At 41.6% G+C, this 179,853-nt stretch carries 158 protein-coding genes, 7 tRNA genes and 1 pseudogene (1 of these 166 cut by a window edge); 127 read left to right on the top strand and 39 right to left on the bottom strand.

Going from position 1 to position 179,853, the window contains the following annotated elements:
* The first annotated feature begins 224 nt into the window (after nt 1–224).
* Together QA601_02160 and QA601_02155 are read left to right on the top strand one after the other, a co-directional pair.
* Complete coding sequence (locus tag QA601_02160; protein MDG5813867.1) at nt 225–1,085, top strand: tRNA threonylcarbamoyladenosine dehydratase; 861 nt, start codon at nt 225–227, stop codon at nt 1,083–1,085.
* 7 nt (nt 1,086–1,092) lie between these two features.
* On the top strand, nt 1,093–2,046 hold the full coding sequence (locus tag QA601_02155; GenBank protein MDG5813866.1) for a radical SAM protein: 954 nt from the start codon (nt 1,093–1,095) through the stop codon (nt 2,044–2,046).
* A 185-nt stretch (nt 2,047–2,231) separates the two neighbouring features.
* Here QA601_02155 and QA601_02150 read toward each other — a convergent pair whose 3' ends face one another.
* Nucleotides 2,232–2,804, bottom strand: a complete 573-nt coding sequence (locus QA601_02150; GenBank protein MDG5813865.1) for an XRE family transcriptional regulator — start codon at nt 2,802–2,804, stop codon at nt 2,232–2,234.
* Nucleotides 2,805–3,651: 847 nt separating this feature from the next.
* Here QA601_02150 and QA601_02145 point away from each other — a divergent pair.
* Complete coding sequence (locus QA601_02145) at nt 3,652–4,521, top strand: type II CAAX endopeptidase family protein (protein ID MDG5813864.1); 870 nt, start codon at nt 3,652–3,654, stop codon at nt 4,519–4,521.
* A gap of 334 nt (nt 4,522–4,855) precedes the next feature.
* Complete coding sequence (locus QA601_02140) at nt 4,856–5,797, top strand: cation diffusion facilitator family transporter (protein ID MDG5813863.1); 942 nt, start codon at nt 4,856–4,858, stop codon at nt 5,795–5,797.
* Between the two features lie 37 nt (nt 5,798–5,834).
* Here QA601_02140 and QA601_02135 read toward each other — a convergent pair whose 3' ends face one another.
* Nucleotides 5,835–6,161, bottom strand: coding sequence for a DUF3784 domain-containing protein (locus tag QA601_02135; GenBank protein ID MDG5813862.1), 327 nt, complete (start codon nt 6,159–6,161; stop codon nt 5,835–5,837).
* Here QA601_02135 and QA601_02130 point away from each other — a divergent pair, their 5' ends adjacent.
* The 10 genes from QA601_02130 to treY all read left to right on the top strand — a co-directional run bounded on the left by QA601_02130 (nt 6,162) and on the right by treY (nt 22,451).
* Nucleotides 6,162–6,446 (top strand): hypothetical protein, encoded by a 285-nt coding sequence (locus QA601_02130; GenBank protein MDG5813861.1) that lies wholly within the window; start codon nt 6,162–6,164, stop codon nt 6,444–6,446.
* Between the two features lie 446 nt (nt 6,447–6,892).
* Nucleotides 6,893–7,819, top strand: coding sequence for a cysteine synthase A (cysK, locus tag QA601_02125; GenBank protein ID MDG5813860.1), 927 nt, complete (start codon nt 6,893–6,895; stop codon nt 7,817–7,819).
* A gap of 47 nt (nt 7,820–7,866) precedes the next feature.
* Nucleotides 7,867–9,159: an O-acetylhomoserine aminocarboxypropyltransferase/cysteine synthase gene (locus QA601_02120; protein ID MDG5813859.1), complete on the top strand. Its 1,293-nt coding sequence runs from the start codon at nt 7,867–7,869 to the stop codon at nt 9,157–9,159.
* 40 nt (nt 9,160–9,199) lie between these two features.
* Entirely contained in the window at nt 9,200–9,514 is a 315-nt protein-coding gene (locus tag QA601_02115) for a hypothetical protein (GenBank protein ID MDG5813858.1), read from the top strand.
* Nucleotides 9,515–9,529: 15 nt separating this feature from the next.
* Complete coding sequence (locus QA601_02110; protein ID MDG5813857.1) at nt 9,530–9,961, top strand: hypothetical protein; 432 nt, start codon at nt 9,530–9,532, stop codon at nt 9,959–9,961.
* A 93-nt stretch (nt 9,962–10,054) separates the two neighbouring features.
* Entirely contained in the window at nt 10,055–11,308 is a 1,254-nt protein-coding gene (locus QA601_02105) for a TolC family protein (protein ID MDG5813856.1), read from the top strand.
* Entirely contained in the window at nt 11,305–13,218 is a 1,914-nt protein-coding gene (locus QA601_02100; GenBank protein MDG5813855.1) for an efflux RND transporter periplasmic adaptor subunit, read from the top strand. Before QA601_02105 ends, QA601_02100 begins: the two co-directional genes overlap by 4 nt.
* A gap of 69 nt (nt 13,219–13,287) precedes the next feature.
* Nucleotides 13,288–17,085 carry an efflux RND transporter permease subunit gene (locus QA601_02095; protein ID MDG5813854.1) on the top strand — a complete coding sequence of 1,266 codons (3,798 nt, stop codon included), beginning with the start codon at nt 13,288–13,290 and terminating at the stop codon, nt 17,083–17,085.
* Nucleotides 17,086–17,398: 313 nt separating this feature from the next.
* Nucleotides 17,399–19,090, top strand: a complete 1,692-nt coding sequence (locus tag QA601_02090) for a carbohydrate binding domain-containing protein (GenBank protein MDG5813853.1) — start codon at nt 17,399–17,401, stop codon at nt 19,088–19,090.
* 616 nt (nt 19,091–19,706) lie between these two features.
* Complete coding sequence (treY, locus tag QA601_02085; protein MDG5813852.1) at nt 19,707–22,451, top strand: malto-oligosyltrehalose synthase; 2,745 nt, start codon at nt 19,707–19,709, stop codon at nt 22,449–22,451.
* Nucleotides 22,452–22,511: 60 nt separating this feature from the next.
* Here treY and QA601_02080 read toward each other — a convergent pair whose 3' ends face one another.
* The 4 genes from QA601_02080 to QA601_02065 all read right to left on the bottom strand — a co-directional run bounded on the left by QA601_02080 (nt 22,512) and on the right by QA601_02065 (nt 27,274).
* Entirely contained in the window at nt 22,512–24,077 is a 1,566-nt protein-coding gene (locus tag QA601_02080; GenBank protein MDG5813851.1) for an oligosaccharide flippase family protein, read from the bottom strand.
* Nucleotides 24,078–24,246: 169 nt separating this feature from the next.
* On the bottom strand, nt 24,247–25,341 hold the full coding sequence (locus QA601_02075; GenBank protein ID MDG5813850.1) for a polysaccharide pyruvyl transferase family protein: 1,095 nt from the start codon (nt 25,339–25,341) through the stop codon (nt 24,247–24,249).
* A gap of 539 nt (nt 25,342–25,880) precedes the next feature.
* Nucleotides 25,881–26,228, bottom strand: coding sequence for a hypothetical protein (locus QA601_02070; protein MDG5813849.1), 348 nt, complete (start codon nt 26,226–26,228; stop codon nt 25,881–25,883).
* A gap of 98 nt (nt 26,229–26,326) precedes the next feature.
* The gene (locus QA601_02065) at nt 26,327–27,274 is read right to left on the bottom strand and encodes an aldo/keto reductase (GenBank protein MDG5813848.1); all 948 of its coding nucleotides are present in this window, start codon (nt 27,272–27,274) and stop codon (nt 26,327–26,329) included.
* Nucleotides 27,275–27,631: 357 nt separating this feature from the next.
* Here QA601_02065 and QA601_02060 point away from each other — a divergent pair, with 357 nt between their 5' ends.
* Complete coding sequence (locus QA601_02060; protein MDG5813847.1) at nt 27,632–28,411, top strand: class I SAM-dependent methyltransferase; 780 nt, start codon at nt 27,632–27,634, stop codon at nt 28,409–28,411.
* Nucleotides 28,412–28,641: 230 nt separating this feature from the next.
* Nucleotides 28,642–28,902: a Trm112 family protein gene (locus QA601_02055; protein MDG5813846.1), complete on the top strand. Its 261-nt coding sequence runs from the start codon at nt 28,642–28,644 to the stop codon at nt 28,900–28,902.
* On the opposite strand, the gene QA601_02050 is transcribed toward QA601_02055, so the two are convergent.
* The 3 genes from QA601_02050 to QA601_02040 are packed head-to-tail and all read right to left on the bottom strand — an operon-like array spanning nt 28,856 to nt 31,334.
* Entirely contained in the window at nt 28,856–29,473 is a 618-nt protein-coding gene (locus tag QA601_02050) for a hypothetical protein (GenBank protein MDG5813845.1), read from the bottom strand. The two genes, QA601_02055 and QA601_02050, sit on opposite strands and share 47 nt — an antisense overlap.
* Nucleotides 29,474–29,485: 12 nt before the next feature.
* Entirely contained in the window at nt 29,486–30,250 is a 765-nt protein-coding gene (locus QA601_02045) for an SUMF1/EgtB/PvdO family nonheme iron enzyme (protein MDG5813844.1), read from the bottom strand.
* Nucleotides 30,251–30,254: 4 nt separating this feature from the next.
* Nucleotides 30,255–31,334, bottom strand: a complete 1,080-nt coding sequence (locus QA601_02040) for a PEGA domain-containing protein (protein MDG5813843.1) — start codon at nt 31,332–31,334, stop codon at nt 30,255–30,257.
* Nucleotides 31,335–31,433: 99 nt separating this feature from the next.
* Between QA601_02040 and ndk the strand changes: the two genes are divergently transcribed.
* Together ndk and QA601_02030 are read left to right on the top strand one after the other, a co-directional pair.
* The gene (gene ndk, locus QA601_02035; GenBank protein ID MDG5813842.1) at nt 31,434–31,862 is read left to right on the top strand and encodes a nucleoside-diphosphate kinase; all 429 of its coding nucleotides are present in this window, start codon (nt 31,434–31,436) and stop codon (nt 31,860–31,862) included.
* Nucleotides 31,863–31,925: 63 nt separating this feature from the next.
* The gene (locus QA601_02030; GenBank protein ID MDG5813841.1) at nt 31,926–34,490 is read left to right on the top strand and encodes a putative LPS assembly protein LptD; all 2,565 of its coding nucleotides are present in this window, start codon (nt 31,926–31,928) and stop codon (nt 34,488–34,490) included.
* Between the two features lie 50 nt (nt 34,491–34,540).
* Here the strand turns inward: QA601_02030 and QA601_02025 are convergent, their stop codons facing one another.
* Together QA601_02025 and QA601_02020 are read right to left on the bottom strand one after the other, a co-directional pair.
* Complete coding sequence (locus QA601_02025) at nt 34,541–35,551, bottom strand: hypothetical protein (GenBank protein ID MDG5813840.1); 1,011 nt, start codon at nt 35,549–35,551, stop codon at nt 34,541–34,543.
* 353 nt (nt 35,552–35,904) lie between these two features.
* Nucleotides 35,905–36,582, bottom strand: a complete 678-nt coding sequence (locus QA601_02020) for an HAD-IB family hydrolase (protein ID MDG5813839.1) — start codon at nt 36,580–36,582, stop codon at nt 35,905–35,907.
* 313 nt (nt 36,583–36,895) lie between these two features.
* Between QA601_02020 and QA601_02015 the strand changes: the two genes are divergently transcribed.
* On the top strand, nt 36,896–39,007 hold the full coding sequence (locus QA601_02015) for a hypothetical protein (protein ID MDG5813838.1): 2,112 nt from the start codon (nt 36,896–36,898) through the stop codon (nt 39,005–39,007).
* 52 nt (nt 39,008–39,059) lie between these two features.
* Here the strand turns inward: QA601_02015 and QA601_02010 are convergent, their stop codons facing one another.
* The 9 genes from QA601_02010 to QA601_01970 all read right to left on the bottom strand — a co-directional run bounded on the left by QA601_02010 (nt 39,060) and on the right by QA601_01970 (nt 49,672).
* Nucleotides 39,060–40,595, bottom strand: coding sequence for a hypothetical protein (locus tag QA601_02010; protein ID MDG5813837.1), 1,536 nt, complete (start codon nt 40,593–40,595; stop codon nt 39,060–39,062).
* Nucleotides 40,588–41,286 carry a hypothetical protein gene (locus tag QA601_02005; GenBank protein MDG5813836.1) on the bottom strand — a complete coding sequence of 233 codons (699 nt, stop codon included), beginning with the start codon at nt 41,284–41,286 and terminating at the stop codon, nt 40,588–40,590. The genes QA601_02010 and QA601_02005 overlap by 8 nt, the downstream gene beginning before the upstream one ends.
* A gap of 22 nt (nt 41,287–41,308) precedes the next feature.
* A complete protein-coding gene (locus QA601_02000; protein MDG5813835.1) occupies nt 41,309–41,737 on the bottom strand; it encodes a thioredoxin family protein in 429 nt (142 codons plus the stop codon).
* A gap of 198 nt (nt 41,738–41,935) precedes the next feature.
* On the bottom strand, nt 41,936–43,597 hold the full coding sequence (locus tag QA601_01995) for a YegS/Rv2252/BmrU family lipid kinase (GenBank protein MDG5813834.1): 1,662 nt from the start codon (nt 43,595–43,597) through the stop codon (nt 41,936–41,938).
* A gap of 20 nt (nt 43,598–43,617) precedes the next feature.
* On the bottom strand, nt 43,618–46,137 hold the full coding sequence (gene ligD, locus QA601_01990) for a DNA ligase D (protein ID MDG5813833.1): 2,520 nt from the start codon (nt 46,135–46,137) through the stop codon (nt 43,618–43,620).
* A gap of 69 nt (nt 46,138–46,206) precedes the next feature.
* A complete protein-coding gene (locus QA601_01985; GenBank protein MDG5813832.1) occupies nt 46,207–46,998 on the bottom strand; it encodes a Ku protein in 792 nt (263 codons plus the stop codon).
* Between the two features lie 18 nt (nt 46,999–47,016).
* Entirely contained in the window at nt 47,017–48,048 is a 1,032-nt protein-coding gene (locus QA601_01980) for a fructose-bisphosphate aldolase class I (GenBank protein MDG5813831.1), read from the bottom strand.
* A 191-nt stretch (nt 48,049–48,239) separates the two neighbouring features.
* A complete protein-coding gene (locus tag QA601_01975) occupies nt 48,240–48,551 on the bottom strand; it encodes an RNA-binding protein (protein MDG5813830.1) in 312 nt (103 codons plus the stop codon).
* A 119-nt stretch (nt 48,552–48,670) separates the two neighbouring features.
* Nucleotides 48,671–49,672, bottom strand: a complete 1,002-nt coding sequence (locus QA601_01970) for an adenosine kinase (protein ID MDG5813829.1) — start codon at nt 49,670–49,672, stop codon at nt 48,671–48,673.
* Between the two features lie 129 nt (nt 49,673–49,801).
* On the opposite strand from QA601_01970, the gene thiL reads away from it, so the two are divergent.
* The 14 genes from thiL (at nt 49,802) to QA601_01900 (ending at nt 64,549) form a co-directional block, all read left to right on the top strand.
* Nucleotides 49,802–50,833, top strand: a complete 1,032-nt coding sequence (gene thiL, locus QA601_01965) for a thiamine-phosphate kinase (protein ID MDG5813828.1) — start codon at nt 49,802–49,804, stop codon at nt 50,831–50,833.
* A 56-nt stretch (nt 50,834–50,889) separates the two neighbouring features.
* Nucleotides 50,890–52,779, top strand: a complete 1,890-nt coding sequence (locus QA601_01960; GenBank protein MDG5813827.1) for an ATPase, T2SS/T4P/T4SS family — start codon at nt 50,890–50,892, stop codon at nt 52,777–52,779.
* Nucleotides 52,769–55,021 carry an exodeoxyribonuclease V subunit gamma gene (locus QA601_01955; protein ID MDG5813826.1) on the top strand — a complete coding sequence of 751 codons (2,253 nt, stop codon included), beginning with the start codon at nt 52,769–52,771 and terminating at the stop codon, nt 55,019–55,021. Before QA601_01960 ends, QA601_01955 begins: the two co-directional genes overlap by 11 nt.
* 26 nt (nt 55,022–55,047) lie before the next feature.
* Complete coding sequence (gene gatC, locus QA601_01950; protein MDG5813825.1) at nt 55,048–55,335, top strand: Asp-tRNA(Asn)/Glu-tRNA(Gln) amidotransferase subunit GatC; 288 nt, start codon at nt 55,048–55,050, stop codon at nt 55,333–55,335.
* Between the two features lie 246 nt (nt 55,336–55,581).
* Nucleotides 55,582–56,454 carry a hypothetical protein gene (locus QA601_01945; protein MDG5813824.1) on the top strand — a complete coding sequence of 291 codons (873 nt, stop codon included), beginning with the start codon at nt 55,582–55,584 and terminating at the stop codon, nt 56,452–56,454.
* Nucleotides 56,455–56,558: 104 nt separating this feature from the next.
* Nucleotides 56,559–57,293 carry a 3-deoxy-manno-octulosonate cytidylyltransferase gene (kdsB, locus tag QA601_01940; protein MDG5813823.1) on the top strand — a complete coding sequence of 245 codons (735 nt, stop codon included), beginning with the start codon at nt 56,559–56,561 and terminating at the stop codon, nt 57,291–57,293.
* A 2-nt stretch (nt 57,294–57,295) separates the two neighbouring features.
* On the top strand, nt 57,296–58,726 hold the full coding sequence (locus tag QA601_01935) for a response regulator (protein ID MDG5813822.1): 1,431 nt from the start codon (nt 57,296–57,298) through the stop codon (nt 58,724–58,726).
* An 8-nt stretch (nt 58,727–58,734) separates the two neighbouring features.
* Nucleotides 58,735–59,124 carry a helix-hairpin-helix domain-containing protein gene (locus QA601_01930; protein ID MDG5813821.1) on the top strand — a complete coding sequence of 130 codons (390 nt, stop codon included), beginning with the start codon at nt 58,735–58,737 and terminating at the stop codon, nt 59,122–59,124.
* Nucleotides 59,125–59,314: 190 nt separating this feature from the next.
* Nucleotides 59,315–60,268 (top strand): pilus assembly protein PilM, encoded by a 954-nt coding sequence (gene pilM / locus QA601_01925; protein ID MDG5813820.1) that lies wholly within the window; start codon nt 59,315–59,317, stop codon nt 60,266–60,268.
* Nucleotides 60,265–61,167 (top strand): hypothetical protein, encoded by a 903-nt coding sequence (locus QA601_01920; protein ID MDG5813819.1) that lies wholly within the window; start codon nt 60,265–60,267, stop codon nt 61,165–61,167. The genes pilM and QA601_01920 overlap by 4 nt, the downstream gene beginning before the upstream one ends.
* A 9-nt stretch (nt 61,168–61,176) precedes the next feature.
* The gene (locus QA601_01915; protein ID MDG5813818.1) at nt 61,177–61,725 is read left to right on the top strand and encodes an RsmD family RNA methyltransferase; all 549 of its coding nucleotides are present in this window, start codon (nt 61,177–61,179) and stop codon (nt 61,723–61,725) included.
* 40 nt (nt 61,726–61,765) lie between these two features.
* Nucleotides 61,766–62,257 (top strand): pantetheine-phosphate adenylyltransferase, encoded by a 492-nt coding sequence (coaD, locus tag QA601_01910; GenBank protein ID MDG5813817.1) that lies wholly within the window; start codon nt 61,766–61,768, stop codon nt 62,255–62,257.
* Between the two features lie 76 nt (nt 62,258–62,333).
* A complete protein-coding gene (locus QA601_01905; GenBank protein ID MDG5813816.1) occupies nt 62,334–63,179 on the top strand; it encodes a rhomboid family intramembrane serine protease in 846 nt (281 codons plus the stop codon).
* A gap of 5 nt (nt 63,180–63,184) precedes the next feature.
* A complete protein-coding gene (locus QA601_01900) occupies nt 63,185–64,549 on the top strand; it encodes a SpoIIE family protein phosphatase (GenBank protein ID MDG5813815.1) in 1,365 nt (454 codons plus the stop codon).
* Here the strand turns inward: QA601_01900 and QA601_01895 are convergent.
* On the bottom strand, nt 64,546–66,702 hold the full coding sequence (locus tag QA601_01895) for a FapA family protein (protein ID MDG5813814.1): 2,157 nt from the start codon (nt 66,700–66,702) through the stop codon (nt 64,546–64,548). The genes QA601_01900 and QA601_01895 overlap by 4 nt on opposite strands.
* Nucleotides 66,703–66,909: 207 nt before the next feature.
* Here QA601_01895 and priA point away from each other — a divergent pair, with 207 nt between their 5' ends.
* From priA to QA601_01875, 4 genes are all read left to right on the top strand, one after another.
* Complete coding sequence (priA, locus tag QA601_01890) at nt 66,910–69,087, top strand: primosomal protein N' (protein ID MDG5813813.1); 2,178 nt, start codon at nt 66,910–66,912, stop codon at nt 69,085–69,087.
* A gap of 10 nt (nt 69,088–69,097) precedes the next feature.
* On the top strand, nt 69,098–70,144 hold the full coding sequence (locus QA601_01885) for a lysylphosphatidylglycerol synthase domain-containing protein (protein ID MDG5813812.1): 1,047 nt from the start codon (nt 69,098–69,100) through the stop codon (nt 70,142–70,144).
* Nucleotides 70,137–71,909, top strand: a complete 1,773-nt coding sequence (locus tag QA601_01880) for a glycogen/starch synthase (protein MDG5813811.1) — start codon at nt 70,137–70,139, stop codon at nt 71,907–71,909. Before QA601_01885 ends, QA601_01880 begins: the two co-directional genes overlap by 8 nt.
* A gap of 101 nt (nt 71,910–72,010) precedes the next feature.
* Nucleotides 72,011–74,077 carry a hypothetical protein gene (locus tag QA601_01875; GenBank protein ID MDG5813810.1) on the top strand — a complete coding sequence of 689 codons (2,067 nt, stop codon included), beginning with the start codon at nt 72,011–72,013 and terminating at the stop codon, nt 74,075–74,077.
* Nucleotides 74,078–74,167: 90 nt separating this feature from the next.
* Here QA601_01875 and rlmB read toward each other — a convergent pair whose 3' ends face one another.
* Nucleotides 74,168–74,911: a 23S rRNA (guanosine(2251)-2'-O)-methyltransferase RlmB gene (rlmB, locus tag QA601_01870; GenBank protein MDG5813809.1), complete on the bottom strand. Its 744-nt coding sequence runs from the start codon at nt 74,909–74,911 to the stop codon at nt 74,168–74,170.
* A 188-nt stretch (nt 74,912–75,099) separates the two neighbouring features.
* Between rlmB and QA601_01865 the strand changes: the two genes are divergently transcribed.
* The 7 genes from QA601_01865 (at nt 75,100) to QA601_01835 (ending at nt 85,424) form a co-directional block, all read left to right on the top strand.
* Entirely contained in the window at nt 75,100–75,759 is a 660-nt protein-coding gene (locus tag QA601_01865) for a 5-formyltetrahydrofolate cyclo-ligase (GenBank protein ID MDG5813808.1), read from the top strand.
* Nucleotides 75,760–75,762: 3 nt separating this feature from the next.
* Entirely contained in the window at nt 75,763–76,614 is an 852-nt protein-coding gene (locus QA601_01860; GenBank protein MDG5813807.1) for a hypothetical protein, read from the top strand.
* Nucleotides 76,615–77,921: 1,307 nt separating this feature from the next.
* On the top strand, nt 77,922–78,689 hold the full coding sequence (locus QA601_01855; protein ID MDG5813806.1) for a hypothetical protein: 768 nt from the start codon (nt 77,922–77,924) through the stop codon (nt 78,687–78,689).
* Between the two features lie 82 nt (nt 78,690–78,771).
* Nucleotides 78,772–79,677 carry a hypothetical protein gene (locus tag QA601_01850; GenBank protein ID MDG5813805.1) on the top strand — a complete coding sequence of 302 codons (906 nt, stop codon included), beginning with the start codon at nt 78,772–78,774 and terminating at the stop codon, nt 79,675–79,677.
* A 1,746-nt stretch (nt 79,678–81,423) separates the two neighbouring features.
* Nucleotides 81,424–82,182, top strand: a complete 759-nt coding sequence (locus tag QA601_01845) for an HNH endonuclease (GenBank protein ID MDG5813804.1) — start codon at nt 81,424–81,426, stop codon at nt 82,180–82,182.
* Between the two features lie 213 nt (nt 82,183–82,395).
* Nucleotides 82,396–84,003: a DUF2326 domain-containing protein gene (locus tag QA601_01840; GenBank protein ID MDG5813803.1), complete on the top strand. Its 1,608-nt coding sequence runs from the start codon at nt 82,396–82,398 to the stop codon at nt 84,001–84,003.
* A gap of 431 nt (nt 84,004–84,434) precedes the next feature.
* Nucleotides 84,435–85,424 carry a hypothetical protein gene (locus QA601_01835; protein ID MDG5813802.1) on the top strand — a complete coding sequence of 330 codons (990 nt, stop codon included), beginning with the start codon at nt 84,435–84,437 and terminating at the stop codon, nt 85,422–85,424.
* Nucleotides 85,425–85,906: 482 nt separating this feature from the next.
* On the opposite strand, the gene QA601_01830 is transcribed toward QA601_01835, so the two are convergent.
* A complete protein-coding gene (locus tag QA601_01830; protein MDG5813801.1) occupies nt 85,907–90,766 on the bottom strand; it encodes a DEAD/DEAH box helicase family protein in 4,860 nt (1,619 codons plus the stop codon).
* Between the two features lie 1,108 nt (nt 90,767–91,874).
* Here QA601_01830 and QA601_01825 point away from each other — a divergent pair.
* The 4 genes from QA601_01825 to QA601_01810 all read left to right on the top strand — a co-directional run bounded on the left by QA601_01825 (nt 91,875) and on the right by QA601_01810 (nt 98,073).
* Entirely contained in the window at nt 91,875–92,471 is a 597-nt protein-coding gene (locus tag QA601_01825; GenBank protein ID MDG5813800.1) for a hypothetical protein, read from the top strand.
* A gap of 325 nt (nt 92,472–92,796) precedes the next feature.
* Nucleotides 92,797–94,527, top strand: a complete 1,731-nt coding sequence (locus QA601_01820) for an amidohydrolase family protein (GenBank protein ID MDG5813799.1) — start codon at nt 92,797–92,799, stop codon at nt 94,525–94,527.
* Nucleotides 94,528–94,588: 61 nt separating this feature from the next.
* On the top strand, nt 94,589–95,869 hold the full coding sequence (locus QA601_01815; GenBank protein ID MDG5813798.1) for a hypothetical protein: 1,281 nt from the start codon (nt 94,589–94,591) through the stop codon (nt 95,867–95,869).
* A 1,547-nt stretch (nt 95,870–97,416) separates the two neighbouring features.
* Nucleotides 97,417–98,073, top strand: coding sequence for a hypothetical protein (locus QA601_01810; protein MDG5813797.1), 657 nt, complete (start codon nt 97,417–97,419; stop codon nt 98,071–98,073).
* Nucleotides 98,074–98,609: 536 nt separating this feature from the next.
* Here QA601_01810 and QA601_01805 read toward each other — a convergent pair.
* A tRNA-Glu gene (locus QA601_01805) sits at nt 98,610–98,684 on the bottom strand.
* Between the two features lie 223 nt (nt 98,685–98,907).
* On the opposite strand from QA601_01805, the gene QA601_01800 reads away from it, so the two are divergent.
* The 3 genes from QA601_01800 to QA601_01790 all read left to right on the top strand — a co-directional run bounded on the left by QA601_01800 (nt 98,908) and on the right by QA601_01790 (nt 102,116).
* Nucleotides 98,908–99,669, top strand: a complete 762-nt coding sequence (locus QA601_01800; protein MDG5813796.1) for a flagellin — start codon at nt 98,908–98,910, stop codon at nt 99,667–99,669.
* A 312-nt stretch (nt 99,670–99,981) separates the two neighbouring features.
* Nucleotides 99,982–100,809 (top strand): TIGR02147 family protein, encoded by an 828-nt coding sequence (locus QA601_01795; protein MDG5813795.1) that lies wholly within the window; start codon nt 99,982–99,984, stop codon nt 100,807–100,809.
* Entirely contained in the window at nt 100,806–102,116 is a 1,311-nt protein-coding gene (locus QA601_01790; GenBank protein MDG5813794.1) for a hypothetical protein, read from the top strand. Before QA601_01795 ends, QA601_01790 begins: the two co-directional genes overlap by 4 nt.
* A gap of 130 nt (nt 102,117–102,246) precedes the next feature.
* On the opposite strand, the gene mtgA is transcribed toward QA601_01790, so the two are convergent.
* The 4 genes from mtgA to QA601_01770 form a co-directional block, all read right to left on the bottom strand.
* Entirely contained in the window at nt 102,247–103,083 is an 837-nt protein-coding gene (gene mtgA / locus QA601_01785) for a monofunctional biosynthetic peptidoglycan transglycosylase (protein MDG5813793.1), read from the bottom strand.
* Nucleotides 103,084–103,087: 4 nt separating this feature from the next.
* Nucleotides 103,088–103,894, bottom strand: a complete 807-nt coding sequence (locus tag QA601_01780; GenBank protein MDG5813792.1) for a phosphodiester glycosidase family protein — start codon at nt 103,892–103,894, stop codon at nt 103,088–103,090.
* 132 nt (nt 103,895–104,026) lie between these two features.
* Nucleotides 104,027–104,347, bottom strand: a complete 321-nt coding sequence (locus QA601_01775) for a hypothetical protein (GenBank protein ID MDG5813791.1) — start codon at nt 104,345–104,347, stop codon at nt 104,027–104,029.
* A complete protein-coding gene (locus QA601_01770; protein ID MDG5813790.1) occupies nt 104,347–104,502 on the bottom strand; it encodes a DUF1328 domain-containing protein in 156 nt (51 codons plus the stop codon). The genes QA601_01775 and QA601_01770 overlap by 1 nt, the downstream gene beginning before the upstream one ends.
* A 151-nt stretch (nt 104,503–104,653) precedes the next feature.
* Between QA601_01770 and QA601_01765 the strand changes: the two genes are divergently transcribed.
* From QA601_01765 to QA601_01705, 13 genes are all read left to right on the top strand, one after another.
* Nucleotides 104,654–105,400 carry an outer membrane lipoprotein-sorting protein gene (locus tag QA601_01765; protein MDG5813789.1) on the top strand — a complete coding sequence of 249 codons (747 nt, stop codon included), beginning with the start codon at nt 104,654–104,656 and terminating at the stop codon, nt 105,398–105,400.
* A 7-nt stretch (nt 105,401–105,407) separates the two neighbouring features.
* Nucleotides 105,408–106,631, top strand: a complete 1,224-nt coding sequence (locus QA601_01760; GenBank protein ID MDG5813788.1) for an FtsX-like permease family protein — start codon at nt 105,408–105,410, stop codon at nt 106,629–106,631.
* Between the two features lie 79 nt (nt 106,632–106,710).
* Complete coding sequence (locus QA601_01755) at nt 106,711–107,868, top strand: FtsX-like permease family protein (protein ID MDG5813787.1); 1,158 nt, start codon at nt 106,711–106,713, stop codon at nt 107,866–107,868.
* A gap of 11 nt (nt 107,869–107,879) precedes the next feature.
* The gene (locus QA601_01750) at nt 107,880–108,569 is read left to right on the top strand and encodes an ABC transporter ATP-binding protein (GenBank protein MDG5813786.1); all 690 of its coding nucleotides are present in this window, start codon (nt 107,880–107,882) and stop codon (nt 108,567–108,569) included.
* The gene (locus QA601_01745) at nt 108,553–109,776 is read left to right on the top strand and encodes a hypothetical protein (GenBank protein MDG5813785.1); all 1,224 of its coding nucleotides are present in this window, start codon (nt 108,553–108,555) and stop codon (nt 109,774–109,776) included. Before QA601_01750 ends, QA601_01745 begins: the two co-directional genes overlap by 17 nt.
* A 184-nt stretch (nt 109,777–109,960) precedes the next feature.
* A complete protein-coding gene (locus QA601_01740; GenBank protein ID MDG5813784.1) occupies nt 109,961–111,445 on the top strand; it encodes an amino acid permease in 1,485 nt (494 codons plus the stop codon).
* Complete coding sequence (locus QA601_01735; protein MDG5813783.1) at nt 111,445–112,023, top strand: methyltransferase domain-containing protein; 579 nt, start codon at nt 111,445–111,447, stop codon at nt 112,021–112,023. Before QA601_01740 ends, QA601_01735 begins: the two co-directional genes overlap by 1 nt.
* A 415-nt stretch (nt 112,024–112,438) precedes the next feature.
* Complete coding sequence (locus tag QA601_01730) at nt 112,439–114,523, top strand: glutamine synthetase III (protein ID MDG5813782.1); 2,085 nt, start codon at nt 112,439–112,441, stop codon at nt 114,521–114,523.
* 43 nt (nt 114,524–114,566) lie between these two features.
* Nucleotides 114,567–119,081 (top strand): glutamate synthase large subunit, encoded by a 4,515-nt coding sequence (gene gltB, locus QA601_01725; protein ID MDG5813781.1) that lies wholly within the window; start codon nt 114,567–114,569, stop codon nt 119,079–119,081.
* Nucleotides 119,078–120,505, top strand: a complete 1,428-nt coding sequence (locus tag QA601_01720) for a glutamate synthase subunit beta (protein ID MDG5813780.1) — start codon at nt 119,078–119,080, stop codon at nt 120,503–120,505. Before gltB ends, QA601_01720 begins: the two co-directional genes overlap by 4 nt.
* A gap of 16 nt (nt 120,506–120,521) precedes the next feature.
* Nucleotides 120,522–122,174: a CTP synthase gene (locus tag QA601_01715; GenBank protein MDG5813779.1), complete on the top strand. Its 1,653-nt coding sequence runs from the start codon at nt 120,522–120,524 to the stop codon at nt 122,172–122,174.
* Between the two features lie 76 nt (nt 122,175–122,250).
* Nucleotides 122,251–123,669 carry an amidophosphoribosyltransferase gene (purF, locus tag QA601_01710; GenBank protein MDG5813778.1) on the top strand — a complete coding sequence of 473 codons (1,419 nt, stop codon included), beginning with the start codon at nt 122,251–122,253 and terminating at the stop codon, nt 123,667–123,669.
* Nucleotides 123,670–123,760: 91 nt separating this feature from the next.
* Nucleotides 123,761–124,543, top strand: a complete 783-nt coding sequence (locus QA601_01705) for a protein-L-isoaspartate(D-aspartate) O-methyltransferase (protein ID MDG5813777.1) — start codon at nt 123,761–123,763, stop codon at nt 124,541–124,543.
* A 31-nt stretch (nt 124,544–124,574) separates the two neighbouring features.
* Here the strand turns inward: QA601_01705 and QA601_01700 are convergent, their stop codons facing one another.
* The 10 genes from QA601_01700 to QA601_01655 all read right to left on the bottom strand — a co-directional run bounded on the left by QA601_01700 (nt 124,575) and on the right by QA601_01655 (nt 130,650).
* Nucleotides 124,575–125,759: a hypothetical protein gene (locus tag QA601_01700; GenBank protein ID MDG5813776.1), complete on the bottom strand. Its 1,185-nt coding sequence runs from the start codon at nt 125,757–125,759 to the stop codon at nt 124,575–124,577.
* A gap of 112 nt (nt 125,760–125,871) precedes the next feature.
* Nucleotides 125,872–127,509 (bottom strand): proton-conducting transporter membrane subunit, encoded by a 1,638-nt coding sequence (locus QA601_01695; GenBank protein ID MDG5813775.1) that lies wholly within the window; start codon nt 127,507–127,509, stop codon nt 125,872–125,874.
* Nucleotides 127,493–127,837, bottom strand: coding sequence for a cation:proton antiporter subunit C (locus tag QA601_01690; protein ID MDG5813774.1), 345 nt, complete (start codon nt 127,835–127,837; stop codon nt 127,493–127,495). Before QA601_01690 ends, QA601_01695 begins: the two co-directional genes overlap by 17 nt.
* Nucleotides 127,837–128,250 carry an MnhB domain-containing protein gene (locus QA601_01685; GenBank protein ID MDG5813773.1) on the bottom strand — a complete coding sequence of 138 codons (414 nt, stop codon included), beginning with the start codon at nt 128,248–128,250 and terminating at the stop codon, nt 127,837–127,839. The genes QA601_01690 and QA601_01685 overlap by 1 nt, the downstream gene beginning before the upstream one ends.
* Entirely contained in the window at nt 128,237–128,512 is a 276-nt protein-coding gene (locus QA601_01680; GenBank protein ID MDG5813772.1) for a hypothetical protein, read from the bottom strand. The genes QA601_01685 and QA601_01680 overlap by 14 nt, the downstream gene beginning before the upstream one ends.
* Nucleotides 128,509–128,748, bottom strand: coding sequence for a DUF4040 domain-containing protein (locus QA601_01675; GenBank protein MDG5813771.1), 240 nt, complete (start codon nt 128,746–128,748; stop codon nt 128,509–128,511). The genes QA601_01680 and QA601_01675 overlap by 4 nt, the downstream gene beginning before the upstream one ends.
* 307 nt (nt 128,749–129,055) lie before the next feature.
* A complete protein-coding gene (locus tag QA601_01670) occupies nt 129,056–129,337 on the bottom strand; it encodes a monovalent cation/H+ antiporter complex subunit F (protein MDG5813770.1) in 282 nt (93 codons plus the stop codon).
* Nucleotides 129,334–129,846 carry a Na+/H+ antiporter subunit E gene (locus QA601_01665; GenBank protein MDG5813769.1) on the bottom strand — a complete coding sequence of 171 codons (513 nt, stop codon included), beginning with the start codon at nt 129,844–129,846 and terminating at the stop codon, nt 129,334–129,336. The genes QA601_01670 and QA601_01665 overlap by 4 nt, the downstream gene beginning before the upstream one ends.
* The gene (locus QA601_01660) at nt 129,846–130,307 is read right to left on the bottom strand and encodes a PTS sugar transporter subunit IIA (GenBank protein MDG5813768.1); all 462 of its coding nucleotides are present in this window, start codon (nt 130,305–130,307) and stop codon (nt 129,846–129,848) included. Before QA601_01660 ends, QA601_01665 begins: the two co-directional genes overlap by 1 nt.
* A 4-nt stretch (nt 130,308–130,311) precedes the next feature.
* Complete coding sequence (locus QA601_01655) at nt 130,312–130,650, bottom strand: hypothetical protein (GenBank protein ID MDG5813767.1); 339 nt, start codon at nt 130,648–130,650, stop codon at nt 130,312–130,314.
* A gap of 231 nt (nt 130,651–130,881) precedes the next feature.
* On the opposite strand from QA601_01655, the gene QA601_01650 reads away from it, so the two are divergent.
* Both QA601_01650 and malQ read left to right on the top strand, forming a co-directional pair.
* A complete protein-coding gene (locus QA601_01650; protein ID MDG5813766.1) occupies nt 130,882–131,316 on the top strand; it encodes an Rrf2 family transcriptional regulator in 435 nt (144 codons plus the stop codon).
* A 67-nt stretch (nt 131,317–131,383) separates the two neighbouring features.
* On the top strand, nt 131,384–132,868 hold the full coding sequence (malQ, locus tag QA601_01645) for a 4-alpha-glucanotransferase (GenBank protein ID MDG5813765.1): 1,485 nt from the start codon (nt 131,384–131,386) through the stop codon (nt 132,866–132,868).
* A gap of 14 nt (nt 132,869–132,882) precedes the next feature.
* Here the strand turns inward: malQ and QA601_01640 are convergent, their stop codons facing one another.
* Nucleotides 132,883–134,016 (bottom strand): T9SS type A sorting domain-containing protein, encoded by a 1,134-nt coding sequence (locus QA601_01640; GenBank protein MDG5813764.1) that lies wholly within the window; start codon nt 134,014–134,016, stop codon nt 132,883–132,885.
* A 235-nt stretch (nt 134,017–134,251) separates the two neighbouring features.
* Between QA601_01640 and QA601_01635 the strand changes: the two genes are divergently transcribed.
* From QA601_01635 to QA601_01335, 61 genes and pseudogenes are all read left to right on the top strand, one after another.
* On the top strand, nt 134,252–135,742 hold the full coding sequence (locus tag QA601_01635; protein ID MDG5813763.1) for an ATP-dependent helicase: 1,491 nt from the start codon (nt 134,252–134,254) through the stop codon (nt 135,740–135,742).
* Nucleotides 135,743–135,886: 144 nt separating this feature from the next.
* Nucleotides 135,887–136,924 carry a phosphoribosylformylglycinamidine cyclo-ligase gene (purM, locus tag QA601_01630; GenBank protein ID MDG5813762.1) on the top strand — a complete coding sequence of 346 codons (1,038 nt, stop codon included), beginning with the start codon at nt 135,887–135,889 and terminating at the stop codon, nt 136,922–136,924.
* A gap of 1 nt (nt 136,925) precedes the next feature.
* Nucleotides 136,926–138,425 carry a cysteine--tRNA ligase gene (gene cysS / locus QA601_01625; protein MDG5813761.1) on the top strand — a complete coding sequence of 500 codons (1,500 nt, stop codon included), beginning with the start codon at nt 136,926–136,928 and terminating at the stop codon, nt 138,423–138,425.
* A gap of 25 nt (nt 138,426–138,450) precedes the next feature.
* On the top strand, nt 138,451–139,044 hold the full coding sequence (locus QA601_01620) for an ATP-dependent Clp protease proteolytic subunit (protein ID MDG5813760.1): 594 nt from the start codon (nt 138,451–138,453) through the stop codon (nt 139,042–139,044).
* A 97-nt stretch (nt 139,045–139,141) separates the two neighbouring features.
* A tRNA-Thr gene (locus QA601_01615) sits at nt 139,142–139,217 on the top strand.
* A gap of 8 nt (nt 139,218–139,225) precedes the next feature.
* A tRNA-Tyr gene (locus tag QA601_01610) sits at nt 139,226–139,308 on the top strand.
* Nucleotides 139,309–139,326: 18 nt separating this feature from the next.
* Nucleotides 139,327–139,398 (top strand) — tRNA-Gly (locus QA601_01605).
* 6 nt (nt 139,399–139,404) lie between these two features.
* Nucleotides 139,405–139,478: transfer RNA gene (locus tag QA601_01600), tRNA-Thr, on the top strand.
* Nucleotides 139,479–139,578: 100 nt separating this feature from the next.
* Entirely contained in the window at nt 139,579–140,784 is a 1,206-nt protein-coding gene (gene tuf / locus QA601_01595) for an elongation factor Tu (protein MDG5813759.1), read from the top strand.
* A gap of 31 nt (nt 140,785–140,815) precedes the next feature.
* Entirely contained in the window at nt 140,816–140,968 is a 153-nt protein-coding gene (gene rpmG / locus QA601_01590) for a 50S ribosomal protein L33 (protein MDG5813758.1), read from the top strand.
* A 77-nt stretch (nt 140,969–141,045) separates the two neighbouring features.
* A tRNA-Trp gene (locus tag QA601_01585) sits at nt 141,046–141,118 on the top strand.
* A 22-nt stretch (nt 141,119–141,140) separates the two neighbouring features.
* Entirely contained in the window at nt 141,141–141,332 is a 192-nt protein-coding gene (secE, locus tag QA601_01580; protein MDG5813757.1) for a preprotein translocase subunit SecE, read from the top strand.
* A gap of 20 nt (nt 141,333–141,352) precedes the next feature.
* The gene (nusG, locus tag QA601_01575; protein MDG5813756.1) at nt 141,353–141,883 is read left to right on the top strand and encodes a transcription termination/antitermination protein NusG; all 531 of its coding nucleotides are present in this window, start codon (nt 141,353–141,355) and stop codon (nt 141,881–141,883) included.
* A gap of 21 nt (nt 141,884–141,904) precedes the next feature.
* Nucleotides 141,905–142,327 carry a 50S ribosomal protein L11 gene (gene rplK, locus QA601_01570; GenBank protein ID MDG5813755.1) on the top strand — a complete coding sequence of 141 codons (423 nt, stop codon included), beginning with the start codon at nt 141,905–141,907 and terminating at the stop codon, nt 142,325–142,327.
* Between the two features lie 42 nt (nt 142,328–142,369).
* The gene (gene rplA, locus QA601_01565) at nt 142,370–143,059 is read left to right on the top strand and encodes a 50S ribosomal protein L1 (protein MDG5813754.1); all 690 of its coding nucleotides are present in this window, start codon (nt 142,370–142,372) and stop codon (nt 143,057–143,059) included.
* 52 nt (nt 143,060–143,111) lie between these two features.
* Nucleotides 143,112–143,642 (top strand): 50S ribosomal protein L10, encoded by a 531-nt coding sequence (gene rplJ, locus QA601_01560; GenBank protein MDG5813753.1) that lies wholly within the window; start codon nt 143,112–143,114, stop codon nt 143,640–143,642.
* A 52-nt stretch (nt 143,643–143,694) separates the two neighbouring features.
* Nucleotides 143,695–144,081, top strand: coding sequence for a 50S ribosomal protein L7/L12 (gene rplL / locus QA601_01555; GenBank protein ID MDG5813752.1), 387 nt, complete (start codon nt 143,695–143,697; stop codon nt 144,079–144,081).
* Between the two features lie 152 nt (nt 144,082–144,233).
* Nucleotides 144,234–148,007, top strand: coding sequence for a DNA-directed RNA polymerase subunit beta (gene rpoB / locus QA601_01550; protein ID MDG5813751.1), 3,774 nt, complete (start codon nt 144,234–144,236; stop codon nt 148,005–148,007).
* Between the two features lie 51 nt (nt 148,008–148,058).
* Entirely contained in the window at nt 148,059–152,141 is a 4,083-nt protein-coding gene (gene rpoC, locus QA601_01545) for a DNA-directed RNA polymerase subunit beta' (protein ID MDG5813750.1), read from the top strand.
* A gap of 77 nt (nt 152,142–152,218) precedes the next feature.
* Nucleotides 152,219–152,593, top strand: a complete 375-nt coding sequence (gene rpsL, locus QA601_01540) for a 30S ribosomal protein S12 (protein MDG5813749.1) — start codon at nt 152,219–152,221, stop codon at nt 152,591–152,593.
* A gap of 11 nt (nt 152,594–152,604) precedes the next feature.
* A complete protein-coding gene (gene rpsG, locus QA601_01535) occupies nt 152,605–153,075 on the top strand; it encodes a 30S ribosomal protein S7 (protein ID MDG5813748.1) in 471 nt (156 codons plus the stop codon).
* A 114-nt stretch (nt 153,076–153,189) separates the two neighbouring features.
* On the top strand, nt 153,190–155,277 hold the full coding sequence (fusA, locus tag QA601_01530) for an elongation factor G (GenBank protein ID MDG5813747.1): 2,088 nt from the start codon (nt 153,190–153,192) through the stop codon (nt 155,275–155,277).
* A 53-nt stretch (nt 155,278–155,330) separates the two neighbouring features.
* Nucleotides 155,331–155,639, top strand: a complete 309-nt coding sequence (rpsJ, locus tag QA601_01525) for a 30S ribosomal protein S10 (GenBank protein MDG5813746.1) — start codon at nt 155,331–155,333, stop codon at nt 155,637–155,639.
* A gap of 75 nt (nt 155,640–155,714) precedes the next feature.
* Nucleotides 155,715–156,338: a 50S ribosomal protein L3 gene (gene rplC / locus QA601_01520; protein MDG5813745.1), complete on the top strand. Its 624-nt coding sequence runs from the start codon at nt 155,715–155,717 to the stop codon at nt 156,336–156,338.
* A gap of 32 nt (nt 156,339–156,370) precedes the next feature.
* Nucleotides 156,371–157,003 (top strand): 50S ribosomal protein L4, encoded by a 633-nt coding sequence (gene rplD / locus QA601_01515; protein ID MDG5813744.1) that lies wholly within the window; start codon nt 156,371–156,373, stop codon nt 157,001–157,003.
* Nucleotides 157,000–157,290 carry a 50S ribosomal protein L23 gene (locus QA601_01510; protein ID MDG5813743.1) on the top strand — a complete coding sequence of 97 codons (291 nt, stop codon included), beginning with the start codon at nt 157,000–157,002 and terminating at the stop codon, nt 157,288–157,290. Before rplD ends, QA601_01510 begins: the two co-directional genes overlap by 4 nt.
* Nucleotides 157,291–157,341: 51 nt before the next feature.
* On the top strand, nt 157,342–158,169 hold the full coding sequence (gene rplB / locus QA601_01505) for a 50S ribosomal protein L2 (GenBank protein ID MDG5813742.1): 828 nt from the start codon (nt 157,342–157,344) through the stop codon (nt 158,167–158,169).
* A gap of 14 nt (nt 158,170–158,183) precedes the next feature.
* The gene (rpsS, locus tag QA601_01500; GenBank protein ID MDG5813741.1) at nt 158,184–158,468 is read left to right on the top strand and encodes a 30S ribosomal protein S19; all 285 of its coding nucleotides are present in this window, start codon (nt 158,184–158,186) and stop codon (nt 158,466–158,468) included.
* A 19-nt stretch (nt 158,469–158,487) separates the two neighbouring features.
* Nucleotides 158,488–158,829 carry a 50S ribosomal protein L22 gene (gene rplV, locus QA601_01495; GenBank protein MDG5813740.1) on the top strand — a complete coding sequence of 114 codons (342 nt, stop codon included), beginning with the start codon at nt 158,488–158,490 and terminating at the stop codon, nt 158,827–158,829.
* Nucleotides 158,830–158,840: 11 nt separating this feature from the next.
* Nucleotides 158,841–159,512, top strand: coding sequence for a 30S ribosomal protein S3 (gene rpsC / locus QA601_01490; GenBank protein MDG5813739.1), 672 nt, complete (start codon nt 158,841–158,843; stop codon nt 159,510–159,512).
* 12 nt (nt 159,513–159,524) lie between these two features.
* Nucleotides 159,525–159,944, top strand: coding sequence for a 50S ribosomal protein L16 (rplP, locus tag QA601_01485; GenBank protein ID MDG5813738.1), 420 nt, complete (start codon nt 159,525–159,527; stop codon nt 159,942–159,944).
* A 1-nt stretch (nt 159,945) separates the two neighbouring features.
* Nucleotides 159,946–160,146 carry a 50S ribosomal protein L29 gene (rpmC, locus tag QA601_01480; protein ID MDG5813737.1) on the top strand — a complete coding sequence of 67 codons (201 nt, stop codon included), beginning with the start codon at nt 159,946–159,948 and terminating at the stop codon, nt 160,144–160,146.
* Nucleotides 160,147–160,168: 22 nt separating this feature from the next.
* Nucleotides 160,169–160,426 (top strand): 30S ribosomal protein S17, encoded by a 258-nt coding sequence (gene rpsQ / locus QA601_01475; GenBank protein ID MDG5813736.1) that lies wholly within the window; start codon nt 160,169–160,171, stop codon nt 160,424–160,426.
* 56 nt (nt 160,427–160,482) lie between these two features.
* The gene (gene rplN, locus QA601_01470) at nt 160,483–160,851 is read left to right on the top strand and encodes a 50S ribosomal protein L14 (GenBank protein MDG5813735.1); all 369 of its coding nucleotides are present in this window, start codon (nt 160,483–160,485) and stop codon (nt 160,849–160,851) included.
* A gap of 20 nt (nt 160,852–160,871) precedes the next feature.
* Complete coding sequence (gene rplX / locus QA601_01465; GenBank protein ID MDG5813734.1) at nt 160,872–161,189, top strand: 50S ribosomal protein L24; 318 nt, start codon at nt 160,872–160,874, stop codon at nt 161,187–161,189.
* A gap of 26 nt (nt 161,190–161,215) precedes the next feature.
* Nucleotides 161,216–161,746, top strand: coding sequence for a 50S ribosomal protein L5 (gene rplE, locus QA601_01460; protein MDG5813733.1), 531 nt, complete (start codon nt 161,216–161,218; stop codon nt 161,744–161,746).
* Between the two features lie 19 nt (nt 161,747–161,765).
* A complete protein-coding gene (locus QA601_01455) occupies nt 161,766–161,951 on the top strand; it encodes a type Z 30S ribosomal protein S14 (GenBank protein MDG5813732.1) in 186 nt (61 codons plus the stop codon).
* 36 nt (nt 161,952–161,987) lie between these two features.
* Complete coding sequence (gene rpsH / locus QA601_01450) at nt 161,988–162,383, top strand: 30S ribosomal protein S8 (GenBank protein MDG5813731.1); 396 nt, start codon at nt 161,988–161,990, stop codon at nt 162,381–162,383.
* A gap of 64 nt (nt 162,384–162,447) precedes the next feature.
* On the top strand, nt 162,448–162,984 hold the full coding sequence (rplF, locus tag QA601_01445; GenBank protein MDG5813730.1) for a 50S ribosomal protein L6: 537 nt from the start codon (nt 162,448–162,450) through the stop codon (nt 162,982–162,984).
* 19 nt (nt 162,985–163,003) lie between these two features.
* The gene (gene rplR / locus QA601_01440) at nt 163,004–163,378 is read left to right on the top strand and encodes a 50S ribosomal protein L18 (protein ID MDG5813729.1); all 375 of its coding nucleotides are present in this window, start codon (nt 163,004–163,006) and stop codon (nt 163,376–163,378) included.
* Nucleotides 163,379–163,415: 37 nt separating this feature from the next.
* Nucleotides 163,416–163,898, top strand: coding sequence for a 30S ribosomal protein S5 (rpsE, locus tag QA601_01435; GenBank protein ID MDG5813728.1), 483 nt, complete (start codon nt 163,416–163,418; stop codon nt 163,896–163,898).
* A gap of 17 nt (nt 163,899–163,915) precedes the next feature.
* Nucleotides 163,916–164,098 carry a 50S ribosomal protein L30 gene (gene rpmD / locus QA601_01430; protein MDG5813727.1) on the top strand — a complete coding sequence of 61 codons (183 nt, stop codon included), beginning with the start codon at nt 163,916–163,918 and terminating at the stop codon, nt 164,096–164,098.
* 11 nt (nt 164,099–164,109) lie between these two features.
* On the top strand, nt 164,110–164,565 hold the full coding sequence (gene rplO, locus QA601_01425; GenBank protein MDG5813726.1) for a 50S ribosomal protein L15: 456 nt from the start codon (nt 164,110–164,112) through the stop codon (nt 164,563–164,565).
* Nucleotides 164,558–165,877 (top strand): preprotein translocase subunit SecY, encoded by a 1,320-nt coding sequence (gene secY / locus QA601_01420; protein MDG5813725.1) that lies wholly within the window; start codon nt 164,558–164,560, stop codon nt 165,875–165,877. The genes rplO and secY overlap by 8 nt, the downstream gene beginning before the upstream one ends.
* Nucleotides 165,878–165,895: 18 nt before the next feature.
* Nucleotides 165,896–166,114, top strand: a complete 219-nt coding sequence (gene infA, locus QA601_01415; protein ID MDG5813724.1) for a translation initiation factor IF-1 — start codon at nt 165,896–165,898, stop codon at nt 166,112–166,114.
* Nucleotides 166,115–166,137: 23 nt separating this feature from the next.
* Nucleotides 166,138–166,254 carry a 50S ribosomal protein L36 gene (gene rpmJ / locus QA601_01410; protein ID MDG5813723.1) on the top strand — a complete coding sequence of 39 codons (117 nt, stop codon included), beginning with the start codon at nt 166,138–166,140 and terminating at the stop codon, nt 166,252–166,254.
* A gap of 56 nt (nt 166,255–166,310) precedes the next feature.
* Nucleotides 166,311–166,691, top strand: a complete 381-nt coding sequence (gene rpsM / locus QA601_01405; GenBank protein ID MDG5813722.1) for a 30S ribosomal protein S13 — start codon at nt 166,311–166,313, stop codon at nt 166,689–166,691.
* A gap of 39 nt (nt 166,692–166,730) precedes the next feature.
* Entirely contained in the window at nt 166,731–167,126 is a 396-nt protein-coding gene (rpsK, locus tag QA601_01400) for a 30S ribosomal protein S11 (GenBank protein ID MDG5813721.1), read from the top strand.
* Nucleotides 167,127–167,189: 63 nt separating this feature from the next.
* A complete protein-coding gene (gene rpsD, locus QA601_01395) occupies nt 167,190–167,813 on the top strand; it encodes a 30S ribosomal protein S4 (GenBank protein MDG5813720.1) in 624 nt (207 codons plus the stop codon).
* A 19-nt stretch (nt 167,814–167,832) separates the two neighbouring features.
* Nucleotides 167,833–168,822 (top strand): DNA-directed RNA polymerase subunit alpha, encoded by a 990-nt coding sequence (locus QA601_01390; GenBank protein MDG5813719.1) that lies wholly within the window; start codon nt 167,833–167,835, stop codon nt 168,820–168,822.
* A 52-nt stretch (nt 168,823–168,874) separates the two neighbouring features.
* Nucleotides 168,875–169,228, top strand: a pseudogene (gene rplQ / locus QA601_01385) (50S ribosomal protein L17).
* Between the two features lie 190 nt (nt 169,229–169,418).
* On the top strand, nt 169,419–170,414 hold the full coding sequence (locus tag QA601_01380; GenBank protein ID MDG5813718.1) for a class II fructose-1,6-bisphosphate aldolase: 996 nt from the start codon (nt 169,419–169,421) through the stop codon (nt 170,412–170,414).
* Between the two features lie 117 nt (nt 170,415–170,531).
* The gene (locus QA601_01375; protein MDG5813717.1) at nt 170,532–171,887 is read left to right on the top strand and encodes a GH1 family beta-glucosidase; all 1,356 of its coding nucleotides are present in this window, start codon (nt 170,532–170,534) and stop codon (nt 171,885–171,887) included.
* A gap of 168 nt (nt 171,888–172,055) precedes the next feature.
* Nucleotides 172,056–172,979 carry a hypothetical protein gene (locus QA601_01370; protein ID MDG5813716.1) on the top strand — a complete coding sequence of 308 codons (924 nt, stop codon included), beginning with the start codon at nt 172,056–172,058 and terminating at the stop codon, nt 172,977–172,979.
* A 42-nt stretch (nt 172,980–173,021) separates the two neighbouring features.
* A tRNA-His gene (locus QA601_01365) sits at nt 173,022–173,097 on the top strand.
* A 454-nt stretch (nt 173,098–173,551) separates the two neighbouring features.
* Nucleotides 173,552–174,721, top strand: a complete 1,170-nt coding sequence (gene amrS, locus QA601_01360) for an AmmeMemoRadiSam system radical SAM enzyme (protein ID MDG5813715.1) — start codon at nt 173,552–173,554, stop codon at nt 174,719–174,721.
* Entirely contained in the window at nt 174,690–176,981 is a 2,292-nt protein-coding gene (locus QA601_01355) for a hypothetical protein (protein ID MDG5813714.1), read from the top strand. Before amrS ends, QA601_01355 begins: the two co-directional genes overlap by 32 nt.
* The gene (locus QA601_01350; protein MDG5813713.1) at nt 176,978–177,667 is read left to right on the top strand and encodes a hypothetical protein; all 690 of its coding nucleotides are present in this window, start codon (nt 176,978–176,980) and stop codon (nt 177,665–177,667) included. Before QA601_01355 ends, QA601_01350 begins: the two co-directional genes overlap by 4 nt.
* Before the next feature lies 1 nt (nt 177,668).
* Entirely contained in the window at nt 177,669–178,319 is a 651-nt protein-coding gene (locus tag QA601_01345) for a sulfite exporter TauE/SafE family protein (GenBank protein ID MDG5813712.1), read from the top strand.
* A gap of 221 nt (nt 178,320–178,540) precedes the next feature.
* Nucleotides 178,541–179,020 (top strand): chemotaxis protein CheW, encoded by a 480-nt coding sequence (locus QA601_01340; GenBank protein ID MDG5813711.1) that lies wholly within the window; start codon nt 178,541–178,543, stop codon nt 179,018–179,020.
* On the top strand, nt 179,010–179,853 hold the 5' portion of the coding sequence (locus QA601_01335) for a CheR family methyltransferase (GenBank protein MDG5813710.1). 641 nt of this gene lie beyond the right edge of the window; only the first 844 of its 1,485 coding nucleotides appear in the window; it begins with the start codon at nt 179,010–179,012; its stop codon lies beyond the right edge, outside the window. Before QA601_01340 ends, QA601_01335 begins: the two co-directional genes overlap by 11 nt.

Genomic DNA, 179,853 nt, shown 5'->3' with positions numbered 1-179,853 from the left:
AAACTCTGTTTTCTATTCATAAGTAGCTTTGTAGACCATTTAACCCCCTTTTGCTCCTGGTTTTTTAAAAAAAGGCACCCAAATTAAGCACTGTTCATTAAATCGGCTACCCGGTAAAAATAGATCGCAGGGGTGGACCGTACTTTTTCATCATTATTTTAAAGGTGTGCCTGAATTATTTTGCTACACTTCAATTAATTAAATAGTTGTTAAAGGAGTTTTGATTGTCCCTGAACCATGCATTTCATAGAATGGAGCTTCTTACCGGCTCATATACTTTAAACCAACTTGCCAAAACACGGGTGATTCTGTTTGGGGTAGGTGGTGTGGGGAGTTGGTGTGCCGAGGGCCTGATCCGTTCCGGGGTGAAAAACCTAACTATCGTGGACTCAGATCTGGTCTGTGTGACCAACATAAACCGTCAGGTGCAGGCTACTTCTAAAACACTTGGCTGTGTAAAGGTTACTGAGCTTGCCAGACGTCTCAGGGAGATAAGCGCTGATGCGCAGATCACCACTATCCAAAAAATCTACGATAACGATACACGCGAATCTTTCAACCTTTCTGATTACGATTATGTAATTGATGCCATAGACAGTCTTACCAGTAAGGTAACATTGCTCGAATCGGCCCTTAAAGCCAAAACAACGGTGTACAGTGCTCTTGGTGCTTCCTGCAAACTGGATCCCACACGGATTAAAGTAAGCTCGATCTGGGACTCTTATGGCTGCCGTTTAGGAAAGCTTGTCCGCAAAAGACTTCGTCGCAGAGGAGTCAGGGGCGACTTTAAATGTGTTTGGAGTGATGAAGTGCTTCCAGTTTATGCTATAGAAAGCGGATGCGGAACAGGGGAGTGTTTCTGTCCAAAAAGTATCAGGGGTGAAGAGGATGAGGAGGCGTTTATCCATGAATGGTGCTCCAGTAAAAAGCAAATAAACGGCTCTGCTGTTCATATCACCGCCACCTATGGATTTATGCTTTCGGGGCTTATTATACAGGATGTGGTCAAACGGTTTCCTACTGAGCATACGTTGCCTTCACCAGCTGCTACAACTGATAAAGACCCGCTTTTTAAACAAACGTGAACAACCTATGAATTCTAAAAGACAAAAACTTGTAAGTGATCGTAACAAGGGAGAATTCTGGAAACCCTGTCCCGGAACTACCGGAGGGTATCTTTGCTGTGGTTACCAGATAATAACCCCTCTTACCGGGTGTGGAATGTACTGTAACTACTGTATACTCCAGGTGTATCTTGAGCATCAGCATCAAACAGTGTATGAAAACTTTAATGATCTGGAGAATGAGCTTAAAACAAAGCTCAAACAAAACAATTCAGTTCTAAGGTTTGGTACCGGTGAGTTTGCGGATAGTCTGTATTTGGAAAATACGCTTGGAGTGTCAAAAAAAGTTGCCGCGCTTTTAGAGCCGTATAAAAATGTACTGATTGAGTTTAAGACCAAAAGTACCAATATCGATACACTCGGTGAAATCAAAACCCCGCGGAAAGTGGTGATCGGTTTTTCTTTAAACACCCAATCGATGGTCTCAAAGCTTGAGGAGGGTACCGCTTCTATTGAAGAGCGGCTTCGGGCTGCCCGCAAATGTGAAGAGATGGGGTTTAATCTGGCTTTTCACTTTGACCCTATGATCTGGTATGATGGTTGGGAAAAAGAGTACAGGGAAGTAGTTCGAATGCTATTTTCGCATATAAAGAACCCGCAAAAAATAGCCTGGTGCAGTATGGGGGGCTTCAGGAGTATGCCCGCACTAAAACATCACCTAAAGAAAAGTGGTAAGCACCTCTCGCTTTTTGCCGCTGAAATGATTACCGGAATAGATGGTAAGCTTCGCTACCCCCGCCCCTGCAGGGTTAGTTTCTACCGGGCCATGAAAGATGAATTTGAAAAGCACTACCCCGATATAACGCTCTATATGTGCATGGAGAGCCCCGAGGTGTGGAGGAGTTCAGGTATGATAGACAGGATTCCCCGCGGGTTGAAAATGTATCTGGATGAGAGGGCAAGCGGTATCCTGGGCATTTAGGTTTTTGGGTGGAAGGGTTGTATTAATTGTTTAAACAACAGACTCCAATTTCTGGCCCGATATACCTGCTAATGTTACAATTTTACCGCAACTGAGCGAAAAACGGTACTCCTTTTATCCAACAGTACCAGTCAGATGTTATCAGCGTTCAATTAAGTTTTTTCTTTGTGGCTACATTGTAAATACTATTTGTCAGAACAGATTAGATGTTCAGTATCTAATTTAGTGTCTTCAGAATCTAAAGACTCTTCTTCGATACATATTTCAGGTTGCGAGTGTTGTTGTAATTTGTTGTATTTAGATTCACTACTTTCCAGAAACATAAATGCAAGTTTCGCCATATAATGAGCCGCAACTTTTTCAAACTCAGCCAATCCTTTAAGTATTTTTTGGTCATTACGTTCTGTTTTTCCTAATGCTTTGCATAACGAAACAAGATGATAGTAAGCATATTGTATTTGCGTTGTTAAAGGTTTTGGTTTTCCGATGACTAGTTTCAATTCATAACCTAAAGTATGTACATAGTTATTCACATCTGTTATTGTAATTCTATCATTAGTAGAATGTTCCAGCTTAGAAATGTTAGATTGAGAAACCCCCATTTTTTTTGCCATAGCACCCTGAGTTAAACCTTTTTTTACTCGCAAAATTGTTAGATAGCGACTCAATGATCGATTATCTATGGCCTTGCTTATTTTTTCTTGTTCGGTTTTGTTAAATCCAAGAGCTTCGCTAAGTTCAGAAATCGTTTTATCCATTATTTAGCTCCTCAATTTTTTTATAAGATACTTGTATATCACTACTCTGAGTATTCTTGTCACCAATCGTCAGTATGTGTAATGTTTTATAACCAATAACCGGATAAATATAAAGCCGTAGCTGAAATCCTTTTACAGGAGGTCTTTGGTCAATAGCATATAAACCTTTTTTTCATCATGCACAAAAGAAAGCAATTTTTTAAGGAATCTGGATGTTCTCCAGATTCCAAAAGCTCTTTATAGGTTTTTAAATTATTCAAAACAATAGTTACTTCCTGATAGTGTTTTTTAAAGAGCTTTTTATCCCTTTTTCCGGGATATGTTTCGTGTATTTTCGTCTCCCAAGGCAAAGTTATGAGAACTCCTTCTCATAAAAGTATTACGTGTGCGATCTATTATTATTCTATATTGGAAAAAATTATCAATACTAAATACAAATATAACAAACTTTATTCCAAAATAGAATATATCTACCAGAAAACCAAAAAAAGTACCACCAAATTTGATATAAATTTATAGTTATTACGATAAAGAAAATATTCATTATGGATTGAAACGCAATATATGTCAGTGGCGAATAAACAGACACCAACAACCTGTATAGGAAACAGGTTACACTGCCCACAATATCTGGTCCGCTATACCTGCTAATGTTACAATTTTACCGCAACTGAGCGAAATTCATTAGCCACCGAAACAAAAAATGAAGCTACTGTTCGCCGTTTTCAAAACAACATCGCTACAGCTACTTTTATATCTTCGCTGAAAAAAGATGCTTTTTGGCACGATACTTGAATAACACCTGCTGGTTTCTACCGCAAACCAGTAGAACAGGAGAGTGCAGTAAATGAAAAATGCTAAAATTGTTTCAGGTATACTTGCCAGACTACTGGTGATAGTTATAGTTACCGTTTTTTTATCACAAGGTATTGCCTTATTGTCAGCTATAACTTTAGGCGTTACAGGGTTTGAGACGATGGCTGTAGGACCTGACTTCTTTCTTAGTTTGATATATAGTAGTGTCGCAGTTATTCCTGCTGTCTTCATCGTGTATACTATGTTTAAAGATGATTTCTCTATGGGATGGAAAGAGAATCGCTTAATGACAAAAGGAGTTGAGGGCTCTGTTTGGGGTATTTTCTTAATCACTGTACCCTTTCTTTTTGTGTGGTTACTTGGAGGGGTAAGGGTCGCAAATGTGTCATTTAACTCAGAGGTTTTAAAAAACATAGGACTGGGGATAATTTTGTTTTTGCTGGTCGCTATTTCAGAGGAATTACTGCTCAGAGGTTATCTGCAGGGGATTTTAAAAAAACATTTTGGCGTAAAAGCTGCAATCATTGCCGGCTCTCTCCTTTTTTCTTTACTCCATATCGGAAATCCTGATATTATGCAAAATCCGATACCACTGATTGTTTTATTTATTGCTGGTATTTTGTTTGGTGTCAGCAGAGAAGTAACCGGCGGCTTATGGGTGCCGATTGGCATTCATTTTACCTGGAATCTGTTTCAAGGTCATATATACGGTTTTGAAGTGTCTGGTATGGACTTTAGTCCCGCAGTTATAGAGATAGAAAGAACGGGGCACCAGCTTGTTTCTGGTGGTAACTTTGGCCTGGAGGGTAGTTTGATTACTTTACTATTTCTGATAGGGGCTGTTTACTTACACTGGCGGTATTATAATGGGAGAAGGAGTGACGAGTATGCTGAACAATAGAACTGAGAGACAAAAAACCAGAACTCGCCAGGATGGTTGGGTGAAAATTGTTTGAATTATGTGACCACCACCATATCGTACCACACGCGAAAATTTCCCTTATAGATACAGCAGCGAGCTGTTTGCCTTGGGGAGCTATCTATTCTCTCTCTCTCTCTCTTAAGAGTGCAGCAGTAAGCTGAGGGACAGGAGTACTGAAAGAGTGGTGGAAAGGAACGCGCGCCAGCCTTCTCACCACTGCAGCAGGTGTAGTGTGAATAATCAATTCATAGAATTAGATTTTCTTATCGGGTGAGGGTAGAAAGAGTAACATTGCGTTGATGGAGACCAAACTATGGAGATGGATGAGGAAAAAAAGGTTCCCAAAAGCATAAAAGAAGAGAAGTATTTGAAAGCATCTTCTTATGGAGCCTTATCTTTTGCGCTGATAGCGTTTTTTTTAGGCGTTTTATTACGCTCGCAGGTCATAATATTTGATGGCCTCTATTCTGTTATTAGTGTACTTTTATCCTTTTTTAGCCTTTTTGCATTTCGCTACATGAAAAAATCCGATTGGAGGCGATTCCCGTTTGGGAAGGATACAATTGAACCGTTAGTGGTACTGACCAAATACATTGCCCTTATTGCCCTTCTCATAGGCTCATTGATAGCCGCGATTGTAGCTATTTTTCAGGGAGGTCGTGAGATTGATGTGGGAGCGGGTCTTCTGTACGCCATATTTGCCTTCCTTTTTTGTTTAATGATGTACATGATTCTAATAAGAACCAACAAAAAATTAAAATCCAATCTTATACGAACCGAAGCAGCAGAGTGGTATTTAGATTCAATCGTCTCTTTAGGGGTTCTTATAGGGTTTCTGATTGCCTATGGATTTACCTTTGTGCCAGCATTGGCTCCTTATCAACCCTACATTGATCCTGTGATGATGATAGTTTTAGGTGTTTACTTTGTCGAATGGCCTATCAAGGAAATCAGGAAAGCATTACGGTCACTCCTTGATATGCGTCCAACCGACGAAAGCAGTGCTTATGTAGATAGGGTAATCAACGATATTCAGAATGCCTGGCGATTTCAGGAATCATTTACCAGAGTGACCAAACCACGCCAGAACCTGTGGCTGGAAGTTGATTTTATTGTCGGGAAAAAGAATATAGATCTTTCTATTCGGGAACAGGACAGTATTCGCAAAGAGATCATTGCAAAAATTAATGAGAAGTATGAAGGGGACCATTGGGTGACAGTGGTTTTCACTAACGAGCGAAAATTCGCGATATAAAGGATGGGTTTAAAATGGCTGCCTGGTGACTTTCTTTCTATTCGCTTCTTTTCTTATACCTGTTTCCGGTATTTGCATATACTAAAAACCCGATAATTATCAATGTAAATACTATCCAACCAGCAGTGGGAATCCATCTTATCGTAAATAGATAGCCTATCGAAGACAGCAATAAAACTGCCGCCAATACAAAAAGTAATCCACCGGTTCCGTTACATAACGCTTCCTTGTCGTACTCTTCTTTCTTTTGCTTTGAAGAGGTGTTGTAACCTGAGATTAGAAAGGCCCACTGCTTATGCTTAATAAGGTAGCCAAGCAGGACCAAAACAGTTGCAGTAAGGATCGCAGAAATGAATTCGGGCATATGGTCGTTCCTTTCAAAATGGCTCCGGTAGTTATTGGCATTTATATTGTACTTTTGTTTCGGGAACTGCTATACACCTTATGCAATGGTTTGATAGCCAATGCAATAACTATTATCGCAATCCACCAAATTTTTATTGCTGTTAGCGATGGGAATAATGATGCAAGCAGTATCCCAAACGCCAAAGAACTTAGTTCTATTAAAAAGATATCTGTAATAGTAAATGTTTTTACTATCGAGTTTGCCCAGGTTATAAAACCCATATTCACCTCCGTATTCAGATAAAAAAAGTCCCAACAACATCTCAGATAACTTTAGTCTTTGCCCTAAAAAAAATAAAAGCACTACAATAAATCAAACCCTACTTATGAGCCCGGTATGCGAACTCATAAGGAATCGTTTGGATGGACTGCACCCAACGTGGTACACGCTTACACGGGTCAAACAAGTTTCCGGGCGCATCTTTAAAAAGAATCCGGAATTAGGAATTAAAGACAGGAACAGGAATAAAACAGCAAACCTATATATCTTTTCCTGCTTCAAGATTCATCGCTCATATTTCACCAAAATGGGTGACTATGCAATTAAATGTTGACCAAACCGATCAACAATGATATATTTAAGTGTGGGCCACTCTGAACGGCGTGATTTTTGTGGTCCAAACAAAGGGATTTAACTTAGCTTATTAAAGCTTTATGTAGGAACAAACAAAGTGAGAGGGGTACCTATTTATGAAAATTGCCGAATCGATTGGAAAATTGGTTGGAAATACCCCGCTGGTGTCGATAAACAGGCTAAATACTGAGGGAAGGGCAAAGATAGCCGGTAAACTTGAATTGTTTAATCCCCTTTCCAGTGTTAAAGACAGAATCGGGCTGGCAATGATAGAGGATGCTGAGAAGCGTGGAGTCATAAAGCAGGGTACCGTTTTGATTGAACCTACAAGTGGTAACACTGGTATAGCTTTGGCGTATATTGCAGCATCAAAAGGGTACCGGTTAATTTTAACCATGCCTGATACTATGTCCGTTGAGCGGCGTAAACTTCTAAAGGCCCTGGGCGCTGAACTGGTACTAACCGAGGGGTTTAAGGGCATGAAAGGTGCCATTGCCAAAGCAAAAGAGCTAAATGATGAGATACCTGAATCAATTGTGCTCCAGCAGTTTAGCAACCCCGCCAATCCAGAGATTCACAAGATTACTACCGCAGAGGAGATCTGGCGGGATACAGACGGCAAGGTAGATATACTGATAGCGGGAGTTGGGACCGGAGGAACAATAACCGGAGTATCAGAGGTGATAAAGAGCCGAAAACCATCATTTAAGGCCATAGCAGTGGAGCCGGTTGGTTCACCGGTGCTTTCGGGCGGAAAACCCGGCCCTCACAAAATTCAGGGCATAGGGGCGGGATTTGTTCCGGATGTTCTTAAAACTGAACTTATTGATGAAATACTACAGGTTGATGAGGTTGATGCTGGTGCAACGGCACGAGCCGCTGCCCGTCAGGAAGGATTGCTTGTGGGGATTTCTTCCGGTGCGGCACTATGGGCTGCCATTGAGGTGGCTAAAAGAGAAGAGAATGAGGGAAAGCTTATTGTGGTTATATTACCCGATGCAGGTGAGAGGTATTTGAGCACGTGGCTGTATGAGCAGGCTTAAAAAAAAAAAATGATAATAGATATTGCCTAAACAGGAGGAGTTAGAGTATGGGCTCAGAAAAGCAGTACAGAATTGAAACGAAGGCACTCCATGCAGGGCAGCCGATAGATGAAACCATGTCAAGAGGGGTTCCTGTTTACAGAACTACTTCTTTTACCTTTAAAAACACCGAACACGCTGCCAATCTGTTTGCTCTTAAAGAATTGGGTAATATTTATTCAAGAATGATGAACCCGACTCAGGCTGTTCTTGAGCAGAGAGTGACTGAGCTTGAAGGTGGAGCTGCGTCAGTGGCACTGGCTTCGGGTACTTCTGCGATATTTAACACCATTGTTACTCTGGCAGCTTCAGGCGATGAGATCGTTTCGGCAACCAATCTTTACGGTGGGACCTATACCATGTTTGATGCCATACTGCCTGAGCTTGGTATTACAACAACATTTGTGGATCAAAAGGATACTGACAGCTTCAAAAAGGCTGTAACGGATAAGACCCGGGCCTTTTTTGTAGAGACAATCGGGAACCCGGTTCTTGATTTCACCGACATAGAGGCAATCGCAAAAGTCGCCCATGAGCATAATATCCCACTCATTGTAGATGGTACGTTTACCACTCCCTATCTTTTCAGGGCCATTGAGCATGGAGCCGATATAGTGATAAACTCATTAACCAAGTGGATGGGTGGTCATGGTGCTGCGATAGGGGGGATAGTAACCGACTCGGGTCGTTTTAACTGGAACAGTGGTCGGCATCCGCTCTTTACGCAGGCCGACAAAAATTACCATGGGCTTCACTGGGCTACTGATCTGCCCGAACCTCTTGCACCGATTGCTTTTGCACTTCGTTTACGCACTGTTCCTTTGCGTAATCTTGGTGGATGTATATCACCCGATAATTCCTGGATATTCATTCAGGGGCTTGAAACCCTGCCGGTACGTATGGAGCGGCACAGTTCAAATGCCCTTGAGGTTGCCAAATTTTTGAAGTCGCATAAAGCGGTATCATGGGTGCGATATCCGGGGCTTAAAGGTGATCCGTCATACTCGCTTGCAAGCAAATACCTAAAGAAGGGTTTTGGCGGCATGGTAGTGTTTGGTGTAAAGGGAGGCTATGATGCCGGAGTCAAGGTCATAGATAATATTAAACTTTTCTCTCATCTGGCTAATGTAGGGGATGCCAAGAGTCTTATACTTCATCCGGCAAGCACAAGTCATTCTCAGCTTACCGAGGAGCAGCAGGCAGCAGGTGGGCTTACTCCAGATCTTATACGACTTTCTGTGGGGCTTGAGCATCCGGAGGATCTTATAGAATCGTTGGACGAAGTGCTGAATACTATTTAAAACTAGTTATCTGTGAATACACATAAAAAAGGAGGGTGATATGGCACCATTGATCACATCGCTACTAATATTGATCTTTACAGCATCGGCATCTGCATGTTCTCTTCACGCTGCTCAAAAGGAGAATGCAAACGAAAACGAGCAGTTAAAAGAAATACTAATTCCTCAAAGAACCTGCACTGTAATGGGTGGGGAGATAAATGAGGAGCTTTATGTAGAAAAAGATGGTAAACGGATTTATGTATGCTGTGCTGGTTGCATTGAAGAAGTTGAAGAAAATTTCAATAAACATATAGGGCTTCTCGAAGAATTAGGGCAGAGTGTAGAATTGATCGAATCCAAAGAAGACCAATAGAGATTGGAAAAAGGGATGAACACAGGTAGAAATAAGAGATTTGCGGGGAGAGTATTGTCGCTGTCCTTTGTGCTTATACTCGTGCTGCTTGTGCAGTCTTTTGCAGCCTATTGTGATTCAGGTTCAAGTATCTATACTTCTGAATCTAAATGCACACAAACTCATGGTGAGTTTGCTGGTCATGCATGTTGCATGAATACAGCGCAATCGCATCAAGACACCTCGTGTGAAGAGCGCAGCAACTGCAATGCTTGCGTTTCACAGCAGAGCTCATCCAGAGGTAACACGGAAATATCAAGATACATGGAACATATAGGTGAATATTATACACCTATTTTGTTCCATGACTATGTTTCCAATGTCTATACATTAAACAATAAACATATAAACTTCGAACTGACACTTCAGTTTCAACTCCCGCCTTCAACTCCGGTTCTGCTGATTTAATACTACTTGTGTTTACTCAATGAATGTTGAAAGATGCAACAGTAATGGTTGCATTCTCTTTGTAATCAACTAATACGGGTAAAGGAGACAAGTATGTCTAATCTACGTAGAACATTAGTAGCTTTGCTGCTGCTTTTTACAATGCTGCTAACTCCCCGCGTTTTTGGGGAAAGCAGTACCGGTACTGAACCTTACCAATCACCTGTTGGAACTACACTTCAGGATTATATAGACTATGCTTTAGGTAATAATCCTGCCATATCGGCTGCACAAAACAACCTTAGAGCTCAGCGTGAACAGGTATCGATAGATTCCTATTTACCGGATCCAATGGTTATGAGCAGGTTTGGTTCTGATGATGGTTTCAGTAGCGTTGGTGTAAGTCAAAAAGTACTATTCCCAACCAAAATTTTAACACAGAGAGAGGCTGCACGCGAGCTGGTTAAGCGTGAAGAAGCAAAACTTCAGCACGTTCGATCTGAAACTGTAGCCAGGGTGACTGAGGCGTATTCTGCTCTGTATAGTGCAAAACGAATGCTTTCTGTACTTGAAGATAATCTCGGGCTGCTTGTTTTTCTGGAAGAAAACACCAGGGTACGGTATATAACCGGTGCGGCACCTCAAAGTGAGTTGGTCCGTCTTCAGGTAGAGATATCAAGAGCCGAAGATGCGATTAGCAGTGTGGAACTTAGGATAAATACCTACACACAAAATTTGGCAGAAGTGTTAAACATTGACGATCTGTCGGTTATCTCAATCAACACCGAAGCAGAGTTGAACTCGGGTATTGACGATACTGATGCGCAGGTCATTGAGAGTGCTCTTTCCAACAACTTTGCGCTTCAAATGATGGAAAAAGAGCTTAATGCTGCTTCAAAATTGGTAAGTCTTGCAAGGCAGCAGTATATACCGGATTTTGAAATCGGAGCCGAGTATATGCGCGACAGAGCTATGGGAGATTCCTGGAGTGTGGGAATAAGTATGAATATCCCTGTTTGGACCGGAAGAATCAGCTCAGAAATAGAAAAAGCCGAACAAATGAAAAATTCGGTAAAAAAGAATCTAGAGCAGATGGTTAATTCTGTACGAACAGAAACGGTAAGAAATATTAATGAGTACAGGGATGCAATGAGGAAAGTAAAGTTATATGAGGATGTTATTGTACCTCAGGCTTCACAGGTGGTTGAATTAACCCAAACAGACTACCAGACCGGAGCAGCCAGTATAATGGAGCTTATCGATTCACAGCGAACGTTGCTTGAGTTGGAAGAGGATCTGATAAATGAGTTCTTAAGGGCCAAAAAAGCACAAGCACAACTATACAATCTGACAGGAGTCAATAAATGAGAGCCAATAGTAAAAATATAAAAGAAAAAATTGTTAGTACTTTTTCATCTGCAAAAGATAACAAAAAGCTAAGAACAATTCTTATTGTGCTTTTGGCTTTTGTGGTTGCGTATCGTTTAGGTGGCGCATTTTCACCAGGTGCAAGTGACCATTTTTCACATGATCACGATCATGATCATACACATGAACAGGACGAAAACGGATACTGGACGTGCTCAATGCATCCTCAGATAGTGCTTTCTGAACCAGGACAATGTCCCATATGCCATATGGATTTGATACCAATGGAGTCGGGTAGTGGCTCTCAGGATGAACATGGAGAGAGGGCCCTTACGCTTTCTCAGTCTGCCGCGCGTCTTTCGCGGGTTGTAACAACCCCGGTAAACCGCCAAAGCGGAGCTGTAAACGTAAATATGAACGGAAGAATTGTTCCCGATGAAAACCGCATCGAGGTAATAAGCGCGAGGATGGGTGGTAGAATCGATCGGCTCCTGGTTGGTGAAACCGGTGCCAGAGTAAACCGGGGAACACCGCTGGCAGCTATCTACAGCCCGGAACTATTGGCGCTTCAGCAGGAACTGATAAGTGCCAATGCTTCTGTTAAGCGGATTGGTCAAAGTGCAAGTGAGCTGGTAAGAAACAGCGCACAACGGAATTTGAATGCTGCCAGGGAGAAATTGAGGCTTCTTGGCTTTAGTAATTCACAATTAGAGGAAATAATGGCCCAAAGTACGCCCTCAGACCATATGACCATCAGGTCCGCTCAGGCGGGGATTGTGTTGGAGAGGAAAGTAAGTGGTGGTGATTATGTGCAGGAGGGGACAGATCTGTTTAAGATCGCAGACATCTCCGGTGTATGGGCTAAGCTTGATGCTTACGAAAGAGATCTTTCTCATTTGCGGGTTGGTCAGGAAGTTGAGTTCACTGTGTCGGCTCTTCCCGGTGAAACATTTACGGGTAATATTTCGTTTATTGATCCGGTGATTGATCCCTTTACACGCACTGCGGGGGTTCGTGTAGAGGTAAATAATAGCGACTACAGGCTTAAACCGGAAATGTATCTGAGAGCTTCAACAAAGCCTAAGCAGAGTGATACTGATCTGGATTCAGATTCCAAACCGTTGGTTATACCCTCAACTGCGCCACTGTTTACCGGTAAACGGGCAGTAGTGTATGTGGAAAAGAGTTCGGATGATCAGGGGTATGTTTACGAAGGCAGGGATGTTGTTTTGGGGCCCAGGACCGGTGATTATTATATAGTAGAATCAGGGCTTGAGGAAGGTGAACGTGTTGTATCTCATGGCGCTTTCAGAATCGACTCTGAGCTTCAAATTCGTGGTAGACCAAGTATGATGAACCCCGAAGGGGGAGCACTTACCGGGGCACATGCACACCATGGTGATCATCAGGAGGCAGGTACACCAGAGGATAGCCATGAGGGAATAGATGAAACAGTTCACTCTGTAGAAGTCTCTTCTGCTTTCCTTGAAAATCTTGATCCGGTATATCAAAGCTATTTCAATCTATCAAAGTCACTTGCCAATGATGATCATAATTCGGCAGTTGTGGCAATGGGAGAACTTGGAGAACAGATCGATAAGGTTCATGGCAGTAGTGGAGACGATCTAACGGTGTGGGATGAAAGCAAAAAGGAAATGCTCGAAGTCATTTCACATAAGAACCATTACTCAGACATCGAGGAACTACGAAACGCATTTGCAAATTTATCAGAACAGGTAATAACACTTCAAAGAGTGTATGGACATCATTCCGGGGAGCATTTTCTGGCATTTTGCCCTATGGCACTTAATGACAAGGGGGCTTACTGGCTCCAGTCACAGGATCAGATATCTAATCCCTACTTTGGAGAGTCGATGCTTCGTTGCGGGGAGATTAAGGAAACATTCTGATAAGACATATATGGTAATGGAAGTGTTTGAAAAGAAATATGAAAATGCCTGTTAGATAAGGAAAAATTTATGAATAATAATATAAACAAACCAATGAGTTTGCTTGATAAACTGATAAGGTTTTGCCTTGAAAATAAAGTGGTGACGTTTCTGCTGGCTATTGTAATACTTGGTGTTGGTATAGCTGTAGCTCCGTTTAACTGGGATTTGGACATTATACCTCGCTCGCCAGTTGCGGTTGATGCCATACCTGATATAGGAGAAAATCAGCAGATTGTTTTTACAGAGTGGGAGGGTCGTTCGCCACAGGATGTGGAAGATCAAATTACCTACCCTCTTACTGTTTCACTACTGGGAATACCTCAGGTTAGAAGTGTGAGGTCCTTCTCTATGCCTGGTTTCTCGATGGTGTATGTAATTTTTGATGAAGAAGCTGAATTTTACTGGTCAAGAAGCAGAATTCTTGAAAAACTCTCTTCACTGCCGGCCGGTACACTGCCTCAGGGGGTAAGTCCTGCGCTTGGGCCTGATGCGACTGCTTTAGGTCAGGTGTTTTGGTATACTCTTGAGGGGCGCGACAAGGATGGCAATGAAACCGGTGGATGGGATCTTCAGGAACTTAGGTCTATTCAGGATTGGCAGGTGCGCTACTCTCTTGCTGCTACGGAAGGAGTTTCAGAAGTAGCTTCAATTGGAGGTTTTGTTAAGGAGTATCAGATTGATGTGGATCCGGCTGCTATGAATGCACACGGTATCACTATCAATCAGGTTTATGATGCAGTAAGGAACAGTAATACAGAGGTGGGGGCCAGAACTGTAGAGATTAATCAGGTTGAATATATGGTTCGGGGTCTTGGCTTTGTCAAAAGTGTCGGGGATCTGGAGCAGGCTGTTGTTACGGTGCGTAACGATGTTCCTATAATGATAAAAGATGTAGCAAAGGTTACATTGGGTCCTGCATTGAGGAGTGGGGTACTCGATAAGGAGGGGGTTGAAGCTGTAGGTGGAGTAGTTGTAGCCCGATATGGTGAAAACCCTCTTGAAGTGATACAGAGTGTAAAAGAACAGATCGAGACGATTTCACCCGGTCTTCCCAATAAAACACTGGAGGATGGAACTGAATCACAGGTAACGATCGTTCCTTTTTATGACAGAACTGATCTGATCAACGAAACCCTGGGGACTCTAAGCGAAGCTATATACCTTCAAATTTTAATAACTATACTTGTGGTTATAGTTATGATTAATCACCTTGGTAGTTCAATACTCATTTCAGGCATACTGCCCTTTGCTGTACTCATGAGCTTTTTGGGTATGAAATACTTTGGTGTAGACGCGAATATCGTTTCTCTGTCCGGAATTGCCATATCTATCGGAACAATAGTGGATATGGGAGTGATTTTAATGGAGAACATGCTAAAACACCTAAATAATGCCAAAGATGGAGAGCGGCGAATTGATATAATTTTCAGGGCAGCTTCTGAAGTTGGTGGCGCGATTCTTACCGCTGTAACAACTACGATAATAAGTTTCCTTCCGGTATTTACAATGACTGCTGCTGAAGGTAAGCTTTTCAGACCCCTTGCGTTTACCAAAACATTTGCCCTGATCGCTTCTATAATTGTAGCGTTAACACTTCTTCCGGCTCTGGCTCATTTGGTTCTTAGGCAGAGAGGTAAAATATCTTCCAAAAGTGTCAGAATCGCTACTGCTTCAATATTAACATTAACCGGATTATATCTCACCTTTGCAGTTGCCTGGTGGGCTGGTGTAATTGTAGTTTCTTTTGCGGTAAAAATGTTTCTTGAAATATTTGCATCCAAAAGAGTACAAAAATGGCTGCCATGGGCGGTTAATGCTGTATTTGTCGTGGTAATAGGAACTCTGCTTACCTTTGAATGGTTACCGCTTGGATCACAACGTTCAACCTTTATTAATCTGCTATTTGTGGCTGCTGCTGCAGGAAGTGTACTTTTTCTCTTTCGTCTTTTCGAAAAAAAGTATGCAACTATCCTCAGCTACTTTCTCAAAAGAAAGGTTGTCTTTTTAGTTCCTGTTGGATTTTTTATAATCATGGCTCTTTCTATTTGGCTGGGGTTTTCAAAAGTGTTCTTTTTCTTGCCTGGGTTTGTAAAACAGAGTGCACCTGTTGTATCGCTTGCACATACTTTTCCCGGGCTTGGAAGGGAATTTATGCCACCACTCGACGAGGGTTCTTTTCTTTACATGCCAACTATCATGGCTCACGGGTCTCAGGGTGCTGCTCAGGATATCATGAGGATTCAGAATATGGCCATCAGGCAGATCCCTGAGGTGGAATCGGTTGTGGGAAAAATAGGCAGAGCAGAAAGTCCTCTTGACCCCGCGCCGGTATCGATGTTTGAAACGGTAATAAATATAAAACCGGAATTCAGTACAGATGAGTCTGGTAGAAGAATCAATTACAGATATAATCGAAGAGAAAGTGAGTTTGTCAGGGATGCAAGTGGAAACCTGATAGAAGATCCAAGGGGAAGGCCCTACAGGCAGTGGCGTCCAGAGATAGAGAGCATGGATGATATTTGGGATGAAATATCTATGGCTGCATCCGTGCCGGGGGTTACCGGTGCTCCGTTACTCCAACCCATTGCTGCGCGGGTTGTAATGCTTCAAAGTGGGATGCGTGCTCCAATGGGAATTAAAGTGATGGGGCCGGATATTGAATCTATAGAGACGTTTTCGCTTCAGCTTGAGGAGCTTCTCAAAGAGGTTCCATCAGTTAACCCGGCTGCAGTATTGGCTGATAGAATTGTGGGGAAGCCCTATCTTGAGTTTGATATCGATAGAGGTGAGATTGCCCGCTACGGTCTCTCCGTTGCAGAAGTACAGAATCTTATTGAAGTAGCAATCGGAGGACGTACAATAACAACCACTGTTGAAGGCAGAGAACGTTATGGTGTACGGGTACGATATCCAAGGGAACTGAGGGCAGATCCTGAAACCATGGGAAGTGTGTTGGTACCAACACCTTCAGGAGCACAAATTCCTCTAAATCAGCTTGGTGAGTTTATATATCGAAGAGGTCCGGATATGATACGAGCAGAAGAAACCTTCTTAACCTCTTACGTTCTTTTTGATAGCAGACCTGGGTATGCTGAAGTTAATGTGGTTGAAGCTGCGAGAGAATATTTACAAAGTAAAATTGATGAGGGGTCACTTGTGGTCCCTGATGGTGTTTCCTATCATTTTGCTGGTAACTATGAAAACCAGGTCCGCTCAGAGAGGACGTTAATGGTTATACTTCCTCTTGCGCTTATACTGATCTTTATGGTTCTCTATCTACAGTTTAGAAGAATTTCGACCACATCTTTAATATTCCTGGGTATAATTGTAGCCTGGTCGGGTGGATTTATTTTAATATGGCTGTATGGTCAATCTTGGTTTATGGACATCTCTTTATTAGGAGTAAATATTCGAGAGCTGTTTAATATGCACACTATCAATCTAAGTGTTGCTATCTGGGTTGGCTTTCTTGCTTTGTTTGGCATTGCCACCGATGATGGGGTAGTGATGTGTACCTATCTTGATCAACAGTTTTCTGATCGAAGCACAAAAAGTATCGATGAGATTAGGAAGCTTACCGTTAATGGTGCACTCAAGAGGGTCCGCCCCGCGCTTACCACGTCTGCTACGACAATACTGGCTCTTTTGCCTGTGCTTACTTCAACAGGAAGGGGCTCGGATATTATGGTTCCAATGGCAATACCGGCTTTTGGTGGAATGATTATGGCTCTTACGACTATCTTTTTGTCTCCGGTTCTTTACTGCTTATTTAGAGAAGTGGAGTTTAAGAGAAAAAACAACCCTATAAGCCAAAATGTTGGGTAAAATGAAAAGTAAAATACCTAAATAGTGTTGAATTCTATTTGATTGTAAAAGAGGTCCTGGTGGTTTTCCCAGGACCTCTTTTTTGTGTGCAGGAACAGATCCAAACCGTTATTAATCTATTGCTTACATGTTGAATTATTTGAATGTAAATTCAAAGGGGTTGAGTACGTCTCAAGCTTATTTACTTTAAGATCAACAGTATATATTTTAATACCCGGGCATCTGAGTTTTTTGCTAACGCTAAAAGGAATAAAAGAAAAAGGAATTGTAAAAATATGTAATTCAAACTTACCCTAACTGAGGAGTTATGTATATGTATCATCATTCACACAAACCAATGTTCATCTGCTTATTATTGTTCATTTCTATTTTGGTGCGTTCAACATACAGTTGTTGCCATTGTGATAAACTGGATGATCTTGAACACGGAACCAATCAAAATTTATTTGGAGATTACTGGTACTTTTTCTCCGATGCCCAGGCACCAAATAATGGCACCTCTCAGATTACCAATGCCACCATAGATAGCTCAAGTGGTATGTTATTGTTTGATGGTGGATACACACCTGGCTACAACTCAAACTACAGCGCAAGAATGGATTTTTTACTGGGTGAGCCATTCAGTGATTCGGCCGGTATCAGCACATTTGATCCCTGGGTTGGAATGGGTACTAACCTGGTTCCTGATGACCAGGTACTTGATATAACCGATATAACTACTATCTCTTTTTTTGCTAAAGCCAGTACTGAAATGACAGTTCGATTCAATCTGGAGACCGCTGGGGTCACCGATGGTGATTACTATGGTAAAGACCTGACCATTGGTACAGAATGGGAAGAATATAGCATTATGATTAGTGGCGGTGATGGGGGAAGCGGCGAACTGGAACAACAGCACTGGGGAGATGATGTCGCTTACGATCCAGCTAATGCTCAAAGAATTTCATTTATTGCTTCCGGTCTAAACGATCCGGATCTTGATGAGGGCTGGTTGTTAGTAGATGACATATATCTTAGGTGTTGCTCTTCAAGGACAGGAGGTGTACAATCTTTTGATCCACTACCAGATGTCCCACCAGGTGCAATATTCAGTGACTTCGAATCAGGGGCAAACTCTACTGCAGGTTTTCCGTGGTATGGTTTTACCGACTCTGAAAAAAGCGGTACCAGTAGCATTACATCCGGAGTTGATGAGCACAATGAAATTGAGATTACTGAAGAGGGAAGAATCGGTTTGGGTGCCCACATCGAATTTACTATGGGCTCCCGATTCACTCATAGTGGATATCGACAAAACCCATACGCAGGGATCGAAACCTCTTTTTTCGACACTACCGGACTGACGTGGTACAATGCAGCCGCTGATGGTGCTAGTGGCATTTATCTTGAGTATAAAACGTGCACAAATGTAGATATGGTAACAGTTGAAGTATATGATCATGAGGCATATACCGGGTTAAGGGGAGAGGGTGTGGTCCATTATATTCTGTTACCACCTACAGACACGGAATGGGCGGCAGTGAAACTGCCTTTACAGTGTTTTATGCTTCCTGCTTGGGGTGATTCACTGTCAGATGCTGCTCTTGATATCGAAAGATTGATGAAACTAAGAATTAAGGTGGAGGCTCAGGAGGACGAAGAGGGGTCTTTAACTATTGATAATGTTAATTTTATCGGTTCTGAAGGAGATTTTCCGGTATCTGTAAATAGAAAACCGGTTGGTAAAAATGCAAACAACCCTTTGATAGTAAAACATTTAGAGGGTAGGCTCAGTGTTAGCTGGGAAACTCCTGTACCGGTTTATGAAGGTACGATGACTGTGATAAATGCCCGTGGTGCAGTAGTTAAAAATACGCCACTTACACTGAGAAGTTCAGAGCTTGGAGCAAGTGCTTCGATTTCATATCTTAACCTCCCGCAGGGACTCTATTTCCTGAACTTACAAGCAAGGGACAAAACTGGTAAGAGTATCTCGGCAAGTAGAAAATTTAACCTTGTAAGATAAGATCAGCAATTCGTTTGCAGTTTTTTGAAGGTAGTTACTCTATAGTAACTACCTTTTTTACATGGTGCCATGCCATGGCGCTTTTCTACAAAGTGTAAGATTTGGGCGGTGGCAGTGAACTGTTAGCAAAATGCAAGAGTGTCCACCGTGAGGTTGAACCAAAGAACTCGGTGCAAAGGGTTAATCCACCAATGAGTAAAAGAACATATCTCACTTACTTCCACAGAAACTAAATGGAATACTAAAAAATTTCTGACACACTCGGATTCGATATGACGTAAGCATAAGGTACTGCCATTAAGGGGAAAAGAAAAAATCTTAATCCTCTATAGCATTACATTTGATAATTAAACGGAAAAAATTCTGATAACAATTTTAGTGCATCCGCCCAAAATGTTAAAAAATTATGTATATTACTACCTTCTATGGTTAGGAGAAGGGGCGAAAGGAAAAAGTGGGACCACCTTCTTTCTTTTGGGCCTTTTACTATATATCTGTAATCGAGGAGCGTTTAAGCGTTAAAGTTAGCGATTGCAGTATAACCAATTAGGATAAGTGTTATGTGGTTAGAAGAAGGGTTTCAATAGTATTAGTCACATGTAAGGGAAAATAAGTTATGTCAAAGGGTTCCAGTTCAAAAGCAACGTACCGAATACAGTTTACACCTCAGTTTAAGTTCAAAGACGCACTTCAATACCTGCCATACCTCAAAAAACTTGGGATTACTGATATTTATGCCTCTCCTGTGACGCGGCCGAGAAAAGGAAGTATCAGTGGCTATGATGTTTGTGATCCAACACAGGTCAATCCTGAACTTGGAACCATTGATGAGTTTGAAAGCCTGCTCAAAGAGGTCAAAACACAACAAATGGGTTGGCTTCAGGACATCGTTCCCAATCATATGGCATTTTCTCACGAAAACGCCATGCTCATGGATGTGCTGGAAAAAGGGCAGCATTCAAAATATCATGATTTCTTCGATATACAGTGGGATCATCAGTATGACAGCTTAACCGGGCACGTACTTGCACCGTTTCTCAATAAACCGTATGGCCAGTGTATTATCGATGGTGAATTGAAGATTATATTTGAAGAGGGGATGCTGAGAGTTGCTTATGATAATCAGCGCTACCCACTTTCACCACAATCATATCTTTATATACTTTGTAAAAATTACCCGGAAAGTACATCTTCTCATACAATCTTACAGGAAATAGTAGATGTGCTTATTACTATAGATAAAAATGAAAAAGAAACTTACTATAGTACATTCGAGCAGGTAAAAGAAAAATTAAGATATTATATAGAAGCCGACAACAGTGTAGGTGAATTTATTACTAAACGGCTTAACAGCTTTTCAACAGGATCATCTGAAGCTAATGCACAGTTTGATAAACTGATGCAAAGACAGAAATACCGACTCTCGTACTGGAAAGTTGCTACCCAGGAGATAAATTACAGAAGATTTTTTACTAAAGGTGACTTAATTTGTGTTCGGGTTGAACATGAACATGTATTTGATCTCACACACTCATTCGTCTTGGATCTTGTTAAAAGAGGACTGATAAGTGGACTGCGCATTGATCATATAGACGGGCTGTTTGATCCGGAAACTTACCTGAAACGAATTCGTAAAAATGCTCCCAATGCATATATTGTAGTCGATAAAATTTTACATAAACGGGAGCATATTCCTGACTCTTGGCCTGTAGATGGAACTACTGGCTACGATTTCTTGAACCACCTAAGCTATGTTTATTGTGATACTGAATCAGAAAGAAAGATAAACAGAGTATATCAAAAAAGTATAGATAAAAAGTTAAATCCTGAGCAGCTTCAGATCGAAAAGAAGAGGCTAATCATAGGGAAAAACATGGCAGGGGACATAGATAACCTTGCTCATATGATAATCCGTATTTCGGATGTGGACTTGATGGGAAGAGATATCACTCTTTATGGTCTTAAACGTGCTTTGGTTGAGGTTCTTACACATTTTCCTGTATACCGCACTTATATTACTTCAGCTCACTTTACCAGTAATGATGCAAAATATATTTCTGAAGCTCTGGGAAGTGCAAGAAAAACAATGCCGGATCTAACCGTCGAATTTGCTTTTATAGAACGGTTTTTGATGCTGAAGGGTGATACTGTTCTTGAGAATGAGTATGACGATAACTGGAAAAAAGCGGTGATGCGTTTTCAGCTGTTCACTGGACCACTTATGGCAAAAGGGTTTGAAGATACATTCTTTTATATTTATAACCGGCACATTGCTCTTAATGAAATCGGTGGATGGCCCCTACATTTTGGTCTCCCTCTGGACGATTTCCATCAGTTTATTAAGGAAAGAAACCATGCGCATCCGATGAGCATGAATACTCTTACTACTCATAAGACTAAAAGGGGAGAGGATTGTCGGGCAAGATTGCAGGTAATAGCAGAGATGCCTGTACAGTGGGAAAACCAGGTCACTAAGTGGAGAAAGCTAAATACCTGCTATTTACAGGAAAAAGAAGGGGTGACCTGGCCGGATCATAATGATGAGTATTTCTTTTATCAAATAGTACTGGGTACCTTTCCCTTTGACGGCACTATAGATAAAGAATATATTGAGTCCATTTGTAATTACATGATTAAGGCCATACGAAAAGCCAAAGTGCATACCGCATGGATTAAACCTGATGAGGAATATGAAAAAGCGGTGACAGACTTTGTACAGTTAAGTCTTGATAAAGATAAATCACCTCTGTTTGTAGATTCGCTTACGCATTTTACAAGAAGTATCTCCTGGTTTGGTATTGTTAACTCTCTGTCTCAAACAGTGCTAAAGCTAACCTTACCGGGTGTACCCGATATTTACCAGGGTACTGAACTATGGGATCTGAGAGATACAGATAACCGAAATAGTATCAACTTCTCCGGTTTCAATCAAACGGTAAAAAAAGATGCAGATATTTTTGAGCTGCTCTCAAAGGCACCAGATCCCCATATAAAGCATTTTATTATAAAAAAGCTACTTGCTATCCGTGCACAATCACCGGAGGTATTCAGTGTTTCAAACTATGTACCGTTGGAAATTAAAGGGCTGAACTCAAACAAGTGTATCGCGTTTTTAAGAGAAAGCGAGCATGCTGTAATGATTGTAATTGTTCCCAGGTTCACTTCTCAATTGGTTAAGATCAAACAGTATCCAACAGGATTGGAAGTTTGGCAGGACACACGTGTTGTTCTACCCTACTCTGTAACCGGAATGATTATGAATAATATGTTAGATGGCACAGAGCTGAAAATTAAAGAAGAGATGATGATAGGGGACTTCCTTGATAAATTGCCCTTTGCAGTAATGATTACTTCCAAATAATAATTATAATTTTTAGACTAAAAAAAATTGAATTGTTCGTTGAGATCCTTTTAAAACAATTTATGATTTTACAGAAACACTTTCACGTTTACTTTGTGGCTTAGATCTTTTTAACAGTTTATTCTTAACCATGACTGTTAAAAAGGTCCTTTCTTTAGAAGAGAAACCTAAAAAGTAGATGGTTATAAGGGATGAGGTTCCTCCGCTAATACATACCATCAAAAAACGCAAAAAACCATTTGGCATAAAAGACATTACCGCAATAGGTGGAATGTAGGCCAAACCTGAAACAGTAATTACAGAGAGTATTACGGATCTCATAAAACCCCAAAATGAAAGATCGATCATTCTTTGCAACATGTATACTCTTAATATAAGGCATATGGTGGCTGTAGTAATGGCAACATACATTGTAACCTGTGGTGGGTGTCCGGCTCTTAGTAAGACGTAAGAGGCGGGAATATTTAATAACAGTATACTGCCAACCACTATCTGATAATTTCGAATCTTTCCGGTTGCCTGAGCTGCTGTCATCAGTGCATAGGATAGGGAATCTACCAGAGCCAGTGCAATGATAAGTCTGGTGAAAAGAATCGTATATTCAGGCAGATTTCCAAGCCAAAGCGTTAAAATAAAGCTGGTTTCCAGTACTAGCGGCATGGAAACAAAAAATAGGAGAAAATAGGCAAATTTCGATCCCCGAAAGACTAAATTATGCATATTGTTCTTTTCATTGGCAGCATAATATTTAGTAATCTGAGGATTAATGGCCCGGGAGAAATTCATAACAAATTCGTTGATTCTGGCACTTAATTGATACGCTATACCCCGTGCAGCATTGACTACTGGCCCAAAAAACAGATTCAGGAGAATATTTAAACCCTGGTTTTTCAGCATCCCGGATAGTGCGCCAAACATATTCCAACCGGAAAAACTTATCAGAGTTTTAAACTGATCCTTATCCCAGAAAAAACTAAGCTTGCATTCCGGGTAGTTTCGGGAGCAGATGGTTCGGTAAATAAAGGTGACGATACATACAACAGAGAACATAAGAACTGAATAAAGTTTTAATTTATCCACCGGAAAAAGTAGTAAAAGATAGACGATCAACAGTCTCAGTAGTGCTTCAACTATACTTACATAAGCAAACACTTTCATGTTTTCTCTTGCAATAATGATTGCATTGTACGGAAGAGTCATGATGGTCAAAATAAAGGAGAAGATGGAGAATTGATACACCCAATTTGCAGCACTTAGCCTTTCGGCAGGAATATTCATCTGGGTATTCAAAAACCACAAACCAACAGTTTGTGCTACAACCAACACTAAAACTGCTAATACTGTATACATAAGAAATGTCAGATTGAAAATGTGCTTAAGCTTTTGGTAATCTTTGCGCCCGAGTTCAAAGGCAAAGAATCTAAGGGATGCTGAAGACATGGTACCACTTAAAAAATTAAACATTACGACTATACCGCCCACAACATTATAAATACCGTAATCTACATCGCCAAGAGTGTTTAGAACGACCCTGACAGTAAAAAGAGACACCACCATGATTAAAAGCATACGAATGTATAACATCATGGTGTTCTTTGCAATTCTCTTATTTTTTTCTAAACTCATAGTACCTCATTTTTATTATTGATGAATTGGGTACTGCATGAGTAGAGAAAATTCAATAAATGTACCAAGTCTTGTGATGAATGTTTTCATAGTTTTGAGAATAGCATGTAAGGTGAGAGAGTGTGTGCGGGTGTGTACCAAATATTTATATACACCCGCACACATTCTCTTAAACTCTGATAGTGTGGGTAAAATCACTGAGGTAATCGATAGATCGCATGCGTTCGGATTTGATTAATTCATTTGTTTTTGAGTAGTCGGGCTCGTTCATAAGTATTCTGTACAGGTCATGTTCACTCTCAGCCTGACGATTTTCCTGATCAAATTGTTGCAGTAAAAACAGAAGTTTGTGCTTATTAGTGTTTCTGATAAAGGTGCAGAAGTTTTTATTATATTTGATGGAAAATACTGTACCGTGGAATGTATCGGTAATAACGTAATCGGCATTATCGAAATAGGAGAGAACCTCAAATGGTGAATCTGGAATAACTGTTTCACTCCAGGGATAGCTACACCCGATAGAGATCAATTTTTTGTTGTTGATTTTGGCAAAGTGAGTGATATTTTCCTGCTCCCGGGGAGTAATTCTTTCCGGATAGGTGTAAATAAGGATATAGTCTTTGGTATCAATCTCTCCCATGTAATCTGAAAAATCGTAAAACATCACAGGGTCTACATGAATTGAGGGGCGATACTCAGTAAGATAACGAATTATTTCATAAGAGTTGCTGTCTCTGACGGAGATAGAGTCGAGATTTTTAAGAGATTCGGTTATGGTGTTTTCTATTCCATAATTTAATATACTTTCAACAGTTGTGTTACCAAATGATGCAGCATAAGAAATTATGTGTTTGGATGGTAACCCTCTCCCAAAAAGCTGGGTAGAAAAGCCCCAGGGTGATTGCTGACAGGCATGAAAAACTTCATCACTCCCAATAATTACTCCATCAAAAAAGGAGGGGCTGTCTTTGCTTAGTTCAAGTATTTTGAAATAATTTTCCCTGAATTGAGTTGATAATTCAGAAAAATACTGCTTTCTTCTTTGATTGGCCTGCAATTTGCCGGAGTATAGAGATGAGATAAAGGACTTTAATCTTCGATTTTTCCTTATCTCTAACCCAGGAAGATATTCACCCTGGTTAATATCCAGAAAGTATACGTCACTACCAAGTGATTCGATAGCCTTTTTCAGGGCAAATGCCTGTAGAAAGGAACCGTAATTAACCACTTTTTGCATAGAAAGTATGCCTATTGTTGTATTCATAATAGCTGTATCCTTTTAATGAGAGATGTTTCCATTCTGATTAAAGGAATCACCATTAAGAATTCGATTCTCTGGGATGGGATTGCAAAAAAAAATTAGAGCAGCGCAATTTTTCCTGATTTATGGCCTTCGTTTTGCAACGGTATAAATGTTTGTATCCGTAATAGTTACTTTTTTCCAGGAAAACTGAATCTTAGCTCTGTAGGCAAAGTCAGTTAAGTAGATAACTATCCCTTCTAACTTAAATGCCAAAAGAACCATAAAGATGAGTTAAGCCAATAGGTGTGTAGTAGGTTGGTAGCAGGGGATTACGGCCGTTTGAGAAAAAGTTATCTATCGATACGAGTCGAAAGATCCCAGCGTTTTTTTAGCAGCCCCCTCTCTCTTCAGCAGGAATTTCTCTTTTAAACAGCTTTTGCTTACTAAAAAGATGGGAGATAAGAACGGCATCAAAGCGTTGATTGTTCCTTTAGAACACAAGAGTGAGAAACACATTGGATTAGACAAACAAATGAACGATCGGTAAAATAATTTTTTTTTTAGTCCTCAACATCTCCATGTATAATTTCCTGATCGGTTTCTTCACCAAGTATATACTCTATTGAAATACCTCGAAACAGCGAATATAATCTAAGACCAATGTAGGTGAAAAATGAGGAGAAAAGAGCTAAAATAAATCCAATAAAGACACTAAATGGTAAAGTTATTAAAGCTTTAAAGCCTGTGATGTATTGTTCATTATAATGCAATACTTCGAACCCCAAAAATGCAAAAAAACCAAAGATGCACACAAGCAGGGAAAATCCTGTGGTAAAGCCTAAAAGAATAAGTTTAATTAACGTTGTACCTCGGATTCTTGAAACTTCGACTATCTCTAACTTTTCCATCTATGATCACCTCCTTTTGTGTAAAAAAAGGCCCAACTCTTTTGAGTTAGGCCAAACGAGCAAAACGTCTTGCTCCAACGGTTATCCGTTAGAAAAAATCATCCCTCTATTCTTTTAATATCTTCATCTGTGAGTGTAAAATCTGATCCACCAATGACTTCATTTACCTGTTCAGGCTTTCGCATACCCACAATCGCTGCAGTAACAGCGGGATTTTTTAGTGTCCAGGCGATTGCTACTTCTGCAGTAGTTACCCCTTTTTCTTTTGCAATTGAAGAGAGTTTTTGCACCAGGGTTAAATTACGGCTTAGAGCCGGTTCTTTAAAGTTGTCAGACCATTTGCGCCAATCATCGTTGGGGAGTGCTTTAATTCTCTCTGGTGTCATTTTGCCTGAGAGAAGTCCTGATGCCATAGGGGAGTAGATAATGGTTCCAATATTCTTCTCTGCACAGTAGGGGAGAATCTCTTCTTCTACAGATCTGTTGAGCAGGTTATAGGGTGGCTGCAGGGTTGTAACGGGGGCTATTTGGTTAAGTTTCTCCATTTGTTCTACATTATGATTTGAGACTCCGATCCAGCGCACCTTTCCCTCTTCCTTAAGCTTTACCATCTCACTCCAGGCTTCTTCAATATCTTCCGGTGGTCTTGGCCAGTGGATTTGATACAGATCGATCGTTTCAATATCAAGCCTCTTAAGGCTCCCTTCAATCTCCTCACGAACGCTTTCCTTCTTTAGAATAGGAAAGGCGCTTCTTTTGGAGCTGTTTTCTTTCCAACGCAGCCCACACTTGGTAAATATCAACGGTGCCTGGCTCCCTAACTGCTTTATTGCCTTACCAACAACCTCTTCACTGTGTCCCAGTCCATAAACTGCCGCAGTATCAATCCAGTTTATGCCCCCTTCGATTGCTTTAAGTATTGTGTTAAGGGATTCCTTATCATCCTGTGGTCCCCAGCCAAATTGCCAGCTCCCACCTATTGCCCAGGCACCAAGACCAATTCTTGTTATTTCCATATCACTGTTGCCGAGACGTCTTTTCTCCATATCTTAACTCCTTGGGATTAAGGGTAATGAATAGAGAAAAATAGTGAAATACCTCTGAAATTAAAAGAATCGATTTTTAAAGCATAGGTAAAAATCAAAACCGATACCTGTAATTACTGTATTAGAACGGACTAATAAAAGAGAATCATATTGTTAGTTAAATCAGTACAATTTATCACAGAGCTTGTTCAGAAGCAGCTTTGGTAAAAATTGTTTTTGTTTAAGGGCGATTGATTTATCTTTATAATTCACTCTATTTTTCACTTAGCGTTGAGCTGTATACAGCAGATAAATTCCCGTTTCCAGTTATATCCTTTCTTTTTAAATCTAAAACTACTCTATTAAAGGAAATGAGATATGTACGGAACCACCCATTTGGCAAAGAACTCTTTTCTCAAAATCCTCTCTAAAACCAAGCGACTCATATCTAAATCAGACCACATTACTGTTTCCGGATCTGTTATACCGTCTCCTGATCGAAGATGGTGCGGACCTGAGTTTAAAAATGATGAATACTATCTGAAATCCTCAGAAAATGAAGCCAGAAGACTCGTGGAGGTGCTCGGGTGTTCGGAAAACAGTAAAGTGCTGGATGTGGGATGTGGTCAGGGAAGGTTACCAATAGGCCTTTTAAGAATCATGAGTAACCTTCACTATACCGGTATGGATGTTAACCAAAAGGCTATTGATTGGTGTAACAGGTATATCGCAAAGAGCCATCCAACCTTTTTGTTTAAACATCTGGATATCTATAATGAACGCTATAACAAACAGGGCAAGAAAACGGATGAAGGTTATAAGCTGGATACTGAAGATAAATCGGTAGACATAGTATATCTGTACTCTGTTTTCTCACATTTAGAAGAGAACGATATGCGAGCCTATTTAAGCAATTTCGCTCGTGTTTTAAAAAGAGATGGAAAAGTGTTCTTTACTACTTTTGTGGAAAAAGATGTTCCTGATATAACCATAAACCCACCGGATTACCGCTTAAAAATATCCGGTCCCTTACATATTGTTAGATACAACAAAGACTACCTATTTTCCATAGTTGAGGAATATGGGTTCTCGATAATTAAATTTGACCATGGATTGGAAACCGATGGTCAGAGTGGTATATATCTAAAACACAGTTAGCATGTGTGGAGAAAACTCTATTAGTAGTATGAATTTGGTGAATTATTTTTGAAATGAGATGGGTTGAGTACTTTAAGTCAGGGCTTCTGGCAATAAGCTCCGTTGAAAACAGGTGTAGGCAACTATCAGAAAGTAGCCGGCATTTACCAACTCTCTTGTATGAGTGCAGAGCGAAAATGTATGTTAATAGCGTAAAATAATCCCAGCTTCATAAAAAGGAGATATGAAAAATGGTCGATAAGGAATTACTCGATATACTCTGCTGCCCCGAAACAAAGCAGGATGTTGAGCTCATAGAGGGTGAGGTGGTAAAAAAAATCAATGAAAAGATTAAGTCCGGTGAGCTCAAGAACCGGGGTGGTGAGGTCGTAAAAGAACCTATCGATTCAGGACTGCTTCGTGAAGATCGTAAATATTTGTATCCTATCAGGGAAGATATCCCCATTATGCTGATTGATGAGGCGATCCCCTTCGGCGAGTTCGACTCCTGACCCAGCGCCACACAAACACATAAACCACAATGAGTATAACAATAAGAATACCCTGTATAACCATCCCCGGGGTAAAAATGGTCTGATCTATGGTTCCGGTAAATATAAGGGTGGGGAGAGTGTCATTGCAGTCGCTAACTGCATCAAACTGCACCCTATAGTTACCTTGTTGATCGATTTCTAACTCATCAAAGGGAATTAACCATTCCATAGTGAGGGTTCCAAGGCTGTCGTAACGCAACATATCGATGGCATAAAGGTCAGAATGTGTATCGGTGGGAGGAACACTGAAATTAAAGGTGAGATCCTCCTGAGGGGTGGCAGAGAACACCCAAACTGAACAAACCGGCTGATCCAGAGATGAAAAATATCCTGCGATTCCTTCAGGCGAATATATGACATCAAAGGTAAACGGGGTTTGGGGCCAGGGGGATGCATGCTCAGGATTCCATTCTACCAGAAACCCATCCACCTGAATCCGTCTACCTTCCCGCTCTACCTCAACCTTAATTTGTGCGTATACAGTAGAAAAGAGAATTAGTAAGGGTATTATACTTAATATTTTAGACATCTCTATACCTCCCTATTTAACGCATCTGAACCCAACACTTGCCTCTGCAAATGTTGGGGAGAACCAGTGGCGGTTTGTTATACGGAGCTGCATACCCTCACTGTACCAGCCACCACCCCGAACTGATTTGTACAATCCAGCCCTTGGTCCTGTAGGGTTTGCATCACTGAAGTTTCTGTAAGCATCACTTTCGTAGTTATCTGAAGTCCACTCCCACACATTGCCGGTCATATCATAAAGCCCCCAACGGTTTGGTTCACATGAGCCAACCCTTTGTGGCCCCTTGCTGTTACCGGGGCTACAGTTTCCCTGACCGGGCAATTGGTTTGCAAACTGTTGATTGCCACCTGCTCTTGCAGCGTACTCCCACTGAGCTTCAGTTGGAAGTCTCATGCCTAAGGAGTGGCAAAATGCTCTTGCCTGCTGCCAGGTTACACAAATCACCGGATAATCATCTCCTCTGAATTGTTGAGGCACTATCACAGTATTAAACTGTCTACCGTCCCACTGAAGACAGTTACCATCATCGTAATGAGCCGGAGTGCACCTGCCCTGATCAACGCACTCCTGATACATGCTATAGGTTACTTCGGTGGCGTGCATACCAAAGGAGTCCATACGCAAACTTCTCACCGGTCGCTCATCACTGGAGCCGTTTTCTGAGCCTATTTGAAAACTACCTGCCGGAATTGTTACCAGTTGTGCCTGGATTGTGCAAAATGATACTGATATAAAAAGAGAAACCAAAGCTGAGAATAAAAGTGAAAAATGCTTCATAAAATCAGTGACTCGACCTTTCTACTCCAAACAGTACAAAGCTGAAAACCACAAATGCCCCAAAAGCGATCATGGCCGGGGGGCTTAGTCTTCGCAGCGGTCTGCGCCGCGATGTTTGGGGCGCTCTGGTTTGTTCAATCATTGAATCTAGGTTCTGCTGCTCCTGCTCATTTGTTGGTTCTTGGGTAATTCTGGTTTTGGTTTCATCTGTAGTAGCAATTTCTGTGACATCTTCGCTAGGTTGTTCCTGCGCAGGCTCTGCATCGATTGTCTGTTCCTGCGCAGGCTCTGTATCGGTTGCCTGTTCCTGCGCTGGCTCTGTATCGATTGTCTGTTCCTGCGCAGGCTCTGTAACGGTTGCCTGTTCCTGCGCAGGCTCTGTATCGGTTGCCTGTTCCTGTGCAGGCTCTTGGTCCTGGTATACCATTTCAGCTTCCGCTGTCTCGAGGATCAATCTAAGAGTATCTTGGGCTCCACTTTCAAGTGTTATCTCTTTTTCCAGTGGCTTATAGCCTGAAAGGGAGGAAGTTAGTGTATAATCACCGGGTCTGATCTGAGGAATTCGAAAAGGGGTGCTGCCAACCACCTTATCATCGATACTAATCTGAGCATCTGAAGGTTCGCTGATAACTGCAAGTGATGCCGGAGCCTGAAGTTTTAGGCTTAATTCCCTTTCCCCGGGGTTATTTACGGTAACTCTAAGAACCCTACGGTAATGGCCGCTTTTGCTTAATTCAATTTGATGTGTTCCAATTTCGAGTCCCTCAACCAGTGCAGGGGTTTTTCCATACTTTATTTCATTTACCGCAACAGATGCACCGGTGGGTTCGGAAATTATTTTTAATGTGACTTTTTCATCCAGAATTTGCTGATCAGCGTCAGCTAAAGACTGAGGGGGGGGATCCTGAGCAAAAATAGTGGTTGCAAACAAAAAAACAGTGATAATAAACAGAAAATGTGGCCGCAAATAGGTACGTAAGCTCATTAAATCCTCGCTGTTTGATAGTTCTTTTAAAGCTCTGGTGCGAAAAGATGTCCCCTCAAAGTATATTCTGTATTCAAAAAGAATATACAACCGGTCCATGAGTTTCACATAACCTGAATTTATTAGATATACAAAAATTCTACGCGGAAGCGATCCAAAGAGTAGTTTTAGAAATAAATTACCCCTAAGGAGGCTAAAATGAGTGGTGAAGAGAGGACTCTTGCAATCATTAAACCTGATGTTGTTGGCAGAGAATTGGCAGGGAAAATAATCACTCGCATTGAGGAGAGTGGATTTGAGATTGTAGGTATGAAGATGCTTAAGTTAAGCGAAAAACTTGCAGGGGAATTTTATGCTGTTCATAAGGGTAAGCCTTTCTATGAAGAACTGGTGGATTTTATGACCAGTGACCGTTGTATAGTAATGGTTTTGCAGGCACAGGGAGCAATCCTTAAGTGGAGAGAACTGATTGGAGCAACCAATTTCGAGAAGGCAAAAGAGGGGACAATCAGAAAAGAGTTTGCCACAAGTGTTCAGCGTAATGCCTGTCATGGCTCCGATGCTCCTGAAACAGCACGGCAGGAGATATCGTTCTTTTTCTCTGGCTCAGAGCTTATCTGCTGCTAAGGAGAATCATAAGATTTAAACACAGGGTTTTAAAAAAGATCACTTTTCCATGATAACGGGTTAATGAACTCAATATTAAAAAAACTACTATACCCGCAACTGTCCTATGAAGAGAAGAAGCACAAAACGGGTGTAAAAATATCATATCTGATTTGGTGGATGATTCTGTTTGCTTTTATGCATGCTACTTATGCTGATGATATCTTTTCTGTAGATACAGCAGATGCAGATACCTCCCCAAGCGCCATAACAGATACCATTTATTATGAATCGGATGAGATAGACTACGATTTCAATGCCAATGTGCTTTATCTGGCAGGAAGGGCTCAGGTTAGATATCAAAACCTGACTCTTCAGGCGGATACAATTATCTATACCATCGATGATAATCAGTTCCGTGCTTCTGGCAAACCGCAGCTCATTGAGGGAAGAGACACTACGGTTGGTGAGTATATGGTGTATAACATCGAAACCCGCCGGGGTAGGGTTAAGCATGCCACTACACGCTTCGATGACGCCTGGTTCAGTGGAAACCAGATTCTTATGACAGAAGATAACGAAATTTATGTCGATGAGGGTGATTATACCTCCTGTGCTCATGTTGAAAACCCTGATTACTATTTTTATGGGCGGAATATAAAAATTATACCTGAGGATATGATTATCAGCAGGCCTGTAGTGTTAAATATTGCAGATGCCCCTGTAGCTCTTTTACCCTACTTTATATTTCCTCTTGAGCGGGGAAGAAGAAGTGGATGGCTTACTCCCGTGTGGGGGGGGCAGCCTGGCAGGGGGGGCTATATCGATAATCTTGGCTACTATTATGCCCCTAATGATTATGTCGATTTTGTATTCAGGTCAAAAATTCAGGAGTTTAACCATCTGGTACTTAATGCTGCAAGTCAGTATGCACTACGATACACCCTTGATGGGCGTATCTCCGCAAGGTATGCTCTGGATAATGATATAGATATCTCGAGCAGGATCTGGGCCCTTGATTACCGACATAATCAAATGCTGACACCGGATGGCAGAACCCGCTTAACCGGAAGCGGAAGTTTGGTTTCGAGAAGCGATTTTTATCAGATGTTTAGCGAAGATTCAGATGAAATCGAAGAGCAGAACCTTACTGCAAATTTATCACTGAGTCATTCTTTTCAAAATATTAATGCAAGTGCAAATCTGGTGTGGAATCGCCGCCATAATCTTTCAACAGATCATATAGTGGAGGATTTACCCTCAGTTGATTTCAGGCTGCCAACCAGACCCCTTTTCTCTGCAGAATCGGGCACAGGCAGAACCGATGATGAAGAAGTCTGGTATGAAAAAATCTATTATTCCTACAATTCACGGGCAAATGTTCGCCGTAATGCCTATGGAAATGACTCTCTCCCAGGATTTATAAGGCCTGGTATGACACAGAATTTTGACCTCTCAGCTCCTCAGAAACTATTCAATTATATCACTCTTAATCCCACCTTCTCAGCAAGGCTTTCAAGTTTTTACGGAGCTATCGATACCACCAAACTGGATTCCTTTTATATTTATGACACCGTAAGTTATACGGTGGACAATCTAAATGAGGACAGTCGGTATGAGAATTATGACACCTTAGATATTCAAACCAATGTTTTTGTAAACCAATGGGGCGATCCAGAGACGACATATACTTTTGTCAAAAGAAGTGAGCCCAGAACTCAGTATGTCCGTGATACACTGGATAACGTATTTAAAAACGTGGCGACCTGGCAAACCGGGATAACCGCATCTACCAATATTTATGGGATATTTGATTTTCGGCTGTTCAATTTTACCGGGCTTCGCCATACCGTATCACCTTCTATTGGCTACAGGTTTATACCGGAAAATGAACTTGCCTACGATTTTTTTGATGTAGGCATCCCCTATGACAGAGCCCGGGATCGCCAGCAATTGTTTACACTAAGCTTAGGGAATCAGTTTGAAGGGAAACGGGAAGTTTTGGCGGGTGAAGAGATCAGGGAAGAGAAGTTTCATATCCTCTCGGCCAATCTTCGCACAAGCTATGATTTTGAAGCAGAATCGAGAAAATGGAATAACCTTAACCTAAATGCCTCTACTTCATACCGATCAATAAATGCCCGTTTTAATTCAGAATTCTGGCTCTATGATGCAGATGATCGTTTGTCGACACCAATTCCCAAAGAGTATAGTTTTACGTTATCTACCGGGAGTATCGGCTTAAACGGTACGCTTTGGGATGGAGACTTTAACGTTTTGGATTCGCTCTATGATAGCAATTCGATCGATTACAAAAATGCCGGGCCTCAGTCCTGGCGGGTGAGTGTTACACCAGCTTTTAGTTACACCGCTAAACGAGCTCTTCCGGGAGAGCCTTTTATTCCGGAAAAACAATACACCTTAAACGCTTCCGCCGGAATAAACATCTCAAGAAACTGGTCAATAGACTGGAGTGGAAGATATAACTTTATGACCGATCAGTTTGTAAGAAACCAGTTTGTGATAAGAGCTGATCTTGAGTGTTGGGAGATGTATTTCTCTTTGAGACCGGAAAGCCTCAACCCCGGATTCCATTTCAGAATCAATATAAAGAAAATTCCTGATATAAAATGGGAGCATAGAGGTTAGAGAATGGCAACAGGAGCCTTTGCTGTACATAATAGGCTCTGGTTCCAGTTCTAAGAGGCTCTAATGTGAGTGCTTACAATCCTTAAAGAGCAGATCTCCTCTTCTCTGGCCGGTCTGACCCTGATAAGTGTTGACCTTTTCTCTATAGTTGCTTCAACGTTCACTTCAGCCTTATCTCTTGCCTTAGAAAACCGGGCAAGGATTGATGCACTCTGGTTAAGAAGCTTATCGTTTAGAGTGCCTATTCCAAGACCTACCGGACCGGTAACATCTTTCATCACTAAAAACGTGTGATTGTTGTTTCTAATGTGGTCCAGTATGGTGTTTTCACTCTCATTTCTTGAAACCACTAACTTAAAGGTTGGTGATAGCCGAAAGTGCCTTCCATAAGCAAGGAGTTTGAAGTCAGGGAGAGAAAAATCTTCATTATGCTGTAGTAACTCGTAATACCGTGTTGCTGTTTCCTGGTTAGTCAGGAGGCACCCTCCTGCCGGAGTGGCGTACTTGAGTCTGTGATGCCGGGCATAGTCAAGTTGAGTCTTTCTGCCCCGTCCCGATATATCCAGCAGTTTTTCTCTATCTACTATGCCCGAAAGTTCTGCTTCCGTGGGAGGGAGTTTTTTTGCACTCAGGGGTCGAAGCAGTCGCCCCTTAAGCCCTGAAATCTTCTCCGCTCTGTTGAGGCAATCAATACGTTGTGACATAGGTCTTTGGCCAATTACCTCCCCTGTGGCCAAAAAAGCGAAGCCGTTGTTTTCCATAATTTTTGCCGCTTTTTTGAGACGATGTATTCTGCAATCCAGGCAGGGGTTAGCATTTTTTCCAAAACCAAAGGCAGGGGTTTTAATCATATTGAGAAACTCTACCCCCTCCTCTTCAATAAGAATAGGGATATTTAGCGTGTTGGCATATTCTTTCACCTGATCGCAGGGGTAATTAATACCAGAGAAGAAGGGGAGAAGAAAGTGAAGGGCAGTGACTTCCAGCCCCTGGTTTTTTAGCAGATGTGCAGCGACGACGCTGTCTAATCCCCCTGAGAACATAACCAGACATTTGTGCAAAATAATCTCCTTTGGACAAAAGGCTTACTGGAAACTATAAAGAATAAATGAATGCGCTCTTTTGTGCAATTTGTTTGGCAGGTAGAAGCAGTGTTTATAGGGTAATTTGGTATGATATAAAAAAAAAGAGAGAGCCGAAGCTCTCTCTTCCTCAGGCTTTCGCCTGATACCCCATCATCATCACACACATATGCCTTGCGGCATAACACCTGCCCCTTAGATACAGCAACTTGCGTACCAATTCTTCTAAAGGGGTAGATTTGGCTCGCAGGGTGGTAAAAATGGGGTTTTTAGGAATTGAGGTATAATTGAACAGAGTAGAAATTAATACCTTAATCGGTAAATGTTACCGATTAAGGTATTAATGTGCTTGTCTTCTTTGTGACATCGATCACATTCCACCCCAGGCGTTTAGAGTAACTTCTTAGCTTGGAGTCAGGATTCACTGCAACCGGATGCTCAACTGCATTTAATACATACCGGTCAGAGAAGATGTTGGCATAGAGATAGGTTTGGTTCCTGTCGAAATTGTGTCGGTCTTTTAGATTTCGTAACACTTCAAGCTTCCCCATCCCGTAGGGAAGGGTACCGTTTAGTTTGCCGGTGTAGTGACCGTCTCTAATTTCAAGCGTTGCTGCTTCATACCCATCAAATTGTAGTTTGCGAACAAAGCAGGCTGCAATCACATCAAGTGTGCCTGTTAGCAAAAGTAGAAGGTCTCCCTCGCTGCGATGTTTTTCTATGACCTCCTTCATCTCAGGGAAAATCATAGTTTCTATACGAGGTTCAAAAAACTCATGAGCTACACTTTCAAACTTCTCAACCGGCTTATTTTTCAGGTACCGTTTGTTTCCACGAACCATGTCATGCAGATTACCCCTGGCAGTCCAAATGGCACCAAGCATCTGAAACACATTTCTTACATTGAGACCACCAGATTTAAGCAAATGGAAAAAGAAAGTACTTTCTGCACTGGTGTTTGGGATAAGTGTCCCATCCAAGTCAAATATCGCAGCTCGTTTGCGCATCATACAACACTCCTGAAGTTCCTTGCAATAATGAATTCATACCACTATCTGCTTTAGACTATTATACCTTTCAATTGCTGTACCAGAAATAGGGAATTGTACGATTTTTGGGTACACTTTTTGTATGCAAGAATACAGAAACAGTCTGTGATAAATTTAACTTCTCGATAAATGATACAAAAAAAGGTGCATCTGTATTGACCAGGCAATATATTCATAATAATATTATGCTGCAAAATTTGTAAACAAGTAGCTGTAATCTGAGTTAAACGGAAAAATCGTAGTAAACCACTATAGTTCATTCAGGAGGTTACAAATGCAAGATGGAGTGTTTACAACCATACATTCGGTCAAATTACCGGATAAAGTTACCATTACTTCTTCGGGGCGTAGCGCTTCATTTGAGGTGCAGTTTGGTACCGATGGGGTGATCCCGTTTCCGCAGGTGATAATCCGGGAAGGGGGAAGGGAGCATATATTTAAAGATAGGGATGTGAAGAGAAAAGATGGAATGTACAGTGTAACTGTCCCCGAAAATGAACTGCCGGCCGGTACTTTTGAAATTCAGGTGGAAGGATGCAAAAAAGCTGAGTGGCAAAATAGTGGTGGTGGTGACTGGGTGAAAGCACTTGCTACTCTTAAAGTTGTCGATGAAAAGGGGCACCTGAAGAGAAAAATTCGGGTTGGAAACAGCCGTGGTGTAAAAATCTACTATGGAATTCACAAGCATATGCATCAGCCCTATTATCGGGCTAATGACACTTCCTACTGGGATGGTGAAAAGGACGGAATCTTTTCCAGCAGATCGGGAGCCTATACCTCTTTTATAAAAGAGGCGGTAGATCAGTATATAAAGGGAGGGTTGGCTCATGGTGGCCTTTCCACAAGCTGGAGTGGTACATTGATTGAGCAGCTTGAGCGCTGCGCAGCTGAGGGGCTATGTGGTGGCACCTTTAATTCATGGAGTAATGATTTGCGCTCTATAGCAAATGAGAAAACCAAAAAACATAATAACCGGGTTAATTTCACCGCCTTTGGGTTTTATCATCCCTTAATGCCTCTTATACCAGGACGGGATATCGTTTCACAGATTGAGCTTCACAAAGATATAATTCGCAAAGTTTTTGGCGTTGATGCTTCAGGCATACTCTTTCCACCTGAAACAGCTTTTCATGTAAGAATGATACCCTGGTTAAACCTTGCGGGTGTTAAAGCGGTGATCTATGACTCAATACACCGTTACCGTGCCTGTGCAGATTATCCCTATCCCGGAATTGAAGAAGGAATGCTTCCACCGAACCCTTCTGAGCAGGTAAATCCTGCAGTTGATGACTGGATGTCTTTGCAAAATATCTGGGCTCCAGGCAAAATCAGCCCCTCACTTTTGAGACCAGAATACATTAAATATGAAGATGTAGAGGGAAAGGTACATAAGATTATTGGAGTGCCGGCTGAGCGGTATATTGGTAATGAAGATGCAAGGGGGGGATTTGGTGCTCTTCAGTACGATGATGTTTTCTCACAGCTTTACGAAAAGATAGCTTCGGATAACTCCTATGATCCCAAACACCCCCCATTTTTTCTGCTTCACTCTGATGGAGATAATCATGGAGGCGGCGCAGACAGCTATTACAGACATAATACTGCAAGAATGGTTGAGTGGCTCAATGAAGATCCGCGTTTTGAATTGACCACAATTGAGGATTACCTTGAGCTGTTTCCACCTGATCCGGCAAATGCAGTACACGTGGAGGGGGGATCATGGAGCGGTGCAGATAATGGTGATCCACAGTTTAGAAAATGGTTCAGTATGTACGAGCAGCCTTACTCTCCTGACCTCAATTCATGGGCTGTACTAACTGCTCTGCAAAACTGCATTTACACTCTTGAGGATCAGGGGATGAAGGATGAAAAAGTAGAAAAAGCCAAACGGCTGATGCTCACTGCTGAAACGAGTTGTTACTGGTACTGGACTGGACAGGACGTTTGGGATCAGCAGGTTACCGATGCTGCTAATTCAGCATATTCCCTCATAAAGGGCCATCTTGATACAGTCACTGGTTCGGGAAAAGATAACACTGCACCGGTTATCTTCCCACCCTGGATTACTCCCGAAAACCCGGGAGGGAAAGCCTGGGGGCAGGGTTGTCTTATAGATGCAGATAAGACCGGTACGGTACATACCTTTATACACGATACCTCGGGTATAAAAAAAGTTAATTTGGTACTAAGTCAAAATGGTAAAGAGAAAACGTATGAGATGAAAAACAACGGAGCCTATCCATCCAGAACCAATCCGGCACTGATCGCAGATTATTTCACTGCACAATTGCCGCAGGGAGCCGGAGATATCCGCTTTTTCATTGAAGCTGTTGATAAAAAAGGTAACAGAAATACTTCTTCACTGGAGAGAATATACCTGGCGTAGAAAAACGCCTGCAATCAAAATCACGATTGCAGGCGTTTTCTTGAATCTATTTCTAATAAATCCTGATTGTAGCATTTATTGAAAAACTAAGGTTTTCACTCCTTTTACCTACTACTCCATAGGGATAATAGGACCGGTATTGGTAATCTGTAAATAAACCCAATGAAAAGTTATCGGTGGGATAGATACTTCCATCCAAATTAAGTCGCATCGTTTTTCTGCTCTTAAAGCTGTCTTTATAATCTGATCTACTGTTTTCATATGCATAAGCCCCCAATAGCCCCAGATCAAAAATACCCCTCAAAAATCTAACACGTAAAAATGGTTCGATTCTAGTTTGAGGTTCCCACAAAAAGCGATAGTGTTCACCTGCCTCACTGTTATACAGGTCGCTTCCACCGCTGCGTAGGTTAAGTTCTGTTCCAGGTTCAAATTCAAGATTGTTCAGAGGTTTAAGGGTAAATTGAGTTGAAATGGAGTACTCACTGCCATAAATTATCCCGTTATACTTATTAAGATTTTCTGTTTCATGCATATGGGTTATTGCTATTCTTGGTCTGAGCCACTGTGCTAAAACGTATGAGGCATTTAGTGATGATTCTATTCGGTTTATCGAAGATATAGAATGATTGTTAGTATATTTTTCATGTATCCATGTACTCCAAAAACTGGTTGAGAGCATTCCCTTGCGTAGCCTGATCTCGCTACTGGCATAGGAATTTAACAGATTCAGTGAATCAAAGTTTTTGTAATGGCTTTGGTAATGAATTTCAGTTAGAAATGATGCCGAGATCATTCCGCTTTGGGATTGGAGTTCGATGGAAGGATTGATTCTGTAGTCTATGGTTGATTCATATCCTGGCAGATCTTCTCTGTAATGTGTCCAATCTATCGATAGGGGTACGCGCCAAAAGATATGGCTGTTGGAGTTTGAGGTGCTGGTTATTTCACCATAAAGTGAAACACCGGCCATATCAGAGGGATGGTTTTTAAAGGGTTCAAACACATCCCCTTTATTATCATGAAACTGAGTTCTTTTCTCAAGCTTAAAAGAGGGTCTAAGCTGAAGACGTTCTTTTTCATCAAAAATGAAAAAGGGTACTCTAAAGCGATTTGTTTGTTTTGAGATATAAAGGTCGGGGGCTATTCTATTTAAGAAAACCAGGGGGGTATTATATGAAGCTGATGCACGAAACCAAAGAGCGTGTGGGGTATCCAAAGTACGTCTGTATTGTTGATATTCCTCCCTGGTCATCACAGCTGTATCTACGTCCTGGAGATAGTTGTAATCGAACCCTGTTGATATTCTCCAGCTTATCGTAGCAGGACTTTCTGCTGTATCATTGCACTGATAACAGGAGAATGGTTTAAGCAGCTCTAATGCTTCTGCAAATAGACCGCTGTTGGCGAGATTGTCGGCTGTTTTGACTATATATGAAGCAGTATCTTGAGAAGTGATGTGCTTTCGTAAAGCTTTGTAGTTGATGGAATCAGTATTCAGGTATTCTGCCTTTAACGGTCCTGAGAGCGAATTCAGGATAAAAAAAAGGAAGAAAATATAAGGCCTGCTGTTCATAAATTCATTCATAACATCTCTGAAGTGTCATATTGAATAATTGCTCAAATATTTCCAAATTTTCCATAGCCTCTCCTACCTTATCCGCGTGGAAAAGTTTCTGGGCTGTAGTAAGGTTTTCTTCTGCTTGTTGATACAGGATATTTACAGATGGATCCTCACAAGAATTCTTCAGGTTGCCAAATACCTGATACAATGAATCCATTTCCACTTTTCTTTCCTTAAACTTTGCCTGATCCCGGATTGGCGATTTCTTAAAAACAGATCCGTATTCTCTTATCTGTGAATAAAGGTCTGAAGCTATGTCTATATATTCCTCTATATCGGAAAGAAGCATTTCAGCAGTTCTGCAGAAAAGATGGACATTGGATTCAACGCATGAAGGACAGGTTGGGCCTTGGGTTTGTAACTCTTCATGCAGAGAATTTCGTTGATTGTGTATCCTCTCAATTCTGTTCTGAAAATAGTCGACTCTGTTTTCCAATCTCGAAAATTGATTGTTGAAACGATTCACTGTCTCAGAGTCGTTTTCTACAACCTGTCCGATTCGGTCCAATGTCTCCTGGTACCTTGAAAAAAGACGCTCCACACGTCTCAGTGTATTTTCACAACGGTTGAATCTTGATTTAACCGTACGGGTATCTGTTTCAGAAAAAACGTTGAAAGTCAATACTATAACAAAAAAAACTGGTATGAGTTTCATTATTGTAGCATCCCCCACATGGCTATTGATCAGTACCGAAGCCCAAATCAATTAGTTCCTGTAATTTCTCTAGTTTGGTAACTCCAATATTTCTTTCGTACTCCTCCCCACCTCTTAAAAAAATAAAGGTAGGTACAGATCGTATAGTGAATTTTTGGCTCAGGGTAGATTCTTCTCTGACATTAACTTTACCTATAAGTATATTCTCACTGTCATACTGCTTTGCTATTTTTTCTACAGTGTCTATCATCACTATACAGGCAGGGCAGGTGTTCATATAAAATTTAACCATGGTAACTCTGTTTTCCACATTAACCTTCTGGTCAAAAGTTTCTGAGCAGAGTTCAACCACTGTCGGAGTCTGAGGCTCTGAGTTTGTATCAGTGATATTGGGGCTTTCTACACAGCAAAAGAGAAGTAGTGGTAATAAAAGGAGACCTGTTTTAAACATATTATACCTCATTTAGTAATTTAGAAATGATTACTATTAAATTACGATTTTTGTATAGCTGGGTCAAGTATAAACAACTTTAAAATTGGTTTAATTGCATAGTTTATCAGGTGGCTCTTTTTTTACCGGAAATTAGTTCAAAAACGGCATGAACTTAAAGGTTTTGAAATAAAGGAAGGGAAGGCATGGAGATGCATTTTAAAACACTACATTTAGAGCTTTTGGAATGATGGAAATATCTAAAGGGGTTTGTCCGTGGGGTTCACCATCTATATGCACGTGGTGCTTACCTTTTTTATCGATTTTTATACTTTTACCAAGATAATATTCTATATCAGAATGCTCAGTAAGGTGTCCTTTTCTTAATCCCCGCAGGTAGTTCACAATGCTTAGGATGCTTCTGTTTTTAAAAATGATAACGTCAAGAAGACCGTCTTCAATACTTGCATCAGGATAAATGATTAAATTAGAACTGTAATACTTCCCGTTACCAATAATTACACTGTAACCTTTTCTTGGTACAATTTGATTATCAACATAAAGGATTACCGGGTTAAACGAATACTTAAAGAAGTTAGTAATACCAACAAGAATATATGCAGCTGCCCCCAGAATTTTTTTCAATTTAGTATCAGCTCTTTTTATTACAAAAGCATCAAAACCTATTCCTGACAAGCAAGTGAAATACTTGTTGCCAGCTTTTCCAAGATCAATTTTTTTTGTATTACCCTCAGCAATGAGCTGACAGGCGGCTCGTATCTCCATAGGTATCTGCAATTGCAATGCATAGAGATTAACTGTTCCCAGAGGAATAGCTCCAAAGGTTACTTCGCTTTTAGCAAGACCATTAATTACAGCATTTATAGATCCATCCCCGCCTGCAGCTATAACCAGATCATATCTATTCTTTGCACATGCTCTGGCTGTTTGGGTAGCATCTTCGGAACTTTTACTTACGTAAAATTCCGGATACATTCCAATTTCATTTAAATATAACCGAATTGTTTCAGTTAATTGCTTTGCATTTTGAATTTGATCAAGGGATCGCTTACGGAGCCCGATGAATTTTAGGATTGGTGAAGGAAGTTTAATACCCTGTCCCGAATGAGGATTAACGATAACTTTTACTTTTTTAAATCGCGGATGCCAGGGATTAGCAAGCATTCTCTTTGCGTACTCCAAATCCCTTTTTGAACGTATTGACATCACAACCTGTTGGTTACTGTTACTAAAGTATTTGAAAACTGATTCAGATCGTTCGATCAGGGTTTCTTCTAATGTTGCAAGTGCTGGCAAGATAACTTTATTACTGCCCAGAGGATCCCGTTTCCGCTCGAGCTTTTTAAGTTTATGGATTGCCAGAGGAATAGTTGCTCCCTTTCTGACAAAACTTATAACCCCGGGTATTACTTTTTTGCCTTTCCATTCTACCTTTGGGGCCACAGGAGTATTTATTCTGACCTTTTCGGGCACAATACAGGGAATCGCAAACTGAGTATCTAATTTGGTGAATGATTGAAAACTCTTGTCTATAGTATCACTGGTAAGATAAACTGCTTCACAGGGAATGACCAGAAAATAATTGCTTTGGGAATTCCATAATCCACTTAAATTATTCAGTGTTGCCATTGCTGGTGGTATACGTTTAGAAATATACCTGCTACAAAGGAGTTCATCCAGTGAATCTGGTCCTACTACATTAATTTTGCCGATGTATCTACACTGTCGTAACGAATCCACAACCCAGTCAAGCATAGGTTTACCGTGAATAGGAACGTGTGCATTGAGTTTAATGTGTGGATCTTGGCTCAGTTCCCCAGCCGGATCGGAAGCCAAAACAAGTGCATCAAAATGATCCATTTTCACAGCTCCTTAACTAACTACTTTACATCATAAATCAGTGCTCCAAGCTTGTGAAGGCACTCAGACATATTGATACCTGCACCAAGTACAGGTCTCCACAGGTCCCCCCGTTCACCAAGTCTTTTAAAAATTGTTTTAATAGTAAACAATTTTGGATTAAGAGTGGATGTAACCTCTTCCCAGTGAAGTGGAGTAGAAACCGGCGCCCCTGGGTGTGGGCGTAATGAATACACACTGGCTATTGTTTTACCCTTTAGGTTTTGAAGGTAATCGAGGTACACTTTCCCTCTTCTGCGTGAGGGTATCCGTTCCATGCTTGTAGTAGCAGGAAGCTGTCGGTTAACAGCATGACAGATAAGCATAGCGAACTGACGAGACTGGTCATAACTGTACTTTGCTTCAAGAGGTACAAAGATGTGCATACCCTTTGAACCAGATGTTTTAATGTAATTTGGTGCTCCGATTAAATTAAGTACAGAATGAACCTCAAGTGCAGTGTGTACCACATCTGAAAAGGGACACTCCAGAGGATCTAAATCAATAACCATGTAATCAGGATAGTCCTGGCTTGAGCGCCGGGAAATCCAGGGATTGATCTCTATAGCACCAAGATTTATCATATAAACCAAGGATGCCTCATCCTGGCAGAGAAGGTATTTTGTTGCTTCTAAACTTTCGGAATCTGTGATTATTTCACTCTGAACCCAGTATGGTAAATGCTCCATATCCTTATGAAAAAAATGGTTTCCGTAAATTCCGTCCGGGAATCGGTGTAATGACTGAGGACGCTCAGAAAGGTGGGGGAGAATCCAGGGGTAGATCTCTCTGTAGTAGTCGATTATTTCTCCCTTACTAATTTTGTCCTCTGGAAAGTATATTTTATCTGTATTGGTGAGAATAAGGTTATGCCCAGAAATTTTTGTTTTGGTTTGATTTGATTTTACTGTAAAACGCTTTTTTGTGCTTTGTGGTTTTTCCTCTATGGTTTGTTCAGGGGAGATATCCTCTCTGAGTCCAAGAAAAACAGGGTGACGCATAAAACCATCACTTGTCCATTCTGAAAACCTTACCACGCATACCAATTCCGGCTTTACCCATGTAGCATTAGTGTCTTTGCAGGGTGTTTTGAAAAAAGGACATGCTTCTATTTTTTTACCTTCAAGTGTATGACGTAAGTCACCGAGCATCTTGTCACTGAAACCCGAACCTACATGTCCGGTATACTTAAGCTTGCCTTCATCGTATACCCCGAGAATCAAAGCTCCCAGTCCCTTTCTACCACCCGCAGGTTCAGTGAAACCACCGATAATCATATCCTGTTGCTTAACGATCTTCACCTTTTGCCAGAGCCGACTCCTTATTCCAGGGGTATATGGGGCTGCACTGTCTTTTGCCATAACCCCTTCAAGTTGGTGTTCCTGGGCTGCTTTATAGAGAGCCTTACCATTGGTTTCTATGTGTTTACTGTATTTTAAATGGTTTGAATTTGAAGGGAAAATCGTTTGAAGCATCTCTTTTCTGCTGTGAAGAGCCAATCCAGTCAGGTCGTAGCCTTTATAGTAGATCAGATCAAAGATATAGTAAACAAGAATACCCTTACCGGTAGTACGATAATTCTGAAGCATACCAAAATCTGATTTGCCATTTTCATCTACTATAACGATTTCACCATCGAATACCGCATCAAAATCTAAGCTATTCAGCTCCTTAACTACCGGGGTGAAAAGTTCATTAAATGAGTTGCCATTTCTGGAATAAAGTTTTACCTCACCACCTAAACACTCCGCAATTGCTCGGTACCCATCCCATTTGATTTCAAAATACCAACCCTGGCGGTCAAAAATGGTATTCACCAATGTGGCTTTCATTGGCTTTAAAGGGCCCGAAAAGCTTTTCTGCGGGGCATCTCTTAACAAGGATACAAGTTTTGTTTGATCTACCCTGTGTAATGAAAGGTTTGCTGCTTTTTTGAGCTGCCCAATAGTCATATCACTTCGCACCGATTGCTCTTCTAACAAAATATCTCTGTTGGAGGAGAAGCTGTCTTTGCCTTTTATCAGTAACCAGGCTTTTTCCTCTTTTCCATGTGTTTTTATTAAGTGGAAAAGACCTTTAAGCTTTTTACCGCTAAGCTCAAACTGAATATGTCCTTTCTGTAGCCCTTTTTCGAAATAATTTTCACACTCTTTACGATCTTTACACCCATTTACACTAAAGCTACCTTCATCCCAAATAATTACCTCCCCTGCGCCATAGTTCCCTTCTGGAATAATCCCTTCGAAATGACGATACTCTAAGGGGTGGTCTTCAACCATCACTGCAAACCTTTTGCTCTCCGGATTTAAAGCTGGCCCCCTGGGAACCGCCCAGCTTTTAAGAACACCCTTATGTTCAAGGCGAAGGTCATAGTGCAGACGGGTGGCTCTGTGCTTTTGTATGACGAATCTAAAAGGGGACACAACGCTATTATGGTGTAACGGAGGGGGCTCCGGGCTGTTAGTGAAAATTCTTTTTCTGTTATAATTATTCAGACTCATAAAGAGAACTTTCGGATATAGCTACAACAGAAAACTGTAGTACTGGCCCTGGTATGATTAATTACCATCTTATGCAGCCTTATTACCTTTTTGTGCCATTTCAAGACTCTGAGCAAGGCTGGAGAAAAGATCGGTTACCCCCGAAGGTACAGGTTCCTCTTTAACTGGTTGTGGTATTTTACCTTCAACTTTATCCTGAATAATCTTCTTAAGGTCCTCATAGTAGGTATCATGGTATTTTTCTGGTTTCCATGGTTCTGTAAGCTGATCAATCAATTTGATTGCCATATCGAGCTCTTTTTCAGAAACACTTTCGGTGCCCGGGCCTGGCACATTCAGTTCACTGCTTGGACGTATTTCATCAGCAAATCGCATCTGATTTAGTATCAATACATCCTGGTCGGGCTTAATCAGCGCCATGTGCTCTCTGGTTTTTAAAACGTAACGGGCGATTCCAACTTTACCGCTTTTTTTCATAGCTTCACGGAGAAGTGCATAAGCTTTTTTGGCCTCTCTGACTGGTTCTAAGAAGTATGGTTTTTCAAGAAACTTCTGATCTATCTGGTCTGCATTAGTGAAACCCACCATCTCAATCGTTTGGCTTTTTTTTACATTAGCTTTTTTAAAATCATCTGGTTCGATGACTACATATTCACCTTTTCTGTATTCGTACCCTTTTACTATATCCTGGTAAGGTACCTCTTCACCGGTTTCTTTGCACACGCGCACATACCCTACACGACAATGATCTTTTTTTCTGATCATATCAAAGTTAACTCTGTGCGCCCTGGTGGCATCATACAACTTTATTGGTATATAAATTAATCCAAAACTGATGGCTCCGGTCCATATAGAACGCATATTTACCTCCCGCGCTATTTATTCAAAGCGCTCTTCCAGTTCATGGGAGTATTGACCAATACTGGCAGCTGCATTACAGCGAGCCCTGTGAATAAAAAGTGCCTGCGCTTCTTTAATATTCTGTTCCTGTCCTTTCCAGATATTCAGGGGCTGATCCTGAAGTGCTCTGGAATAGGAGAATGTTATTTTCCAGGAATTGCTTGTACCGATTTTATTGATTGCATCTAAATTTTTTGTGGCTGATAGGGGGTCTTGTCCACCGGACAGAAATGCTATACCCGGTACAGCTGGAGGAACTGTTCGGTTAAGACATCTGGTTGTAGCTTTGGCTATAGTAGAATTCTCAACCTGCTCAGAAGAGCTTTTCCCTGGCAGCACCATATTGGTTTTTAAAATAAGTCCCTCCAGTATTACTCTGTGTTCAAGAAGTTCTTTAAACAAAGTGTTTAAAACCGTTTGGGTTACTTTTTCGCACGTTTCAATAGAGTGGTTTCCGTCCATGAGTACTTCTGGTTCAACGACCGGAACCAGTTCGGCTTCCTGGCTAAGTGCCGCAAAACGGGCAAGAAGATGTACATTAGATAATAAACACTGCCGTGTGGGGATGTTATCACCGATCGCTATAACCGCTCGCCACTTTGTAAATTTTGCACCCAGCTCACGATATTCAAGAAGCCGCTCTCTTAGACCATCAAGCCCCTCTGTTTCCTTTTCACCCACAGAAAAGGGAATTGATCTGGTTCCTTTATCTACCTTAATTCCCGGTACTATACCTTTGTCTGAGAGTAGTTGAGCAAATGGAAGTCCGGAGCTGGATTTTTGACGCAGGGTTTCATCATACATTATAACACCTGAAATATATTGTTCTACTCCAGGAGAGGTGAAAAGTACTTCTCTGTAGGCTCTGCGGCTTTCGGGTGTAGAATCGATGTTTGCTTTTTTAAAACGCTTGGTTATAGTTCCATGGCTCTCATCTGCAGCGAGGATGCCTTTACCATGTGTGAGAAGGTTTGCAGCGGTCGTTAAGAGTGTGTTATTTTCCAGGTACATCGATTCACCTTCCTTTTTGATAGTACAGATATCGATTTTTGATATAATAACTGTAGCAAAAGAAAGGCCATACTGAGGGATGTGTTTAAGAAATCGAAGAAAAGTACGAAAAAAGGGGGGCGATGATTTGTTCGGGGAGAGTATGTATCACTGTTAATAAACAGTGATACATTGTATTAAGAAGATAAGGTTTATCTGCGGTTGAAACCACCTCTGTGGCCACCGCCGCCTCCAAAGCGACGTCCACCACCACTATTGCCACCTTCTCTTGTGCGTGCTTCGCTTACGGTTAGACTCCGTCCATTGAGTTCCTTGCCATTTAGTTCAGCCATTGCGCTTTCGGCATTTTCCATTTCAACAAAACAGAAACCTCTTGAACGTCCTGTTTCTCTGTCCGAAATAATTTTTACTGATTGAACCTCTCCATACTGGTTAAACAGCTCGCTTACCTGCTGCTCATCTGCGCTAAATGGGAGATTACCCACATACAACTTTTTGGTCACGAAGATCCTCCAAAGAAATGTTAATGAAAATGGGGTAGTGAAAACCGCTTTCAAAACCCTGTTAAGGTAGTATATTTCCTTATAATTAGCGTAAGGTTAGTTTAAAGCTGATGGGTAGCTTATAACTGAAATTGTGTTTTAATTCTCTGCCACCCTTCATCACTTATTGAGGCGCCAATATTTTGGCAGACTTCAAAGCCGCACGCACTTCCCAGTGCGCCACATTTCTCAAGAGTGAATCCATTGACTAATCCATACAGAAAGCCCGCAGCCCACAGATCTCCTGCCCCGGTAGTATCGATGGCAAAGCCGCTACCATGAGGTGGTATTTGCATATTCACGCCTTCATGAGCTACTATGCTGCCACGTTTGCCAAGTTTCATTACAGCAAGATTTGCTTTGGTGCTTAAATATTCAAGTGCCTGCTCTTCCTGTCTGCACCCGGCAAACGCACACGCCTCGTCTTCATTGGCTATCAGTATATCGACGTATTCACTGATAATTTTCTCAAAAAGTTCCTTAGAAGAATTTACAACTGTATAGCTGGCCAAATCAAGAGAGATCATTGCACCTGCAGTTTTAGCCGCATCAAGTGCTGCTAACATCACTTCGGGGTTGCTTACAAGATAGCCCTCAAAGTGGGCTACAGCACTATCCTTGAAGTGTTCATGTAGTATCTCCGCAGGACTTGTTTCCGCTGAAGCACCCAGAAAGGTGAACATCGAACGCTGGGCATCGGGGGTAATGATCGAGAGAACATGCCCCGTAGGCGTTTCACAGGTGAAAAGAATCGGCTCGACGTTGTTTTTGATCAGGCCCTTCTCAAACAGTACCCCAAGCTCATCATTGCCTCTTTTACCCATAAATCTCACCGATCCACCAAGTTTGCCTATACCAACTATTGTGTTACAGGCCGAACCGCCGGGAACGATAATTGGAGTGCTTGAAGCTTTATCCAAAAGCCCTTTTATAGAGGTGTAATCACTGAGGATCATTCCGCCTTTTTGGGCACCAGTAGCAGTTAAAAATTCTTCGCGCTCAAGTAGGCAAAGATCAACTAAAGCTGAGCCGAAAGCGGCTACTCTTTTTCTGGAGGGATCTGAAACGTAAGGAATAAGCATAATGCTCCATAACAAAAAATCAAAATCATAGATAAAAATAGTTATGGCGCAGCATAAAAAAGAATTTTTATAAAAAAAAATGTATATTTAGTCGGTTCACCCTAATCAAATAGAAAAAGGATGGCTCTAATGTTCTCTTTTCCATCTGGAGAGTACAATCTATTGGAACGCCTTACACCTCTTTGTCGTGCAGTTGAAAGTAGCAGCATCTATGAAAAGCTCATGGGAGATGATGCGGCGGTGAGGGGCTGTAGTAAAGGAGAACGCCTGATTCTGACTGCAGATGTATCGGTTGAGAATGTTCATTTTTCACTTGATTCAATGAGCTTGCAGGAAATTGGCTATAAAGCGATGGTGAGTAACCTAAGCGATTGTGCTGCAATGGGAGCTTTGCCGGATGGCGCTTTGGTTCAGCTTGTATTTCCAAAAAGAGAGCAGAATTTAGCTGATTCGGTACAATCTATCTATGAGGGTTTTGCAACTGCAATAAAAAAGTGGAATTTCCCTATCGTAGGTGGAGATCTGTCCTCAGGTCCTCTCTGGACCATAGCAATCACTTTGGTTGGAAAAGTACCTGAAGGTCATAGGGTATTGAAAAGAACCGGGATAGGTGAGGGGGATAACCTTTGGGTAACAGGTTTTCCGGGGAAAAGTGCTGCAGGTTTTGATGCGATAAAAAGATGGGGCAGAGACCGTATACCAGATCAATTCGAGTCACTTATTAGGGCTCACATTGCTCCTGAAGCCAGAATTACAACAGCGTTTGCACTCGCTGCACAAAAACAGGTTCATGCTGCAATGGATCTTTCTGACGGGCTTTCAAAAGACATCGCTACGCTGTGTTACGAAAACAAAACGGGGTTTCTTTTTAGCGATATAACCTCTTTTAAGAACAGAGCGATGCATGATCTTGGAAATACGCTTAAATGCGACTGGATGGATTGGTTTTTTGGGGGCGGGGAGGAGTATGAGCTTTTATTCGCTGCTGATAGCGCCTTTGACCCTCTAAGTTGTGGTATAGAGCAAAACGATTTAGAGTTTATTCGTCTCGGAAGCTTTAATAAACAAATAGATGGTGTTCAATACAGGGATAATAATGGTAAGCTAAAGAGGATTGAGGGCAGGAGTTATGATCATATTGCGAGATGCTTGAAATGCTGAAATTATCAGTTTATATTAACCTTGCATCTAAATAAATATAAGGGTACAGCGAAATTATGGTTATGCAAAAAAGGCGTAAAAAACTTGGCGAGATACTTATTGCTCAGGGGCTAGTAACTGAAGAGCAGCTTCTGCATGCGTTGCAGGAACACAGAAGTACTGGTGCAAGTTTGGGAAAAATTCTTATACGCCTCGGATATTTAAGCGAAGATGACCTCTCCAGCGTCCTTGGTGAACAAATACAGCTTGCTCATAAAAAAAGAATAGGTGAGGTGTTAATAGAGCAGGGATTAATAACACAGGAGCAGCTGGAACAGGGACTCGCAGAGCAGAAAGTAAGTAAACTGCAGCTTGGCAAATGTTTGATCAAACTGGGTTTTATCACAGAGGAAAAGTTGGTTGATGTTCTGAGTGCTCAGCTGGATATCCAGCATGTGGTTCTTGAACATTTCTCTTTTAATAGTAATCTTCTTAAAATTATTCCCGAGGAGATGGCTCGTAAGTACAAAGTTATCCCGCTCTTTGAGCAGGAGGGTGTAATTACAGTCGCAATGGCTGATCCTTCAAACCTTCGTACTATCGATCATCTTAAATTCAAAACGGGTAAAGAAGTTGAGCCTGTAATTGCCACCGAAAAGGAGATTGTTGCAGCTATTCAGCGTAATTATCATGCAGCCCTGGAAGAGATGACTGAGCTTTTGGGGTCTGTCGATGGTGCCGAAGAGCTTGATTTGGTGCAAAAAGAGGACGATGAAAACCTAACCGATGAAGAGGGTGCACAGGTAGTTAAGGTTGTTAATCTGCTGATAAATCAGGCGATCATAGAGGGTGCATCCGATATTCACCTTGAACCAATGGAAAAATACATGCGCCTGAGGTATAGAGTGGATGGTGAGCTGATCGAAAAAAACCCTATCCCTCTGCAGCTCAGAGCTCAGATAACTTCAAGAATAAAAATTATGTCCGGAATGGATATTGCCGAGAAGAGAAAGCCTCAGGACGGACGAATTCAGATACTCCATGAAGGCAGGGAAATTGATCTTCGTGTTTCAACTTACCCGGCAAGTACCAGAAAACGGGGAGTAAATGAAAAGATTGTAATGCGTATTCTTGATCCTAAATCTTTAGGAATTACAATTGACCAAATAGGGTTTATGCCTTTTGTTAAAAAGAAGTTTTCGGAAATAATTAAAAAACCAGATGGGATCCTTCTTGTAACCGGGCCCACAGGAAGCGGAAAAAGTTCTACCTTATATGCTTCTCTTCAAAAAATCTATAATGTTACAAAGAATATAATTACTATGGAAGATCCGGTGGAGCTGCACTTTGATGGGATAAGTCAGGGTAATATAAACCCCAAAGCCGGTTTCTCCTTTGCAGATGGTATGCGCTCTATTTTGCGTCAGGATCCGGATATAATCATGATTGGTGAGATGCGTGATAAAGAAACCTGTGAAATGGCTGTACAGGCTGCTTTGACCGGGCACTTTGTACTCTCGTCTTTGCACACCAATGACTCTCCAAGCGCCTATACCCGTCTGCTTGATATGGGCCTGGAACCTTTTCTCATCACCTCTACCGTTGTTGGGGTTCTTGCACAGCGATTAGTCAGAAAACTATGCCCAAGGTGCAAAAAGCCCTACGATCCTCAACCCGAGATGTTAAAGTCATTGGGCCTTAAGCCAGGTATGCGTTTTTTTCAGGCCCCAGGGTGTAAATTTTGCAAAGGATCAGGGTATAAAGGACGAATGGGGGTATTTGAGCTTTTGATTCCCGATGAAGTAGTAACAAAAATGGCCATGGAACGCGCACCTGCTGATAAGATTAAAAGGTACCTGCTGGGGCGCGGCGATTTTGACTCCTTACGCAGAGATGGAATAAGGAAGGTATTGGAAGGGCTAACCACTATAGAGCAGGTACTTGGAGCGACACAGAATGATGAATAAAACGACTTCTGTTCTGGACACAATGGTTCTTAACAAAGTTCAGAGAGAAGCAGTTGAATATATCGAAGGACCAGAGCTGGTATTTGCTGGGGCCGGTACAGGTAAAACAAGAGTACTTACGGCGAAAATCGCCTACCTTATCTCACTTGGAGTCTCTGCAGGAAATTTGTTTGCTGCTACATTTACCAACAAAGCAGCACGGGAAATGCGCCAACGGATTGAAAGCATACTCGGAGTTCCGGCTCAGGGACTATGGATAGGTACATTCCATTCCCTCTGTGCAAGAATATTGCGGCGTGAAGCTGCTGCTATAAACTATACCAGCAGCTTTACAATTTACGATTCTTCCGATCAATTATCAATAGTTAAAAAACTACTTAAAGAGTTCGATATTGATGACAGAACTATGCCGCCCAAATATCTTCTATCCATAATATCTAACTACAAATCTTCCTGTATCTCTCCCACTGAACTTGAAAACAGAGCGCAGGGGTTTAGGGATAGAGAAACCGCTAAACTCTACCGAGCATATCAACGTACACTTTCCTCAAACCAGGCCATGGATTTTGATGACCTGATTGCAAATACAGTCTATCTGTTTCGTGAAAATGAAAGCGTACTTAAAAAATATCAAAATCTTTTTAATTATGTTTTGGTAGATGAGTATCAGGATACTAATACCGCACAGTTTAAACTGGTGTATCTGCTTTCCAGGGCACATAAAAAGATATTTGCTGTAGGAGATGATGATCAAAGTATCTATGGCTGGCGCGGGGCACAGATTGATAATATTTTATCTTTCGAAAACCACTTCCCGCTGACCAGGATTTTTAAACTTGAACAAAACTACCGGTCTACAAAATCGATTCTCGATTTTGCCAATGCTGCTATTTCGCCTAATGTGAACCGTTCTGTTAAAAACTTATGGACAGACAGAAGCATCGGTGAAACGGTTGCAGTAAACCGATATCGGGATGATCGGCAAGAGGCAGATTCGGTAGCTGAAAAAACGAAACTGTTACTTGATAAAATGAAAGGTACCGATATTGCAGTGCTTTTTCGTACCAATGCTCAGTCAAGAGTTTTTGAAGAAGCATTCAGAAAAAAACGGATAGCTTATGTGCTTGTAGGTGGTACCAGTTTCTATGAAAGAGCAGAGATAAAAGACTGTCTTGCATATTTAAAATTACTCGTAAATCCAAGGGATAACGCAAGCTTTGAGAGAATTCTTAACGTACCAGCCAGAGGGTTAGGGGATAAGGCCAGAAAAGGGCTCATTGATCTTGCAACTAAACATAAAAAAAGACTTCTTGAAACAGTGTTGCATTGTGACTGCTCTTCGGTAGGGACCCGGGCTCAAAAAGGACTTACTCAGCTAAAAGAGCTATTTGAACTGCTTTTAGATTTAAATAATTCAGGGGAAAAGCCACATGAACTGCTAAATCAGGTACTTCAGTTGTCCGGTTATATGGACATGCTTACGCAGCAGGAATCAGAAGAGGCTATGGGCAGGATGGAAAATATAAATGAGCTTTTAAATGCTATGGCGTATTGGTCCACAGAAAACCCTCAAAGCCCACTTTCTGCATTTCTTGAAGAGGTGACACTTGCATCTGATGTCGACGTGTGGAATCCTGAAGACAACTCTGTAAACTTTCTGACCATGCATAGTGCTAAGGGGCTTGAATTCAGGCATGTTTTCCTGGTGGGGCTTGAAGATGGGATCATTCCCTCAAGACAAAATCTTGACGATGATGAAAAAATCGAGGAAGAAAGACGACTCTTTTACGTAGGCTCCACACGGGCAATGGAGCAGCTGGATTGTTCCTATGTTGATCAAAGGCGCAGATTTGGGGAAATATTGCCCAGTGAACCAACACGCTTCTTTAACGACATCGCTAAAGAACTCTTTTCATTCTCCGATAATACAAGTAACTTTTCGGCAATGTTTGGTTCAAAACGCTTATTCTCCGGAGTGCAGCCGGCCTCAAAATTGCCTGCCTCAAAACCCAGAACTGCTTTTCAAAAAGCGCAAGATACTGTAAGAAAAGCTAAACCCCAATATGATGAGTTTTCACAGGAAACAGTTGAATTCAGAATGGGGCAAACTGTTGTGCACAAATCATACGGAAGAGGGAAAATACTTGGAATAAGTGGCTTTGGCGAGGATCTAAAGCTTACTGTGCTCTTCAATGATGGGTCACGGCGCAAACTGATGGCTAAGTTTGCTAATTTCCAGTAAATATAACCAAGTAAAAGGATAGTGAGATGATTGATAAAGAAAAAGTACTGTATGTGGCAAAATTAGCTCGTCTAAAGCTCTCGGATCACGAGGTGGAAAATTTCACCGCGCAACTTGGTTCTATTGTGCGATACATTGATCAACTCGATCAAATCGATACATCCCAAATAGAGCCTACCTGCTTTGTGGAACCAACCCATGATCCTTTAAGGGATGATGTGGAAATTCCATCCTTAAGTAATGAATCTGTATTGGCTAATGGCCCAAAGGTTAAAAAGGGGCATTTTGCTATTCCTAAAGTTATTGGTGGGTAAATATAGGCATTGCGAAAACCACTTTTAGCTCTTAGCTGCTTTTTTTTCATAGCAGCTAAGGCTTAATCTATATAAAGCTTCTGCTGGACCACTCTATCTTCCTTAATCATGCCAAAAGTTACAATCGCTTTTACCCCTGTTAGAGCTGTATAAAAAAATTGATTTGAGGCCATAAACTGTTTTTTTATATATTTGTGGACTTGTTATAAGAAAATTAGTTACACGCTTTTAAAAAGGGGTTTAGAATTGTTATTTCTAAAATGTATAACTGGTATGCTGGTTTTTATCGCTTTAGCTTACTCTCAGCAAAATAATGCCTGGAAGATTTCTTCTGTTTCAAATCTCTCTTTAGCTCTAAATTATTACTCCCAGAACTGGGATGGTGGCGATATGGGGAGTTTAACCTGGCAGGCTCAGACAAACACCACCGCACGACGCGCCATCACACAGTGGCTGGAGAATGAAAGTGTTTTTAAAATTGGCTTTGGCCAAACAAAAACACAGGATAAAGAAACCGGCAACTGGTCTTCACCGTTTGTTTCTACCGATTACATAGATATCGAAACGGTATTTAGATTTCCACTTCGCGCTTTTATTGATCCTTATACCAGTTTGGGGTTGACATCAAGGTTTGTTGATAAGAGAGATACTGCTTATACCCGATATTTTAATCCTGTTGAAATTACTGGTTCAATGGGTGCGATACGTGATATATTCAGAGAGGATAATCTGGTACTCAGCTTTAGACTCGGTGCCGCAGGCAGATACCATATCGACCGGGATGCACTTGACACTTTAACCATGCTTCGGGAAACCAGGCGAACCAACGATGCCGGGCTTGAGGTGGTCGGTAATTATACTCAGAGTAATGAGGATGAATGGTTAAAATTTATCAGTCGTTTAACGGTATATATGGCACTGATAAGGTCTGAAGAAGAAGGTGATGATGATTATTGGCGCTATCCTGACATCTCATGGGATAATACATTGTCAATAAATATAAATCGTTATGTGATGGTACAACTTAATCTTCAGGCTCTTTATGATAGAGAAGTGGATCGGAACATTCGCTATAAAACCACCTCTTCTATCGGGCTTACCTATTCATTCAGCAATTAATAGTTGCGTATAAGTGAACGTGATTAGTCGGGTGGGTATATAGCTCAAACAGTACAGGTCAAAATATTTAAGTAGTAGTATAAGAAACAATTGGAGATAAACGTATGAATAAAAAAATTATCTGTGTGATTCCTGCCCGTTACGGTTCAAGCCGACTTTCAGGAAAACCACTCCAGGAAATTATGGGTTTACCTCTTGTTATGTGGGCATACAAAAATGCGCAGAAAGCAGGGGTGTTTACAGAAATCGTAGTGGCGACAGATGATTATCGGATTGTTGAGGCTGTTGATAAACATGGTGGTGTTGCTGTCATGACATCAAAAGATCATACCCGTGGTACAGATCGGGTTAATGAAGCGATTGGTGGCAGTGACTGCTCTTATGTTGTTAATCTTCAAGGAGATGAGCCCAATATACCACTTGAAGTGATGAGAATGTTTTGTGCAGAGTTGCAAAAAATTGATGATAACAGCTTGCTAACTGTTCTCTCCAATGCTAAAATAACAGAGGTAGAAACGCCCCATGTGGTGAAAGCGGTATTAAATCTCAAGGGAGAAGCGCTCTACTTTTCACGATCTTTAATTCCTTATGGTATGGGCTCTGGTGAAGAGAGCTTTTACAAACATCATGGAATATATGGGTTTACAAAGTTTGGGCTTAAGCACTTTTGTTCACTCCCAGAAGGTGTGCTTGAAAAAAGGGAGAGTTTGGAGCAACTTCGGGCTCTTGAGCATGGGATGAAAATCAAATGTGTGATACATGATTTTAAATCTTTTGGTATCGATACACCTGAGGATCTCAAACGTTTCCGGGAATATCAGAAAAACAAAAACGGATAGATATGAGCAACGACTCAAAGCAGATATTGATAACTGATGACGAAGAGACGATTTGTGACGTGCTTTCGCAGTTTCTTCAAGGCAAAGGATACGCTGTATATACTGCCTGCTCTGCACAGGAAGCGATTGAGACGATTCAGTCAAAGCAGATAGATTTAATGGTTACCGATATTCAGATGCCGGGGATGTCTGGAGTCGATCTTCTTAAATGGATTAACTGTTCTGGAATCAAAATTCCGGTACTGATGACAACGGGCTATCCAAGTATCGAATCTGCTATCGAGGGTTTAAAACTCGGTGCTTTTGATTATCTTACCAAACCATTTCATCTTGAAGAGATAGGTGAAAAAGTAAGAAGGGCATTTTTAAACAGGGAGATAGAGGAGGAGAATCTTCTGTTCTCCAAACTCGTTTCTCTTCATGAAATTACCAAAGTGCTTGCAACTACTTTGGATCTTGATGAGCTTAACAGAAAATTTATCGATTATTCCATAAAAATTACCAAAGGGGATGGTGGTGTATTACTGCTGCAGAATGCAGCATCAAAACTAAGTGTTTCCGCCATGGGCGGCACCATTTTTGAACGAGCCTTTTGGCTTAGCTCTGCTTTTAAGTGTGCTTCGAAGTGGGTTATGGAACGAGAGGAGCCCCTTGTTATGGAAGCGGGTAAGGAGGTAGGTTTGGGATTATATCCTGTGCCACCCCAACTTCGCTCCTATATCGTTTTTCCTTTAAAAACACCGACTCGTATTATCGGCGTACTGATACTTATCCGTTTTAAAGATCGCTTACCATTTTCAAATCTTGATCTTGAAATACTTAATGTACTTACATCACAGGCAAGTATATCCATTGAGAACGCAAAGCTTTACCAAAGCAGCAGAAACAACTACCTTAAAACGATTAAAGCATTTGCACTGGCCGTTGAGGCAAAGGATAAGTACACACATGGTCATTCTGAAAATGTGATGAAATACACTGTTATTCTTGCACGACACCTGGGGTTGTCAGAATCTGCCATTGAGCTTGTGAAATATGCCGGTCTGCTCCATGATATAGGAAAAATCGGTATAAGTGAGTTAATAATAAACAAACCCGGACGTCTTACACTGGAGGAGTTTGAGCAGATAAAGAGACATCCGGAGCTTGGCGCAAGAATACTCAGTGACGTACCTTCCTTAAAGGAGCTTGTGCCTTTTGTGCTTCATCATCATGAATTTTACTGCGGAGGCGGCTACCCTTCTGGACTTAAAGGAGATCAAATACCTTTTGGTGCCAGAATTTTAAGTGTTGCAGATGCTTTTGAAGCGATGACTTCTGACCGGCCCTATAGAAAATCGCTTTCAAAAGAAGTGGCATTTGGTATATTGCTTAAGGAAAGGGGCAGGCAGTTTGACCCTGTTGTGGTGGATGCGTTTCTTGAAATAATTTAGGAGCCCACATGAAAGGCAGAAGAGTTGTTCTTATTCTCATGTGGATCACTGCAATACTGCTTCTGATCTATGCCGGCGCGCCTGAGAGCAGCGCTTCAGGAATCGAACAGATCGATTCTACCGGAACTGTGGTATCTTTTGATTCCACACTAAAAGGAAACGAAGTAGGGCTGCTTTATGTCTCTGAGCCTCAAAAGGTAGAGCTGGAGTGCATAGATATAAACAGCGCAAGCACCGATCAACTCATTACACTGCCTGGAATCGGACCTGTACTGGCTCAGCGAATTATCGATTACAGAGATGGTACAGGTGATTTCAAAGAGAAAGAAGAGCTGATTAAAGTTAAAGGTATTGGTCCTGTGCGGCTTGAGCAGATTGCTGAAAAGTTGTGTCCATGACTAACACCAAACCATCTTCTTTTATTCTTCCAAGCAGAAGAATTTGCCCCCTTGTGCTTCAAAAAACGATATTTAAATTAGTTATAGTATAGTGGCATGTCCAAATTCTTACAGTAGCATGAGCAAATCAAGGTAGTGCGCACCTTACAGTGCTTCAATTAGGAGCATATCTTCCAGTCAGCTTAAGGTGATGACTGGGTACAGTTTTAAAGAATGGAATACCTCAGAAATTATGAAATCACAGCTCAGTATCAGTGGTCTCGATTTCCAGAATGACTATATAAGCATCTCCCAATTCTCTTCCCAGAGTCAGGCTATAGAGCAGGTAGCGATTTTGCCTCTTGATCATTCTGAGAAGGAGCAGTATTGGGACTGTGTGTGTGGAGAGCTTAAAAACGTACGGAAAAAGTTCCAGTTCCCGGGAAAAAACGTCATTTGTTCACTTCCTGCCGATAATGCCATTATAAAGAAGGTTGGTATCGATTGGGAGGAAGAGGATGTAGAAGATGTCTTTAAGTGGGAATTAGCTCAGCAGATTATCTCGGGAATAGATGACTACGCTTTTGACTATAACTCGCTTCAGAATCAGGGTGCAAAAAACTTTTTGATTGCAGCCATGAGAAAAACTGCTCTGGAGCGTCTTTCTGGTGCCGTTAAAACTATAAAGCTCAACCCCGCTATTATCGATATAGATTTGTTTGCACTGGTTAATGTTTTTGAGGCCAATTATCCGGAAGAACTCACTCAGCCAAAAGTTCTGATTCATGGGGAATCGGATATAACCAAAATCATTTTAACCATTTCGGGCTCATTTATAGATTATTCGATACTTGTGCACAATATTGAAGCGATGGAACCCGCTCAATATGCTAAAAGGTTATATGAAGAATCAGTTAGAATTTTAAGTCAGAATAAATTCGATGATTTCATTGCAACAGCAAAATTGTTCCTTTCGGGGTCACTTTTTTCAGAACAGAGTTACCGATCTTCTGTTCTGCAGTCGCTTAGAGGTTCTGAGCTTCTTGATCCTTTTCGCAAAATTGACTGTGGTTTGGAATTAGAGCAGGAGATGTTAAAGAACTATGCTGCACAGCTTGCCGTTTCGGTAGGCCTGGCACTGCGTGGAAACCAAGATATACTATGATAAGAATCAATCTTCAGAAAAATTCAGGACGTAAAAAGCCGTCAGTGCTAAAGGCAGGCACAAAAGTGGTTTTGCCTGTTGCACTCTTTGCTGTGCTTGCTATCGCCGTCATTGGGGCTGTAACCATTTTTCAGTCACACACAGATGGTGAAACTGAAAAGGAACTTCTATCATCGGGAGTTAAACCTTCTACCCGCTACAGGCCCGATATGGTGGAAGATGTTGTCAGAGATGTTGATTCTACACCAGATGAGCGAATCCCGCTGAGAGTTCCGTATGAAAAAATGTCTGTTGCCGAGAAGATTAAATATGAAGTACTCTTTGCAAAAAGAGTAATCGAAGTTATTGATCGGGTAATGAGTCCTGAGATAAACCTTGTTTCACTTGAAATAGATAGTTTTCAAACCTTTTATGCACTAGGTTTTGCTTCATCCAGGGATGCTATTGGAGCAACTTTCAATTCTTTAAAACAAGAGCGTTTGGAGCTCCTTCCACCGCCACTGTCCTATATAAAATCTGATGGAGAGAATGGGTATAGATTTGTGGTTACCTGTCAGGCCACTTTTGGTTTAGGGGAAGCCGATCCTTTTAAAGTGCTGGATAATCTGCCCTACAGGGAAGGACTTAATACCTTAATCAGGCAGTTCAGTTCATTGGCATCGCAAAATGGTGTTAATTTAAGATCATCATTAAACCAGATTTCAAGCGAGAAGATAGGTCGGTACAGAAGAATTTTATATAGAGTAGAAGGGGATGCGACCTACAGGGAATTTGTTCGATTTATCCTGGCTCTTAATAAAGAAGAGGTGCCCGGCGCTTTTGAGAAGATTAAAATAGCTGCCTTAGGCGGTGACCGTATCAGCGTGAATCTGGATGTACTTTTCACCATTAAAGAATAGGTGAAATAAATGCGTCTAAGAATAATTTCCGGTGAGCTCAAGGGGCGTATGCTCAATGTGACGCTTAAAGATGAACGGTTCAGGCCCACTCTTGAGCGAACGAGAGAATCGGTTAGCGAAATACTAAAGAAAAAAATAACCGGTGCAATTGTTGCTGATATGTGTGCTGGAAGTGGTGCTATGGGGTTTGAAATGCTCAGTAGAGGTGCTTCAAGGGTAGATTTTTACGAGAAAGATAAAAAAGTCGCAGATCAGATTTATAAAAATGGAGTACAATTGGGAGTGGAGGATAGAGTAAGAGTATATCGTGAAGATATTCAGAAACTTTTCTCCACATCAAGACGCTACAGTATCATCTTTTACGATCCGCCCTATGATAACGAAATTCTTGCTACACTCGTACCTCGAATGTTTGAGCATCTGCTGGAGTCTGGAATACTTGTTTATGAAAGGCGCCGTTTAAAAGGCGAAAAAACTGCCCCTGCACCGCAAAGTAAGGAAAATCTGTGGGACAGCAGGATTTACAGTAGTTCTGTAATAGAGTTCTATAAGATTTAAACGTTTAATTGTTTTCAAATAAAGGAATTGTTTTTGCTTTATGCCTACAGCAATTTATCCCGGAACTTTTGATCCCGTTACCTATGGCCATATAGATATTGCAGTCAGAGCATCAAAAATATTTAAAAAAGTGATTGCGGTGGTTGCATCTAATCCGGGCAAAAATCCTCTTTTTACAGTTGAGGAACGGGTGGATATGGTAAGTGAGGCTCTTGCACATGTTCCCCACATTGAAGTTATAAGCTATTCGGGACTCATTGTCGATTGTGTTCGTGAGTATAACGCTACTGCAATTATCAGAGGTTTGCGGGCTATATCCGATTTTGATTATGAGTTTCAGATGGCTTTTACCAACAGAAATCTTCTGGATAGTGCCGAAACCGTCTTTCTTATGCCCAGTTCTGAGTATATTTATCTCAATTCAACTCTGGTAAAACAAATTGCACAGCATGGGGCTGGAAGTCAGGTTTGTACCTTTGTGCCGGAATTTGTGAAAGAGCAGCTTATAAAAAAACTAAAAAAGAACAGATAGCTTTAAACGCTCTTTTTGATTACTGTAAGTATTTTTTTTCTACCATAACACTTTATTTAAACAGGCTGGAGCTTGTATGAGATATCATGGGTATTCGACCACCGGAAGAGCATTGCGTGCACTACTTATTGCAAACGTTGCCGTTTATCTTCTTCAGTTACTCCCGGGTATAGGTACATTTGTATTTGATTTTGGATCATTGGTTCCATACGAGACCTTTCTTCAGGGACAGCTTTGGCGAACTGTCACGTACATGTTCCTTCACTCTACCACCAGTATTTTTCATATCCTCTTTAATATGCTTGTGCTTTATATGTTTGGAATGGATCTGGAGAGTCACTGGGGGCCACGCAGATTTCTAACCTTTTATTTTATTTGTGGAATAGGGGCAGCCTTTTTCTCTCTCTTTAGTCTTCTTGATCCGGCAGGAAGGTCTATACATGTTATTGGTGCTTCTGGTGCGGTGCTTGGAGTGTTAACAGCCTGCGCATATTACTGGCCTGACCGTCAGATTTTGCTCTTTTTTATTATTCCGATAAAAATAAAGTATTTCGTGATAGGGTTTGCCGTCTATTCCCTTTTTGGCTCAATAGGGCCTGCCGGAGGTGGCATCTCTCATCTTTCACATCTTGGTGGCATTGCAGTTGGATACGGGTATCTTAAATCATATTCCCACCTTTATGGTTGGTATATCAGAGTAATCAATTCCTGGAATCAGCGAAAGCGAACAGCAAATGTGCAGGGGCAGGTAAATCGAAAGAGGTATTTTGAGGAGCAGGTTGATCCCATACTCGAAAAAATTGCACGTGAAGGGATGGATTCACTCTCTCCTTCAGAAAAGAAAACTCTGAAGAAGGCAGCAAAAATGGATAAAGAGCGTTTGAAAAAAAAGGGTATATTACCTTTTAATCTTTTCCGGTAACCTTTATGGACAGAGAGCCGGTTAGCTCAAATACGCTGCTTCGATCTCGTCTTAAGCGCCTGCTGCGATACTGTCGGTATTTTAAGAGGACCTGTGCGCAAATTAAAAAAGAGAACGAGAACCTAAAAAAAGAAAATCGTTCTATAAATACGGAGTTGAAGGTTATAAAGGAGAACCTCAAAACTCAGGATGAGATACTGGAAGAGGAAAAGAACCTTGTTAAATCTATACACTCTGCACTTACCCCGTCTTCTTTGCCTGACCCTCCTGGGTTAAAAGTTTTTGCCCTTTCCATACCACATTCAGAGGTGGGGGGAGACTATTACGATTTCCTGGTAACACCTTACCAGAAAACCGCACTATTAATGTACGACGTTAGAGGATCGGGCAGAACTGCTGCCATGATCGGTGGAATGGCAAAAATACTCTTTATTCATGCCCTTAAAGCCGGGTACAGTCCTTCTGAAGTGTTTTATTACGTTAACGAAGAGCTCGGCAAGTATATAAATGATGGTTATTTTTTAACTGCGTTCCTCTCTTTGTATGACAGAGTGAGTGGAAAATTTATCTTCTCCAACGCAGGGCATGTTGCACCTTACCTTTATCGAAAAGAGAGTGCTCAGCTTTTTTCCCTAAATACAGAAGGAACTCTTATCGGGCACTCCGCAATCAAAAACGAGGTTTCTTACCGCGAAAAAATCATTAGATTAGATAAAGGTGATAAGCTTTTGCTTTACACTGATGGTTTGAGTGAAACTATCGACACCACAGGCAGACCCTACTCTTCACAGCTTGAAAAGATCGTTCAACATTCTGCTAAACTGGATGTCCGCAGTATAGTAGAATGTATTCTTAGTGATTTTAACCGGTTTAAAGACAGTTCCGCCCGCAAGGATGATATTGCCATCGCAGCCATAGAACTATGTGAGCCTGAAGCACAGGTTCTTGATTCAGGATTTATTCCCGCTGATGAACCTGATATGGTTATTATTCATAGTTACGGGCAGATACAAGAGGTCGCGTCGGTTGTTTTAAGAAAAATGGATGAGGCGGATTTTGCCGACAGTGTGATTAAAAGGACGAAAGTTTGTATCTACGAACTACTTAATAACGCGATTAAACACGGTAACAGAAATGATTTATCCAAAAAAGTGTATATGCTCTACAAAGTAGACAGGTACAGCCTTAGATTAAGCGTCTCTGATGAAGGCAAGGGGTTTGATTACCGTGATTTACCCAATCCATTAAAACCCGAAAACCTTGCCCGGAATCATGGCAGGGGAATCTTTTTGATAAAAAAATATATGGATGAAGTACAGTTCAATCGTGCTGGCAACAGGGTGTTTGTCAAAAAATTCCGCAAACGTTAAATAGCTTTTATCACTCCATTTATCAAACGTATGGTTTTGGGGCCGGTCATGGTATCTTTAACCAGTAAATGGCGATCTTTTATCTTGAACATTGTACCAGGCATAGCGCTACGAAGTATTCTGATAAAAGCATTTTCTGTATCAAAGAGCTTTTCGGATGTTATGTGTTTTCGATCCTCAAGGATCTTAACCTGCTTGTTGTATTTGGCGATGTTTTCTTTGAGCTTTTGTAGGAGCTCAATACTTTCTTTGGGAAGCCGACGTTTTATTTTGAGCATCTTTTCCAAATACTTTTCTTTCTCTATACATTTCTTAAGATTGGAGTTTATATCTTTGAGCTGACTATCGAGCTGCTCTAACTGTTCGTGGTGTGTATAGTCAACCCCTACTTCCAGGTTGGTACGGATGCCGCTTGCGTTACCCACAACGTTAACAATAATCGAAACTCTGGCTATCAGGTCCCCACCTGCAACCGAAAGTGAATTTCCGTGAACATGTATCGATTTTCTCGACAGAATAAAACAATTGATAGCTTCTTTTGCAATATTTACATTGCCTCTTGTACGTATCAACTGATTTTTCATGAAACCCAGGTTTATATCACCTTTTGCTTCTATAACTCCCTTGCCCTGCCCAAGGAAACCGTGTTTACAGAGAACTGTTCCACCAGCATGAATATTGCAGTCTTCAGCTGTACCGCCCACCTGAAGATCGCCGCCACAGTCTATGGAAAATCCGGACTTCACATCACCATTTACGGTAACTGATTTATCATATTTAATATTTCCGGTTGAAAAATCCACGTCTCCTTCAACCACATACCCCTCCTGAACCTCAACCGATATGCCATTGTATTTTACGATTCCATCCAGAGTAGATATAAGAAAATCGGGCTCATCCTCTTTAACCTCCGTATTTGCACCAACAGGGAGAGTCGCCGCTTTGCCATCGGTGGCAGGGATTACATTGCCTTTTATATCCCTGCCCTCTTTACCTTTTTGTGGAGCAATGAGCCTTACTAATTTCTTGTTAGCCCCTACGGGGTTTATTATGTCTATGTTTTTATAATCCGCAATACCATCTTCCCCAACTTTGGGTTGGAGAGAAGTTTCTGTATTAAACAGAAATTCAAGTGAACCATTTTCTCCGTTTTGCGGTGGTATACCTTTGGCTATTTCCACTCCGTCTTCGGGATATGCTCCACTTTTTATCTGGCTACAAATAGTGTCGATTTCCTTTTCAAGGATACCATTGTTAACTTGATGCTCTTTGAGTAAGGCAAAGATATCTTCTCTGGTGGGTGCTTTACCTCTTTCACCGGGCTTGTGTACGATAAGCTTTGCACTCATGCAATCGTTGCTGATTTCGAGGTCAGCGCCACCATCAAAGCAAATTGGAACCACTCCGATAGTTTCGTTTAAGTGGTAAGCAAAACCACTCTTTTCTGCAATAATAACCGAATCGTCTTTAAATGCTGCACCATCACCAAGATCTACTTTTTGTTCTATAACCTGTTCACTGAAAACCAAATCGCCCAGTACATTTTTCCCCGGTTCAGAATGAACCGGATCACCGCGACGTGCGATCATATACCCGGGATCAACCCGATCAAAGATTTGCGCGTCTTTGGGTAGTTGCCAAAAGTGTTCTGCCTTTTTTATCGTTTCTAACATGCTGTGGTCTTTTATACAGTTTATTACAGGTTCAAAGCTCCCTTCTAAATTAGCGACTGCTTCTCTTCCCTGCGCAGCGGTTTCAATGTAGACAGATTCCCCCTTTTTACGCCATCTGGCTACCGCATCATTTAAAGCCTTTTGGTCTACACCAAAAACCACGCCTGCTTCTGAAAGGGCTTTTTGCAGATCTTCTGTCTTTAATGAAGCTTTTGTTTGAGGTGGGTCTATGGTAATCGATGCTTTCATAGAATCTTTGGCTATCTCGACTCGTATCGGTGGTGTTCTAACCGAAGCCGGGGCAGTGCTTTTGGCCTGATCTTCAATATAGACTTCCTCTACATTGTGTTTTCTCAGGTGCTCAAGGGATTTTTCTGTTAGTACATGCGAACGATTCATCAGCAGGTTACCACTGTGATCACTGACATCATCTGCTAAAATCATCCCAGCTTTAACTTCGTTTATTGGAATACGTACCATTTTAAACCGCCCTCTGGTTTCCTCCACTAACCCCAGATAAAGAATAAAGTGGTAATTCATAGGCTGGGGTTATAACATTTAAGCTGCTCAGAAAGTAATTTATAAGTTTGTTCGCTATGAACTACTTTGAATTGAGCATATAATTTTTATATCATGAATAATAGAGAAGATCAAGCAAAATCTGTAATTTCAAGGAGATATAGTGTAGTGGGGGTTGCTTTTCCAGTAGCTATCCCCGGGATCTATGACTATAGCATCCCCGAAGAGCTGTCTGATCGTATCTCTTATGGCACACCTGTGCTTGTTGAGGTCAGAAGAAAGCGTACCTGGGGGGTGGCTGTTCAGTTACGCGAAAAATCCCACTACCCCAACTTAAAACCGGTGCTTGAGATTAAATCGGGCAGGTGGACCGACTCAAATCAATCCCTTTTAAAGCTCTATCAGTGGATGGCTTCCTATTATCAGTGTGATGTTGGCAGGGTTTTCAGACCGTTTTTAAGCAAATCAATTATGAAAACCCGTGAAAAGACGCTCAATGTTTACAGTGTAACTCAAAAGGCCGAAGATGACTTAAAGGAGCGTCACCGGGAAATTCTTCAGAGAATGCGTCAGAGCAAACAACCTTTAACCGTAAAAGAGATAACCCAATTAACGGGCGCGTCCTACTCGGTGGTGAAGACGCTACAGAACAAAGGGTATCTTAAGCAGGAACTCGCTTCTGTTTTACGTCATGCCGATGAGTTGTCGATGGAGACGAGTTCAGAGCAGATTCAATTAACAGCTGAGCAGCAGGCTGCTGTTGAGCAGATAGGCGCTACCTTAAAGAATCCAGGTAAACCGTTTCTGCTTTACGGTATCACCGGAAGCGGAAAAACCCACGTTTACACAGAACTTACCAAGTCAGCATTATCCATGGGCAAGGGGGTGATTATCCTTGTTCCCGAGATCTCTCTTACCCCCCAGACCATTCAGCGCTTTCGTTCCGCGATAGGTGAGGCGATCACTGTTATTCACAGTCATATGTCTGATGGTGAGCGCCGGGATAGTCTTCAGGAGGTGATATCCGGACGTAAGCGTGTTCTGTTAGGCGTGCGCAGTGCTATATTGGCTCCTGTAGACAATGTGGGTTTAATAATTGTTGATGAAGAGCATGATGGCAGCTACAAGCAAAGTGATATGGAACCGCGCTATAACGCACGGGATGTCGCTGTGATGAGAGGGCATATTCAAAAATGTGTGGTTGTGCTTGGAAGTGCCACTCCCAGTACAGAGAGCTTTCATAATGCGGGCAATGGCAAATATAACCTGATTCGTCTCTCCTCCCGCTTTGGCGCCTCACGGCTCCCTAAGGTGGAAATAATCGATATGGGTGAAGAGCATAAGGCTAATAACTGGACCCCCTTTTCCCGTCACCTGCTTGAGCAGGTCCAAACAACCATCTCCAAAGGGTATCAAACTATACTGCTTTTAAACCGAAGAGGATTTTCGGCTGTTTTGATGTGTAAACAATGCAGCTACACCTATTCCTGTCCCAACTGTTCTGTTAATTTAAGGTATCACCGAGCCGAAACCGCTATCAAATGTCACTTGTGTGGTTATTATGCCGGTGCGCCTGATACCTGTCCCAAATGTGGTGGTGAAAACATGAAATATAAGGGTACAGGGATACAAAAAGCGGAAGAAGCGCTTAAGGAAAAGTTCCCGGAGGCCAGAATTATTCGTATGGATCAGGACACAACCCGAAAAAAAGGCGCGCATATTTCGATTCTGGAAACATTCGCAAAGGGTGAAGCCGATATTTTGCTTGGTACACAGATGGTCGCAAAGGGACTTAATTTCCCCAATGTAACACTTGTGGGTGTTCTTCAGGCCGACACAGGACTGCACTTTCCCGATTTCAGGGCTTCAGAGCGAACCTTTCAACTCTTAACACAGGTGGCAGGGAGAGCCGGCAGGAGCGAGACACCGGGTGAAGTAGTTATTCAAACGTATTTTCCCGATGAAACAGCGGTAAAAACAGCGCGTACTCACGATTATCAGACCTTTTTTGAAGGTGAGATCGAGACCCGCAGAACGCTTCTTTATCCTCCCTTTGGTAAACTTGCCAGAGTGGTTATGGAGGGTAAGTGTGAGAAGAATGTAATAGATTGTATCACAACAGCCGCAGATACTTTGCAACGAGCGGAAATACCGGAGGTACTGCTTCTGGGGCCTTCTCCGGCTGTTCTGTCGAAAATTGATACAATCTTTAGATACTCGCTGCTCCTAAAGTCCTCTTCGGTAGCTAAGCTCTCTTCTGCTTTAAATCTCATCAGAGAAAATCAGAAAACCATTTCTGGCAGTACTCGATGTATAATTGATGTTGATCCGGTGAATATGCTTTAAGGAGAAAGAATTGATAGTTGGCAAGGATGTAGTGAGCCGGATATATCGGTGGTGCAGAGTGGGGTATATTAAATGGTCCTTCAGGATTCTTGTAACCCTCATTTTTGTAGCTATTGTAAATAGAACCGTTACGCTGAGTGAGATTAATGATCTGCTTGGTAGGGTAACATTGCCGCATCTTTTCGCTGCTTTTGTTCTTGGGGTGACGGGGCTGTTTTTTCAGATACTCAGGTGGCATTCGGTGCTTCTGTCCCTAAAGATCGATACCAAATTGTCAGGAGCTGCCAAAACTTTTCTGTGGGGTTGTTTTCTTGGATTCCTTACTCCGGGTAAATCGGGGGAGCTTTTCAGGGCATTTGAACTGGCTCCCTCAAAGAAATCGCGTACAGTGCTGGCGGCACTACTGGATCGGTTTTATTCCGGAGTGGTGATACTTTTTGCAGGCATAATAGCCGCGGCGCTTCAGTTTTTTAGTACCGATGTTAAGCCCCTTAGGTCATTTTTAACCCCCGCAGTCATCTTTTTTACTCTTTCTTTACTTTTACTGGTATTTAGCAAGGGTATCTCAGAATCCATTGGCGCCTTTTCAGGGGATAAAAAATATCTAAAAACTATCGCCAGGACCATTTTGCCTTCATTTATCACCGTAGCGACACCTCTCATGATCGTCTTCTCGGTTTTTTCCCATTGCATCCTTTTGCTACAGACTACAGCAGTTATCTCTATGTTTATTGAGCTTGATTTCGCAATACTGCTTTTTATTGCTGCTCAAAGCTATGCGTTTATGTTATTATTACCAATATTCGTTGCCAATGCAGGTATACGGGAGTATTCATTTTTTCTGTTTTTAAATTTGTTTAGCGTGGACGCGTCAAAGGGTCAGATATCGGGTATCGCGATGGCAGCATCGCTTTTAATCCTAATCATAAACATTTTATTACCGGCAATCATTGGACTTATCTGGATGTTTCTGGGTACAAAGAGAGAAAACGTTATCCCCGGGCAAAAGTCTGAATCGGCTGTTCCAGTGATCTCCGGAGACAGTAGCTATGAATAATTTTCAATTCGATTATCTTTTTACTACACGGGTTGAGTCATGGGCTATGTTTCGCAAACCTTTCCATGATTTTTTCTCGGAATTTGAAATAGATACCCTGTTTCGAAGCGAACGGACGTTTGATCCTGCCCGCAGAACCGTAGTCTTTCTCTCCTTTGAAAACAGGTTCGCTTCATTGGGTGGACTGGCTGCCATTGCACGGCTGCTTCCTTTGCAACTGCACAAAAACAACGAACGAACACTTCTGTTAACCCCACTGCACAGCAATCATAAAAAGATCAGGACTGCGCTGGAAGAAAACTGCCTCAAGCCGGTTTTCACCAATGAACGAATCAATCTTTGTAGCTTTAGCGCGACAGTGGATCTGTACCGGGATGTCATGGCCGAAATCCCATCCTATTATATTGGAGTAAGAAGGTTTTTCACCGCGGAAGACGACCCGTATGCTTACCCTAACGAAAAGGATCTGCTGCTTGATTCCCTGGCCTTTTCGGCTGCGGTTCCTTTTGTTTTAAACAGACTGGGCATCACAAAAAACTTAGTACTGCACGCCAATGATTGGGAAACAGCGCCTGTTGCGATTACATCAAAAATGGCTGTACTAAGTAACCTGGTTAGTAGCGCGCGAACCGTTCTTACGCTTCATAACTCCTTTGACCATGGTATTTCAAACAGTGAAAAGGTACACTTTTTTGGCAAGAGTTTCCCGGCACAGACGATACTTCAGTCCACTATACCGTTGCTTAATGGTCCCTTAACCACAGTAAGCGGCCCCTTCGATTATGAATTGCGTCATGATCCGCTTCAGAGCTCGATTTTTACCACTCACCTTCAGCACCTCTTCTCGGCTAATCCGCCCATAGGTGTTGAGAATGGCTTCTTTGGAAAACCCCGTCCGCCTTACCATTATAATGTTATAAAACGGGCTGCTTTAGGAGATACCGGACGATTATTGGAAAAGAAGAATCGCTTTAGGGAAGAGCTACACCAGATTATTTCCAAAGAAAGAGGAAAAGAGGTAATAGGGAAGTTGAAGCTGCAGAACTCTTTCAAAACACCGCTTCTTTTTATGTCCGGACGTCTGGATCTGATGCAAAAGGGCTTTGATGTTATCTTCCATGCGCTTAAAAAGAGACCTAAGGGAAGTATCAAACTACTCTTTTGCCCAAGCAGTGCAAGTCCTGAAAAACTTGACTTTTTTAAAGCAATCGAAAAAAGCTGCCGGGGTGATATAGAAATATGGCCATTTAGAATCCCTTCAGAACAATATAAAAAAGTTTTGCTTGGCGCCTCGTTCCTTGTTATGCCCTCCTTTTACGAGCCCTTTGGCGCTGCAAATGAGGGCTTTATGCACGGGACCCCTGTTTTGGCAAGAGGTACCGGTGGGTTATGGGTCCAGGTCAGGCCGGCTAACAGAGTTAAAGTCCCTGATTACTATAACAGTGCCTCTTACATTGAAGGGGCTTTGGGGGAGGCTACAGGCTTACTCTACAGAGAGGAGTATGAGGCCCGGAAGTGGTCTGGCGAATGGAGAGAATGCCTTGAGCTGCCTCCGGGCAGAAGGGTTGAAAACAAAAAATACCGCTCAATGGTCCAGGCCGCAGGTGGTGCAATCGATGAAGCCGTAAAAATCTTTGCCGATCAGGTCGCTTATGGAAAAATGATCTCCAATGGAATTCGCTCGCTGAAACATTTTTCCTGGGACAGTGCGGTAGAGAAGTATAAAACGATTTATGACCACGCTTCTTTTAGGGGTAATGTCTGAAAAACGCGCGTACAATTTGACTCTGCAAGTTCTAAAGATCTATACTATATTTAATTAGGTCCAAAAATTTTGGTTTAGAAACTAAGGGAGGATTAGCCATAATGAGCCAGGAGATGATTCAACTGTTTGTCGGAATTCTATCGGGAGCAGCAGGAGCCTCTGTGTTTTGGACTCTGGGGTGTGTGATCCGTGGAAAAAAAAGGACCAAAATTTCCAAACAGAAAAATGAAATCGCGTCTGAGATCGGGGAGACACTCGCAGATGCTGAAGCTCTTGCCAGAGATTACAGGTGCGCGAGCATCGACTTTAATCTCTTCAAAGAGGAGCTGAAGAAAAAGCTCACCCAGGCAAACAGCATGGTAAAAACAAATATGTATCAGCTGGACGTCTTTTTGGTGAAGTATGCAGAATCCGTTATAAATGATATGGAAGGGCTTTTGTGTGGTCAGGATATAACTGCTGCGCCTGCTGTAAAATCATCTGCTGCCAGCGAAGCTGCTGTTGAGCTATCACAGGAAACTTTCCAGGATATTAATTCCGCTACTGCCCAACAGGATGCAGCCGATCAGATCGATCCCGAGCCCAAAGCAATGGATCAGGAGAAAAGTGAAATCGAGATTCCTGTTGAAAAAACAGCACTTTCGGGCAATGAACCGGAAATGATGGAAACCGGATTGTTTTACACCGGAGATAAGGCTCCCCAAACAGAAGAAAAACAGACGCGGGAGCCTGAGTCGATAGCTCTATCCCCAAGAAATACTTTTAATTTGGATGATGATGAAAGTGATGAGATAAAGACTGAGACAGAATTTCTTACCAGTGTCAACTCCAGTCAGTCAGAAACGCCAGAGCAGCCAATCGCGGATGATGAGGATGAGTTCGATTTTGAGGTAAATATAAATCCCGATGAAGCCGAAACAACCACAGCTGAGATTGAGCCAAAGTCTGAGGCTGAGGATGTGGAAGATAAGCAACCACAAGAACAGCAACCAGAAGAATCATTTGAACAGTTCCAATCCTACGATAGCCCGCAGTTTTCAAGTGACTCGGAGTTTGAGCAGTTCGAAGCACAATTAAATGATTCTCAAGACGACACAGAAAAAAGTGAAACAGAAAAAACCGTTTCATCAGGTAATTCTCCCGAAACAGAAGAGGTTGAGTATACCTGTAATCCATTCTCCGATTTAAAACAGAAAATTGCTGAGAAAACTGAGGAACAAAATACTCCGGCGCCGGTTCAAGAGGATGATGAGGAGGACGAGGAGGATGAGTTCTGCCTCGAAACACTAATAGATATGGATCCAGCTCAACTTTCTGCTGCTGCTCAGAACAAAGATGAAGCTGCAAAGGTACAGGAAGAGAAAGCTGAGCCAGACCTCTCTGCCAGCGTTCAACATGACACTATTCAGGATTTCAATGAGACAATATCCTTTGAAATTCAGCGTGACCCGGAGCCCGGTGACGAACCTGTTCAAAATAGAGAACCGCAGGGTGGTCAGTTCCCTCCGCCTCATGGTGGTCAGTTCCCTCCGCCTCATGGTGGTCAGTTTCCTCCACCTCATGGTGGTCAGTTTCCTCCGCCTCATGGTGGTCAGTTTCCTCCACCTCATGGTGGTCAGTTTCCTCCACCTCATGGTGGTCAGTTTCCTCCACCTCATGGTGGTCAGTTTCCTCCACCTCATGGTGGTCAGTTTCCTCCACCTCATGGTGGTCAGTTTCCTCCACCTCATGGTGGTCAGTTTCCACCGCAGGGACGTCAGGTTCCTCCGCAGGGTGGTCAGGTTCCACCGCAGGGACGTCAGGTTCCTCCGCAGGGGCGTCAGGTTCCACCGCAGGGACGTCAGGTTCCTCCGCAGGGGCGTCAGGTTCCACCGCAGGGACGTCAGGTTCCTCCGCAGGGGCGTCAGGTTCCACCGCAGGGACGTCAGGTTCCTCCGCAGGGGCGTCAGGTTCCTCCGCAGGGACGTCAGGTTCCTCCACAGGGTGGTCAGGTTCCTCCACAGGGTGGTCAGGTTCCACCGCAGGGTGGTCAGGCTGCTGCAAACCAGCAGGCTCCAAAACAGAAGTCTGTGGAAACAGAGAAAAAAGCCGACTCAAACTCTAAGGATGATAAATCGATTTCGGGTAATGATGTAATGGATCAGATGGATTCATTTTTCAAGCTTTAGCGCTCTCAAGAGCTCCATTTCCAGGGCGGAAGTGGAGCTATGCTTTTCCTACCTACCTGTAGTAGTTACCATACCACATAATGATCTTAGCTATTCCATTCTCTGACGCACACACTCATAGAGCATTACTGCTGTTGCTGCAGAGGCATTCAGGGACTGTGCTTTTGAAGACATGGGTATTTTAAGAAATGTGGTGCAGAGCTTATCAAGATAGGGTGGAATACCTCTGTTTTCTCCACCACAGATGAGTACCATGGGACCCTTAAGGTCTGAATTTGGAAGTAAATCTCCCTTTGAAGCGTGAGCTCCCGCGATGGCAAACCCCTTCTCTTTTAACTCTTTTAATAACCCTTCGAGGTTTCGGGGCTTGCTGATTTCAATATTTTCTATCATTCCAGCAGAACTTTTGGCTACCGATGCATTGAGAGGGACCGTGTTTTTTCTCTCAAGCAGCAGGGCATCTACCCCAAAAGCCACCGAGGATCGAATGATTGCTCCAAGATTGCCCGGGTCCTCCATTGAAGCGGCAACCAGTAACAGGGGGGCTTCTTTTTCTGAAATAATCTCCTGGAGCCGTTCGGCGCTGGTGTAGGGCTTTATGCTGCAAAACGCCACCACCCCCTGGTGCCTTTTGGTTTCGGCAAGGTGGTTTAGTTTGATCTCCGGAACCATATTATAACTCAGGCGTTCCTTTCTGCAGATCTTCATCAGATTAAAAAGAGACTGGTTGCGCTTGTCCTTATCGATATAAACGTGTTCTATATCCTGCTTTCTTCTTTTAATAAGCTCCTCAACTGCATGAATTCCATAAACCGGAATATCTTCCTGGGCCATAAAACCTCTTTCACGAGAATGGATGGTATAACTGTATGTCCTTAAATATATTTTTAGTACCTTTGGAGGTTGAGAAAAAATAAAAGTTGGGTAACGGGGTATTTTTTCATAAAATACTGATTTAAACGCAATACCAAAACGTTGTATCAGTAGTAGCTACGTCTGATTTATACGTACACTCAGGAAATTTGGCAGAGGAAACTATCGCAAACCATATCTTGATGACAACACAAAGCCACAAATCGGCACTCAGAAAACAGTTCCTCAAGCTTAGAGGAGCCTACAGTGCTCAGGAGCGCGCGAAGTTTTCCCGTGCCATCTATGATCATCTGCTTACAGTCGATCAATTCAAAAACGCAGAATCGGTTATGGTGTATCTTACCATCGGCTCAGAGGTAGAAACGCTGTTTATAGTGGATGAGCTGATTAGGGAACAAAAGAAAGTGGTGATTCCCTATTGCGACAAAAACACCTTAGGTATCGCGCAAATAACCAACCTTCAGACCCAGATCACTGATGGTCTTTACGGGGTGATGGAGCCGGTTTTAACTATCAGGGACAACTTTAACAAGCATGATCTTGAGTGTGTGCTCTGTCCCGGAGTTGCTTTTGATATGAGAGGATACAGACTTGGCAGAGGAAAAGCGTTCTACGACTCGTTTCTGTGTGATATTAAAAGCAACGCTTTCGTTGCCGGTCTGGCCTTTAACTGTCAGATAAGCAAAGAACCATTACCCGTTGATTGTCATGATATAGCAATGGATGAAGTAGTTACTGAATGTGGACCTGTGATAAAAAAACGGGGTTCTTCTGAGAACTCTGTCGAATCTACTACTCTGATAAGGTAAGTCATGTTCTGGACAATTGTGCTGTGGATATTCGCTTTTATTTTTTTGGTTGTTTTAATCCTCCTGTTCTCTTCACTGAGGATGCAGGCAAAGATCTCTTTTGTGGATAATACATTTGCGGGTAGAATAAAGCTTCGATGGATACACGCCTTTATTCTCTCTTTGGAGTACGATTCCTTTTCTGCCGCGTTGAAGGGGAGGCTTTTTGGGAGAAAAATTCAAACCGGTGGTGGTGGTGAAGAGGATGAGTGGCAGGACGTTGTTTCTGAAGAGGTCGCTGTTGAAGAGGAGCAAGAAGCTGAAGAAACTTTTGAAGTTGAAGAGATGCCGGTAGCGGAACCAGCTGAGGAAAAAGTTACTGAAGAGGAACCGGTCTATAAAAAAGACACAGAGAAAAAAGATAGATTCGGGGGGTTAAAAAAGCTTAAAGGTACTCTGTACGCGAATCTTTTCCTTAATCTGCGCTGGAGACAGAAGGTAATCAGATGTGTTTTTTCGGTAATTAAAAAAATGCTGTCTATAATAAAATTTAACCTCTTCAACCTCAGAGTAAAGGCCGGTCTCCAGGATCCTTCAGAAATGGGCAGGCTTTATGGGTATGTTACCGCTCTAAAGTCCACATTAGGTTTAAACAGAAGTCGCCGATATGTTCTGAATTTCGAACCGGTTTTTATGACCTATCATCTGGATTTTGACTTTGAGATGAAAAGCAAAACCTCTCTTTGGCGTATTCTTTTGCCTTTTCTTACCGGACTGATACGATTCCCCTATCTTCGCACCTTTATTCTTTGGCGGCGGTGGAAAAAGGAGCAAAAGTCTCGCGGAACCACCAAAGCCGCTGAGTCCAAATTATAGATAATAGTAGACTGACACTTGGCCAAAGCTAAGATGTAAAGATGTAGCGGGCGCCTGCCGCGGACGGCACTGGTTGTACCCATTCGGGCACTATGTCCTCCAGGCTCGTCGTACCTCCTCGGTGCCTCGTTTGTAGCGCTACGAGGACTCCGCTTTTTGAGGGCACTGGCACTTAAGAAAGTGCCACCAAGCCATTATGATGAGTAAAGATAAAGACTAGAGTATCTCGGGCGCCTGCCGCGGACGGCACCGGTTGTACCCATTCGGGCACTATGTCCTCCAGGCTCGTCGTACCTCCTCGGTGCCTCGTTTATAGCGCTACGAGGACTTCGCTTTTTGAGGGCACTGGCACTTAAGAAAGTGCCACCTTCCGTCCCCCCTGGCGCATTTTACCCGAGCATCATTTCCCTTCCCCTTCAGTGGGTACCAGAAGACAGAAGACAGAGGTCAGAAGACAGAGGTCAGAAGACAGAGGTCAGAAGACAGAGGTCAGAAGACAGAAGACAGAAGACAGAGGTCAGAAGACAGAGGTCAGAAGACAGAAGTCAGAAGACAGAAGTCAGAAGTAGACCCATAAACTTACTCTCCTTTCCCTTCCCCTTTCCCCCCCTGGCGCGTTTTACCCCTGCACCATTGGTGAACACAGTAAAGGGGTTTTAAAACGCTGAGGGCGCAAAGGGCGCAGAGGTAAACGCTTCGCGTTTAGGTGAATTAAGTTTTCATACAGTTGTGATTACGGCATTCTCCAAGCTGTAATCCGAAGCGTTAATCCTTGGTTCACCATTCGCAGTAGTCCTCTACGGAGAACGGGCGATCTCTGCGCCTCTGCGTTCAAACCATTCTCTTCAATACCCCATATACATATATCTGTACATAGGTAGTCCCTGCGGGCAAGGATTCCTTCAGTGTGCATAGTTCAACTAAGTAACCCTCCATGATATTATATCCTGTTTTAGACAAGAGTGGTGTTCCTGCTATGACCAGCTATTTTTTATTTATTTTTTAAAAAAATTAACACCAGCAATTGCCCAAATAGTAATTTATTTAAAACATCACTTTTTACTTACCGACCACTTTGAACTTATGCCACAAAAAGGTGATGGTTAACAGCAGAAACCGCTGTAAAATATTCTGCTGGCAGAGGGTGACAAAAGCTTCGACTACGTTAAAACTGACCACTGTTACACCTCTATGAAGTGAATTGTAAAAATCTCTATTCTCAGATTGTTTAAGTGATAACCAACGGGTAGTTATGCCCGGTTTGTTTATACTATTAATCCATTTCACTTTTCTATGGAGGTGTATTTATGAATGACACTCAATCCTATAACCACATTCTACCAATTCTTGATATTATATCAGCAGATGAAGTAAGAAAGCTTGATATGCCGATTGATGTCGCGGTGCATGAAGGCAGGGTGATGGGAACTCTTGCTACGCAGGATAAGGACGCGTTGACCATGGCAGGACTTAGCCCAAAAGTCATTTCTGAGGTTAACATGGCCGCATCGGCGCTTCGTGTGGCTGAAGCTAAACTGTTGGCATCATTGGGAGACAAGTCGGAGATCAGAGAGCAATGGCTTGAGAATGAAAGCAGGGGTTATGAGCTTAGATCCGATATGGCCCGGGCACTATCGTTTGCGCTCAGAGGTGACCGGAATGCCCTTAATAAGATAGCCAAGATACGTGAAGGAGCCAGAAAATCAGACCTCATACAAGATTTAAGGAGCTATTATCAATTAGCCAAAAACTACCTGGAGGAGCTTGAAAAGATAAAAAGCTTTGACATGAATACCATCGAAGAATCCGGGAAAGCTGCAGAGGTCCTTTGCGAAATATGGGCTGTAGCATCACTGGAACCACGCGCGTGTCAGAATGTTAACATTAGAGACCGTGTGTTTACCTACATGCGCAGACAAATGTCTGAAGTACTCGCTACAGCTGAGTATGTATTGCATGATGACCCCGACAGACTTTCCCTCTATTACAGTAGCTGGAGAAGACGCCAGCGTAACAGCGCGGAAAAATCTACTCCCTCTGATATCCTGAAAGATGAATTAATTACAGCAGTATAAACACCCGTAAAAGCCGGCTCACTGTTAAATAATGCTGCTGAGCCGGCACATTTTTTACCTATTTAGAAAGGACATTCACACAATGACAGCGTATGAAGCGTATGACAAACTCGCCCCGGTGTTAATGAACGAAACGTTTGAAACCATACGGCGTCCCGATATGCCCGTTGATGTATCAGCACATGAGGGGCAGGTAACCGTTACATTGTTACGTCAGGATGAAGAGAAGCTTAAAAGCATAGGCTACGACATTAGCATCACCGATCGCATTAAAGAAGCTGTGGGGACGTTTTGTGTAGCAGAAGCAAAGCTTACGGCAATTCTTGGTGATCAGCTTGAAGCGGTAAAGGTATGGAGAGAACACCGGGCAGAGGGGTACATGTTACGCAAAAAGGTACTTAAGGCACTTAGATTTGCCTGCAGAGAAGATAAAGAGGCCATGGAGAAATTAAAACCCTTTCCCAGAAGACCTAAACAGGAGATAATGATACTGAATCTGCACTTTCTCTCTGAGCTGGGGAAAAAATACCAACACCATCTTGAAAAGATAAACTTTAACATGGCTACAATTGAAAGTTGTAAGACATTTGGCGATAAACTGAGCCGGCTCTATGCCCACGCCTACTCTGAAGAGGGCCCCTGTCAGATGCGGGTGATACGAAACAAAGCATTTACACTTATGAAGAGTCTTATCGCGGAAGCACGCGCGTTTGTTACCTATCTGTTTGGTGCAAACAGCGAACGGTTGAAACTTTACAGCAGCGCTTACCGCAGGAAAAACTATCGCTACAGAAGCAAAAAGAGAGCCGCGTTAAAAAAGAAAGAGGAGTTAGCAAAAGATACCGCGAAAAACAACGAGTCGGCACAAAAGAGCCAAACAGTTTTGGTTTCACAAACCAGTCAGAAACCTGTTTCCACAGACCTAAGCGATAAAAAGGAAGGTATCTCAGTACCAAAGAGCACTTCTGAACCAGACAGATCTGCTTAAATAACCGTCCGGCTCATACGCCACCCTTCATATTTTCGCCCGGAACTCAGGCGAAACCGGCACCCCTTTGCCTAAAAACGAATTTTTTCCACCTTTTTGGCCATAATCTCTGCCTGAAGTCACAAAATCCCCGTATCACTGTTTACCTAACGCTGTTTTGAGTGTCACCTTTGCTGTATTCAGTATCACATCTGGCTGATTAGGGTCAAAAGCAGCCTGTAGCCATATTCTACATATAGTGCAAACAGCCCTCTTTTCGCTTAAAAACGCCAATACTGCACCCTGAAAGCTAAAAAACGCCTACTGCGAACAGGGCACTGCCATAGTGATAACTCAGTCAGCGTTGGTTACAAACAAATTAACACCCTCTTAAAAACACCTGTTTAAACACTACAAACCGACCATTTCCGGAATCGTAACAATGATGTTTTCACGGTTGTTGATTAGCGTTGATACTCTTTGGTTATTCTGTTTATAACCCAACCACCAGTGTATGCAATACGCTCTGATATGCACTACAGATATCGCTTTTAGTGAGTATGATTTTGCTATGGGTTGTTTTTATTGGATTATCTACCGGTTAGCAGTACTTTTCCTGGTTAAAAACGGTCGAGATTAATAGGTGAAACCGGAAACGGGGACTGTATGGCGTGCTTTTTTTTGGGGTATACCAAAGAGCCGAAGGTTTGGGTATGGATGTTGGTTTTGGCGTCCCGTGTTCCGGGGGCTTTAGCGTAGGAGTCGCCTTTCACCTCCCGTTCTGCCAAAACTGACTTTTAAACTATAAACTTGCGGTTGTAGAAGCTCAGGCAAGATGCGTATGAATGTAAATACAGCCGGTATAATACATATTCCTGAAGGTACTGTCCCACTAAACGTACGATACACTGTTTGAAACATAACGCGCCACCTTTGAGAACTCACCTGGCGGGAGCAGTGGGGGTTGGTGGAACCCCCGGGCGTGAGTCGGTGGACAAAATCTGATAAAATTGCATAGTGTATTGCATCAACCTCTCCTATTATTTACCTTATATAATGTACCTGTCATTTTCACGTTATCAGTTTACGGTATTATGCTCCTTTCGCACCTTCATAGCTCACAATCCACTGCTCTAATTGAAGATGTTCTCATATTTTTGGGTTTGAGAGCTCGTTTTAGGGTAATTTATATAATTACTGGTGTAATGTGTGTGAGGATATGAGCGGGCTGACGACAAAAATGTGTTAAAAAAGAGTAAGTGCTTAAAAGTGAAATGAGAGTATGCCGAGGATGTGAGAGTTTCTGATATGTGCCCATTTTGGGATGACAGATGAAGTTTTAGGGAGAAAAAGGGTCGATTTTGGGTGTATAGACGAAACTGGGACAATACAAATATAGCGGAAACAACAATTGCTACGCAGCCGTTTTGCACAAGCCTATTATTGATTTGTTTGCGCCAGAAACAAAGATAACGTTGGAGGCGGGGCGTAATAAAGCCGATAAATGCAAATACAAGACGGAATAAAGCAATTGAAAACATTCTGAAAAAAAATAGAACAAACAAGAATTACAAAAATAGTAGCGGAAAAAATGTTATAACAAAGAGCTTAAGTATTGCTACACTAGCACGGTAAGCAACAATTTCACCTGCGTGCGTTAGCTATTTACCAAAATATTAGTGCGGGTTAGTTTGGTTGCGAGTGAACCAGCTTAGCATTTAATGGTAACTTATAGACAATTCTAAATAATATGAAAGTGGTTCAAGGATGAGTAATCCAAGACAGAAATATTCAGAAGCACAAATTGTAGCCTTGCTATCACAGGTAAGTCGAGTGTGCCCCCTTTGTGCTGAGCCTCTTTTTTATAAAAAGAATGGCAAGAGCTTCAAAAACTATGAGTTGGCTCATATTTACCCATTAAATCCAACTAAAGAAGAAGAACTGTTGCTCAAAAATGAAGAGCGTTTAAGCGATGATGTTAATGACGAGGACAATATCATACCTCTTTGTGAAATATGTCATGGCAAGTTCGATAAACCTAGAACTGTAGAAGAATATCGAAACCTATTGGGATTAAAGAGGAAGCTTATTGACCGTAGCGGACAGGAAGCTATTTGGAGAACATATACGATTGAAGACGAGATTAGTCAGATCATTGAGGCTATTTATGATGATCCAGAACTAGAAAATGAGGCTGAAATTGATTTCACTCCTAGAGAGGTTGATGAAAAGTTGGATTCAACTATTTCCAGACCAACCAAAGTTAAAATTAAAGGTAATGTACGAGAATACTATATCTTTATCCGGAATAAATTTGCAGAGCTAGATAGTGTCAATTCCGATATGTCTGAGATTATATCTCTACAAATCAAAACATATTATATAAAGCAGAAAAAAATGGGTATCAATCAGCAAGCCATATTTGAGAATATAGTTTCTTGGATTTATGCGAAAACAAAACCAAAAACAAGTGATGCAGCAGAAATTATGGCCTCGTTTTTTGTTCAAAATTGTGAGGTTTTCTAATGGCGTTTCCTAGTAAGTTTACAAATTTAGATAGATCAATTTTAGCCAAAATAAGCGTTTTAATACTCGACGACGTTGAAACAATTACCTTGTCGGAGCTGATTAATCTTCGGTTAAATAACTTCGAAGATATTAGTGAGTTTATGTTGGCGCTTGATGTGCTTTTTGTTCTGGAAAAGATCGAGTTAGAAAAAGACAAAGGAGTGATTAAGTATGTTAACTGAAATTCGATGCGAGATGTTCCGAGAAAAAGCAATCGGCTTTCACACAGGCCTAAATGTTATTTTAGGTGACAGTGTTGCCACGAACTCGATTGGTAAATCCACGTTGCTAATGGTGATTGATTTTATATATGGAGGCAAATCATTTCTCCAGCATAATAAGGATGTCATTGAAGAACTGGGCCATCATGAGTACTTTTTTACCTTTAAGTTCGGGAAAGATAGCTTCCCGTTTAAAAGGGGAACTTTTAAGCCAGACTTAATTTATAGATGTGACAATAAATATGCGGAGATTGAACCTATTAGCATTGAAAACTACACTACATTTCTTAAGGCGTCATATTCATTGGGGGATGTCGACTTATCTTTTCGATCGATAGTGTCTCTTTTTTCTAGAGTTTGGGGCAAAGAAAACCTTGATGTAAAACATCCTCTTCATAGCTTTAAAAGACAAAAGCCCTCAGATTGTATAACAAACACAATCAAACTTTTTAAAAAGTACGAACCAATAAGGTTACTTGCAGATAATGTAAAAAGCAAAAGTGAAGAAATAGCCACAATCAATAAAGCTGCTAAGACCGGTTTAATTTCTAAAACAACGAAGACGAAGTACAAAGAAAACATTACCAAAATACTTACCATAGATGCCGAGATCGAGGAAATTAAAAATAATTTAAAGAAGTATGCCGTTAATATTTCAGAGATCGCCAATAGAGAGGTAATGGAGTTAAAAATTGAAAAAGATCGGCTTTTGTCAGAAAAGCTTAGATTAGATAGCCGTCTGCTTCGTGTCAGAAATGATCTAAAACAAAACAAAGCCATCAAAAGCAAACACTTAGAACCATTATTAAAATACTTTCCTAATGTAAGCACTTCAAGGCTAGAAGAAGTTGAGTCATTCCACTCAAATATAACCAAAATACTTAGAAAAGAGTTAAAGAGTAGTGAGGCTGAATTGACTCTAATATTGTCCTCAATAATTGAAGAGATCGAAATGATCGACAGAAAGATTTCTGTTTCCTTAGCAGAAATTGATAATCCTAATGTCGTTATCGATAGGGTTTACGAACTCTCTAAAGATCACTCTGTAGCCAGTAAAGAGATTGAATACTTTGAAACAGATGCACAGATAAAGTCTGACTTAAGAGATGCAAAGGAACTTCTAGCCGCTGAAAAAATTAGAATTTTAAAGTTAATTGAAAATATACTAAACGACAAAAATAGAAAAAATGTTACTGAGATATATAGCGAGGAAAGAAGAAGCCCGACTCTAAAGCTTGGTCAAAATAACTACAATTTTGAATTGGTTGAAGATACTGGAACTGGCAAGGCTTACTCAAATTTAATATTACTTGATTTAGCATTTTTGGAAACAACGGTTTTACCTTTCTTGATACATGATTCAGTATTATTTAAGAATATCCAGAATGACGCAGTAGCGAAATTGATCAAACTGTATGAATCTACAGGCAAGCAAACGTTTATCGCAATCGATGAAATTGAAAAATACGGTGATGTAGCAGAAAAGAAATTAAAAGCTAAGAAAGTCATACAACTGGATAATAACAAAGTCTTATATATCAAAGATTGGCGGAAATGATAGACAGTTATAATTGTTGCTGCACACGGATTAATTACTTTCTGTGCTCCTAATTAACCGGTGAGCAAGGCGTTATTAGGAAGAATCGGAAGATAGAAATAGAAATTCTTAATTACTTAAAAATTTGAAAACATTTCATGTGTAATAATTCTTAATGAATACGCGAGAGAATAGGAGCCAGCTGATTATAAAACTAAGATGGCGCAAAAAAATTATACTATGGTAATGTGCAAAACAGGCACACAACAGACCAAGTACAAAAATTTGCAAAGCTTCGCTAGGGTAGATTAGTATATTTAGTTGCACATTTTCGTACATTGGCCAATCCGTTGTGCGAAACTCTTAAGCTTTTAGGAAATGAAGACGCGAGGAAATAATACAAAACGAGAAATTAGAATATTCTTAAATGCTTATACTTAGGAGTGAATAGAATGGAAAGAACATTTGTTTTGGCATATAAAAAATATTTAAACACATTCAACATTAATGATTTTTTTACAAAGTTTATTGGTTCAATTGAAAAAAGAATCCAACCTATCCCTTCATATGAACATTTTAAAGATTTGCTTAACTCCAAGTCGTTGCGAATAGTTAAGGTAAGTAATTTTAATATAGAAAATTACCTTGTAGAAATCAATGGCAATAAAGAATCTGCCGAAATAGGCATTAACCCTAGATTTTTAGCAATTTTATGGTGTATATGTTTCAATTCAATCGTTGAATATGATTATCAAAAAGCTATAGTATTACGAAAAAATGGTGATAATTCAAAGTTTCCAATAGGTGATTACGAGGTATCTTCCGCGCGTGAGTTATTAGATTTTGCATTAAGTTTAATTAATTCACCCTTAAACAAATGGGGAACCTATAAAAACTCCACTTTTGATGCATTTCTTCCCAATCCATTTATTATTGAGACCAATTTAGAATATTACATATTAAAGGCAAACACTGTTTTTATCGAAGCTTTTGTTTTTATTGTCCTTCATGAATTAGCTCATTATCACTATGACTATTTGGATAGTATTAAAGCAAAGCCTGAAGATGAAATATGCTGTGATTTTTTTGCTGCATTTGAACAATCAAATGAATTTAAGCAGTGTTGCGATGATATAAACACACATTACTTTGGAATGGTAACCGCTTTTATTGCAATTGAGCTTATCGATCAGCTTTTCAATAGAATTGGGGATTCCGAAACTCATCCTTCAAATTTAACTAGAATTGACAAAATTATTGATTATTCAAAGTTACCAGAAGATTCTATGTTATTTGAGTATAGTGCATATGGTTTAAGTCGATCATATCAATATGAACCAAAAATTCAAACTGATGGTTTCCATTACGAGACTGCTAAGGAATATTATATTGATGCACTTAATAATGCCCTCGCAAAACAAAATATAAAGTCAGATTATTAAGGATAAAAGATCGCGCCTTATAAAAAAAGCTCAAGAACATCGCATAACAGCGCCAACTTGCTGCACCACAAAGTAAAGCTATGAAGATTCCGCATTACTTTATGGTACAGCAAGCGAGTTGCGTGACCGTTATGCGCAATGCTCGTTTGCCCCGGAAATAGGATGGCGCGAAGAGTAAGACGAATAACAGAGTATGAATAAAGTCAAACATTTTGAATCTGTACCCTTAATAATTAGACTATTTTAACATTGAAAACTGAAGAGAACATAAGAAAAAAAGTAGTAAATTGTTAGGTAAATTTAGATAAGGTATAAAGGTCTAAATTGATGGTAAGAAAAAAAGGTTACACAGGGGCGAACGGAAGTGAGCACCACGAGAAAACGTTAGTGATATAGATCCGCCCCGATCAGCGGCTCGTGAGTGTTTTCGCCGGTCTTTTTTTTCGGGGTCATCGAGTCCTCGAATTCAAATCTCCCTCCGCCTACCCCAACCTCAACTTCGGCAACCCCTCCACCACTTCCACACTCCTCACACTAACCTCTACAACACTCAGCAACAGATCCAGTATATACCTTTCATTCCCCACCTCTTTTGCCCAGTCATTAGGGTCATTCTTTATTCCACTGCCTTTGTGGATTGTGACCTTGTAGCGGTCCATGATCCATTCAATGGCGGATTTGCCGTTAACGATGTAATCGTAGGCTTTGGCGGGGATGTTTTCGATGGTGATTTTGCTGTTATAGATAATTGTGTCTTTCTGGCCCTTTTTGGGAAAGCGCATCTTTTCTACGGTGAAATGTCCGCTTTCTGCACCGGTAACTTTAAGCCCTTTGTGTGCGGGGACGGTTTCGTAGTTGATGTGCAGATCGGCAAGTTCGCGGCCGGCTTTGCTGAATTTCCAGAAATCACGTGGTTCATCCACCAGAGGGATGCGGGGCAGGGATTTCTTGAGATCATTGGCAAATGTTGTACGGTACTGCGGGCTGTGCAGTAGTCCGTATACATAATAGAAGATATCCTCTTTCGTTACTTTTTTACCGTATATGGAGTATGCCCGCTCTAAGATGAAATCGGAAACTCCGTCTCTGCGGATATAGCCACCGGCTGTGGGCTCATCAAAGAGTGAAGGGCTTTCTACTTCCTGGCGTTCTTCGTAGTAGTAGAGAGGGAAACACTGGCTTTTACCAATAAGTTCAAGATCAGGTAATGTATCTGAAATGATAGTGGAAAAATCCTTCGTAACACCCACACCGGAAACGCATATAACAAGGTTATTAAGTGTCGATTTTGGAAACAGTTTGGGTATTTGGTAAACTCTTTCATTTAAAGCTCGTGAAAAGTATACTCGTTGTTTGAAGAATGGTCGATATAAACTTTGAACAAATTGCCCGTTAACTATATCATGCTTTATGTCTTTCATGATATTTTCTGAAAGAGCATGTGTCCAGCTAATTTTCTTTGGATCGAATTGTAAAATGTCTTTAATGTCTATTTTATCAACGTTTTTAATTGAGTGTGCAAACAGCTTTCTTTGCTCGTTGTAATATTCCAACGTTCTTTCAATATTTCTTTTCAAACATGTCTTCGATGAGTTATAACACCATGCATCACGTTGAGTTTTCAAGCCATTTGAATATAATGGTAAAAAGAAAGTACTGGCTGATTTATTAGCTTTATCACCTAAAGGAATAAACGTGTCAAACAGATCATTCCTCTCACAAATCCAATCACCCTTATCACTGGGTTCCAGCCTCTTCCATGCCATTCCATCATTACCAACAGATCCGAATTTCCTAACGATCGCAAGCTTCTCTTCACGGCTCAGGTAATCCCCGATATCATGATAATAGATCACCGCATTTTTTACAGCTTTGGACGGCTTTTTTACAAGAAGCGTTATCGCAATGGGTGTTCTGGAACCTGAACCGAAGATCTTTCCACCCTCTTTTCTCGATAACTCACCACTTGTGCGCTGGTTGCCTCTCAAATTGAACACATAAATGCTCGAAAATTCACGCTCCAGACACTTACGAAAACCATCCTGCGCATTACCATCAAGCCAGGCACTGTTGGATACAAAACAGATGATCCCGCCATTCTTTGGATCAAGCCTGTCCGCTCCCCATCGAAACGCCTTTATATAGGAATCATACAGGGAATTCTTATTGGTAGCTTTTGTACCTGCAGCATAGGTCTCTGCAATCCTTGAATCGAGATGCTTATACTTTTGATTCTGAGCATTATCATTTGCCGATTTCTGCCCCACCGAATAGGGCGGATTCCCCATTATCACACGCAATGGCGCTTTCTTCTGATAACTCACCCGCTTTGTGTTCTGTGGGAACATCTCAGAGATAAAGGATTCACTCTCATCGGTCTCACCCAGCTGGAAGGTATCGGTCAGACAGATGCCATCAAAGGGCTTATACCTTCCCTGCTTTCCTAAAATATCATGAAACGCGTTCTCTATATTCACCGCGGCTATGTAATAAGCCAGAAGCACAATTTCATTGGCGTGGATCTCCTTTTTATACTTGCGGGGCAGATCCTTATCATTAATAAGCCCGCTCTGAAGCAGTCTTGTGATAAATGTACCGGTACCTGTAAACGGATCGAGAATGTGGATGTTTTCATCACTGAGACTTCTGTCAAACTCCCGCCTGAGCACATCCTCCACCGAATGGATGATAAAATCAACCACTTCAACCGGTGTATACACAATCCCCAGCTTGTCCACCATCTTCGGGAAAGCAGTTCTAAAGAACTTATCATACAATTCAATGATAATACGCTGCTTGCCTTCAGCATTATCGATCCCCGCAGCACGCTTTCTCACCGATTCATAGAATTTATCAAGAACCCTGGTATCCTTTTCAATAGCCTGCGCTTCCAGCAGATCAAGCATCTTCTGCATCGTTACAGAGACGGCGTTGTTTTTCACAAAGGAGTATCCCTCAAAGAGCGCTTCAAAAACCGGCTTGGTGATAACGTGCTGCGAGAGCATCTCCACCGCTTCACGATCACTGATAGATGGGTTGATATTCTTTTTCAATCCATTAAGAAACTCATCAAACGCTTTTTTATGCTCACCGTCCTCTTTTATGAGACGGTTTATTCTGTCGAACTGCTTTTCGGCAATCTCTGCGACACTCTTTGCCCACTGCTCCCAGTACCTTCGATCCCCTACCTTCTCCACCATTCGGGCAAATACGATACTTTGCAACTGTTCAAACTGAAGCGCCAGTTGTGTGCCGATATCATCCCCATATTTGGCGTTTGGTTCAGCGACAACCGGAGCCCCATCTTCAAAGCTATACTCCGGGCGGCCCACCAGAATCTGTTCAGGACGCTTTCTGTTGAGCTCGATCTTATTGACCGTAGCATTGAAGCGATCATCATGGGCACGAAGCGCATTGAGCACAGACCATACGACTTTGTAGCGTTCATTATCATTAAGCGCCTTGTCCGCTTCAACATCAGCAGGCACAACCACAGGGATAATGATATAGCCATACTTTTTCCCCTGAGCCTTTCGCATCACACGGCCCACCGACTGCACCACATCCACCTGTGAATTTCTGGCCGAGAGAAACATCACAGCATCCAGCGAAGGAACATCAACACCTTCACTGAGACAACGCACATTGGTAAGGATACGGCACTCACTGCTATCAGCAGCATCACCCTTGAGCCATCCCAGAAGTTCATCCCTTTGAGGAGCGCTCATGGTACCATCGATATGACGGCTATTGGCAGAAACCATCTGCTCCTTTTTGCTTTGCGGCAGTGATCCCAGATATGCATCAGTTGCAGTACAGAACGTTGAAGTGATCTTTTTTGATTCGCTTATGGTTCTGCAGAAGGCAACAGCCCGTTTCATAGGTTCGGAGTCGCTGTTTTTAATCACCCCCGCATCACCCAGGATCTGCTTGGAGAGCGCATTGATACAACCGATAAGCTTTGTTGCATCATCGGAATTGATCTCATTATCCCTGTCGGCGATGATTTTTTGCACAGCAGGTGGGACATCCTTATCACTGAGAGTAAGGATAAGGACCTTGTAATCGGTGAGCAGATCGCGCTCCACCGCTTCACCGAAGCCGATTCTGTAGATCTCTTCACCGTAAATTGCCGGATCATCCATTGAACAAAGGATAGCATCGGCCTGAGCAGCTTTCCCCTTTGCATCATCACTGTAAAGACGGGGCGTTGCAGTCATGTAGAGGCGCTTACGAGCTTTGATGAAGGTATTATCATGCACCTTAATAAATGATGAAGAGTCCTGGGCGGTAAGGGCAACACCGGTGGTGCGATGCGCTTCATCACAGATGATAAGATCAAACAGCGCGTTTTTATCGGTTTTAAGGAGCTGTTTCTGTGCTTTAGCGACGACTTCAAGAGATTGATAGGTGGAAAAGATGACCGTGAGTCCGGGTTTTGCAGAAGAGCGCAACTGCGTGATCTGCGCGGTGATATTGCTCACATCGGTTGACGCAGGCAGGGCAAGATCGATCACACTGAATGTATCGGTTTCATCATTTTTACTCTTCTTTTTTGACACTTCGGGATCGGAGCAGATACAGATGGCTTTCACCGGCTCTGATGCATCAGCGGTCCACTCGCGAAGAGATTGACCAAGAAGCGCAATCGATGGCACAAGAAAGAGTATGAGTCCCTTTCCATCGGTTTCATTCTCAGCGATACGCAATGCGGTGAACGTTTTTCCTGTGCCGCATGCCATGATCAGCTTTCCACGCTCAGCAGTTTGAAAATAGTCGTGGGTTTGATCGATGGCGGTTCTCTGATGAGGGCGGATCTCCTTTTTAGGTGCACGGGAATGCTCACCACTGATACCCTTTTCAAGCTTACCCCAATCGACGGGCGCACACATCAATTCATACAGATTAACTCTGGAAACGGGCGGGTTCTGGTTTGAGATCGCTTCAGAGGCGTTTAAGCTCCAGTTGTTGGTGGTGGATATCCACAGGCGATGTGAGAAGGTAGTTGTTTTGAGGTCTTCGCCTTTGAATTTCCTGCCAGAAGTGGCCAGGAAGGTATCGACCTGGGCTTTATCTATATAAGAATCACTTTGATAGCATTTGCACTGCACCGCCCAGTAGTCACCGGTATGAGTAAGGGCTACGAGATCGATGCCGGTATCATGGCCACCGAGATCGCTTTTTCCCGGGAATTCATTCCATAGCCAGACTTTTTTGATGATATAGGCATATTTTGGGTCGGTTTGCAGATAGACCTGCATCAGGCGTTCAAACCGATCGCCCTTATCACGCTGGGAATGAGAGATTTTGCGGTATTTATCGAGGATTTGCTGAAAGGTCATTGTTGTTATACCTGCCTGCGGTGAAAAGATCTGAAAGAGAGAAAATACAAAAAGGGTAGGGGGATGTGGGCTTCTGTTCGAAACCATATTACTTAATATGATTTCTTCAAATGTGCTCCGGTTCAGCTTACATCTGGAGCTACGGCTGTATAGTAGACCGCAACACCATTAGACTCGTTTCGGGAGATGCTTTTGAATGCACTGGTGAGGAGCAGATTAACCAGGTCTATGCTTCAGAAGCCGATGTACTCAATATGGCCCTATTTGGACTGACGGCCAAGCAGTGGCGCCAAGATAATCCTGGCCCGAAGGGGAATATCCGGGATTATGCCGATATCAATCAACTCGTATGCCTGTCGAATCTTGAAATCTTAACGCACACTTTATCCATGAAGGGCTGTCGCAACCCTAACGACTGACAAGATTGAACAAGATTGCAATTCAGCAGATGCATCTGCTCACAGAAATACCAGCATCGAAGCAGATTGAAAAGCGGAATAAAAGGCGGAGATGAAATTCCATGAAGACGAAAAGCACGCGCGAAGAAAAGTACGAAATATGGTAGCAAAAATGGGCTGGCTGGCTACAGACAAACAACACGGGCAATTGCGCTGGAACTGGGGTTAGGTAAAATTATCGCCTGACCCAAGCTTTAAGGACTCGCTTAGACAGGCGATAATACTACCTTAACTGTAAAAATCATTACCGAAAAGAGGCATAAACAGCTAAATTATCATTAATTTCAAGATTTTTAAGCAAAATATTTACACTTCCATAGCCTTTACCTATATTATTACATTGATTGGCATACTAAGAATAGAGATCCAATCCCCATAGCCCAGGGGTTAGATATAGGGTAAGCAGCGGCTCTGCTCAACATGTTTCTTTGTGAAATGGTCCGAAGAAGGGGCGCAAAGGTGGTGGTTGCGGGGCATTTCAGAAAGAATCGTTAAAGGTTGTGCGAAATTTGGCCAGCCAGGATGTTGTAAAATTTGTTATCTAACTTTAAAAGCAATACCCAATGATATATCATCACAAAAACTATTCGTTTATAGATCGTATTATAATACATTTTTTAAAATGTAAAATGTCATAAAAGGGAAAAATTATGGTTAAAATTATTTTATTTCTGGTTTTTTTTATTAATATATATGCCTCTGGAGATGAAGTTCCTGAGCAACTCATAATTGATGCATATGAAAGTTTATCATTTGAGCTTGAGATTCTAAATTGGATGCACCAAATTAACATAAAATTAGATCAAGTTGAATTCAGCGAATTTTTCAGATTGCATAATTTTGATTTTCAAAAAATGGATTCATTTACCGCTGATTCTTGTTTCACCAGTATAATGATACCTGACACTTCCAATTGGTATACATTTTTGCTTGTTGATGACCAACCAAGGTTTCTTCTTTCTTACAGCATGGTAGAGGAGGGTTTTTGGTTTTCTAATGCGAATAGTGCTGCGCCCATTGATGTCTATGAAGTATTACGTTTACACCGAACAGATAATCTTGTAATAGTGGGAAATCCTTTTTATGCATCGTACGCTTACCATGTTAAAGATGGAAAAGAAAATAATTTATACCTTATAAATATATTAGAACCTACTGGATTAAAAAAGAAATCTGCTACTGGTGATCCTCAAGAAGTAGCAGATCACTTAGGTGAAATATACAATAATAGAACGAAAGGGAGGTAAACAGTTGTTTTTCAAAAAAAAATTCAAGTTCTGTATCTTCCTTTTCTTTCTTACAACGAAAAAGTATGTAATTGGCATACTAAGAATAGAGATCCAATCCCCATAGCACAGGGGTTAGGTATAGGGTAAGTAGCGGCTCTGTTCAACATGTTTCTTTGTGAAATGGTTCATAGATGGGGGGCAAAGGTGGTGCTTTCGCTGTGTTTCACAAAGGATCGTTAAACGTTGTGCGCAATATTGCCGGTGCGGAAAAAGACCGGAGCGCCAAGGAGATAGGATCGTGGGGAAAAGAAATATGGAAAATAAAAAAATAAAAGGAAATTGAATGGCGGAACAGGAGCAAGAAAAAGAGCAGACTTGTTATGCGGCCATAACAATGGGAAGTGCTGGTTTTTGTGGTGCAATAAACCTTAGCGATTTTAAACCACTGCCGCCGCAAGTAGTTTCGTGTATTATAGATTCGCATATGCACATTCAAAGTGGAGCGTGTGCTCCATTACCACTTATTTATAAAGAGATTGCCTCTAAGTTAAGAGGGTTCAATCCGAGGAATACGAGAGGGCTGCGTTCTCGTTCCTGGATTGATGGAATCGGATCTGTGATACTTGGATGGGGTGGAAAACTTCAAACGATGGATTCGGAAACAATCGGAGATCACGCCATCATCGACAATGCCGAAACCTACCTGAACCTGAAGAATAGCCCTGATTTCGGATTAGACCAGACAAGACTTATTCTTTTGGCAAATCAGAAATACAAAGAAGATGATTATGTGTTTTGTCCTATGATTGTAATGCCGATGGATATGGAGTTTGCCCATATAGCTGGATACGATGGACAGACAATTTATCACGAAGAGAATGGTAAGATTTTTTATTACCACAGAAGAACAGGACTGTTTGCAGAAGAGCTGGGGGAGGTGGTCGATTTGTCACACGAAGTCGATACCAGAAAAAAAGCTCTGAAACTAAAGAAGTGGGAAAGGCAAGAATATGAACACATATCATCAGCTATTGCAAATCCCTTAAAGCTAATCCCGATGTATCATTATGAACCACGACGCTGGCGGGCGAACACTATAGAGGAAACGGATCGAAGAAGTTACAGTATCGGTGGGTGGGAATTCCCATTTCAGCAAATAGCAACGGAAACTAAACCCGGCTTGTTTCTTGGATTTAAAATGTATTCCGCTTTGGGTTATAGACCTTTGGATGACAAATTGCCCAATATGGAAAAATATTATCAAAAATGTGAGGCTGAGAAAATCCCAGTTCTTAATCACTGCAGTCCTAAAGGTATGCTCACTCATGAACAACCCTTCTACAAGGATTTCATTGAACAGGGCATAAAGCACAGAACGAATCACGAAGGGAAAGTGGAAAGAGACAATTCGATCATTTTGCTTGAGAAAACAATTACCCCTACGCGCCACGAGACATTTCTTGAGGAAGCGAACGAATGGTTTTCTCAAAACTATGTTCATCCCAAAGCTTGGAGAAAAGTACTGGACAAATATCCTAACCTTCATCTTTGTCTTGCGCATTTTGGAGGTGATGATTGGGAAGATGGGGTTCGTTCTGATACCAATCCTGATGGTAGCGACTGGATTGAAGAGTTGATAGATATGTTGTCTTGCCCCAAATACCCAAATCTTTACACTGACATTTCCTGTTTCTCGATAAATGAAAATATGCCGCATTTCATCAGAACGATGAAAGATCGCACGAATCACAATTTGTGGGATAAAATTCTGTTTGGAACGGACTGGTATATGACACTCATTGTTTCACCAAGTGGCCAGAAAGCATACAAAGATTTTTGTACAAAGATTAAAGCGTCGTTTGATGAGATTGACGACTCGTTTTGGGTCCGAGCCACCTTGTTGAATCCGATGAGGTTTTTTGGGTTGGAGAATAACAGGAAGATAGGACAACTCTATGATGGATTATACTTAAAGTTGCAAGAGGGTAATATATCTACTGAATCTCTTGAAAACTATTTTTATAAGTTCAAAAAGGCAATAGAAACAATTGAAAACGTTAAAAACTCAATATAAGTCAATATGGTTTGTAGCAGTGCTAATATTCCTGGTTTTACTCTTCAAACCAGGGGGGCCTGTGAATACTTATACAAAGAAGGATATAGTAGAAATGAAAGAGCTTTTTATAATGAGATCAAATGGGCATCGTTCCTTATTTCCTGTGATTGTCGGTATTGATAAACAAGTGGAGAACATATTCGCTGTTCCGGAAAAAGATGCTATTGGAACAATCGACATAGACAATGCGATTTCCTTTCTTGAATTCGTTAATGACAAAGTGAAAATTAGAATCATTAAAAAAAATTTTGCAGAAGAAGTGAGCGGAGAATATGATTTCTTTTTCACACCAGTGTACTCAGATACAGATATCACATATGCGCAATCACGCTGGCTTATAAACCAAAATCTGAGAACAAAAGAAAACCGAACAGTATTTGTTATCAACAATCTTGATGACTGGATTGGGAACCTTGCAGTCCTAAATGCTGAAAAAGGTATCTTCGTTATTGAGGTTCTTAAGGGATGGGCAAAGGGTTCTGGAAGAGCCTATAAAAAATTTCTAAATATTGGAACACTTGAGAATGAGGATTTTATTCCCATTGCTGTTGTCGAAGGCGGTTTATATGATGGACTACCCGGTAGTATTTATGCAAGTGATTATTCACCATGGGCTGTAAAAGATGGTATATTGTTTGTTTTCGATGAAGATAGCAAGACAGTCAAAGCTTTTAACGAAAATGGTATAACTGTCGATCATCCCTTTTCTGGAATTTTTAACAGAAATCACAAGAAGCTACGTAAGGTAAGAGAAATTTCATTTCACCCTGAATTACCTTTTGGGTTAGTTGTAGATGCAGGTGAAGTACCTGATATTAGAGAACTTCAGGAACAACGCAACAACGGCCTTATTAGTATGGCGCAATATCGTGAGTTGCTGAAACCTCTCACAGAAGAGTCTCTTCGTCATGCAATCTGGCTTGTTCGCTGGGATACAGACGATGAAAACAGGCAATTTGTACCGTTGATGTCATTGGCTGGAAATCTAATCCCATTTATAGACGATGTGAAAATGTGTTCAGATTTTCAGTTCTCTCCTGACGGTACATGGCTGGTATTTAGAGACAATACCCAAACTGTGGAAAATCCTGTTTTTGTAAGCATTCCTGTTTCTCCTGATAAGCCACTTTTCTTCGGTGAGCCGCTTTATCTTGGGCAGGTCCTGAGAGAAGGTATGATGGTGGGAGCTAAAGGGAGCGCCTGGATAGACAAACCTACCAGTTTCGTTGTTACTGATGGTCAGGCTTTATACAAGTGGGAGCTCGGAAATATAGACAAGTCAAGAGTTATAAACCAGTAAGTTAGGGCAGTTTGTATAGTATAACGCGAAAAAAACGAAAAGATGGGAGACGCGAGGAAATCGGATTAGCGCGGAGTAAGAATAGGAGCACCGTCAATACAGACGCACAACAAGCCAAGTACAAAAATCTGCAAAGTTTGGCTAAAGGTAGGTTAAAACTATATAGTTGCAAATCTTCGTACATTGGCCGGAACATCTATCGGCAGCTAAAACCACCCTTTTCCCCAAATATCCTACACACCTCCAACAAATTTCCTCAAAAAAGCTATTTCTTAAGCACTTGAATCTACTTTTTCTGCGACAAAAACATTTATCCATTTGCAGAGGAGGTATACGTGAGTACACTACGTCTGCTTTCGGTGTGTTTCACAAAGGATCATTTTAGTAGATTTGACTGGGTATAAATATCCAACTTTATGGATAAGGCAAGAAAGTAACACAGGGGCGAACGGAAGTGAGCACCACGAGAAAATGTAAGGGATATCGATCCGCCCCGATCAGCGGCTCGTGAGTGTTTTCGCCGGTCTTTTCTTTCGGGGCCATCGAGTCTTCGAGTTTGGCCCCTCCCCGGCGAAATCACGAACAGAAGAGCCGGTGTGGGGCTCTTAGGGCGTTCGTTCATGCAATCCCGTCCTGGATTGCACCCTTTGGGCCACCCGAAGACGGGATGGTGCTCTCCGGCCATCCATGGCCTACGAGTGCCTACTTTCTTTGGCCCTGGAAAGAAAGGGCATTTAATAAAAAACAGCGTTTCTTAACGCTGGATACCTTACCCTTAAGGAATGGAATGACAAAGTAGGTCGCCGAAGGCAGTTTAAAAGTAAAGTAAATGTATAAATCGGTAAAAAAGTATTAAGGATTATATAAAAAAGAGTAATAGAGAGCCGTCCATGGCAGAAGTTAAACTACAGCCTATAACACAGTCATGAAGAAATTGATGGCCGATCTCACACAATTTGACCACCTAATCTCAAGTTATTTGACCGGTTTTCCTCTCTCCATAAAAAAACCAGGTGTTAAAGAGCGCGTCTATGCGCATTTGGCAGAACGGGTGAGTGGCGCCGAACGGTTGAACTAAGTCTATATCCAGTTAAAAGGCACATTTTACGCAGAATAATCTACATACCAGCAGAGGAACTCACAGAACTTATCCCTTTCACTTGCCACCAGACCTTACTGGGGGGTGGCCACCTTCGCCTCGGGCGACACGTAAAAAGAATTTGGAATGGGTGAATAAGGAATTTGGAATTGCAAAGAATGAGAGTATTCAGGGGACTGTAATAAACACAAAGGGGGGATACAATGTAACTGAACTGTTGAGGGGTACTTATGACTAAAATGCATGGTTTTTTCTAAAAAGGGGTCTACTGAAGTGAGATATCTGCTATTGTGAACCTTATCTACTGAAATATTTACAATGTAAGCGCATTCAACTATTTTAAATCTATGATGCTTATATAAAGAGTACAGATGGAAACCTGATGAAACCAAGCAATACACACAAGGCTTCTAAACTGTCTACCACCATCATTACATCCGGAGGATCTATGCGTTCAATAACCACGGTATGCCTGATACTCACTCTTCACCTTTATTCTCAGGCAGAAACTGACAGCCACGTTACATTCAGTTTAAACAATGAGAGTATAAGCGTAGATAACAGCCGGTCAGTTACAGAACACAGCACGAATGATTTTAATTTTGACACCAAACTGCGTCGCGCGCGATGGGCCACTAACTTGGGACCAGTGCTCTATGTTGGTGGTCCTCTGGTGTGTTTTGCCGGGATGATTATAGTTGGGAATAGCACACACCCTGAAAAAATTTCTATTTTAAAAGGTATCGCTATAACTGGCTTCACTATCTATGCTGCCGGTCCTGTAGTATCGGGGTTAGGTGCTCAAGGGGTTCGAAGACTTTTAGCAGATGCTGAAATAGATGCACCTCGTCCTGGTGTATGGGGACTCTATGCTGCTGGTCTTGCTATAAAACTGGCCACCGTATATTCCCCCCCACCCAGGTTTGGTAAGCTCGCTGCCATTTGGTTTGCCGCAGATGTCTTATGGATAAGCTCCCTGGTCCGTTCATCACGATATGCCCGAACTGCCCTGTACAATGCAAAATATTCCAATCTTCGTGTCGACCTTGTACCAACATTCTCTCGTAACGGGGATATCGGAGCACACCTGGTTGCTTCATTCTGACAGGGGGGGGAGGAATTTGGAATGAGAGAATAAGGAATTTGGAATTCAGAGATTGGAGTAGGGATATCATTAAACGTTGTGCGCCATAGTTTCTACCACGGAGCAGGACCGCCCGCCAAAAATAGGAGTGGCAAAAACTACAGGCGTACCGCAACCCGTTGTGGACGGAATTGAGTTAGTAAAAGTAAGCTTTTCTTCATAGCCTCACTACTTATTGAACATTCCTGTGCCGGCTTTATTAAAGCCCCTAATAAGAGGTGGATTCCCTGAAATTATCCGTAAGTGGGTAAATACGTTTAGAAAACTACTAATGTTCCACACAACACCTGAACCCTTCACGCTTACACGGGGCAAGCAAGTTTCTTGGCGCCCCCGTGATGAACCTTTCACTTGCCATCAGACCTTACTGGGGGGTGGCCACCTTCGCCCCGGGCGACACGTAGTCAAAATGTGGAATTTGGAATACAAAGATGGAGTGTAGTCAAATGGTTCCCCAAAAAAAAAGGCGACCCACTATCTATTAAGTAGGTCGCCTTTGGTACTCCCTAGGGGAATCGAACCCCTGTTGCAAGAATGAAAATCTTGAGTCCTAACCACTAGACGAAGGGAGCTCAATTATCAAGGAAGAGCTAATATACATTAATGGGGATTAGTGCAGCAAATAAAAAATGCTCTGAGATTGTTTTTTTCTTTTTTTATTCAAAATAAGTTTTAAAGTTTTAGTCATTCCTGCCGATAAGCTAAATAGGAGATGATATAACAATGTCACAAGCAGAGTGGGGAAGCTTTGTCAGGTGATATGGATGTCAGAATAAACCACACAAGGGAGGTCCTATGAGCTTAGGGATGGACAGGCTTAATGGTGCAACACGGTCGATGACGCAAGCTTTTACCAGTGCACAAGACTCCATGGCAACATCGCTTCGGCGTATCTCTACCGGCAAACGGTTTGAACGAGCATCTGAAGATCTGGTCAGCTATACTCGTTTGGTATCAATTGATGCCGATCGCAGCAGGTTCCAGGCGGCAAAAGCTGATCTTACGGAAGCCAGAATAAACGTTTCCACCGCTATCGGTATGGCCGATAATATCATGGATGATCTAAGAGAGGCAAAAGAGCTGTTCGCCAATGGCCAGGATAATGCCGCTTCTCAGATTATGGATGGTATAGCAGATAAGATTACCGCCGAAATTGGTGAAAATGTGTGGTACAGAACCGACTGGGGATCAGTAAAAACGGTAGCCGGTGAAGGGGGAGTATCTCTGGATTTTACCGAATTTGGTAAGGTGGGGGAAGACGATAAGCTGGCAAATCTGGCAACTGCTGCCTCTGAAGCAGAGGTGGATGAGGCGATTGAAGGGATGCAGGCATATATCGGTTCACTACAGGGACTTGAGTTTCAGCTCTCTTCGCAGGAAAGAATGGCTGATGTGGCCATCGATAATACCACTGCTATGAGTTCGACTTTAACAAAGATAGATGAAGCTGCTGAGATGGCAAATGTGATCGATCAGGATATCCGCCAGCAGGCCGCGATGTCGATGATGGCCCAGGCAAATATGTCCAGACGATCGGTTACAATGCTTTATAGATAATACACCAAAGCCAGTTAAAAAAAAGCTCCTGCGGGAGCTTTTTTTTGGGGTCTGTTGAATCCTGAATTTTCAAGTAAACAGTGTAATCAATTTTTGGTTTGGTGTGAACAAAAAAGTGCAGCCAAACCAGTGTAATACATTGTTATAGAAGCTTAAAAAAACTATGGGTGTAATCAGCACTTAATTAGAAGGATCAAAATGAGTCAAATTCGCTTATATTATATTCAAGATGATTCTATAAACGGTGCCAAAGTAACCTAAGCTGTACTTGAAAAAACGGGCCAATTGAGCCACTGATGTATGAGTGTATGAATGAATATATACGGATATGACGACTATCGGGTGTATCTTCGAGACCGTTACAGACAAAAAACTTTAGCTGACCCCACCTATTCTCAGCGGCGTTTTGCGCGTGAAGCGGGGTTTTCTAACCCAGGATTTCTGAATGATGTAATTAAAGGCAGACGAAAGCTCAGTGTGGCTGCTACAGAAAAGATGATTTCTGTCTTTTCTCTCTCTGTGGCTGAAGCGCAATATCTTAAGCTCCTTGTTAAATACAATCATACTTCTGACAGTGACGAAAAGCGCAAAGTGTATTCAAAATTGGTTTTTCGCAGAAACCGAAGCTCCTTTGCCCGTCTTAATCCTTCATTGAATAAATACTACCAGGACTATCGTTACCCTCTTATTAGAACTGCGGTAATGGCTATGGATTTTAGAGGCGATTATGAGGAGCTGGGACAATTCATTAACCCTCCCATCCCCACCGCTATAGTAAAAAAATGTATCCGTGACCTCTGTGACTGGGGGCTGCTTTCCCAGAATGAAGATGGCAGATATCAGGTAAGTGGTGAATTTATCGAACCCCCTGATACCTTAAGCGACATGTTGAAACAGATCAAAAGGGATTGGATTGTTCACTCTGTTGATGCTCTGATGAACCGTAGTTTTGAAAAACGACATATCTCTACTGCGCTGGTAAGTGTTTCCGGGGAAACGGAAGAGAAAATTGCTCAATTAGTCGAAACCTTTAGAGAACAGGTGTGGAAACTTGTGCAGAGTGATGACAAGGAAGCTGACCGGGTTATGCAGCTAAACGTTCAATTCTTTCCCAGAACAGCAGAGAGGAAAAACAGATGAAAAAAAGATGTTTATTACATGTGATACTTCTGTTGTTTGTTTTGAGCGTTGGTTTTGGGTGTGTAAGTGAAGTCGCCGGAGGAGGAGATGATTTTCCAAACGCCATGAGCGAATTGGGGGCAATCCTTTGCAAAAATACAGCAACCACAGTATCCATACCCGATATAGTTGATATAGACTCAGTTCTCGGTTATGCAGAATTTGACATTGTACCTGAAAACTATTCAGTTTCACAAAAAAAGGTAAAAAGAGATACTTCATATGTAGACTCATTGCGCCTCTCTTTTTCTGATCTAAGGCAGGGGATTATTCATGTATACTACTTCTATCATTCAGATTCCATAGATATTATGGATACATCCAGTTATCGTTTCTGGCCTGATACGTTGATTGTAGCTAAAAGAGGGATGATGGAGTTTGTAAATACATCGCTTACACTACGATATAACTATGAAGATTTGGATGGAGATGGTGTGTTACTTGATCCCAAATCAGATGATAACAGAGTGATTTTGCATCGACACTGGGTTTATAACGATATTCACATCACTACTGCGGCTAAAGGCATTGATGCCGGAGAAGACAGGTCGTTTTTAACCTCCAAAGATAATGGAACACTTTTTTATAACATGATTTACCGTATGAATGAAGATACACTTTACTATTTGGATATGAAACCTTCGGGCGATAGTGAGTATATTGTTCCTGTTAATGATAACCGGGATTCTACACCGGTTGAAATCCATAAAATCAGGTTTTCTAGAGATGAAGGTTGGAGAAAAGAAAAAAACTATACTGTTACTTACTTTCATAATGATCCCAGAGCCGATTATTTAACCAGTTATGAGCGAAAAAAGGAATGGACTGAGGGGAGAAGTACGGTAATGTATTTCCAGAGAACAGATGGAGGAAAAAACTTTAGTGCCGGTGATTCGATATACATTCATGATTACACCATAGCAGATGATACCGATTCACTCTTTATGGATAGCATTGTATACAAGGTCAAACTCGATCAGGACTCTCCACCGCTCAGTGATTTTCTAATACTGGAATGGTCACAGTTTACAAGGAAATCTGTGGGAAAGCAGCGCGAAATCACCTATACACTGATCCCTGATCAACCACTATCGCCCGGATATGAAAACTATACCGGAAGCTTTGAGATGAAGATTGTTCAAAGTGATGATTTGGTGATAGTGTTAACAGGAATTGTTGCTTCAGACGAAATAGTAGGCGCATACCAGGATAGTGATGGGGTACTCAGAGATGCTCGCTGGGATAGAGATGGTAACTTTTTAGAGTAAGCATCGGGGGGGAAGGCTTAATTTTTTTTGGGATGCTGTTCTCTGGTAATCGTATTTCCGATTCTTATGTAAATATTTCTTTGGCTACAGTATATCTCAGGAGAAAAAAAACAACCTCACGCTTAGATGTCTATTCTACACCTGTATTTTGCTCCACAATTTCGGGCGGTTCGTTTTCAGTGAGCATCATATACTGCTCTTTATCAATACTTCCCCGATAGTAGAGATTGTTGGCGATAACAGTGAGCCTGCTTTGCATGTAGGGAGAGGTGATGTGGTGAGGCGTGAGTCTTGAGGGCATGGAGAGCACCGCTGCCATCCGTGCTGCTTCATAGAGAGTAAGTTCATAACTTGGTTTATTAAAATAGTACCACGACGCAGCTTCACACCCAAATATAGCAACACCCCACTGGGCGTAATTTAAGTAGAGCTCAAGAATTCTGTCTTTACTCAGATAGTGCTCAAGAAGCAACGTGTAACCAAGTTCTATAGCTTTACGCCTAAAGCTTCTTTCGGGACTGAGAAAGAGGTTCTTGGCAAGTTGCTGAGTGATAGTGCTTGCTCCCCGTATGTTTTCACCCTGTGTTCTGTTGTAGTCAAACGCTGCAATAATTGCATCAAGGTCGAACCCCGGATGAGTAAAGAAACCGTCATCTTCTGCTGCCAGAACCGCCTTTTTAAGCCAGGGTGAGATTTGAGTAATAGGTACAAATTCCTGGTCGATTGAGCTGGCGGGGTTATGAGAAAGGCGCTCACTGTGCTGGGCCATAAATGCTGTTTCGGTGGGGTTGTTTACTTTTAGCTCTCTGACCTCACGTATGGGTCTGGAGATAAAGATGTATGCGCTTATAATAAGAGCGGTAACTACCAGAGAGAAAACAACTGCATAGGCTAAAAAGAGAGTTTTTACTATTTTCCAGAACCTGCGTAGAAAATTGAAACGAGTAGTAGTTTCCTTTTGACTCATAGAGTTAGTCACTTTCTGATATTCTGGAAATTCCCAGAACATTGGGCAGTGGAGAGATGGTGAACGCTCTGCCACCTGAGCTGTAATTTCCTATGAATTGATAGTTTCTTTTTTCGCTCTCAAAATAGAGCTGTGCCTGTGAACCACCTTCCATATACATCACCCGATTTAGATCGATTGGCAGTTCTATTAAAATGTTTATCAATTCGTGTACCGAATGGGGTGCCCTCACATGAATAAAGAGAAGGTTTTCGGAAGAGTCGGTACCTACAGCTGCAATACTCCATCGTCTTGTATTTTCCTGCCATACGTTTCGTCCCGTGCAGGAGAGCATCCGTATGGACTGCACAAAGCTTCCATACTGCTCTCGTAAGGAATCAAAATCATCACATTCCATATCGATGATTCTTACCGGAGCTATCCCCTGCACCAGTGGATCGAAAGCAAGTACAGTGCGGTCTTTGGAGAGGCGTGGGTTATTGATATGGTCATTATTTTGCATAAAGGACACACTGCTTAGATGGTCCTGCTGATACATTGCTGCATTGATTACGGCCGTAAGCCCCTCTTGGTTCGCCCAGGCACGTGCGCTCATCGCAGAGCCCTGGGTGGGATGAGAGGCGTTAAAGAGCTGAAGCTTATAGTGGGCGGGGTCAATACGAAGCAGATTGATATAGACACTATCCAGTGGAAGATAAAGGGAGGAGAGGGCTTTTCCGTATTCAAGACCTTCAGAGAGCTTTTTCCATTGGATATCCTGGCTGCTATAGAGCAGGGTAGCGCTAAAAAGGAGCACAATTACTGTTTTCATCAAAAAAATTACAACCTAAGCTAAATGGTCAATAAAGTGTAAGATAGAATAAGGCAATTGAAAAAAAGATTTCGCCCCGGGAAAAATCAAGCTGAGCTGTATTTTGTTGCTGAGAACGTAAGATTGTTCATATTAATTGCTTGTGGTGTCGGTGATTTCTCGGATTTGATTAAGGAGCTGTTGTAACCTATGGAGATCTGGTTTAAGCTCCACTTCCTTTTTTAGATTGAGAAAAGGGTCAAACAGTTGTACTTTTCCTCCGGCTACTATCAGGTATCCGCCATCATCTGTTTTAATTATCTGTGGAATAAGAAAGTGGCGTATAAACTCATCTACCGGATCACACCCTTTTTTCAGTGATGACAGAGAATCGTAAACGTTTTCATTGGTCTGCGCGTTAGCTGTTTTAACCCACAAAGTAAAAATTACTATACAAATTACTATTTTAATCATCACAACACCTGTATCCAAAACGAGACAACAAAGAGTATAAGAAACACAAAAAAAAGCCCTTTTGCAATGGCTGATATATGGCCCGGTACTTCCGTAAACTTCAGGATGCCAGCGATCAGTGCTATTATTGCAAAGATAATGGCCCAGAGTACCATAAACCACCTCAATTAAAATCCACCTGTAATAATTAACAATCAATCACCAGGCCAGATTGAAATTAACACTGTGAACTGGTGGAATAAAATTTGCGTCTTTGTTGATGTCGCGAATACCCGGGTAGTGCTTTTAGATAAAAGGGGCTTTATTATGGGCGTTAAAGTTGTTTTAATCCTTGCAGCAGTATCATTTTGTTCTTTACTTTGGGCGCAGGACGCAACGGAGGTGGTGCGCAGGGTTGATGAGCGGATGAGGGGAGAGTCCAGCCGTGCGGAGATGACTATGCGTATCATACGACCCGACTGGACCAGAGAACTTTCTGTACGCGCCTACTCCCTTAGCCAGGATTTTTCCATGATCTATATCCTCTCACCTCCAAGGGATCGGGGTACCTCCTTTCTTAAACGTTACAATGAAGTGTGGCAGTGGGTGCCATCTATTCAGAGAGTAGTAAGAATCCCTCCTTCAATGATGACTCAGTCCTGGATGGGTTCAGACTTTACCAATGATGATCTGGTGCAGGAGGCTTCAATCGTCGATGATTATGAACATTCTTTTCTTCCCGATACAACGGTGGAACAGATGGAGGCCTGGCGCGTAGAGATGGTTCCAAAACCTGAAGCTGCGGTAGTATGGGACAGGGTAGAGATGTGGGTAACCAAAGATGATTATAACCAGCGTCGCGCACTGTATTACGATGAAGACGGGGTGCTGGTTAATGATCTTACCCTCGATTCTGTTCGTGAACTGGGGGGAAGGGAGATTCCTACCCGCTGGGAGATGGTGCCTGTTGATGAGCAGGGGCAAAGCACAGTTATGGAATATGATGATTTGGAGTTTGATATCGATATCGATGAAGGGTTCTTCTCTCAGCAAAACATGAGAACCATAAGGTAGAAATCCCATGATGCTTTTTGTTACTATGGCATGGAGAAATCTTTGGCGTAACAGCCACCGCACGCTTATCACCACCGCATCAATCTTCTTTGCCGTGATACTGGTTCTTTTTATCCGTTCGATGCAGCTTGGTACCTACGAACACATGATAACCAATACTGTCAGAATCTCTACGGGGTTTATTCAGGTGCAGGGTGAGGAGTTTTGGGAGACCAGAAGCCTTGAAAACAGCATGCAGTATCGTCAGGAGATGGTGGAAGAGGTGATGGCGCTTGAGGATGTTACCCATGTGGTGCCGCGGATAGAGTCGTTCGCTTTGGCATCATCGGGCGATCAAACGCGCGCATCGGTAGTGACCGGCATCGATCCTGAGGCAGAAAACAGGATGAACAATCTTGAGGAGCAGCTTATTGAGGGCACCTATCTTTCCGGGGGGAGTTCTGAGCGGGTACTAATCGCAAGTGGTCTTGCAGAGTACCTTAACGTTTCACCTGAGGACACGGTTATTCTTTTGGGGCAGGGGTATTACGGAATGAGTGCCGCCGGCGCGTTTCTGGTAGAGGGTATCGTTGATCTGCCTCTTCCCGATCTTAATCAGAGTATGCTATATATGAGCCTTGAAGATGCGCAGTGGTTTTATTCTATGCCCCAAAGAATTACTTCACTTGCGGTTATGATAGACAGGCCTGACAGACTGTGGAGTGTAAGGGACCAGATCTGGGGTATTTATGGAAACGATATAGACGTTCTTACCTGGAGAGAGATGCTACCGGAATTGGTGCAGATAATTGAGCTGGACGATGCCCAGGGGTTAATTATGCTTGGGATTTTATATCTGGTAATTGCTTTTGGGGTTTTTGGCACAGTGATGATGATGATGGCTGAGCGACGCAGGGAATTTGCCATCATGGTTGCCATAGGGCTTAAAAACCGGGCGCTGAGCCTGATACTGCTTATTGAAACAGTGGTGATAGGATTACTTGGAACACTAAGCGGAATCGTTGTTTCTGTACCCATACTTCTATATATGAGGGCTAATCCAATAGTGTTAACCGGAGATACCGCTCAGGCTATGCGTCAATTTGGTTTCGATCCGCTGATTCCTTTTCTGGTTAGTCCATCAATTTTTATTAATCAGGGGATAGTGGTAATGGTAATTTCGCTTGTGGCGTGTTTGTATCCGGTTTTGTCGGTTCGCAAACTTAATATTTCAGATCAGTTGCATGGATAAATTTTGGGGGCTTGTGTAAGTGTTTTTTGAAATGGCGTGGAAAAATATCTGGAGAAATAAAACCAGAAGCCTCATCATCATGTGTGCCATAGCCGTGGGGTTGCTTGCCGGATTGTTTGCAACGGCGGTGATGCTTGGTATGGGGGATCAGATTGTGTCTGTTTCACTCACCACCAGACTCTCTCACGTTCAGATTACTCACCCCGATTATCGCAGGGAACGAGATCTTTCCTTGTATGTACCAAATGCGATGGGTATAGCCTCTGAGATTACTACAATGGAGCAGGTTCGTGCTGCTGCGCCACGGATGCTTGTAGACGCAATGGCCTCATCTCCCAGAATGGCGATGGGGGTGGAGATGCTGGGGGTTATTCCGTCTATGGAGCGGAATCTTACGATAATCGACGAATCTATTATCGAAGGGCAGTATTTTGATACTGCAATGCTCAATCCTGCAGTGATTGGACAGGAGCTTGCGGAGCGGCTGGATATCGGCGTGGGCTCGAGGCTGGTATTAACATTTCAAAACGTTGAAGGGGTGATTAGTGGCGGGGCATTCAGGGTTAGCGGGCTTTTCCGCACTCCGTCGGCTGAGTTTGACCGCAGTACAATATATGTGCGTTCGGATGATCTGGCTCCTCATCTGGAGATGGACCAGCAGCGGTTTCAGCAGGTATCGATACTCTTTACCACTATGGAAGCAATGGATACTTCAATGGTGTACATAGAACAGATGGCTGAGGGGATGTGTGTAGAGACCTGGCGTGATTTAGCCCCTGAACTTGATTATATCGCCTCGACCCTGGATGTTTTTCTCTACATATTTCTGATAGTTATCCTTCTTGCTCTTGCCTTTGGAATAGTAAATACAATGCTTATGGTGGTGCTTGAGCGCACCCGGGAGATTGGGATGCTTATGGCAGTGGGGATGAAGCGTGGGACGCTGTTTTCCATGATTGTGCTTGAGACGGTGGTGCTTTCGGTCACCGGAGCGGTTGTGGGCATGGTGTTTTCCTTTGTGCTTATCTCGGTGGTGTCAGAAACAGGAATCGATCTTTCGGTGTTTGCAGAAGGTCTTGCTGAATTTGGCACCGGTGAGATCCTCTACCCTCAACTGCCCTGGACAATGTATCCGGTACTGGGGCTAATGGTCATAGTGGTAGCGGTGCTTTCGGCTTTATACCCGGCGTTAAAGGCCCTCAGGCTCAGGCCGGCTGATGCGTTACGTACAGACTGAAAGGTAGAAAAATGGCTGTGGAAGTTATAACAACTAACAATTTAAAAAAAGAGTATCACGAATCAGAGGTTCCTGTAAAAGCCCTCAATGGTGTTAACCTTACGATTTTGGATGGGGAGTTTACCGCTATTGTGGGACCTTCAGGGTCGGGGAAAAGTACGCTGCTGCATTTGTTGGGTGGATTGGACAGGCCAACTCAGGGCACCGTTGTTATAGACAAAACAGATATCGGGAAGTTGTCCTCGGGTGAAATTATCGACTTTAGATTATTTAATATAGGGTTTGTTTTTCAGGCCTATAATCTTATCCCTGTATTAACTGCAAAAGAGAATATCGAATTTATAATGATGCTTCAAAAGGTTGATAAGCACCAAAGACGTAACCGGTCCCTTGAGCTTCTTGAAGCTGTTGGGTTGAAAAAACGGGCTGATCACCGTCCGGTTCAACTCTCTGGTGGTGAGCAGCAGCGGGTTGCAGTTGCACGTGCTTTGGCATCAAAGCCCAAATTTGTTCTGGCCGATGAGCCAACCGCAAATCTTGATTCCAGATCCGCTGAAAACCTTCTGGATTTGATGGCTGAGCTTAATTCAAAACTTAAAACCACCATTCTCTTTTCCACCCATGATGAACGGGTAATTAAACGTGCACGAAGGGTGGTGAGTCTTCTCGACGGGGAGGTTAGGGATGACAGTGAGAGATAGTTGGTGGAGGCGCAGCGTTACAGGAAAAAAGGACAACATTGTGCTTGCGATGTTGGCACTTGTGGTGATTGGCTTTGAAACCGGGGCACAATGGTTGCCCTCAGAGCAAAATACAGAAGTTCGGGGTTTTTTGGGTGGAATGCCTATTTACAGTTTCAGTTTTGATCCCGATGAGCAGTTTTTAGATTACCTGATTCACTCACGGTTGGATTTTACCTATTTTCTGCCCGTTGTGCCGGTTACATTACATGGTGCTGTGAGGCTTCAGGTGTTTTGGGGTGAGCAGGCTGAGGCGTTTGGGTTAGAGAGTCCGGTGGTTGATATTATTGGCGAAGACAGGGGTATAATGGATCTTACCGGCGCCTGGGGCGGTATTACGGTGCTTAACATGGATCGCCTGTATCTGTCCTACTCACGCCCCAGCTTACGGGTAACTGTGGGCAGGCAGCGGGTGAACTGGGGCACCAATTATGTTTGGAACCCCAATGATTGGTTTAATGCCTATGAATACCTTGATTTTGATTACGAGGAGCGACCTGGTTCGGATGCATTGCGTGTTCAGTACTATCCCGGGGTGTTATCGTTATTTGAGGCAGCACTTGGGGCTTCTGAGCACAGAGAGGAGCGGGTATATGCACTGCTCTACCGTTTTAACCGCTTTAATTACGACCTTCAGTTTCAGGGAGGATTTTTTGGGCTGGATGCTGCGGGAGGCTTTTCCTGGTCTGGTTCAATTGGAGGGGCTGGGTTCAGGGGAGAGCTCAGTACCTATCTTCCGTTTCTTAGTGAAGATGATGGGGTAGATATAGGAGATGAGCTCACGACTGTAACAGCAATTTCGGGCGATTACATGTTCGCCAACGGTTTGCATGTTATCGGGGAAGCTTTGTACAACGGTTTTGGTGATAATGGGATCGTAGATACTGTTCCTCTGCTGTCTCCCCAAATCAATGCCAAAAATCTTACCCCTGCCAGATTTCTTCTGTATAGTTCTGTATCCTATCCATTTGTTCCACTTCTACAGGGAGCTCTTTCGGTGATGTTTAATCCTGATGATCAGTCTCTTCTTCTTCAGCCATCTCTGGACTGGTCTGTGGCAACGAACCTTGACCTTCTAACAATCGCTCAACTCTATATCGGTGATGATGGGACCGTTTTTGGGCAATTACCTAATCTTCTGGCAGCACGTCTGAGGTACTATTTTTAAACCTGCTAAAAAAATGTAGCTTCTTAAATCTGCAGCGTTGTAATTAAACTCCTACCCTAAGGGTCGGTACGATCATTTTCTCTCTTTTTTGAATGGAAACTAGTAGTTTTGGTAGGCTACTTTGAGTTTAACTTATCTCAATTAATATATTTGATTGTATTTTAGGAGCCTCGAAGAGGAATACATGTCTGATAGTACAACATTGGAAAAACCGGTTATCAGAAAACCAAACTCATGTAACACAACCATATATGAATTACAGTCCTACAATGGGGGGCTAAAGCGCCATTTAGGTCTTTGGGGGTGTGTGAGCATAATAGTAGGGATAGTAATTGGGGTTTCGATTTTTGAGATCCCTCCTATTGTATTTAACAATGTATCTACCCCCTGGCATGGTCTTGGGATTTGGTTGTTGGGCGGGGTACTCTCCATAGTGGGGGCACTCTGTTACGCTGAGCTGGCAACAAGTTACCCTCACATGGGAGGAGATTATACCTATCTTACCAAAGCCTTTCATCCCTGTGTGGGGTATCTGTTTGGGTGGGGGCGTTTGGTGGTAATACAAACAGGTAGTATAGGTGCTCTATCCTATGTGTTTGCCAGGTATGCTACACAACTGTTTGCGACAGTTGATCAGGTGTGGTTTGCTGCTGCTGTAGTAGTAGCTTTGACTGTAGTAAATATAATTGGAGTAAAATTTGGGAAAACCACTCAGTATCTTCTTACCATTTCCATAATGCTTGGATTAGCTGCAGTAATTATGGCAGGTTTTTTCGTTAGTAGTGAAAACGCGTTTTTGGTTGAGAATGCACGAAGTGGCCCCGGGGTAGGCCTGGCAATGATTATGGTTCTTTATGCATTTGGGGGATGGAACGAGGCGGCATTTGTAGCGGCGGAGGTTCGTGAACCAGGCAAAAATATACCAAGAGCGCTACTTATAAGTATAAGTGTGATTACTTTGGTTTCGATCATTGTAAATGTGGGCTATCTGTATGGTTTGGGTTTTGAGGGGCTCAGAAACTCCGCTGCTCCAGCTTCTGAAGTGTTGCAGTTAAGCTTTGGAAGTGCAGGCGCAAAAATAATGAGCATGATTGTGATCCTTTCTGTTCTCTGCTCGATTAACGGCTCCATTTTAACAGGTTCACGGGTGTATGCTGCGATGGGGCTGGATCATAAAACGTTCTCTGTTTTGGGGCGCTGGTCATCACGATTCGGTACTCCGGCAATCTCCTTTTTAGTTCAGTGTCTGATTACGCTGCTGATGATTTTTGGTGTGGGTACAAAAGCAGGTCGCTCTGCTCTTGACAGATTCCTTGTAGTGATAGGTTTGGATAAGCTACCCTGGGAACAGTATGGAGGGGGATTTGGAACACTTGTAGCAGGAACAGCTCCTGTGTTTTGGCTCTTTTTATTGCTAAGCGGCATTTCACTTTTTATACTTAGAATAAAGAACAGGAGTTTCAAACGGTCATTTTCTGTTCCACTGTATCCTTATTTACCTTTAATATTCTGTTTTACCTGTTTTTATATGCTATATAATAGCATCATTTATGCTAAGGGTTTGTCTGTTTTTGGTATGACATTACTTATGGCGGGCATACCGTTTTACTGGTTAGGTTTTACCCGGGAGAAAAAACTTTTACAAAAAACTAAACAAAGGGAGATGTAATGTTTAAAGTTAAATGTATGCTAATCAAAACGCTGTCACTTTCAGGACTTTTGTTTTTAGCTGTGACTGCCAGTGATACTGCCAGAAGGCCCCAGCGTACACCTGATATTCATTATGTTCCAACACCCCACGAGGTGGTTGAAATAATGCTGAGGCTGGCTGATGTACAAGAAGATGATGTAGTGTACGATCTGGGCTCAGGAGATGGCCGGATCGTTATTGCTGCTGCCAAAAAAGCGGGTGTTAGAGCGTATGGATATGAAATTGATCCTGAAATGGTCGATAAATCGATTCAAAACGTAAAAGAAGCCGGGGTTGAGGATCTTGTTACAATAGAGGAGAAGGATATTTTTGAACTCGATTTGAGTGAAGCTTCAGTTATCACTCTGTATCTTCTTCCCGATCTTAATGTTCGGCTTATTCCACAACTTGAAAAACTAAAACCCGGATCAAGAATCGTCTCTCACGAATTTAATATGGCCGGTGTGGAGCCAGATGTTAAAGCAACGGTTCGACGTGAAGGTGGTGGCCAGAGCACTGTGTATCTTTGGACCACTCCCTTAAGAAAGACTAATTAAGCTTTTCTGCTCTAAAGACCCTGTGCACTGCTAAGGTAAGTGTGCGGGTCTTTCCCCTTTCCTGAACATCTGCATTCCTTCTCTCATTCACTGAATCTGATCGATCGGCACTTATCTTCATTGATCTAATACTGGCCTTTTTAGATAACTTTTGATGGTTTTTGTTTGGCTGCTTTGGTGTGGATTACAGCGTAATACAAAAATGTAATTCTCGTGCTGGATGGGCACAATTATGTAACAAAATTTAACCATAGTGTAATTTGTTAAATTTAGTAAAGATAATATAACCCCTCTAAATACAAACACTTAAGCAGTTTGATGATGAGCTTTAAAAGGTTGGTACGCTTTCTGCTTGTTACTTGCACATGAAAAGTAAAAATCTTATTGTTCAAACAAAACAGGGGGTAAGGTAAGAATGGATACTCTTGGAAAAAAAGTAATAGAGGAGTTTGGGGAAAATGTGTTTAACATGAAAATGATGCGTAATTATCTTTCCGAAGGCACATTTGAATCTTTAAGTGCAACGATAAGAGCCGGGGATACCCTGGATTCTGAAATAGCCGATGATGTTGCGGAGGCAATGAAGACCTGGGCCCTTGAGATGGGTGCAACTCATTTTACCCATTGGTTTCAGCCCCTGACCGGAGCTACCGCCGAAAAACATGAGTCATTTTTGGTTCCAAATCATGATGGTGGTGCCTTGATGAAGTTTTCAGGTAAAGAGTTGATTCAGGGTGAACCTGATGCTTCCAGTTTTCCTTCAGGCGGATTGCGTGAAACCTTCGAAGCAAGAGGGTATACTGCCTGGGATCCTACCAGTCCTGCCTTTATAAAAGAGTGTGCAAATGGGGGGGTGTTGTGTATACCTACTGTATTTTGCGGCTATAAAGGAGAAGCGCTTGATAAAAAAACACCCTTGCTGCGATCAATGGATGCACTTTCAAAGCAGTTGTGCCGTCTGGGAAATCTGTTTGGTATAGATAACAAAGGCAAACGGGCATATGCTACTCTTGGTGCAGAGCAGGAGTACTTTTTGGTCGATAAAAAATTAGTAAGCCGTAGGCTGGATCTGATTCAAACTGGTCGGACGTTATTTGGTTGTTCTCCCGCAAAACATCAGCAGATGGAAGATCATTATTTTGGAGCAATTAAACTCAGGGTTATGGAGTTTATGACTGATCTTGACCACGAGCTGTGGCGTATGGGAATACCCGCCAAAACAAGGCACAATGAGGTGGCACCAGCACAGTTTGAACTTGCCCCGGTTTTTGAGGAGCTTAATCTCGCGGTAGATCACAACATGATAGTCATGGAGGTGTTACAAAGCGTTGCGGATAAGCATGGCTTTGTTTGTTTGCTTCATGAAAAACCATTTGCAGGAGTTAATGGATCCGGAAAACATAACAACTGGGCAGTATGTGGCCCTGATGGGAAAAACTGGCTTTCACCTGGGAAAAATCCTCATGAAAATGCTAAGTTTCTTACTATGATTTGCGCACTGATACAGGCAGTCGATGATCATTCTGAGCTTTTGCGTGCTTCGGTTGCTTCGGCTGGAAATGATCATCGTTTGGGGGCCAACGAAGCCCCCCCTGCTATTATGTCAGTGTATCTCGGTCATGATCTGACGGAAATTATTAAACAGATAGAAAATGGGGTGAAAGGATCAAGCCGCAAGGGTGACAGTATTGAACTAGGGGTTTCTTCTCTGCCATTATTACCACGCCATACTACTGATCGTAACAGAACATCACCGTTGGCTTTTACGGGTAATAAGTTTGAGTTTCGCGCTGTGGGTTCTAAACAAAGTTGTGCCGGCCCAAATGTGGTTATGAATACAATCATGGCTGAGGCGCTTGATACGATTTGCACTCGCCTTGAAAAGCAAATGGCTGAAGATGGAAACTTAGCAGATGTACTGCCAGGAGTGCTTCAGGGCATCGTAAAAAAACACAAACGTATTCTTTTCGATGGAGATAATTACACCGATGACTGGGTTACAGAGGCTAAAGCTCGTGGGTTAGCCAATCTTCCAGTCACCCCGGAAGCTCTTAAACCTCTGCAAACTGAAAAGATAAGGAATCTTTTTTCCAAGTATGGTGTTTTAAGCGAGGCAGAACTTGAATCACGCTATGAAGTGTATATGGAACAGTACGAAAAACAGATTGCAATTGAGGCAAAAACAGCTGTTCATATGGCAAAAACGATTATCATGCCTGCTGCCATTAGATATCAGTTGCAACTGTCTGAGACGATTATAAATCTGGAAAAATGTAACATTTCTGCTTCCGGTAATAAAGAACTCCTTACGGTTATCAGCTCTGAGCTGGATAATCTTGTTAAAGGAATTGATGTTTTGGAGAGAAGTATCGATTTGGATGGTATCAATAAATTGAGTGCTATGGAGAAGATGCGTGATGCAGCTGATTCACTTGAGAAAATGATCCCCAATGATATATGGCCTCTTCCGTCATATGCAGAGATGTTGTTTATGGTGTAAATAATGATGAATGTGTTTTTATCTTAATCTAAAGAGGTAATAAATGGGTTTTCCAGAAAAACAGGGGCTTTACAATCCAGCAAATGAACATGACGCTTGCGGGGTAGGCTTTCTGGTTAATATTGAAGGACAAAAAACACACAGCATCATCGAAAAAGGTATCGAGGTACTTAAGAATCTAATGCACCGGGGGGCAACCGGTGCAGATTCAAATACCGGGGATGGTGCAGGGTTGTTGTTTCAATTACCAGAACGTTTTTTCCGCAATGAATGTGATAAGCTTGGTATCGTTTTGCCACAAAATACAGGTTTCGGTGTGGGTATGTGTTTTTTGCCGAAAAACAAAGCACTGAAAGAGAAGTGTATAAAAATCGGAGAGATGACCGCTGAGTCTCAAGGATTGAAGGTGACAGGGTGGCGTGAAGTGCCGGTAAATCCAAAGGTCTTAGGCCAGCAAGCCCGCAACGAAAGCCCCTCTATTTTTCAGTGCTTCATTAGTAGTGATAGCATGACAAAGTTTGAATTAGAACAGAAGCTGTATGTAGTAAGAAAAATGTGGCTCAACAATGTTCGTAATGAAACTAAAGCTATCGATGATTTCTATATCGTAAGTTTGTCCTGCATGACTATCATCTACAAAGGTATGCTTCAGGGAACACAAATGGCGGAGTTTTATACCGATTTGCAGGATAAACTCATGGAGAGTTCCCTGGTGGTAGTTCATAAACGATATAGCACAAACACCTTTCCTTCATGGAGATTAGCTCAACCATTTCGTTGTTTGGCCCATAACGGGGAGATTAATACGATTAAAGGCAATCGCGCAAATATGGGTGCCCGGGAGAAGGGACTTGAATCAGAGGTGTTTGGTGATACTTTACAAGAGATGCTTCCGGTAATAGAGGAAGAAGGCAGTGATTCTGCAGCGCTCGATAATGCAATGGAATTTTTTACACATTGTGGCCGTAAAATGCACCATTCGGCTGTTATGATGATTCCTCAGGGGTGGGGTGAGAAATATCCCATGGGGCCGGATCTGCGTGGGTTCTTTGAGTATCATGCTGGTTTGATGGAACCGTGGGATGGACCCGCGACAGTTGTTTTTACAGATGGAAAAAGTGTCGGTGCAATACTTGATCGTAATGGTTTAAGACCTGCACGCTATACGATTACTCATGATGGGTTCATGGTGCTGGCATCTGAAACCGGTGTTGTTGACTTGCCTCCCGAAACTGTAAAGGAAATGGGCGCATTAAGACCCGGACAAATCATTCTGGCTGATACAGAGGCAAAAACATTACGAAAAAACTGTGAAATAAAATTAGCACTTGCCAGGCGAAAGCCCTATCGAAGATGGGTTGAAGAAAACAGAATAGATCTTTATGGAAATAATGCAGCTACACCTGTTCTACCTGATGAAAGCAGTTTAAAAAAGAGACAAATGCTGTTTGGTTACACAAGGGAAGATGAAAAGGTCATACTAAACAACATGGCTGTATTCGAACAGGAACCTAAGGGATCGATGGGGTCTGATCAACCATTGGCCGTATTTTCAGAGAAGCCTCATTTGCTTTACTGGTACTTCAAACAAATGTTTGCTCAGGTTACTAATCCGGCAATTGACCCCATTCGGGAAGAACTGGTTATGTCTCTAATGACCACGATAGGGAATACTGAGTCTGTTCTTACAGAAAAAAAAGAAAACGCGAGGCTGATTAAGATGCGTCATCCTATTCTTTCCAACGACGATCTTAAGCGCATGTCATCACTTCAAAATGATGATTTTAAAAGCGTGGTACTGAAAACAGAATTTAAAGCTGGTGGCAACGGAAAGGTTCTTAAAAGAGCTATCACTAACCTGTGTGACAGAGCGGTAAATGCGGTACGTGAAGGGTATAGAATAGTGGTTCTAAGTGATAAAGGGCTCAAAGAAGGTGAAGTACCAATTCCGATGCTACTTGCTGTTTCCGCTGTTCATAATTCATTAATCCGTGAAGGATTAAAAACAAAAACCGGGTTGATTGCTGAGACCGGTGAAGCTAGAGAAGTATCACATTTTGCATTGTTATTGGGGTATGGTGCTTGTGCAATCAATCCATACCTTGCTTTTGAGACCATTACAGAAATGGCAAATAATAAAAGGCTTGAAAAGCATGTAACAGCACCAGAAGCTGTAGATAATTACGTAAAAGCTATCTGTAAGGGATTACTTAAAGTGATGTCAAAAATGGGTATATCAACTTTAAGAAGTTATCGTAATGCTTGTTTTTTTGAGGCAATCGGCCTTAACAGAGAAGTTATTGAGAAGTATTTTGAAGGTACACCTACCAGAATAGAAGGTTTAGGAATTGAAGAGATCGCAGTCGAAGCCAATACACGATACAGAGAGTCTGTAAAAGAGAGTGCCTCTTTTTTGCCTTCGGGGGGACAATATAAATACCGTAAAGATGGTGAACGGCATATGTGGACACCGCAAAGCATCAAACTGCTTCAGAGGGCTACACGAGAGAATGATAAAGAAATCTATAACCAATTTGCAGAGCAGATAAATGAACAAACACGTAAACTATGTACTCTAAGAGGACTTTTTCGTATAAAGAAATCAAATTCACCCATACCCGTTGAAGAGGTTGAACCCGTTTCGGAGATTGTAAAAAGATTTGCTACTGGTGCAATGTCTTTTGGGTCTTTAAGTATTGAAGCTCATCAAACATTGGCTATCGCTATGAATCGTTTAGGTGCTATGAGTAACAGTGGTGAAGGTGGAGAAGACTCTGCGCGCTATAAAGTATTACCAAACGGAGATAATAGCTGCAGCGCCATTAAACAGGTCGCAAGCGGACGCTTTGGCGTAACGATAGAATACCTTGTAAATGCCAAGGAAATACAGATTAAAATTGCTCAAGGTGCAAAACCAGGAGAAGGGGGGCATCTGCCAGGGCATAAGGTGAATGAACAAATTGCTTCTGTTAGAAACTCTACTCCAGGTGTCACTCTGATTTCACCACCACCACATCATGATGTGTATTCTATTGAAGATATCGCACAACTTATCTATGACCTTAAAAATGCCAATCCTGAGGCAAGAATCTCTGTGAAGCTGGTATCCGAATGCGGAGTAGGAACGGTTGCTGCAGGATTGGCTAAAGGTCATGCTGATGTAATCTTAATAAGTGGATATGATGGTGGTACAGGGGCTGCTCCATTATCTTCAATCAAACATGCGGGAATCCCATGGGAATTGGGGCTGTCTGAAACACAACAAACACTCATGTTGAATGGCTTGCGCAGCAGGGTTAAATTACAAACAGACGGTCAGCTTAGAACTGGTAGGGATGTACTTGTAGCTGCGCTACTGGGTGCTGAAGAATTTGGTTTTGCTACTGCGCCACTTGTTGTATGTGGGTGTGTGATGATGCGTAAATGTCACAATAATACGTGTCCTGTAGGAGTGGCGACTCAGGATAAAAATTTACGAAAAAAATTCAGCGGTAAGCCTGAGTATATTGTAAACTATTTCACTATGGTAGCCGAGGAGCTTAGAAGTTACATGGCCCAGCTTGGATTTAGAAAATTTGATGATATGATTGGGCGATCAGACTTGCTTGAGACCAATGACGCAATTGAGTTTTGGAAGGCAAAGGGACTTAATCTTGAACCGTTATTCTACCGTCCTGATAGTGCTTATGATGATCCACGGTGTACAAGAAAACAAAATCATGGGCTTGAAAAGGCTCTCGATTATTCAATTCTATCGAAGTGTGCTGAAGCCTTAAAAGATAGAAAGAAAACGTATCTTAAGTTTGATATCAGAAATATTCACAGAAGTGTTGGTACTATAGTTTCAAGTGAAGTGGCTAAACGTTATGGTAGTAATGGATTGCCTGAGAGTACTCTTACACTGAGTTTCAAAGGGACTGCCGGGCAGAGCTTTGCAGCCTTTGGGGCAAAGGGTATCTCTTTTATATTGGAAGGAGAAGCAAATGACTATGTCGCCAAAGGGCTTTCTGGTGCAAGAGTAATTATAAGGCCATCACCACAGGCTACTTATGATACAACTTTTAACACCATAGCTGGAAATGTGATACTATACGGTGCAACAAGTGGACAGGTCTTTATTAATGGTCAGGCAGGAGAAAGATTCGCAATTCGTAATAGTGGTGCTGTTGCGGTGGTTGAAGGAATTGGTGACCATGGCTGTGAATACATGACGGGAGGTAAAGTCGTTGTGCTGGGTGAAACAGGGGTGAATTTTGGAGCAGGTATGAGTGGTGGAATCGCCTATGTATTGGATAAAACCGGCATGTTTGATAATAAGTGTAATCTTGAAATGATTGATCTTGAGTTGGTTAAAAACTCTGAAGACGTGAGGGAATTAAGATCGTTGATTGAACAGCATGTAGCCTATACGGGAAGTGTTTATGCTCGTGATATTCTACAAAATTGGGAAGCTACACTACCTTTCTTTATTAAAGTGTTTCCAATGGAATACCGACGTGCTCTGAGTGGCATAAAAAAAGAAAAGTTTATTTCAAAACCGAAAGAAGTGTTAGCATGAATAATCAAAACGTTTTACAAAGAAAAAAACCTGAATACAGAAAAGCATCGCAATGTATCAATGATTGGTTGGCTGTTGAGTTGTTCCTCACATCAGATCAAATAACAGATCAGGCAAGAATCTGTATGGATTGCGGTGTACCGTTCTGTCATGGTTATGGTTGTACTCTTGGGAACGTAATACCCGAATTCAATGAACTGGTAGCTATGGGCAGGTGGGCAGAGGCATGGAATATTCTTACTCTTACCAACCCGTTTCCCGAATTTACTGCTCGCATATGCCCTGCATTGTGTGAGGGTTCCTGTGTTGCAGGGATTAACGAAGAACCGGTGAATATACGGCAAATTGAGTATAATATTGTCGAGCAGGCATTTCAAACTGGTTTGGCAAAACCCGCTTTACCATCACATAGGAAACAGGAAAATGTAGCAGTGGTTGGATCTGGGCCTGCGGGACTAGCTGTCGCCTGGAAACTAAACCAAAAAGGATACACTGTTACGGTTTTTGAAAGTGCAGAAAAACCAGGAGGGTTGTTACGTTACGGTATCCCTGATTTCAAACTGGAAAAATGGGTGATCGATAGGCGTATTAAACTGATGCAGGAAGAGGGCATTACGTTCAAGACATCTGTAACTATAGGGTCGGATATTTCTTCATCGTATTTACATAGAACTTTTGACGCGGTGGTTTTAGCAGGGGGGGCCAGAACACCGCGTCAATTAAATGTTCCAGGTGGTGACTTGAACGGGGTTCATTATGCCTTACCGTATCTGACACTGCAGAATCGAATTAATGGTGGTGAAAATGTGTCTGATCAGACTTTAATTTCTGCTAAGGATAAGTCTGTAGTGGTGATAGGTGGTGGGGATACCGGTTCAGATTGTCTTGGTACTGCTTTAAGACAGGGTGCAAAAAAAGTCGTTCAGATAGAAATTATGCCTAAGCCGCCTTTAGTTCGATCCTCCGAAACTCCCTGGCCGGAGTGGCCTTATAAGTTAAGAGAGTCAAGTAGTCACAAAGAAGGGGGAGAGAGAAAATGGTCTGTAATGACAAAGAAAATAGTAGGTAATGAAGGTAAAGTCTCTGAGGTGCGGTGTTGTGAGGTTAAATGGGGTAAAGATGAAAATGGAGGTAAAAATCCTATTGAAATTCCGGGTTCTGAGTTTACATTAAAAGCTGAGCTTGTTTTGATTGCCATGGGGTTTACGGGGCCAGGATGTGTTAGTTCTGCGGAAGAGTTTCGACTTGAGCGAAGCAATAATGGTTTTATTTGGAGTAGTGAGGAGGGAGTGACATCACATGAAGGTGTTTTTGCCACCGGGGATATAACAAAAGGACCGTCTTTAGTCGTGAAGGCAATTGCTGATGGTTTAGACTGTGCTGATACGGTAGAAAAATTTATTAGAAAAAAAAATAATGCTTAGGAAAGGGGATGATCTGGTGCCAAAGGGAGGTCAACAAACAAAACACATTTTTATTACCGGAGGAGTGGTCTCTTCTCTTGGAAAAGGACTGACCGCTGCGTCTATCGCACTACTGCTTAAACGCAGAGGGTACTCAGTAAAATTGCAAAAATTCGATCCATATATAAATGTTGATCCTGGGACGATGTCCCCCTATCAGCACGGTGAGGTATATGTAACTGCTGATGGTGCAGAGACTGATTTGGATCTGGGGCATTATGAGAGATTTACCGACATAGAATGTACCCAGGCAAGTAATTTTACTACAGGCAGAATTTACAGCAATGTTATTAAAAGAGAGCGTGATGGTGGGTATATGGGAGGAACTGTTCAGGTAATTCCTCACATCACCGATGAAATAAAAAAATCAATTCAGGCAGTCGAGTCAGAGGATGTAGATATTGTCATTACAGAGATCGGTGGAACATCAGGTGATATAGAATCGCTACCCTTTTTAGAGGCCATTAGACAATACAGACAGGAGATAGGGCGTAAAAACGGACTCTTTATACACATGACACTCGTTCCTTACCTTCGGGCTGCAGGAGAGTTAAAGACAAAACCATCTCAACAAAGTGTTAGTTTGTTGAGATCTATAGGTATTTTTCCTGATATTATAATTTGTCGAAGTGAAGTTGAGTTGGGCAAAGAACACCGGGATAAGATTTCGCTTTTTTGTAATGTAGATAAAGAGCTTGTGATAGAAGAGAAGGATGTGGAGAATTCAATCTACGAGGTCCCCAGGGAATTAAAAAAACAGAAGCTTGATATTCACTGTTTGAAACAATTGGATCTTCAGGTGAAACCACTAAATATGTCTGATTGGGGTACAATGCTTAACAGGCTGATTCATCCCTGTAATGGTCAGGTCAAAATAGGTATTGTGGGCAAGTATATAAGTTTGCAGGACGCATACAAAAGTGTGTACGAATCACTTACTCATGGAGGCATTGCTCAAAATGTAAAAGTTGTGCTACATATGGTTGAATCTGAGAAAATTGAAGAGTGCGGACCTGAGGCGCTTTTAAGAGGATGTGATGGTATTTTAATTCCTGGTGGGTTTGGAGATAGGGGTATTGAGGGTAAAATAATGGCTGCTGGTTTCGCCCGTAAACACATGGTCCCTTTTCTTGGGATATGTTTGGGAATGCATTGTGCTGTGATTGAATTCGCCCGGGAGTGTTGTGGCTTTGAGAATGCAAACAGCGAAGAGTTTGATCCCAGTTGCGCTGATAAAGTTATTCAGCTCATGAAAGGACAGCAAAATGTGAAAAAACAAGGTGGATCCATGAGATTGGGATCAAAAGTATGTAAAATTTTACCAGACACACAAGCCTATAGAATATATGGTAAAGAGTGTATAGAGGAGAGGCACAGGCATCGATTTGAGTTCAACAACGAATATAAAAAAATAATGGAAGAAAACGGGATGATAATAAGTGGAGTATCTTCAGATTTTATAGCTGAAATAATAGAGATACCATCACACAAATGGTATATAGCATGTCAGTTTCACCCTGAATATCAATCTACTCCCCTTAAAGCTAATCCATTGTTTAAAGAATTCATCGGGGCTTCACTTGATTTTAGTATAAATGAAAAAGAAGAAGAAAAGTATGCGATGGTTTGAAATCAAGAAAGTATGGGATGAAAGTTACAAATGACCTTTTTTAATTCAGGTCTTTCTCATATAAAAAAAGAAAGGTATGGCTGAAACTATGGAAAACAGCCCTCGTGAGAAATGTGGTATATTCGGTGTCTACGGCCTTGAAGATGCTGCATCTACGTTATATAATGGTCTTTTTTCATTGCAACACAGGGGTCAGGAAGGTGCTGGAATTGTAGTAAGTGATGGTCAGAATATCCGCTCATCAAAAGGATGTGGACTTGTGAGCGAAGTTTTTTCAAGCAGAACGATTAAACAATTAAAAGGTAATATTGGAATCGGACATGTTAGATATTCAACCACCGGTGATTCGTGCATAGAAAACGTACAGCCAATTATTGTGCAGTGTATAGATGGAACATGGGCTGTTGCTCATAATGGTAATCTGGTTAATGCTGATTCGCTCAGGCAGATGTATGAGGAGTCAGGGTCCATTTTTCAAACAACTACCGACAGTGAAGTGCTGTTGCATATATTGGCCGATCCAATTTACAGGCATAATCAGCATCGGATAGCACGAGCGTTGGCACAACTACGCGGGGCGTTTGCTTTTTTATTGATGAGGCCATCTTGTGTTATCGCTGCCCGTGATCCATGGGGGTATCGTCCTCTGTCTATAGGAAAATGCGGGAATGCGTGGTTTTTTGCCAGTGAAACCTGTGCTCTTAAACAAACCGGCGCTCAATATATTCGTGATCTTAAACCAGGTGAAATGGTCATTGTAAATGATTCAGGGTTACACTCTGAAATGTTTGTGGATAAACAACAAACTAACCTCTCACAATGTTTGTTTGAGATGATCTATTTTGCCAGGCCAGACAGCACTGTTTTTGGTCACAATGTACACAATGTACGCTCTCATTATGGTTGCCAACTTGCCCGTGAGCACTACGTGGAGGCAGATATTGTAATTCCCGTTCCGGACAGTGGTAATTCTGCTGCACTGGGATATTCTAGAGAAAGCGGTATCCCTCTGGATTATGGATTTATAAGAAACCACTATGTGGGCAGAACATTTATTATGCCAAATTCAAATCAGCGCAAACAAAGTTTGGATATGAAACTTTCAGTTTTACCCGATGTAGTGAATGGAAAACGTATTATAGTTGTTGATGATTCTATTGTTAGAGGGAATACTGCCCGTCAGAGAATACATAGTCTTCGTAAAGCTGGTGCAAAGGAGATTCATCTTAGAATAGCCTCACCACCCACTCGTTTTCCATGCTTTTATGGAATCGATTTTGCCACCAGGGAGGAGCTCATTGCCGCTGGTTGTGATATAGATGAGGTTAGAAGATTCATTGGAGCTGATACGCTTGGGTATTTGAGTATAGAAGGCGTTCTTTCTGCTTTTAAAAATAGAAACGATTACTGTATCGAGTGTTTCAATGGGAAACGCAATGTAGCAGGCACTCAAAAAAGATCAAAGTCTAAAGTAGAATGTACCTGTACCATATAAATTCTTCTTAAGGTATATTTTTATCAGAGCAGCAAAAGTAATATATTTGAGTATATACTGTTTAGGTAAATACCGGGAAAGGAGAAGATAGGTGAAAAACTCAGGAAAAAAAATGGCTGCTTTGAATGATACTTCGAAAATAACATCTTATAAATTACTATCCTTCATTTCAGTTATAAGTGTTTTCGTAGTAATTTGTTGTTTTTCTGTAAATGCTGGGGAGATAAAAACTGAAAGCCAGTTTAGAGAAATGCGTGAACGAATGGTTTCAGAGCAGATAGAAGCTAGAGGAATAACAAACAGGGAGGTAGTTGGGGCGTTAAAGAGTGTAAAACGGCACAAGTTCGTACCTGATAGTGTCAGGTTTTTATCCTATGGGGATCACCCTCTTCCTATTGGAGAAGGGCAAACTATTTCACAACCATTTATAGTGGCTCTGATGACACAGGTAATAGAACCACACACTGAAATGAGAGTGCTTGAAATAGGTACCGGTTCAGGGTATCAGGCTGCAGTACTTGCTGAGTTGTGCAAAGAAGTCTACACAATAGAAATTGTTGAATCTCTTGGAAAACGAGCAAAAAAGGTCTTAGATGATCTTTGTGATAACGTGTATGTGAAAATAGGAGATGGCTATAAGGGGTGGCCTGATCATGCGCCGTTTGATGCAATTATAGTAACCTGTTCCCCTACACATGTCCCCGAACCACTTATTGAACAGCTTAAGGACGGGGGAAAGATGATTATTCCTGTAGGTGAAGATGGAAGTCAGGAGTTGGTGTTAATGACTAAAATAGGTGATGAACTGAAAAAAGATGCCATTATTCCGGTTCGTTTTGTCCCAATGGTAGATTTTGAAGGAAAAACCTATTAAACGAAACAATACGAAAATAAAAGAGGCAATATTATTTGCCTCTTGCTGTTTCTTTGAGTGTAGTTATCAGAGTATCTGGTGTTGAGAGAATCAATGTATCTGAATATACCCCTTTTACTTCTTTAATTAGTTTTTCATCTTCGGTTACAAAGATCGCTTTTGTAGATGGAAATGTGGAAAGACATGTTTTTATCATTGGTATATCTGAGCGAGTGTCACCGCACACAAGAATGTTTTTTGAGCTATTCAACAGATTTAGTTTTTCGGCAATAAATTTCACACCATCACCTTTGTCAAATTCTTTTGCTTCGGAATTGCCATCTACCGTTAAGATAATTTCTATATCCATCCCTGTATCTTCTATTATTAAATTGTTCTCACTAGGATCTATTTTTCTTACAATGTCCTCGATGATGTTTTTAAAGTCGCTACTTTTTTGTGAACTTACTGAAGAGTAGATATCTTGTCTTGCTATCGTGCTTTGACCAAATTTAAGTTGTAAGCCGGACCCAATGTATCCAAATACCTTGTACTGAGGATTCTGAAGAATACTTTTTAGCTCAATGTTCAATTGGTCGAGAAAACGCTGTTTGGATTTGGGTATTGACAGCGAACTTTTTTTTCCAAACTTATCCCTTAACTCCCGCCCCTTGGAACCGGCATAAATGAACAGATTCTCCGGATTAACACTTATATCTCTTAAACCAACATTTTCAAGTGGTGCAGCTGTAAGGAGAATAGGGTATTTGACAGTTTTTGCATAATGAGAAAGAAACAGGGCGTTGTAAGTAGACTGAATCGAGGACAAGTAACGGCCACAGTAATTATTTACAGTTCCATCTCTGTCAGAAATAAAGCAGTCGATCTGGTGGTCTTTTAAATAGTCTACACCTTGTTTCACTTCTAAATCAAAGCGGGGATTACTCTCTGAAAAAGATTTAAACAGAGCCTCTTCTCCGTGCTTTAGAAAGTTTAAATCTCTTCTTATCTCTTCAACTTCATATCCAAGGTCTGTGTAGACCTGCTTGTTTTCGATTAAAAGGACCCGGTGGTTATCAATAATTGGGATAGTGTTAAGGGTCTGTGATATATCGTTAAGCTTTTGTATTGCACTTTCGTCTGGCTTATAGTTTTCAATCATAGCTTTAACAATCGTACGCCTTGGCTCAATGGTATCACGCATGAGTGAAAGGAATTGGTCTATAGTTATCTGCATATTAAGTAACCTCCCTATTTCCTTCTATATATAATGGATTTTGAGTTCATTACATCAAAAATAAAGCCTGTTGTGTTGTGAAAAAAGCCCCGGGTATTTACTGAGACCCTTTTTATCTCCACAAAAGGATTGTTGCTAATACAAATGCAGCAAGCAGATAGCCAGTTGCGCGACTTAGGCTGGGAACAATTCGTCTAATTCTGTTGGTTATTAGGTTGCCGGTGTTGGTTTTAGACAAAAGAAAAATCGTGATACCAGCAACAATTACAGGTAAAATCCCAAGTATTGCACCTGTTGTGTATACCGGATATGGTTCAATGGTAGTAGAGGAAACTTGTGCAAAGGAGAAAAAGTTAAGCCAAAACTGAGGCAAGAGGCCCATTATCAGAGTTAAAAGGCTTAAAAAACCTATAGGAAGGTAGAAAAACCTTATCGGTTTTACTGCTGAGGTTTCTACTGATTTTGTTTTTTTACCAGTTAAAATAAGTGATAGTTTAAAGTATGCTGCAAAAGTGACAAAACTGGCGATCCAAAGGAGTGTATGCATGCTATAGCCACTTGCTTCATTTAGTATCGTCTTTTTACTCACAAATCCACTAAAGGGTGGAATTCCTGCAATTGAAAGTGCTGCTGTTAAATAAAAGATAGATAGAAGTGGAAATGATTTAGCTATACCTCTCAGTTTTTTGATGTTTCTCTCGCCGGTTAGTAGTATCATAGTCCCCACGGAAAGAAAAAGTAGGCACTTAAAAATACCGTGATTAAAAGCGTGATAAAGAGCGGCGGTTCTTGATACTGTGCTACCGATTCCCAGAGCAGCTATCAGGTAGCCCATCTGTGACACTGAAGAAAATGCGAGTATCTTTTTGGCATCGATCTCACTCAGTGCATAACATGCCCCCAGCAGTGCTGTAACAGTGCCGGTGAATAGAAAAACTGTCAGCAGAACCGGTGAAAGTGAAAGGTCAAGTACTCTCCACAAAGCGATAAAAGCAACTTTAATCATCACTCCACTAAGAATAGCTGAAACAGGGTGGGGGGCATATGCGTGAGCTTCAGGCAACCAGGTGTGAAAAGGTATAAAAGCTGTACGGACCCCTATTCCAATAACCAGCGCAATTATTGCAACTGCAAGCGTTGGAGACATTTGTTGGGGATTGAGATCATTTATCGCACTAAACGCAACAGAGCCAGTGTTTTGATAGATAATAAAAACACCAATAAGGTAAAAAACCATTGCTGCTGAGCCAATAATAAGATATTTAAAACTGGCTAAAACCGAATGGCTTTTTTGAAAATAGGCGATAAGAATATAAGAACATATTGCAAGTATTTCGAAGAAAACAAAAAGGTTAAAAAAATCACGGGTAATCAAAACCCCCTGCATACCTGCAAGCATAATGAGAAATGTAAAATAAAACATTGGGGAATAAGTGTCTTCAATCATTGCAAATATGATTCCGCACGTACAGATTATAAGTACTAACAGAGAAGCTGTCCAGGAGAGCATATCAAAGCCCATTAGTATTCCTGCTACAGGTTGCCACCCCCCTGCAATGAACGTGACCTCCCGGACTGTAGTAAAAGTTCTGTAGCTTAAAACAACGGTAGTAAATGAGAGTAAAAGCGTAATAATTACACTTGCTTTGGAAATGAATTGATTGGAAAGAATTTTTCCCAATGAGCATACAGAGGCCCCAAGCAGTGGAATGATTACCAGAGATAGTATCAGGTTATTTGTGTTCAGCAATGTGTTCCCGTTCTATTACTTCTAAGTTAAGTGTTCCATATTTTTGATATATTCGGTAAATGAGGCAAACGCCAAATGCGGTAATGCTCATTCCAATAACAATAGCGGTAAGCATAAGCGCCTGAGGTAGAGGGTCTGTTATAGTGTCTGTGCCTTTAACGAGAATGGGAGCCGATATTCCTGAACGGGAGCTGGTTTTAATAAAAAGGATAATTACAGCATTGTTTAGTATATTTAGGGCAATCAATTTTTTTAAAATATTTTTCTTACTGAGTAGTCCCCAGAATCCCAGCATAAACAAGGTAGTGATTAGAATATTTATTATCATTAGTCTTTCCTAAAGAAGTAGTAACAGACCAAGCTGATTCCTGCGCCAACCTTCAACCCTATAATAATGTTTAACAGAAAAAGAAATCCTGCTGTTTGATTTTCCGAAAATTGCAGAAAGTTGAAAAGAGCAAGAAAATTACCTTCCATAAGCATCCCGGTTAAACCGGTCATGAGGAATGCAAAAAGAGCACCTGTTTCGATAAAGAGAAATGCCTTTTTGGGAAAAAGCTTCATTATTTCATCTGGATCGTGACAGAGAAAAAGCAGCACAACAGCTGAAGCAAGCACCACTCCCCCCTGAAAGCCACCACCGGGAGAAAGATGGCCGTGGGTAACTACATAGAAGCCAAACATTAAAATAAATGGTGCAAGTTTGCGCGATATTACATCAAGTATATCAGTTTTTCTCATTATTTCTCGTAAGATAAAGAATGGTTCCACTCACAGCAATAAACAGTACAATCGTCTCTCCCAAAGTATCAAAAGCTCTGTAGCCCAGATATATAGAGGTTACAAGATTTATTGCCCCTGTTTGCTCGGTACCATGTTGCAATATGTAATCTCTTGCGTGTGGGATTGCAGCTTGTTTTGCATCTATGACTTTAAAAAACACGTAACCGGTGGCAGCAACAAGTAACAAATATACACACTCAGTCAACCATTTATTTTTCATGAGTCATCTCTCCTGACAGTTTTTCGAATAACCCATATATAGATAAAAGTAGAAACACCTGCTCCTACCGCAGCTTCTGTAAGAGCCACATCAGGGGCGTGAAGATAGAAAAAGAGCAGTGAACTGAGCAGGCTGAAAACAGCCATATGTACTACTGTACCTATAAGGTCTCTTGATTGCAGAGCCATTGCAGCCACTGCTACATGCAGGAGAATAAGAATTGCTGCAATTGACATATTTTATTTTCCTTTGCCTTTTCTGACACTTCTATGCCTCCAGGGTTCTATCCCCTTATTCCAGGCATATCTGCCAATAATGTGGGCACTTACCGGGCTTGAAATCAAGAAGAAGATCATGAGTACAAAAATTTTACCGCTGATCACCGTTAGGCCTGATTGGAGTATAGCTGCAATAAAAAAGGAGAAAACAGAAGTCGTACTGCAAGTTGAGGATGCTTGTAACCTGGTATAAACATCTGGAAATATTAATACTCCTATATTGCCCATCACGGCGAAAAGTATCCCGAGCAAAATAAAGAATTGTTCAATCCAAATCATTGTTTTTTTCCTTATTATGGGTAGTATATTTTGTAATAGCAAGAATTCCCACAAAACCAAAAATGTCGTAAACTAAAGCTACATCAAGATATACTGAAAGGTCTTCTTTAACCGCCAGGAGGGCAAAAATAGCCAGTACCTGGGCAGAAATAAGGTTTAGACCAACCAAACGGTCGGCAATAGTTGGTCCTATTACCACTCTTATCATACTGATCACAATAGTTGCAAGAAGAAAGTAGACTACCAGGTCAAAAGAAAAGATGGTCATATCCAAATCCTTTTTAGTAGCCGTTCAAAAGTCCCCTTGATTAACTCTCCACTGTATTTTGAGTGGGTAGTTTTAGCATCCAGCCAGTGTACAATCAGATGGTCATCATCAAGATTGAGTGTTATTGTTCCAGGTGTGACAGTTATAGCATTGGTTAGAATAACTCTGGATAAATCAGCCTTTAATTTAGTCCTGAAGTGCACGATACGGGGGTTTATTCTTCCCCGTAAAACATTATACGTTACCTTGAAACTTGCAACATACATTTTAAATAATACAATAAGTAAAAATATGAAGAATAAATGTACCTTTGGTAGTAATGAACGTTTTGCCGCTTCTGTATCATGGATGAAAATGTCGTAAGTCAGATATGAAACCAGCACCGAAAGAATGATTCCAGTAAAAACCATTTCTAATTCAAGTGAGCCGCTAAAGAGTAGCCACCCAATAAACAAGTTAATAGAGGTCAAGATGATACGTACAATTTTCCACTTGGAATAGGTATTCATTAACTACTTTCTTTTAGTTTTATTACATTTATAACTTCTGTAGGGGTAGTAGCATCCATTAGGCTATCAATAAGGGTTTGGTCATGAAGAAGTCGTGATAGTTTACTTAAAAGTTTAAGGTGCTCTGAATGCATACCTTCCGGTCCGAGAATAAGGAAAAATAAGTAAACAGGCTTATTATCAATTGCTCCAAACGATACCCCCTTCTTTTTTCTGCCAAAAACTATGTGGATTTGATCAATGTTGGGAAGAAGTTTATGGGGTAATGCGATGCCCTGGCCAATGCCGGTTGAAGAGAGTTTCTCTCTTTCCAATACTTCATTAACATAGTACTCTGAATTTTCAATCTTTTCGGCTGATTCCAGCGTAGATATTAGCTCCCGTATAACATGGGCTTTTCGCTTAGCCTTTATATCCATAATTACGCAATTTTCATCAAGTAAATCTGAAATTATTTGCACCCTCTTACTCCTTTTCAAATAGCCCCTTGCAAAAGTCTATTGGAACTGTAAACATAATTCCTGTACCCGGGTTCGAAAGATCCCCGCAAATCTGCTCTATCAGTATTTCGAGTTTCTGGATCGCTTCTACATTTTTGACAACAGAAAAAATCGTTTTATTATAGGGTTTGTTTCCTTTCATAAATTTTTTAAAATCTGCAAAAAGAGGTACTTCATAGGTAAGAAAATGCCCCATACCTTCTGAATCCAAAATAGTTGCTCCATCAATCCCAGCTTCAACATACGCTGACAAAACCTCATCAAGCAGGTCTTCCCGGTTTAGCACAAAAACCAGTAACTTCATCGATACCCTTTTGCTTTTATTTAAAATTTGTGTTTAATCTACCCAGTTTTGGCTATAAAATAATTTCGATCAACCTGGCATACTAAAACAGAAACACTAAATTTTGATCTAAATAGCTGATATAAATTAAACCATTTTTAGAATAAGTGAAATGAAGACACTGAGAATCTATTATTTTTTAAATTGTGCAGAAAGGAGTTTCAATTTACCTTTAAATCAGGGGCCTAGTTTATGAAAATTTCAACAAAGTGCCGTTACGGGTTTAGGGCAGTCCTTCAGATTGCTGAACTATATGGTAGTGTGCCATGTAAGAGAAAAGAGATCGTGAAGCGCCAAAAACTTTCTGACTCGTATCTTGAAAATATTCTTATTATGCTTAAAAGTAGTGGGCTCATTGAGACTACAAGGGGCATAAAAGGGGGGTATGTACTGTCTCGTCCACCGGAAGAGATCACTTTGCTTGAAATATTTATCGCTTTAGAAGGGCCACTTCAGCTTGTTGAATGCGTTGATTTACCAGAAAAGTGTATTAATTCTCAGGAATGTATTACAAGAACTGTATGGAAAAAATTATCAGATTCATGGAAAGCGATTCTTAGTGATATGACTTTGCAGAGCCTTCTTGATCAGAAAAATAGCACTGATTGTCACAATTTTTGTATATGATTGTAATAACTTGGCCCAGGTGTTACAATTCTATGTCATCGTACTTTAAAATAACCGGGATTTTAAAATGAGAGCTTCAGGTATTTTCTTACATCCTACATCACTACCTTCTCCTTATGGTATCGGCGATTTGGGAGCTGATGCACGCTGGTGGATTGATCTTCTTAAAAATAACTATCAAAGTTTTTGGCAAATATGTCCACTTGGACCAACTGGCTTTGGTGATTCACCTTATCAGACGCTCTGTTCATTTGCCGGAAATACCTTGTTGTTATCTCCTGATCTGCTAAAAGAGCAAAACCTGCTTTCTGATTCTGATCTTTCCTCTTTTCCAAAACTTTCCGAAGAAAAGGTAGATTTTGGAACAGTTATAAAAGAAAAGGAAAAGCTATTCAGAATAGCATTTCAAAATTTCTCAGACGTCCCTGAGTTCTCTGTTTTTTGTCAGGAGCAGCACTGGTGGCTACACGATTATGCTTTGTTCAGGGTGATAAAAGATAATCATGATGGAAAACCCTGGTGGCAGTGGAATGAGAAATACAGGTTAAGAGACAAAGACGCTTTGGAGAACGTTGCTCAAGAATGTTCTGAGCAGATAAGGTATTATAAATTTCTGCAGTTTGTATTTAATAACCAGTGGCTTAGTTTAAAAGCGTATGCTAATGAAAAAAGAGTAAGAATAGTTGGAGATATACCGTACTATACTGCTTATGATAGCTCAGATACCTGGTCACAACCAGAACTATTTGAAATTGGTAAAGACGGTGGTCTGTTAAGGGTTGCCGGTGTCCCGCCGGATTATTTCAGCGAAACAGGGCAGCTCTGGGGCAATCCTTTATACAAATGGGATGTAATGAAAAATAACAACTATTCCTGGTGGGCAAAGCGTTTAGGGAAAATGCTGCAATGGGTTGATCTCATTAGACTGGATCATTTCAGAGCATTTGAGTCATATTGGGCTATTCCGGTACAGAGCCAAACCGCTATAAATGGTGTGTGGGAAAAGGGACCTGGTATCCACTTTTTTGAGTGTATGAAAGAGCAGCTTGGTGATTTGCCCTTCATCGCTGAAGATTTGGGAGACATAACTCCTGAAGTACTCGCCTTGCGTGAACAAATAGGGGCTCCGGGAATGAAAATTCTACAGTTTGCATTTGATGGTAACCCGCTTAACCCTTATCTTCCCTATAACGTTTGTTTTGATAGTGTTACCTATACCGGAACTCATGATAACGATACTTCACTTGGATGGTATATAAATCTCCCCTCCATAGATAAAAAGAGAGTTCGTGATTATCTTGGGTGCACAAACAAAAGCTTTCTTAAGAGTTTTTTGCGGTGTGCCTTTGCTTCGCCTTCGGAGCTTTGTATCGTACCTTTTCAGGATGTTCTTATGCTCGATTCTGCTCACCGCATGAATACTCCAGGCACTCAAAGTGGAAATTGGAGCTGGAGGTTTACAAAAAATATGGTGGAAGAGAGTATGCTAAAGCGAATCTATGACTATACTCTCATCTACGGAAGAGCGGGTAACTCGGGGCACTGCCTCTAAATAATAGTATCCAGTTATTTTACCAGAGGCAGTTTTTGGGCTGATATAATGCCATTTTCATGATAAAGAACCGCATAGTAAAGTCCGGATCTGTAGTGTTGGTTTGAGAGCGACAAAACTGAGGTGTTATTACTACCAACACTGTGTTTTTCGATTAATGCACCGTTTAGAGAGAAGATCTTTAGTACTGCATTACCATTTACAGGCATTTTCTCTAAATGAAGGGAAACACTTGAGTTTGGTCCAACCACCCTAAAACTGTTTTCTTTTCTCTGAATATTACTTCTGTTCTCGCTAGTAGAGGATTGCGGGATAATGTCTTCTGTTGAAAAGATAAAATTATCAAAAAATATGTATTCATCCTTTGAAGGGGCCCAGGACTGGTCACCCCCACCATAAAAAGTACTGAAATAGAAAAGATCAACTCCAAACGTGCCTTCATGGGATCTGAGCATAACAGTTGAATCAAGAGCCAGATCACCATCGAGCCACGAAGTAACTCTACCATCGGCTTCACCCGGGGTATTCATAATCACCCGTGTTTTGAGGGTATGCCATGTAGCTGGTCTTAAATATCTTCGGGTACTGGACCAGGTTGGGTTGGGATAGGACCAGAAGAAATCTTCACCCCAGGTATTGGTAGACTCCATATGATACATGTACTGGGTAAGTGCAGCCTGGTTTCCGTCTGCAGTAGATCTGTCTCTCCACATTATTCGCGCCGAGAAGCCGTCGGTACCATCTGGAATATCTCCGCCTGTGGGTGAAGTCCCACCGGCCAGACCGGGTAATTTTCCGCCCCGCACAGGGTCGAACTCCTCTGAAATCATTACCATATAACTGACGTATACCGTATCATAGCTGTCATCGAAATACATTTGCCACTGAGCGCCGCCTTCACGGGGGCCAACTCCATCAGCCGGATACGTTACCCTAAGTACCTTTTCCCTTTCAGATAATGGGTCGTTAACGATATGGCAGCGCCCTTCATCAACACCGTTACTCCAGGTAGGACTGTTCCAGGCTGCTTTCATCTGCTCTGTTGTATAAATCCCCAAAGGCTCATCGTCAAATGTTATCGTTTTAAATGGCTGTGCAAAGAGATGTGTGCTCAGAAGCGCCGAGAGCAGGACTGTGAGTTTAATCAAAATAACATTCTCCGGAAAAAAACTAAGATTATTGCCTGTACTATAATAATATAGGTTGTTGTACCTGTTTTACAATCCTTTTCAGAGATTGGGGATCAACTTTTACGTGTAGATTACAAGGATCTTTTTTAAGTCTATGGCATTTAATAACCATAAAGGTTATTTTAAAGTAAGACATAAAAAGCCTATACTTTTTTGGTTAACGCAGCTAAAAGCTCAGGATTAGTAAACAGAAATGGATGCTCATTTAAGGGAAATGGTCAAGTCTATTAATCCGGAGCAATATGAGGCGGTTACTACTGCTCATAAAGGTTCTGTGCTTGTTTTGGCTGGTGCGGGGTGTGGAAAAACCGCAGTTCTTACCCGTAGAATTGCCTATCTTGCAGGTTCAGGTATCAATGCGGATCAAATTGTTGCACTGACCTTTTCTCGCAAAGCAGCTTTAGAGATGGCTCAACGCCTTAGTGATCTTATGTCTCACACCTCTGATTTACCTCTTGTAACTACGTTTCATGGTTTTGCACTCAGGATTCTTACTACTGCTCACGGGGGTAGGTCCAATTTCAGTCGCATAGGATTTGAGGGGAAATTGCAGTTACTGAGCAGTGCGCAAAGATATAAGCTTCTTTCAATAGTTTCAAATGCAGGGCAGCGGAAATATCTAAAATTAAATCTTACAGATTTGGAAAAAATAATAACTAAAATGGAGGTTTTTCCCCAAAGAGTAAGGCGCTTAGTGGGTGATAAAGAGTGGGATTTGATTTGGAGTATAGCCTCTAAATTCTCGGAAATTAAGAAAAAACGCGGCTTATGGGATTATTCAGATCTAATTAATGGGGTATTACAGCTTTTTAGGCGGTTCCCTTCGATAGCTGCTCACTATGGAGGAGCATTCAGATCTGTTCTGGTCGATGAGTTTCAGGATACCAGTCCGGTGCAGGTGGAGTTGCTGGAATTTCTTTTAGGAGAGAGCACATCACTTTTTGCCGTTGGTGACGATGATCAGGCTATTTATGGGTTTCGGGGTGCAGATATAAGGCCCATTTGTGAATTTGAAAAACGTTTCGAGGATTCGATCGTAATTAAACTTGAGACAAATTACCGTAGTATACCGGCAATCTTAAATTGCGCTAACAAACTCTGGGTCAATAAGCCAGCAACCTATCGAAAAATATTAAGAAGTGGAAAAACGACCCACCCGCTGGGTTGTAGCAGGCCTGCGGTCATAAAGTTTAAAGACCAGAAAGCAGCTTCTGAGTGGATAGTAAAGAAAATCAATGAAATCGAAGAAAAGTACAAAATCCCACCCACATCCATGGCTGTTCTTTTCAGGGTAAACAGTACACTGTCCTTTACCCAACGGGTGATGAAAACAATGCAGCCTGACACAAAACGTCTTCCTCTGTTTGTTACTGTGCATGGAAGTAAGGGTTTAGAGTATCCGGTGGTTTTCCTTTGTGATTTAGAAGAGGGGTTTTTCCCTCACTACAGGATTGAGAAACGAAGAAAAATAGGGACCTGGTCAGATTTTTTTAACCAGATTATGAAAAGTCAGCAAAAACAGAGAAGTGTCGCTGATGATATTTTGGATGAGGAGCTGCGTCTTTTCTATGTTGGTTTGACCAGAGCACAGAGGTTTTTATTTCTTTTAAGTTGTGGACGAAAAGAATATTTCCAAAGACAGATCCAGTTACAGCCATCACGTTTTTTAAAGTATTTAAAATGAGGGATACTGCATTGGATTAGTATTTGCTGTTTGACTCCGTTTGCTGCCTAACCTATTTTAAACAGATTTAACGAATCTATTTATACCGGGTTTTTAGAAAATTCGGTTGGGAGATACAGCTTTAACCTGCAGAAAGAAAAATATATGTCTGAATCACTTAGATACTCAGATGCCGGTGTAAACATTGCCAGTTGGAACAAGACTAAAGGGCGCATCGCAGAGCTTGTTTCTTCAACGTATAACGGTGCTGTGGAGGGCAAATTTGGCCAGTTCGGTGGAATGTATGACATATCGGCGCTTAGAGAAATGGAAGCACCGGTACTTGTTTCATCTACTGACAGCGTTGGTACCAAGGTAATGATTGCATTTGAATCAGGTATCAGAAACACAGTGGGTGAGGATATAGTTAATCATTGTGTGGACGATATTTTGGTAATGGGTGCAAAACCTCTTTTTTTCCTCGATTATATAGGTATTGGTAAGCTTGTGCCGGAAACTGCAGAGCAGATTGTTGAGGGGCTTGCTCGTGCCTGCAGGGCAAATGATTGTGTCCTGATAGGGGGAGAGACTGCAGAGATGCCAGATATCTACTCTGGTGAAGAGTTTGACCTTGTGGGATGTATCGTTGGCGTTGCCGATAAGAATAATATTATAGATGGAAGTACTATAAAACCCGGAGATGCTTTGATCGGATTGCGCTCTAATGGACTTCATACAAATGGCTATAGCCTTGCCAGAAAAATTGTGCGTGAAGTAGCCCAAAAGAGTTATTCTGATATTTTTGAGCCTACAGGAAAAACATTCGCTCAGGAGCTTTTGCGTCCTCACAGATCATACATACAGGTACACTCGCTTATGAAACAGAAGCTTATTAAAGGGTGTGCTCACATTACCGGAGGTGGTTTTCCGGATAATGTTGATCGGATTTTGCCTGCAGACTGTGATGCGCTAATAGATACTAAAACGTGGGAAGCAGATCAGATTTTTACCTTTTTGCAGAAAAGTGGTAATGTAGAAAATATGGAAATGTACCGTACCTTCAATATGGGAATGGGTATGGTGCTGGCTGTAGCTTCTGAGCATGTAGAGGAGGTTATTGGCTCTGCTGCGCTGGAGCAGTTTAACCCTGTACGTATTGGTTCTGTTAAAGCGGGTACAGGAAAAGTGGTCATGGAGTTTTGAAGTGAAAAAGTCTCTTTATTTGTATAATACTGGTTCAGTAAAAAAAGAACACTTCCAGCCGGTTAATGATCCGGTCAATATATACTGTTGTGGGCCTACCGTTTATAACTATGCTCATATTGGCAACTTAAGGACCTATATCTTTGAGGATGTTCTTAAACGGGTTCTCATTGCCTGTGGCTATAAGGTAAAACATGTAGTAAACATCACCGATGTGGGCCACCTTGTCTCTGATGCCGATACTGGTGAAGACAAAATGGAAAAAGGGGCCGCCAGGGAGGGAAAAACAGTTTGGGATATTGCCGAGTATTATACTGGTGTTTTCATGCAAAATATAAATGAGCTAAACATCCTGGATCCGGACAAATGGCCTAAAGCTACAGAGCATATTTCCCAGATGATTGATATGATTAAAACACTGGAGCACAAGGGGTACACCTATAAAACCAGTGATGGTATCTATTTTGACACTACAAAATTTGAAAACTACTGTGATTTTGCCAAGCTTGATCCCGAACAATTACGTGCCGGTGAACGGGTTGATATGGGTGAGAAACGTGCAGTGACTGATTTTGCCTTGTGGAAGTTTTCGCCACCTGATAAAAAACGCCAAATGGAGTGGCAGAGCCCTTGGGGGAAAGGGTTTCCCGGGTGGCATATTGAGTGTAGTGCTATGGCTCTTGCTTACCTTAATCAACCTGTTGACATACATTGTGGTGGCTCCGATCATATTCGGGTTCACCATTCAAATGAGATCGCTCAGTCTGAAGCTGCAACCGGAAAACCTTTTGCTAAGTACTGGCTTCATGGTGAATTTTTGGTAATGGGTAAAGGAAAGATGGCTAAATCGGGGGGCAATTTTATCACCCTTGACGCTCTGAAAAAGCAGGACTTTTCTGCTTTGGATTATCGAATGTTTTGTTATACAGCTCATTATCGTACACCTCTTACTTTCTCCTGGGAGGGACTTAGGGCTTCTGCTCAAAGCCTCTCTAATTTAAAAAAACAGATAGGGGCATTGAATGAAAATGGTGCAGTTAACAGAAAAAAGGTGGATGAGGCTCTGAGTTCTTTTTACGATGCAATTTGTGATGATCTCAATATGCCCCGGGCCGTTGCTGCTATCTATGAAATCTTGAGAAAAGAAGGGCTTAGCGATTCGGAAAAACGTGCTGCCATTGAAAAAGCAGATACTGTCCTTGGGTTAAATCTAACCGTTGGGCTGGAAAAGGCCCAATATCAGGTCCAATCTCAGGGTAAACTAATAAAGATAGTTTCAGAATCGACATTATCAGATTCCATAAAAGATGTTTTGGTAAAAAACGCAGTTCAAAGAAAGATAGCCAGGGAAGAGAAGAACTTTGCTTTGGCGGATGGTATAAGGGATCTGTTTTCGGCTGCAGGTGTGATTGTTAAAGATATGCCGGATGGTTCTACTCTGTGTACAGTTAAAAATGAAAAAGAAGCCCAGGTGCTTTTAGAAAATAAACCCGAACATTAACGGATAGGCAACCCCAGAAAAGGAGATGCAGTCCATGAATAAGGATAAGGATAACGATCTTCTCAAAGATCTAAAAAAGGCTATGACTGGTTCAGAAATGGAAGAGCAGTTTCTTAAGCGCAGAGAAATATTTCTCTGGGGGGAGATAAATGATGAATCTGCTCAGAATATCGTTAAAAAAATCCTCTACTATGATGGATTGAGCAATGATGATATCACCATTTACATTAATAGTCCCGGTGGGGTAATTTCTGCTGGATTGGCAATCTATGACGCAATGCTTTATGCTAAATCCGACGTTTCCACTGTTTGTATGGGGCAGGCTGCAAGTATGGGAGCTGTTCTTCTTTGCTCCGGAACCAAGGGGAAGCGTTTTGCCTGGGAGCATGCAAGGGTACTGATTCACCAGCCACTTATTTCTGGAAACATGTTTGGGCCGGCTAGTGATATTCAGATTCAGGCAGAAGAGATGCTAAGAATTAGAGATAATCTTAATCACATACTTTCATCCCATACCGGACAATCGCTCTCTAAAATTGTAGAGGATACAGACAGAGACTTTTTTATGTCTGCAGAAGAAGCAAAAAAGTATGGTATTGTAGATAAAATTAGCAAATAGCGATGGCGCATATTATATTTAGTGTCTAACAGAAAAAAAATTGACATCGTTTGCGCGAACAATTATTTTTGTTAGACTTTTTCTTCAAGGCTTTAATGCCGATGTAGCTCAGTTGATAGAGCGTTCGACTTGTAATCGAATGGTCGGGGGTTTGAGTCCCTCCATCGGCTCCATATATATTGGGTAGGTGCCCGAGTGGTTAAAGGGGATGGACTGTAAATCCATTGGCTTACGCCTACGGTGGTTCGAAACCACCCCTGCCCATTTTTTTAATTTTTTTATGCGGGCATAGCTCAATGGTAGAGCCCCACCCTTCCAAGGTGGTTGTTGTGAGTTCGAATCTCATTGCCCGCTTTTTTTGCCCATGTAGCTCAGTTGGTAGAGCGCATCCTTGGTAAGGATGAGGTTCACGGGTTCGAGTCCCGTCGTGGGCTTTTGGTGTAGTGCCAGGGTAAAAGCTGGTGGTAACGGCAAATTCAATTATAATCATATAATAAATTAATTCATTCATCCACCATGTACTGAGAGGTTTCCATGTCAAAGGAAAAATTTGATCGTTCTAAACCCCATTTAAATGTTGGTACGATCGGTCATGTGGATCATGGTAAAACGACGCTGACTGCAGCAATCACACGTGTAATGGCATCCAGAGGACTTGCGCAGTTCATCTCTTACGATGAAGTTGCAAAGGCATCTGAATCTCAGGGACGTCGTGATGATTCCAAGATCCTTACTATCGCTACTTCACATGTGGAGTACGAGTCAGAAAATCGTCATTATGCCCACGTTGACTGTCCAGGACATGCTGATTATGTTAAAAACATGATTACAGGTGCAGCACAGATGGATGGTGCTATTCTTGTAGTAAGTGCAGCTGATGGTCCTATGCCTCAGACTCGTGAACATATTCTCCTCGCTCGTCAGGTTGGTGTTCCTTACATCGTCGTGTTCCTTAATAAGGTAGACGTTGTAGATGATCCTGAGCTTCTTGAGTTGGTGGAGCTTGAAGTTCGCGAACTTCTTTCCAACTATGAATTCCCAGGTGATGACATTCCAATCGTAAGAGGTAGTGCAATTGGTGCTCTTACCAATCCAGAAGACGCTGAAGCTTCAAAGTGTATTCTTGATCTTATGGCTGCTATCGATTCATACGTTCCTACTCCAGAGCGTGAAACTGATAAGGATTTCCTTATGTCAGTTGAAGACGTGTTCTCTATCACCGGTCGTGGTACTGTAGCTACCGGTCGTGTGGAGCGTGGAGCAGTTAAGGTTGGTGATGAGGTTGAGTTGGTTGGTCTTAAAGAATCCCGTAAAACTGTTGTGACCGGTGTTGAAATGTTTCGCAAGCTTCTTGATAAAGCAGAAGCAGGTGATAACATTGGTACACTTCTGCGTGGTGTCGATAAAAACGATATCGAGCGCGGAATGGTTTTGGCAAAACCCGGATCAATCACACCTCATAAAAAGTTTAAGGCAGAGGTTGTTGTACTGTCTAAGGAAGAAGGCGGACGCCACACACCATTTTTCAGCGGATACAGACCACAGTTTTACTTCCGTACAACTGATGTAACAGGTTCACTTAATCTTGCTGAAGGTGTTGAGATGATAATGCCTGGTGACAACGCACAGATAACTGTAGAGCTTATTGCTCCTGTTGCGATGGAAAAAGAACTACGCTTTGCTATACGTGAAGGTGGACGTACAGTTGGTGCTGGTGTTGTTACAGAGATTATCGAGTAATTAATAAACGTCAACGAGAGCGATTTTTAGTATGCCCAGAGAAAGAATAACACTGGAATGCACTTCCTGCAAACAGCGCAACTACGAAACGACTAAGAATAAAAGAAAACATTCCGGTCGTGTAGAGTTTATTAAGTTTTGCGCTTTTGAACGTAAAAGAACACCGCATAAAGAAACGCGGTAAACTTGTTACGTTTTAACAGTAGGAAATGTCGCTCCGGTGACATCAGTTGAAGATTTCAAATATCTCTTCCGGAGAATAGGTCTGTAGCTCAATTGGTAGAGTGGCGGTCTCCAAAACCGTTGGCTGGGGGTTCGAGTCCCTCCAGGCCTGTAATCCTTGGTAGTAGCAAAAAATGCAGAAGTTAATACAATACTTAAAAGATGTTCGCACCGAATTGGCAAAAGTAAGTTGGCCATCAAGGAGCGAAGTAAGTGGTGCTACTTTATTGGTGGTTGTTCTGAGTATCGTAGTATCTTTGTATATCTTTGCCTGTGATAGTCTGATAAATCCTATTATAGGTGTAATTCTAAGGTTCAATCAGTAAAGGTAGTCAGAGGTAAATCGATGGCAGCGAAATGGTATGTAGTGCACACCTATTCCGGTCAGGAAAGTAAGGTGTTTAATCACCTTCAGGAAGTAATCCAGTCCGGTGATCTGGGAGAACAGATCAAGCAGGTCCTCATGCCTACACAGGATGTGGTACAGGTTAAAAACGGTAAAAAGCTTAAAACCACCCGTAAATTCTTCCCAAGTTATGTACTGGTGGAGATGGAGCTTAGCAAGGATACTGTTTATGCGGTCAGAAACAGCCCGGGTGTAACAGGATTTGTAGGCGGGAATAAACCACAGCCCCTCAGAGGTGAGGAGGTACGAAGGATTCTGGGACAGACCGAGAAGAGTTCTCGCCAGCAGATTTCTGAAGTTCCTTTTGAGATTGGTGATGCTGTAAAGATCAAAGAAGGACCCTTCAAGGATTTCGATGGGGTAGTTGATGAAATCTATCCAGAGAAGGGTAAAATCAAAGTTATGGTCAGTGTATTTGGAAGACAGACTCCAGTAGAAGTCGACTTTATGCATGTGACTCCAATCAGTTGAACATAAAAGGGGTTAAAGAAATTGGCTAAGAAAGTGGTAGGTCAGGTCAAATTACAAATTGCAGGCGGACAGGCAACTCCTGCTCCTCCTGTAGGTCCGGCACTTGGTCAGCAGGGCGTTAATATCATGGAGTTTTGTAAAGCGTTTAATGCCAAGACTAAAGATGCCATGGGATTGGTAATACCAGTTGTAATAACAGTCTATTCCGATCGCTCATTTACTTTCATTACTAAAACTCCACCAGCCGCTGTATTGATAAAAAAAGCACTGGGTAAGGACAAAGGGTCAGGAGTTCCCAATAAGGAAAAAATCGGGTCTATTACAAAAGAGCAGTTGAAAGAAATAGCAGAAACTAAACTGCCTGATCTGAATGCTGATGATATTGATGCTGCGATGAAAATTGTCATGGGAACAGCTCGCAGCATGGGAGTAGATATCCAATAAATAACCTTTTTGGGAAGCTTTTTCTTAGGAGTGGAGCGATTAATGAAACGTGGAAAAAAACATAGAGAAGTGTATCAAAAAGTAGACAGGTTTAAGGAATATGGACTCCTTGAAGCGGTTGACTTTTTGAAAGGCAATTCTGTTGTAAAATTCGATGAGACAGTTGAAATCAGTGTCATGCTTGGTGTTGATCCTCGTAAAAGTGATCAGGCTGTAAGGGGTGCTGCTGTTTTACCCAATGGCTTAGGTAAAACAGTAAGAGTGCTTGCTTTTGTACAAGGTGAAAAAGAAACTGAGGCCAAAGAAGCCGGTGCTGATTATACTGGCGGGGAAGACATTGCTGAGAAGATAAAAAGTGGCTGGCTGGAGTTCGATGCAGTGGTTGCAACTCCTGATATGATGAGAGTTGTTGGAAAATTAGGTAAGATTCTTGGAACCAGGGGACTTATGCCTAATCCCAAAGTGGGTACTGTAACAATGGAAGTCGGCAAAGCTGTAGAAGAGCTAAAAAAAGGTAAAGTAGAGTTTAGGGTCGACAAGGGTGCCATACTTCATGCGCCACTTGGAAAATTATCCTTTGAATCTAACAGCATTATAGAGAACGCAAAAGCCTTTTTTGATGCAGTACTGAAAGCAAAGCCCTCGGCTGCTAAAGGACAATACATAAAAAAAGTAACATTGACAAGTACTATGGGTCAGGGTTTGAAAATAAACGTTAACGATCTGAAATAAAGTTTTCCATCTTTTTATAAATTGGTGGTAAAAAACGAAGGATTGGTAAAAGATGTCGACAAGAGCCGAAAGAACAGCAGTTATAGATACTTTGGAGCAGAAGTTTAAAGTCGCAAGTGGTATTTATGTGGCTGATAACAACAGAGTTAATGTGGAAAAAGTTACTGAGCTGCGCAGAAATCTTCGCAAAGAAGGGGTAAGTTTTCTGGTTGTCAAAAATTCTTTGGCAAAGGAAGCCTTCAAGCGAATAGGTATAGAATCTCTTAACGAGCATTTTAAAGGACCGACTGCGGTAGCTGTGACCGAAAACGATTCTACTGTTCCTGCAAAAGTCTTAAGGGATTTTCAAAAAGAAAACAAGAATCTACTTAATATTAAAGCAGCATATGTTGATGGATCCGCATTCAGCGGTGAACAGGCAACAAAACTGGCTGATTTACCTTCAAAGGATACCCTGATTGCAATGTTCCTTGGGTGTCTCAAACAACCTGTTGGAAATATGGCCGGTGTGCTTAATGGAATTACTACAAAATTTGTTCGTACTGTAGATGCTCTTAGAGATAAAAAGGAAAAAGAGCAATAATTTACAGCACAAAAACGAAAACAAAACAATTTCATCTAAATGGAGGTTTATTGTGGCTACCTTAAATAAGGAAGAAATCATCGATGCAATCGGGGGCATGACTGTTCTGGAATTGTCTGATCTTATAAAGGCTATTGAGGAAAAGTTTGATGTTAAAGCCGCCGCACCAACGGCTATTGCTGCTGCTCCTGCTGCTGCTGCTGCTGGTGGGGAAGCCGCTGAAGAACAGACTGAATTCACTGCTGAGCTGACTGGCGCTGGTGATAAGAAAATTCAGGTGATCAAAGTTGTCCGTGAAATCACCGGCCTTGGACTTAAAGACGCAAAAGACCTGGTCGATGGTGCGCCTAAACCTATTAAAGAAGGCATTGAGAAGGAAGAAGCCGAGACAATTAAAAAGAAAGTCGAAGACGTTGGCGGCTCTGTTACTATCAAGTAACACTTATTTACCTTCTAAGCAGGATAACTGCTATCAATACCAAAAAAAAATCAATACCTAATATTTATGGCGCAAAACACCTTGATTAACAAGGTGTTTTGCGTCGTTATTGTACTAAATGCCGTATATGACGAACCTGAGGGGATGCGCGAATGATAGATAGAAAAAGCTATTCCCGGATTAAACGGGGTGCAGAGCTGCCCAATCTGCTGGAGATACAGACAAGGTCTTATGAACTTTTTCTCCAGCCCGATACTCCGCCGCGGCTGAGACAAAAGCAAGGACTACACGGTTCTTTCCTCAGCCTCTTTCCGGTTAACGATGTTAAAGGTTATTACTCTTTAGAATATGATGGATATAAACTTGGTATTCCCAAATACTCTTTAAAAGAATGTAAAGAGCGGGGAATGACCTACGCCGCTCCACTAAAGGTGGACATGTCTCTGCTTGTGTATGAACAGGACGGAGAAACTAAGAAGTTCGTCGAAAAAATCTCCAATGAAGTATACATCGGAGAAATACCTCTCATGACCCAAAGAGGTACTTTCGTTATAAACGGAGCAGAAAGAGTTATAGTAAGTCAGCTGCACAGGTCTCCGGGTATCACCTTTGACGAAGTTATTCATCCAAATGGTAAAAAACTACTTACTGCAAGAATTATTCCTCAAAGGGGTTCTTGGGTAGAGCTGTTACTTGATGTTGACGATATCCTTACAGTTAACATAGACAGAAGAAAAAAGATGCCCGCCACTATTCTTCTGCGCGCTATGGGCTACTCAAGTGATGAAGAAATCCTTGGGCTCTTCTATGATACTACAAGGGTTAAAATAGTAGAAGATAAAACCGAAGATATTCTCGGTAGCATCAATGCAAAAACTGTCTTTAACGAAGAAACCGGTGAGATAATCATTGATGCCAATGAAGTTATTACCGAAGATAAGTTCAAAATACTACTTGAAAATCAGGTCCAGTCAGTTGAAATACTTAAGGATGTACCAAATCCTGAAAACATGATTATCAGAAACACCCTCGCTTCTGATCCAACCAAATCCGAAGAAGAAGCGCTTTTCTATATGTATGCAACCATGAGGCCGGGGGATCCGCCGAATGTGGAAACTGCAATAAACCTGATTCAGAGACTCTTCTTTGATGAGAAGCGATATGATCTTGGCAATGTTGGAAGGTATAGAATAAATACCAGGCTTGGTGTAGCACCACCAGAAGGGGTTAATACTCTAACTGAAGATGATATAATTGCCTCCTATAAATACATTACCGGATTAAGTGCCGGTGTCGGGTTTATTGATGATATAGATCATCTTGGAAACAGAAGAGTAAGGTCGGTAGGAGAGCTCTTGGCCGCTCAGTTTACTGTGGGGCTGACAAGGATGGTAAGAACAATAAAAGAAAGGCTTTCCTTACGGGATACAGAAAATATTACACCTCAGGATCTCATTAATGCACGTACCGTCTCTACTGTTGTTCAGGCATTTTTTGGATCAAGTCAGCTTTCGCAGTTTCTCGATCAAACTAATCCACTGTCAGAACTTACACATAAAAGAAGAGTAAGTGCACTTGGTCCCGGTGGTCTCACAAGAGAAAGAGCTGGCTTTGAGGTTCGTGATGTTCACCATACTCACTACGGACGACTTTGTCCAATTGAAACACCTGAAGGACCTAATATCGGTCTTATTGCTTCCTTGAGTACCTTCGCTCGTGTAAATGAGTTTGGTTTTATAGAAACTCCTTATCAAAAAGTTGAAGAAGGAAAACTTACCGGTGAAATAGTTTACCTCACAGCTGACCAGGAAGATAACTATATCATCGCTCAGGCCAACACTCCAACAGATGAAAATGGAGTGATAGAAGAGGATATGGTATTTGCAAGATATAGAGGTGACTTTCCTGTTGTCCCGCCACAGGAGATTTCCTACATGGATATTTCTCCCATGCAGCTTGTGAGTATAGCGGCAGGTCTGATTCCATTTCTTGAACACGATGATGCCAACCGTGCTCTCATGGGATCAAATATGCAGCGTCAGGCTGTACCTCTTCTTACCACAGAACCTCCCTTTGTCGGAACTGGTCTGGAATCGAGAGCTGCTGTCGATTCGGGGTGTATGATTATTGCAAAGAACTCCGGCGTTGTTGAAAAAGTTGATGCTAACAAGATCGTTGTACGAAAAGTAAAAGATGAAACAACAAGTGATGTACTTGGACTCACTGAATTTGATACTTATGAACTTGTCAAGTATGAACGTTCCAATCAGGACACTTGTATCAATCAGAAAGTGTGCGTAAAGGCCGGTCAGGAAGTAAAGGCAGGAGATGTTCTTGCCGATGGTCATGCAACCAAGGAAGGTGAACTTTCGCTGGGAAGAAATGTGATGGTTGCCTTTATGCCCTGGAGAGGGTACAACTTTGAAGACGCCATCGTTGTATCTGAAAGATTAGTTGCAGAAGACGTATATACTTCAGTCCATATAGAGGTGTTTGAGACTGATGTACGTGATACCAAACGGGGACCGGAAGAGCTTACCAGGGAAATCCCCAACGTTTCAGAAGAGGCTCTTAAGAATCTTGATGAAAACGGTGTTGTAAGGGTTGGGACCGAAGTAGAAGCCGGCGATATTTTAGTGGGTAAAGTTACCCCTAAGGGTGAAACAGAGCTCTCACCGGAAGAACGACTCTTGAGAGCAATTTTTGGAGAGAAGGCAGGAGATGTTAGAGATTCATCACTTAAGGCACCTCCGGGGCTGAAAGGTGTTGTTGTTGACACCAGAGTCTACTCCAGAAAAGAAAGAGATAAACGTTCCAAGAAAAAAGATAAAGCTCGTATTGATGAACTGAAAGCTGAAATAACACAGCAGATTACCGAAATCGAAAGAATCAGGCTTGAGAGGCTGGCTGAATTTTTAAGTGATACTGAAACAAAGGAGATCACCAATTTCCACACCGGCGAGGTTATTATACCTGAAGGGGAAAAGTGGACTAAGGCAATTCTCCAGAAGCTTGACTATTCCAGCATCTCATTTAGAGACGGGTTGTGTCAGGATTCAGAAAAAAACAGCAAAGCAGAGGAAGTCCTTTATAGAGCAAATGATCTCATAGCAAAGTATGAAGATAAGCTTGATAAGGAGATTGATAAGGTAGTTCGCGGTGACGAACTAAAACCGGGTGTGCTTCAGTTGGTGAAGGTTTATGTTGCAAAAAAACGTAAACTCTCTGTTGGTGATAAAATGGCTGGACGTCACGGAAATAAGGGTGTGATTTCAAAAATCTTACCCGTTGAAGAACTGCCGTTTTTGCCTGATGGTACTACTGTTGATATCATATTAAACCCACTTGGTGTTCCTTCGCGTATGAATGTCGGTCAGATTCTTGAGACGCATATGGGCTGGGCCGCAAAAGAGCTGGATTTAAAAATATCAACAGCGGTGTTTGATGGTGCAAGTTACAGTGATGTTATTGATCTTCTAGAAGAGGCGGGGCTTCCAAAGAATGGAAAGGTTCAACTAAGAGATGGAAGATCAGGGGAACCATTTCATCACGAAGTAACTGTAGGGCCTATTTATATGCTCAAATTATGTCACCTCGTTGATGATAAAATTCACGCCAGATCTATCGGACCATACTCTCTTGTGACACAGCAACCCCTTGGAGGTAAATCTCAGTTTGGGGGTCAGAGATTTGGTGAAATGGAAGTATGGGCTCTTGAAGCATACGGTGCTGCCTATACGCTCCAGCAAGTGCTGACAGTGAAAAGTGATGACCTTTCTGGACGTTCAAAAATCTATGAGGCTATAGTAAAGGGCGAAAATGCTCCTCCTGCCGGAATACCTGAATCATTTAAGGTACTGGTAAGAGAGATTAAGGCGCTTGCTCTGGATATAGATGTTTTGACAGATGAAGACACAGCATCATAAATTAACTAATGTTCGATTATACTATGTGGCCCAAGATAAGGGGGTACTATCGTGGCGGAAAGCTTTAGCCAATTAGATAGAAGAATAAATGAAATAAACGGAGTGTCAATCAGATTGGCATCTCCGGATACCATAAGAAACTGGTCCTATGGTGAGGTTACAAAACCCGAAACTATAAATTACCGCTCATTTAAACCTGAGCGGGATGGACTGTTTTGTGAAAAAATCTTTGGTCCTGTTAGAAACTGGGAATGTAACTGCGGAAAGTATAAAAGAATCAGATACCGGGGAGTGGTGTGTGACCGGTGTGGTGTTGAGGTGACCCATTCCAAAGTTCGTAGAGAACGAATGGGGCATATTGAACTTGCTGTTCCAATCATTCATATTTGGTTTCTTAAAAGTGTACCTTCACATGTAAGTTACTTACTCGGACTTACTAACTCTGTACTTGAACGCATTGTTTATTATGAATCCTATGTAGTCATAGATCCGGGAAACACTAGCCTTAAAAGAGGAATGCTTCTTAGTGAGGATGAATTCATTGATCTTGAGGAACAGGATAAACAGTTTGTAGCCAAAATGGGTGGTGAGGCTGTTCTTGAAATGTTGGCAACACTTGACCTTGAGGAGCTATCTATTGACCTTCGCTCAAAAATCAAACTCGAATCATCTGAGCAGCGAAGACAGGAACATCTCAAAAGACTTCGTATTGTTGAGGCGTTTCTTAGATCAAAAAATAATCCGGAAAACATGATTCTCAGGGTTTTGCCTGTTCTTCCACCTGATCTTCGTCCACTGGTACCTCTTGAGGGCGGAAGGTTTGCTACTTCAGACCTTAATGATCTGTATAGAAGGGTAATAAACAGAAATAATCGTCTTAAAAAGCTTATTGAGATTAAGGCTCCTGAGGTCATTCTCAGAAATGAAATGAGGATGTTACAGGAAGCAGTAGATACTCTGTTTGATAACGGTAGAAGAACGTTTTCTGTTAAGGGCGAGGGAAAAAGACCACTTAAATCTCTTAGTGATCTGTTAAAAGGAAAACAGGGAAGGTTCCGCCAGAATTTGCTTGGAAAGAGGGTGGATTATTCGGGTAGAAGTGTTATCGTTGTTGGGCCCGAGCTAAAAATTCATCAGTGTGGACTTCCAAAGATGATGGCGCTGGAGCTGTTTAAACCTTTTGTCATACAAAAACTCGAGGAAAAAGGATTTGTACAAACTGTAAAAAGTGCAAAGAAGTTTGTCGAAAAGGAACGTCCTGAAGTTTGGGATATTCTTGAAGAGGTGATTAAAGATCATCCGGTGCTCTTAAACCGTGCCCCAACATTGCACAGGCTCGGTATTCAGGCCTTTTTTCCTGTTCTTGTTGAAGGAAAAGCAATACGGTTACACCCTTTAGTCTGCTCTGCTTTTAATGCTGACTTCGATGGTGACCAGATGGCTGTGCACGTGCCACTTTCATTCGAATCGCAGCTTGAATGTCGATTTCTAATGTTAAGTGCTAACAACTTACTGAGTCCCGCATCCGGACAACCTGTGATGACACCAACTCAGGACATCGTGCTTGGTATCTACTATCTTACAAAACTTGCACTTGATCGTAAGGGCCAGGGAAGAGGTTTCTCTTCACCAGAAGAAGTTATTCATGCGCTAACTGATAAGCAGGTAGATATTCACGCGAAAATAAAACTCCGTCTGGATGGTAAAATTGTTGATACCACACCGGGAAGAGTAATATTCAATAGTATACTTCCTGAAGGTATGGATTTTGTTAATGAGTTGATGAACAAAAAACGGGCCCAGGCCTTAATTAATGAAGTCTTTAGAAAATCTGGAACAAAGACTACTTGTAAGTTTCTTGACGACTTAAAAGACATGGGGTATGAATATGCAACCCGTGCAGGTATCACTTTTGGTGCTGATGACCTTATTGTTCCAGACGAAAAAGAGAGAATAATCGAAAAATCGATTGAAGAGGTCAATAGAATCAGAAAACAGTATGACAGGGGTATTATTACCGAGGGTGAACGGTATAACAAACTTATCGATTTATGGACTCATACTACCAATGATGTAGCAGATAAGATGCATGAACGTCTCTCGGGCGATAAAGATGGTTTTAATTCTGTTTATATAATGATGGATTCTCAGGCAAGGGGAAGTAAAGATCAGATTAAACAGCTTGCTGGTATGAGGGGACTTATGCAGAAACCCCAGAAAAAGATCACAGGAGCTGTTGGTGAGATTATTGAAAACCCGATTATCTCCAACTTCAAAGACGGATTGACTGTTCTTGAGTACTTTATCTCAACTCACGGTGCGCGTAAGGGACTTGCAGATACAGCTCTTAAAACAGCTGATGCAGGATATCTCACAAGACGTCTTGTGGATGTTGTACAGGATGTGGTAATCTACGAAATAGACTGTGGAACAAGTAAGGGTATTGAAATTGAGGCTCTGAGTGAGGGTGATGAGGTTATGGAATCACTGGCCACAAGAATAGTTGGACGTACCACTCAGGAAGATGTCTATGATCCGGTAACAGAAGAGCTTATCTGTCCATCAAATACTCTGATTGATGATGAGCTGGCCTTAAAAATTGAATCGGTCGGAGTTGAGTCTGTACAGATTAAATCTGTTTTGACGTGTGATTCAATAAGAGGTGTTTGCCAGTCATGTTACGGAAGAAATCTGGCAACCGGTAAAGTTGTAGATGTGGGTGAGGCTGTCGGTATTATGGCTGCACAAAGTATCGGTGAACCTGGTACTCAGCTTACTCTCCGTACATTTCATATTGGTGGTACTGCTTCAAGACTTATTGCTCAGTCAAAGGAAATAGCAAAAATCGAGGGTTCGGTATCTTTGCTCAATGTTGAAGTCGCAGAGCACAAGGATGGCACCGTTGTTATGAACCGTACCGGTGAACTTGTGGTTCTTGACTCCCAGGAGCGTGAACGATACAGGTATAACATTCCTTACGGTTCATTTATGAATGTCTCTGATGGTGAAAACGTTACCAAAGGAATGGAACTGTTTAGCTGGGATCCCTATAATAACGTCATTATGGCCCCGAAAAAGGGAACTGTAAAGTATAGTGACCTAATAGACGGTGATACTCTCAGAGAAATCTATGATGAACGTTCCGGTATTACCAATACAGTAGTTGTTGAACACAGGGAACGTAAACTTCATCCTCATGTTCAGGTTTTTGATGATGAGGGCAACCGAGTTGCAAATATCGCAGTTCCATCGGGATGTTTCCTTCAGGTTAAAGATGGGCAGGTGGTTGTACCCGGGGATATCGTTGCCAAAATACCTCGTGAGAGTAGCAAGAGTCGTGATATTACAGGTGGTTTGCCAAGAGTTGCTGAGCTGTTTGAGGCTCGCAGGCCTAAAGATGCAGCCATCATTTCAGAAATAGATGGTTTCGTATCTTTTGGAGATATAGAAAGAGGCGGTCGTAAAATAACTGTCAGGGATGAAGGGGGAGAGGCTAAAGATTACCTTATTCCTCTTGGAAAACATCTCAGAGTACACGAAAACGACAGAATAAAAGCCGGCGACAGGCTTAGTGAAGGCTCAATAGATCCTCATGATATATTGCGTATCATGGGAGAGAATGCTGTTCAGCAGTACCTTCTTGATGAGATTCAGGCTGTTTACAGGCTTCAGGGTGTTACTATTAATGATAAACACGTAGAGGTCATCGTTGCACAGATGTTACGGAAGGTAAGGGTTGAAAAATCCGGTGATACTGAGTTTCTTGAAGGCGACGATGTGGATAGAAAGAGGCTTAGAGAGGCAAATGAAGCTGTCTTGGCAGAAGGGGGTGAACCTGCTACATTTAAGCCTATGTTGCTTGGAATCACCAAAGCTTCTTTAACTACAGAGTCATTTCTGAGCGCAGCATCATTTCAGGAAACAACAAAGGTACTCTCACGAGCTGCGGTTGAGGGTAAAACTGACCGGCTTAGTGGCTTAAAAGAAAACCTTATTATGGGTAACCTGATACCTGCAGGTACAGGAACAAAAATGTACCGGTCTCTTAAAGTAAAAGATCTGGAATCTGAAGTATTACCCGTAGATGATCAGCAGCGCAGTGATGATTTTGTTGAGATTGGTGGAGAATTATAAAAAAAAGCCATTATATGATTGATGGCTTTTGAGGTATTAATTATATTATGAGACTGTCATTAATTTGGAGGAAATAAGTGCCTACAATCAGTCAACTTATAAGTAAGGGACGTGCAAGTCAGCAAGTCAGGAGTAAGTCTCCTGCATTGCATAGTTGTCCGCAGCGTCGAGGGGTGTGCACAAGGGTGTTCACCACTACTCCGAAGAAGCCTAATTCGGCACTAAGGAAGGTTGCGCGTGTTCGTCTGACTAACCATATGGAAGTGAATGCCTATATACCTGGAGAGGGGCATAATCTTCAGGAGCACTCGATTGTTCTTATTCGTGGTGGTCGTGTTAAAGATGTTCCTGGTGTGCGCTATCATATAATTAGAGGTGCGCTTGATACTCAGGGTGTGCAAGATCGTAAACGTAGTAGGTCAAAGTACGGCGTTAAGCGGCCGAAGAAATAGGGAAATGATATATGTCAAGAAGAAGAAAAGCTGAGAAGCGTGAAGTTTTAGCTGACCCGAAGTATAAAAGTGTTCTTGTTACACAGTTTGTTAACAATGTAACACGTCAGGGTAAGAAGCGTCTTGCAGAAGGCCTTTTTTATGATGCCATAGAGATTGTGAATCAGCGTACTGGGCAGGATGGTATCACAGTATTTAAAAAAGCTGTTGATAATGTTAAGCCCGTGCTTGAGGTTAAGTCTCGTAGGGTTGGTGGGGCTAACTACCAGGTTCCCATCGAGGTGAAATCTGAAAGACGTGTATCATTAGCAATTCGTTGGCTCATAAACTACGCCCGTTCTCGTTCAGAAAAAAGTATGGCTGAAAAGTTAGCCAATGAATTTATACAGGCCTCCAAAAATGAGGGTGGCGCTGTAAGAAAAAAGGTCGATACTCATAAAATGGCTGAAGCGAACAAGGCGTTTGCCCACTTTCGCTTCTAAGATAATCGCTCTTTGACCTGATAGAGGTGTGTGGTCTGCCCTGTACTATCATCCAGGGCAGCTCTGTACTGATAATAAGAACCTGTTAAGACCGGAAGGGATAAACCGTTCTTGATGAATACTGTGGAATCTGAAATTAAGCTTCCGGAAATTAGAAATATCGGTATAATGGCCCACATTGATGCTGGGAAAACCACAACAACCGAGCGGGTACTGTTTTACAGCGGTATCCTGCATCGGATGGGTGAGGTTCATGATGGCAATACTGTTATGGACTGGATGGTACAGGAGCGCGAGAGGGGAATAACAATAACCTCCGCAGCAACAACATGTTTTTGGAATGGTCATAGAATCAACATTATCGACACTCCTGGGCATGTGGATTTCACTATCGAAGTGGAACGTTCTTTGAGAGTATTGGATGGCGCAGTTGCCGTATTCGATTCGGTTGGTGGCGTAGAACCTCAGTCGGAAACTGTTTGGAGACAGGCCGACAAATATAACGTGCCCCGAATAGCCTTTGTTAACAAAATGGACCGCGTTGGGGCCGATTTTGAATCCTGCATTGAATCTATGCAGGAAAAGTTTTCTCAGAAATCGGTTGCCATTCAGGTTCCAATAGGAAAAGAAAGCGAATTTTCAGGTGTAATTGACCTTGTAAAAATGAAAGCATACAGGTTTGATCAGGAAACCTTTGGAGTAAAGGTTCTTGAAGGTGCAATACCTTCTGAATTGGCTCAAATTGCAGAAAGTAAGCGGGAAGAACTGCTTGAAGTTATCTGTGATTACAGTGAGGAGCTAATGCATAAAATGCTTGAAGGTCAGCCAATTGATTCCCAAATGATTAAATCAGCAATCAGAAATGCTGTAATCTCTTCAGACGTATGCCCAGTCTTATGTGGCTCTGCTTTCAAAAATAAAGGGATACAAACCTTAATTGATGCAATAACTGATTATTTGCCATCACCTTTAGAACGTGGTGAAGTAACAGGAATGGACCCCGAGACCAAACAAGCAGTAACCAGGTCACCTGATAAAACTCAGCCATTTTCTGCTTTGGTTTTTAAAATTGCTACTGATACACATGTTGGTCGCCTTGCATATGCCAGAGTTTATTCTGGTAACGCTGGTTTTAAAAACGCCCTTTTTAATCCCAGGATAAATAAAAGGGAAAGAGCCACCAGGATATTCAGGATGCATTCAAACAAGCGCCATGCGCTAAATGAGATGCAGGTTGGAGATATAGTTGCGCTTGTCGGTTTAAAGGAAACATCAACAGGGGATACCATTTGTGCACAGGACGCACCGATTGTGTTTGAGCCGATGAAATTCCCTGAGTCGGTTCTTGCTCGATCAATAGAGCCTAAAAGTACTGCTGATGAAGAAAAACTGGTAAATGCACTTGACAGTCTTGTAGATGAAGATCCGACATGTAGAGTGATGATCGATAAAGAAACCGGACAAAGAACTGTTTCCGGAATGGGTGAGCTTCACGTTGAAGTATTAATTGATAGGCTTATTAGGGAATTTAAAGTTGATGTACACGTAGGAAAACCTCAGGTATCCTACAGAGAAACGATAAGCACGAATGGTAAAAAAGAGTTTGAGTTTTCTCAGCTTCTGGGTGGTAAAAATCATCACGGAAAAGTAACGCTCAATGTAAGTAAAATTGAACCTTTCCGTGGTATTGAGTTTGAGAATAAAGTGAAGGATGATACGATTCCTTCTTCGTTTATAGATGCTGTGAAGCACGGTATTATGGAGTCTTCCAGCGGTGGAGTTATGTCAGGTTTTCAGATGGCCGGTGTACTGGTACAGTTTATTGGCTGTGAATATCGAGAAGGAGACTCCACAGAGATAGGCTTTAAAATCGCCTCAAGTATGGCTTTTAAAGAAGCCTGTCAAGAGGCGGTTCCTGTACTATTGGAACCAACTATGAAAGTTGAAGTAGTTGTACCTGCTGAGTTTATGGGCGCTGTTATCAACGACATAAACAGTCGCAGGGGCAAAATGTCGGGAGTAAATGCCCGCAATGATGCACAGGTAATGGATGCTGAAGCTCCACTTTCTGAAATGTTTGGATACGCAACTGCACTGCGCTCTCTTACACAAGGACGTGCCGTATATACCATGCAGTTTGACAGGTATGAGGTTGCGGGTAAAGCTGTTCAGGAGGAGATTCTTCGGCGCATTGGCAGGTAAACCGATGGAAGAATTTAACGTAAAGAAAGATAGAAAACAAGGAGCAGCTTCTCATGCCAGGTGAAAAAATTCGCATTCGGCTTAAATCGTTCGATCACAACATCCTGGACAAGTCTGCATCAGACATTGTCCGGACAGCAAAGGGAACAGGGGCAAGAATTTCAGGTCCGATACCTTTGCCAACAGAAAAGACCGTTTACACGGTACTTCGTTCACCACATGTGAACAAGAAGTCACGTGAGCAGTTTGAAACAAGAATTCATAAAAGACTTATCGACATTCTCGAGTCTACTCCTCAGACTGTTGATTCTTTGATGAAACTCGATCTGCCTTCTGGTGTAGATGTTGAGATCAAGGTTTAAGGTATAAACATTTTAGCCGGGGATGTTTAATAACCCGGGAATGGTAAATTTTTTAGAAGAGAAAACAGGTGTGATATGCAGGGTTTGATCGGAAGAAAAATAGGAATGACACGAATCTTTAACGATTCGGGACGGGTAGTTGCCGTTACGGTCATTCAGGCCGGAAACAATGTTGTTCATCAGGTGAAAAAAGCCGAAAAAGATGGTTATAACGCCGTGCAACTTGGATTTGACCAGGTTGCGGAACAAAAAGTGACAAAGCCTCTGCTCGGTCATTTCAAAAAGCACAATTCCTCTCCTACCAGAGTGGTGAGAGAGTTTGCTCTTGAAAGTGCCCAGGAGGAGCTTAAGCCCGGTCAACAGGTTGGAGTCGAAATACTTGAAGATAGTAAGTATGTCGACGTTGAGGGTGTATCGAAGGGTCGTGGACATGCTGGTACGATTAAAAAGTACAATTTCCAGCGTGGTCGCGAAACACATGGTAATACCAACGTACGTGAGCGGGGCTCAAATGGTGCCGGGACCTATCCTGCGAGAATTTTTCCGGGATTGCGTATGTCAGGACATTATGGTGCATGTGCAGTAACAACGAAGCGCCTTGAAGTCGTTGGCATAGATAAAGAGGCTGGACTGGTCTATATAAAAGGCTCTGTTCCAGGTCGCAATAAAGGCATCGTGTACTTATATAAAAACAAATAACCAAAGTGTAGCTTATTTAGGATGATTTATTCATGAAAGCGAAATTATACCAACAGAACGGAACGCTCAAGGGTGAAGTACAGTTACCTGACGCTGTTTTTGCTGCAGAAGTGAATGAACACGTCCTGCACCAGGTGATCAAATCATATCTTGCAAACCAGAGGCAGGGGACTTCAAAGACTAAGACGCGTGCAGAGGTAAGCGGTGGTGGAAGGAAACCCTGGAGACAAAAGGGGACCGGACGGGCAAGAGCTGGTTCTAACACTTCACCGGTGTGGGTACGCGGAGGAAAGGCTTTCGGACCAGAAACACGTGATTATTATACTGTAATTCCACGTAAGTTGAAGAAAATTGCACTTTCATCTGCTTTATCTTCACGAGCAAAAGATGAAAAAGTGGTAATTGTGGATTCTATTCAGTGCCAGGAGCCTAAGACCAAAACAATAGCTGATCTTTTAGGCGCTCTTTCGGTTAATGGAAAAAAGAATCTTTTAATTGTTGATGTGGAAGATAGCAAAAACGTATATTTGTCGGGCCGCAATATTAAGAATCTTGAAATCAAGATGGTTTCAGATATTAATGCTTACGATGTGATACACAGTGAGAATATTATATTCGGCAATGAAAAACTGATTGAAAAAGTTGAAGAGGCGGTGGCGCTGTGAGCAAATATCATTCAATAATTCGATATCCATCTATAACTGAAAAGAACACAAATCTTCGTGCGCTACAGAACAAATATGTGTTTGAAGTAGCAAAAGATGCTTCTAAGAAGGATATCAAGGAAGCTGTTGAGAATATCTTTGATGTTACTGTAGAAACAGTGAATACTATCGTTGTTAAAGGAAAGAAAAAGAGAATGGGTCGTTACAGTGGTCACCGACCTGACTGGAAAAAAGCCTTTGTTAAGCTCAAAGAGGGGCAGAGTATCGCTCAATTCGGAGAGGTTTAATACTAAACTAACGATCCAAACCGCCAAATGTAGAGTGTGGAGTAAGTTATTATGCCAAATAAAACGTATAGACCTGTTACCCCTACTTTAAGGTACAAGTCTACAAACAGTTTCGATCAGATTACAACAGACGAGCCGTATAAAAAGCTTCTTAAAAAGAAGACCAGGATTAACGGCCGTAACAATCGTGGTGTAATTACAGTACGCCACAGAGGTGGTGGTAATAAGCGTTTCATTAGAATCATTGATTTTAAACGAAACAAATTCAATATTCCTGGTGTTGTAGAGACTATTGAATACGATCCTAACCGATCTGCCTTCATTGCTCTTATCAAATATATTGATGGAGAACGACGTTACATATTGGCCACCTCCAATATGGAAGTTGGACAAAAAATTATGTCCGGTGAAGAGGCGCCGATTGCTGAAGGTAACTGCTTACCACTCTCCAGAATCCCGCTTGGTACCCAGGTTCATAACATCGAGTTACGGGAAAAGAAGGGTGGACAGGTAGTACGAAGTGCCGGTACTTATGCAGAAGTGGTAGCAAAAGAGGGAAAAATGGTTCAGATAAAATTCCCTTCAAGTGAAATAAGAAATGTCCATGAAAACTGTATGGCAACTATTGGTCAAATAAGCAATACTGAGCATTTAAATACAGTAGTTGGCTCTGCGGGGCGAAAAAGACACCTTGGTTTCAGGCCAAGTGTTCGTGGAGTCGCAATGAACCCGGTTGATCATCCCATGGGTGGTGGTGAAGGGAAAAGTGCAGGTGGAGGACATCCAGTCACCCCTTGGGGTAAAAAGACTAAGGGATTAAGAACACGTAAATCAGTGAAGCTGTCAAGCAAATATATAGTTAGACGCAGATCTAAGTAAGAGGAAAAGGAAATATGGCTCGTTCAGTAAAAAAAGGCCCGTTTGTAGATGAGCATTTGGAAAAGAAAGTTGAAGAGTCAAACCGCTCGGGTCAAAAAAAGGTAATAAAAACCTGGTCCAGGCGTTCTACGATACTTCCCGAGTTTGTCGGGCATACTTTTGCGGTTCACAATGGTAAAACATTTGTACCAGTATACGTTAGCGAAAATATGGTCGGTCACAAGTTGGGAGAATTCTCTCCTTCCCGTAATTATCGTGGACACAGTGGCGGCAAAACAGACAAAGCAGCACGCAGGTAAGCTGTCAGGAGGATAGAAGGTGGAATCAAAAGCAACTGTAAGATACCTTAGATCAACACCCAGAAAAGCTCGTCTGGTTGCAGATGTTGTCCGGGGGAAGATGGTTGGCGAAGCACTTGGTGTGCTTGAGTTTGGTGTGAGGAAGACAGTGGCAACCGATGTTGCCAAGTTGATAAAGTCAGCAGTAGCGAACATGCAGAGTAAAAATGCTGAAGCTGCTATAGAGGTTGATGGTCTGCGGATTAAAGAAATTAGGGTCGATGAAGGACCGGTTATGAAGCGGTATCGTCCCAGGGCACGTGGACGTGCTTCGCAGGTTATTAAACGCATGTGCCATATCACCGTTACCGTTTCAAATTAACAGGAGGAGTTGTGGGTCAGAAAACGAATCCGGTAGGCTTGCGGCTAGGAATTACAAGATCCTGGTTTTCTAACTGGTTCGCCAAAGAGCGGTTCTCAGATTATCTCTATGAAGATATTATCATTAGAAATTATTTGAAAAAGAGATTAGAGCATGGTGGTATCAGCGCTCTTGAAATCGAAAGAACTGCTAAAAGAGTTACAGTTGGAATCAAAACATCCAGACCTGGTATTGTTATTGGAAAAAAGGGTGAGGAGGTGGAGCGTCTTAAAGGAGAACTTCAGCATCTCACTCAAAAAGAGATCCAGATCAATATCCGGGAGGTTAAAAAACCTGAAATGGATGCACAGCTTGTAGCCGACAATATTGCGCGACAGGTTGAAAAGCGAGTCTCCTATAAGAAAGCTACAAAAAAGGCGATCTCTACTGCTAAACGTATGGGAGCAGAGGGGATCAAGGTAATGATCTCTGGAAGACTTAATGGAGCTGAAATAGCCAGAACAGAAACCTACAAAGAAGGTAGAATCCCTTTGCACACTTTGCGTGCAGATATTGACTACGCCACCTCTACTGCTCATACCACTTATGGCTGTATAGGGATCAAGGTGTGGGTTTGCAAGGGAGAAATAATCGCTCGTGCCGAGAAACAGACTTCTGCGGCTGGAGAAGGCGCAAAGGCTTAGGAGGAATAAAAGATGCTGTCACCGAAGAAGGTAAAATGGAGAAAAACTCAGCGAGGTAGAATGGGTGGAATGGCTACTACCTGCAATGAGATCTCCTTTGGAGAATTTGGATTACAGGCTCTACAGCCAGGGTGGATTACCAACCGCCAGATCGAAGCCGCTCGTATCGCCATGACGAGATATATTAAGCGTGGGGGAAAAATCTGGATTAGAATATTTCCGGATAAGCCAATTACAAAACACCCCGCTGAGTCACGTATGGGTAAGGGTAAAGGATCACCTGAAGGCTGGGTTGCCGTGGTTCGTCCTGGTACTATTATGTTTGAAATGGCCGGAGTGAGGTCGGAAGTCGCAAAAGAGGCTCTTAGGCTTGCTGCACAGAAGCTTCCGATTCAGGTAAGATTTATTGAACTTGAACAACAGAGCGTTTGATATGAAAGCAACTGAACTGCGTGAACTTTCAAAAGAAGAGATTCTTGAAAAAATAGATAGCTGGGAAGAGGAGCTTTTTAATCTCAGATTTCAAGCTAAGATGGGTCAATTAAATAACGCTTTACAGCTTAGGCTGATAAGGCGGGAAATAGCAAGGGCTAAAACAGTATTAAACGAAAAGAATGCTACTGTGACAGCCTAAACTGTCGTCGTACGGGGAAATAATGGCAGAAAGAAATTTAAGAAAAGAACGTGTAGGTGTTGTTGTAAGTGATAAAATGGATAAGAGTGTTGTCGTGAGTGTTGAACGTCAGCTTAAGCATTCTATTTATGGTCGTATTATTAGACTTAAAAAACGTTACAAAGCTCATGACGATAAGAACGAATGCAAGGTTGGCGATAAGGTTCGGATTCTTGAAACACGTCCTTTATCAAAGACCAAAAGATGGAGAATAGGCGAGATAATTGAACGTGCTAAGTGAAGACTGGCTCTCACTATTGCCACTTTTATGCACCGAAACAGTAGGTTGAGGAAAATATGATACAGGTAGAAACCAAGCTTAATGTAGCCGATAATTCAGGCGCCAAAAAAGTGCAGTGTATCCGGATTCTGGGTGGAACACGTCGTCGCTATGCCCGTGTAGGTGATATTATCGTTGTATCAGTTAAAGATGCGGTTCCAAACGGTAATGTAAAAAAGGGTACTGTGGTGAGGGCTGTTATAGTACGCACTACAAAAGAGTACGGACGTAAAGATGGTACATACATCCGTTTTAGTGATAATGCGGCCGTTATTATTAACGAAACTGGTGAACCGAAGGGAACACGTATTTTTGGTCCCGTAGCGCGCGAATTACGTGAAAAGAAATTCATGCGCATCGTGTCGCTTGCACCTGAGGTACTTTAAGGTTACGGGGAGATAACGTTATGTCGTTAGGTTTAAAGAAAAATGATGAAGTTCAGGTTATGGCTGGTGAACATAGAGGAAAAACCGGAAGAATTATAAAGGTTATTCCGGAAAAAAACAGAGCCATAGTTGAAGGAATCAATATTGTAAAGCGTCACACTAAACCCAGTCCCAAAAATCAGCAGGGTGGAATTATGGAGAAGGAAGCTTCAGTACATCTCTCAAACCTCATGCTGAAATGTCCTAAAAGCGGGCAACCTACAAGGCTGGGAGTTAAAGTGCTGGAGAATGGACAAAGATTAAGATTCTCAAAAAAGGCTAAGGAGTCGATAGAGTGAGTACGGGAACAAAGATAAATCCCAGAATGAGGGTGAAATACGAAAAGACTGTTGTACCTGCACTCAAGAAGAGATTTAATTACTCCAATACTATGCAGGTACCTCGCCTCGAAAAAATCGTCATTAATATGGGTGTAGGGAATGCGGTACAGGATGCAAAACTTCTTGATGAAGCGGTAATGTGTCTTAGAGAGATCAGCGGGCAGAAGCCTGTTGTCACCAGAGCTAAGCAGGCGATCTCAAATTTTAAACTGAGAGAAAACATGCCCATTGGCTGTAAGGTGACACTTCGTGGTGAACGGATGTGGGAGTTTTTTGACAGGCTGGTAGCTATTACGATCCCCCGTATTAGAGATTTTAGAGGTCTGCCCAGAAAGTCTTTTGATGGAAATGGTAATTATACCATGGGTGTGAAAGAGCAGATCGTGTTTATCGAAATCAACAGAGATAAGATTTCTAAAATAACGGGTATGGATATCTGTATCGGAACGACAGCTTCAACTAATGATGAGGGAATGGCTCTTCTTGAAGAGTTGGGAATGCCGTTTCGCAAATAATTGTTAAAAGGGGAAAAAAGTGGCACGAAAAGCACTTATTGAAAAATCAAGAAAAAAACAGAAGTTTTCAAGCCGTGCATACACCAGATGTAAAAGATGTGGTAGGCCTAGAGCATATTATAGAGATTTTGGTCTCTGCAGGCTCTGTTTTCGTGATATGGCTCTTAGGGGGGAAATTCCCGGAGTCGTTAAATCAAGTTGGTAGAAAACATCAATATTACGCATAAGAGGGGTTAAGGGGATGTTAACAGATCAGATTGCCGACATGTTCAACAGAATAAGAAATGCGATTCAGGCAAGAAAGCGCACTGTAGATGTGCCTGCTTCCAAGCTGAAAAAGGAAATTACCCGCATTCTTCATGAGAATCATTTTATCAGTAAATACGCTTTTGTGGATGATGATAAGCAGGGCGTTATTAAGATTCTTCTGAAATACGATGATCAGATGCGTAATTCTATTCAGGGAATTAAAAGAGTTAGTACTCCTGGAAGAAAGACTTATGCAGGATCAAATCAAGTACCAAAAGTAAAAAACGGTATGGGTATCGCTATCGTGTCTACATCTAAAGGTGTCATGACTGACAGCGAGTGTCGTAAAATGAATGTTGGTGGTGAAGTAGTTGGAATGGTGTGGTAATCCCACATTGCAATTCCATATATTAGACTAAAAAAGGTGAAACAATATAAAGAGGAGTTAAGACTTGTCTCGCATAGGCAAACTACCAGTTAAGATCCCAAGCGGCGTTCAGGTCAAACTTGAGGGACAGTTGCTCGAGGTTAAGGGAACTAAGGGAACTTTGAGTAGGGAAGTACCCGATACAATTAAAGTAGAAATATCAGACAGCGAATTAAAGCTCAATGTAACTGATGATACCAGGGAAACAAAGGCTCTGTGGGGACTATATCGTGTTTTAATTAATAACATGATTATTGGTGTTACTACTGGGTACAAGCGCGAACTTGAAGTCGTCGGGGTTGGCTACAAGGCTGAGTTAAAGGGGAAAGATCTCAATATTTCTGCTGGTTTGTCAAGTCCTGTTTTATTTAAAGCACGTCCTGGTGTAACACTTGGTATCGATGGACCGACTAAGATCGTTGTAGAGGGTATTGATAAGCAGGCTGTTGGGCAAGTAGCTGCTGATATCAGAAAAATAAGACCACCCGAGCCTTACAAAGGTAAGGGAATAAGATATGCGGGTGAGCAGATCAGAAGAAAAGCTGGTAAAGCAGCAAAGTAATTTAAGGGAGCTATAATACATGGATAAGGCAAAACGCAGACTGGTTGAGAGAGGCCGACGTGCACAAAGAGTTCGCAGAAAAATTGTGGGAACCAAACAAAGGCCACGTCTTTGTGTGAGAAGAAGTATCGATCATATTTATGCTCAGATAATTAACGACACAGATGGAGTAACTATTGCCAGTGCTGCAAGTCTTGGCAAAGAGTTCAGTGAAAAAACAAAAGATGAAAATCTTTCCAAATCAGATGTGTCGAAAATTATCGGAGAGATCATTGCAGAGAAAGCTAAAGAAAAAGGTGTAACGTCAGTAATATTTGATAGAAAAGGCTATCTCTACCATGGTCGCATTAAGGCTTTGGCAGAGGGTGCACGAAGCAAAGGGCTACTTTTTTGAGGTTGTGAAAGGGGATATTCCTTTGAGTAATGAAGAGATTTTGACAAGCGGCGCTGAGTCGCAACTAGTCGACAGATTGGTAGCAGTAAATCGTTGTGCAAAAGTTGTTAAGGGTGGAAGACGATTTGGATTTAATGCACTTGTTGCGGTTGGTGATGGCAACGGCAAAATAGGAATCGGAATGGGTAAGGCAAATGATGTAACCGAGGCTATCAGAAAAGCTGTAGAGAGTGCGAAGAAAAACCTGGTTACAATTAGCCTTGTAGATGGTACTATTCCTCACGAAGTACTTGGACACTTTGGGGCCGGTAAAATGATGCTTAAACCAGCTGCACCTGGTACAGGGGTGATTGCAGGGGGGCCAGCCCGTGCCGTTCTTGAACTTGCAGGTGTGAGAAATATTCTAACCAAATGTCTTGGAACCACAAATGCTCACAATGTAGTTAAAGCTACACTTGATGGTTTAAAACAGTTAAAAACTAAGGATCAGATTAATGAGCTGCGGCAAATCGTAGCTTAATTTGGAGCTGAAAAAAAATGAGTAAGAAACTGAAAATAACCCAGGTAAAGAGCACTATTGGCAGACTTGAAAATCAAAAAAGAACTGTGAAGGCTTTGGGGTTGATTAAGCTGAATAAGTCTGTTATCCACGAAGATACACCTGTTATTAGGGGTATGGTGGAAAAGGTGAAACATCTGGTAACAATTGAAGAAGTATAACGGAGACAGCAATGCTTACACTTAACAAAATTAAACCGGCTCCAGGAGCTTACAAGAGCTCTAAACGCGTCGGTCGTGGACAGGGAAGCGGTACTGGTTGCACTGCAGGGCATGGTAACAATGGCCATAATGCAAGAAGTGGACCTTCCTTTAAGCCTTACTTTGAAGGAGGACAGATCCCCCTTACAAGAAGGGTACCTAAAGTTGGTTTTCACAACCCTTTCAAAAAACAGTATCAGATTGTAAATACTGGTGCTCTTGAAAAAATAGGAAATGACGGTGATGAGATTACCCCCGAAGTTTTACGGAAAAAGGGACTAATCCATGAAGCTGATCTTCCTGTAAAGATCTTGGGTGTAGGTGAACTAAGCAAATCACTAATTGTGAAAGTACATGCATTTTCAAATTCCGCTAAGGAAAAAATTGAGAAGGCTAAAGGGAAAGCAGAGGTAGTGGGAAGTGCTTGATACTGTAAAGAACATATTCAGAATTCCTGAGCTAAGAAAAAGGATAATCTTCACTCTTGTAGTTATTTTCATATACAGGATTGGAGGACATGTTCCAACACCTGGAGTGAATCCTCAGGTGTTAGCTGAATTTTTCGGCAGGACCCAAAACAGTTTGTTTGGGTTATACGACATGTTTGTTGGTGGGGCATTTAAGAGGCTTACTGTATTTGCATTAGGTATTATGCCCTACATCAGTGCTTCAATTATTATTCAGTTACTTGGTACTGTTTTTCCCTACTTTCATAAGCTACAAAGAGAGGGTGCGGAAGGAAGAAAGAAAATCACTCAGTACACAAGATACGGCACTGTTATCTTAGCTCTTATACAGGCTATTGGAATAAGCGTTTTCATACAGAATATTACTTCTGAAACAGGTGAAAGTGCCGTTGTTCCGTTTATGCAGGGTTTTTTGTTTATGTTCACTACAGCAATAAGTTTGACCACCGGAACAATACTTATAATGTGGCTTGGTGAGCAGATTACCAACCGGGGGGTTGGTAATGGTATCTCGCTAATAATATTTATAGGAATTGTAGCTGGTCTGCCTGCTGCAGTTTATGGTGAATTTCAGCAGATCTTTGTTGGTACAAGGCACCCCATAATATCGTTGGTTCTCCTGGCTATTATTCTTGCTATGACTGCATTTGTTGTTATGATGACTCAGGCTATGAGACGGATTCCCATCCAGACGCCTAAAAAGGTCGTTGGTACCAAGATGTATGCAGGGCAGAATACCGTTTTACCACTCAGGCTCAATATGGCTGGTGTTATCCCTGTTATTTTTGCTTCATCGCTTATGACTTTTCCAGGAATGATAGGAAGTTTCTTTCCGGAATCGGGAGTTATGGAAGATATTTCAAGACTTTTTGCCCCCGGAGGAATTCTTTATTCTATTATCTATGGGTTATTAATTATATTCTTTACCTATTTTTATACAGCTATTATTTTCAATCCGGTCGATATCGCAGATAACCTTAAGCGATCCGGTGGTTTTATACCAGGAATAAGACCGGGCAAAAAGACTGCAGAGTTTTTGGATAATGTTTTGACACGAATAACGTTACCAGGGTCTGTTTTTCTGGCTTTTATAGCTATCGCACCCTTTCTAGTTATGGGCGCAATGAGAATTGATTTTTACTTTGGTGGTACAAGTGTACTAATTGTTGTGGGTGTTGCACTGGATACACTGCAGCAACTGGAATCGCACTTACAGAGTCGAAACTACGAAGGATTTATGAAAAAGGGCCGCTTACGTGGCAGGAGATACTAATCTCCAAAGAGAAAAACTATGGCAAAAAACGATTCAATTCAGGTTGAAGGTACAGTAACGGAAACACTACCAAATGCAACTTTCAAGGTACAGCTTGAAGGGAAGCATGAGATACTTGCCCACATTTCCGGCAAGATGCGCATGAACTATATCCGGATACTTCCAGGGGATAAGGTGTTAGTTGAGCTTTCACCTTATGATCTGACACGTGGACGTATAGTGTACCGTTATAAATAAAAAAGTGTGCAAGGAGAGATAAATTGAAAGTACGGGCTTCAGTAAAAAAGATATGTAACGGATGCAAAGTTATTCGTCGCAGAGGGGTAGTCAGGGTTATTTGCTCAAAATCGCCAAAGCACAAGCAGCGTCAGGGCTGATGAACGAATTTTTGGAAAAAACTGAAAAAAGAAGAAAATAAAGAAGGGGACTTAAGATGGCTCGTGTAGCAGGGGTCGACATTCCTAACGACAAAAGAGGCGAAATAGCTCTTACGTATGTATTGGGTATCGGACGTACATCAGCAGTTGAAATTCTTCAGAAGGCTTCAATTGAGCCTAATACAAAGATTAAAGATCTGACTGATGAACAACTTGATGTAATTAGACGAATTATTGATGATGAATATCAAACTGAGGGTAATCTTCGTGCCAATACCCGTATGAATATCAAGCGGCTTATGGATATTGGATGTTATCGTGGTTTACGTCACCGCAGGGGATTACCTGCCCGTGGTCAGCGCACTCGTACCAACAGTCGAACCCGCAAGGGACCACGCCGTACAATTGCAGGTAAAAAGAAGGCTCCTACCAAGTAGAACTATTATTAATTGATTTAAAGAAGAGGTAAACTGGAGATGAATAAAGATTCTGCAGCACATGCAGCCAAGAAGATCAAAAAGAAAGCAACCGCGGAAGGTGTTGCTCACATTCGATCTACATTTAACAATACCATTATCAATATAACAGACGCCCGGGGAAATGTAATAGCGTGGAATACACCCGGTAAGTCGGGATTTAAAGGCTCACGTAAAAGCACTCCATTTGCAGCAGGTATTGCTGCTGAAGTGGTTGGAAAACTTGCTTATGATGCTGGGGTACGTAAACTTGAAGTTCATCTTCGCGGTGCGGGTAATGGAAGAGAAGGTGCTATCAGGTCCTTGGCGGCTGCTGGACTAAAGATAGTAGCGATAAAAGATTTTACTGCTGTACCGCATAATGGCTGTCGTCCGCCTAAAAAGCGTAGGGTTTAAACGTGTTGCAGTAGTCCCAGGCTCTTTTGATAATAAATAGATTAGAATAGAGGAGATAGAAACATGGCAGTATATCGAGGCCCACGGTGTAGGCAATGCCGCAGGGAAGGAACGAAATTGATGCTTAAGGGGGAGCGTTGCAAGACTGAGAAGTGTGCAATAGAACGCAGGCCGTTTCCTCCTGGTATGCGTGTTTCAAAACGTAGACGTGCAGCAACAGAGTATAACAATCAGTTGCGTGAAAAGCAGAAAATCAGAAGGATTTATGGTGTGCTGGAGAACCAGTTCAGGCTGTACTTTAAGGCTGCATCAAACCGTCCTGGTGTGACCGGTGAGAATCTACTTCAACTTCTTGAATTGAGGTTAGATAACATTGTTTACAGATTGGGGCTTGCTCCATCACGTAGCAGTGCACGTCAATTAGTACTTCATAACCATTTACTCATAAATGGTAAAAAAGTAAACGTCCCTTCATATCGTGTAAAAGAAGGCGACACTATTCAGGTTAAAGAAAAAAGTAATAATTTAGAGCTTATACATAGCTCTTTAAAAGGGCTACGGGATATACCGGATTGGCTCAGTATAGATAAAGTGAAGTTAACAGGTCAAGTAGTACGCGTGCCGGATCGCGCCTCTATACCGGTAAATGTTGAGGAGCAACTTGTTGTTGAATTGTACTCCAGATAAAAGGGAGACGTGAAACAAGATGAAATGGAAAAGCTTGTTGATGCCCAAGGGCGTCCAGATAGAGAATCCGGAAAACATACCAAATTTCGGTAAAATTATTGTAGAGCCACTTGAAAGAGGGTGGGGACATACTTTAGGAAATGCTCTGAGAAGAATACTGCTTTCTTCACTACAGGGTGCTGCAGTGATATCTGTTAGGGTCGAGGGTGCTGCACACGAATACTCAACACTCGATGGAGTAGTTGAGGATGTTAGCGATATCATTTTGAACCTTAAAAAGCTTAGATTGAAGTTAGTAGCTGATCAGGATGCTGTTCTTAAGCTTGAGGTGAGCGGTGAGGGAGAGGTGAAAGCATCGGATATTGAGAAAAATCCAGATGTGGAAGTGTTAAATCCTGATTTGCATATCGCTACTATCAACTCTGATGCAAAACTTATGATTGAAATGCGTGTTTCGGATGGTAGAGGGTATGTACCTGCAGAGATGAACAAAAGAGAAGATGATCCTGTCGGTACTATTGCCATTGATTCTTTATTTTCACCGGTAACTAAGGTTAACTACATTGTTGAAAATACAAGAGTTGGACAACGTACTGATCTTGATAAAATCACCTTTGATGTTTGGACAGACGGAAGCTTAAATGTGGAAGATGCACTTGGCTATGCTTCTAAACTTCTTTATGATCACCTTGAATTATTTATTAACATTGAAGGTGAATTTGAACCCGTAGAAGAAACTGTTCGTGACGAGAAGACTGAAAAACTAAGACAACTGCTCAAAATGAGGGTTGATGAACTGGAGCTTTCTGTAAGATCAAACAATTGTCTCAGAGCTGCAAATATTCACACCCTTGCTGATTTGGTTAGAAACCAGGAATCAGACATGCTTAAATATAAGAACTTTGGAAGAAAATCTCTTATTGAGCTTAATCATGTACTGGGCAATTTAGGATTAACATTCGGTATGGATGTTGACAAAGTAATGGGGCAGGAACAAGAATCTGCCTGAAATTAGTAAGTAACAATCAAAATATAAGGCAACTAAGGAAAAGGTTAGAGAAATGCGCCACTTAGTATCCGGAAGGAAACTTAACAGAACAGCCAGTCATCGTAAAGCGATGCTCTCTAATCTGGCTATGTCACTTCTTGAAAAAGAAAGAGTGACAACAACCCAGACAAAGGCTAAAGAAGTCAGAAGAGTTGTAGAGCGTCTTATTACTTATGGAAAAAAAGGTGATCTTCATGGTATAAGATTGGCATCCAGAAGTATACATGATAAAACTCTTCTGAAAAAACTCTTCGATGATATTGCACCTTCCTACAAAGAAAGAGATGGTGGATATACAAGAATCATTAAATTGGGTGATCGAAGAGGTGATAATGCACCAATGTCGATTATTGAACTTGTAGGCAGAGGCAATCCCGATCCGGTAAGGAAAGGGAAGAAAAAAGGAAAAGCCAAAGCTTCTCCGGTTCAAAAACCTTCAGCAGCAAGTGAAGAGAAGGCAAAATCGGAAACAAGCAGTGAAATTAACCAACAAGCTGCTGAAAAAGAAAATCAGTAATGTACTGATAGTCTAGCATTCCATAGTGAAAGGATTTTGTATGTCTGTAAGCTACAAAGATTTAGGTTTTGTTAATACAAAAGAGATGTTCAGTAAGGCTTTTGAGGGTGGGTATGCTATTCCAGCATATAATTTTAACAACATGGAGCAGATACAGTCTATCGTTACTGCCTGTGGTAAGTCAAATTCACCCGTAATCATGCAGGTCTCAAGCGGTGCAAGAAAATACGCAAACCAGACACTTTTGCGCTATATGGCTCAGGGAGCTGTTCAGATGGCACGGGACGCAGGACACAATATGCCTGTGGCACTTCACCTTGATCATGGTGATACCTATGAACTTTGTGTATCATGCATTGAAAGCGGATTTTCATCGGTAATGATTGACGGTTCACACCATCCTTACGAAAAAAATGTAGAGCTTACAGCAAAAGTAGTGGAGTATGCACATAAGTACGATGTTACTGTTGAAGGTGAGCTGGGTGTGCTTGCAGGAATTGAAGATGATGTGGTTGCTGCAGAATCTGTTTATACAAAGCCTGAACAGGTCGAGGATTTTGTAAAAAAGACCGGAGTTGATTCACTTGCTATCTCAATCGGAACTTCTCATGGTGCTTATAAGTTTACACCTGAACAGTGTACAAAAAATGAAGAGGGTGTACTTGTCCCTCCACCATTAAGATTTGATATCCTCGAAGAAATCGAAAAACTTGTTCCTGGTTTTCCAATCGTTCTTCACGGTGCCAGCTCTGTACTACCTGTATATGTTGATATTATTAATAACAATGGTGGTGATCTTAAAGCCGCTGTTGGTATTCCTTCAGAACAGCTCAGACGCGCTGCAAAGTCTTCTGTTTGTAAGATTAATATCGACTCCGATGGTCGTCTTGTTATGACTGCAATGGTTAGAAAAACATTTGCCGATAAACCTGAAGAGTTCGATCCAAGAAAATACCTTGGACCTGCACGCGAAGAGTTGATAAAAATGATGATAGACAAGAACGAAAATGTTCTCGGAAGCGCCGGCAAAGCTTAATTCCGAACTGATTATAAATTTTGTAAAGAGGGCTTGTCTCAATGAGACAGTCCTTTTTTTTTATATATTCAAATATAATTACAGTATTAAATATAGAAATAGAAAGGGTTTTCAGATATGTCTTTTCCAAGTGATTTCATCTGGGGGGCTGCTACTGCTTCATATCAAATTGAAGGTGCAGCATATGCAGATGGAAAGGGACTGGGAATTTGGGATGTCTTTTGCAAAAGAGACAATACTATTTGGAATCAGCACAATGGAGATGTAGCGTGTGATCATTATCATAGGTATTGTGAAGATGTAGAGTTGATGCGTTCCATTGGTCTTGGTGCTTACAGATTGGAAGTGAGTTGGCCAAGAATTTTGCCTGAAGGCAAAGGCAGAGTGAACCAAAAGGGGCTTGAGTTTTACGATCGTTTGATTGATAAGCTTCTTGAGAAAGAGATTACACCATGGGTGACTCTTTATCACTGGAATCTACCCCAAGAGCTGCAAATTAGAGGTGGTTGGCAAAATCCGGATTCGTCCCACTGGTTTTCTGAATTTGTTACAGTTGTTGTTGACAGGCTTTCCGATAGAGTGCAAAACTGGATGACCATCAATGAGCCCCAGGTAATAATAGGAAATGGTCATTTAAATGGAAAAAACGCTCCGGGTTTACAACTCAGCATGTCTGAAGCGCTTCAGGCCGGCCACAATGTATTACTTGCACACGGTAGGGCTGTTTCGGTTATTCGTGATCGTGCTAAAACTTCTTCATCAATTGGTTTTGCGCCATGTGGATTGATTAGATGTCCTCAGAGCAATAAAAAAGAGGATGTTGAGGCTGCAAAAAAGGCCACCTTTTCTGTTGAACCCGACTCTGTATGGAATAGTGCATGGTGGATGGATCCTGTATATTTGGGGAGATATCCCTCTGAGGCACTGGAGATGTACGGTAATGCTGCTCCCGATATAAAACCAGGCGATATGGAGTTGATATCTCAAAAACTCGACTTTTTTGGAGCTAACATTTACACTTCCATAAATGTGCAGGCAGATGAATCGGGTAAGCCACAGATCGTACCTCATAAGCCCGGATACAACATGAGCACCTATGACTGGGCTGTTGTTCCGGATCTTTTGTACTGGGCTGGTGAATTCTTTTACCAAAGGTACAAGCTACCGATCGTCATAACTGAAAACGGCACAAGTATGAGTGATATTATCTCCAGGGACGGCAAGGTACACGATCCACAGAGAGAAGAGTTTATCGCAGTGTATCTTTCTTCTATGAAAAAGGCCATTAAAGCTGGTATTCCTTACACCGGGTATTTTTACTGGAGCCTATTGGATAATTTCGAATGGCAATGGGGGTACAAGCATCGCTTCGGTTTAGTACATGTGGATTTTTCAACAGGTAAGCGAACTCTTAAGGATTCTGCCCATTATTACAGGGATATAATAAAGAGTAACGGAAAAGATTTAGAGTAAAATCGTAATTAAAATTAAATTATTGCTCTAAAACACCTCTATAACTTTTGTGGGCATTTTGCCAGAAGGTATATTTTTAATTCTGCAGAATGACTCTTTTAATGCTTTCTTATGAATTATAAGAGTTGAGGCAGAAATTATGATACATTTTCTGGAAGGGAGAGTAAAGTGAAGCGGCTTTTTAGTTATGTAGGAGTTTTGATATCCGGATTGGCTGTTTATGTCTCAGCTTCGGATGTTTTAATTAATTCACCTCTACCGTGGATGACGCTAAGAAATGATTCTTTAATGGTAAGATTGCAGGCTGATACAGCGCAATTACCGCAAAATCAGATAACTTTTTCTGTGAAACATCATTCTCCTGGCAGAGCCAGTCAACTGATGTCAAATACTGTAACGATGGATGATTACTCTGGAGAGTTTCTGATTGGTATGTTGGGCAGAGCTCAACTGGGGGGTGATCAGTGGCTCAGTATTGAATGGAATGTGCCTGGTACGGAAAAAAATGACAGATTAGGGCCCGTTGGGATTGCTGATCTTAACTTGTTAGAGAGTAAGAGAATTAACAAAGCTCTTCGCGTGGATGATGACTCTAAATTAAATGATGTTGTATCGTTTGCAAAAGACAGTACCCTTTTAGAAAAAAACGATGCTGGTGTTTCGCTTGCCTGGAATACCAATGCACTATTTTTGATGATACATAAATCAGAAGTAAGCGGCAAGGAGTTAAAGCTTGGTTTTGACCCCAAATGTGGAAAGTACGCATTTCTTGCATGGGCTGACAGGTTCATTAGCTACAGTACCGAGACCGATTCTGTGCTGGGTACTCACTACAGGCGCTCATACGATGACGAAGAAGGTTTACAGTACCAGAAAAGGGTATGGGGAGAAAATATTGAGCAGATATCTAACGAAGAGATGGTTTTCGTAAGTATTCCCTGGGATGAATTGGGACTAATACCTTTTGAAGAACGTGTGCTGGGGTTTGCTGTTTTTGAGTATGACAGTAATCAAAACCTTAGCGTATCATTACCACAATCAGCTCAAAAACAGGTGCCTGGTACCTGGGGTGAATTTATTCTACAAAAGTAGTTGCCTAAATCTTGGCAAAGAGCTATTTTAAATATTCTCATGGTGGCTGTAGTTCAATGGTTAGAGCACTGGATTGTGGTTCCAGTTGTTGGGGGTTCGAGTCCCCTCAGTCACCCCATAATTTGAATACTAGCGGCTTTCATACTGAAAGTCGCTTTTTTTTTGCGATCACTCTTCTTCCTGGATCTGACCCCGTATAAAAAGTATTAAACCTGCTGTACTAGCTCCCATTCGGATGGGTGTTACCCGTTTTAGTCGTAAATTAAACAATAAAAAACAGAAAATTGGTGACTGGCTACTGCAATGTGCCAAAGAATATGAGAAAAATGTAGGGTGGCAAGAGAGGGGGCTCCAATCTTTCTACAGGAAATTTGGCTAAGAATTCGTTAATTAGGATTTAAAAGTTTAAACATCTGAAGTCAGCAATACTACCATCTACTGTTATATCTACTAAGCTCAAAATGTTCATTAATGAGGGGATTATTTGTTTGAAAAATTAAAGCGTTTGCTAAAAGGTGTAGAAAGTATATTATTTTTGTTAGTATACAGAAAATTTCCGAGCGGGGTAAACAATGATTAGCAGATCCAGATTGGTAATAACTATCTCCTCGTTAGTGATAATGGCAACTGCTGTCGTCTCAATAGTTTTGTTTAGTCGTTATACATTGCCTGTTATGGCAGAACATAATTCCGAATCACACCTTACCTCTGCAACTCCTTCTCAAGGACCTTCCTATCACAGAGAAGCAATGTTTTATCAAAATCTTGGCGATGGTTTAGTTGAATGTAATATATGTTTTAGAAATTGTGTAATACCTCAAGGTGAACGGGGGTATTGCAAAAACAAAGAAAACAAAGGCGGGACTCTGTATAACATTGTACATGGACGCCCTTCGGCTGTGCAGATAGATCCAGTCGAAAAGGAACCTATGTATCACATGATGCCAGGAACTCAAATACTGTGTATCGGTACTGCAGGATGTAACTTTAGTTGTAATCATTGTCAAAACTGGCATTTATCTCAAAGATCCATTGAAGATCTCAACTATTATAACCTTCCTCCTGAGGCTATCGTAAGATTTGCTTTAGAGCAGGGTATACCTACCATCTCTTTCACCTATAATGATCCTATATCTGTTTATGAATATGTTTATGATGTTGCAAAACTTGCTAAAGAAAATGGTCTAAAAATCATATGGCATTCAAATGGGGCAATTAACCCCGAACCACTAAGAAAGCTTCTTCAGTACACTGATGCTGTAACCATTGATTTAAAAGGATTTTCCCAAAAAGCCTATGATAATGCCAATGCAGAACTTGCACCTGTCCTTGAAGCGCTAAAAATTATTCATCAAGCAGGGGTGTGGGTTGAAATTGTTAATCTTGTGATACCTACGGTAAATGATGATATAAATGAGATAAGGGAGATGTGTGAATGGATAAAAAACAATTTAGGACCTTATGTGCCTGTTCATTTCTCAAGATTTCATCCTTCATACAAAATGAAACACTTACCATCAACTCCAATTAAAACGCTTGAAAAGGCACATTCGATTGCAGAGGAAGTTGGAATGCATTTTATCACAGTAGGTAATGTTCCCGGCCATAGCTATAACTCAACCTACTGCCCCGGTTGTGATGAAAAGATAATTCACAGAGTTCATTTTTCAGTCCTTGAAAATAAGATAAAAGAGGGTAAGTGCGGTTACTGTGGCTACAAAATTCCAGGAATTTGGCAGTAGTAGTAAAGCAATGCTTGTTGTGGCCACCGTAGTGATGGGTGCATCGGGTATTGTTGCTCAGATAATTCTTTTACGTGAATTTCTGGTTACTTTTCAGGGAAATGAACTTTCTGCGGGGGTGTTTTTCGCAAATTGGCTTCTTCTGGAATTTCTGGGAGCCTACATACTTGGCAGACAAAGTGACAGAAATGTTTATGTCACGGGGGTGTTTGTTGCACTGACGTTGATTTTTTCAGTTAGTTTTCCTGTAGCAGTTTTACAGACCAGGTCTATACACTCTTTTTTTTCGGTTTCTTCTGGCCAGGCACTTGGAATAGTTGAACTTTTTATTTCTTCTATGCTTATTTTGTTGCCGGTAAGCTTGACTCATGGAGCACTTTTTACTTTTAGCTGTAAAATATTTGATAGGATTTCTAGTAACAAAACGTCATCCCATAATATTACCGAAGTATACATCTATGAGACCATTGGGGCAATTTTTGCTGGCCTGGGATTGACCTTAATATTTATCCCTTTAATGGGAAATTTTCATACCGCTATTTTTACCGGTATAATCAATAGTGTCGTATCCGTAGGAATTATAAAATTATTTTTGATGCCCGAGAGCAAAATCGCAAAGTGTTGTTACTGTTTGATACTGTCACTTTTGGTGGCTATCTTTTTTGCCAAACCATTCTGGGATGAACTGGACTACAGATCATTAAGTAATCGCTTTGAATCCCAGGAACTTATTTACAATAGAAGTTCCAGGTACTCCAATATTTCAGTAACCCGATTACACGACCAGTTAACTTTTTATTCAGATGGGTTACCAATAATAAATTTACCTTCGCCTGATCTTGTTACAGTGGAAGAAAGATCTCACTTCCCGATGCTTTTTCATGATTCGCCCCAAAGTGTTCTTATGATTAGTTCTGGTGTGGGGGGGTATATAAATGAGGTGCTTAAACATGGTGTTACCACTATTGATTACACTGAACTTGACCCTTTAACTATCGAGGTTTTGAAAAAATACCCCACAGAACTAACCGAAAAAGAATTTTCTGCCAATGAAGTAAATATTATAAGAAAGGACGGCAGAGCATTTGTTGAACAAACATCTTCCAATTACGATGTCATCATTTTGGGGTTTGATCAGCCATCAACACTACAAATCAACCGTTTTTTTACTAAGGAGTTTTTTAATAGCCTAAAGAGAATCCTCAATAACGATGCAATAGTCAGCTTTGCTCTCCCTGGAAGTGGAAACTACATGTCTCAAGAGTTAAAGAAACTGAATGCTACTGTTATTGGTGCAGTTAAAGAGGAGTTTAACTATATTTTTGTCCTTCCCGGTAGTGGATATAATATGGTCATTGCTTCACAGTCAGAAAAAATGGTACATGTAACAGGCTCAGATCTTTCAAAGCGGCTCGAAAGGAGAAATATAGACACTCATCTCTTAAACCCGTTCTATATAGAATATAAATTTCAGGCCCATAGAACTAATTGGTTTAATAATGAAATGAGTACCGTTTCAGTTGCTTCCAACAGTGACCGTAACCCTAAAGCGGTTTTTTATAATCTCGTCTACACCAACTCAATGCTATCAGAAAAGTTCGTTCCGGTTTTGGAATTTTTATACAATATCACACTTAAAAATTGCCTCATAGCTCTCATTATAGTAACCTTGTTTGTAATAGTGTTATCCTTCCTTTGGGGTAGGAACTTAAAACTGCCAATCTGTTTTTCCATCTCCTCGACAGGATTTTCGGGGATGGTGTTTGATCTGATTATAATATTTGGATTTCAGATCTATTTTGGCTATGTTTATCAGTGGATAGGGATTTTAGTATCCTTTTTTATGGCTGGCACTATGATAGGCAGTTATGCTATAGTTAAATATACAAAGGGTTCTTTTAATCTATTATGTAAAACTGAATTGGCTATGGCCGGTTTTTCACTGTTTGTAATTCTCTTTCTTTTCAGTAGTGTTGAGTCAAGACTTTTGTTTTTGTTCATGTCAATTACTACCGGCGTATTGGTAGGGATGCAATTTTCTCTGGCAAACAGATTGTTTGAGCAAAAAAAATACTTCTCTACAGGGCGCACAGCCGGATTGATTTACGGAAGTGATCTTTTGGGTGGTTGGATAGGGGGGATGCTTGCCGGAGTTGCACTTATTCCTGTTATTGGACTTGTTGGTACATCCTTTCTTATCTTCGGGCTTAAGCTTGCAAGCGTTTTAACATTAACTCTTTTTAAGGCGGTAGAAAGGTGAAAAATGCCACTATACTCATAACTACCGGAATTCTAATTTTGGCATCGTTAGCTGTGGTGCGTATAAACAAATACCACAGAATAAAAAACAATGAAAATAATCCAGGAGAAATGGCCGCCAGAAGTGAAAGGGTGTACAATTTTAACAATCTGCTTGTAGATAAGCAAAGGCAGATTATTGAGGTAGAGGCACGTGTTACCAAGAACACCGGGTGGGTGCAGTTTCTTTTTTACGCACATGGATACAATTGGCTAAAAGAGGAGTGTGCCATTATACTTAACACCGATTTGAAAAGTTTGCAGAAGGGATTAGCTCTTCTTAACTGGCAAATGTGGGATGATTTATGGCACGGCAAACAGGAGTATAAATTCTTGGATCCAAAAATTTATATCGAACACGAGGGGAAAAAGTATAACCCATTAAAGTCGTTGGAAGATCATAATGATGTACGATACAGGGATTTAATATTTTGGGGTTCTCCCTATTTTGATGAAATTGCATTCAAAACGCCTCCCGATGTTGATTGCTCAGGATGTCCCATGCTTAATACTGAAACGAGAGTGCTGAGAAAGCAGTTTCAAAGAGAATCGGGAGATTCCGGGTACTACATAAACAGCGACTTATTCCCCCAAACAGGAGAAACTGTGAGAGTAATATTTGATTTCAGTAGAATGGAGCATAGTTAAAATGGGCTCGTGGGGAGAGTTTTTTCTTCTGGGGCTAACCATGTCATACGGTCCCTGTGTCGCTTTTTGTTCTCCTGTGATACTTTCCTATATCGCCTCAACAAAACGGGGCTGGAAACAGGGAGCTGTTACTTCAGTGGCTTTTTGCTTTTCAAGATTTGCAGGCCACCTTTTACTGGGAGTAGTTGCCGGTATCGCAGGTAGTGCTGTATCAGTTTTGTTCTCTTTTCCGGATGTTTATCTATATGTCCCCGGGGGCTTTTTTGTTGCTTCTATAGGACTACTCATTGTTGCCGGGAAAACAACAGGGCACAACGTGTGTCGAAATTTAAGAAAAAAAAAGATCGACAAGGGGATTGCGGTGCCTGTGGTAATGGGCTTTATGGCAGGGGTTATGCCTTGTCTTCCTCTAATGGGGGTGGTTGGGTATATTGCTTTCACTTCTCAAAGCTGGTTAGATGGTCTGTTATACGGAACAGCCTTTGGAGCCGGTACTCTTTTTTCACCCGTTATACCGCTTGGGGTTTTAAGTGCAGTTATACCGCACAAACTTTTTAAAACTGAGAGGGTATATTTTTTTGTAACACGGGTTTGCGGTGTTTTGTTAATAATCATGGGCTTACACCTGATGTTTGGCAAGTCTTTTTTGTAAAAAAACTGTGAATAGCCTTTCTAAACGGTTGCATACTATTTCACACCTCTTATTCTAACACTCATGTGTACTGGATTTTATTTTCCGGTTTAATTATCTTATTAGCTTTCAAGTACAGTATGCCTTATGGCATAGTGATTGCTTTTGTGAGATGAGCTGAAAATGCCCAATCTGTAGTTAAATGCTTAAACTCGGGGTGTGGATACGTTAGAGAGATTTTTATGGCTGAGACATTGCTTTCTTTTATGTTAAAGGATCAGACATATGCTTTGCGGCTGGAATGTGTTGTTCGGGTGATTCGGGCAGCATACATCACTGCATTACCCAAATCCCCTCCAGTTGTTCTTGGTATAATCAATATAGCTGGTTCGATTGTTCCTGTGCTTAATATCAGGGCACGGTTTGGCTTAAGTGCAAAGAAAGTAAGTGCTTCAGATCTGTTTATCATTGCAAAAACGAGGGGACAGACTGTGGCGCTTCTGGTCGATCAAATTGGATCGGTGGCACGGTATACAGAAGAGCAGATCGTTTTGGGAGAAAAGCTTCCGGGGAGATTTGAGTATATTGAGGGTGTGGTAAAATTAGGTAAAGAAATGATTTTAATTCACGATCTCGATTCATTTTTATCTTCAAATGAAAGAGAGGGGATTCAAAAGGCTCTTTCTGACTATGCTGAAAACGGGTGTGAAGATGGAATGTAATGAGTTAGATCAAAACCAAATATCGCTTATACGTCAGATCGTTCGTATCCACCTGGGGCTTGATGTACCCACCGATTCAGCAGGGATTTTTGAAAAAAAGTTTAGAGGTGCGTGCCAGGAGTTGGGATATAGTAACTGCAGAGATTGTGTGGCTGCGCTTGTAGCCAGACCTCTTAGCAGAAAACAGGTTGAAGTTCTTGCCAGTCATCTTACGGTTGGTGAGACCTATTTTTTTCGTGATAAAAAGACCATGGATACACTCAGAGATCATGTTTTATCACCACTGGTTCAAAAAAGAAAATCTTCAGATAAAAAGATTCGTATCTGGAGTGCTGGCTGCAGCACAGGCGAGGAACCATATTCTTTAGCTATGCTCCTTACCACTCTTATTTCAGATATTGATTTGTGGAATATCCATATTCTTGGAACAGATATAAATACCCTGTCTTTGGGTAAAGCTATAAAAGGTAGATACACAAGGTGGTCTTTTCGGGGGTTAGCTCCATGGATAAAGCAAACTTTTTTTAATAAAATTGACGAAGAAAATTTTGAAGTCATTCCTAAAATCAGGGAAATGGTTACCTTTTCTTATTTAAATCTGGCTGAGGACACCTATCCTTCAATACTAAATGGAACCAATGCGATCGATTTGATCATGTGCCGAAATGTACTGATGTATTTTGCGGAGGATGTCAGAGCCCATGTGACAGAAAAATTAAACAGGTGTCTTACCGATAAGGGTTATTTGGTTGTAAGTCCTGCAGAGGCTTCAACTCGCCGTTTCTCTCTATTTAGCGCTCATAACATACGGGGTGTCACACTATATACAAAAC

The organism is Chitinispirillales bacterium ANBcel5, from assembly GCA_029688955.1.
Taxonomy (GTDB): domain Bacteria; phylum Fibrobacterota; class Chitinivibrionia; order Chitinivibrionales; family Chitinispirillaceae; genus Cellulosispirillum; species Cellulosispirillum alkaliphilum.
This window is presented reverse-complemented; position numbering and strand designations above follow the sequence as displayed.

Excerpts from the sequence above, each read along its gene's own strand:
- QA601_01880 (MDG5813811.1), top strand. The coding sequence starts at position 70,137 with ATGAATAATTTTCAATTCGATTATCTTTTTACTACACGGGTTGAGTCA.
- QA601_01935 (MDG5813822.1), top strand. The coding sequence starts at position 57,296 with ATGAGCAACGACTCAAAGCAGATATTGATAACTGATGACGAAGAGACG.
- infA (MDG5813724.1), top strand. The coding sequence starts at position 165,896 with ATGGCAAAAAACGATTCAATTCAGGTTGAAGGTACAGTAACGGAAACA.
- QA601_01860 (MDG5813807.1), top strand. The coding sequence starts at position 75,763 with ATGTTCTGGACAATTGTGCTGTGGATATTCGCTTTTATTTTTTTGGTT.
- QA601_02005 (MDG5813836.1), bottom strand. The coding sequence starts at position 41,286 with ATGAAACTCATACCAGTTTTTTTTGTTATAGTATTGACTTTCAACGTT.
- QA601_01700 (MDG5813776.1), bottom strand. The coding sequence starts at position 125,759 with ATGCAGATAACTATAGACCAATTCCTTTCACTCATGCGTGATACCATT.
- QA601_02065 (MDG5813848.1), bottom strand. The coding sequence starts at position 27,274 with ATGGAGAAAAGACGTCTCGGCAACAGTGATATGGAAATAACAAGAATT.
- QA601_01855 (MDG5813806.1), top strand. The coding sequence starts at position 77,922 with ATGAATGACACTCAATCCTATAACCACATTCTACCAATTCTTGATATT.
- QA601_01820 (MDG5813799.1), top strand. The coding sequence starts at position 92,797 with ATGGCGGAACAGGAGCAAGAAAAAGAGCAGACTTGTTATGCGGCCATA.
- rpmD (MDG5813727.1), top strand. The coding sequence starts at position 163,916 with ATGAGTAAGAAACTGAAAATAACCCAGGTAAAGAGCACTATTGGCAGA.
- rplB (MDG5813742.1), top strand. The coding sequence starts at position 157,342 with ATGCCAAATAAAACGTATAGACCTGTTACCCCTACTTTAAGGTACAAG.
- kdsB (MDG5813823.1), top strand. The coding sequence starts at position 56,559 with ATGAATAAAAAAATTATCTGTGTGATTCCTGCCCGTTACGGTTCAAGC.
- QA601_01780 (MDG5813792.1), bottom strand. The coding sequence starts at position 103,894 with ATGAAAACAGTAATTGTGCTCCTTTTTAGCGCTACCCTGCTCTATAGC.
- QA601_01730 (MDG5813782.1), top strand. The coding sequence starts at position 112,439 with ATGGATACTCTTGGAAAAAAAGTAATAGAGGAGTTTGGGGAAAATGTG.
- malQ (MDG5813765.1), top strand. The coding sequence starts at position 131,384 with ATGAGAGCTTCAGGTATTTTCTTACATCCTACATCACTACCTTCTCCT.
- QA601_01985 (MDG5813832.1), bottom strand. The coding sequence starts at position 46,998 with ATGCGTTCTATATGGACCGGAGCCATCAGTTTTGGATTAATTTATATA.
- QA601_02140 (MDG5813863.1), top strand. The coding sequence starts at position 4,856 with ATGGAGATGGATGAGGAAAAAAAGGTTCCCAAAAGCATAAAAGAAGAG.
- QA601_02075 (MDG5813850.1), bottom strand. The coding sequence starts at position 25,341 with ATGAATACAACAATAGGCATACTTTCTATGCAAAAAGTGGTTAATTAC.
- QA601_01970 (MDG5813829.1), bottom strand. The coding sequence starts at position 49,672 with ATGCTTATTCCTTACGTTTCAGATCCCTCCAGAAAAAGAGTAGCCGCT.
- QA601_01850 (MDG5813805.1), top strand. The coding sequence starts at position 78,772 with ATGACAGCGTATGAAGCGTATGACAAACTCGCCCCGGTGTTAATGAAC.
- amrS (MDG5813715.1), top strand. The coding sequence starts at position 173,552 with ATGATTAGCAGATCCAGATTGGTAATAACTATCTCCTCGTTAGTGATA.
- QA601_01680 (MDG5813772.1), bottom strand. The coding sequence starts at position 128,512 with ATGAAAAATAAATGGTTGACTGAGTGTGTATATTTGTTACTTGTTGCT.
- QA601_01735 (MDG5813783.1), top strand. The coding sequence starts at position 111,445 with ATGTTTAAAGTTAAATGTATGCTAATCAAAACGCTGTCACTTTCAGGA.
- QA601_02145 (MDG5813864.1), top strand. The coding sequence starts at position 3,652 with ATGAAAAATGCTAAAATTGTTTCAGGTATACTTGCCAGACTACTGGTG.
- QA601_02030 (MDG5813841.1), top strand. The coding sequence starts at position 31,926 with ATGAACTCAATATTAAAAAAACTACTATACCCGCAACTGTCCTATGAA.
- cysK (MDG5813860.1), top strand. The coding sequence starts at position 6,893 with ATGAAAATTGCCGAATCGATTGGAAAATTGGTTGGAAATACCCCGCTG.
- QA601_01920 (MDG5813819.1), top strand. The coding sequence starts at position 60,265 with ATGATAAGAATCAATCTTCAGAAAAATTCAGGACGTAAAAAGCCGTCA.
- QA601_02040 (MDG5813843.1), bottom strand. The coding sequence starts at position 31,334 with ATGGACCGGTTGTATATTCTTTTTGAATACAGAATATACTTTGAGGGG.
- nusG (MDG5813756.1), top strand. The coding sequence starts at position 141,353 with ATGGCAGCGAAATGGTATGTAGTGCACACCTATTCCGGTCAGGAAAGT.
- QA601_01720 (MDG5813780.1), top strand. The coding sequence starts at position 119,078 with ATGAATAATCAAAACGTTTTACAAAGAAAAAAACCTGAATACAGAAAA.
- rplD (MDG5813744.1), top strand. The coding sequence starts at position 156,371 with ATGAAAGCGAAATTATACCAACAGAACGGAACGCTCAAGGGTGAAGTA.
- rpsM (MDG5813722.1), top strand. The coding sequence starts at position 166,311 with ATGGCTCGTGTAGCAGGGGTCGACATTCCTAACGACAAAAGAGGCGAA.
- ligD (MDG5813833.1), bottom strand. The coding sequence starts at position 46,137 with ATGAGTCTGAATAATTATAACAGAAAAAGAATTTTCACTAACAGCCCG.
- QA601_01375 (MDG5813717.1), top strand. The coding sequence starts at position 170,532 with ATGTCTTTTCCAAGTGATTTCATCTGGGGGGCTGCTACTGCTTCATAT.
- rpsD (MDG5813720.1), top strand. The coding sequence starts at position 167,190 with ATGGCAGTATATCGAGGCCCACGGTGTAGGCAATGCCGCAGGGAAGGA.
- QA601_02100 (MDG5813855.1), top strand. The coding sequence starts at position 11,305 with ATGAGAGCCAATAGTAAAAATATAAAAGAAAAAATTGTTAGTACTTTT.
- rpoB (MDG5813751.1), top strand. The coding sequence starts at position 144,234 with ATGATAGATAGAAAAAGCTATTCCCGGATTAAACGGGGTGCAGAGCTG.
- gltB (MDG5813781.1), top strand. The coding sequence starts at position 114,567 with ATGGGTTTTCCAGAAAAACAGGGGCTTTACAATCCAGCAAATGAACAT.
- QA601_01980 (MDG5813831.1), bottom strand. The coding sequence starts at position 48,048 with ATGTACCTGGAAAATAACACACTCTTAACGACCGCTGCAAACCTTCTC.
- QA601_01955 (MDG5813826.1), top strand. The coding sequence starts at position 52,769 with ATGATGAATAAAACGACTTCTGTTCTGGACACAATGGTTCTTAACAAA.
- rpsG (MDG5813748.1), top strand. The coding sequence starts at position 152,605 with ATGTCAAGAAGAAGAAAAGCTGAGAAGCGTGAAGTTTTAGCTGACCCG.
- QA601_01790 (MDG5813794.1), top strand. The coding sequence starts at position 100,806 with ATGAAAAAAAGATGTTTATTACATGTGATACTTCTGTTGTTTGTTTTG.
- QA601_02135 (MDG5813862.1), bottom strand. The coding sequence starts at position 6,161 with ATGCCCGAATTCATTTCTGCGATCCTTACTGCAACTGTTTTGGTCCTG.
- QA601_02150 (MDG5813865.1), bottom strand. The coding sequence starts at position 2,804 with ATGGATAAAACGATTTCTGAACTTAGCGAAGCTCTTGGATTTAACAAA.
- coaD (MDG5813817.1), top strand. The coding sequence starts at position 61,766 with ATGCCTACAGCAATTTATCCCGGAACTTTTGATCCCGTTACCTATGGC.
- QA601_02115 (MDG5813858.1), top strand. The coding sequence starts at position 9,200 with ATGGCACCATTGATCACATCGCTACTAATATTGATCTTTACAGCATCG.
- rpmG (MDG5813758.1), top strand. The coding sequence starts at position 140,816 with ATGCCCAGAGAAAGAATAACACTGGAATGCACTTCCTGCAAACAGCGC.
- QA601_01760 (MDG5813788.1), top strand. The coding sequence starts at position 105,408 with ATGATGCTTTTTGTTACTATGGCATGGAGAAATCTTTGGCGTAACAGC.
- QA601_02055 (MDG5813846.1), top strand. The coding sequence starts at position 28,642 with ATGGTCGATAAGGAATTACTCGATATACTCTGCTGCCCCGAAACAAAG.
- rplX (MDG5813734.1), top strand. The coding sequence starts at position 160,872 with ATGTCGTTAGGTTTAAAGAAAAATGATGAAGTTCAGGTTATGGCTGGT.
- QA601_01650 (MDG5813766.1), top strand. The coding sequence starts at position 130,882 with ATGAAAATTTCAACAAAGTGCCGTTACGGGTTTAGGGCAGTCCTTCAG.
- QA601_02015 (MDG5813838.1), top strand. The coding sequence starts at position 36,896 with ATGCAAGATGGAGTGTTTACAACCATACATTCGGTCAAATTACCGGAT.
- rplC (MDG5813745.1), top strand. The coding sequence starts at position 155,715 with ATGCAGGGTTTGATCGGAAGAAAAATAGGAATGACACGAATCTTTAAC.
- QA601_01755 (MDG5813787.1), top strand. The coding sequence starts at position 106,711 with ATGTGTGCCATAGCCGTGGGGTTGCTTGCCGGATTGTTTGCAACGGCG.
- rpsJ (MDG5813746.1), top strand. The coding sequence starts at position 155,331 with ATGCCAGGTGAAAAAATTCGCATTCGGCTTAAATCGTTCGATCACAAC.
- QA601_01740 (MDG5813784.1), top strand. The coding sequence starts at position 109,961 with ATGTCTGATAGTACAACATTGGAAAAACCGGTTATCAGAAAACCAAAC.
- QA601_02130 (MDG5813861.1), top strand. The coding sequence starts at position 6,162 with ATGGTCGTTCCTTTCAAAATGGCTCCGGTAGTTATTGGCATTTATATT.
- rplP (MDG5813738.1), top strand. The coding sequence starts at position 159,525 with ATGCTGTCACCGAAGAAGGTAAAATGGAGAAAAACTCAGCGAGGTAGA.
- ndk (MDG5813842.1), top strand. The coding sequence starts at position 31,434 with ATGAGTGGTGAAGAGAGGACTCTTGCAATCATTAAACCTGATGTTGTT.
- fusA (MDG5813747.1), top strand. The coding sequence starts at position 153,190 with ATGAATACTGTGGAATCTGAAATTAAGCTTCCGGAAATTAGAAATATC.
- rplA (MDG5813754.1), top strand. The coding sequence starts at position 142,370 with ATGAAACGTGGAAAAAAACATAGAGAAGTGTATCAAAAAGTAGACAGG.
- rpsS (MDG5813741.1), top strand. The coding sequence starts at position 158,184 with ATGGCTCGTTCAGTAAAAAAAGGCCCGTTTGTAGATGAGCATTTGGAA.
- QA601_02095 (MDG5813854.1), top strand. The coding sequence starts at position 13,288 with ATGAATAATAATATAAACAAACCAATGAGTTTGCTTGATAAACTGATA.
- QA601_01380 (MDG5813718.1), top strand. The coding sequence starts at position 169,419 with ATGTCTGTAAGCTACAAAGATTTAGGTTTTGTTAATACAAAAGAGATG.
- QA601_02010 (MDG5813837.1), bottom strand. The coding sequence starts at position 40,595 with ATGAATGAATTTATGAACAGCAGGCCTTATATTTTCTTCCTTTTTTTT.
- QA601_01345 (MDG5813712.1), top strand. The coding sequence starts at position 177,669 with ATGGGCTCGTGGGGAGAGTTTTTTCTTCTGGGGCTAACCATGTCATAC.
- secE (MDG5813757.1), top strand. The coding sequence starts at position 141,141 with ATGCAGAAGTTAATACAATACTTAAAAGATGTTCGCACCGAATTGGCA.
- QA601_01915 (MDG5813818.1), top strand. The coding sequence starts at position 61,177 with ATGCGTCTAAGAATAATTTCCGGTGAGCTCAAGGGGCGTATGCTCAAT.
- rpsH (MDG5813731.1), top strand. The coding sequence starts at position 161,988 with ATGTTAACAGATCAGATTGCCGACATGTTCAACAGAATAAGAAATGCG.
- QA601_01840 (MDG5813803.1), top strand. The coding sequence starts at position 82,396 with ATGTTAACTGAAATTCGATGCGAGATGTTCCGAGAAAAAGCAATCGGC.
- rplE (MDG5813733.1), top strand. The coding sequence starts at position 161,216 with ATGAGGGTGAAATACGAAAAGACTGTTGTACCTGCACTCAAGAAGAGA.
- thiL (MDG5813828.1), top strand. The coding sequence starts at position 49,802 with ATGTTCTCTTTTCCATCTGGAGAGTACAATCTATTGGAACGCCTTACA.
- rlmB (MDG5813809.1), bottom strand. The coding sequence starts at position 74,911 with ATGGCCCAGGAAGATATTCCGGTTTATGGAATTCATGCAGTTGAGGAG.
- QA601_01690 (MDG5813774.1), bottom strand. The coding sequence starts at position 127,837 with ATGATAATAAATATTCTAATCACTACCTTGTTTATGCTGGGATTCTGG.
- QA601_01900 (MDG5813815.1), top strand. The coding sequence starts at position 63,185 with ATGGACAGAGAGCCGGTTAGCTCAAATACGCTGCTTCGATCTCGTCTT.
- QA601_02020 (MDG5813839.1), bottom strand. The coding sequence starts at position 36,582 with ATGATGCGCAAACGAGCTGCGATATTTGACTTGGATGGGACACTTATC.
- QA601_01770 (MDG5813790.1), bottom strand. The coding sequence starts at position 104,502 with ATGGTACTCTGGGCCATTATCTTTGCAATAATAGCACTGATCGCTGGC.
- QA601_01830 (MDG5813801.1), bottom strand. The coding sequence starts at position 90,766 with ATGACCTTTCAGCAAATCCTCGATAAATACCGCAAAATCTCTCATTCC.
- QA601_01635 (MDG5813763.1), top strand. The coding sequence starts at position 134,252 with ATGGATGCTCATTTAAGGGAAATGGTCAAGTCTATTAATCCGGAGCAA.
- QA601_01845 (MDG5813804.1), top strand. The coding sequence starts at position 81,424 with ATGAGTAATCCAAGACAGAAATATTCAGAAGCACAAATTGTAGCCTTG.
- QA601_01795 (MDG5813795.1), top strand. The coding sequence starts at position 99,982 with ATGAATATATACGGATATGACGACTATCGGGTGTATCTTCGAGACCGT.
- purM (MDG5813762.1), top strand. The coding sequence starts at position 135,887 with ATGTCTGAATCACTTAGATACTCAGATGCCGGTGTAAACATTGCCAGT.
- QA601_01745 (MDG5813785.1), top strand. The coding sequence starts at position 108,553 with ATGACAGTGAGAGATAGTTGGTGGAGGCGCAGCGTTACAGGAAAAAAG.
- QA601_02000 (MDG5813835.1), bottom strand. The coding sequence starts at position 41,737 with ATGTTTAAAACAGGTCTCCTTTTATTACCACTACTTCTCTTTTGCTGT.
- rpmC (MDG5813737.1), top strand. The coding sequence starts at position 159,946 with ATGAAAGCAACTGAACTGCGTGAACTTTCAAAAGAAGAGATTCTTGAA.
- QA601_01800 (MDG5813796.1), top strand. The coding sequence starts at position 98,908 with ATGAGCTTAGGGATGGACAGGCTTAATGGTGCAACACGGTCGATGACG.
- rplJ (MDG5813753.1), top strand. The coding sequence starts at position 143,112 with ATGTCGACAAGAGCCGAAAGAACAGCAGTTATAGATACTTTGGAGCAG.
- QA601_01665 (MDG5813769.1), bottom strand. The coding sequence starts at position 129,846 with ATGAATACCTATTCCAAGTGGAAAATTGTACGTATCATCTTGACCTCT.
- QA601_01895 (MDG5813814.1), bottom strand. The coding sequence starts at position 66,702 with ATGGTACGTATTCCAATAAACGAAGTTAAAGCTGGGATGATTTTAGCA.
- QA601_02080 (MDG5813851.1), bottom strand. The coding sequence starts at position 24,077 with ATGAGTTTAGAAAAAAATAAGAGAATTGCAAAGAACACCATGATGTTA.
- rpsK (MDG5813721.1), top strand. The coding sequence starts at position 166,731 with ATGAATAAAGATTCTGCAGCACATGCAGCCAAGAAGATCAAAAAGAAA.
- QA601_02090 (MDG5813853.1), top strand. The coding sequence starts at position 17,399 with ATGTATCATCATTCACACAAACCAATGTTCATCTGCTTATTATTGTTC.
- QA601_02045 (MDG5813844.1), bottom strand. The coding sequence starts at position 30,250 with ATGAAGCATTTTTCACTTTTATTCTCAGCTTTGGTTTCTCTTTTTATA.
- QA601_02050 (MDG5813845.1), bottom strand. The coding sequence starts at position 29,473 with ATGTCTAAAATATTAAGTATAATACCCTTACTAATTCTCTTTTCTACT.
- gatC (MDG5813825.1), top strand. The coding sequence starts at position 55,048 with ATGATTGATAAAGAAAAAGTACTGTATGTGGCAAAATTAGCTCGTCTA.
- QA601_01960 (MDG5813827.1), top strand. The coding sequence starts at position 50,890 with ATGGTTATGCAAAAAAGGCGTAAAAAACTTGGCGAGATACTTATTGCT.
- QA601_01620 (MDG5813760.1), top strand. The coding sequence starts at position 138,451 with ATGCAGTCCATGAATAAGGATAAGGATAACGATCTTCTCAAAGATCTA.
- rplR (MDG5813729.1), top strand. The coding sequence starts at position 163,004 with ATGGATAAGGCAAAACGCAGACTGGTTGAGAGAGGCCGACGTGCACAA.
- treY (MDG5813852.1), top strand. The coding sequence starts at position 19,707 with ATGTCAAAGGGTTCCAGTTCAAAAGCAACGTACCGAATACAGTTTACA.
- QA601_01905 (MDG5813816.1), top strand. The coding sequence starts at position 62,334 with ATGAGATATCATGGGTATTCGACCACCGGAAGAGCATTGCGTGCACTA.
- QA601_01835 (MDG5813802.1), top strand. The coding sequence starts at position 84,435 with ATGGAAAGAACATTTGTTTTGGCATATAAAAAATATTTAAACACATTC.
- QA601_01655 (MDG5813767.1), bottom strand. The coding sequence starts at position 130,650 with ATGAAGTTACTGGTTTTTGTGCTAAACCGGGAAGACCTGCTTGATGAG.
- rplO (MDG5813726.1), top strand. The coding sequence starts at position 164,110 with ATGCTTACACTTAACAAAATTAAACCGGCTCCAGGAGCTTACAAGAGC.
- QA601_01750 (MDG5813786.1), top strand. The coding sequence starts at position 107,880 with ATGGCTGTGGAAGTTATAACAACTAACAATTTAAAAAAAGAGTATCAC.
- QA601_01340 (MDG5813711.1), top strand. The coding sequence starts at position 178,541 with ATGGCTGAGACATTGCTTTCTTTTATGTTAAAGGATCAGACATATGCT.
- QA601_02070 (MDG5813849.1), bottom strand. The coding sequence starts at position 26,228 with ATGGAAAAGTTAGAGATAGTCGAAGTTTCAAGAATCCGAGGTACAACG.
- QA601_02060 (MDG5813847.1), top strand. The coding sequence starts at position 27,632 with ATGTACGGAACCACCCATTTGGCAAAGAACTCTTTTCTCAAAATCCTC.
- purF (MDG5813778.1), top strand. The coding sequence starts at position 122,251 with ATGGCTGAAACTATGGAAAACAGCCCTCGTGAGAAATGTGGTATATTC.
- QA601_01825 (MDG5813800.1), top strand. The coding sequence starts at position 91,875 with ATGGTTAAAATTATTTTATTTCTGGTTTTTTTTATTAATATATATGCC.
- QA601_01995 (MDG5813834.1), bottom strand. The coding sequence starts at position 43,597 with ATGGATCATTTTGATGCACTTGTTTTGGCTTCCGATCCGGCTGGGGAA.
- QA601_01390 (MDG5813719.1), top strand. The coding sequence starts at position 167,833 with ATGAAATGGAAAAGCTTGTTGATGCCCAAGGGCGTCCAGATAGAGAAT.
- QA601_02155 (MDG5813866.1), top strand. The coding sequence starts at position 1,093 with ATGAATTCTAAAAGACAAAAACTTGTAAGTGATCGTAACAAGGGAGAA.
- QA601_01775 (MDG5813791.1), bottom strand. The coding sequence starts at position 104,347 with ATGATTAAAATAGTAATTTGTATAGTAATTTTTACTTTGTGGGTTAAA.
- tuf (MDG5813759.1), top strand. The coding sequence starts at position 139,579 with ATGTCAAAGGAAAAATTTGATCGTTCTAAACCCCATTTAAATGTTGGT.
- QA601_02105 (MDG5813856.1), top strand. The coding sequence starts at position 10,055 with ATGTCTAATCTACGTAGAACATTAGTAGCTTTGCTGCTGCTTTTTACA.
- QA601_01765 (MDG5813789.1), top strand. The coding sequence starts at position 104,654 with ATGGGCGTTAAAGTTGTTTTAATCCTTGCAGCAGTATCATTTTGTTCT.
- pilM (MDG5813820.1), top strand. The coding sequence starts at position 59,315 with ATGACTGGGTACAGTTTTAAAGAATGGAATACCTCAGAAATTATGAAA.
- QA601_02110 (MDG5813857.1), top strand. The coding sequence starts at position 9,530 with ATGAACACAGGTAGAAATAAGAGATTTGCGGGGAGAGTATTGTCGCTG.
- QA601_01670 (MDG5813770.1), bottom strand. The coding sequence starts at position 129,337 with ATGACCATCTTTTCTTTTGACCTGGTAGTCTACTTTCTTCTTGCAACT.
- QA601_01875 (MDG5813810.1), top strand. The coding sequence starts at position 72,011 with ATGAGCCAGGAGATGATTCAACTGTTTGTCGGAATTCTATCGGGAGCA.
- mtgA (MDG5813793.1), bottom strand. The coding sequence starts at position 103,083 with ATGAGTCAAAAGGAAACTACTACTCGTTTCAATTTTCTACGCAGGTTC.
- QA601_01675 (MDG5813771.1), bottom strand. The coding sequence starts at position 128,748 with ATGTCAATTGCAGCAATTCTTATTCTCCTGCATGTAGCAGTGGCTGCA.
- QA601_02120 (MDG5813859.1), top strand. The coding sequence starts at position 7,867 with ATGGGCTCAGAAAAGCAGTACAGAATTGAAACGAAGGCACTCCATGCA.
- QA601_01685 (MDG5813773.1), bottom strand. The coding sequence starts at position 128,250 with ATGAGAAAAACTGATATACTTGATGTAATATCGCGCAAACTTGCACCA.
- QA601_01810 (MDG5813797.1), top strand. The coding sequence starts at position 97,417 with ATGCGTTCAATAACCACGGTATGCCTGATACTCACTCTTCACCTTTAT.
- rplN (MDG5813735.1), top strand. The coding sequence starts at position 160,483 with ATGATACAGGTAGAAACCAAGCTTAATGTAGCCGATAATTCAGGCGCC.
- QA601_01930 (MDG5813821.1), top strand. The coding sequence starts at position 58,735 with ATGAAAGGCAGAAGAGTTGTTCTTATTCTCATGTGGATCACTGCAATA.
- rpsQ (MDG5813736.1), top strand. The coding sequence starts at position 160,169 with ATGGCAGAAAGAAATTTAAGAAAAGAACGTGTAGGTGTTGTTGTAAGT.